Origin of the sequence: Cedecea sp. NFIX57, from assembly GCF_900177785.1 — a bacterium.
Classification (GTDB): Bacteria; Pseudomonadota; Gammaproteobacteria; order Enterobacterales; family Enterobacteriaceae; genus Cedecea; species Cedecea neteri_C.
Genome location: NZ_FXAS01000011.1, coordinates 1 through 166,504, shown reverse-complemented (window position 1 = coordinate 166,504; position 166,504 = coordinate 1). Strand labels below are relative to the sequence as shown.

Genomic DNA, 166,504 nt, shown 5'->3' with positions numbered 1-166,504 from the left:
AACGACAGGCCTTCAAACCGGGTACATGAACTGCTGCCCTGGAATCTCTCCTCTGTAAAATAATCCTTACGCCACGTTCAGTATGGGGCGCTTACCGTGATCTCGCGACCTGGGATAACAAAGTTGTCGATCATAAAGTGCTGCAGGAAGCGGCGCTGGCGGGGGTAGCTGACGTGTTTGCAGAGATTAAAACCACGGATGAAGTATTGAAGATGCCCGTGACTAAGGGCTAAGAAAATGGCCCCTTTTGGGGCCATTTTCTTCTAACGTTAAGTCTTCGGGCGTTAAGCGCGGTCCACCGTAAAGGCTAAGACCTCGGCGAGGCTTTCCGCCCCCAGCGCCAGCATAATCAGGCGATCAACGCCCAACGCCACGCCGGAACTGTCCGGCATGCCGGCTTCCAGCGCCGCCAGCAGGTTCATGTCCACCGGCTGCTGCGGCAGGCCAAGCGCTGCGCGTTTGCGGTTATCCTGCTCGAAACGCTGCTGCTGTTCACGGGCGTCGGTCAGCTCATGGAAGCCGTTCGCCAGTTCGATACCTTTGAAATACACCTCAAAACGCTCCGCCACGCGGTGATCTTCGGTGCTGATCTGCGCCAGAGAAGCCTGGCTTGCCGGGAAGTGGTACACAAAGGTCGGTTTGTCTTTACCAATCTGCGGCTCTACGCCCATAGCAAACAGCAACTGCAACAGCGTGTCCCGGTCTTCTTCTGTGTCGGCGATGTTGCTCAGGTCGAGCTTCGCCGCCGCTTCACGCAGCTGCGCTTTGTCCGCAGACAGCGGATCAATATCCAGATGACGCTGGAAGGCCTGCTGATAAGACAGACTTTCTGCTGCACCGCATTCCAGCACCTGCTGCAGGAGATCGTCCACCTCATTCATCAGGCGGTACATGTCGTAGTGCGGACGATACCACTCCAGCATGGTGAATTCCGGGTTGTGGTGACGCCCCATCTCTTCATTACGGAAACTTCGGCACAGCTGGAACACCGGACCACAGCCCGCCGCCAGCAGGCGTTTCATGTGGTACTCCGGGCTGGTCATCAGGTACAAATTCATGCCCTGAGAATGGCCTGGGCCGACGAAACGGGTTTCAAACGGCACCAGATGAATATCGGTAACCGTCGCCTGGCTCATGCAGGGTGTTTCCACCTCCAGAACGCCTCGGTCGGCGAAGAAGCGCCGAATCTCCGCCATAATGGCGGCGCGTTTTAACAAATTGGGGATGGATGCGCTCGGCTGCCAGGTGGCCGTTTCGCTCATGAGAAAGTCTCCGTATTTATGCAAGGCCGAGAAGTCTACCCGCATCACGGAAAGGAGACAAATTTTGCGCAGAGAATTTTATTCTGAGCGTTTTATGGCCCGCGTTGCGCAAATTTTTTCTCATGCTCCAGCAGCCATTTTTTCCGCGCAATGCCACCACCGTATCCCGTCATAGCGCCGTTTTTACCGATGATTCTGTGGCACGGAATGACGATAGCTACCCGGTTCGCACCGTTGGCTCCGGCCACCGCGCGCACGGCATCCGGGTTCTCCATTTTTATCGCCAGCGCCTGATAGTGGGACGTTTCCCCATAAGGCACGGTATCGAGCTGCTGCCAGACTTTTTGCTGAAATGCGCTGCCCGGCGTATGCAAGGCAAGGGTGAACTGTTGTCTCTTTCCGGCAAAGTATTCCCCGATCTCTTTCTCCGTCTGCCGCGTATGATTATTTTCCCCGGCGATGATGCGGGCGTTGAGCCGCGGCTGCAGATCGTCGAATTCCCGCTCCAGTGCGCGTCGGTCAACAAACTCCAGCAGGCATACGCCCTGTTCGGTGGCACACACAAACATCGGCCCGATGGGGGTGGTAAAACGGTGAATAACGATGATGTCTGTCGCCCGACTGGGGGAATCGCCAGTGAGTTTTTTGCAGGTGTAGCCAAACCCACTCAGTGAATCGTAGCCGCTGTTAAACGCGGCATCCGTCGCGCTTTTCCCTCGCCTGAGCTCCTGCAATGCCATATCCACTCGCAGCATTCTCTGCCAGGCCTGAAAAGTCATCCCGTGATGTTGCACAAACCAGCGGCGGAGACGCTCGGGACTGATGTTGTGCTGCCGCAGCTCGCCATCGCTGACCCGGTTCTCACTACTCGCCCTGAACAGGGCAATGGCCTGCTCGACTATGGGCGGCGCAGAGAAGGCGTTTTCGGTGGGGCGGCAAATTTTGCAGGGGCGAAAGCCCGCGTGAAGCGCGGATTTGAAGTCGTTATAAAACTCAACGTTACCCCGCTTAGGTTTACGGGCGCGGCAGTTGGAAATGCAGAACACGCCGGTGGTTTTCACACCCACAAAAAAAACGCCAACATGCTCGGAAGAACGCGCCACCAGCGCCTCGTACCAGGCATCACACTGCTCGATATCAAGGATTTTCATCGGTAAAGATCTCGTCAAATGCACCCTGTTGGCGAAGGCTAAGCAACAGCTGCTGTAACTTACGGTTCAGCGCAGCGTGCACAAAATTCCCCATCGAAATGCGTTTCACCCCAAGCGCCGCCAGTTGATTAAAGTCGGGCAAACCCGGCATACACATAATATTAAGCGGCAGATCAACTGCGCTGGCAATCGCCTGAATATCTTCCGGCAAGGTCGCGCAGGGCACAAAGAAGCCGTCAGCCCCCGCCTGCTGATATAGCCTGCCGCGGGCGAGCGTTTGATTCAGCGCATCCGGTTCGCCGAGCAAAAAGCCATCGGTTCTGGCATTGATAAAGAGCGGTGTTTTCGCGGCGTCTAATCCTGACTTTATCGAGCTCAGGCGGGCTGCGAACTGTTTTGCATCCAGCAAACGACGCGCTCCCTGCTCAACTTTGCTGTCTTCAAGGTTAATGCCGACGACGCCCAGTGCTGCCAGCTGAATGGCCTGGCGCACCACCGTTTCGGTGTCTGCCCCATACCCGGCTTCCATATCAACGGAAAGCGGCAAATTGACGCACTCACGTATGCGGCCCACCAGGGCCTGGAGTACAGAAAATGGTATTTCTTCTCCATCCTTGTAGCCCAGCATATCGGCGATTGCCGCGCTTGAGGTGCCCAACGCCTGATAACCCGCCGTCTGTGCCGCCTGAGCGCTGGTGACATCCCAAACGTTAGCCAGCACCAATGGCGTGTTCTGATAATGCATCTGACTGAAGCTCATTTTTACCCCCTGCCTTTATAGAATGGAAAGATTCTGTGCTTCAAGCCGGGGCGGCAACAACCGAAAAACAGACGACTATTTTTCGCTATTTTTTCTTCGCACTACACCATTTAAACATTCATTTTTGTGACGTAATTCATTAACAGCGGTAATTAATCGTCCCGTAGAACAGTAAAAAAATCGAACAAATCAAATTTCCCTAAAATCCCTCCGGTTATACTTCCTCTACCTAAAAAGGAGCAGGGATACACCTTTCGCAGCCACCGCCTTTCGGGCAGTGAATACCCTTTGGTCGTATAGCTTTGCGAATTACTAAAATCTGGAGGAATGTCGTGCAAACCTTTCAAGCCGATCTCGCCATTATAGGCGCCGGCGGAGCAGGCCTACGAGCAGCCATTGCGGCGGCCCAGGCTAATCCACAGGCAAAAATCGCTCTGATTTCCAAAGTCTACCCAATGCGCAGCCACACGGTTGCCGCCGAAGGGGGTTCCGCAGCCGTCGCGCAGGATCACGACAGCTTCGACTACCATTTTCACGACACCGTTGCCGGAGGCGACTGGCTGTGTGAGCAGGATGTGGTTGACTACTTTGTTCACCATTGCCCCACCGAAATGACCCAGCTTGAGCAGTGGGGCTGCCCGTGGAGCCGCCGTCCGGACGGCAGCGTCAACGTCAGGCGCTTCGGCGGAATGAAGATCGAACGGACCTGGTTTGCCGCCGACAAAACCGGCTTCCATATGCTCCACACGCTCTTCCAAACTTCCCTTCAGTTCCCGCAAATTCAACGCTTCGACGAACATTTCGTGCTCGACATCCTGGTCGATGACGGCCAGGCGCGCGGCGTCGTTGCCATGAATATGATGGAAGGCGAGCTGGTGCAAATCCGCGCCAATGCGGTAGTGATGGCCACCGGCGGCGCCGGACGCGTCTATCGCTACAATACCAACGGCGGCATCGTCACCGGGGACGGCATGGGCATGGCGCTGAGCCACGGCGTGCCGCTGCGCGACATGGAGTTTGTGCAATACCATCCAACCGGGCTGCCGGGTTCCGGCATCCTGATGACCGAAGGCTGCCGTGGTGAAGGCGGCATTCTGGTAAACAAAAACGGCTATCGCTACCTGCAGGATTACGGCATGGGGCCGGAAACTCCGCTCGGCGAGCCGAAGAACAAATACATGGAACTCGGCCCGCGCGACAAAGTGTCTCAGGCTTTCTGGCACGAGTGGCGCAAAGGCAACACGATTTCCACCCCACGCGGCGATGTGGTGTACCTCGACCTGCGTCATCTCGGCGAGAAAAAGCTGCTTGAGCGCCTGCCGTTTATCTGCGAACTGGCCAAAGCCTACGTGGGCGTCGACCCGGTCAAAGAGCCGATCCCGGTTCGCCCAACGGCGCACTACACCATGGGCGGCATCGAGACTGATACCCAGTGCGAAACCCGCATCAAAGGACTGTTCGCGGTGGGTGAATGTTCCTCCGTTGGCCTGCACGGTGCCAACCGTCTGGGCTCTAATTCGCTGGCAGAACTGGTGGTCTTTGGCCGCCTGGCGGGCGAGCAGGCAATGGAACGCGCCGCACAAGCGCAACCGGCTAACGATGCCGCGCTGAACGCTCAGGCCACCGATGTTGAAGGCCGCCTGAAGCAGTTGGTGAACCAGGAAGGCAACGAAAACTGGTCGAAAATCCGCGACGAGATGGGACTGTCCATGGAGGAAGGCTGCGGGATTTACCGCACCACGGAGTTAATGCAGAAAACCGTCGACAAGCTGGCGGAGCTCCAGGAACGCTTCAAACGCGTGCGCATTACCGACACCTCAAGCGTCTTCAATACCGATCTGTTGTACACCATTGAACTAGGCCACGGCCTGAACGTTGCCGAATGCATGGCGCACTCCGCCCTCGCACGTAAAGAATCGCGCGGCGCCCACCAGCGCCTGGACGAAGGCTATACCAAGCGTGATGACGTCAACTTCCTTAAACATACTCTGGCCTTCCGCGACGCCGACGGCACCACTCGCCTCGACTATAGCGATGTGAAGATCACCACGCTGCCGCCAGCAAAACGCGTGTACGGCGCAGAAGCGGAAGACGCTGAGAAAAAGGAGAAGGCAAATGGCTGAGATGCAAACCCTGAAGATTGAGATTGTGCGCTACAACCCGGAAACGGACAGCCAGCCACATAGCGCAATCTACGAGGTGCCGTTTGACGAGCAAACCTCGCTGCTGGACGGGCTGGGTTATATCAAAGATAACCTCGCGCCGGACCTCAGCTACCGCTGGTCGTGCCGCATGGCGATTTGCGGCTCCTGCGGCATGATGGTCAACAAAGTACCTAAGCTGGCCTGTAAAACCTTCCTGCGTGAATACACCAACGGCATCAAAGTTGAAGCGCTGGCAAACTTCCCGATCGAGCGCGATTTGGTGGTCGACATGACCCACTTCATCGAAAGCCTGGAGTCGATTAAGCCTTATATCATTGGCAACCCACGCACGCCGGATCAGGGCCCAAACAAGCAGACGCCCGCGCAGATGGCGAAATACCATCAGTTCTCCGGCTGCATCAACTGCGGGCTCTGCTATGCCGCTTGCCCACAGTTTGGCCTGAACCCTGAGTTTATCGGCCCGGCGGCGATTACCCTCGCTCACCGTTACAACCTGGACAGCCGTGACCACGGCAAGAAACAGCGTATGCCGCAGCTCAACGGGCAAAACGGCGTGTGGAGCTGCACCTTTGTTGGCTACTGCTCCGAAGTTTGTCCAAAACACGTCGATCCGGCCGCGGCCATCCAGCAGGGCAAAGTCGAAAGTTCGAAAGACTTTTTGATTGCCACCCTGAAACCACGCTAAGGAGTGCACCATGACCACGAAACGTAAGCCTTATGTCCGTCCCATGGCGCCAACCTGGTGGCGGCAACTCGGCTTCTACCGTTTTTATATGCTGCGTGAAGGCACCTCGGTTCCAACAGTCTGGTTCAGCATCGTGCTGATTTATGGCCTTTTCTCGCTGAAACACGGCGTAGAGGGCTGGGCTGGCTTTGTCGGTTTCCTGCAAAACCCGGTGGTGATCATCCTCAATCTCATTACACTTGCCGCCGCCGTGCTGCACACCAAAACCTGGTTTGAGCTGGCGCCGAAGGCCGCTAACGTCATCGTTAAGGGCGAGAAAATGGGGCCGGAGCCGGTCATCAAGGGACTGTGGGTTGTCACTGCACTGGTGACTGTCGTTGTGCTGCTTGTAGCACTGTTCTGGTAAGGAGGCTGAGGTGATTAACCAAAATCCAAAACGTTCCGACGAGCCGGTATTCTGGGGCTTGTTTGGTGCAGGCGGCATGTGGGGTGCGATTTTCGCGCCGGTTATCGTGCTGCTGATCGGTATCATGCTGCCGCTCGGCCTGTTCCCCGGCGATGCGCTGAGCTTTGACCGCGTTTATGCCTTCGCCCACAGCTGGATTGGCCGTCTGTTCCTGTTGCTGATGATTGTGCTACCGCTGTGGTGTGGTCTGCACCGCATCCACCATGCGATGCATGACCTGAAGATCCACATTCCGGCCGGGAAATGGGTGTTCTACGGCCTGGCCGCTATTCTCACGGTGGTGACCATTATTGGCCTGCTGACGCTCTAGGCGTTCAGCGCACCAAAAGGCTCGCTTTCGCGCGGGCCTTTTTTATTCCATCGCCAACGCCTTCACCCGCTTTCTGTATTCCCCAGGCGAACAGCCAAACTCACGCATAAAAGCCTTATGAAATGACGATTCGCTGGCGTAGCCTACGGCATCCGCAATGGTGATAACCGAGCTTGCTTCACGCGAGAGCTGCTGAGCGGCAGTTTGCAGCCTTATACGGGTCAGAACCGCCAGCGGTGTGGTGCCGCTCACCTCGCGAAAGAGCAGTGCGAAACTGGCACGAGACATGTGCACTTGTTCAGCCAGCGAGGCAACGGTCCAGGGCGTTTGCGGTGCATTCAGCATGCTTTGTACCGCCATTCCAAGTCTCGGATGCAGCAGCAAATTCAATTGGCTTTTGTCCTGAGCATTTTCCCGTAGCCATTGCCGCAAGCCCAGGGCAATTATCGTGGCACATTGCTGGCTACATATCGCCGCTATACCAGGCTGTGGCATTTCCGTTTCCTGTTGCAGTAGCGAAACCGCCGCCAGCAGCCATGTATGCTCGGGGCTACCTTGTTCGGGAGTCATCACCAGGGCCTCCGGAAGCGCCGTCAAAAAATGGCGGGAAGCCGAAGATAAATGCAGGCTCCCACAAACGATCCACGTCTCTTCCTGCCCCTTCTGCCGCAGCCGGTGCGCAGAGTTTTGCGTCAATACAACCACCTGCCCGGGCAGCAGCGTCAGCTTTTCACCGGAAGGCAGCTCCAGCCATGCTGCCCCTTGCGTAACGGTGTGCCAGCGAACGGTCGCCAGCGATCCCGCCGCATGAGGCAGGCTCCAGCCCGCGCTTAGCAGGCAATTTTTATCAATCGACCCCTGTGGGGTGCTGAATGCCATCAACTGGCTGAGAGGATCCATCAATCACTCCAACAAATCAGACGATAAGACAGGATTTAAAGATACCTGAAGAAACCACGCGGCTGCCATTGGAACAGAATCAAAACCATCAACACGACGGCTGACTCATTGACGGAGAACTCCTATGCAAGCCTATCAGGCAATCATCATTGGCTTTGGTAAAGCAGGTAAAACCCTGGCAGCAACCCTGGCAAAACAAAACTGGAAAGTCGCTATTATCGAACAATCCTCCGCCATGTACGGCGGCACCTGCATCAACATTGGCTGTATCCCAACCAAAACGCTGGTTCACGACGCAGAACGGCATCAGGACTTTACGACAGCTATTGCACGTAAGTCTTCGGTCATCAGTTTCCTGCGCGACAAAAACTACCACTTGCTGGCCGACCTGGACAATGTGGACGTTATCGACGGCCACGCCGAGTTTGTTGACCAGCACACGGTGCGCGTGAAGCAAAACGGTGAAGCTATTGAACTGCGCGGTGAAAAAATATTTATCAATACCGGAGCACAGTCCGTTTTGCCGCCGATTGACGGCCTGACGACTACGCCAGGGGTGTATGACAGCACCGGATTGCTTAATCTGACCGCACTCCCAACGCACCTCGGTATTTTGGGCGGCGGCTACATCGGGGTTGAGTTTGCCTCAATGTTTGTCGGTTTCGGCAGCAAGGTCACCATTTTCGAAGCCGCTGCAGATTTCTTGCCGCGTGAAGACCGTGACGTAGCCGAAGCCATCGCCAATATACTTCAACAACAAGGCGTGGAATTGGTCCTCAACGCCCAGGTTCAGCGCGTTGAATCTCGCGACAACACCGTGCATTTGCATACGAGTGATAGCCTCCACAAGGTCGACGCGCTGCTTGTTGCCTCAGGGCGAAAACCCGCTACGGATAGCCTGAACCTGAAAAACGCCGGGGTTGATGTCGATGCCCGTGGAGCCATCGTGGTGAATAAATATCTGCGAACCTCAGCAGACAACATCTGGGCAATGGGGGATGTGACCGGCGGGCTACAGTTTACCTATATCTCGCTCGATGACTTCCGTATCGTGCGTGACAGCCTGTTGGGCGAAGGCAAACGCCATACCGGGGACAGAAAAAATGTACCCTATTCCGTGTTTATGACGCCCCCGCTGTCTCGCATCGGCATGACTGAAGAACAAGCCCTGGCTAGCGGTAAACCCGTTCAGGTCGTTACGCTTCCCGTAGCGGCAATTCCAAGGGCTCGAGTCATGGGCGACACACGCGGCATGCTCAAAGCTATCGTGGACACATCAACGCAGGAGATCCTCGGTGCATCGCTGCTCTGCCCTGACTCTCATGAGATCATTAACCTGATTAAAACCGTCATGGATGCCGGGCTGCCCTACACCACGCTGCGCGACCAAATTTTCACGCACCCTACCATGAGTGAAGCGCTTAACGACCTGTTTGGGTTGGTAAAATAACCCGTCCAGGTTCGGGCAATCAGGTCCTACGCGTTCTCACACTCTCCGGCTAACCAGCCGGAGAAGTCTCTCATGGCGGGCGTTTCCGGCCTGGACTGGAGCTTTGTCAGCCAGTAACTACCGAGACTGATTTCCGTCTCAAACGGGCGCACAATCCGCTCGCTATTCAGCAAGTGAGTAAACATATTGACCGGGGCAATGGCAATCCCTGCCCCAGCCTGTGCGGCTTCGAGCATAGTGACCGAAGAATCAAACACCATCACCAGATGCGTTGGCGACGGTGGAACCTCTCCCGCCGCCTGTAGCCATGCCGCCCATTCGTCTCGCCGATAAGAACGCAGGAGGGTGTGGTTCAGCACGTCCTGCGGACGCTGGAGTTCAGCAGCCAGCGCCGGAGAACAAAGCGGTGACAGCGGGGCATCACACAGGTATATCGCATCCGTTCCGTGCCAGGCCCCGCTCCCAAATCGCACCGTATAATCCAGCCCTTCCGCAGCCGGATCCACCCGGTTGTTGTGCGTCGAAAGCTGAAGGTCAATATGTGGATAGCGCCGACGGAAAGCTTCAAGGCGCGGCAGCAGAAAGCCTGTTGCGAAAGTACCTACCACGCCTAGCTTAAGTTTTTCTCTCGCCTGAGTGCCGGAAAAACGGTCCAGCACACCTGCGATACGGTCAAAGGAATCGTTCAGCACAGGTAACAGATTTTCACCTTCCGTGGTCAACATCAATCCGCGAGAAACGCGCACAAACAGCTGGCAATGCAGGTGTTCTTCCAGCGCCTTTACCTGCTGACTGATGGCAGAGTGGGTGACATTCAGCTCAATGGCGGCATGGGTAAAGCTAAGATGCCTGGCGGCGGCTTCAAAAGCACGTAGGGAGTTCAGTGGGATATAGCTGCGGGTCATCACTTTACCTGTTAGAAAATCTTAAACCTAATGCCAAATTTAATCGTTTGTCACCAGGAGTCAAATCCAACAAACTTGCCTCGTCTGACGGGCCCGGACTGCTATCATCTCTCTAAGGAAGGTTATCCATTATGAAAAAATCCCTCTGCCTGACGCTGCTGCTTGCAGCCTCATGCTCCAGCTTTGCCGCTCAAAAAGAACTGACCGCGCTGCAGATTGAAAGGCTCGTGAATCGCACCGTTGCCCCGCTAATGAAAGAGCAGGCGATCCCCGGCATGGCGGTGGCGGTTATCTATAAAGGCTACCCGCTGTATTTCACCTGGGGAAAAGCCGATCTACAGCGCAACCTGCCGGTAACGCAGCAAACGTTGTTTGAACTGGGCTCGGTCAGTAAAACCTTTACTGGCGTGCTGGGCGGTGATGCTTTGGCACGTGGCGAAATCAGCCTTAACGACCCGGCGCAAAAATACTGGCCTGAGCTGAACGGCAAGCAGTGGAAAGGAATCATCCTGCTGCAGCTTGCCACCTATACTGCCGGCGGACTACCGCTGCAGGTGCCGGACGAAGTGACCAATAGCGATGAACTGCTGAAGTTCTACCAGAACTGGCAGCCGCAGTGGGCACCGGGCACGCAGCGCCTATACGCCAACGCAAGCATCGGACTGTTTGGAGCCTTGATGGTGAAACCGTCAGGCATGAGCTTTGAACAGGCGATGTTAAAACGCGTCTTTAAACCGCTGAATCTGAAACACACCTGGATTAACGTTCCGCCAACGGAAGACAGCCACTACGCCTGGGGCTACCGGGACGGGAAAGCCGTGCGCGTCTCACCGGGCATGCTGGATGCAGAAGCCTACGGCGTGAAATCCAGCATCGAAGATATGGCCCATTGGGTGCAGGCCAACATGGCCCCTAATCGCCTGGAGGACAAAACGCTAGCACAGGGTATCCAGCTTGCGCAGTCCCGGTACTGGCGCGTGGGCAGCATGTATCAAGGGCTTGGCTGGGAAATGCTGAACTGGCCGGTGAAGGGGAAAACGGTTATTGACGGCAGCGACAATAAAGTTGCCCTTGCACCGCACCCGGCAACGTTGATTGATCCTCCCGCACCTGCGGTTAAAGCCTCGTGGGTACATAAAACCGGGTCAACAGGCGGCTTTGGAAGCTACGTAGCTTTTATTCCAGAAAAACAGCTGGGCATCGTGATGCTGGCCAACAAAAGCTACCCGAATACCGAGAGAGTAAAAGCCGCTTACGCCATTCTTGAAGCCCTGCAATAAAAATGACCACGGCCTGTTGAACACAGGCCGTATTATTTCCGGCTTCGCTCACACTTTATTTCCTGTCGCCATCTACACTTAGCTAAAAAACCCTGGAAGGAATCTGCTATGCGCATTTGGCCTGCTGTCACCGCGCTTGCGGTCGCATTATTCGTTGTCTCCTGTAGTGCCCCAACTCCTCCCCCCAGCGTCACGGTCGTGCAAAACTTCGAGGCAAAACGTTTCATCGGCACCTGGTATGAAATTGCCCGGATGGACCACAGCTTTGAAAGCGGCCTGAATCAGGTCACGGCCACCTACAGTTTTATGGATGACGGCGGCCTGCGCGTGATAAACCGCGGGTTTAATCCTGACAGGCAGATGTGGCAGCAGGCCGAAGGGAAGGCTTACTTCACCGGAGACCCGAGCGTTGCCGCGCTAAAAGTCTCTTTCTTTGGCCCGTTCTACGGCGGCTATAACGTGATTGCGCTGGATAAAGACTACCGCCATGCGCTGGTGTGCGGGCCGGACCTCAGCTATCTGTGGATCCTGTCCCGCACGCCAACCATCAGCCGCGACCTCAAACAACAGCTGTTGGCTATCGCCGCCCGCCAGGGCTTTGCGGTGGATAAACTGATTTGGGTGAAACAACGGGGCAGTTAATGCGTGGAAAGTTTCAGGCCAATGATCCCGACCACAATCAGAGCCAGGCTAGCCAGACGCATCGGGTTAGCCGACTCTCCCAGCAATAGAATGCCGGTAATCGCCGCACCGACGGCACCGATCCCGGTCCACACCGCATAGGCTGTTCCTGTAGGTAGCGTTTTCATCGCCCAGGCGAGCAAGGCCATACTGACAACCATCGCGACGATGGTAATAACGCTAGGCCACAGGCGGCTAAAACCGTGGGTATATTTCAGTCCTACTGCCCAAACAACTTCCAGTAATCCAGCAATCAACAGTACGATCCAGGCCATAACAGCTCCAGTAAAAATGGGGCCGTCCCCGGTGTGAGATGCGCTTGCGGGTCGTCCCGTAAGGCTTAGGTGAGAAGATGATTTTAGCACTCAAACGGTTGCCTGAAAATCCGTATCCAAATGCCGCGCGATGAAATAATCGTTTCACTCGCCGGGCCTTGCTAAGCCTGGAATTGACAGCGAATTCGCGCGCATTTCCGTGATTCATTTTGGCAAATTTGTTCATATGATAAAACGTGGTTTGCCAGCCTGCAAACGCCGCAGTAATGATTAACGTGAAGCGTGAAAATGTATAAAATATTATTGGTTGATAGGTGTTACTTCAGCCGTCAGGGACTGACGCACTTGCTCAATCAGAAAAATAATCTGGCTACGGCAGTGAGTATTTTAGAGACAGACAGTTTACTTCTCGCCCGGGAAAAAATTATTAAATGGCAGCCGAATATGGTGATCGCCGACTTCAACAGTTTCTCAACCGCATTGCATAATATCCAACAGCTTTCGGCTATTTATTCCGCCTGTGGCGATACGACACGCCTGCTGTTGCTGCAAAGCGGGCAACACCCCACCATTGCCGAGTACTGCGCGACGCAAGGCACTACCGATATTTGGGATAAGTCAGTATCATTATCGGCATTAACGACTCTGATTCAGCAGACTATTGCAACTCGCCCGCCATTCCGTGAAGTGAAACGACATATTACGCCATTATTGACCTTACGCGAAGAGAGAATACTAAAACTCTGGAAGGAAGAGGCGAATAATGAATATATTGCCAGAGTTATGGGAATAAGCGTAAAAACAGTTTACACCTACAAGCGAAATATTCGATTAAAGCTGGGAGCCGACAATCGATTATCGCTTTTTTTAAACATTCCGGAAGCCGTTTTAGAATAACGGTACGGCACAATCGCCGTACCGAAAATCATTATTCCTGCGCTTTTGTTGCCGCACCAGAAATAGCTTTACCGCCGCTTTGAATATCCTCGCCCACGCCGCGGGTCGTGTTACAGGCGGTCAACAAGGATGAAAGAACGACGAGAGAGAAAAACGCAGCAATAGTTTTCTTAATCATGAGCTTTTCCTTATACCTATGTTGTTTGTGTATAGCTCGTTAAGCATAGCTAAAAAAATGAACAACGAAGGAGAAGCGAGGCGATTTAGGATAACTGGAGGGGATTATTTATTGGCTACGCGCTCAATGGCGCCGCCGAGATGTTGCAAGTCTTCGCCAAACCCACGCGTGGTATTACAACCCGACAGCGCAGCGGCCAGCAGCGAGATAAAAAGAATTTGTTTCAGCAAACGGTTCATCTTCCCTGCCCTGATAAAGCAGCGGCGCGTGCCTCAGGCGCCGCGCCGCGAACCTTCACGAGAATTACTTCACGCGAGAAACGTATTCACCAGAACGGGTGTCAACTTTGATGACTTCGCCGATCTGAACGAACAACGGAACTTTAACCACAGCGCCGGTGCTCAGGGTTGCTGGCTTGCCGCCGGTCCCTGCAGTGTCGCCTTTCAGACCTGGATCGGTTTCAACGATTTCCAGCTCAACGAAGTTCGGTGGGGTAACGGAGATTGGCTGGCCGTTCCACAGGGTCACGATGCACTCAGCCTGGTCCAGCAGCCATTTAGCGTTTTCGCCAACGGCTTTTTCGTCCGCAGCCAGCTGCTCGAAGGTTTGGTTGTTCATGAAGTGGTAGAACTCACCGTCGTTGTACAGGTAAGTCAGGTTCATATCGACAACGTCAGCGCCTTCTGCAGAGTCGGTAGACTTGAAGGTTTTCTCAACGCGGGTACCGGTCAGCAGACGACGCAGCTTAACGCGCGCGAATGCCTGGCCTTTGCCCGGTTTTACGAATTCGCTGGCTTCAACCGCGTACGGTTCGCCATCCATCATGATTTTAAGACCGGCACGGAAATCGTTGCTAGAATAAGTCGCCATAAGGCCCTCTGAATTTGTTAACTGGTAGCTTAGCCAAAAAAATGGCACACATTGTAACCCTAAATCCCCCTCACAGAGAAGATTGGTTAGCGCAACTTGCCGATGTTATAACCGATCCTGATGAACTGCTGCACATTTTAAATGTAGCCGACGATGAAGAACTGCTCGCCGGGCGTGAAGCAAGGCGTCTTTTTGCTCTGCGCGTCCCTCGCGCTTTCGTCGCGCGGATGGAAAAAGGCAACCCTAACGACCCTCTGCTGCGCCAGGTTTTGACGGCAAAGCAGGAGTTCGTTGCCGCACCCGGTTTCACCACCGATCCGCTGGAAGAGCAGCACAGCGTCGTCCCTGGGCTGCTGCATAAGTACCGCAACCGCGCCTTGCTGCTGGTAAAAGGCGGCTGCGCCGTAAACTGCCGCTACTGTTTCCGGCGCCACTTCCCGTATGCCGACAACCAGGGCAATAAACGCAACTGGCAAACGGCGCTGGCGTATATCAGCGAACATCCTGAGCTGGACGAAATTATTTTCTCCGGCGGCGACCCGCTGATGGCCAAAGATCACGAGTTGGACTGGCTGATGAGCGAGCTGGAGGCCATTCCTCATATCAAGCGCCTGCGCATTCACAGCCGCCTGCCGATAGTTATCCCGGCGCGGATTACCGATGTGCTGGCAGCAAGAATCGCCCGCTCATCGCTTCAGGTGCTGCTGGTTAATCATATTAACCACGCCCAGGAAATTGGCGACGATTTCCGCTCGGCGATGGCGAAGCTACGCCAGGCGGGCGTCACGCTGCTGAATCAAAGCGTGTTGCTGCGCGGCGTGAACAACAGGGCGCAAACTCTGGCTGACCTAAGTAATGCACTATTTGATGCGGGCGTGATGCCGTATTACCTGCATGTGCTCGACCGAGTGCAGGGTGCGGCACACTTTATGGTGGAAGACGAAGAGGCCCGGGCGATTATGCGTGAGCTGCTGACGCTGGTTTCTGGCTATATGGTGCCGAAGCTGGCGAGAGAGATAGGCGGAGAGCCAAGTAAGACGCCGCTGGATTTGCAGCTACGGCAAAAGTGAGAGCGTAACGCCCTCACCCTAACCCTCTCCCCCAGGAGAGGGAACCGTTCAGTGCAGCCTGCAACTGTAGAAGAAGCCCCACAACTTTATCCCTTACCAGTGAGAGGGAACCCTCTGGCTTTCTTCCGTTTTTCTCCCTCTCCCTGAGGGAGAGGGCCGGGGTGAGGGTAATACTTACCGAATCAGTTCGGGCACTTATAAACCTGGCCGGTCATTTGGCTAGCCGTTGGCGCAAAGCTCGAGAGCAGCGTCTGGGTTGGGCTACTTACGCCGTACAGCACGTTGCCGCCCATCTCGGCCGCATTGTTACGCAGTGCGTTTGCCGCGCCGCGCATAGAACCGCCCTCATCACCGTGCTGGCCAGACAGCCAGTTGCTCTGTTCCCCGGTCGCGGTGCCTAATAAGCGGCATTCGTTACCTGGTTTGTCTTCAACAAAACGAACGCTCTGGCCGCCAGAGCTAAGCTGATTGCCCGTGCTACATCCTGCCAGCAGCAGCGCTGCCACAACCACTCCTGATGAGACTTTCATGCGCATGTTATTCCCCGTAATCAAGGTATTGAGCCGTTATTGCCCGGTAAGCACTTATACCAGAGTGTGAACAAAAGAAAAAACCCCCAGACATTTCTGACTGAGGGTTTCTTTAACACAAGGTGCTAAGGCGAATTACATCATGCCGCCCATGCCACCCATGCCGCCCATGCCACCAGCAGCGCCTAAGTCAGGAGCATCGCCTTTAGGCAAGTCGGTAACCATGCACTCGGTAGTGATCATCAGGCCCGCAACGGAAGCCGCGTACTGCAGAGCAGAACGAGTCACTTTGGTTGGGTCCAGGATACCGAAGTCGATCATGTTGCCGTATTCTTCGGTCGCAGCGTTGTAACCGTAGTTACCTTCGCCCGCTTTCACCGCGTTGGTAACAACGGATGGCTCTTCACCGGCGTTAGAAACGATCTGACGCAGAGGAGCTTCCATCGCGCGCAGCGCAACTTTGATACCCACGTTCTGGTCTTCGTTCTGAGCGGTCAGGCCAGCCAGTTTAGCGGCAACGCGAACCAGCGCTACACCACCACCGGCAACCACGCCTTCTTCAACCGCAGCACGGGTAGCGTGCAGGGCATCGTCGACGCGAGCTTTTTTCTCTTTCATTTCAACTTCGGTAGCAGCACCAACTTTGATTACCGCTACGCCGCCTGCCAGTTTCGCTACGCGTTCCTGCAGTTTTTCACGGTCGTAGTCAGAAGTGGCTTCTTCGATCTGCTTACGGATCTGACCAACGCGGCCCTGAATAGCGGCTTCTTCACCCACGCCATCGATGATGGTGGTGGTGTCTTTGTTGATCACAACACGTTTAGCCTGGCCAAGGTCTTCCAGGGTCGCTTTTTCCAGCTCCATACCGATCTCTTCAGAGATAACAGTACCGCCGGTCAGGGTAGCGATGTCCTGCAGCATAGCTTTACGGCGGTCGCCGAAGCCAGGTGCTTTAACCGCAGCCACTTTCACGATGCCACGCATGGTGTTAACCACCAGGGTAGCCAGTGCTTCGCCTTCAACATCTTCAGCGATGATAACCAGTGGTTTGCCTGCTTTCGCAACGGCTTCCAGCACTGGCAGCATTTCGCGGATGTTGGAGATTTTTTTGTCAGCCAGCAGGATGAACGGGCTTTCCAGCTCAACAGCGCCAGTTTCTGGCTTGTTGATGAAGTATGGGGACAGGTAGCCGCGGTCGAACTGCATACCTTCAACCACGTCCAGTTCGTCTTCCAGACCGGTACCGTCTTCAACGGTGATCACGCCTTCTTTACCGACTTTATCCATCGCTTCAGCGATCAGTTTACCTACGGTTTCGTCGGAGTTAGCGGAGATAGTACCCACCTGAGCAATCGCTTTAGAGTCAGAGCACGGCACGGACAGCGCTTTCAGCTCTTCAACAGCGGCAACAACGGCTTTATCGATACCGCGTTTCAGGTCCATTGGGTTCATGCCCGCAGCCACGGCTTTCAGACCTTCGGTGATGATAGCCTGAGCCAGTACGGTTGCGGTGGTGGTACCGTCGCCTGCAGCGTCGTTCGCTTTAGAGGCAACTTCTTTCACCATCTGTGCGCCCATGTTTTCGAACTTGTCTTCCAGCTCGATTTCACGCGCTACGGAAACGCCATCTTTAGTGATGGTCGGTGCACCGAAAGATTTATCCAGAACCACGTTACGGCCTTTGGGACCGAGGGTAACTTTCACTGCATCTGCCAGTACGTTAACGCCGCGCAGCATTTTTACACGAGCGTCGTTACCGAATTTTACGTCTTTAGCTGCCATTTCTTCTGTTCCTCAAATTCGTTCAGGTTCGTGCGTCAAATTACGCTTCAACAATTGCCAGGATGTCGCTTTCGGACATGATCAGCACTTCTTCGTTGTCGATTTTCTCGGACTTCACGCCGTAGCCATCGTTGAAGATAACGATGTCACCCACTTTCACGTCCAGCGGCTGCACGCTACCGTTTTCCAGGATGCGGCCTTTACCGACAGCGATGATCTCGCCACGAGTTGATTTGCCCGCTGCGGAGCCAGTCAGAACGATGCCGCCCGCAGATTTGGATTCAACTTCTTTACGCTTGACGATGACACGATCATGTAATGGACGAATGCTCATTGATAGCTCTCCTTTGAGAAAGTCAGTATCAGATAGTTAGGTAACGCCGTCCCACAGGGGTAATCGGCTGGTGACCTGATTAATGGGGATGCGCTTTCCCCCCTTCAAGGGGGGAAAACAAAAAAAACTAAAATTTAACGATCGTCCCGGTGCTGGTCGTCGAGGCGCTTTGGCGCGTCGTCTTTACGCTGAAACTCGCCGTCAAATGTATTGCCGCCTTCGCTACCGGCGCTAAAACCGCCGCCTGGCATACGGGAGAAGCGCAAATGCGGCATCAGCTTCAGCGTCAGATGCTTTTGCACCGGCGGTAACAGCAGCAGCAGGCCGAGGAAATCGGTAAAGAAGCCCGGCAGCAGCAGCAAAATACCGGCCATGATCAGCGAGACGCTTTTGATCATCTCCGCCGCAGGGCTTTCGCCGGCCGCCATCTTCTGCTGCATCAGCATCAAGTTTTTAAAACCCTGGTTACGCACCAGAGAGAGGCCAATCACCGAAGTGAAAATGACCAGAATCAGGGTCATAAAGACCCCCAGAACATGTGCCACCTGTATGAACAGCGAAATTTCGATGTAAACATAGAGGAAAACGGCAATAAGCGGGATCCAGCGCACTATACGCTCCTGTCATCGGGCGAGCCCGTTAATGGTCTCGCGAAAAATAGATTAGCAATTACGCGTAGGGGGGAGATGGCGACGCTGTAGACAAAGATCAATGTTTATTGCGTGAATTTTTTCTGGAAATTTTCAACTATTGACCTATATCACATATTAATAATTGTTATGCGTGGCGGCTTTTAATAAGTGATCCAGGTTACTGCTTTTCGCTATCATCAGCATATCATCACGTTAACGCGGTCGAATATGGACATAATCGTCGGCCTATTAAGCTCACAACCACATATCGTGTGTGTGAATAAAACAGTGCATTTATCTGCAGCTTTACTAAGAAGGTTCACATGTTAAATAACATTCGTATCGAAGAAGATTTGTTGGGTACCAGGGAAGTGCCAGCGGATGCCTACTACGGCGTTCATACTCTGAGAGCGATTGAAAACTTCTACATTAGCAACAGTAAAATCAGTGACATACCGGAATTTGTACGCGGCATGGTGATGGTGAAAAAAGCGGCGGCAATGGCGAACAAGGAACTGCAAACCATTCCTAAGAGCATCGCGAACACCATCATTCAGGCCTGTGATGAAGTCCTGAACAACGGCAAATGCATGGATCAGTTCCCGGTAGACGTCTACCAGGGTGGCGCCGGTACTTCCGTCAACATGAACACCAACGAAGTCCTCGCCAACATTGGTCTGGAACTGATGGGCCACCAGAAAGGTGAATACCAGTTCCTGAACCCGAACGACCACGTCAACAAATGCCAGTCGACTAACGACGCCTATCCAACCGGCTTCCGCATCGCAGTGTACGCCTCCATCGTAAAACTGATCGATGCCATCAACCAACTGGGCGAAGGTTTCCAGCGTAAAGCGGTTGAGTTTTCTGAGATCCTGAAAATGGGCCGCACCCAGCTTCAGGACGCCGTGCCAATGACCCTCGGCCAGGAATTCCACGCGTTCAACGTGCTGCTGACTGAAGAGACCAAAAACCTGCTGCGCACCGCTGAACTGCTGCTGGAAGTGAACCTTGGCGCCACCGCCATCGGTACCCGCCTCAACACGCCAGATGGCTACCAGCAGCTGGCCGTACAGAAACTGGCGGAAGTCAGCGGCCTGGCCTGTGTGCCGGCGGAAGACCTGATTGAAGCGACCTCCGACTGCGGCGCATACGTTATGGTGCACAGCTCCCTGAAGCGCCTCGCTGTGAAAATGTCCAAAATCTGTAACGACCTGCGTCTGCTCTCTTCCGGCCCGCGCGCTGGCCTGAACGAAATCAACCTGCCAGAACTGCAGGCGGGTTCTTCCATCATGCCGGCCAAAGTGAACCCGGTTGTCCCGGAAGTGGTGAATCAGGTTTGCTTCAAAGTCATCGGCAACGACACCACGGTGACCATGGCCTCTGAAGCAGGTCAGCTGCAGCTGAACGTGATGGAGCCGGTGATTGGCCAGGCGATGTTCGAATCTATTCATATTCTGACCAACGCCTGCTACAACCTGCTGGAAAAATGCATTAACGGCATCACCGCGAATAAAGAAGTGTGTGAGAGCTACGTGTACAACTCCATCGGCATCGTGACCTATCTGAACCCGTTCATTGGCCACCACAACGGCGACATCGTCGGCAAGATCTGTGCGGAAACCGGCAAGAGCGTGCGCGAAGTCGTGCTGGAGCGCGGCCTGCTGACCGAAGCCGAGCTGGACGATATCTTCTCCGTCCACAACCTGATGCACCCGGTCTACAAAGCTAAGCGCTATACCGATGAAAGCGAACAATAATTCATCTACCTAAACGCCAAAAGGCACGTCCAGTCGGACGTGCCTTTTTCATTTTAACGGTATACGAAAACACAACATTTCATTTTCATCTCATTAAAACATCAAGGAAGCGACCATGATAGTCATCGAGCTCATCATCGTGTTAGCAGCGATTTTTCTGGGGGCAAGGCTTGGCGGGATAGGCATTGGGTACGCCGGTGGATTGGGGGTTTTGGTTCTCGCGGCGATAGGCGTAAAACCTGGCAGCATCCCCTTCGACGTTATTTCGATCATTATGGCGGTCATCGCGGCTATCTCGGCGATGCAAATCGCCGGCGGTCTGGATTACCTCGTTCACCAAACCGAGAAACTGCTACGCAAGAATCCTAAATACATCACTATTCTTGCGCCCATTGTGACCTGGTTTTTGACCATTTTCGCCGGCACCGGCAACATCTCGCTGGCCACGCTGCCGGTGATTGCCGAAGTCGCCAAAGAACAAGGCATCAAGCCCTGCCGTCCGCTCTCAACGGCGGTGGTTTCAGCCCAGATAGCCATCACCGCGTCGCCAATTTCCGCCGCAGTGGTTTACATGTCGTCAGTGATGGAAGGCCACGGCGTCAGTTACATTCAGTTGCTATCAGTTGTTATCCCCTCAACGCTGCTGGCCGTGCTGGTGATGTCATTCCTGGTCTCTATTCTGTTCGACTCAAAGCTGTCCAACGATCCGGTTTACCTCAAACGCCTGGAAGAAGGCCTGATCGAGCTGCGCGGCGACAAGCAAATCGAGCTTAAGCCTCGCGCCAAAACCTCCGTATTCCTCTTCCTGCTCGGCGTGGTGGGCGTGGTTATCTATGCCATCGTCAACAGCCCAAGCCTTGGCCTTGTCGCCACGCCGCTGATGAATACCACCAATGCGATCCTGATTATTATGCTGTCGGTCGCCACCCTGACCACCGTGATTTGTGGTGTGGAAACCGAAAGTATTCTTAGCTCCAGCACCTTCAAAGCAGGGATGAGCGCCTGTATTTGTATTCTCGGCGTAGCCTGGCTGGGCGATACCTTCGTTTCCGCAAACATTGACTGGATCAAAGAGACTGCAGGCAGCGTGATTCAGGGCCACCCTTGGCTGCTGGCAGTAATTTTCTTCTTTGCCTCCGCGCTGCTTTACTCCCAGGCCGCTACGGCCAAAGCGCTGATGCCGATGGCGCTGGCGCTCAGCGTCTCGCCATTAACCGCCGTGGCTTCTTTCGCCGCCGTCTCCGGCCTGTTTATTCTGCCAACCTATCCAACGCTGGTCGCCGCGGTGCAGATGGACGATACCGGCACAACCCGCATCGGCAAATTTGTCTTCAACCATCCATTCTTTATTCCCGGCACAATGGGCGTGGTGCTGGCGGTCTGCTTCGGCTTCGTGTTCGGCAGCATAATGCTGTAAATCTCTTCAAAGGCGGGCTGTTATTCGGCCCGTCTTCTCCTCCCCGTGCTATAGTCGATGCCGTTTCCTCCCCTAATGAGGTTTGCGATGTCGATGACCCAGGCTGTCGTTGTACTCTGTACCGCCCCGGATGAAGCCAGCGCGCAGGATCTGGCCGCGAAAGTGCTGGCGGAAAAACTTGCCGCCTGCGTGACGCTGCTCCCGGGCGCGACGTCGCTCTATTATTGGGAAGGAAAGCTGGAGCAGGAGTACGAAGTCCAAATGCTGCTCAAGAGCGACGTGGAACACCAGGAGGCGCTGCTTGCCTGCCTGAAAACCCACCACCCTTATCAAACGCCTGAACTACTGGTTCTGCCAGTTGCACACGGAAACAGTGAATATCTCTCATGGCTTTACGCATCATTACGCTAGTCCTGCTGCTTTTCAGTTCGCAGGTCTTCGCCGGGCTGTTTGACGCCCAAAATAAAACCCAATTTGTTCCGGTTGATCAGGCCTTTGCCTTTGACTTCCAGCAGGCTGAGCACAAGCTGACGCTCAACTGGCAGATAAAACCCGGCTATTACCTCTACCGCCAGCAGATAAAAGTGGTGCCAACCAGCGCGGACATTGCGCCCCTGACTATTCCTAAAGGCACCTCGCATGAGGATGAGTTCTACGGCAAAACCGAGATCTTCACCCAACAGCTGAATCTGCCGATTACGGTTAACTCCGCCGATAAAGGCTCGTCCGTCAGCGTCACCTACCAAGGCTGCGCCGAAGCCGGGTTCTGTTATCCGCCGGAAACACGCGTTGTGCCGCTGAGTGCTATTGCTGCGTCGGCTAACGATGCCAGTGTGTCTTCCTCCCTTTCCCCTTCAAGGGATGAGGCCAATATTTCTTCCTCCCTCTCCCCTTCCGGGGAGAGGGTCGGGGTGAGGGGTGCAGACAACTCCGCCCCCGCATCGCTCCCCTTCTCCGCGCTGTGGGCCTTCCTGATCGGCATCGGCATCGCCTTCACGCCCTGCGTACTGCCGATGTACCCGCTCATCTCCGGCATCGTGCTGGGCGGTAAACAACGCCTGTCCACCGCCCGGGCGCTGCTGCTGGCCTTCGTTTACGTCCAGGGTATGGCGCTGACCTACACCGCACTCGGCCTGGTCGTTGCCGCCGCGGGGCTTCAGTTCCAGGCGGCGCTACAGCATCCGTATGTGTTGATTGGCCTGTCGGCGCTCTTTATCCTGCTCGCTGTCTCGATGTTCGGTCTGTTCACGCTGCAGCTGCCGTCGTCGCTGCAAACGCGCCTGGCGCTGATGAGCAACCGCCAGCAGGGCGGCTCAGCGGGTGGCGTCTTTGCTATGGGCGCGCTGGCCGGTCTGATCTGCTCGCCGTGCACCACCGCGCCACTTAGCGCCATCCTGCTGTACATCGCGCAAAGCGGAAATATGTGGCTCGGCGGCGGCACGCTTTACCTTTACGCGCTGGGCATGGGCCTGCCGCTAATCCTGATCACCGTCTTCGGTAATCGCCTGCTGCCGAAAAGCGGGCCTTGGATGGAAAGCGTCAAAACCGCCTTTGGCTTTGTGATTCTGGCGTTGCCGGTCTTCCTGCTGGAACGAGTGCTGGGCGACACCTGGGGGCTGAGGCTTTGGAGTCTGCTGGGCGTCGCCTTCTTTGGTTGGGCATTTATCACCAGTCTGGCGGCGAAGAAGCCCTGGCTACGCGTGCTGCAAATCCTCCTGCTGGGTGCCGCGCTGGTCGCCGCTCGCCCACTGCAGGACTGGGCTTTTGGCTCTCCCGCATCCGCTGAGGCTCTCCCTCACCTCAGCTTTAACAAAATAGCCAACGTTGAGCAGCTCGATGCGGCGCTAGCCGGGGCGAAAGGCAAACCAGTGATGCTCGATTTGTACGCCGACTGGTGCGTGGCGTGTAAAGAGTTTGAGAAATACACCTTTAGCGATCCGCAGGTACAAAAAGCGCTGTCTGGCGCCGTTTTACTCCAGGCCGATGTCACGGCAAATAACGCCGACGACAAAGCTCTGCTGAAGCATTTACAGCTGCTTGGCCTGCCAACCATTTTATTCTTTGATGCTAACGGCGTTGAACAACCGGCAGACCGCGTAACGGGCTTTATGGACGCCACCACGTTCAGCGAGCATTTGCGCAATCGCAGCCAGTAAACAACACTTGATCCGTTGGGAAACGTAAGGAGAAGACCGTGCAACGCGAAGAAGTTTTAGAGCACGCCCTGCATGTCCTTGAACGTGAAGGCATTGCCAGCACGACGCTGGAGATGGTGGCGAAAGAAGCCGATTACCCGATCGCTGAGGTTCGCCAGTTCTGGCCCGACAGCGAAGCCCTGCTGTACGACGCCCTGCGCTATTTAAGTGCGCAGGTGGATGTCTGGCGCCGCCAGCTGATGCTGGACGAAGAATTAACGCCGGAGCAAAAGCTGCTTAAGCGCTACCACGCCCTGACCGAATGCGTGAGCAACCAGCGCTATCCTGGCTGCCTGTTTATTGCCGCCTGTACCTTCTATCCAGATGCCGCACACCCGATTCACCAGCTAGCGGACCAGCAGAAGAAAGCGGCCTGGGAGTACACTCACGAGTTGCTCACACAAATGGAAGTGGACGACCCAACGATGGTCGCGCACCAAATGGAGCTAGTGCTGGAAGGCTGCCTGAGCAAACTATTGGTGAAGCGAAGTCAGGCTGATATCGACACGGCCAGAACCCTCGCGGAAGATATTCTGCGCTTTGCGCTGTGCCGCACCGGCGGGGCATTAACCTGAATTTGCTGCCTTTGACTGAAAAGCAGGCAATCAGCATAGTTTTAGGTAATTTTTATGACAAAGCCGTTGACGCCTGGCGGCCTTTACGGTTTAATGCGGCCCGTTGCCCGGATAGCTCAGTCGGTAGAGCAGGGGATTGAAAATCCCCGTGTCCTTGGTTCGATTCCGAGTCCGGGCACCACTATTTAGAAGAACCAGCCTACGGGCTGGTTTTTTGCTTTTGGGGAAGTGAACTCTTTATCGAATTGAATGATTATTCGACTGCATCAACATCGCCCTCTCCCAACCACTTTTCCAGAGCCAAATAAAAACTACAGCGCTAATCTGCACTAATTTCTAAACGAGGTTCTGGCCTGTATTTTTGAGGAAAGCAGGGACTGGTGGCTCTTGAGAACCCAAGAACGGAATCTACTGAAGCCAAAAATTCAGCGTGATCAGGCCGCAGGTCAGCAGCGCGGTGAGGATTAATTCGAAACTGTAGCGTCGCAACATTATCTGAACTCCAGAAAGAAACACCCGGCAAGCCGGGTGTTTGTGTTAACGCTTAAAGCTAACGGGTAGCCCCGTTGAACTTATGCTGCTGGCTTAACGGCTGGTTTTGCAGCAGCTTTGTGATGTTTTTTCACGTGTTTCTTAGCAGCCTGCGCTTTCTGGGCAACAGGTTTTACTGCTTTTTTGTGATGCTTTTTAGCAGCCTGAGCCTTCTGTGCCGCTGGTTTTACTGCTTTTTTGTGGTGCTTTTTAGCAGCCTGCGCTTTCTGTGCAGCTGGTTTTACTGCTTTTTTGTGGTGCTTTTTAGCAGCCTGAGCTTTCTGCTCGGTGGCTGGCTTAGCGGCTTTTTTGTGTTTCTTTTTAGCGGCCTGAGCTTTCTGAGCGGCAGCTTTTTTGTGTTTCTTATGATGCGTTACTTTTGCAGCTGGAGCTTTAGCAGCAGGAGCAGCGGCGGTGGTTGCCGGCGCAGCAGCAGGTGCAGTAGCGGTAGTGTCAGCAGCGAAAGCGGCAGAAGACAGACCCATAGCAGCGGCAACAACCAGAGCTAATACTTTTTTCATTTCGACATCCTCGAATTTGTTTTCGTGTTTACCCCACTGCGGGGCCGTTGAAATGAACTATAGGCGTGTGGAACAAACTCTTCAGTGAGTGATTGGTATCGGCGTGTAATGAAATGTACAAAGTCAAATTGGGCGATTAGCGATCGCATCATGCCGCCTCTTTCCGGCAACACGGCCGTTCACCGCTATGCTAGATTGGCTGACAAACAGACTTCCCCCTACAGGAGCAAAGCATGGCCGCATACTGGATTGCCCACGTCACCGTTCACGACCCTAAGCAGTATCAAAACTATATCGATTTATCTCCGGCGGCCTTTACGCGTTACAACGCCCGCTTTTTGGCGAGAGGCGGTAAAGCGGAAGTTGTAGAGGGTTATGCGGCTTTCACCCGGCATGTCGTCATTGAGTTCGCCGACATGGAAACGGCGCTGGCCTGCTACCACTCACCGGAATACCAGCGCGCTCGTCAGGAAAGGGCCAACGTCGCAGAAGCGATGATCTCTATTGTGGAAGGCCTGCCTGGCTGAGTCTTGCGAACCCAGCCCAGGCTGGGTTTTTAGCCGTTATTTTCTGAAACGCCCCGGTAAACCATCAGGTTGTTACGCTTTTCACCGGGGCGATTATCCTCCCAGAAAAAAACCATTCCCTTCGGCGCGGGCTGCAGTTTGTCGCCAAGCACAATCAGCCAGAGGCATCGCTCGGGCTTGCTGAAGGTTTTTTGTGGCTGGTGCAGGACCCCGGCAAAGTAATAGAGCATCGGCGCTTCCGACTCCCCCAGCCGGTAAGAAGCCATGCAATCATTCGGCAAGTACTGCCCCGCCAGATGGCTTTTGAGATCCTTAAATACCCCTTCATAGCCTTTACTGTAGTCGAACCAGCCCACCATCAATGTGAATGCCACGCTCCAGACAACGGTCACGCCTAATCCCCAACTGAATGCTGCCCGCAACGCCGGGTTAAGCGCCGCAGATAAACGCCCCCGGCAAATCCACAGCGCGGTGACGACCAGGGCAAACACAAACGGCGGCCAGGATAAATGCAGCTTGTAGCTCGCCGGCAGCCAGCGCTCAAGCGGAGCCAGCCAGCCTTTTGGATCGCCCCCCACCTTAAGCAGATAAATGCCCCAAACCACGGCAAGCGAAGCTGACCATAGCCCGACAGCAAAACAGGAGAAATAACGCAGCACTTTCTCTTTTATTACGGGCAGAAGCTGAGAGCCCAATATAGCCATGGGTGCAACAAAGGGCATTAAATATAAAGCACGACTGGTGGCCGACATCTGCAGAATAATAACACCTAGCAACGAGAAAAACGTAATCGCATACTCATCCTGATTTCTCAACCGCTGAAGTGGGTGACGAAGAAAATAGAGCGTCGCCAAAATGCCAGCTGGGAGCGCAAAAAGTGCAATAGCCTCAGGCACTCGCATCAGGTTTGCTTTGGCACCAAGCTTAGCAACGGAAAAACCAAGGAAACGGCCAATATTATTTTCCCAAAACCACGCCATAAAAAAATCGGGGTGTTTACTGTAAAGCAGAACCGGCCAGGGAAGAATAAAAATAAGTGCAACCAAACCTGAGAGAATAACCGGATACCAAAACGCTTTAGTCCGACATTGTGTGAAAAAGAAAGCGCTTAAAAATAAAGTTATCCATAACACGCCAGGAACAAATACGCCTTTGGATAACATCGCTGCTATCGTGCCCAGGCCAAGCCATACCGCCGAGGCGGCCACTTTTTCCTGGCGAATCAACCCGACAATGCCATACAACGCCACGGTTGCGCCTGCGGTGAGCGCGGTATCGCTGAACATATCATGGCTATGGCGCAGGATGCCTGGGGCGCTGATATAAACGGCAAAAGCCAGCCAGATACGGTAATCAGCCAGGCTTTCACTGCGGAACACTCTTTTCGCCAACAGAATAAAGAAGGAAAAATTGATAATTGAAAACAAAAGCGTCGCGCTTCGGGCAGCGTCATGGAGCGGCATCACGCCAGAGAATAAATGTGCCATCAGCGTTGCCGTCCAGTAATAAAGCGGCGGCTTTTCCATAAACGGCTCACCAGCATTCACAGGCACTAACCAATTTCCCGTTTCATACATGGTTTGAATCACGCCAAAGGTATAGTTTTCATCCTGCTTCCACGGCGTATGGCTATATATTCCCGGTAGCAGGTAAATAATAAGAAAAATAATAAATAAAAGGAGTATTTTTCCATCCCTGCGCTGCAACATATAAACATCACTCCTTTACATGATTTGGCTTATTGTTTCTGGTTGTGTGTCGTCGGACACACGTTCGGGATAATAGATTCTCCCCGCCACAGGACATTACAAAGCGCCAACGCAATGGAAAATAAACGGCATTTGTCTTTTCAGACTCACCGCATTTTTTTTATGAGTTCGTTGAGGAAATAAACAGGTTAGCAACATAAAAACGGTACGTCCTGCCGTCGGGCACAGAAAGTTACCCCCTCTTTTACTGACGCCCCCTTTCCCTTTGACCAAAATCAAAGTTGCATCTGGTTAGCAGGTTAAACGGTGGATATGTACGCCACTCCTGGATATAAAGGCGAACGATAATAAATATCATTAACGTTCTCAAGGATGGGTTTATGCCAGGGAAATGTGAAGCCTACGCGACCTTTTCAGCCGTACCTCTGTTTATTGCCGGTGCTTTTGCCACTCCTGATTCCGCTTTTGCACAGCCAAACGCCGCACCCGATGACACCATTATCGTCAGCGCCAGCCGCACGGAAACCAACCTCTGGAACAGCCCGGTTACCGTTCAGGTGGTTGACAGTAAAGCGCTGGAAAACTCCACCAGCGTCTCCATTGCAGACGACCTCAAAGATATTCCCGGGGTAGAGGTCACCGATAATGCGCTCGCGGGGCGCAAGCAAATCCGCATCCGGGGAGAAGCTTCATCGCGCGTGTTGATTCTGATTGATGGTCAGCAAGTCACTTACCAACGCGCCGGGCAGGACTACGGCGCGGGGCTGCTGGTGGATGAATCGGCTCTGGAACGTATCGAAGTCATTAAAGGCCCCTATTCCGTGCTCTACGGCTCACAGGCCATTGGCGGCGTGGTGAATTTCATCACCAAAAAAAGTGGGGATACGCCGCTGGGCGGGCTGGTCAAAGCAACCTGGAACTCCGCCACCGCAGGCTGGGAGGAATCCGCCGCCGCCTGGGGCAGCATCGGCCAGTTCGACTATCGCATCAACGGCAGCTACTCAGACCAGGGCAACAGAAAAACCCCGGACGGGCGGTTGGATAACACGCACTTCCGTAATAACGGCCAGGGGCTGTGGCTGGGCTACAGCTTTGATCGGCAGAAAATTGGCCTGTCTCTCGACCGCTACCGCCTAGCCACACAAACCTGGTATAACGATCCAGATCAGCAGTTTGACGCCTTTAGTGTCAGGATCCCGAAGATGACTCGGGAAAAAATCGGGCTGTTTTACGACATTGATGTCGATGGCAATTACCTGAAAAAAATCCACCTGGATGCTTACAGCCAGACCGTTGAACGTCGTTTTGAAAACGAAGTCGCGACCACACAACCGATTCCTTCCCCGGCCATTCAGGCGCTAAGCGTAAAAAATCAGACCCAGACCAACGACAAGCAGTACACCCAGGGCGTCACGCTGCAAACAAACTTCTCCCTGCCCGCCGGGAACGACCTGGTGCTTGGGGCGCAGTATCAGCACGACAAGGTAGACCAGAGCGGCAGCGGCCACACGCGGCAGACGGCTAAAACCGGAGTCTTTGATATTGAAACCCGCACCCAATCGCAGGATAAATCGGAACAAAGTAATACCTCACTGTTTGCGCAGAACGCGTGGCATCTGGCCGATGACTGGACATGGACAGCAGGCGCCCGCCAGTACTGGCTCTCCTCCAGACTCATTAATAGCAGCACGCAAACAACCGAAGGCGGCGTCACAACTCACACCGCAACCGGCAACAAATCCGCCAGCGATAGCCAGTTTGTGGCGGCGACCAGCCTGAATTACTCCGGGTTTAAAGATATCGAGCTACGCGCGGCCTTTGCTCAAGGTTACGTCTTCCCGACGCTGGTGCAGCAGTTTATGCAGACTTCCGCCGGTGGCGGCGTGACTTACGGCAACCCTGATCTGCGCCCGGAACACTCCAACAACTACGAAATCGGCGCCCGCTACAAGGGCAACCTGTGGCTGATTGACGGCACGATCTACTACTCCGAAGCCAAAGATTACGTCGCATCACGAGCCTGCGAAGGGCAAGCACTTTGCCAGGGGAACAGCAGCAGTTCCCGGGCCAACTACCGCTTTTACGACAACATCAACCGCGCCAAAACCTACGGCATCGAGCTGAGCGCGGAGTACAACGGTTGGGCCATCTCCCCTTACCTGAGCGGCAATCTCCTGCGCCGACAGTATGAAAGCGACTCGCTGAAAACCTGGGATACCGGCGAGCCTGCCGTCAATGGCCGCTTCGGGGTCAGGCATACGCTGATGCTCAACGCCATGAATATCACCTCCGACGCCTTCATCCGCGCGGCTTCCCGCGCCAAAGAAAACACCGGCGACGGTGAAAGACGCTACCCCGGCTGGGCCACGTTAAACCTGGCCGTCAACGCCGAGTTTGGTGACAACGACCAGTACCTGGTCAACCTGGCGCTGAACAACCTGGCCAACAAACGCTACCAAACCGCCCACGAATCTATCCCGGAAGCGGGCTTCAACACGGCCCTCGGCTTTGGGTGGAAATTCTGATGAATAGACGTATTTTTGCCGCGCTACTGGCGCTGACCACTTCTTTTTCCAGCCAGGCCAGCGAGCGCCTGGTCGTCGCTGGCGGCTCCCTGAGCGAACTAGTTTATGCCCTCGACGCGGGCGGCCAGGTCGTTGGCGTGGATGAAACCACCACCTGGCCGCCGGAAACGGAAAAGCTGCCGCACATCGGCTCCTGGATGCAGCTCAGCAGCGAATCCATCTTGTCTCTGCGGCCCGAGCGCTTCATTACCTGGCAGGACGCCGGGCCGCAAATCGTCATCGGGCAGTTGCAAAAGACAAAGGTGAATGTCCTGCAGCTCCCGCGAGTACCTGCCACCGTCGAGCAGATGTACGCCAACATTCAAACCCTGGCGATGACCCTACAGCGCCAGCCGCAGGGAGAAGCGTTGATTGCTAGCCTTAAACAGCGGCTGGAGGAGATAGCCAAAAGTAATGCGCTCAAGCCACGCCCCGTCAAAGCGATGTTTATTCTCTCCGCGGGCGGCAGCGTGCCGCAGGTTGCCGGCGAGGGCAGCGTGGCCGACATAATCCTGACCATGGCCGGAGCCAAAAACATCGCCCGGCATCGTCAATACCAGAGCTACAGCACCGAGGCGATGATCGCCGCCAACCCCGAAGTCATCGTTGCTACAACGCAAATGACCCAGGGCAACCCCGAAGCGCTGAAAGCTATTCCCGGGATCGCCCACACCTCCGCCTGGAAGAACAAGCGGATTGTCATTATCGATCAGGCTTTGATTCTGGGCATGGGCCCGCGCGTCGCAGAGGCCGTGGAGCTGCTGCATCACCAGTTTTGGCCTGAGTCCGGCCAGAGCGATTAAAGATTACGTTGAAATGAGCGATGTTGAACATGAAACCTGAATTGGATCTCCAGGCGCACTTTGCGCTCCCCGGCGGGCAACCCTTTAAAGACAGGCACGCCACCATGCCCTGGCGCGGCGCAATGCCCATCGCCAAAGACCAGCTGGAGCACACCTGGCAGCAGGTGATTGCCAGCCCAACGCCTCCTGGCAAAAGGCTGGTTTATCTCCATATTCCCTTCTGCGCAACGCACTGTACCTTCTGCGGCTTTTACCAGAATCGCTATGAGGCGGACCACTGCGAACGCTACACCGACGCGCTGCTCAGGGAAATCGAGCTGGAGGCCAGCAGCCCGCTGCACCAGTCGGCCCCCATTCACGCCATCTACTTTGGCGGCGGTACGCCTTCGGCGCTGTCAGCCAAAGATTTAGCGCGAATCATTACCGCCCTGCGCCGCAGCCTGCCGCTGGCCCCGGACTGCGAAATCACCATTGAAGGTCGGGTGCTGAATTTTGACAATGAGCGTATCGACGCCTGCCTCGACGCCGGTGCCAACCGCTTCTCCATCGGCATTCAGTCGTTTAACAGTAAAATCCGCAAAAAAATGGCGCGCACCTCCGACGGCCCCACCGCCCGACGCTTTATGGAAAACCTCTGCAAACGCGATCGTGCCGCCGTAGTCTGCGATCTGCTGTTTGGCCTGCCCGGGCAAGATCAAAAGCTGTGGGCCGAAGACCTGGTTATCGCGCGAGATATTGGCCTCGACGGGGTCGATCTGTATGCCCTGAATTTGCTGCCGCAAACGCCGTTGGGTAAAGCAGTGGAAAACGGGCGCGTTACGCTGCCTTCCCCGGCCGAACGCAGAGATTTGTACCTACAAGGCTGCGACTTTATGGACAGCGCAGGCTGGCGCTGTATCAGCAACAGTCACTGGGCGCGCACCACGCGGGAACGCAACCTTTATAACCTGCTGATTAAACAAGGGGCTGACTGCCTGGCCTTTGGCTCCGGCGCGGGCGGCTCGGTTAACGGTTACTCCTGGATGGTTGAACGCAATCTGGAAACCTGGCACACCGCCGTTGCCGCCGGAAAAAAACCGCTGATGATGATGACCCGCACCACTGATCCAGGCTACCGCTGGCGGCATCGCCTGCAGGCCGGCATTGAAACCGCCCGCGTGCCCCTCGACGAGTTAACCGCCGATGCGCATCTGCTCCAGCCGCTGCTGACCCAATGGCACGAATCCGGCCTGACCCGGGATGACTCAACCTGCCTGCGCCTGACCGACGAAGGCCGCTTCTGGGCCAGCAATATCTTCCAGTCGCTGCAGACGCTGGTTGCCGCCCTCAATACCCCAATAACAACGGACAAAAAACCACAAGGAGCAACGCTATGACTTCCGTTTCCCTCGCCGATTACTTAAAAACCCAGCCGGACGGCACGCTGGAATCTATTGCCGCACAATATAATGTCACCCTGCTGGATGTTGTCTCCCAGCTCCCCGCCCAGGCGCTGGTTAGCGGCGAGCTGTTCGACACCGTCTGGGATACCGTTGTCGAATGGGGCAGCGTCACCACACTGGTACACACTACTGACCTGATTATTGAATTCTCCGGCGAACTGCCTTCGGGCTTCCACCGCCACGGCTATTTCAACCTGCGCGGCAAAAAAGGCATGACGGGGCATATCAAAGCGGCCAACTGCGCCCACATCGCTTTGGTGGAACGCAAGTTTATGGGGATGGACACCGCCTCAATTCTGTTCTTCAATCAGGCGGGCAGCGCGATGCTGAAAATCTTCATCGGGCGCGACGATCATCGCCAGCTACTGGCAGACCAGCTTGCGGCTTTTCGTGCGCTGGCAGAGAAACTTAAGGGAAATATTGCATGACGCCATGGTTAATTTTTGGGGCCGGAGGCAAAGGCGTGGGCGCGCTAACCGCGAAGCTGGCGCTGGCAGAAAATCGCAGCGTTGTTGCGCTGGTGCGTAACGAAGAGTCCGCCGCAAAACTGCGCGAGGCGGGTGCTCAGGTGATTATCGGTGACGCCTGTAATGCAGACGCTGTCGCAGAAGCCTGTCGCCTTGCGGGCAAGGATGCAACCGTCATCTCGACGATGGGCGGTTCACAAGATTACCTGGCGCATCGCACGGTTATCGACTGCGCCGAAAAAGCCGGGATCTCACGCATGGTGCTGGTCACCTCTTTAGGCTGTGGGGAAAGCTGGGCTTACTTGTCCGATCGCGCAAAAGCGGGCTTCGGCCAGGCAGTGCGGGAAAAATCTCTCGCCGAAAGCTGGCTGCAAACCAGCACGCTTGACTTTGCTATTGTGCGCCCCGGCGGCCTGCTTCACGGCGAGCCAACCGGTAAAGCTGTGCTAAGCCAGGCTCCCGAAATACACGGCATGGTGATGCGGGCCGATGTCGCCGCGCACGTCGCAGAGCTGGCAAAATCCGCCCACCTGAACGGCCAGGTTTATGGCCTGGTTGAACCAGGGCTAAAACCGGCCTGATGCTTCTTATTTATCTCGCCTCGCCTCTTTTGGCGGGGTGATCTTTTAACAATAAAACATTATTATCATTCCGTTCTAACTTTATTATTTGCAATGGAAATGTCTCTTGTGCAGAAAAATATTCAAAAGCTGCTGAATAGCACGGCAATGCTTCACGAGGGCTATCGGCAGGCAAAAATTCGATATGCCAGTCAGGTAGCGCCGGACTTCAAATTATTTCAATTTTTTAACATAAATGAAAACACATTATCCCGCTGCCTAGCCTATCTTCTGGATCCTCAGGAAGATCATTCTCAAGGGGATCTCTTTCTTTCGAATTTCTATAATTCAATAGGACTCACTGAAAGTATATCCATTAATAAATCAACTCAGGTTTTTACTGAATACACTATACTAAACCAAAGAAGAATAGACATATACATCGCCAGCAAAGAGATTCTTATAGGCGTAGAAAACAAACCCTGGGCTGCCGACCAAATAGACCAGCTCTATGATTATTCAAACTGGCTAGCAAATGAAGCCAAGAAAAAAAACAGCGGTTGGTTAATGGTTTATCTTTGTAACAATGAGATCAATGACTTCACACTTCGCCCTGAAACATCCCAGGATCTCAGAAGAAACATTATACAATTCACTTTTTATCAGTTAGCAGAATGGCTTGCTGCCTGCGCTCCACATATTAAAGCACCACAGGTTCGCTGTTTTGTTGATGCGCTAATACAATTTACCCGTGAAGATATAAATGGAGAGACAAACGTGGATTTTGAAAAAGAACTAACAGAGAACGTAATAGCCTCTCCACAGAATCTTAATGCGGCATTTCTTATCGCTCAAAGCATGAGAAAAGTAAAAGAACAACTTTGGATTGACTTCCTATCTTATTTAAAAAAAGAACTTCAACCTAAAGGCATTACCCTTGATTATAATAACCAACTTCTTACGGGAAGTAAGGAAGCTGATTTTCATTTTTACTTTTCAGGGGAAGATGATTTCACCCTGTGCTGGCAATTTGAGAAACCAAACTATTGCGGTTTCTGTTGGGGAATAAGCAGTTCAGATATCATGTCCAAAAAGAACCAGCGCCTCTATTTCCCTCTTATTTCTGAAGCGATGAATGATATATACCCTGAGCTGGAAGCTCACACCCAAAAAGAAGGATGGTGGCCATGGTGGACCTATACCGACGAAAGCATGCATGTGCCACGTAACTGGGGCATGGATCCAGACGCATGGTCCCTCCTGGTCGAACGAGGAGAAGGCAGTTTTGCTCAGTCAGTCATCAACATCGTGACTAAGGTTCAGGCCGAGATAAATTTAAATCTCTTTAGCGTATCGGCGTAGCCTGTAACGCCGCGCCGGGCTTTCGCTTTTCTGGCGGTATAGCCCGGCAGGCTCTTCCCTCTTGCTACACTTCAAGATAGTTTCATCAGATAACTAACCTGAGAAGAAGGCAGATCACGCGATGTCCGAACACAGCTACCAGCCCCCAAAAGTCTGGACCTGGAACAAGACCGAAGCCGGTCAGTTCTCCAGCATCAACCGCCCGATTTCCGGCCCAACCCACGAAAAAACGCTACCAATCGGCAAACACCCGCTGCAGCTTTACTCCCTCGGCACGCCGAACGGGCAGAAAGTCACGATTCTGCTCGAAGAGCTGCTGGCGCTGGGCATCAGCGGAGCTGAGTACGACGCGCACCTGATTCGCATCGGTGAAGGCGATCAGTTCTCCAGCGGTTTTGTGGAAGTAAACCCGAACTCCAAGATCCCGGCGCTGTTTGACCACTCCGTCACGCCGCCGCTGCGCGTATTTGAGTCCGGCAACATCCTGCTTTACCTCGCAGAAAAATTCGGCCACTTCCTGCCGAAAGACATCGCCGGGCGCACCGAAACGCTGAACTGGCTGTTCTGGCTGCAAGGTTCCGCCCCTTACCTGGGCGGCGGCTTCGGGCACTTCTACCACTATGCGCCGGTCAAAATTGAGTACGCCATCAACCGCTTCGCAATGGAAACCAAGCGTCAGTTGGACGTGCTTGATAAACAGCTGGAGAAACATCGCTTTATCGCCGGAGATGAATACACGATCGCCGATATTGCCATCTTTACCTGGTACGGTGCGCTGGCGAAAGGCGGCCTGTACGAATCCTCCGAGTTCCTCGACATAGCCTCCTACAAACACTTTGGCAGCTGGGCCGATGAAGTGGCTAACCGCCCGGCGGTGAAGCGTGGCCGCATCGTGAACCGCACCTGGGGCGATGTGCAGCTGGCCGAGCGCCACGATGCTTCAGATTTTGATGCATTAGGGTTGTAGCTCTTTCACGTTAAAACGGATCCTTAGTCAGAAATACCCACGATGATGGAAGGTCGGCTAAGGTTCCGTTCACTTCTAGCCCAGTTTTATATGCCGCTACCGAACATGTGAACGTCTCAGGGGAGTCACCGTCACTCCCCCGAGACCCCGGACTCCCGGCGAAATAAATCGACCGCTGAAGCGGCAGACCTCCGTTTTATCTCCCAGTCCTGGGTCGGCTGAGAGAAAACGGAGGCGATTTAAGCCGGAACCGTGCCTCGCTTTATGTTCAGCACTGGTTTAAACCGCAACATCGCTGTTGGTTTTTTACCCTCACCCTAACCCTCTCCCTGGAAGGGAGAGGGAATAAACAATGTTTCCCGCAGCTTTTGTTTTCTCCCTCTCCCCTTTGGGGAGAGGGCTGGGGTGAGGGGAAAATGTGTCCCCGGCTCTCATCGCCCCCGGCTATGACCTAACTGGCGTAATCCCCCGGACACGTTCACCGTGCTCTGAATGTGCAGGGAAAATAGATCTGTGGGTGAACGGAACCTTAGCCAATCCAGCATAGACAGAAGAGTCTTGTCATTAAAATCCCCCGGAGTTACCCCTCTCTTTAAATCACACAAATGATAATAATTTGCATTTAATTATAGCAACAGCTATGTTTTATAGCACTTGCTATAAACGCTGAATCTATAATCACTCGTGAGGGAAGACGATGCCCGGGAAACTGAAGTTAACGCAAAGTATTGTCGCTGCCGCCGCCGCGCTGGCGATGCTATTGGGTACCGCTCAGGCGCAGGCCAAATTTAAGGCGATCACCACCTTTACTATCATCGCCGATATGGCGCAGAACGTGGCCGGCGACGCGGCCGACGTGGAGTCCATCACCAAGCCCGGCGCGGAAATTCACGAATATCAGCCGACGCCGGGGGACATTCGTCGGGCGCAGGGTGCTCAGCTAATTTTGACCAACGGACTGAATCTGGAACTCTGGTTCGCGAAGTTTTATCAACATCTGAAAGGCGTGCCCGAAGTTGTCGTCACCACCGGCATTCAGCCCACGGGCATCACCGAAGGCCCTTATAACGGCAAACCAAACCCTCACGCATGGATGTCGCCGCAAAATGCGCTGATCTACGTCGATAATATCCGGGATGCATTCGTCAAATACGATCCGGACAACGCCGCGACCTATACGCGAAACGCCGAAGCCTATAAACAGAAAATTCAGCAGACCATCGAGCCGCTTCGCAACGAACTGGCAAAAATTCCGGCGGATAAACGCTGGCTGGTCACCAGCGAAGGCGCTTTTTCCTACCTGGCCAACGACTTTGGCCTGAAGGAACTCTACCTGTGGCCGATCAACGCCGACCAGCAGGGCACCCCGCAGCAGGTGCGCAAAGTGATCGACAGCATTCGAAAATACCAGATCCCGACGATCTTCAGCGAAAGCACCATCTCCGACAAACCTGCTCGCCAGGCAGCGCGGGAGTCTGGCGCACATTATGGCGGCGTGCTTTATGTCGATTCTTTGAGTGCCGCAGACGGCCCGGTACCCACCTACCTTGACCTGCTGCGCGTCACCACCAGCACTATCGTGAACGGCATCAATGCAGGGCTGAAAAAATGAGTCGTCGTCCCGGCATAGTCGTTCAGGACGCCAGCGTCACCTATCGCAATGGCCACACCGCGCTGCGGGCGGCCAGCTTTGAAATCCCGACCGGCACCATTGCGGCGCTGGTGGGCGTCAACGGTTCCGGGAAATCAACGCTGTTTAAAGCGATCATGGGCTTTGTGCGCCTGGCCAACGGCAGCATCTCGATTCTGGATATGCCCACGAAAAAAGCACTGCGCCACAATCTGGTGGCCTATGTGCCGCAGTCCGAGGATGTGGACTGGACGTTCCCGGTGCTGGTGGAAGACGTGGTAATGATGGGCCGCTTTGGCCATATGGGGATGCTGCGAATTCCCAGCAAAGCTGACAAACTGGCGGTAGACAACGCCCTTGCCCGCGTCGGCATGAGTGATTTCCGCAAGCGCCAAATCGGCGAACTGTCCGGCGGCCAGAAAAAACGCGTATTTCTCGCCCGGGCGATTGCCCAGGACGGCCAGGTTATTCTGCTGGACGAACCGTTTACCGGCGTGGACGTGAAAACGGAAGAGCAGATCATCGCCCTGCTGCGCGAGCTGCGGGACGAAGGCCGCACGATGCTGGTCTCAACCCACAACCTCGGCGCCGTCACCGACTATTGCGACTATACCGTGCTGGTGAAAGGTACCGTGCTGGCCTGCGGCCCGACCGACGTCACCTTTACCCAGGCCAACCTGGAGCTGGCGTTCAGCGGCGTGCTGCGCCACGTCACCTTAACAGGGAAAGAAACCAGCGTCCTCACCGACGACGAAAGGCCGTTTATCCACGGCGCGGCGTTAAAAGGGGAGCCTTAATGTCCGTCCTGCTCGAACCGTTTAGCTATGGCTACATGTTTAACGCCATCTGGGTATCAGCGCTGGTCGGCGGCGTGTGCGCGTTCCTCTCATGCTACCTGATGCTGAAAGGCTGGTCGCTGATCGGCGATGCCCTTTCCCACTCCATCGTGCCCGGCGTCGCTGGGGCCTATATGCTTGGTCTGCCGTTTTCCATCGGTGCATTTTTCTCCGGCGGCCTCGCCGCAGGCACCATGCTGTTTTTAAACCAGCGCACACGCCTGCGCGAAGACACCATCATTGGCCTTATTTTTTCGTCATTCTTTGGCCTCGGGCTGTTTATGGTTTCGCTCAACCCGACGTCGGTAAACATCCAGACCATCGTGCTCGGCAATATTCTCGCCATCGCCCCGTCGGATATCGTGCAACTGGCAATTATCGGCTTTGTCTCGCTGGCGATTCTGCTGTTGAAGTGGAAAGACCTGATGGTGACCTTCTTCGACGAAAACCACGCGCGTTCCATTGGTCTTAACCCGCTGTGGCTCAAAGGATTGTTCTTCACCCTGCTGTCGGCCACCACCGTAGCGGCGCTGCAAACCGTTGGTGCGTTTCTGGTGATTTGCATGGTGGTCACGCCGGGTGCAACGGCTTATCTGTTGACGGATCGTTTCCCAAAATTACTGATTATTTCCGTCACGTTAGGGACTTTTACCAGCGCATTCGGCACCTGGATAAGCTATTTCCTCGACGGTGCCACCGGCGGCATTATCGTGGTGCTGCAAACGCTTATTTTCCTGCTGACCTTCGTGTTTGCCCCCAAACACGGCCTGCTGGCTAACCGTCGGCGCGCGCGCCTGAGCCTGGAGCAAACGCCATGAGCCTGATAGATACTCTGCTTTCTCCCTTCCAGTTTGGCTTTATGATCAACGCCCTGACCATGACCACGCTGGTTGCCATTCCGTGTGCGCTGCTCTCCTGCTTCCTGGTGCTAAAAGGCTGGGCGCTGATGGGCGATGCTATGAGCCACGCGGTCTTCCCCGGCGTGGTGATCGCCTGGATGGTCGGCCTGCCGCTGGGCCTCGGCGCGTTCGTAGCCGGGCTGTTTTGCGCCTTTGCCACCGGCTACCTCCAGGACAACAGCCGCATCAAGCGCGACACGGTGATGGGCATCGTTTTCTCCGGCATGTTTGGCGCGGGCCTCGTGCTCTACGTCTACCTGAAGCCAGATATCCATCTCGACCACATTCTGTTCGGCGATATGCTGGGCGTCAGCGGCAGTGATATTCTGCAAACGGGCGCTATCGTGCTGCTAACAGTGATTGTTGTAGGGCTAAAATGGCGTGACTTGCTGCTGCATGCCTTCGATCCGATTCAGGCCCAGGTCTCCGGCCTGAACGTTAAGCTGCTGAACTATGGCCTGCTCTGCCTGGTCTCGCTGACCATCGTCGCGGCGCTGAAGGCGGTGGGGATTATCCTCGCGATTTCCCTGCTTATCGCACCTGGCGCTATCGCTTCGCTGCTGACCCGCACCTTTAAAGGCATGATGCTGGTCGCGCTTGGGCAGGCCATCGTGACGTCATTTCTTGGCGTCTATCTTTCCTTCTTTATCGACAGCGCCCCCGCGCCGACCATCGTTGTGCTTTCTGCCCTGGTCTTCATCGCCGCCTTTATTCGGGCCACGATCAAGCAACGGCGTATGGAAGCGATTAGCGAGCCATTCTGAATCCGCGTGAAGCGACCCTGGCAACGGTTTTATGGTACAAAGTACCTTCTCTTTTTTGCACAAGTACCAGGGTCGCGCCATGAGCTACACCATCGATATTATCTCCTGCATCACCGACCGCTTCGTTGAGCTGACCGCCACCGAAAAGCGCATCGCGCAGTTTATTCTGGACGATGTGCAAACCGCCGCGGCGCTGCCCATTTCGGAAATGGCGCGCCAGACGCAAACCAGCCAGGCATCGATAACCCGCTTTGCCCGCGCCATCGGCTGCAAGGACGTACGAGAACTGAAGGTCAAACTCGCCCAGTCGCTGGCGGTGGGGCAGCGCTTTATTCTCGATGTCCCTGACCTCGAAGGCGTGCAGGGGATCTACGAAACCATCATCAACGTGCTGGATATCAATCGCCGCGCGCTAAACCCGGAGTCACTCAACAAGGCCGTGACCTGGCTTAGCAATGCACGGCAAATCCTGGCGCTGGGCATGGGCGGCGGATCAACCATTTGCGCGCAGGAGTTACAGTTTCGTCTCTTTCGCCTGGGCCTGCCGGTCGTCAGTCAGAGCGATGGCCTGCTGGCGAGAATGATGGCGGCGTCGGTGGCCTCCAACGATGTGGTGGTGGCGCTATCGTTGGGAGGTTACACGCCGGAAGTGGTGGAGAGCGCGGCCATTGCCCGCCAGTACGGCGCAAAGATCATCGCCATTACCCCGCAGGGAACACCGCTCGCCGAGCAGGCGGACATCGTGCTGCCGCTGATTATTCGAGAAAACGACTACATTTTTAAGCCGAGCACTTCGCGTTACGCCATGCTGGCGATGATTGATGTGCTGGCCACCGAACTGGCGATGGCCAACAAGAGCCAGGCGAAAGACCGACTGCGCCGCATCAAGCTGGCGCTGGACAGCCATCGCGGCGGGGCAGACAGGCAGCCGCTCGGCGATTAAGCCCGGTCGGCGCGGTAGCAGGTCACGTCCACTTCAACTTTACAGTCCACCACCAGGTCCGCCACGCAGCACACGCGGGCCGGCGGGTGGTCGCCGAAGAATTCCCGGAACACTTTATTGAAGGACTGGAAGTAGCGGGCATCAGTCAGATAGACCTTCACGTGTACCACGTCAGCGAGGGTGTAGCCCGCTTCGGTCATGATATCCACGCAGTTTTGAATCGCCAGCCGCGACTGGTCGACAATCCCGCCTTCAACCACTTCGCCGTCTTTCATCGGCGTCTGGCCGGACACATACAGCCACCCGGCCGCTTCGACGGCTTTGGCAAAAGGCAGGGGCTGCCCGCCGGTACCTGTGCTGCCGCCCACGCCATAACGTTTAATGCTCATCATTGCTCCTTGTTGATCGGTTTACCCTCACCCTAACCCTCTCCCTGAAAGGGAGAGGGGACAAACGTCCAGTCCAGAACCCGATCTCCCCTCTGGGGAGAGGAGACAAACGTCCAGTCCAGAACCCGATCTCCCCTCTGGGGAGAGGAGACAAACGTCCAGCCCGGAAACTCTTTCCCCCTCTCCCCTCAGGGGAGAGGAGACAACCGTCTAGCCCGGGAACGCTTTCCCCCTCTCCCCTCTGGGGAGAGGGCCGGGGTGAGGGGCTAAATTTATACTCACTTCTGGCGACGCAAGAACCGCCCCGCACGACCAGTCACCTTCTGCTCGAGCCCGTAACTCATCACGCCGTTCACCATCACCGCTTCAATACCCGCCGCAGGCTGCTTCGGGTTACTAAAGCTCGCGACGTCGCGCACGGTCAGCGGATCGAACAACACCAGGTCAGCATAATAACCGCGCTTCACCAGGCCGCGATCGGGCAACTGAAAACGCGCCGCTGACATCCCCGTCATCTTGTGTACCGCCTGTGTCAGCGGGAAAAGCTTCTCGTCACGGCTGTAGTGCCCTAGCACGCGCGGGAATGTGCCCCACAGGCGAGGATGCGGCATCGGGTCGTTCGGCAGCCCGTCTGATCCCACCATTGTCGCCGGATAGCGCAGCACGCGCCGTACGTCCTGCTCGTCCATGTTGTAGTAAATCGCGCCCGCAGGCATCAGTAATTTTCCCGCTTCGTGAAGTGACATCGACCAGTCAGCCGCAATTTGCTTCAGCGACCGCCCGGCGACCTCCGGGTGCGGCTCAGACCAGGTAATCACGATCTCGAACTCGTCGGTGATCTGTTTCATATCCAGCGTTGAAGAGCTGGCGGAATACGGATAGCAGTCGCAGGAGACATCCTGCTGCTCGCGCACCTTATCGAACAGTTTCAGCGTTTCAACCGTGCGGCCCCAGTTTTTCGCCCCGGCGCATTTGTGGTGCGACACCACAACCGGCACATTCCCGTGGCGGCCAATGCGGAAAGCCTCATCCAGCGCCTCCAGAATCGGCTCAAACTCGGAGCGCAAATGGGTGGTGTAAATCCCCTTCTCCGCCGCCAGTTCTTCCGCCAACGCCATCACTTCTTCGGTGGTGGACTGGAACGCGCTGGCATAGGCCAGGCCGGTGCTCAGCCCCAGTGCCCCCTGCTGCAGCGCCTGCTTTAGCTGGCCGCGCATGGCGAGAATCTCCGCTTCCGTCGCCGGGCGGAACAAATCATCCATCTGGTTATTGCGCAGCGCGGTATGGCCAATCAGCGTGCCCACGTTAATGGCCGGGCGAGCCTGCTCCACGGCATGGGCGTACGCTTCGACGGTGGGATAAACAAACTGGTGCGCCTCGCCCAGCAGATTCATTGGATCGGGTACCAGAGTTTTAATTGTGGCCCCCGCCGCGCTGATGCCGCAGTTGCCAACGATCACCGTGGTAATGCCCTGGCTAATCTTCGGCAGATATTCAGGAAAACGAATCACGTTAATATCGTCATGCGTATGAACATCAATAAACCCCGGCGCTAATACCCGCCCGCTACCGTCGATCTCATGCACGGCCTCGCCGGAAATCCCCGGCGCAATCTCAGCGATTCGGTCACCCTGCACCGCCACATCAGCCAGGTATTCCGCGCCGCCGGAGCCGTCAATCACGGTGACATTCCTGAAGAGATAATCGAACTTCATCTGCGCCTCACGCCAGTCATAATCTGCGTGCAAGTTAACCATTTACAAGCCATAAAAACAGTGAAAAACTAAACAAAACCCTTGCAAATCAATGATACTTTTATTCATAAAACTTAAGATCATTGAATAATTTATATAAATAACATCAAGTTAAAATTGATACTTAATCTGAAAGAAAGAATAATCCCGGAGGAAATACGTTATGAAATACCAGGAAATTAACCTCGTACCCCATAAGTCCGCCCTCATGCATTCCCCTGCCAATGTCCTCAACGAAGACGTCTGTCTGCCCGCCGCGCTGATCAAAAAATCTGCTTTGAAAAACAACATCCGGTGGATGCAGGCCTACGCCGATGCACGCGGCGTTTCGCTGGCGCCACACGGCAAAACCACCATGACGCCGTGGATCTTCCAGCAGCAGCAAAAAGCGGGCGCGTGGGCCATCGGCGTCGGCAGCGCATGGCAAGCGAGCATCGCGATGTCCGCGGGCATTGAGCGTGTGCTGATGGTTAACCAACTGGTGGGCAAAGCGAACATCACGCTGGTGTCGCAGTTGAAGCATAAACATACCGCCGTCGACTACATCTGCTGCGTGGACAGCGAAGCAAACGCCCGTACCCTGTCAGACTTTTTTAGCCAGCAGGGGCAAACCCTCGACGTGCTGATTGAGCTTGGCGTACCCGGAGGCCGCTGCGGCTGCCGCAGTACAGAACAAGCGCTGGCGCTGGCGAAATTGGTGGCAGAATTACCCGGCCTGAATTTACGCGGCCTGGAGCTGTACGAAGGCGTGCTGCACGGTGAAAATCCGCAGCCGAAAATAGAAGCGCTGCTGCAAGAGGCGGCCGCGTTAGCCTGCCAGATGGAACGCTATGTTGATGGAGAATTCCTGCTCACTGGCGCAGGTTCAGTCTGGTACGACGTGGTGTGCAATATCTGGCTCGCCGCAGAAAAACCGGCCAACTGCCGGATTGCGATCCGCCCAGGCTGCTACATCACCCACGACGGCGGTATTTATCAGGAAGCCCAAGATCAGCTGATGGCGCGCGATCGGATCGCCTGCGATCTCGGCGGCGACCTGGTTTCCGCCCTGGAACTGGCGGCAATGGTGCAATCAGTGCCGGAAAGCGACCGGGCGATTGTGAATTTTGGCAAGCGCGACAGCGCGTTTGATGCCGGCCTGCCGCAGCCAATAGCCCACTATCGCCATGGCAAGCCGCTGGCTTCGCCGTCGGAAACCATCGAAGCCACCGGGATTATGGATCAGCATGCGATGTTGAAACTCAAGCCAGGCGCGGACGTGCAGGTTGGGGATATTCTGGTGTTCAGCACTTCTCACCCGTGCCTGACGTTTGATAAGTGGAAGGCGCTGCTGCTGGTGGACGACGAATATAACGTGCTGGATGAGTTAGAGACGGCGTTCTAGGTTGTTACCCTCACCCTAACCCTCTCCCTGGAAGGGAGAGGGGATAAAAAGGCTCTCAGTTGCCTGCTTCCCCCTCTCCCCTCTGGGGAGAGGGCCGGGGTGAGGGGCTACGGGGCCACAGAAAATTTACTTAGCCTCAGCCAGCGCCTTAGCCCTCTCCTCTTCTTCCTTCTGCTGAAGCTCGGTTTCCAGCATCTTCTTCTCATACACCTTAAAGAACGGGTAATAGATCGCCAGCGAAATAAAGAAGCAGATAAACACCAGCCCACAGGCAATCAGGTTCCAGTTGGTGGTGATCAGCGCCCCGAGCGGCGCCGGAACGGTAAACGGCGGCTTCACCATCATCCGAGGGATCAGCCCGCTAATGGTGAACAGATACACCACCACGGTATTCACCATCGGTGCCAGAATAAACGGGATCGCGAGGATCGGATTCATCACGATCGGCGCACCGAAAATCATTGGCTCATTGATGTTAAACAGCCCAGGGATAAACGACAGCTTGCCCAGTTGCTTCAGGTAGATAACGCGGGAGCGAATAAACAGCACCACCAGCGCAAGCGTTGACCCGGTGCCGCCCATCTGCGCATACCACTGGAAGAACTGCTCGGTGAAAATGTTCGGCAGCTCATAGGCGCTCACGCCGGACTGGAACAGCTCCATATTCTGCACAATGGCCTGATCCCACAGCGGGCGGATCAGCGGCCCCATCACGGCATGGCCGTGGATCCCCAGCACCCAGAACACGTCGATAAAGAACTGGGTCACAATCCCGCCAAACAGGTTGGTGCCGGTCATAAAGCCCTTCAGCGGCATAATGATGTAGCTGATAATGGCGTTGATATCGATGTTCAGGAAGTGGCGCGGGATCCAGAATACCAGCACCACGGCAAGCGTCGGGAACAGCGCCGAAAACGAGCTGGCGACCACTGGCGGCACGCCCGCGGGCATTTTGATTTCGATGTTGCGGACTTTGATAAAGCGGTAAATCTCAATGGCAATCAGCGAAGAGATAATCGCGCCAAACAGCCCCTGAGAACTCAGCGAAGTGATGGGGATGTAGCGCCCCGCCACCGCTTCACCCGCCACGGTCACGCCCTGCTTGATGTTCACCGGCACAATCATCAGCAGCGTCGCCAGCATCGCCAGCAGGCCGCTGGTAATGTCATTCAGCTTGTAGCTTTTGCCGAGGAACGAGCCGATGGTAAACGCGGCATACAGTGACATCAGCCCGACGGTAAAGCGGAACGGTACATCCAGCATATCGCGCCACGGCGCAATAAAATCCATATAGCCCTTAATCGGGATGTTCAGCAAAATCACGAAGAAAGAGCCGACGATGGTCAGCGGCAGGATCGAAATAAGCCCGTTGCGAATCGCCTGCATATGCCGCTGGTTGCCAATCGCGTTCGCCACCGGCATCAGCTTGTCGGCTAACTTATCAAAGCTCGACATGGTCAGCCTCCTCAAAACCATTGTGCTCAATCACGGTACGGAACCAGCGCCCGGACTTTTTCAGCGAACGCTGCTGGGTGGCTAAATCCAGCCGGTAGAAGCCGTAGCGGTTTTTATAGGCGTTCTGCCACGACCAGCAGTCGATGAAGGTCCACATCTGGTAGCCCAGGCATTGGCTGCCCTCCGCCATCGCTTTGTGCAGCCAGGCCAAATGTTCCTGAAGAAACTCGATGCGGTAATCATCCTGCACTTCGCCGTCCACCATGAACTGCTCTTCGTCCATAATGCCGATGCCGTTCTCGGAGACGAACCACGGCAGGTTGCCGTAACGCTCTTTCACCAGCATGGCGATGTCGTACAGCGCAGGCGGGTAAATCTCGATCCCGCGCGAGGTATTCATCCGCCGCCCCGGCATCACGTACTCTTCAAAAAAGCGCTCCGGCACAAAACCGTGGGGTTCTTCGAGCAGCGTCTCACGCGCTTTGACCCGGCGCGGGCGATAATAGTTGATGCCCAGTAAATCGACGTGAGTCGCGGCAATCAGCTCGCAGTCACCTGGCAATATTTTTGGCAGCACATCGTATTCTTTCAGCAGCGCCACCAGCTCGGCAGGGTAGCGCCCAAGCAGCATCGGTTCGTTTATGCTGCGCGTGTAGAACAGGTCGGCCATTTCTGCTGCGCGCAAATCTTCCGGGCTGTCGCTGCGCGGGTAGACGGGAATGACATCCATGATGATGCCAATCTGCCCCTCAAGATTCAGCTCGCGCCAGGCGGCAACCGCTTTGCAGTGGGCGATAACAATGTGGTGCAGCACCTGAGCCGCACGACGGAAATCCGTCACGTAAGGGTAATGGCGAGGATGCAGATAGCCCGCTTCGGCGGGAATAAGCGGCTCATTGAAGGTAAACCAGTAGCGCACCCGATCGCCGAACAGACGGTAGCAAATTGCCGCGTAACGAGCGAAAGCATCCACCACTTCCCGGTTTTCAAACCCGCCTTTTGCCTGCACTGCCATCGGCATATCAAAATGGTAGAGGTTGATAAAAGGCTCAATGCCCTGGCGGATCAGCTCGTCAATCACATCGTTATAAAACTGCACGGCCTGAGGATTAACTTCTCCGTCGCCGTCGGGGATCAGGCGGGACCAGGAGATCGACGTGCGGAATGAATTCAGACCAATGTTTTTCGCCAGCTGAATGTCTTCCCGCCAGCGCTGATAAAACGTAGAGGTCTCGTCGGAGGTGACGCCGTTGTAAAAACGGCCATTAAACTCATGCGAGGCGAAATCCCAGATATTATCGCCTTTGCCATCGCCCTCAACTCGCCCCTCTGACTGCGTGGCGCTGGTCGCCGTACCCCACCAAAATTTTTCAGGAAAGCGGTATTTCATACAGCCCCCTATTTAGCAGTTTTCAGCAGCGACAGCGCGTGATCCAGTACCTTGTCACCCTGCATGGAGCCGTAATGCATCATGTCGATGGCCGCCACCGGAACGCCGTGAGGTGCCGCCGCCGCGCTGAGGTTTTGCAGCTGAAATTTCACCTGCGGCCCGAGGAGGATAACGTCGGCCTCATCGATAATCTGGTCGAAATCGGACACCGGCACGGCGGTAATTTCCACCGCCACATCACGGCTTTGCGCGGACTGCTTCATTCTTTCCACTAACATGCTGGTGGACATCCCCGCAGCACAGCATAAGAAGATTTTTTTCATCACTTTTCCCTCAGAGAATCAATGCAGTGTCCGCGATATGCGGCCAAATATATTCTGGGTAGCGGTGAAAAAAGCCACAAGTGAGGGGCGGCACAGATTTGCTTTTAGCGGCTGGTACTTTTGACTAATGAACGCCAGGAAACACATTAAAAGTGATAATAAACAGACTGATAAGAATGTTACTTTTCTGATGGCGTTCGTCTTTTAGTGCGGTTTTATTGATGAGAATGGTGCAGCGGTCACAGGCAGAAGTTCATCTTAATCGTGCGTCATCCCCTCACCCCGGCCCTCTCCCAGAGGGAGAGGGGGAAAAGAAGTACCAGAGAACAAGGTTTATTCCCTCCCCACAGCCAAATGGGAACGGCAGCTTTGTTTATCCCCTCTCCCTTCCAGAGAGAGCGGGAAAACAAGCGCCAGAGAACGTAGGCTATCCGCTCTCCCCACAGCCAAATGGGAACAGCAGCTTTGTTTATCCCTTCTCCCTTCCAGGGAGAGCGGGAAAACAAGCGCCAGAGAACGTAGGCTATTCCCTCTCCCCACAGCCACATGGAAAAGCAGCTTTGTTTATCCCCTCTCCCTTCCAGGGAGAGGGTTAGGGTGAGGGTGAAGGTAAAAAGCTACAAACTCCCCACACCACCGTCGACCAAAAGGTCCGTGCCTACCACAAAGGCGGATTCGTCAGACGCCAGGAACACGGCGGCTTTTGCCAGTTCCAGCGCCGTGCCGAGACGCCCAATCGGCACAAGATCGCGGATCGCTTCCCGCAGCGTGTCGGCGGCTACGCCATTGCCCAGTTTGCCCAGCGCCGGGGTTTCCGTCGGGCCTGGGCTCAGGCCGTTCACCCGAATCCCACGCGGGTGCAGCTCCCCGGAAAGCGTACGAGCCAGAGAAAGGAGCCCTGCTTTGCTCGCGGCGTAGGCGTTGGTCTGCGGCAGACCGATACGCGCGCTGACCGAGCCGCACACAATCACCGAAGAAGGGTTAGCCAGCTGCGGGAGCAGCGCCTGGATCAGGAAAAACGGGCCCTTGAGATTGATGTTCATCAGCCGGTCATACGCCTGTTCGTCCCAGTCTTCCAGCGAGTGGTGCGTCACATCCCCCGCATTGATGTAGAGCACATCCAGCCTTGGCCAGAGCTGCTTCAACTCTACCGCCACCGCACGCTGCCCGGCGATATCGCCCGCATCGCTTTTAATCAGGTGCACATTGCCCAAAACCTCTTTGGCTGCCTGTAGCCCCTGCTCGCTGCGCCCGGTGATCGCCACCGTTGCGCCCTCGGCAATAAACTGCCGCGCCGTTTCAAGCCCAATGCCGCTGGTGCCGCCGGTTATCAAGGCGTATTTGCCGTCAAGTCTGCCCATCGTCGTGTCCTAATAAAGGGTTGGTGAGGGCATTATTTCCGCTATAGTATCCTTTGGATAGTAGGCACCAAATGGATACTAACGAACCACAAAGGGCGCATTAGCGTGTACCGGGAGCCAGCATGACAAAAAATTTTTCAATCCTGCCACCGGCGGGCAGCGACTGCCCGATGGTGAATTTTGTGAACCTTATTTCAGGCAAATGGGCCATTCCGATTCTGTACCGCCTGATCCTGCTCAACGATCCGGTGCGGTTTAGCGACCTGCAGCGGGCGGTCAGCCCTATTACGCAGAAAGAGCTCACCCGCCAGCTTCGTCAATTTGAAGCTCGCGGCCTGGTGGTGAGGCAAGTTTTTGCGGAAGTCCCGCCGCGCGTGGAATATCAGATCACCGCGCTCGGTAAGTCTCTGCGCCCAACGCTGGATTCACTCGCCGAATGGATGAGGGAGAATGTCGGTGAGATGGAGCTGTCTCTTCCCTGAGAACGCTAAATCAGTTAGCCAAAAACTTCGTCGACCAGCGCGCTGCCGAGGCGCATGGCCGAACAAATACGCGGCATCCCCAGCGCCACGCCCTGCCAGCTCTGAGTGACCGAGTAACAGATCGGCTGACGTTCGATGTCGCAGCCGTCGCCAAGCCAGGTTAAAGCGTCTTTATGCTCCAGCAAACCCGGAGACGTTGGCGTAGCCAGCCAGTCATGGAAATAATGGCGGGTGCGGGGGGAGGCGTTCACTTCTTCCGCCAGACGGCTGATGGCGAGGCTGCGAACATGCTCAATCAACGCCTCCGCCTGTTCCGCCGTCCCCAGACGAACGGCATCGCCAAAGGTCCCCCAGCGCAGCTCTTCCAGCGCGACGTAGCAACGCGCCGCCGGAGAGAACGAAAAATAGTGCCCACTGCGCCAGCGGGAAAAAATCTGCTCGCTGTGGACCATGCCCTGACGAACAAGATCGCTGTGCTGAAACTCATCTTCCAGCCGGGTTAGCCGCTGAGAAAAGTGCTCGCGCAGGGCCTGAAGCCGCTCACGAGCCGCTGGCGAATGGTGCGCCGTGCGGGCAGAAACCGGCTCTAGCTGGGCAATTCTCTCGCTTATCTGGCTGTTGGCTAAGTAGCTTTTGGCCAGGTCTGCCGACAGCTGGCCAAGGCTTATCAACGACGCGTCAAGCTCGTCCTGCGGCGGTACCCCGGCTATCCCGGCCTGCCGCCGGGCCACAACGACAAACAGCGCCAAAAGCTGCTCATAAAACGCCTGGCTTTGCGGGCTGCCCCACGGCTGGCGGGCGACATCAATCCCCATGGCAAAATCGACGACAAATTTTTCGCTAAGACAGCTGAGGGTTCTTATTGGCCCTTCCATTAATACACTGCTCATCATTGCTCCGCTGAGAAAAGCGTCTGGATATCATCGCGCAACAGGCGGGTATCCTCGTGAATGTAACGTGCCGTTCTGACACTCTGTTCCAGCTTGCTCTGGAGAGAAAACAGCACGCTGTCGTTCTGCTGCTTCGCGGAAAGACTCTGGCGTAAATTGCTGTGAATAGCATCCAATACGCCGGCAAAATCAGCGAAAAACGTCGCCATCCCGGCCGTGACGGAAATATCCACCTGCGCGGTAATGGCCTGGTTTATCTGGCCCAGGAACGTCGACACATGGTCATGCAGTTTTTGCTGTAACTTCTCCAGGTCAATCACGTAGCGGCTATGGGTGGCCGCGTAATCTTCCCAGCCCCAGTCCACGCCGTTTAGCCAGCGCGCCAGCACGCCCCGCATTCCGTTTTGCGGCTGCATTGCCGACATCGTCACTTCCTGGTTTTCGATAACGTTGGTGAACGCCGAGTGGGTATTAAAATTAAGCTGGCTGGCCTGGAACGCAGGCAGGCTGATTTGGGCGCGGAACCCGGCCACTTTCAGGCCGTCGCTCACCCGCTGCTCAATAGGTTTCAACGCCGACTGCAGCGTATAGCTCAGGCTCGCCTCAAGGTTACTGAGCAGCGCCCCAAGCTCTCCGCTTAGCGTCTGCTGTGCGGCAAATAAAATGCTTTCACTGGACGCGCGAACCTTGTGCAGCAGGGTGCGGGCCGTCGCTTCATCTTCCCCCATCAGCTTGTCGCTGCCCGGCGAAAAATCCACGTGACGCGTTAATGTGTGCGGGTATAGCTGATGTAGCTTCTCTGCGCCCAGCCGCCCTTCCCGGAAATAGGTTTTCAGGTCGCTATGAATCTGAGTTTCAAAGCGCTGCACAAAATCGCCTATGCCGGCGAGGGCATCGCTGACCTGCCGCTGAATCACCGTGCTCACCGACTGCTGAGTCTGCAGCAACAGCTGAATATCCTGCTCCAGCTGCCGAATATTCTCCAGCAGGCTGTCGTTGGCCACCTGCAACCCCTGGCAGCGGAAACTCAGGTAACGCTCAGCGCCCTCGGCATAATCCAGCAGCTTGTGGCACGCCGCGCGCAGCGTGTACAGAGAAGCGTTAGCGTGCGCAGTATGCAGGATGGTCTCAATCGGTGACTCAAACATAGAGTCTTCCCACAGCAAGTCCGCCGCGTGGCGCAGGTGCTCAATATCGGCCAAATCCGCGCTGCGCCAGCGCCGACCTAATGCTGCTTCCGCAAAATCCTGCACCCAGCGCTGCTCTTCGGGGTCGGGTAAACGGCCATGCGTGGCCAGCTCATAGCGGGCGCGGTTAGCAAGGTAGCCCCACATACTCGACACCGGGAACACGTTTTCCGGCGCGATGCTGTCCTTCATCAGCGTCCCGGCAATCATCGCCTTCACCTGAGCGGCATCGTCGCCGTTGCGATCCTTCTGATCGAACTTGTTCACTAGCGCATACAGCGGCACCGATTTACTGACGCCGAGCACCGCCTCGCGGACTTCTTCGTCGGAGATGGACTTGAGCTGCGTATAGTCCATCACCGCCAGCACGGCGGAAGCCTGCGCCAGCTGCTCTTTCAGCATCTTTTGCAGGTGCGGCTGCCCCGCTTCGTTCGGTCCAGGCGTGTCCAGCAGCGTCAGCTGGCCGTGGCCATTTTTGAGGCCGGCCAGATGCACAAATTCCACCTCAATGACCGGCACATGCTCAATAGCGGCGTAGGCTTTGAAGGGGAAAGCCACATCCAGCACCCGGCACAGACGCACCAGATCGTTCAGGCTCTTCAGGCAGTGGAAAATAGGCTGCGCGCCGAGGTAGTGGCGCTCAAAGCCTTTGCCGTTGGCGATCCGGGCGATAAGCGCCTCCATATCCCGGTCCACTTCCAGCTTGCGCGCCAGCGCTTCCCGGCTGGTGATCAGCAGTTTCTCCTGCAACTCCCCCATCAGGCTTTCTATCGGCTGCACATAGGGAAAATGCAGCACCGGCTCGCGCTGGCCCGGCGTGTGGCGGATCAGCGTCGGCAACGCCGTCATGGGCCGGTTGCGGTTTGGCAGAACCTCCGTACCGACAATGGCATTAATGGTGGTCGACTTCCCCGCCTTCATGGTGCCGACAATCGCCAGAACCATTTCATGTTGGGTTATTTTACGCCTTTCGTTTTGCAGCATATCTTTCTGCAGTTCGATGCCGCGTGGGCTAAATTTCAATGGATGTACCGTCGCCACAGGGTTCGCTAAAGCGCTATTTTGTTCATTTTGCAAAGCCAGCGGAGCGACTTTTAAAGCGTTAAGGTTTTGCAACGCTAATTGCAAAAGCCGCTCGGCTTCCTGACTCAGTTCAAAAATAGTTTGTGTGTGCATAAAAAATCTTTCCTTAACTCAAATTACCCGGTTTTATGACCGCCACCGTTTAGTTGTAATCATGGCAATACCGGTTTTTATAATTACGTGAGGGAAATAATTTATTAATTAACATTACACCATGCCGCGATCCTGGCTTTTAAGTCGCTCTGCCAGACCTGCGGAGAAATAATGGTGAGATGCGGTATCCAATACTGCACCAGCGGAAATAATTGTTCTGGCGAAGCAATATGACTCGCCAGGAGTAACTCTCCGTTATCAAGCTCTCTGACGGTTTTTTGAAAAGGTAAAAGCTTGCGCTGTTTAAAATGTTCAGCCGCCTGCGCGGAAACCTGTAAAAGCACTTCCGTTTTTACCCTTTCCCCACCAGGATCATCCCGATCGTCAAATAATGGATAAAAAATAGCTTTACGCTGTGGGCTATTTTCATATTCATACCCTACAACCAATAAATCTGGAATAGCGCGTAGCGTAATATATTGATTATGGCTCTTTATGTCGTACCACGGATAAAACGCAGCAAGCCCTACGCGTTTAGTAATGCGTAACAGGTCGTTTACGTTAAACTGTCCTTTTAAATGCGAAGAGAGACGCTTTTTCCCCTCGCCGACGTCCTCCAGAATAGCACCAAGCCGGTTCAAATCACGATACGCAGTTCGCATATCTACATCAAAACGCTGGCGGATAATATCAGCGGAAAGGGTTTCCCCCTGATAAAGACTTAAGACGATTTCGGCCAGTCGATCTGCAACTTTTACTTTCGCGCCTTTCATTCTCATCGGTTCCTGCCTCTGTATCGGTACATCCATAGGCCCAACCATACCCCTGTCAAGTGACAGGAGGTGTCAGCGCAATACGCTTTTTTTTATTTTTTCAAACAGGTATAGCGCAGCAGCCCATGCTGGCAGACTTGCTCGAAGCGAAGTGAAACTAAGTTAAATTAGCCTTATTTAACGGCAATTAAAGCCTGAACTTTAAGTTAAATTTGGTGCTTATTTCTTTGAATGAAAGGTTTTTTGCACTTTATGGCGGCCAGAAAGCCCGCCGGGCATAGGTTTACGGCAATAATCCCTGCAAATGTAGGGATTTGATGTATAATCTCAGCACTTTTTTGCGATTCAGCATATTTTTACGGCCAAATCGCTATTTTTCATTACTTTATCTCACCTTGAGGATCAGATAATGCAACTCCCTCATTGCCCGAAGTGCAATTCCGAATACACCTACGAAGACAACGGCATGCTGATTTGCCCGGAGTGCGCTCATGAATGGAACCCGGCCGCGGCGAGCGAAGAAGACGCAGCCCTGGTGGTAAAAGATGCCAACGGCAACCTGCTGGTCGACGGCGACAGCGTCACCGTGGTGAAAGATTTGAAGGTCAAAGGCAGCTCTTCGATGTTAAAGATCGGCACCAAAGTGAAGAACATTCGCCTGGTAGAGGGCGATCACAATATCGACTGTAAAATCGACGGTTTTGGCCCAATGAAGCTGAAGTCCGAGTTTGTGAAAAAGAACTGATCCCCTCCGGCAGGCGGCTCTGCTGCCTGCCCCGCCTGGCTTACCTCTCCCGCACAACCTACACTTCTTCTGCACTCTCCTTACAGAGGATTCGGTTATGTTTTTAGGATCCTACATCTCATTAAACGGCCGCTGCGCGGAGGCGATCGCCTTTTATCAGCAGGTTTTAGGCGCTGAGCTGACATACAAAATCACCTTCGGTGAAATGCCCAAAGAGGCGAAGAATACAGAAGGTTGCAGCGGCGAGACCGAATATGCCGACGACAGCATCATGCATGCCTGTTTGCGGGTGACTGGCGGTGCCCTGATGATGACCGACGCCAGCATGAGCGGAGAAAAACCCCAATACACTGGTTTTTCGCTCTGCCTGGTAAGCGCTCATTTAGAAGAGGGTAAACGCTGGTTTGACGGGCTGGCTGCGGGCGGCAGCGTGACCATGCCGTGGGGCGAAACCTTCTGGGCAAAAGGCTATGGTTCACTGACGGATAAGTTCGGCATTCCGTGGATGGTCAACGTCGAAAGATAAAGCGCTATATTCAATTATTCTTTTTGGGCTCGCTATTCCGGGCCCTTTATTTTTATGACCGATTAAAAACTCAAGCAAATCAATGCAACTTATACATTCATTTTTTTGATACTATTTCACTATTCCTTTTCAAAGAATTTATTCATGACAAAAAGAGTCAACCTGCCAGGAGGCGTTCGGCATAAGCGATAAATTAATTAATCCTAATCTAACCCTATTATTTCAGTAATAAGGGAATATATTTAAAGAGAAACAACACCTGGATATAGAATATATTCATCAATCAATGGCAAGCACAACGGGTAAAAATTGCCTACGGGTGATTGTCCTGCCCTTACCCTTTTACTCCCCGCCCTCTCCCCGTTTTTTAGCGAAAACAAAGCAACTCTCTGATTCCTCGAAAAACAGGGTTGTGTGCTGACCGCAAACTTCAACTCTTCATCGTACAGAAACCAATCATTAACAAAACCGTCACTTTCCCCCGGCACCATGAGGCAACTTTTGAAGGAGGCCCGTGATGCAAACGACTCTTCACCTCATCAAGCAAAACCCATGCACAGCCCAGCAGCCGCGCGTGCGCATTCGCTTTATCTGATTTGAGAGGCTTTGACTGTTATGCACTTGTCCAGACATCCGACCAGTTACCCAACCCGCTATCAGGAGATAGCCGCCCGGCTCGAGCAGGAGCTGCGCAACAACTACCGCTGCGGCGACTATCTGCCTGCCGAAACACAGCTGGCCGCCTACTACGAAGTCAACCGCCACACGCTGCGCCGCGCCATTGACGAACTGGTCAACAAAGGCTGGGTGCAGCGCCGCCAGGGCGTCGGCGTCCTGGTACTAATGCGTCCGTTTGATTACCCACTGAACGCACAGGCACGCTTTAGCCAGAACCTGTTGGATCAGGGCAGCCATCCAACCAGTGAGCGCCTGCTGGCGGTGATTCGCCCGGCCTCTCAGGACGTGGCGGATGCGCTGGGGCTGGCCGAGGGGGACAACGTTATCCACCTGCGCACCCTCCGTCGGGTAAACGGCATCGCGGTGTGCATCATCGACCACTACTTCGCCGAGCAGGCCTGGTGGCCCGCGCTGCAAACCTTCAGCCAGGGATCGCTACACGATTTCCTCCAGGCCGAGTTAGGCATTGCCCTGACCCGCGCCCAAACCCGCATCAGCGCTCGTCGTTCCCAGGCCAAAGAGAGCCGCCTGCTGGAAATCCCCAACATGGCGCCGCTGCTCTGTGTTCGCACCCTTAACCACCGTGAAGGCGAGGCCAGGCCGACGGAGTACTCCGTCAGCCTGACCCGTGCCGACATGATTGAATTCACCATGGAGCACTAAATGGACACCAGCCATTTCAACACCGAACAGCGCCGCGAGTGGATGGCGGTGCTGTCACACAGCCAACCGCAGGAGCTTCTTGAGCGCTGGCACAGCCTGAACATTCAGGCGGATTACACGCTTATTCGCGCGCCGGAAATCGGCCTGGTTCAGGTGCAGGCCCGCATGGGCAGCACCGGCCAACGCTTTTTCACCGGCGACGCCACGCTGACCCGCTCGGTAGTCAAACTGGCGAGCGGCACCTACGGCTACAGCTACCTGCTTGGCCGCGACAAACAGCACGCCGAATGTTGTGCAGTGATCGACGCCCTGATGCAGGAAACCACGCATTTTCACACGCTACAAGAAACCTTAATCGCACCGCTGGCGGCCAACCGCGAACAACGCCTTGCCGCTCGCCGTGCAGAAGTTAACAGCAGCCGCGTGGACTTCTTCACGCTGGTACGCGGAGACAACGCATGACTTTAATGACCGCTTTTACCCTTCCGGTGCAGGATGCCCAGCAGAGTTTTCGTCGCCTGCTCAAAGCGATGAGCGAGCCGGGCGTGATTGTTGCGCTGACCTCGCTCCAGCAGGGCTGGCTACCGCTGAACGTAGCGACCACCAGCGTACTGCTAACGCTGGCCGATAACGACACGCCGGTGTGGATCGACGCCACGTTGGGCAACGATATTGCCGCGCAGAACATTCGTTTTCATACCAATGCGCCGCTGTGCGAACAGCCTGACCACGCGCAGTTCGCCGTCGCCAGCGACGCTATCTCTTCCGAACAGCTGAACCTGCTGGCTCAGGGCTGCGACATCGCCCCCGATACCAGCGCGACGCTGATTCTTCAGGTGTCCAGCCTGAGCGGCGGCCGCATGCTTCGTCTGACCGGCGCGGGCATCAACGAAGAACGCATGATCGCCCCGCAGCTGCCGGAATGCGTCCTGCACGAACTGACCGAACGCCCGCACCCGTTCCCGCTGGGCATTGACCTGATTTTGACCTGTGGCGATCGCCTGCTGGCTATCCCGCGGACCACCCACGTGGAGGTGTGCTGATGTACGTTGCCGTCAAAGGGGGCGAGAAGGCAATCTCCGCCGCCCACGCCCTGCAGGAGCGCAACCGACGCGGCGATGAAACGCTGAAAGAGCTTAGCGTCGCGCAGATTGAGCAACAGCTTGGCCTTGCCGTTGACCGCGTAATGACGGAAGGCGGCATCGCCGACCGGGAACTCGCCGCGCTGGCCATCAAGCAAGCCAGCGGCGACATGATCGAAGCAATTTTCCTGCTGCGTGCTTACCGCACCACGCTGCCTCGTCTTGCCGTGAGCGAGCCGCTGAACACCGCCGAAATGCGCCTCGAGCGCCGTATCTCCGCCGTTTATAAAGACGTCCCTGGCGGCCAACTGCTGGGCCCAACCTACGACTACACGCACCGCCTGCTGGACTTCACGCTGCTGGCTAACGGCGAAGTCCCTGACGCCGAACCGGCCGACGAGCAAAGCGCTCCGGCTCCGCATGTGTTCAGCATGCTGGCGAAGCAGGGTCTGGCCAAAGTCGAAGAGGACGACGGCGCGCAGCCGGACGACATCACCCGCAACCCGCCGGTTTATCCGTGCTCACGCTCTTCGCGTCTGCAACAACTGGTCCGCGGTGACGAAGGCTACCTGCTGGCCCTCGCCTACTCCACCCAGCGCGGATACGGGCGCAACCACCCGTTTGCCGCCGAGATCCGCAGCGGCTATGTAGATATCGAAATTGTGCCGGAAGAGCTGGGTTTTGCAGTGAACATCGGTGAACTGCTGATGACCGAATGCGAAATGGTGAACGGTTTTGTTGCCCCGGCAGACGAACCGCCGCACTTCACCCGCGGCTATGGCCTGGCGTTTGGCATGAGCGAGCGCAAAACCATGGCGATGGCGCTGGTTGACCGTGCGCTGCAGGCGCCCGACTACGACGAAAACGTCGCTGGCCCGGCGCAGGACGAAGAGTTCGTGTTATCTCACGCGGATAACGTGGAAGCGGCAGGCTTTGTGTCCCACCTCAAACTGCCTCATTACGTGGATTTCCAGGCCGAACTGGAGCTGCTTAACCGCCTGATAAAGGAGCGAGCCAATGGCTAACCTGAGCGGCTATAACTTTGCCTATCTGGACGAGCAAACCAAACGCATGATCCGCCGCGCAATGCTAAAAGCGGTGGCGATTCCAGGTTACCAGGTGCCGTTTGGCGGGCGCGAAATGCCGATGCCTTACGGCTGGGGCACCGGCGGCATTCAGTTGACCGCCAGCCTGATTGGCGAGTCTGACGTGCTGAAGGTGATTGACCAGGGCGCGGACGACACCACCAACGCCGTGTCGATCCGCAACTTCTTCAAGCGGGTGACCGGCGTGAACACCACCGAACGCACCGAAGACGCGACGCTGGTGCAGACCCGCCACCGCATCCCGGAAACGCCGCTGGTGGAAGATCAGATCCTGATTTATCAGGTACCGATCCCTGAGCCACTGCGCTTTATCGAACCGCGCGAAACGGAAACCCGCACCATGCACGCGCTGGAAGAGTACGGCGTGATGCAGGTGAAATTGTACGAAGATATCGCCCGCTTCGGCCACATCTCCACCACCTACGCCTACCCGGTGAAGGTGAACGATCGCTACGTGATGGACCCGTCGCCGATCCCGAAATTCGATAACCCAAAAATGCACATGTCCCCTGCGCTGCAGCTGTTCGGCGCCGGACGCGAAAAACGCATTTACGCCGTGCCGCCGTTTACCCGCGTAGAGAGTCTCGACTTTGACGATCATCCCTTCCAGGTTCAGGAATGGGAAGAGCCGTGCGCGATTTGTGGGTCACGCCACAGCTACCTTGATGAAGTGGTGCTCGACGACGCGGGCAACCGCATGTTCGTCTGCTCCGATACCGACTACTGCCGCCAGAACAGTGAGGCCTCTCAGTCATGACCAGCCCGTTACTCTCGGTGAATAACCTCACCCACCTCTATGCGCCCGGCAAAGGCTTTATGGACGTGTCATTTGACCTCTGGCCCGGGGAAGTACTGGGCATTGTGGGCGAGTCCGGCTCCGGCAAAACGACGCTGCTGAAAGCCATTTCCGCCCGCCTTGCGCCGCAGGAAGGGGAAGTGATTTACCTCGACCGCTCGCTGTACGACATGTCGGAAGGCGAACGCCGCCGCCTGCTGCGCACCGAATGGGGCGTGGTTCACCAGCATCCGATGGACGGCCTGCGCCGCCACGTTTCTGCCGGGGGCAACATCGGCGAGCGTCTGATGGCCACCGGGGCGCGCCACTACGGTGACATTCGCGCCACCGCCCAGCGTTGGCTGGAAGAAGTTGAGATTCCGTCGGCCCGCATTGACGACCTGCCGACCACGTTTTCCGGCGGGATGCAGCAGCGCCTGCAAATCGCCCGCAACCTGGTCACCCATCCGAAACTGGTGTTTATGGATGAACCGACTGGCGGGCTGGATGTTTCCGTGCAGGCGCGCCTGCTCGATCTGCTGCGCGGTCTGGTGGTGGAGCTGAACCTGGCCGTGGTGATTGTGACCCACGATCTGGGCGTGGCTCGCCTGCTGGCCGACCGCCTGCTGGTGATGAAACAGGGCAAAGTGGTGGAAAGTGGGCTGACCGACCGCGTGCTGGACGACCCGCATCACCCGTATACCCAGCTTTTGGTGTCCTCCGTCCTTCAGAATTAGGTACTCGCTATGACCAGAATACGGGTTGAAAACCTGAGCAAAACCTTTGTCCTGCACCATCAGCACGGCATCCGTCTGCCGGTGCTGGCCAACGCCTCGCTGGAAGTCAAAGGCGGTGAATGCGTGGTGCTGCACGGCCACTCCGGCAGCGGGAAATCCACCCTGCTGCGCTCGCTCTATGCCAACTATTTGCCGGATGAAGGACACATCTGGGTTAAGCACGCCGACGAATGGATCGACATCGTGCAGGCCCCGGCGCGCGAAGTGCTGGCGGTGCGTCGCCAGACCATCGGCTGGGTGAGCCAGTTCCTGCGCGTTATCCCGCGTATTTCCGCGCTCGAAGTCGTCATGCAGCCGTTGCTGGATTTGGGCGTGCCGCGCGAAGAGTGCGAGGCAAAAGCCGCGAGCCTGCTGACCCGACTCAACGTGCCGGAGCGCCTGTGGCATCTGGCCCCGTCGACTTTCTCCGGCGGCGAGCAGCAGCGCGTGAACATCGCCCGCGGCTTTATTGTTGATTACCCCATTTTACTGCTTGATGAGCCCACCGCCTCGCTGGACGCCAAAAACAGCGCCGCCGTGGTGGCTTTGATTCAGGAAGCAAAAGCGCGTGGAGCGGCCATTGTCGGCATCTTCCACGATGAAGCTGTACGTGAACAGGTGGCCGACCGCCTGCATACGATGTCCGCGATGGAGCCCCAACATGATTATCAATAATGTTCGCCTGGTGCTGGAAGAAGAAGTGGTCAGTGGCTCACTGGAAGTGGCCGACGGTGTGATTCGCAACTTTGCCGAGACCCAAAGCCAGCTGCCGGGCGCACACGACGGCGGTGGCGGCTGGCTGCTGCCGGGGCTGATTGAGCTGCACACCGACAACCTGGATAAATTCTTTACCCCACGGCCAAAGGTTGACTGGCCGGCACACTCCGCCATGAGCAGCCACGACGCGCTGATGGTGGCAAGCGGCATCACCACCGTGCTGGATGCCGTTGCCATCGGCGACGTGCGCGACGGCGGCGACCGCCTGGAAAACCTCGAAAAAATGATCAACGCCGTGGAGGATACGCAAAAGCGTGGCCTTAACCGCGCCGAACACCGCCTGCACCTGCGCTGCGAGCTGCCGCATCACACCACGCTGCCGCTGTTCGACAAGCTGGTTGACCGCGAACTGGTCTCCCTCGTTTCGCTGATGGACCACTCGCCGGGCCAGCGCCAGTACGCGGAACTGTCCAAATACCGCGACTACTATCAGGGCAAATACCATCTCACCAACGAGCAGATGGATCGCTTTGAAGAAGAGCAGCTGACGCTGGCGGCCCGCTGGTCGCAGCCAAACCGCCAGGCCATTGCCGCCCGCTGCCGCGACCGCAATATCGCCCTCGCCAGCCATGACGATGCGACGACCGCCCATGTGGTGGAGTCCCATGAAATCGGCAGCGTGATCGCCGAATTCCCGACCACGGAAGAAGCCGCCGAAGCTTCTCGCCGCCACGGCATGAGCGTGCTGATGGGCGCGCCAAACATCGTGCGCGGCGGCTCTCACTCCGGCAACGTGGCGGCCAGCCACCTTGCTCAGGCCGGTCTGCTGGATATCCTTTCCTCAGATTATTACCCGGCGAGCCTGCTGGATGCGGCTTTCCGCGTGGCGAACGACGACAGCAACAGCTTTACGCTGGCGCAGGCGATTCACCTGGTGACTCGCAACCCGGCACGGGCGCTGAACCTGACCGACCGGGGAACACTGGCGGAAGGTAAACGAGCGGATTTGGTGCTGGCACACATGCACGGCGACCATATCCATGTCGATCACGTCTGGCGCCAGGGAATTCGGGTGTTCTGATGAGTAAACTAATCTGGCTGATGGGCCCGTCCGGCTCCGGCAAAGACAGCCTGCTGAGCGCCCTGCGCCAGCAGGAGCACGCCAGGCTGTTGGTGGCGCACCGGTACATTACCCGCGCCGCCGACGCAGGCTGCGAGAACCACATTGCGCTGAGCGCAAACGAGTTTGAGCAGCGCCAGCAGCTGGGGTTGTTTGCTCTGAGCTGGCAGGCGCACGAGCACTCCTACGGTGTCGGCGTGGAAATGGATATATGGCTCGAAGCCGGATTTGACGTGGTGGTGAACGGCTCGCGCCAGCACCTGAAGCAGGCGCGGGAACGTTATGGCGATGGGCTGGTGCCCATCTGCCTGCAGGTTTCCCCGGACGTGCTGCGCCAGCGGCTGGAACAGCGCGGGCGGGAAAACGCAGAGCAAATCGAGCAGCGGCTGCAGCGGGCCGCGCTTTACTCGCCAGAGGGAGGCGATTGCCTGATACTCAACAACGACGTGAGTCTGATACAGTCTGCCGCATTGTTTATGCGGCTGTTAGCCCAGCACCGCTCGAACGTTATCCCTCTTCACCGCAAGGAGCCCCGCCATGTCTGATGTTGTTAAGTTAAAAGCTGCCGCTATCGAAGACAGCGACACCGTTTACCGCATGATTTGCGAGCTAAAACAGGCTCAGGCCGACCGCCCCGGCTTTAACGCCTGCTTCACGGAGAATCTGCGTGACCCAAATATCTTTTATCAACTGGCGTGGTTAGGGAACAAAGCCGTGGGGATGATTAGCCTCCACCTGCAATACCACCTGCATCACGCCCGCCGCATCGGCGAGATCCAGGAACTGGTGGTGCTGGAAGAAGCACGCGGCCACGGCGTCGGTAAACAGCTGCTCGCCTGGGCAGAAGAAAAAGCGCGTAAAGCCGATGCAGAGCTGACGGAGCTTTCGACCAGCACCAGCCGCAAAGACGCCCATCGTTTTTACGAGCGTGAAGGCTACCGCGCCACCCATATCCGCTTTACCAAACCGGTGGAGACACCTGATGACGCTCACGCTAACGCTTAGCGGCACCGGCGGGGCGCAGCTTGTCCCGGCCTGGGGCTGCCGCTGCGCCGCCTGTTCACGGGCGCGAACCAACCCGGTCCACCGTCGACGCCCGTGCAGCGCGGTGCTCAAGTATAACGATGCGATTACGCTGATAGACGCGGGACTGCCCGACCTGATGGACAGCTGGCAGCCGGGGGATTTTCAGCAGTTTTTACTCACCCACTACCATATGGATCATGTCCAGGGCCTCTTTCCGCTGCGCTGGGGAGTGGGCGAGAAAATCCCGGTTTACGGCCCGCCGGATGAGCAGGGCTGCGATGATCTGTTCAAGCACCCAGGCCTGCTGGACTTTAGCCATACCGTCGATCCGTTTGTCGCCTTCACCCTCCAGGCGCTGCGCGTCACGCCACTGCCGCTCCTGCACTCAAAGCTGACGTTTGGCTATCTGTTTGAAACGGCGTACAGCCGACTGGCCTGGCTAAGTGATACCGCGGGGCTGCCGGACAAAACCCTGAAGTTTCTGGCCGCCAACCGCCCGGAAGTGGTGGTGATAGATTGCAGCCGTGAACCCCGGCCTGACACGCCAAAAAATCATTGCGACCTAACCACAGTGATCGCACTGAACGAGCAGATTGGCAGTCCGCGAGTCGTGCTGACCCACATCAGCCACCAGTTTGATGCATGGCTGATGCACAACGTATTGCCTGAGGGGTTTGAAGCGGGTTTTGACGGCATGGAGATCGTGCTGGACTAGCGATCGTCATCGTCCTGCAGGCGGCTCTCTTCATCATCCAGCTGCTGGCGCTCGCGGTCTAGCTGGTTCTGGCGCTCATCAAGACTACGACGCCTGTCTTCCAACTGGCGGTAACGGGCGTCGTCCTGGCGGCTGAGCCGGCGCTGATCCGCCGGATCGTCATTGTCATCATGATAAACGCGGTCGCCACCCGGCTTGTAGGCATCGCTAAACGCCTGCTGGATATTGCCAATTGCGTCATCAATCACGTCGGCCTGCGCGAACGGCGAGGCCAGGTAAAGCGTGCCGAGCAGCAGCGCGGCGGCATAAGATTTCATCGGTCAGTCTCCGGGATGGACTGGCCTCAGCGTAGTCAGCCGGCCTCACGCGCAGTAGCGGAGGAATCTCAAATTCTCGGCGATTCCAGCGCGCCAATGGCCTCGACTCGCGCCTGATGGCGTCCGCCTTCAAACTGCCCGCTTAGCCATGCATCGACGATCATTTTGGCCAAATCCAGCCCCACCACGCGGGAGCCGAAAGCCAGCACGTTGGTATTGTTGTGCTGGCGGGAAAGCAGTGCGGAATAAGGTTCACTGCAAACCACCGCCCGAATACCAGGAAACTTATTGGCGGTGATCGAAATCCCCACGCCGGTACCGCAAATTAAAATGCCGCCTTCGGCTTCGCCGTTCACCACGGCTTCTGCCACCGCGCTGGCGTAGAGCGGGTAATCCGTGCGCTCGCCAGACCAGGTCCCCTTGTCCAGCACCTCAATGCCTTTCTCCTGAAGATGCTCCACAATCTCCGCCTTCAGCAGGAAGCCTACGTGGTCACAGCCAAATGCAATTTTTTTCATTTTATCCTCACCGTTGCCGTTACTTTACGAACCCGACAATTTTCGTGATTTAAGACCGGTTCACTGCCCAATTAATCGTCAAAATTGCCGGGTTCGTGGCCATTTCTACACCGATTCTCTTCACAACACAATGCACAGACTTGTCATTCCCGTGTCATAAAACGACTTCCATTAACGAGAGAATTTAAATTAATTCATTATATTTCATACAAATAAATAAAATTAAGCGATCACCTAACTTCACAAAAAGTAAAACTTTATGAATTAATTATTTTTGTGAAGTGTGCAGCATATTTTCTGCACACGCTGTGGTGTTATAGTGGCGTCTTCACTCTACGGACACGAGAGAACAGGATGAGTCAGTCAGATATTGATTCACAGCCGCCGTTCGGCATCGGCCTTGCCCCCTGGCTGCGCATGAAGCAGGAGGGGATGACGGACAACGAAAGCCGCATCGTCGACTGGTTGTTGAAGCCCGGCAATCTGAGCGATGCCCCGGCCATTAAAGACGTTGCCGAAGCCCTTGCGGTGTCGGAAGCTATGATCGTTAAAGTCTCGAAGCTGCTGGGGTTCAGCGGCTTCCGCAACCTGCGCAGCGCGCTGGTCACCTACTTTTCCGAGTCAGAGCAGGTGCTGCCGACCGAGCTTGCCTTCGACGAAGCGCCGCAGGATGTGGTCAACAAGGTGTTTAACATCACCCTGCGGACCATTATGGAAGGGCAGTCGATCGTCAACGTGGATGAGATCCACCGTGCGGCGCGCTACTTCGCGAAGGCAAAACAACGGGATTTGTACGGCGTTGGCGGCTCAAACGCTATTTGTAACGACATCCAGCATAAGTTTTTACGCATCGGCGTGCGCTGCCAGGCATACCAGGATGCCCACATCATGATGATGTCGGCCTCGCTACTAAAAGAAGGCGATGTAGTACTGGTGGTATCCCATTCGGGGCGCACCGGTGATTTAAAAGCCGCGGTGGAGCTGGCGAAAAAGAACGGCGCAAAAATAATTTGTATTACCCATAGCTATCATTCGCCGATTGCCCGGCTCGCTGATTTTATTATTTGTTCACCGGCGCCCGAGACGCCTTTATTGGGCCGTAACGCTTCGGCGCGTATATTACAATTAACGTTACTCGATGCATTTTTTGTTTCAGTCGCACAGCAAAATATTGAACAGGCAACATTAAATATGCAAAAAACCGGCGCAATTGTGGATTTCTTTTCCCCAGGTGCGCTGAAGTAAAAAAGAGATCCCGCCTAAGCGGGGTCTGACTGTACCCTACACTGAGAATATTATTATGAATAAATATCTGAAAATATTCAGCGGCGCTGCTATGGGCCTGATGTTATCCACCAGCGCTTTTGCGGCTGCCGATTATGCGGTGGTATTAAAAACATTATCCAACCCTTATTGGGTGGATATGAAAAAAGGTATTGAAGATGAAGCTAAAACGCTGGGCGTTAGCGTAGATATTTTTGCTTCGCCTTCGGAGGGGGATTTCCAGTCGCAATTACAGCTTTTTGAAGATTTAACTAATAAGAAATACAAAGGCATCGCTTTTGCGCCGCTCTCCTCGGTCAACCTCGTGGTGCCGGTGGCGAATGCCTGGAAAAAAGGCATTTACCTGGTCAACCTCGATGAAAAAATCGATATGGATAACCTGAAAAAAGCCGGCGGCAACGTCGAAGCCTTTGTTACCACCGATAATGTGGCGGTCGGCGCGAAGGGCGCAGGCTTCATCATTGATAAACTCGGTGCCGCAGGCGGCGACGTGGCCATCATCGAAGGTAAAGCGGGGAACGCCTCCGGCGAAGCCCGCCGCGTAGGCGCCAGCGATGCCTTTAAGAAAGCCAGCCAGATTAAACTGGTTGCCAGCCAGCCCGCCGACTGGGACCGCATCAAAGCGCTCGATGTGGCCACCAACGTGCTGCAGCGAAATCCAAATCTGAAAGCCTTCTACTGCGCCAACGACACCATGGCGATGGGTGCCGCTCAGGCGGTGGCTAACGCCGGGAAGACCGGGAAAATTCTGGTGGTCGGCACCGACGGTATCCCGGAAGCCCGTAAGATGGTGGCTGACGGGCAGATGACCGCCACCGTAGCGCAGAACCCGGCGGATATCGGTTCGACAGGCCTGAAGCTGCTGGTAGATGCGGCGAAAACGGGCAAGGTGATTGCGCTGGATAAGGCCCCGCAGTTTAGCCTGGTGGATTCGGTACTGGTGACGAAATAGTTTTAAACCTGAGTCGCCTGATGCCCTCACCCCGGCCCTCTCCCACAGGGAGAGGGAGAAAAAAGGAGTAGTCCTCGTCCGCAGGGAGAGGGTGAAAGAAGGAGTAACCCTCGTCCGCAGGGAGAGGGTGAAAAAAGGAGTAGTCATCTCTCGCGGGCAAAGGTGCAAAAAGAGTACTAAAAGAAAAGCAGTGGCAGCAGTTATTCCCTCTCCCTTTCGGGACGAGAGAGAACATCAACATCAGCTCGGTACCGTCCCCTCTCCCCTGTGGGGAGAGGGTTAGGGTGAGGGGAAACCTTCGCTAAAAATGATTGAGGCTCGTCATGGTCACGCCATACATTGCAATGGCGGGGATCGGCAAATCCTTTGGTCCGGTTCACGCATTAAAATCGGTTGATTTAACAATATTTCCCGGCGAAATTCATGCGCTGCTCGGGGAAAATGGTGCAGGTAAATCAACCCTGATGAAAGTCCTGTCGGGTATTCACGAACCGACCAAAGGCACCATTACGATTAATAACGTTAATTATGAAAAGCTTGATCATAAATTAGCGGCACAGCTCGGTATTGGGATTATTTATCAAGAACTCAGCGTCATTGATGAATTAACGGTTTTAGAAAATCTTTATATTGGCCGCCACACCACTAAAAAAGTCTTCGGGATTAATATTGTTGACTGGAAAGAGATGCGTATTCGCGCCGCGATGATGCTTTTGCGTGTCGGCTTAAAAGTGGATCTCGATGAAAAGGTGGGTAATTTATCCATCAGTCACAAGCAAATGTTAGAAATTGCCAAAACATTAATGCTGGACGCCAAAGTCATTATTATGGATGAGCCCACCTCTTCTTTAACCAATAAAGAAGTGGATTATCTTTTTCTCATCATGAACCAGCTGCGGAAAGAAGGCACGGCGATGGTGTACATCTCCCACAAGCTCGCCGAAATCCGCCGCATCTGCGACCGCTACACGGTCATGAAGGACGGCAGCAGCGTCTGCAGCGGCCTGGTCAGCGACGTCTCCAACGACGACATTGTGCGCCTGATGGTCGGTCGCGAGCTGCAAAACCGCTTTAGCGCAATGAAAGAGAGCGCCGGGAACGTCGAGCCTGACGTGGTGTTTGAGGTGAAGAACGTCAGCAGCCGCGACCGCAAAAAAGTGAAAGACATTTCGTTCAGCGTCAACCGGGGCGAGATCCTGGGCTTTTCCGGCCTCGTCGGCTCAGGGCGTACCGAGTTGATGGACTGCCTGTTTGGCGTGGACAAACGCTCAGCCGGGGACATTCTGCTTAACGGGAAAAACATCTCGCCCAGCTCGCCGATGGACGCGCTGAAAAAAGGCATGGGCTACATCACCGAAAGCCGCCGCGACAACGGCTTCTTCGCCAACTTCTCCATCGCGCAGAACATGGCCGTCAGCCAGAGCCTCAAGCGCGGCGGTTACAAAGGCGCCATGGGCCTGTTTAACGAGGCCGAGGAGCGCCAGACCGCTGAAGCCCAGCGCCAGCTGCTGGCGCTGAAGTGCCACAGCGTCGACCAAAACATTACCGAACTTTCCGGCGGCAATCAGCAGAAGGTGCTGATTTCTAAATGGCTGTGCTGCAATCCGGAAGTGATCATTTTCGATGAGCCTACCCGCGGCATCGACGTCGGCGCGAAGGCCGAAATCTACAAAGTGATGCGCCAGCTGGCGGATGACGGAAAAGTCATCCTGATGGTGTCGTCTGAGCTTCCCGAAATTATCGCCGTCTGCGACCGCATTGCCGTGTTCTGCGAAGGGCGACTGACGCAAATCCTGACCAATCGCGACGATATCAGCGAAGAGGAGATTATGGCATGGGCATTACCACAAGAATGAAACGCGAAGAAAGCGAGAAAAAACCGTTCAATTTCGCCCAGTTTTGGGACAAATACGGCACCTTCTTCATCCTCGCGATTATCGTCGCCATCTTCGGCACGCTCTCCGCTGAGTACTTCCTGACGGCCAGCAACATCAGCGCCATCTTTGTGCAAAGCTCGGTGACGGTGCTTATCGGTATGGGGGAGTTCTTCGCCATTCTGGTGGCGGGGATCGACCTGTCGGTGGGCGCGATTCTGGCGCTTTCCGGCATGGTCACCGCCAAACTGATGCTGGCGGGCGTCGATCCGTTCCTTGCGGCGCTGATTGGCGGCGTGATTGTCGGCGGGCTGCTCGGGGCGATTAACGGCTGCCTGGTGAACTGGACGGGGCTGCATCCGTTCATCATCACCCTCGGCACTAACGCCATCTTCCGCGGCATCACGCTGGTTATCTCTGACGCCAACTCGGTGTACGGCTTCTCGTTCGACTTCGTGAACTTCTTCGCCGCCACGCCGCTCGGCATTCCGGTGCCGGTGATCTTCTCGCTGATTGTCGCCGGGATACTGTGGTTCCTGACCACCCGCACGCGTCTCGGCCGCAATATTTACGCCCTCGGCGGCAATAAGAACTCGGCGTTCTATTCCGGTATCGACGTGAAGTTCCACATGCTGGTGGTGTTCATCATCTCCGGCATCTGCGCCGGGCTGGCTGGCGTGGTTTCAACCGCGCGTCTTGGGGCGGCAGAGCCGCTGGCGGGCATGGGGTTTGAAACCTACGCCATCGCCAGCGCCATCATCGGCGGCACCAGCTTCTTCGGTGGCAAGGGCCGGATTTTCTCGGTGGTGATTGGCGGCCTGATCATCGGCACCATCAACAACGGGCTCAATATTCTCCAGGTACAAACCTATTACCAGCTGGTGGTAATGGGCGGGCTTATCATCGCTGCGGTGGCCCTGGATCGGTTAATCAGTAAATAAGAACGGCAGATGCGTTGGCCGCACCCGCTGTCAGAAATCCATAGATTTACAGGAGCTTGTAATGAAAATTTCCCCCTCTTTGATGTGCATGGATCTGGCAAAATTCCAGGAACAGATTGAGTTTATCGACCTGCACGCGGACTACTTCCATATCGACATTATGGACGGTCACTTTGTGCCGAACCTGACGCTGTCCCCGTTCTTCGTCGGCCAGGTCAGGAAGCTTGCCAGCAAGCCGCTGGACTGCCACTTAATGGTCACCCGCCCGCAGGATTACATCGTCCCGCTGGCGCAGGCCGGGGCGGACATTATCACCCTGCACCCGGAAACCATTAACGGCCAGGCCTTCCGCCTCATCGAAGAGATCCGCCGCCACGGCATGAAAGTTGGCCTGATTTTGAACCCGGAAACGCCGGTCGAGGCGATGAAGTACTACATTCATAAGGCAGACAAGGTGACGGTGATGACCGTTGACCCGGGGTTTGCCGGCCAGCCGTTTATCCCGGAAATGCTGGAAAAAGTGGCCGAGCTGAAAGCCTGGCGTGAGCGCGAAGGGCTAAGCTACGAGATTGAAATTGACGGTTCCTGCAACGCGGCAACCTATGAACGACTCATGGCCGCCGGAGCAGATGTGTTTATCGTCGGCACTTCCGGGCTGTTTAACCACGCCCGGGATATCGACGAGGCCTGGCAGGTGATGAGCGAGCAGATCCTGGCGGCCAAAGACGAGGTTATGCCCCATGCCAAAACCGCTTAACGTGGTGGCCGGAGTGGATATGGGCGCCACCCATATCCGCCTGTGTTTGCAGGACGAGTCCGGCACGGTGCTGCACTGTGAAAAACAGCGCACGGCAGAGATTATCGTGGGTGGCGTAGTCTGCGGGATCGCCCACCTGTTAAACGATCGACTGGATCGCTTTCACGCCCGCTGTCGCGGCATGGTGATGGGGTTCCCGGCGCTGGTGGGCAAAGACAAGCGCACGATCATCTCCACGCCGAATTTGCCGCTTTCCGCGCTGGAACTGAACGAGCTGGCGGGCAAGCTGGAGGATGCGATCGGCTGCCCGGTCGAGTTTTCTCGGGATGTAAACCTGCAGCTCTCTTTCGACGTCGCGCAAAACAGCCTGCAGCATCAGCAGGTGCTGGGGGCTTATCTCGGCACCGGCATGGGCTTTGCCGTCTGGCTGAACGGCGCCCCCTGGACCGGCGCCCACGGCGTTGCCGGGGAACTGGGCCATATTCCGCAGGGCGATATGCACCTGACCTGCGGCTGTGGGAACGCGGGCTGCCTGGAGACGGTGTGCTCGGGGATTGCCCTGAAACGCTGGTACGACGCCAGCCCGAAAACGTATGAGATTGGCGAGCTGTTTACCTTTGCCGCCCAGGAACCATTTGTCGTTGCCCTGCTCGACCATGCGGCGCGTGCCATCGCCACCAGCATCAACCTGTTCGACCCGGATGCGGTGATCCTCGGCGGCGGGGTGATGGACATGGTCGATTTCCCGCGTGAGGCGCTGGTGGCGCAGACGAAACGCTACCTGCGACGCCCTTTGCCGCATGATGCCGTGCGCTTTATCGACGCGTCTTCCTCGGCCTTCAACGGCGCGCAGGGGGCGGCTACGCTGGCCCGCGCCTGTTTCCTGCCCGCGCTTTACGTAGCGCCTCAGCAAGCTGCGCTCGGGTAAACGGCTTGCGCAGCAGCTCCACATCGGGCAAGTGTTGTTCGCTGCGGCGAAGGTCCTGCCCGCTGATCAGCAACAAGTCCAGCTGAGGATGGTGGCGGCGAGCCTGCTGCAGCACATCCGCGCCGCTTAACTCGCCGGGCAGCATCAGGTCGCTGATCACGAGGCCAATGTCCGGCACCTCCGCCATTAGCTCCAGCGCCTGCCGGCTGTCGCTGGCTTCCAGCGTCAGATAACCCAGCTCATGTAACTGCTCGCACAGCGTCTGGCGTACGTCCGGTTCGTCTTCCAGCACCAGCACAAGCTGGTCGGCAATATCGGCCTGCTCCCCGGCCAGCGGCAAGGCCTCCGGCTGCACTTCCGCAGATGCACGAGGCAGTTGCAATATGACCCGAGTCCCTTTGCCGGGCTCGCTTTCTATTTGCACCCGCCCGCCGGACTGGCGCACAAAGCCATACACCATCGACAGCCCCAGCCCGCTGCCGCTGCCGGTCTGTTTGGTGGTGAAGAACGGCTCAAACACCTGCGCCTTCACTTCATCCGTCATGCCATGGCCGGTGTCGGCCACTTCAATCACCACCATATCCTGTTTGCGCCCTTCGCCGCGCACCACGCGCTGGTTCCAGGTGCGGATTTTGATTTCACCGCTGCGGCCTTCCATCGCGTCCCTGGCGTTCATCACCAGATTGATGATCGCGTTCTCCAGCTGGTTAACGTCGATCCACGCAGGCCAGGCGGGCTGCTGGGCTTCTACGCTAAGCGTGAGGTGGGCGGGCAAAGAGTGGCGCATCAGCGGGTCGAGGTTTTCCAGCAGGCTTTTCATCGCCACCGCACGCGGATGCAGCGATTGCTTACGGGAAAAGGCAAGCAGCCGCTGGGTAAGCTGAGCGCCCCGTTCGGCGGCCTTCAGCGCACGCTGAATGCGCACGGCGTCCGGTGAGTCTGTCGCGGTCAGCTCCAGGCTGCCGATAATCACCGCCAGCAGGTTATTAAAATCGTGCGCCAGGCCGCCGGTGAGTTGCCCCACCGCCTTCATTTTTTGACTGTGCACCAACGCCTCTTCCAGCGCCTTGCGCTCGCTGCGTTCCAGCACCACGTTCACCATGCCCCGCCCCGGCACCGGGCTAAAGTGCAGCTCGATGGTACGCCCGTCCGCCAGCCTCAGTTCCTGCGGCTTCGGCAAAGGCCGGGAGAGATTGCCGAGCATGTGTTCCTGCAGCGGCGTGACCTGTTTGAGTAGCCCGAGGTAGTGCTGGCCGCGTTGCAGGCGCTGTGGATCCAGCCCCAGCAGCAGCGGGTACTGCTGGTTCCACACCACCAGGAAACCGTCGCTGTCGAACAGCGCAAAGCCGTCGCGCATGGCGTGGAAGGTGGTTTCCAGCAGGGTACTTTTCTCTTTCAGCAGCCGCGAAGTGTGCTCCAGCGACGCCGTATTGCGGGCAAAGACGTTAAACGCCCTGGCCAGCTCTCCCAGCTCATCACGCCGCTGCTGCGCAGGCACGCTGACCTCTTTTTCGCCCTTCGCCAGCCGCGTCATCGCCTGGGAAATGGCCGTTAAGTTAGAGCCCAGGTTGCGATAGATATACAGCCCGGCAAAACCGGTGATCACCAGCGCCAGCAGGGCGAACAGGCCGATAAAGGCGATAATGGACTGCAAATCCCGGTGGCTTTGCTGGCTGCGCTGCCGGGACTCTTCCCCGACTTTTTGCACGTACAGGTTGATGTCCTGATTCAGAAAAGCCACCAGCGCTTTGATGTGGTACATGTGCCAGGCGATGCCCAGGTCACTCTCCTCAAGCTGGGCAGAGAGCGGCGGCAGCTGCTGCAGGCCGCTTCTGAACTGCTGCAAAATGCTGTCCGCCAGCGGCGATGGCGCTTGTGCGGGCAAGAGCTGCATCACTTCGCTAAGCTGGCGTACCGCTGGCCTCGGCGAAGAAGACTGAATCGCCACCAGGATCAGGCGATCCATCTCTTTCAGCAGCGCGGCATCCGGCACGTTCAGCCCTTCGCGCGCGTTGACCTCCTGCAAGTGCTCGAGATAGCTCTGGTTCTGGTACAGGGCGCTCAGCAGCAGGTTGCGCTGCAAGTGGCGGCGGTGCCCCATCACCAACATGTTGGTGACGCTGCTTTCCAGCTCGTTGCTGCGGGCGATGATCCGGCTGACTAGCTGCGGTTCGCGTTGGGCCAGCGGCGCGGTAGCCAGATGAGAAAGCGAGTTTTGCAGCGAAAGCTGGGTCTGTTTCAGGCTTTCTGCTTCGCTCTGGTATTCCAGCGCGCCGACGACCTGGGAAAGCCTGACCGCCGCCGTTGCCACGTTGGAGGTGTCGCGCGCCAGCTCCATGCTGCCGGACATGTCGAGCAGCGTTTGCCCCTGCACCTGTTCCTGCAGGCGGCTGGCATGTTCAAAGCCGAGCACCGCCACGCCGCAGACCATCAGCGTGACCGCCACCACCAGCAGGTTGAAGAACAGCAGGCGGCCACGGGCGCTGGCGAAGAAGGACGGGCGAGGCTGGGTCATAGAGGCTCCGTGGTTGTTTTTTCCCCTCACCCTGACCCTCTCCCCAAAGGGGAGAGGGAAAATAGAGGACAACGAATAGCGCGCCGCCTTTCCCCCTCTCCCTTTCAGGGAGAGGGCCGGGGTGAGGGTCACACATTCACTCCAGTTAAGCATTGCACGGATTTTGATAAATATTTCCACGCCGGGAATGTGATCCAGGTTAACTATTCAACTCTATGACAAATATGAACGGCGGCTGACATTTTGCATTTACCGGCGCGTGGTTGACTGGCCTTATAAATAACCACCACAGGCGCCGCACCATGAGCAGAGTCCCCATTCTGGAAATGCGCAATATTGCCAAGTCGTTTGGCAAATTTTATGCGCTAAAAGGCGTCGATTTAACGGTCTTTCCCGGTGAAATCCATGCGCTAATGGGCGAGAACGGCGCGGGTAAAAGCACCCTGATGAAGATCCTCGCCGGGGCTTACATCGCCACCAGCGGCGAAGTGCTGATTGACGGTGAACCCTACGCCATCAAAGGCCCGAAAGATGCCCTCAACGCTGGCATCACGCTGATTTACCAGGAGATGCAGCTCGCGCCAAATCTCACCGTGGCAGAGAACATTTTCCTCGGCAGCGAGCTGGCGCGCGGCGGCCTGGTGCAGCGTAAAGAGATGGTGCAGCAGGCGCAGGCGGTGATTGACCGCCTCGGGGCACAGTTCAAAGCCACCGACCTGGTCATGAAGCTCACCATTGCCGAACAACAGCAGGTTGAGATTGCCCGTGCGCTCCAGCGCAACAGCCGTATTCTGGTGATGGATGAACCCACCGCCGCCCTCTCCTCTCGCGAAACGCATCGCCTGTTTGAGCTGATTTTCCGCCTGCGCGATGAAGGCATGGCGATTATCTACATCAGCCACCGCATGGCGGAGATCTATGAGCTGTCTGACCGGGTCAGCGTGCTGCGCGACGGCCAGTACGTCGGCAGCCTGACGCGCGAAAACCTGAACGCCAGCGAGCTGGTCAAAATGATGGTGGGCCGCCCCCTCAGCGACCTGTTTAACAAAGAACGTGATATCCCATTGGGCAGCCCTCGCCTGAATGTCCATCACCTGACGGACAACGGCAAAGTGCAGCCTGTGAGCCTGCATGTACGTTCCGGGGAGATAGTCGGCCTGGCCGGATTGGTTGGCGCGGGACGTTCAGAACTGGCGCAGCTGATCTTCGGCGTGCGCAAACCTACGGGCGGCTCGATTGAGATCGACGGCCAGCCTGTGACGCTGCACTCCCCCCGCGAGGCAATTCAGCACGGTATTGGCTTCCTGACCGAAAACCGCAAAGAGCAGGGGCTGTTCCTTGAGCTGGCCGCGCAGGACAACATCACCATGGCCACGCTTGAGCGTGACGCCCACTTCGGCATGCTCGACCGCAAAAAAGCCCAGACCATTTCCGACGACGCCATCAGCCTGCTGAATATTCGCGTCCCTCACGCGCAGGTTCGCGCCGGGGGCCTGTCCGGCGGCAACCAGCAAAAACTGCTGATCTCCCGCTGGGTTGCCATTGGCCCCCGCATCCTGATCCTCGACGAGCCAACGCGCGGCGTGGACGTGGGCGCAAAAAGCGAGATTTACCGCATCATGAACCAGCTGGCCCGCCAGGGCGTGGCCATTTTAATGATTTCCAGCGAGCTGCCCGAAGTCGTGGGCATGAGCGACCGGGTGTACGTCATGCGCGAAGGCAGCATTGCCGGCGAGCTGCTGCGCCACGACATTACGCAAGAAAATATTATGACCCTGGCTACCGGCGTGACCGAGGCCCATAAGAAAGAGGTACACCATGACTAACTCAGGCACGCAACCGGTGGCAAAATCCGCCTCGCTCAAAAAAGCCCTGTTCGGCGATTTGATGCAAACCGTCGGTATTCTGCCGATTCTGGTACTGATCATCGCCGTCTTTGGTTTTGTCGCCCCTAACTTCTTCACCGAGTCTAACCTGCTCAATATCGCCCGCCAGTCATCCATCAACATCGTGCTGGCGGCTGGGATGACCTTCATCATTCTGACCGGCGGTATCGATCTGTCCGTCGGCTCCATCCTCGGCACCACCGCCGTCACGGCGATGGTGGTGTCGCTGATGCCCGGCTGGGAAGGCCTGTCGATTCCGGCGGCGCTGCTGATGGGCACCGGGCTGGGGCTGTTTAACGGCATGCTGGTCGCCTGGGCTGGGCTGCCGCCGTTTATCGTCACGCTCGGCACCTATACCGCCCTACGCGGCGCGGCGTATCTGTTGGCCGACGGCACCACAGTGATTAACTCCAACATCAATTTCGAGTGGATTGGTAACGCCTATCTCGGCCCGGTGCCGTGGCTGGTGGTTATCGCCCTGCTGGTGATTGCGGTGTGTTGGTTCATTCTGCGCCGCACCACGCTGGGCGTTCATATCTACGCGGTGGGTGGCAACATGCAGGCGGCACGCCTGACCGGCATCAAAGTGTGGATGGTGTTGCTGTTCGTGTACGGCATGAGCGGGCTGCTTTCCGGCCTGGGCGGCATCATGAGTGCGTCACGGCTTTACAGCGCCAACGGTAACCTCGGCGTGGGCTATGAGCTGGACGCCATCGCCGCAGTGATCCTCGGCGGAACCAGCTTCGTGGGCGGAATTGGCACCATCACCGGCACGCTGGTGGGGGCGCTGATTATCGCCACGCTCAACAACGGCATGACGCTGATGGGCGTCTCCTATTTCTGGCAATTGGTGATCAAAGGGGCGGTGATCATCATAGCGGTGCTGATCGACAAATACCGTACCCGTCACAATCAAAGTGCATAACAACAAAACCCTACCCTACGAGTGAGGAAAACAGCATGCGTTTGAAACCTATAGTTACTGCGTTACTGGCTGGTGCAATGATCGCAGGCGCGCCGTTTGCCCAGGCGAAAGAGTTAAAGTCGATCGGCGTGACGGTGGGCGACCTCGCCAACCCGTTCTTCGTGCAGATCACCAAAGGTGCCGAGCTGGAAGCCCGCAAGCTCGCCGGTGATAACGTGAAAGTGACGCTGGTCTCCAGCGGCTACGATCTTGGCCAGCAGGTGGCGCAGATCGACAACTTTATCGCCGCCAAGGTGGACATGATCATCCTTAACGCCGCGGATTCTAAAGGGATCGGCCCGGCGGTAAAACGCGCGAAAGACGCCGGGATCGTTGTTGTGGCGGTGGACGTTGCGGCAGACGGCGCCGATGCCACGATCACTTCCGATAACACTCAGGCCGGGCAAATGGCCTGTAAGTACATTTCGGATCGCCTGAAAGACAAAGGCAACGTGGTGATCATCAACGGGCCGCCGGTTTCCGCCGTGCAGAACCGCGTCGAAGGCTGCGAAACCGAATTCAAAAAACACCCGGATATTAAGATCCTTTCGTCTAACCAGAATGCTAAGGGCAGCCGCGAAGGTGGCCTGGAAGTGATGACCTCGCTGCTGGCGGCGAATCCGAAGATCGACGGCGTGTTTGCGATCAACGATCCAACGGCGATCGGGGCCGATCTGGCGGCAAAACAGGCTCAACGTAGTGAGTTCTTTATTGTCGGCGTGGACGGCAGCCCGGATGGGGAAGAAGCCCTGAAGCGCGGCGGCAGCTCGCTGTTTGTGGCGACCCCGGCTCAGGATCCGCAGGTGATGGCGGCGAAAGCGGTTGAGATTGGCTATGACATTTTGCAGGGCAAACCCGCGCCGAAAGGCCCGGTGCTGATCCCGGTGACGATGATCGATAAGAGCAATATCGGCAGCTACAAAGGGTGGACGGTGAAGTAATTTGCCCCTCACCCCGGCCCTCTCCCCAAAGGGGAGAGGGAGAAAATCGTAAGTCCCCTCTCCCTTCCAGGGAGAGGGTTAGGGTGAGGGTCCACATCAAAGGAAGGCCAGATGAAACGCTCCGAGGTCAATCAATACCTGAATGAAACCCGGCAGTTTTTTGCCCGCCACGGTGTACAACTACCGCCGTTCGCCAGCTTCTCACCGCAAAAATGGCTGCAGGTTAACCCCCGCAGCTGGCAAGAGGTCTTCGATCTGAAACTCGGGTGGGATATCACCGACTTCGGCGGCGGCGACTTCCTGACTATGGGCCTGACGCTGTTTACCCTGCGCAATGGCTCCCCGGAAGGCGCGCCCTACGCCAAATCCTACGCCGAGAAAGTCATGCATGTGCGTGATAACCAGATGACGCCGATGCATTTTCACTGGAGCAAGCAGGAAGACATCATCAACCGGGGCGGCGGGAACTTGATTGTCGAACTGTGGCAGTCCGATCCCTTCGAACAGCCTGACGAAACAGACATCACGGTGGTGATTGACGGCTGCCGCCAGACGCACGCGGCGGGCAGCCAGCTGCGCTTATCGCCCGGCGAAAGCATCAGCCTGGTGCCAGAGATGTACCACAGCTTTTGGGGGGAGCCGGGCTACGGCGACGTGCTGGTCGGTGAAGTGTCGATGGTTAACGATGACGACCACGACAACCGCTTTTTAAAACCGCTTGAGCGCTTCAGTACCCTTACCGAAGATGCTGCCCCGGCGCTGCTTTTGTGCCATGAATACCGGCAGTTTATCTAAACCGCATTATTTTCGCCGTGGGTGATGTCGGCGGCGAAGACGTAACCCACGCCGCGGATGGTGCGAATCAGCGTGGGCTGGTGCGGATTGACCTCGATTTTTCGGCGCAGCCGCATGATTAAGACGTCGATGGTGCGGTCGAACACTTCGAGGCTTTCGCTGTGGGTTAGCTCGAGCAGCTTTTCTCGCGACAGCACTTTCCTGGCGTTCTGCACCAGGGAAAGTAGCAGGCCATATTCGCCCTGAGTGAGATCAACCTGCTGCTGTTGAGCATTCATCAACTGGCAGCGATCGGTGTCCAGCCGCCAGCCGTTAAACTGCAGCCCGCTGTTTTTGGTCGGGCTGCTTTCTACGGCCAGCGCTCCGCTGCGCCTCAATACCGCCTTCACCCGCGCGACGACCACGCGACCGTTGAACGGTTTGGCGATGTAGTCATCGGCGCCCATTTCCAGCCCCACGACAACGTCGGACTCGCTGCCCATGCCGGTCAACATCACCACCGGTAAAGCGGGACGCAGTTTCTGCACCTGCTGAAGCACCAGCAGGCCGTTGGTATCCGGCAGCATCATATCCAGCAAAATCAGCGCAACAGAAGGCTCTGACGCCACAATTTGCAGCGCTTCATTCCCGCTGTGGCATACCAACACATCAAAAACGTGTTCACTGAGCACATCGCGCAGCACGTCGCAAATGGCCTTGTCGTCATCCACCACCAGGATTGCAGGTTTCATTATTGTCTCCGGAGGGGAGGAGGTTCTTTTTAGTGTGAGCGATTGTTGATTGCGCGCCGCAGAAAGAACACAAATCCGTGCGGAATTTTCTATCACTGTCACAAATGGCCGTCAGTTCGACACGTCATTTATGACGAAATCCCCGGTCTTTCGTCAGCCCATTCGTCGGATACCCGCCAAACCCGCGCCAATACCCACTCACTCTATGTGGCATAGATAATGCATTGAGTGGCGCAGCAAGGCGGTTTGCATTTATCGCCGCACTTAAATGACAGCATTGACTGGAGCAACATGATGAAAAAAGTCGTCACGGTTTGCCCCTATTGCGCCTCGGGTTGCAAGATAAACCTGGTGGTGGATAACGGCAAAATCGTCAAGGCGGAAGGCGCACAGGGTAAAACCAACCAGGGCGACCTGTGCCTGAAGGGGTATTACGGTTGGGATTTTATCACCGACACCAAAATCCTTACCCCGCGCCTGAAAACTCCGATGATTCGCCGCGAGCGCGGCGGCAAGCTGGAAGCCGTATCCTGGGACGAAGCGCTGGATTACGTCAGCTCACGCCTGAGCGAGATCAAAGCCAAGTATGGCCCGAACGCCATTCAAACCACCGGCTCCTCACGCGGGACCGGCAACGAAACCAACTATGTAATGCAAAAATTTGCGCGCGCCGTTATTGGAACCAATAACGTCGATTGCTGCGCACGTGTCTGACACGGCCCATCGGTTGCAGGTCTGCACCAGTCGGTCGGGAATGGCGCGATGAGTAACTCCATCGTCGAGATTGAGGATACTGATTTAGTCTTTGTGTTCGGGTACAACCCGGCAGATTCACACCCTCTCGTGGCTAATCGCGTGATTAAAGCGAAGCAGAAAGGGGCTCAGATTATCGTTGTCGATCCGCGCAAAATTGAAACCGCGCGCATTGCCGACATGCATTTAAGGTTACGCAACGGCTCAAACATCGCGCTGCTGAATGCGATTGGCCACGTCATTATTGAAGAGAATCTTTACGACCACGCTTTCGTCGCTTCTCGTACCGAGGGCTTCGAGGAGTATCGCAAAATTGTTGAAGGCTACACGCCGGAATCCGTAGAAGAAATCACTGGCGTCAGCGCCGGGGAAATCCGTGCGGCCGCGCGTATGTATGCCAAAGCCAAAACGGCCACCATCCTGTGGGGCATGGGCGTGACCCAGTTCTACCAGGGCGTGGAAACCGTGCGCTCGCTCACCAGCCTGGCGCTGATGACCGGCAACCTCGGCAAGCCTAACGTGGGTGTGAACCCGGTTCGCGGCCAGAACAACGTGCAGGGTGCCTGCGATATGGGCGCGCTACCGGATATGTTCCCCGGCAATCAGTACGTTCGTGACGCGGAAACCCGCAGCAAATTTGCTGCAGCCTGGGGCGTTGACGCGCTGCCGGAAGCTAACGGCTACCGCATCAGCGAACTGCCTCACCGGGTTGAACACGGGGAAGTCCGTGCGGCCTATATTATGGGGGAAGATCCGCTCCAGACCGACGCCGAGCTTTCCGCCGTGCGCAAAGCGTTTGCCGGGCTTGAGCTGGTGATTGTGCAGGACATCTTCATGACTAAAACCGCCGCCGAGGCAGACGTTATTTTACCGTCCACCTCCTGGGGCGAGCATGAAGGCGTCTTCACCGCAGCCGACCGCGGTTTCCAGCGCTTCTTTAAAGCAGTTGAGCCGAAGTGGGATCTCAAAACGGACTGGCAGATTATCAGTGAAATCGCCACCCGTATGGGCTACCCGATGCGCTACAGCAACACCCAGGAAATCTGGGACGAGCTGCGCCACCTGTGCCCGGACTTCTACGGGGCAACCTACGAGAAGATGGGCGAGCTGGGCTATATCCAGTGGCCTTGCCGGGACACGTCCGACGCGGATCAGGGCACCTCTTACCTGTATGAGAGCAAGTTCGAGCGCCCTAACGGACTGGGGCAGTTCTTCACCTGCGACTGGGCACCACCTATCGATCGCGTCACCGACGAGTACCCGATGGTGCTTTCGACGGTGCGTGAAGTAGGCCACTACTCCTGCCGTTCAATGACCGGGAACTGTGCAGCCCTGGCAGCGCTGGCCGATGAGCCGGGTTATGCACAAATCCACGTCGAAGATGCCGCCCGGCTGGGCATTGAAGATGAAGCATTGATTTGGGTGAATTCGCGCAAAGGCCGGGTTATTACCCGAGCTGCGGTCAGCGAGCGTCCGAATAAAGGCGCGGTGTACATGACCTATCAGTGGTGGATTGGTGCCTGTAATGAGCTGGTGACGGAGAACCTGAGCCCGATTACCAAAACGCCGGAGTACAAGTACTGCGCCGTACGCGTCGAGCCGATCGCCGATCAGCAGGCCGCCGAGCAGTATGTGATTGATGAGTACAACAAGCTGAAGGCCCGGCTGCGCGAAAGCGCTATGGGGTAAGACATCCCCTCACCCTAACCCTCTCCCCAAAGGGGAGAGGGGATAAAGAACTCTCGCAACTCGGGGAAAGTGAAGTTTTCCTCCCTCTCCCCTGTGGGGAGAGGGCCGGGGTGAGGGGCTTTACTTAACTACTCGCCTTACTGTCAAACTTCCCAAAAAGCTCACGCTCATAGGCCTGGGCTTTTTTATGGTCGAACTTATGCTCCCACTTGGCGATAACCAGCACCGCCAGCGCGTTGCCGACCACGTTCAGCGCGGTACGCGCCATATCCAGAATACGGTCAACCCCGGCAATAAACGCCAGCCCTTCCAGCGGAATACCGACGCTGCCAAGCGTCGCCAGCAGTACCACGAAGGAGACGCCCGGCACGCCGGCAATCCCTTTTGAGGTCACCATCAACGTCAGCACCAGAATGATTTCCTGCCACAGCGACAGCTCAATGCCATACAGCTGAGCAATAAAGATCGCCGCGATGCTCTGATAAAGCGTGGAGCCGTCCAGGTTAAACGAGTAGCCGGTTGGCACCACGAAGCTGGTAATCGACGCCGGTGCGCCATAGGCTTCCATCTTCTCGATGATACGCGGCAGCACGCTCTCGGAGCTGGCGGTAGAAAACGCCAGAATCAGTTCGTCTTTCAGGATGCGCATCAGGATGGTGATTTTCAGCCCGCACAGGCGCGCCACCGCGCCTAGCACCACCAGCGCAAAGAAGGCAATCGCCACGTATACCAGCACCACCAACTTCAGCAGCGGCCAGAGCGAGGCAAAGCCAAAGTTAGCCACGGTCACGGAAATCAACGCGAAAACGCCCACCGGCGCATAGCGCATCACCATGTGCGTCACTTTGAACATGGTTTCAGAGATGGAGCGGAAAACGGTCACCAGCGGCTCGCGATGAGTCGCGGGCAGCGACGACAGCCCCAGGCCAAACAACACCGAGAAGAAGATGATCGGCAGCATCTCGCCCTTCGCCATTGATGCCACGATGTTGGTAGGCACGAGTGAGAGAATCGTCCCCATCAGGCCGTGAGCATGGCTTTGTACATCCTGCGCGGTGTGCTGGTATTTCGAAATATCCACGGTAGCAAGCTGCGACATATCTATGCCGTGGCCCGGCTGGAAAACATTCGCGAGCGTAATGCCCAGAATGATTGCAACCGTCGTGATCACTTCGAAATAAATGATGGTTTTAGCGCCGATGCGGCCAAGCTGTTTTGCGTCGCCGACGCCCGCAATCCCGACCACCAGGGTGGAAATCACAATCGGCACGACGATCATTTTGATCAGGTGAATAAAGATATCGCCCGCCGGTGACAGCAGGTTAGCGACCAGCCATTCACGGCTATCACTTTGATAATGCAGAAAACTTCCCAGGATAATGCCCAGCACCAGCGCCAGCAAGATTTGCCAGGCCAGGCTCATTTTAAAGTTTTTCATAACGACGACAGTTCCTCAAAAAAACGCCATTCCCATGCTGTTGACTCAGGAGAAGGTCACAAACTGAAAGGGGGTATGACAAACATCAGGTGTTAAGCGGGGTTTTTTAAAGCGCCGTATCAGTACCATCCCGATAGCCTGCTGCGCAACCCTTCATTTTTAGGGTTATGCACTTACATTGCATAGATAAACAGGATTTTTCGGGGGAATATGAATATAACTTATTGTTATGGAAAAAATTTCATTATTTGTTTTTGGAAATAAGTACCAAAGGTAATTAATTCTTATGATTCATCTGTTTGAACAATTTTTGCGCGATTATTTTAATGCGTGATCTGCCGCCCAAAAAGTAAACAAAGCTGCCAATACCCCTACTATTAACGTTTGTGTGACATATTATTAACATCCTAAAGGAGAAAAAAAGCCATGAGCCAAGTACACAAACACGCTATTCCCGCAAACATTGCGGACCGTTGCCTGATAAACCCGGAGCAGTACCAGGCCATGTATCAACAGTCGATACATGACCCGGATGCGTTTTGGGGCGAACAAGGGAAAATTCTCGACTGGATCAAACCGTACCAAAAGGTGAAAAACACCTCTTTTGCGCCGGGAAACATCTCTATCAAGTGGTATGAGGACGGGACGCTTAATTTAGCGGCAAACTGCCTCGACCGGCACCTGAAAGAACGGGGCGATCAAACCGCCATCATCTGGGAAGGCGACGACGCGACCCAGAGCAAAAACATCACTTACCGCGAGCTGCATCGCGATGTCTGCCGTTTTGCCAACACTTTGGTCGAACTGGGCATTAAGAAAGGCGATGTTGTCGCGATTTATATGCCAATGGTGCCGGAAGCCGCCATTGCCATGCTGGCCTGCGCGCGCATTGGCGCCGTACATTCCGTGATCTTTGGCGGCTTCTCGCCGGAAGCCGTAGCCGGACGCATCATCGACTCCAGCTCTCGCCTGGTGATCACCGCCGATGAAGGCGTGCGCGCCGGGCGCTCAATTCCGCTGAAAAAGAACGTGGATGACGCGCTTAAAAACCCAAATGTGAAAACTGTTGAGCACGTTATCGTCCTGAAGCGCACCGGCGGCAAAATCGACTGGCATCAGAACCGTGACCTGTGGTGGCACGAGCTGACAGAGAAAGCCAGCGACCAGCACCAGCCGGTGGAAATGAACGCTGAAGATCCGCTGTTCATCCTCTATACCTCTGGCTCCACCGGCAAGCCAAAAGGCGTGCTGCACACCACCGGCGGCTATCTGGTGTATGCCGCGACCACCTTTAAATATGTCTTCGACTACCATCCGGGCGATGTTTACTGGTGTACCGCCGACGTGGGCTGGGTGACCGGGCACAGCTATCTGCTTTACGGCCCGCTGGCCTGTGGCGCGATCACGCTGATGTTTGAGGGCGTACCTAACTGGCCGAAGCCAAACCGCATGGCGCAGGTGGTCGACAAGCATAAGGTGAATATTCTCTACACCGCGCCAACCGCCATTCGCGCGCTGATGGCCGAAGGGGATAAAGCCACCGAAGGCACCGACCGCTCTTCGTTGCGCATTCTTGGTTCCGTGGGCGAGCCCATCAACCCGGAAGCCTGGGAGTGGTACTGGAAGCACATCGGCAATGAGAAATGCCCGGTGATGGACACCTGGTGGCAGACGGAAACCGGTGGTTTTATGATCACCCCGCTGCCGGGCGCAACCGAGCTGAAAGCGGGCTCCGCGACTCAGCCGTTCTTTGGCGTTCAGCCTGCGCTGGTCGATAACGAAGGCAATCCGCAGCTGGGTGCCACCGAAGGCAACCTGACCATTACCGACTCCTGGCCGGGCCAGGCGCGCACGCTGTTCGGGGACCACGAACGCTTCGAGCAGACTTACTTCTCCACCTTCAAAAACATGTACTTCAGCGGCGACGGCGCGCGCCGTGACGAAGACGGTTATTACTGGATCACCGGCCGCGTGGATGACGTGCTGAACGTATCCGGCCATCGCCTGGGGACCGCCGAGATTGAATCGGCGCTGGTGTCCCATCCGAAGATTGCCGAAGCCGCGGTGGTGGGGATTCCGCACAACATTAAAGGCCAGGCAATTTACGCCTACGTAACCCTGAACCACGGCGAAGAGCCGACGCCGGAGCTGTACGCCGAAGTGCGCAACTGGGTACGCAAAGAGATAGGCCCGCTTGCCACGCCGGACGTGCTGCACTGGACCGATTCGCTGCCGAAAACCCGCTCCGGCAAGATCATGCGCCGCATCCTGCGCAAGATTGCCTCCGGTGACACCAGCAACCTGGGCGATACCTCCACCCTCGCCGACCCGGGCGTAGTAGAAAAACTGCTGGAAGAAAAACAGGCTTTATCCATACCTTCGTAACCTTGTTCTACCCCTCTCCCGTTCAGGGAGAGGATCGGGGGTGAGGACATCTGACCATACCTTTCCCCTCACCCTAACCCTCTCCCCGCTGGGGAGAGGGATAAAAAAACCTACAAAAAACCTCTGGAGATTCTGTGATGAATGACACCATTTATCAGCGGATAGAAAGTAGTGCGCATTTCAGGGAGTTGGTTTCCAAAAGGCAACGGTTTGCCGCCCTTCTGTCACTGATTATGTTAGTGATTTACGTTGGTTTTATTTTGCTGATTGCCTTCGCACCCGCGTGGCTTGGCACCCCGCTGCATGACGGTACCAGCGTCACGCGGGGTATCCCTATCGGCATCGGCGTTATCGTTATTTCCTTCCTGCTCACCGGGATTTATGTCTGGCGTGCTAACGGCGAATTTGACCGCCTGAATAACGAAGTGCTGCGTGAAGTGGGGGTTAAATGAAACGTTTTCTTGCGGTCTTTGCCGCTCTGCTGCCGGCCGGTGCCTTTGCCGCCGATGCCATAACCGGCGACGTGCAGCGCCAGCCAACGAACTGGCAGGCGATTATCATGTTCCTGATTTTCGTTGCTCTGACGCTGTATATCACTTACTGGGCGTCCAAGCGCGTTCGCTCCCGCAGCGACTATTACACCGCGGGCGGCAACATTACCGGTTTCCAGAATGGCCTGGCGATTGCCGGTGACTTTATGTCGGCGGCCTCGTTCCTCGGGATTTCCGCGCTGGTGTACACCTCAGGTTATGACGGCCTGATTTACTCCCTGGGCTTCCTGGTCGGCTGGCCGATTATTCTGTTCCTGATCGCCGAGCGCCTGCGTAACCTGGGCCGCTATACCTTTGCCGATGTGGCGTCGTATCGCCTCAAGCAGGGGCCAATCCGCACGCTGTCTGCCTGTGGATCGCTGGTGGTAGTCGCCCTTTACCTGATTGCCCAAATGGTTGGTGCCGGGAAGCTCATCGAGCTGTTGTTCGGCCTGAACTACCACGTCGCCGTGGTGCTGGTAGGCGTGCTGATGGTGATGTATGTGCTGTTTGGCGGCATGCTGGCGACGACCTGGGTACAAATCATCAAGGCCGTGCTGCTGCTGTTCGGCGCAAGTTTCATGGCGTTTATGGTGATGAAGCACGTCGGTTTCAGCTTCAATAATCTGTTCAATGAGGCAATGGCGGTGCACCCTAAAGGCGCGGCGATCATGAGCCCTGGCGGGCTGGTGAAAGACCCTATTTCTGCGCTGTCTCTGGGCCTCGGCCTGATGTTCGGTACCGCTGGTTTGCCGCATATTCTGATGCGCTTCTTCACCGTGAGCGACGCCCGCGAAGCGCGTAAAAGCGTGTTTTACGCCACCGGCTTCATGGGTTACTTCTACATTCTGACCTTTATCATCGGTTTTGGCGCCATTATGTTAGTAGGTGCTAACCCGTCGTTTAAAGACGCGGCGGGCGCGCTGATTGGTGGCAACAATATGGCGGCGGTTCACCTCGCCGATGCAGTGGGTGGGAACCTGTTCCTCGGCTTTATCTCTGCGGTTGCCTTCGCCACCATCCTCGCGGTTGTGGCCGGGTTAACGCTGGCGGGCGCCTCAGCGGTGTCTCACGACCTTTACGCCAACGTCTTCCGCAAAGGCGCGTCCGAACGCGATGAGCTGAAAGTATCGAAAATCACCGTTCTGGTGCTGGGAGTGGTGGCTATCCTGCTGGGCATTCTGTTTGAAAAACAGAACATTGCTTTCATGGTGGGGCTGGCATTCTCCATTGCCGCGAGCTGTAACTTCCCGATTATCCTGCTGTCGATGTACTGGTCGAAGCTGACCACTCGCGGCGCAATGATTGGCGGCTGGCTCGGCCTGCTGACGGCGGTGGTGCTGATGATTCTGGGCCCGACTATCTGGGTGCAGATCCTCGGCCACGAAAAAGCGGTCTTCCCGTACGAGTACCCGGCGCTCTTCTCTATTCTGATTGCGTTTGTCGGCATCTGGCTGTTCTCGATTACCGATAATACGCCGGAAGGTAAGCTGGAGCGGGAGAAGTTCCGCGCGCAGTTTATTCGCTCTCAAACCGGTATCGGTATCGATCAGGGGCGGGCTCACTAGTTAGTAAGTACTTACCGGGGCTATCGCTGCCCCGGTAGGTTAAAACATCAGCCAGCTAACCAGCGGCGCGACCAAAACCGTCACCACGCCGGACAGCATCATCACCAGGCTGGCAATCACTCCTTCCTGCGGCCCAAGCTCATAAGACCGAGCAGTACCCGCGCCGTGAGAAGCCGCGCCAAAACCCGCGCCTTTGGCTATCCCTTCCCTGATCGACAGGCGCAGAAACAGCACGTCCCCTACTGCCATGCCGAACACGCCGGTGATCACCACAAACAGCGCCACCAGTTCCGGCTCGCCGCCGATGGGCTTTGCGGCCGCCAGAGCAAAAGGCGTGGTAATCGAGCGCACGGCAAGGCTGCGCTGAATGCCGTCCGGCAGGGTAAATAAGCGGGCCAGCCAAATCGAACTGGTCACCGCCACTATCATGGCCGTCAGCACGCCCGCAGAAAGCGACATCCAGTGGCGTTTTATCACCCGGAGGTTGTCATAAACCGGCACCGCAAAAGCAATGGTGGCAGGCCCAAGCAGCCACAGCAGCCAGTGCGCCTCCCCCATGTAGTTGCTGTAGGAGATATGGCCGAAGACGAGCATCCCCACCAGCAGCACCGGCGTAAAGACCAGCGGCATCAGCGGCAGTTTGCGAAAACGGCGATACAGGCGTTTATTGGCGAAGTAGAAAACCAGGGTGACCACAAGGCACAGCACGCTGAGCTGGAAGTTAGTCATGACGGGCCTGCCTGCGAGCTTCGCGAGCCAGTTCAAAACGATAGACTTTTTCCACCACGAAGGCCGTGCTGCCAAGCACCAGCACGGTACTGACCGCAATCACGGCAAAAATGCGCCAGCCTTCCACCATCAGCAGCTGCGAGTAGTTCACCACGGCCACAACCGCCGGGACGAAGAACAGCAACATCTCGGCCAGCAGCCATTTCGACCCTTCCCTGACCCATTTCAGCGGCACAATGCGGCAAATAATCAGCGCCAGCAGGAGCAACATCCCCACCAGGTTCGCGGGCAGCGGCAGATGCCCCCACGTCACCAACTGTTCGGCAAAAACAAAAAGTCCGGCATACAGGGCAACCTGCACGGGGACACGCAGGCTATGCATTACAGCAGGCGTAAAACGGCCTAACGCCAAAGCCATGATCGGTGCTCCAGAAAAAATACCAGCCCCGATTATAGAGAGCGGTTCATCGCTACTGAAATGAATTAAAATCATTGCAGGTATAGTCAACAGGAATAGTTATGGACATCAGAACGCTGCGTTATTTCGTTGAAGTCGTCCGCCAGCAGAGCTTCACCCGGGCGGCGGAGAAGATGTTCGTCACGCAGCCCACCATCAGCAAAATGCTGCGCAACCTCGAGGATGAGCTGAACTGCACGCTGCTGATCCGCGACGGCCGCCGTCTGCTGCTGACCGACACCGGCCAGGTGGTGTTTCAGCGCGGGCTGGCCATCCTCGCCGAGTTTCGCCAGCTTGAGGCCGAACTGAGCGACATCAAGCAGCTCACCAACGGCGTGCTGCGCCTCGGCATTCCGCCCATGGTCGGCACGCTGATGACCGGCCCAATCGGTGTGTATCAGCACCGCTACCCCGGCGTGGAGTTTAAGATTTCCGAGTTCGGCGGCCTGACGGTGCAGCAAGCGGTGCTTAATGGCGATCTCGATTTGGCGGTGACGGCTATCCCCGTAGAAGACGAAGGTGCGTTGACGGTGATGCCGCTGTTCCGCCATCCGCTGTGTGTATTAGTGCCCCGCTCCGGCCCGTGGATTGGCCGCACCAGCGTTGATCCTGCAGAACTGGCCGAGCACCCGCTGCTTATCTACAACGAAGATTTCTCCCTTAGCCGCCAGTTGATGCAGCTGTTTGCCGATAACGGTTTTACCCCGCGCATTGCGGTGCGCAGCGGGCAGTGGGATTTCCTGGCGGCGATGGTTCAGGGCGGCGTGGGAATTGCCGTGCTGCCGGAGCCAATTTGCCGCAAGCTTGACCACACCACGCTGATGTGGCTGCCGCTGAACAGCAATCTGAGCTGGCAGTTAGGGATGATTTGGCGTGAAGGGGTTTATATTTCGCAGAGCGCACAGGCGTGGATTGATTGCTGCAGAGAGTTCTGGCCGGCAGTGGAAACCGGCCAGAACTAGCGGGATTACTCTTTCTCGATCAGCAGCGCTTCCAGCAGGTCGAGATCGTGCAGGAGTTTTTGCAGGGTCTCGTTGCTGATTTGCTGGGTGGCGCGCAGATGGTATAGCTCAGCGCGCTCGGAACGCAGTGCCGTCAGGCGGAAGCGGCGCTCAAGATTCTCTTCCAGCTCGCTGCTTTCAACGTCATTTCGCCCGTCTGCACGGCGACGTAAATTTCCGATAACCCGCGAACTCACCTCTTTCAACAGCTGGTCGTCGATATTCTCTTCGCTGTCTGCGGCCAGGCGCTCTTCCATTTTCTGGATAGCGACAATCGCCACTTCAGCCGTGGCGGACCGGGCCAGCCGCTCCTCTTTGCGCGACAGAGACTTATCCCCAACCTCAACGTTTCGCAGCAGAATAGGCAGCATGATGACCCCGGCAAACAGCGAGAACAGGATCACGCCTGCGGAGAGGAAAATCAGCTCATAGCGCGCCGGGAAAGGCGTGCCGTCGTTCAGCAACAGCGGAATGGAAAGCACACCAGCCAGGGTGATGGCCCCGCGCACGCCAGCGAAAGAAGCAATGCCCAGTTCGCGGGTGGTGAAGGAGCCAAATTCCAGAGGGCGCTTTTTCAAAAAGCGCAGGCTGAGGCGCTTCATCGACCACAGCCACAGGAAGCGCACCGCAATCAGGGCGAAATAAATCATCGCCACGTCGAGGAACAGCATCCACAGTTCCACGTTAGGATCGGCATTGGCCGCAGCAACGGAGGTTTCGAGAATACCCGGCAACTGCAGGCCCAACAGCAGGAAGACCATGCCGTTGAACACAAACTCCAGCATCGCCCAGACGCTGTTCGCGCGCAGGCGCATGGTCAGCGGGGCGCTACGCAACACGCCGGAACGGGTAATGGTCATCCCTGCGGCTACCGCCGCCAGAATGCCGGAAACCCCGATGTGTTCAGCAATCAGGTAAGAGGCGAACGGCAACAGAAGAAGCAGCAGGATTTGGGTGGCGGGTTCGTCGCCGCTCCAGCGGCTCATCAGGCGCAGCGATTTGCCGTACAGCCAGCTGACCGCAATCCCCGCCAGCAGGCCGCCCACGGCCACTTTGAAGAACTCAAGCGAAGCGCCGCCGACGCTAAAGGCCATCGCCCCAACGGCGACCGCCACAGCAAGCTTCAGGGACACCAGGCCGGAGGCGTCGTTCATCAACGCTTCACCCTGCAATATCCCCATGATCTTCTTCGGAATCCGCCCTTCGCCGACAATCCCGGACAGCGCCACGGCATCCGTCGGTGACAGTACGGCAGCCAGCGCAAAGGCAGGCACCAGCGGAATGCCCGGTACCAGGAAGTAAATCAGGAAGCCGATGCCGACCACGGTGACCAGCACCAGCACCAGCGCCAGGCCAATAATTTCCCGGCCATGATGGAGAAATTCGTGGGTGGGCGTTTTCCAACCGTCGGCAAACAGCAGCGGCGGAATGAACAGCACCAGGAACAGCTCAGGGTCGAATTCAACGTGTAAGCCAAAGTGCGGCCAGGCAAGCAGCGCCCCGATGGCAATTTGCATTAACGGCAGTGGGATCTGAAACGGCAACATACGTGTTACCACCCCAGAGAGGGAGACCACGAGGGTCATAATCAAGATTGTGAAGAAAATTTCCATGTTTTCCCTGAACGTGATGTGTGATTTGAAGCGTCACTCTTAGCGGTTGTTTTTATAATAAAACAACTTTTTGCATCACATTGGAACCGGAAATGCCCGAAGTGGGTGAAAGCGGCGGGTTACAGAGCGCAACCCGCACGAATTGAAAATCAGATAGCCCAGCCGCCAGCGTAGAACGCCACCAGCGCAACGGCAATCACCACGGTGCCGATGTTCAGCTTGCGCCATTCGCCGGACACTACGCGGCCAATCACCAGAGAAGCAAAGCCGATCATGATGCCGGTCACGATGTTGCAGGTCAGCACGATGAATACCGCGGTAATCAGCCCGGCCATCGCATCCACGAAGTCCGCAAAGTCGATTTTGGCGACGTTGCTCAGCATCAGCAGGCCAACATACATCAGCGCAGGTGCCGTGGCGTAGGCCGGTACCAAGTAAGAGAGCGGCGACAGGAACAGGATCAGCAGGAACAGCACGCCAACGGTGATGGCTGTCAGGCCGGTTTTGCCGCCTGCTGCGGTGCCCGCTGCAGATTCGATGTAAACCGCTGCCGGAGCAGCACCCACCAGGCCGGAGAACACGCTGCTCAGGGAGTCGGTGGTCAACGCTTTGCCGCCGTCGATAATCTGGCCGTCTTTGTCCAGCAGGTTCGCCTGACCGGCTACCGCGCGGATAGTGCCAGTGGCGTCAAACACGGCGGTCATCACCAGCGCCAGCACGCTTGGCAGAATGATCGGGTTCAGTGCGCCCATGATATCCAGGCTGCCAATCAGCGAGTTGCCTTTGTCATCACTCAGCGACGGCATGGCGAAAACGCCGGAGAAATGCACGTTCGGGTCGAAGATCAGGCCGACGATGGACACGCCGATAATGGTCAGCAGAATGCCGCCCGGCACCTTCAGTTTTTCCAGACCAATGATCACCGCCAGGCCAATCAGCGACATGATCACCGGGAAGCTGGCGAAATGACCCAGCGCAACCGGCAGCCCGTCCAGCGGGTTTTTAATCACCAGGCCGACGCCGTTCGCGGCAATCAGCAGCAGGAACAGGCCGATACCAATCCCGGTGCCGTGCGCCACGCCCATCGGCAGATTGCGCAAAATCCAGCTACGAATGCCGGTGGCAGAGATAATGGTGAACAGAACGCCCATCAGGAATACCGCGCCAAGGGCGACCGGCACGCTGATGTGCTGGCCGAGCACCAGGCTAAAGGCGGTGAAGGCGGTCAGCGAGATAGCGCAGCCGATGGCCAGCGGCAAGTTCGCCCACAGCCCCATCACGATGGAGCCCACGCCCGCCACCAGGCAGGTAGCCACAAAGACCGCCGCCGGTGGGAACCCGGCTTTGCCGAGCATTCCCGGCACAACGATCACGGAGTAAACCATAGCAAGGAAGGTTGTCAGACCGGCGACAACTTCCTGACGCACGGTGCTGCCGCGTGCAGAGATTTTGAACCAGGCGTCGAGCGAACCGCCGGCGCGCGGAGAAGGTGTAGACATAGTGAAAAATCCCCTGAGATTTTTAGAATGACGTTTGCCCGGGTGGTGGACAACCCGCTGCCAGTTAAACGTTGTCTCCCTGCGCTACGATTGTGACAAAGGGGTGTCACAAAAAAGCAATCGTTTAACTCCACACGGACAAATCGGTGTTACAGAATTAAGGCAAACGATTATCCAGCCTTCATGGCGGGATTTTCAACTTAACTTTTGCGATTTTCGCGGAAAATATGCTCAGCTGATGAATTAATCGCCTTACGGTGCGCAAACGTTATCGTCAATGCGCAATTTCGCAACAAAAACGCAAAAAGTTGGGCTAATTTTCTCTCGCTTTGCTTCTGCGGCGATCACGCCCCTGGGATCTCAAAAGGGCCGCCTTGATTTAACGCTCGCAGCCAGGCGGGGCGCGTTTGCACGTTTTTCATCCACGCCTGGGTGTGCGGCATGTTGTTGACTTCCCCTCTCGCCAGCAGCGCGGCCACCGGGAAACTCATCTGAATATCTGCCGCGCTAAACTGCTGCCCGGCGAACCACGGGTGCTGGCTCAGGTGATCCTCGATAAAACGGGCATGGGTGCTGAGTTGCTTATTCAACCAGGCTTTCTGCACGCCCTGCCCCAGCGCCTTGCCCACCGGGCGCAGCGGCCAGGGCACAGGTGCTTTACCGAGGCTGCCAAACACCAGCTTCATTAACAGCAGCGGCATCAGCGACCCTTCGGCGTAATGCAGCCAAAAGCGATACTGGATTTTGTCGTTAATCTCCTGCGGCTTCAGGCGATTTTCGCCGTCGTAGGTTTCCTGCAGGTACTCAAGAATGGCACCTGATTCCGCCAGAATATGGCCGTTATCTTCCACCACCGGGGATTTACCCAGCGGATGGATTTTTTTTAGCGCTTCCGGGGCAAGCATGGTGGGTTCCCGCTGATAACGCACAATCTGATAGGGCTGCGCCAGTTCTTCCAGCATCCAAAGTACACGCTGGGAACGGGAGTTATTGAGGTGATGCACCGTTAGCATGAGGTAACCCTCTGTTTAGCCAAATGGAATAACTATAGGAAAGCCGTACACGTATCACATGTCAAAAAAATGAACAAAAAAAGAACAATTGACCTTGCAAAGTGAAGGGGCAGATCTACACTTAAATTGTCGGTGCAGACCGGAACCTCCAAAGTCAGTGAAGTATGTACGTAGGTATGTGTAAGCGTTATCGAGGGGTGCCGACGTCGGGGGAAACCCTCCTGTCAGAACGGGATAGAGCGAAAGACAAAGACCGGAAAACAACTAAAGCGCCCTTGTGGCGCTTTAGTTTTATGTGGCAACAGATGATTCCTGTTGAGCAATGAAGCTACAGAGAACATCATTAATAAACCTGGAAAATCAATTCGTTGATTTTCGGCTAATAACAACAAAGAGGGAAAAACCACGCTTTTTCCCTCTTTGTTAGCAGTCTTGAGCGCCCTTGTGGCGCTTTAGTTTTTTATGCGGTACACATTTTCAATCTTCCAGCAGCCTTGCGCCAGTGCCCTGCTCGCCCAGCTTATCTCCCGGGTTACGCAGCGGGCATTCCGCCCCCGATAAACAGCCACAGCCAATGCAGCCATTCAGTTCGTCACGCAATGCGGTCAGCGTGGCAATGCGGTGGTTCAGCTCTTCGCGCCATTGCGACGACAGTTTCTTCCAGTCATTTTTGTTGATCGAATGGCCGTCGGGCAGGACGCCAAACGCATCCCCGACGGTGCTCAGCGGAATGCCAATGCGCTGCGCAATTTTTATTATCGCCACCGTTCGCAGCACATCACGCTGATAACGCCGCTGATTACCTGCATTTCTCGTACTTTTGATCAGACCTTTGCTTTCGTAAAAGTGAAGCGCGGAGACGGCCACGCCGCTGCGCTTCGCCACTTCACCGGGCGTTAACAGCGTTTTTATTCGGGGTAATTTCTTTTCCATAATGCTCTTTACCTCAAGTTAACTTGAGGAATTATACTCCCTGGCAATGAAACTAGCTAACCCGGAAATGAGGACGACTCATGGCTCACCAGGACATCATTTATACGTTGACTGAATGGATTGATGAACATATTGACCAGCCGCTGAACATCGACGTGGTGGCGAAAAAATCAGGTTATTCAAAGTGGTATTTGCAGCGTATGTTCCGCACCGTCATGCACCAAACGCTGGGTGACTATATCCGCCAGCGCCGCCTGCTGATGGCTGCCACGGCGCTGCGTACCACCCAGCGCCCTATTTTTGATATCGCGATGGACTACGGGTATGTTTCGCAGCAAACCTTCTCCCGCGTGTTCCGCCGTGAGTTTGACCGTACGCCAACGGATTACCGCCATCAGGCCTAAGAAAACCAACAGGAGTTGGAGTGAGAAAGTTAAGTTTCGCCATTTTGGCCATCGGACTTGCCTCAATGGCCGCTCAGGCGGCAACCATTTATACCGCGTTCCCGGACAGCGTTAACCCGAAGCAGAAATACGTTTTTTATACGCACGGGAAAGTGTTAGAGGGAAATGTTGATCGGCCGAGTAATCCAAATAAGCCGCAGTGGGGCGTTTACGATTTCCCGGCGGTGAAAGAGAAACTCAGCGATGATGGCTACAACCTGATTGCTTATCACAGAGCCAAAGATACTCAGCCAGATCAATATGCCGAAAAGCTAAAGCAAGACGTGAACACGCTGATTGCAAAAGGCGTCCCGGCTAAGAATATTACGCTTGTCGGTTTCTCACGCGGCGGCGAAATTACCATTCTGGCGGCAAGCAAACTGCAGAATAAGGCACTCAACGTTGCCATTCTGGCGGGATGTACACATTCCATTCAGGATGACGCCCGCAATCGCCTGTACGGGAACGTGCTCTCCATTTATGAAGCCTCGGATGAAGTGGGTTCCTGCCAGACGATTGTGAACCACAGTCCGGGGATTACTCATTATAAAGAGATAAAAATTGCTACCGGCCAGCAGCACGGGGCATTTTTCCGCCCTAACCCGGAATGGGTCGTTCCTTTAAAGCAGTGGATCGCGAGCCACTGAAGCCTTGCGAACGGGGATCCCGCCTGGCGTGTACAGCCAGGCAATAAACTCTTGCGGAGGCAGCGCCTTCGCAAAATACCAGCCCTGGCAATACTCCACGCCGTGATCCACCAGCCACGCCACCTGCGCTTCGGTTTCAACTCCTTCGGCAATCGTCGTTAAATTCAGGCTGTGGGCAATTTCAATGATGTGTTCCACCAGCAAATGGCTGGCCCGCTCGCTGGCGAGGGAATCAATAAAGCTTTTGTCGATTTTTAAAATATCGACGTTCAGATACTGCAGGTTGTGCAGATTCGAATACCCGGTGCCAAAGTCATCGATGGCAACTTTAAAGCCTGCGTTGCGGAACTCCTGGATAAACGGCCTGGTTTTTTCAACGTCAATAAACCCTCGCTCGGTCACTTCGATTTTTATCTGCCCCGGACGAATGTTGTAGGTTTTAATCCGTTCTGAAAGTACGGTGATTAAGCGTGAAGAGTGAAAGTCAGATGCCGAAAGATTAATCGAAATATAAAGCCCAGGATGGTCGGCAAGAAACTCACCAAAATCTTTAAATACGGCATCAACTACATAGTCCGATATTTTGTGAATCAGGCCTTCAGATTCTGCCAGCGGAATAAACGTTCCTGGGCTGATGGTTTGCCCGTTAAAATTCACCCACCGCAGCAGTGCTTCCGCACCTACGCAATAACCGTTCTGAATATCAATAATCGGCTGGTAGTGAAGTTTGAGTTGTTTTCTGGTCAACGCTCTTAAAAGCATCCGCCGCGGGGAATTTAACTGCTGGCGGGTTCTGGACCACATAATTAATATCAGCAGGCTGCAAATAACGCCTAACGGAAGCGTCAACGTCAGCTGGTGATACCATTGGCGGTTAAACAGGGTTTCTGACGTGGAAACAATCACCGCAATCGGTCTTTTAGCCGACTGGTCAACAGCATAAAAACGATTGTCTTCGGTAAACGCTTTCTCTTTACGCAGAATGAAATGGTGCAGCAGGTCGCTGTCGGCCCCCGGACTTAAAGAGAAAAAGCTGCGGGTAACGGTGTCGTAGACGCCATAAATCAGCGAGTCATCTTCGGATAAAACTTCTGACCAGGTGAGCGGATTAATCACCGCCATATAATGCCCACGCTGCATGTAGGTCATTTTATGCCCGGCATAAAACGGCGTATCCAGATAATAATAAATGGCGACGTCCGGTTTACGGGTATAAGAAGGGAGCGGCGCTGGCAGAGGTTTTAACGGCTTGTAGCTGGTCGAACACAGCAGCTTATCGCCGCTGACGTAAATTAAATCGGCGACAAAAAGTTTACCGCGCACAATATCCAGCATATTTGCCATGTGTCGGGGACTGCATATTTCTCCAGAAAAACGTTCCGCCTCGCTGCGCGCTTCATTGACGTGGCTGATGACGATTTCCGTTTTTTCCATCACCAGTTTGCCAAAAGAGTGCAGGTGCTGCTGGGTATCACTCATGGCGCGAACATGGGCAAAATAAATTGCCAACATTATCGGCAGGCAAACGATCAGGACAAAACCTGAGGTACGCAACGCCTTAAGATAAATCCGTTTCACCATGATGCTCACACGTCTCTGCTTTTATGCGCCTGTTTTTATACTTTATTAGAACAACCTGATGACCGCCGATTACGTTGCATCATAAAGCCCGCTTTAGCAATAGCCTTCAGCCGTTAACTCTGCGGAAATTAATTTGCGCAACAATGAGATAAGAGAAACCGGGATGCCGTTTAGCTTAAGATTTAACCCACCGCGTTAATATGAGTTTTTCTGGGGTTAAGGCAGCAGGGAATGATTATTTAAACGAAATTGTGGTAAACGTCAGATAAACAAAATGTTCACGCCATCCACGTCCCGGTTTCCCTAAAAAACCCCGCCAACCTGGCCTCAAATCCGTGCAAAAAACCATCACAATGCTGGTGATTAAACGCACAAAAGTGATAGACTTCACATTATCAGTGCAACAGAAAAATAAATTGCAGATTTTGAGGAACAAGGTTCATGGCAACAATCACCACCGGCGTGATGCTCATACGCTGGCCGCTGCTTAGCGCGGTTTTGATGTTTTTGGCAAGCAGCCTGAATATTCAGTTTCGCCGCTCGGATTACCGGGCTTTAGCCATAATCAGCAGCGGGCTGGGAATTGCGGCATCCTGCTGGTTTGCCATGGGTTTATTGGGTCTGACGCTCGGCGACTTCCCGATTATCTGGGCGTCGTTTAAAACGGGGCTGGTCGAGATCATCGCCAGAATGCCGCCCGAATGGCCGACGATGATGCCTTAACAGGCTGAGAAGCATTCAAAAAAACCGCCTTCATCGGCGGTTTTTTACTTTCAGACGACAAAGCCGTAATCGCGCAGTATTTGCCGCGCAGCATCCGAGACCAGGAACGCCCGCAGCGGCTCTGCCCGTTCGTCGCACACCGCCAGCCCATAATCGGCCTGAATATTGTAGGGCGTCGGGATCTCGAACACCCGCAGTTCACGGTGAGCTTTCAGTGCTGCGGAATAGCTTCGGTAGCCAATCATCAGATCGGCCTGGCCGCTGGCAATAAGCCACTGCGCCGCAAGCCTGCCGTCGGGCACGGCCTGCGTGTCTGGCCCGCCAACCAGAGCTAAGGCTCGCGGCTGCAGGGCGATGCCAAATTCAGCTTCAAATCTGGCAAAGAACTGCCAGGTATAATCCCCGGACGGATCGCTGCCCGGCGTGGACGTGCCAATGCGTAAGGCTGGATTGCTCAATAGCGTTAGCCAGGTACTTTGCTCCTCAACGCAGTACGCCGCCGCCGTCAGGCAAAGGGCGTTCCCGGCAAACCGCTGAACCGCCCGCGCTTTGCCCTGCTCCAGCAACGTGTGCGGGTGCGCCATATTCGCCGACGCAAACAGCGAACAGTTTTCACCGGCTTCTATACGCGCCCTCAGCAGGCCCGCAGGCCCAAACTGCGTCTCAGTCAGCAGGCCAGTTTCCTGCTCAAACGTCGCCATAAGCGGCTGCCAGACCCGCCGCAGGCTTCCGGCCGCCAGGATCTGCAAACTCATTACTCTACGCCTTCATAATGGGTGCGGTAAAAACGCTGATACCAGCTGTCGGCCACTTTCTTCATATCGATGTCTTTGAATCTGGCGGGATACAGTTTTTTCGCCATCCACAGCTCGCCAATCGCCATCGCTTCCGGCATCGGGTAGCCCCAGGCTTTGGCGTATTCCGGCATCAGCCAGACCTGATGGTTTTTCACCGCGTCGATCGGTTGCCACTCGGGTCTGCTGACGATCTCATCCACCACTTTAGGGTAACGATCCTGCACGAAGATCACCTGCGGATCCCAGGCGATCACCTGTTCCATCGATACCTGCTTGAAGCCTTTCACGGTCGACGCCGCCACGTTCAGCGCTCCCGCATGGGCCATCATCAGGCCGGTATATTTTCCGGAACCGTAGGTGGTCAGGTCAGGGTTGGCCATATAAGCCCGCACCCGCTGGCTTGCCGGAATGTCTTTCAGGCGGTCGCTGACCAGCTTGCGCTCGGCAAAAGTGGCGTCGATCAGCGCTTTGGCCTGCTTCTCTTTATTGACGACTTCGCCAATCAGCTCGATGCCTTCTTTCAGGCCGAGATTGTAGGCTTGCTCTTCGTCCTGCATCGACGGGTTCAGCTTGCCCTGCTCGCCCGGTGCGTCGTGGCGCAGCGAGATCGCGATAACCGGGATGCCAAGTTTGCTAATGCTGTCGATCATCTCCTGCGGCGCATAGTTGGTGACGAACACCACCTGAGGGTGCAGCGCCACCAGCTTTTCGGTGTCCACGCTGGTTAAATCGCCCAGTTGAGCTTTGTGCTCAAGCTCCGGCGCCAGACGCGCGTAGCCGCTGCCAAGCTGCTGCTTCCAGTTCGCCAGAATGCCGACCATTTTGTCGGTGGCGTTCATTTGCACCAGCAGGTTGAGCGTTTGATGCTGAAGTACCACGACACGATCAACCTCGTCGGGGATCGTGACCTGGCGGCCAAGCTGGTCGGTGAGCGTGCGGTTCGCCAGCGCGGCGAGCGGGGAAAGTACTAATAGTGCGCCCAGCGTCAGGCGGCGGGTAAATCGGTTCACGGCGGGAGTCCTCATGATCGTTGTGTATAAAAATATACAGCGATGACTCCCCCGCGCCCAGCGATTTTAAGGGGTAGATCTTACTCCGGGAGCAAACTCGCCTTGCCCCCACCAAACGACCAGTCCTCAGCATTATTATGTCGAATGACGACCATAACGTCATTGGGATGAATGCCCGGTGACTCGGCAAGTTGCTCGGTAATGACCCGGTAAAAACGTTGCTTCGTCTCAATACTGCGCGGCTTACCGGCCGTTATTTCAATCAGAAGCCAGTCATCGCTGCGGGGTCCCGCCATATAGTGACGATCAAACCGCAGCGCAGATTTAGCTTGCTCGTGAAAAACCTGAAAAAAATCCGCCTCCGGTACATCAAATGCCTCCACCAGCGCCCGCTGTATGCTGGATGAAACCGCCGCCAGCCAGGCCTCCGTTTTTCCTTTTAATAAGGTGACATGAAGTACCGGCATTTATTGCTCCTCCCGACGGCTTCCGACGATCAGCTTATCCAGCACCTTTAGCGCGCTGTGGGCGGCAGGCCAGCCCGCATAAAAAGCCAGATGGGTAATCAGCTCGCTTAACTCCTCATCGCTGACGCCATTTTGGCGCGCTAAATCGAGATGAATCGGCAGCTGTTCAAGTCTGTACAGCGCCAGCAGCGCCGCCACGGTGATCAGGCTGCGATCGCGTTTATTCAGTTCCGGTCTTTCCCAGATATCCAGGAATAACAAGTCGTTGCTCATACTGGCGAGCTTTGGCGCCCGGCTCAAAACCCGCTGAATGTCGTGTGATGTTTCGCCCATGAAGCCTCCTGACTGTTGTTGACAACCTGAGCATACTCATTGAGTATCATTCTAAAAATCAGATATTTTTTAACCAACAATCCTGATTTTCAGGACAATAATCATGACAAATTTAGATCTCGACGTTCTCCGCACTTTTGTTACCGGCATGGCACTCGGCAGCTTTGCCCGGGCAGCTGACCGGCTGGGGCGATCAACCTCAGCGGTCAGCGCCCAGTTGAAGAAACTGGAAGAGCAGGTCGGAACGCCGGTCGTCAAAAAATCAGGCCGGGGCCTGGCGCTGACGCCGACAGGCGAAATTGTGTTGAGTTATGCGAAACGCCTGCTGGAGCTGAATGATGCCGCAATGGCTGCGGTGGCCGACACGCCGCTGAGTGGGCTCTTACGGGTAGGGTTTCAGGAGGATTTTGGTGAAGGCCTGTTAACCGACGTTCTTGGGTCATTTAGTCGCGCCCACCCCGCCGTCATTCTTGAAGCACGCATCGCACGAAACGCAGAGCTGGAATCTGCCCTCAATCATTCCCAGCTGGATTTGGCCTTACTCTGGCAAACGCCATCGGCTTTCGTGGAGAATGAGATAGGCAAAATCCCGCTGCACTGGATGGGCATTCCCGAGCAGGTAGAGACATGCCTCGCCAATGGGCAGCCGCTGCCTTTAGTGGTTTTTGATGCTCCCTGCATTTTACGCCGTCACGCCATTGAGGCCCTGGATTGTGCAGGGATCCCCTGGCGAATAGCCTTTACCAGCAGCAGTCTGAACGGCCTTTGGGCAGCTGCACGAGCAGGATTAGGCGTGACGCCAAGAACGCAGGTAGGAAAACCAGCCGATCTCCCGGTGATCCAGACGCTTCCCGCTCTCCCTTCATTAGGCATTTGTCTGCCACGAGCGTCATCTGAACCTAACCCGATTCGGGATTACCTGGCAGACATTATTGAAAAACAGGTGGGCGTTTTTTGCCGCGGAAGCTGAACCAGCGCCAGGTTTGCGGGTAAAAAATGCAACCCCTGTTGCCAATCAATGTCCCAGGGTAATTTTTTGTTGTTAATTATTTCTAACCCCCAGAATCTGGTCTGTCCAGACCGTTTTAATACGCAAATTTAGGCCTTTCAGGGGGCTTTTTTTCCTGCCATTGCCAATAGTTGAGAGATCGGATGTCTGGATACCCGGCAAAAGAGTCTTCAATCCATTGATTTTAAATTAAAAAAATCGAAAAAAATAAATGATTGAGTGGGGGGGTAAAAAGCCATATATTGGCGGCGTTTTATGCACCCTAACCCATACCTATACTCTGGATAATTCGAGTTTCAACTTGAAGCATGACGAGTATTGTTTACTTAATTCAGCCGCTGCGCTCATGCCGACGGTTGTAGGAGAGATATGATGACGGATAAAGTCCGTATTGATACTTTAGATGCAAAATCTGCAAACGCTACCAACGAAACCTATTTGGCACGACAGGCTGAATTCGAATCGAATGTCAGAAGTTACCCGCGCAAATTACCGTTCGCTATAGCCAAAGCCCAGGGCGCCTGGATCATCGACGTTGAAGGTAACCGTTACCTTGACTGTCTGGCCGGTGCGGGCACGTTGGCGCTTGGCCACAACCACCCTGACATCCTGCAAAGCATCCAAAACGTCATTACCAGCGGCTTGCCGTTACATACTTTGGATCTGACTACGCCGTTAAAAGACGAGTTCTCAGAATACCTGCTCTCTTTACTGCCGAGCCAGGGTAAAGAGTACTGCCTGCAGTTCTGCGGCCCATCCGGCGCGGACGCAGTAGAAGCCGCTATCAAGCTGGCTAAGAAACACACCGGCCGCAGCGGCGTAATCAGCTTCTCCGGCGGCTACCACGGGATGACCCACGGCGCGCTGTCCGTGACCGGCAACCTGTCTCCGAAAGCGGCCATCAACGGCCTGATGCCGGAAGTACAGTTCCTGCCATACCCGCACGAATACCGTTGCCCGCTGGGCATTGGCGGCGACGCGGGCGTGAAAGCGCTGACCTATTACTTCGACAACCTGATCAACGACGTTGAAAGCGGCGTGCGCAAACCTGCGGCCGTGATCCTCGAAGCCGTTCAGGGCGAAGGCGGCGTGAACCCGGCTCCTGCCGAGTGGCTGCAGCGCATCCGCAAAGTGACCAAAGAGCACGGCATCGTGCTGATCATCGATGAAGTTCAGGCTGGTTTTGCCCGTACCGGCAAGCTGTTCGCCTACGAACACGCTGGCATTGAGCCAGACATCATCGTGATGTCCAAAGCCGTTGGCGGCGGTCTGCCGCTGGCCGTACTGGGCCTGAGAAAAGAGATCGATGCCTGGGAACCAGGTCACCACACCGGCACCTTCCGCGGCAACCAGCTGGCGATGGCGACCGGCCTGACCACCCTGAAGTACCTGAAAGACAACAAAGTCGCTGACAAAGTTGCCGCTCAGGGCGAATGGCTGAAAGGCAAACTGTACGATCTGCAGAAACGCTACCCGGCTATCGGCCACGTTCGCGGCCTGGGCCTGATGCTCGGCATTGAGATCGTGAAGCCAGAAGAAGCACAAGATCACATGGGTTGCTACCCGGCCGACGGCGCGCTGTCTGCCCTGATCCAGAAAAAATGCTTCGAAGCGGGCCTGATTCTGGAGCGCGGTGGCCGTAACGGCTGCGTGCTGCGCCTGCTGCCGTCCCTGCTGATCAGCGACGACGAGCTGGAAATCTTCCTGAGTAAATTTGAAAAAGCCTTGTTAGCCGCTGGCGCAAAAGCTGTCTGACTGGAGTAATAAATATGTCCCGATCTAACCCGATTCTGGCCTCCTCTGCCCAGAGCATTGAGGAATACCAGCAGGCGATCGCCCAGACCAGCCAGGCCGTAGTGGAGTGGCTGCAGCAGCCCCAGATGTACCAGGGCAAAACCGTCGCCGAGCTGAAAGAACGTATTCAGCTCGACTTCAATCCTCAGGGCCTGGGCAACCAGGTCGCGATTGAACGCGCGATTGAGTATTTCTTAAAAGACAGCCTGCTGGTGCATCACCCGCAGTGCGTAGCGCACCTGCACTGCCCAAGCCTGGTGGTTAGCCAGGCCGCAGAAGTGCTGATCAACGCCACCAACCAGAGCATGGACTCCTGGGACCAAAGCCCGTCGGCGACCATCATTGAGATGAAGCTGATCGAATGGCTGCGCGCTCAGGTCGGTTACCAGCCTGGCGATGCGGGCGTGTTCACCAGCGGCGGGACTCAGAGCAACCTGATGGGCCTGATGCTGGCGCGTGACGCTTACTTTGCGCGTCAGGGCCACTCTGTCCAGCAGGACGGTCTGACCGGTGATATCCGCAAAATCAGAGTGTTGTGCTCTGAAAATGCCCACTTCTCCGTGCAGAAAAACATGGCGCTGATGGGCATGGGCTATCAGTCAGTCACGCTGGTGAAAACCGATGAGTTTGCCCGCATGGACGTCACCGACCTGGCGGCTAAAATCGCACTGGCGAAAGCGAACGGCGAGCAGATCATGGCTATCGTCGCCACTGCCGGTACTACAGATGCAGGCGCTATCGACCCGCTGAGCGACATCGCGAAGCTGGCCGCAGAGCACCAGATTTGGGTCCACGTTGATGCAGCCTGGGGCGGCGCACTGCTGCTGTCCGAGAAGTATCGCGACTACCTGAACGGCCTGGAGCTGGTGGATTCCGTTACCCTGGACTTCCACAAGCAGTTCTTCCAGACCATCAGTTGCGGCGCGTTCCTGCTGAAAGATGCTCGCCACTACGAGCTGATGCGCTACCAGGCGGCCTACCTGAACTCCGAGTTCGACGAAGAGCAAGGCGTACCGAACCTGGTGTCCAAGTCGCTGCAGACCACCCGCCGCTTTGACGCACTGAAGCTGTGGATGGGCCTCGAAGCGCTGGGCCAGAAGCAGTACGCTGAAATCATCGATCACGGCGTGACCATGGCGAAGAATGTGGCGGCCTATGTGGCTGACCACGCTGCTCTGGAGCTGGTGATGCAGCCTCAGCTGGCGAGCGTGCTGTTCCGCTTCCGCCCTGCAAGCCTGGCTGGCCGCAGCGATGCGGAAATCGCGCTGCTGAACCAGAAAATCGGTGATGCGCTGCTGGAATCTGGCCGCGCGAACGTTGGCGTGACCGAGCATAACGGCGTGACCTGCCTGAAGCTGACCCTGCTGAACCCAACCGTCACCCTGGAGGATGTCAAAGTCCTGCTGGCGCTGGTGGAGAAAACTGCAGAGCCGCTGCTGAACGCGTAATGTTAGCGTAATGAATAAAAGCCGGTCGCGATCCTTCGCCACCGGCTTTTTTATTGCTTTGAGTTCTCCAGCCTGAGCTGTCGACGAATAAATTTCGCCACTTCTTCAACCAGCTCTTTGTCTTCAGGCGCCCCCATAAATCCACCGTGCGGCATCGCCTCAAAGACGTGCAGCTCGGCTTCGACGTTCGCCTTTCTCAACACCCGATGCAGCCTCACCGCATTCGACAGGAATAAATCCCGCGTACCGCTTTGAATCAATGTTGCCGGGAAACCACGGGTAAAATCGCCAAACAGCGGCGAAAGATAAGGATGCGTTAACTCAGTGCCTGCGGCATAAAGCAGGTTGTTTTCCCTCAATGACCCCGGCAGCACCACGTCCACAAGCTGGTTCACCTGGAAACTGTCGCCGGACTCGGTCAGGTCTGCCTCCGGGGACAACAGCACTAACGCGCCCGGCAACGGCAACCCTTCATCGCGCGCCCGCAGCACCATCGCAGCGGCCAGATTACCGCCCGCCGAACGCCCGGCAATCACGATATTTTCCGGGGCATAGCGCTCCAGCAGGTAACGGTATGTGGCCAGGCAATCATCCAGCGCGGCCGGATAAGGATGCTCAGGCGGCATGCGGTAATCGACGCTATAACAACGAAGCCCATACTGCCCAGCCTGGGTGCTGGCACTGGCCTTGCAGGCCTCGCCACCGCCAAAGGTAAACGCCCCGCCGTGAAGATCCACCAGAACGTGATGCTCTGAAGACAGCGCGCCTGGCGTGGCAATATGCACCGTAGCCTGCTCAATGTGCAGCGTTTGTGGTTCCGACTCGCCGCTCGCTGGCCGGGATTTCATCGCTGCCGCATACCAGGCCGCCGAAGTGGCCTGAATCTGCTTCCAGGCTTCGCCATCGGTGTGGGATGGCATCGCAAAGCGCGCATTGTGGGGCACGCCATGCTCATCAACCTGGCGGCGCAGAGCGGCCTGCGCCTCATCGCTAATAGAGCAAGGGAACGGGATTACGTGCCCGGGGCGCAGAACGCCATCAATTTTGTCTGTCATTGCCTGACCTGTGATTAATTTATGCTTTCAGATGCAACTGCAACCAATGCGCCACATCCTGAACCGGGATTTTTTTGCTGACGTTATAGGTTTTTTCCATCGGCCACCAGACACCTTCGCCGCGTGCAAAAGCGGTACGATAGCGCAGCATAACGTCATCCGGATGGCGGCTAAGCGCGGCCTGTAAGTCCGGCAGGTTCAAAACCGCTTTGCTAAAGGGTTTGCCACTGGTGCGCTCGACAATCTCTGCCAGTCTGCCATAGGTAAGCGTTTCGCTGGCGATAAACACCACCTGGTTCGCCACGCGAGGCTGTTCAAGATAAATAGCTGCAGTGAGCCGGCCGATATCTTCCGGTGAAGTAACCGTAACTTGAGTATCCCAGCCACCCAGCGCGTTGATGGTTTGCTTCTCCAGGTTGACCACATCAAACGCAGGTTCAAACAGGAAGCTGGTGAACATTCCGGTGGAGACAATCACCCATTCGGTCACGCTCTGACTTCGCAGCAACGTTCTGACATCGTGCTGCTCATCCCAGACCGGCTGCCCACTGCCTTTGCCCACCACATCGTAATCAACGCCAAACTGCCACGGGAAATAGCGGCTGACACCTGCCTGAATCACTGCACGGGTAATTTTAAGCTGCGTACCTTCGCCTGCAACAAACCCCATGCAGTTGATGACGGTATCGAATTGCTGGAACAGCGGCACCAAAGCGTCGCTCTCGCTGGCCGCGATATCCAGAGCGATAAAATCGATCCCGACGTCGGCATACCTTTGATGACGTGGCGAAACCGGCCGCCCGTGCTCGTTCAGCGATCCCGGCGACACGCTGGCGGTTATCGTCCTGCCTGAACCCAAGACGGCTGGCTGCAGCGCCTCCAGAATTGCCGCCCCCAACTGTCCCACACCCAGCACCAATATCTTTTCACCAGTCTTTTCAGCATTGATAACCATATCACTCTCCCGACGCTTTACTTGCAGCTGAATTGCTACATCATTGCAGAGTCTACCGAAGTGATTAGCGAGCAATAAGCCGTCCTGACTGGGTTAGACTATTCGCAGAATTGGCACAATCTCGGCGAACAGATGGAGGATTCAATGGATAAACTGGAAGCCATGCGGGTCTACCGCCACGTGGTTGAAACACAAAGTTTCGCCCGAGCCTCGGAGCTACTTGGACTGCCGAGATCAACCGTCTCCCGCATGATTAAAGATCTTGAAAACTCTCTGGCGGTACAGCTTCTTCAGCGTACGACGAGAAAATTAAGCGTCACGGCCGACGGCCAGAACTATTACGCCGAATGTAAAAAAATCCTCGGTGATATTGCCGCCCTGGAATCCTCCTTCCCAGGAAGAGCCGGGCTGCCGCGAGGCCGCTTTAAGATTGGTATGCCGCAGTCGCTGGCCCGGCATTGCATTTTGCCGGAAATACAGAGCTTTATGACGCGCTATCCTGAACTGGATCTGGTGCTTTGCTCCAGCGATCGGGTCACGGATTTAGTGCAGGAGGGATTTGACTGCGTTATCCGGACAGGCACGGTGGAAGATTCCACCACGCTTGTCGCCCGACAGATCGCACGTTTCAGGTGGTCAGTGCTGGCTTCCGGGCAATACATATCTCAGCACGGAACACCGTTGACCTTAGAGGATTTGCAACATCATCACGCAGTAGGCTACCTCTCCCACGCCAGCGGGCGCACAACTGAATGGCGTTTTAACCAACAAGGCAGCGATGTCGCCATACGGATGCAAGAAACGCTGGTTGTTGATGATACCGACGCCTATATTCAGGCCGGCCTTCAGGGAATAGGTTTAATTCGTGTGGCCAGCTACCTGGTAAATTCCTATCTATCCACTGGCACGTTAATTTCCTGCCTGGAGAAGTACGCCGTCGATATGCCGCTGTTTCTGGTTTACCCGCAAAGCCGCCATGTTTCCCCGGCGGTGAGAGCGTTTTATGACTGGAGCAAGGAAGTGCTCGGCACAATTTCTCATTCACACACCAGCGAATATTGGCGGGATACTTTCCACCGCGAAGAGATTTGACCGCGATGTTGTTCTTACTGCTGGCTGCCTGGCAAAACGGCCGCCAGCTTTCGCTGGATGCCGAGTAACGTGCGCCGCCTGATCCAGCCGCTGGCCGGGCGAATGAGTCCCCAATAGAGCGCGAACAGGGCTTTCACGCGCGGCGTTGGGCAATAGACGAAGGTTTCGGTGCGTAATACCGCCGTGCCATCGTTCTCTGGCCGGACATCAAAGCGCAGAACCAGTTTAGCCGCGCGTAAATCAGCAAAACGCTGGAAAGCTCCGGCATCTTTCAGAGACTCGACGTCAAGCAACGGCCGCCAGAAACGCCCGGCCAAACCGAAAGAGACTTCGTGGCTGCTTTGATGAAGCAGAGTGAAAGAGCCAAACCCGAATGAGTCGGCCGGTTCAGCGCTTTCTGACTTAAACAAGGCCCGGCGCAGGCGGCGAGGAAGTTGTCGTAAACGGAGTAGCCGGCGGATCACCGGATCGTCTTCCATATTCAGCGCCAGGACGGCCTGAATAATGGCTTCAGGCGTACCCTCAATGGGCGGGGAGAGATGCTTTTCATAAAAGCTAAACGAAGGCAGCCAGGACGTGGCGTCGGCCCAACTCTGAGACTCTCGCTCACTCACAAAACCTAAAAATGCCACGGTATCTTCCTTATCCGAGGGTCGCCTGTCCGGCTGATATCATGCCGCCATAATAGAAAAAAACCCTGCGAGGCAGGGTTTTATTTGTTCGTCACGTACAGAGTTACACCCTGAGGGGATCAGAACGGGATATCGTCGTCGAAATCCATTGGCGGTTCGTTAGATGGCGCCGGTGCGCTCTGCTGCTGCGGGCGAGACTGCGCGCCGCCGCTGAACTGGTTGCCACCCTGAGGTTGCTGAGGCTGACCCCAACCGCCCTGCTGCTGGCCGCCGTTGCCGCCAGCCGGTGCGCCGCCGCCCTGACGGCCGCCGAGCATCTGCATGGTGCCGCCCACGTTAACCACGACTTCGGTAGTGTATTTTTCTACGCCAGCCTGGTCAGTCCATTTACGGGTTTGCAGTGCGCCCTCGATGTAAACCTGAGAGCCTTTACGCAGGTATTCACCGGCAACTTCGGCCAGTTTTCCGAACAGCACAACGCGGTGCCACTCGGTTTTTTCTTTGGTTTCGCCGGTTTGCTTATCACGCCAGGACTCTGACGTGGCCAGTGTAATGTTGGCGACAGCGCCCCCATTTGGCATATAGCGTACTTCCGGGTCCTGACCCAGATTCCCGACGAGAATCACCTTGTTTACGCCTCTGCTGGCCATGTTCGTATCTCCTGAAACGTTTTTTAAATAGTCTAAACCGGGGATTCTACACTATGCCACCCACAATGTTTATAGCTGCGAGGGACATTCCAGAATGTCGGCTAAGTATAGCTCGTTTCATTAAAACACTGGATATTCATTCAGGTTTTATTGTGTCATAATTAGCCGTTTCTGGCCATCGGTTGTACCTCTATACATACCAGGCGCATGCAGTCATTATTCCGGGAAAGGTGAATGGATAAGATCGAAGTTCGGGGCGCCCGCACCCACAATCTCAAAAATATCAACCTCGTCATCCCGCGCGACAAACTGATTGTTGTCACCGGGCTTTCGGGTTCAGGCAAATCCTCGCTGGCATTCGACACCCTGTACGCGGAAGGGCAACGCCGCTACGTTGAGTCCCTTTCAGCCTACGCGCGTCAGTTCCTGTCGCTGATGGAGAAGCCGGACGTCGACCATATCGAAGGGTTGTCCCCTGCGATTTCTATTGAGCAGAAATCTACATCCCATAACCCGCGTTCCACCGTCGGAACCATTACGGAAATCCATGACTACCTGCGTCTGCTTTACGCCCGCGTAGGCGAACCGCGCTGCCCGGATCACGACATCCCGCTCGCGGCCCAAACCGTCAGCCAGATGGTGGATAACGTGCTCGCGCAGCCAGAAGGTAAACGCCTGATGCTGCTCGCGCCGATCATTAAAGATCGCAAAGGCGAACACGCCAAAACGCTGGAAAACCTGGCCAGCCAGGGCTATATCCGCGCACGTATCGACGGCGAAGTCTGTGATCTGTCCGATCCGCCAAAATTAGAGCTACAGAAGAAGCACACTATTGAAGTGGTCGTCGACCGCTTTAAAGTGCGTGAAGACATCGCCCAGCGCCTGGCCGAGTCGTTTGAAACCGCGCTGGAGCTGTCCGGCGGGTCTGCGGTTGTCGCCGACATGGACGATGAAAAAGCGGAAGAGCTGCTGTTTTCCGCCAACTTCGCCTGCCCGGTTTGCGGCTACAGCATGCGCGAACTGGAACCGCGCCTGTTCTCCTTTAACAACCCGGCCGGTGCCTGCCCGACCTGCGACGGCCTGGGCGTACAGCAATATTTCGATCCCGATCGCGTGGTGCAAAACGGCGAGCTGTCGCTGGCCGGCGGCGCCATCCGCGGCTGGGATCGCCGTAATTTCTACTACTTCACCATGCTTCGCTCGTTGGCCGATCACTATAAGTTCGACGTGGAAGCCCCGTGGAACGAGCTGACCGACGCGGTGAAGAAAGTCGTCCTGCACGGCTCGGGCAAAGAAACGATCGAATTCAAGTACATGAACGACCGCGGGGACACCTCCGTGCGCCGCCATCCGTTCGAAGGCGTGCTGCACAACATGGAGCGCCGCTACAAAGAAACCGAATCTTCCGCCGTGCGCGAAGAGCTGGCGAAATTCATCAGCAACCGGCCTTGCACCAGCTGTGAAGGTACGCGTCTGCGCCGTGAAGCGCGCCATGTGTTTGTAGAAAACACCGCGCTGCCAACGATTTCTGACATGAGCATCGGCCATGCGATGGAATTCTTCCAGAACATGAAGCTCAGCGGCCAGCGTGCGCAAATTGCGGAAAAAGTACTGAAAGAGATCGGCGATCGCCTGAAGTTCCTGGTGAACGTCGGCCTGAATTACCTTTCCCTCTCCCGCTCGGCAGAAACGCTGTCCGGCGGTGAAGCCCAGCGTATTCGTCTGGCAAGCCAGATTGGCGCCGGGCTGGTTGGCGTGATGTACGTGCTGGATGAGCCATCCATCGGCCTGCATCAGCGCGATAACGAACGGCTGCTGGAAACGCTGATTCACCTGCGCAACCTCGGCAACACGGTGATTGTGGTTGAGCACGACGAAGATGCTATTCGCGCCGCCGACCATATTATCGACATTGGTCCAGGCGCGGGCGTGCACGGCGGCCAGGTAGTCGCGGAAGGCACCATGAAGGACATTATCGCGGTGCCGGAGTCCCTGACCGGGCAGTTCCTGAGCGGCAAACGCGAAATTGCGGTGCCGAAACAGCGCGTAGCCGCCGATCCGTCAAAAGTGCTCAAGCTCTCCGGCGCAAAAGGGAACAACCTGAAGGACGCCACGCTGACGCTGCCGGTGGGGCTATTTACCTGTATTACCGGGGTTTCTGGCTCCGGCAAGTCAACGTTGATTAACGACACGCTGTTCCCGATTGCCCAGCGTCAGCTGAACGGGGCGACGATAGTCGAACCGGCACCGTACCGTGAAGTTCAGGGCCTGGAGCATTTCGACAAGGTCATCGACATCGACCAAAGCCCGATTGGCCGTACCCCACGCTCTAACCCGGCAACTTACACCGGCGTGTTCACCCCCGTGCGCGAGCTGTTTGCTGGCGTACCGGAAGCACGTTCACGCGGTTATACGCCGGGGCGCTTTAGCTTCAACGTTCGCGGCGGGCGCTGCGAAGCCTGCCAGGGCGACGGCGTAATCAAAGTGGAAATGCACTTCCTGCCGGATATCTACGTGCCGTGCGACCAGTGCAAAGGCAAACGCTATAACCGTGAAACGCTGGAAATTAAATACAAAGGCAAAAGCATTCACGAAGTGCTGGATATGACCATTGAAGATGCCCGCGAATTCTTCGATGCCGTTCCGGCGCTGGCGCGTAAGCTGCAAACGCTGATCGACGTAGGTCTGTCCTATATTCGGCTAGGCCAGTCGGCAACCACGCTGTCAGGCGGTGAAGCACAGCGCGTTAAGCTGGCGCGTGAGCTGTCCAAACGCGGTACCGGCCAGACGCTGTATATCCTCGATGAGCCGACCACCGGCCTGCACTTTGCGGATATCCAGCAGCTTCTGGAAGTGCTACATCAGCTCAGGGATCAGGGCAATACGATTGTGGTGATTGAACACAACCTCGACGTGATTAAAACCGCAGACTGGATTGTGGACTTAGGGCCGGAAGGCGGCAGCGGCGGCGGCGAGATCCTGGTCTCCGGCACGCCGGAAACCGTCGCCACCTGCGAAGCCTCTCATACCGCGCGTTTCCTCAAGCCACTGCTGAAATAGTCAAACCGACAATTGCTGCCTGATCTGCTCAGGCAGCAATGTCACCGCCTGCTGATACGAAGCATCCACCAGATAGTAAATTTGCGAACCGGGCAGCGAGCCGTCCAGGTAGAGCGTGCTCCAGTGCGCCTTATTCAAATGGGCGCTGGGGAAGACGTCCTGATGCTGCTGGCGCAGAAGCTCTGCCAGATCGGGCGTGGCTTTGAGGGAGACAGCCGGACGCTGGTTCTCCGCATGCACCATGGCAAACAGCACATCGCCGACTTTGATTTGCGTGGCCTTCCAGTCGCTGTGCACGCTCTGCTCTGCGCCGGGTTTTTTCATGCAGTATTCTAAAAGATCCGAATGGGTCATCTTCATTTCCTCGTCCTGAACGTTTACCGGAAGCATTCGCGGCAGCATTAAGTGTGCGCCAAAAGCGCATAACAAACGAGGAAGTTGATTAAAAAAACGGCAACTCACTTACGTTAGCTGCCGCTTTTCTGACCAGGATCAGTACTCGGAGTTGACGATAACTTCTTCGCCAAACGAGCCTGCTTTCGGCAGCGGCTGGTAGCTGGAGTTTGAAGCTCGCAGAATGCGGATCCCGCGCGCGCCGACGTCCTGGGCTGCGGTGATGTCGTTGTCTGAGTCGCCGTAGAAGATTTTGATTTTCTTCTCTTTCAACCACTGCGTTTTGGTGTTCTGACCTTCTTTATCGCCGGCAAAGATCACCGGATTGACGCTCGGCTCCGGGATCAGGAAGTCGCTTTGCAGGGTTTTGGTGACGGTTTCAGTTTTGGTCTGGCTGCGCCCGGTGACAAAGTACACGCTGTCGCCGCGCTTGAGGTGCATGGTGATCAGGCTTTTTGCCACCTCTTTTGGCATGCTGAAGTCATCCCAGCCGTTGTTCATCTTTTCCCAGAATGCCGGGTTTTTCAGGTAGTCCTGCTTGCCTGGAGAAAACTCTTTTTGCCCGCGATAAAAGCCCGGGCTGGAAAACAGCACGGTATCGTCGATATCAAACCCGACTGCGATAGGCGCCCGGCCAAGCAGACTGTTTTCAATTTGTGCCACGGAAACCCAGTGGATTGGCACCTGCTGCGCCAGCTGTGCCACGGTGACGCCAGGATTCAGCGGAGCGGGTGCAGATTCGGTTGCTAAAGCGGCATGATTGAAGCCTGCCAGCAGGCAGACGGCACTGAGTGCCAGAGCGATCTTACGCATTGTTTTCCCTTTAATTTTCTGTTTTTAATCGTTGTTAAAATGAGCAGCCTTGCCATAAAGCCTTCCGACCATACCTGCCGGGGACCGATAGACAAAGATTTTTTTCAGTTTTATGTCAGAGAAAACAGGCAGGGTCACAGAACAGAGGCGGAGTTTCCTCTCCCAAACGGGAGAGGAAAAAGGAAACATGCGGCAACTAAATTAAGTTAGCAAGCACTTACATTACTGCAGCAAACGCCTGCGCCACGCGCTGAACGTTGCTGTGGTTAAGCCCGGCAACACAGATACGACCGCTGGCAAGCAGGTAAATACCAAACTCATCACGCAGGCGGTCGGCCTGAGCCGCACTTAACCCGGTGTAACTAAACATGCCGCGCTGCTTCACCAGGTAATCAAAGTTACGCCCCGGCACGGCTTTGGTCAGCACTTCCACCAACACCTGGCGCATTTCCAGAATACGCACGCGCATGGTTTCCACTTCGGCAATCCAGCTCGCTTTCAGCTTCTCGTCATTCAGGACGGTAGCCACAACCTGTGCCCCAAAGTTCGGCGGGCTGGAGTAGTTGCGGCGCACGGTAGCTTTGAGCTGGCCCAGTACGCGCCCTGCAGCATCGCTGTCTTCGCAAACCACGGAAAGCCCACCTACGCGCTCACCGTACAGGGAGAAGATTTTAGAGAAAGAGTTGCTGACCAGCATCGGCTGCCCGGAGGAGGCTATGGCGCGGATGGCATAGGCATCCTGTTCCATCCCTGCACCAAAGCCCTGATAGGCAATGTCGAGGAACGGGATCAGATTGCGTGCTTTAAGAATTTCCGTGACGGCATCCCACTGGCTGTCGGTGAGGTCCGAGCCGGTTGGGTTGTGGCAGCAAGGGTGCAGCAGCACGACGCTGAGTTCAGGCAGCGTATTCAGTTTTTCCAGCAGCGCCTCAAAGCGCACGCCGTTGGTTTCGCTGTCGAACCACGGGTAAGTATTCACGGTGAAACCCGCGCCTTCAAAGATGGCGACATGGTTTTCCCAGGTAGGATCGCTGACCCACACCTGTGAATCAGGGAAATAGGTTTTCAGGAAGTCAGCGCCGATTTTTAAGGCACCGGAACCCCCAAGCGTTTGCACGGTGGCAATGCGGCCTTCCAGCAACGCTGGATGATTGGCGCCAAACAGCAGTGGGGCAATGGCGCTGCGATAGCCGTTCAGGCCTTCCATCGGTAAGTAGAGAGAGGCGCCGTGAGGCTGTGCGTTCAGGCGAGCTTCTGCTTCTGCCACGGCCTGTAACTGCGGGATCACCCCGTCTTCATTGTAATAGAGGCCAATGCTGAGGTTAACCTTGTCGCTGCGCGGATCGACTTTAAAGCGTTCCATGAGGGAAAGGATCGGGTCGCCAGCATAGGCGTCAACTTTTTGAAACACGGTGAGGTTCTCCTGGTTTACAGTTCGCGGATTTCCACTGTAAACCAGGCGAGGACACTCAGTCCAGATACTTCATTGTGACCCTTGAAGTCAGGCGAGTGATAAGTTCGTAAGCACTTACATTCGAATATTCGGCGATGCGTTCGACCGGCAAACCTTCGCCCCACAGCACCGCGCCATCGCCCGGTTTATCGGCGGCGTTCGGCCCTAAATCGACACAGATCATGTCCATGGCAACGCGTCCCACGATAGGCACTTCGCGGCCATTAACCAGTACCGGCGTGCCGGACGGCGCGCTGCGCGGGTAACCATCGCCGTAGCCCATGGCCACCACGCCAAGGCAGGTGTCACGCTCGGCAGTCCAGATTCCGCCGTAGCCGACCGGTTCCCCGGCTTTATGGTCGCGAACCGCGATCAGACTTGAGGTTAAAGACATCACCGGCTGGAAGCCAAAGTCTTCGCCCCACGGCTTTTGTTCCAGCGGCGAAACGCCGTACAGGATAATACCGGGGCGAACCCAGTCCATATGCGAGTCGGGCCACAACAGAATGCCGCCCGAGGCAGCGATAGAACGCTGCCCCGGCTTGCCTGCGGTGAAAGAATTGAATATGTCGAGCTGACGCGGAGTGGCATCGGACTCCGGCTCATCAGCACGGGCAAAGTGGCTCACCACGTTCACCGGCTGGCTAACGTTTTTGCAGGTGGCTAGACGCTGATAGAAAGCTTCTGCTTCTTCCGGGCGTACGCCGAGGCGGTGCATCCCGGTGTCGAGCTTCATCCAGACTGTAATGGGCTGGCTGAGATCGGCCTGCTCCAGCGCTTCCAGCTGTTGAATGCTGTGGATTGCCGTCTGGAAGTTCTGGGCGGCAATCGTCGGCAAGTCTTCAGCATTGAAGAACCCTTCCAGCAGCAGAACGGGTTTAGTGATGCCGCCCTCTCGCAGGCGCAGGGCTTCTTCGAGCCGGGCCACGCCGAAAGCATCGGCGTTTTCTAAGGTGCGGGCGGTCTCCAGCAGACCATGCCCATAGGCGTTTGCTTTCACGACTGCCACCAGGCGACTGTTCGGAGCCAGTTCGCGGAGGCGTTGCAGGTTGTGTCGCAGAGCGCGGCGGTTAATGACGACGGTTGCCGCTTGCATGTTCGTTCCTTGCTTAAAAAGTAATAAAAACCTATCCCCTGAATCTTTCGAGCCCCGGCAAAGTAGCTTGAAGGATGACGAGGATTTTTATTCTTCGTCGTACTGCGGCCCGGCGTAGTTATCGAAGCGCGACCACTGGCCGTTAAAGGTCAGGCGCACAGTACCGATGGGGCCGTTACGCTGCTTACCGATGATGATTTCCGCGATACCTTTCAGGTCGCTGTTTTCGTGGTAAACCTCGTCGCGGTAGATAAACATGATCAAGTCGGCATCCTGCTCGATGGAGCCGGACTCACGCAGGTCGGAGTTGACCGGGCGCTTGTCGGCACGCTGTTCCAGGGAGCGGTTAAGCTGCGACAGCGCCACCACCGGCACCTGAAGTTCTTTTGCCAGCGCCTTGAGCGAGCGGGAAATCTCGGCGATTTCCAGCGTACGGTTGTCGGACAGCGACGGCACGCGCATCAGCTGCAGGTAGTCGATCATGATCATGCTCAGGCCTTCATGCTCACGGTAGATACGGCGAGCACGGGAGCGTACTTCGGTTGGCGTCAGGCCGGAAGAGTCATCGATGTACATGTTGCGCTTCTCGAGCAGAATGCCCATGGTGCTGGAGATTCGCGCCCAGTCCTCGTCATCCAGCTGACCGGTACGGATTCGGGTCTGGTCCACGCGCGACAGCGACGCCAGCATACGCATCATGATCTGCTCGCCGGGCATCTCGAGGCTGAAGATCAGCACCGGTTTGTCCTGCAGCATGGCGGCGTTTTCGCAGAGGTTCATCGCAAAGGTGGTTTTCCCCATCGACGGACGGGCTGCCACGATAATCAGGTCAGAGCGCTGGAGACCCGCGGTTTTCTTGTTCAGATCCTGGTAGCCGGTATCCACACCCGTGACGCCGTCGTGCGGCGTCTGGTAGAGGGACTCGATACGCGACACGGTGGCTTCCAGAATCTGGTCGATGCTTTTCGGGCCTTCGTCTTTGTTGGCGCGGTTTTCGGCAATCTGGAAAACGCGTGATTCCGCCAGATCCAGCAGGTCTTCACTGGTGCGCCCCTGCGGGTCATAGCCGGCATCGGCAATTTCATTGGCGACCGCAATCATTTCGCGCACAACAGCACGTTCACGCACGATATCGGCATAGGCGCTGATGTTTGCCGCACTTGGCGTGTTTTTAGAAAGCTCCGCGAGATAAGCAAAACCGCCGACGCTCTCGAGCTGGCCCTGAAGCTCCAGGGATTCGGAAAGCGTAATCAGGTCGATGGGTTTGCTCATTTCGAGCAGGCGCTGCATTTCGGTAAAGATCATGCGGTGCGGACGGCTGAAGAAGTCGTTGGCGACCACGCGCTCGGCGACGTTGTCCCAGCGTTCGTTATCCAGCATTAAACCGCCCAACACCGACTGCTCCGCCTCAAGCGAGTGCGGCGGCATTTTTAGCCCTTCTACCTGACGGTCGCGGGGTTCGTTCGGTTTGTTGAAGGGTTTATTTCCTGCCATAGTGAGGGAGCTACCAAATTCATAGTGAGAGACCGGGAAGTATAACCATTCTTGTCACTCTTCGACACAAGGAGTTTCCATGGCAACGCGCATCGAATTTAGCCAACACGGCGGGCCCGAGGTACTGAAAGCCGTTGAATTTACGCCGAAAGATCCGGCGGAGAACGAAGTTCAGGTTGAGAATAAAGCGATAGGTATTAATTACATTGATACCTATATCCGCAGCGGGCTTTACCCGCCTCCGGCGCTCCCGAGCGGCCTGGGGACCGAAGCCGCGGGCGTTGTCAGCAAGGTCGGCAGCAAAGTCACTCATCTGAAGGTTGGCGATCGAGTGGTTTACGCGCAGTCTGGCCTGGGGGCCTACAGTAGCATCCATAATGCGCCAGCCGACAAGGTCGCTAAAATCCCGGATGTTATCTCTTTCGAACAGGCTGCAGCGTCTTTCCTGAAAGGCCTGACCGTGTTTTATCTCCTGCGGAAAACCTACGAAATTAAAGCCAATGAAACCTTCCTGTTCCACGCGGCGGCAGGTGGCGTGGGCCTGATCGCCTGCCAGTGGGCAAAGGCGCTGGGCGCAAAACTGATTGGTACTGTAGGTTCAGCACAAAAGGCCGATCGTGCTTTGCAGGCCGGGGCGTGGCAAACCATCAACTATCAGCACGAAAATATCTCCGAGCGCGTCAAAGAGCTGACCGGCGGCAAGAAAGTGGCGGTGGTTTATGATTCCGTCGGGAAAGAGACCTGGGAAGCGTCGCTGGATTGTCTGCAGCGCCGTGGGCTGATGGTGAGCTTTGGTAACTCTTCCGGGCCGGTGACCGGCGTGAACCTGGGCATTCTGAACCAGAAGGGATCGCTGTACGTGACCCGCCCTTCTCTGAACGGCTATCTCACCACCCGCGCAGAGTTCGATGAAGCCTGCCACGAGCTGTTTTCGCTGATCGCCAGCGGCGCGATTAAGGTGGATGTCGCGGAAAACCAGAAGTTTGCGCTGAAGGATGCGGTGCTTGCACACCAGACGCTGGAAAGCCGTGCCACGCAGGGGTCAAGCCTGTTGATTCCGTAACCCTTTCAAAATCCAGAAAGAATTAGGGCTTCCCGGAGGAAGCCCTTTCTTTTTTGTTCGTGCCGTATGTAGGGTACAGCGCGATGAATTCTTGTTACTGCGAAAGGATAATCGCAGATTTAATAAGTAAAAGAAATGACGCCGCCGGGATTAAGTTCAGGCTTGTGATCGGCCCCGCAATACCTGAATTCTCCCGGTAGTTTAAAGGCTAAAGCTGGCGCTTATCGGCAACCAGAGACAGCGCGTGTTCAACCACTTCAATACCTGCCCCGGCTTTATGCGCGTTCTCGCTTAAGTAACGGCGCCACTGACGCGCGCCCGGTATTCCCTGGAACAGGCCGAGCATATGGCGAGTCACATGGCCCAGGTAAGTGCCGTTTGCCAGTTCACGCTCAATGTACGGATACATTGCTCGCACCACGGCAACGGGGTCGCTGTCCGCAACATCTGCCCCGAAAATTTCACGGTCGACCGTCGTCAGCAAGCCTGGGTTTTGGTAAGCCTCACGCCCGACCATCACGCCATCCAGGTGCTGGAGGTGCGTTTTCGCTTCTTCCAGCGTCTTAATCCCGCCGTTAATCGCCATGGTCAGCTGCGGGAAATCACGCTTGAGCTGGTAAACGCGCGGGTAATCCAGCGGTGGAATTTCACGGTTTTCTTTTGGGCTCAGGCCAGAGAGCCAGGCTTTACGCGCGTGGATGATAAACATCTCGCATTCGCCCTTGCCTGCCACCGTGCCAATAAAATCGCAGAGGAATTCGTAGCTGTCCTGTTCGTCGATACCGATACGGGTTTTTACCGTCACCGGGATAGAAACCACATCACGCATCGCTTTAATACAGTCGGCGACCAGCTGTGCTTCACCCATCAGGCAAGCACCGAAGCGCCCGTTCTGAACCCGGTCAGAAGGGCAGCCTACGTTCAGGTTAATTTCATCGTAGCCGCGCGCTTCGGCGAGTTTCGCGCAGTGTGCCAGCGCCTGTGGGTCGCTGCCGCCAAGCTGCAGCGCAATCGGATGTTCTTCTTCGCTATAGGCCAGATAGTCCCCTTTACCGTGGATGATCGCCCCGGTGGTCACCATTTCGGTGTACAGCAGCGTGTGGCGGGACAGCTGGCGCAGGAAATAGCGGCAGTGGCGATCGGTCCAGTCGAGCATCGGCGCAATGGAGAAACGGTGCGGCTGGAAAGGAGTCTGGTTGCTTTGTGAGGACATACGTTTACGCAGGCTACGATTAAAAAAGGGTCGCTACTATAGCATAAAGCAGCGCCGGGGCATCAGGCTGCCCCGGCATTCAGTATCAGAAGGCCACGCTCAGCTGCGCCCCTGCGCCCCAGGTTTGGTCTTCACCGTACAGGCCCATCAAATCGATATTGACGTGTTTGCCCGCCGCGAACCCTACCCCACCGGTAAAGACGTTGCTGTCATTGCTTTTCACATCAGCACGGTAGCCAGCACGCAGCGCCAACCAGGAAAGCGGCCTCACCTCAGCACCGACACCCACGTACTGGGAATTGGCTTCGCTTTTAAAACCTTTGGTTTCGGTCAGATCGCCGTCCGCGCTCAGGGTCACCAGCTCGTTATGCCAGGCCACTCCGGCGGTCACCAGCGGGCTGATTTGATAAGTATCTTTGTAGTTTCGTACTTCTCCGGTACGCCCGTTAGTGATGCGAATGTCTTTCGTGTCGATATCACGGGACACCAGGTTTTGGCCGCTCAGACCAACGGTCCAGTTCTCGCCAAAATCGGCCGCCACGCCGGCGTCAAGGTTGAATCCAGTGTCATCGTTGCGGTACTGGCTGTTCTTCCAGTCGCCGCTGCGGTAGTCATAAATGGATGTCGTGTAATTATACAGCCAGGTTTTCTGCAGCTTTGGCGTAACGCCAACGGAAACCGGGACACCACCTACGTCAAACTTGTGGGCCAGAGCTATACCATAATCAGACACAATGGCCGCGCGGCCGGAAGCGGTAGAATTCAGGTTACGAGTGATTTGGTCGGAGCCGTTCAACGCAGCATCAATCGCCACGCTTCCCGCCACAGCGCTGGAATTCTGGATACTGCGTAGGTAATTGATATCATTCTGGTCTATATCGGAACTGACTTTCGCTCGCGCGTAAGCTTTGGTAACGAATGCTACGGAGAGAGTGTCATTGGGAATACTGACCGCAATTCCTGCGGCGGCTTTGGCGTTCGCCGTTTCACCTCGTAAATCTTCAAGCTCACCGGCTAAGTCCCCGGCGGCGCTCCGAAACTGATTTAACGTCCCGTTCGGATTTAAAAGAATATCTCGTGGCGTTAACGACCCAATGGCCTGTTTATAGTTATCAACTTTATCGCTGATATCGTCGATGCGATCCTGGAGGTTGTCTTTATCCGTTATTTGCGCCCCGATAGACGGTAAAATAACGGTAATATTGTCGTCTGGTTTGGACCGGGCTAATAGCGCCGGGTTGATTAACACGCCACTGCCATAATTAGCCGAAGCCACGCCGGTGCCCCCCATCGCATCGTTTCGCGCTTCGGACCAGGTCCCCGCCGCCCCGGCCTGATGGGCAATAAAGAAGGTTGCGGCGAGTGTCGCCACCGAAGATTTTATTTTATTCATTCACAGCACGCCTGTCTGATTGTCAGATGAAGTAATTCGCCCCTGACAGTTATGACTGAACAGAGGCAGACTATTGCTGTGAATAGCGCGATAAAACGATGGATATTTGAACCATCAGGATCCCAGATATATCCTTAGGGTTAACGTCTTATTGTTTCCTTGCTAATTAATTTATAGTTTACCCTTCGGCTTTCGTGAAGGCAGACCGTTATGCGGGCCAAAGAATTGAGGCGGATGATCTATCCAGCGATCCTTGCGCTGCATGGCGTAAGACTGATTTAGCGGGTAATAAATTTTATTTTCGGCTTTATTGGCTTCGCCTACGACTAATAACCGCACATCCTGTTCGGTATTATTAATAAAGGTATGGCAAATGCCGGTTCCGGCAGGAAATCCCACGCTGTCGCCCGGTTCAAGCGCCCAAAGATGACCATTGATCCACACTTCCGGGTGCCCCTCGAGCACATAAGCAAACTCTTCTTCGCTGCTTTCCGCGTGGGGATAAGAGGTTCTGCGGCCAGGGGGGATACGCTCATGGTGAATACCAAGGCGGGTTAAACCGAAATTACGGGCCAAAGGAGCACCAATGGAGAACAGCTCCGTGCTGTCCGGATACGTTGCGTCGTCCTCGCCTTCCAGCTCGCGCCAGTGACGAATACAATCAGGTTTTTGCATTACTTCCTCCTGGGTAGATAGGGTCAGTATGTACCAGGATTCGGCGTTTTATCCGCATTATGGTAAAGTATTGCGTCAATGACCGGGAGAGGCTGATGGATACCACAACTTCGCAAAACGTGTTAGCTCAGGCTGAAAAGCTCTGCCTGCAACGCAATGTACGCCTGACGCCGCAGCGTCTCGAGGTTTTGCGCCTTATGGCCGAGCAAACCGGCGCCATCAGCGCCTACGACCTGCTGGATCTCCTGCGCGTTAGCGAGCCACAGGCTAAGCCTCCAACGGTTTATCGCGCGCTGGATTTTCTGCTAGAGCAAGGTTTTGTTCACCGTGTGGAATCCAACAACAGTTACGTACTGTGTAATTTTATCGATCATCCAACCCACTCTTCCGCCATGTTTATCTGCGACAGATGCGGAGCGGTAAAAGAGCAAGCGGCTCAGGGTGTGGAAGATATTATGCAGAAACTGGCATCCAAAATGGGATTTACCCTGCGCCATAACGTGATTGAAGCTCACGGATTGTGTGCGGATTGCTCGGAAGTGGAAGCCTGTAGCCACCACGACGCCTGCAATCACGATCATTCAGTGCAGCCAAAGAAAAAGCGTTAAGAGGGAGTGGTACGTCCTTGTACCCGGGCAGGATTGGTCTTACTGAGTAGCACATTTGAGGGGCCGCCAGGTTACCAGCGGTATTTGCTCCCGGACTCCCAGTCCTTCACTTCTTTCTCTGCCTGGTCTTTGGCGTAGCCGTAGCGTTCCTGGATTTTACCCACCAGCTGGTCACGCTTCCCTTCGATGACGGTCATATCGTCATCGGTCAGCTTACCCCATTTCTCTTTGATCGTACCTTTGAACTGCTTCCAGTTACCGCCGATTTCGTCCTTATTCATCGTCATCTCCTCATCGTTCGGTTTAGGTTTGTGCATCCGGGCTGCAGGATGCTGACTTTCTGGAGCACACCCACTGTCTGCTGGATGTAAAGGTAATTGTAGACAAGGATTCTGAGTTAAATTTAAAACTCAGAATCTTTAACCATCATTAAAAGCGATGACATGCTAATTCCTCGCCTTAAAAAAGAGAAATCAGCACGATAGAAGATGGGTTAACGAGCGTCAGGCAGCGCGATCAATGGCTGCCCGATGCAGCGAACCAGGTGTTATTGCGCCAGTGGCGTCGCCAGATGACGCCAAGCGACAGGCCGCGCAAGGCTAAAAACACCGCCAGCGACAGCCACAGGGCGTGGTTGCCCCACAAAGGCAGCGTAAGCATCGTCACGCCAAAACCCAATGCCGCAACCGCCATGCTGTTTCGCATTTCGGCACCCCGTGTCGCGCCGATAAACATGCCATCCAGCAGGTAGCACCAAACGCCCACTACCGGCAAAATAACCTGCCAGGCAAGATAATGGTTTGCCAGAACACGAAGCTCCGGCAGAGAGGTAAGCAGGGCAACAATTTGCTCCCCGGCAAAGGCATAAATAGCGGCAAACGCTATCGCAACCAGCCCCGCCTGCCTGCACGCAGCCCCCCAAACCTCGAGCAACTGCCCACGGTTACGCGCCCCGTAAGCCTGCCCTGAATGGGCCTCCACGGCGTAAGCAAAGCCATCGAGCGCATAGGCGGTGAAGGTCAGCAGCGTCATCAGTACGGCGTTAACGGCGACAATTTCACTGCCAAGACGCGCACCAAAAATGGTGATAGAAGCAAAGCAGATTTGCAGCAGCAGCGAACGCAGCATGATGTCGCGATTAAGCGCCAGCAGCTTACGCAAATCCCCCTGCCAGGCCGTTTTAAGACGAGCCCAACTGATGCCCCGCAGCTTCATCACTTTGCGCACCATCACTAGGCCGATGATAAACGTGGCATATTCGGACACCGCCGTGGCCAGCGCCGCCCCCTGCACGTTCATGTGCAGCCCCATCACCAGCCAGAGATCGAGCACGATATTAATCAGGTTGCCGACGACCAACAGAATGACCGGCGCTCGCGCATACTGAACGCCCAGCAGCCAGCCTAACAGCACGAGGTTAGCCAGCGATGCGGGGGCGCTCAGCCAGCGGATTTCCAGGAAGCGCCTTGCCTGATACAGCACCTCGTCATTGCCGCCAACAACGTGCAGCGCAAGGTTGATCAGTGGATAACGCAGGACCACGATAGCCAGCCCGGCTATCAGCGCCAGCATCAGGGGTTGAACCAGCGCGCGCGCCAGTCGCTGCGGATCGTTCGCGCCAAACGCCTGTGCCGTTAACCCGGTGGTGCTCATGCGCAGAAAAAGCAGCAGCATAAAGAGGAAACTGGTCGCCGTGGCACCGATAGCGACCCCGCCGAGATAGGTTGGGCTATCAAGATGGCCAATGACCGCGGTATCGACCAGGCCCAGTAACGGCACGGTAATGTTGGAAAAAATCATCGGCAGCGCAAGCCGCCACAGCGCACCATCCGTTGACGAAAAGAATCGCATGGGAATGATCCAGAGGATAATAGAGGGGAATTTAAAGCAGGTGGCACGGCATATTTACCGCACCACCGGAAGAGGCGTTACAGCCATTCACCGTTGCGGATAACCCCGACGGCCAGGCCTTCAATGCTAAAACTCTGCTCGCGAAGATCGACCACAATAGGCTGGAATTCGCTGTTTTCCGGCAGCAGGTGCACGGTGTTACCCTGCTTTTTCAGGCGTTTTACGGTCACTTCATCGTCGATACGCGCGACAACGACCTGGCCATTACGTACGTCCTGAGTTTTGTGTACCGCTAATAAATCACCGTCCATGATGCCGATATCTTTCATCGACATGCCGCTGACGCGCAGCAGGAAATCGGCATTCGGTTTGAACAGAGAAGGGTCAACCTGGTAGTGGCCTTCGATGTGCTGCTGCGCCAGCAGCGGCTCACCGGCTGCAACACGGCCCACCAGCGGCAGGCCATTTTCTTCTTCAACCAGCAGACGAATGCCGCGTGATGCGCCAGAAACAATCTCAATGGCACCTTTACGTGCCAGCGCTTTCAGATGCTCTTCCGCGGCGTTTGGAGAACGGAACCCCAGACGTTGTGCAATTTCGGCGCGCGTAGGTGGCATGCCGGTCTGGTTGATATGATCCCGAATGAGATCAAACACCTCTTGCTGCCTGGTAGTTAGTGCTTTCATTCCGCCCCCTGGGTGTTTATACAGTCATGCTGTGAGTATATACAGCCCCGGGCGATTTTGAAACCACAAATTAAGCAAAAAACCAGCGACTTAAACTATTCTGGAAGAGCTATCGCAAATGTGACCAAAGCAAGGTGGCCCAGGTCGCAACCGCAAGGATAATCGCTATCAATACGGCGGCTGAACCCATATCTTTGGCTCGCCCTGAAAGCTCGTGGTACTCGGTGCCAACACGGTCAACCAGTGCTTCAATGGCGCTGTTGAGGATTTCGACAATCATCACCAAAACCACCGAGCCAATCAGTAAAATACGCGTGATGGGGTCCACATCCAGCCAGCAGGCGATGGCGATAGCGATAACCGCAGCCACGCCCTCCTGACGAAAGGCAGCTTCGTTGATCCAGGCCGCACGGAGCCCCTTCCATGAGTAGCCTGCAGCCTTAATAATGCGGGTGATGCCGGTGGTATTATTCGCCATTCAAGGAAACCTTTTTAAAGATTGAGCATCAATGCTCATTGAGTCTAAATCGCAGCGCCACAGAAATTCCCCAGAGTTTCTGATATCCTTGCGGCGCATTTGCATTATTAACCTGAGGCTTTACATCATTTATGTCAGGCTGGCCAAGAATTTACTACAAATTACTGAATTTACCATTAAGCGTTCTGGTAAAGAGCAAGTCTATTCCGGCGGATCCACAAACCGAACTCGGTCTGGACCCTTCACGCCCCATCATGTACGTCCTGCCCTACAATTCTAAGGCAGACTTACTGACGCTGCGTGCCCAATGTCTGGATCACGATCTGCCCGACCCGCTGGAACCTCTGGAAATTGACGGCGTACTGCTGCCGCGCTACGTGTTTATCCACGGCGGGCCGCGCGTCTTCACCTATTACACGCCAAAAGAAGAGTCGGTAAAACTGTTCCACGATTATCTGGATCTGCACCGCAGCAATCCCGATCTCGATGTGCAGATGGTGCCGGTTTCCGTGATGTTCGGCCGCTCGCCAGGGCGTGAAAAAGGGGAAATCAATCCGCCTTTACGCACGCTGAACGGCGTCCAGAAATTCTTTGCGGTTTCCTGGCTGGGTCGCGATAGCTTCGTGCGTTTCTCACCGCCCGTTTCGCTTCGCCGTATGGCAACCGAACACGGCACGGACAAGATTATCGCCCAAAAACTGGCTCGCGTGGCGCGCACTCACTTTGCCCGCCAGCGTCTGGCCGCCGTTGGCCCGCGCCTGCCGGTTCGCCAGGATCTCTTTAACAAGCTGCTGGCGTCAAAAGCGATTGCCCGCGCGGTAGAAGATGAAGCCCGCAGCAAGAAGATCTCCCATGAGAAAGCGCAGCAAAACGCCGTTGCCCTGATGGAAGAGATTGCCGCCAACTTCTCCTACGAAGCTGTACGTCTGACGGACCGCGTTTTAGGCTTAACCTGGAACCGCCTCTATCAGGGCATTAACGTGCATAACGCCGAGCGCGTGCGCCAGCTTGCCCACGACGGCCACGAAATCGTCTATGTTCCCTGCCACCGCAGCCACATGGATTATCTGCTGCTTTCCTACGTGCTTTATCACCAGGGGCTGGTTCCGCCGCACATCGCCGCCGGGATCAACCTGAACTTCTGGCCAGCCGGCCCGATTTTCCGCCGCCTGGGCGCGTTCTTTATTCGCCGTACCTTCAAGGGCAACAAGCTTTACTCCACGGTGTTCCGCGAATACCTGGGCGAGCTGTTCAGCCGCGGCTATTCCGTTGAGTATTTTGTCGAGGGTGGCCGTTCCCGTACTGGCCGCTTGCTGGATCCTAAGACCGGCACGCTGTCGATGACGATTCAGGCCATGCTGCGCGGCGGCACCCGCCCGATCACTCTGGTGCCGATCTACATCGGTTACGAGCATGTCATGGAAGTGGGGACCTACGCGAAAGAGCTGCGCGGTGCGACCAAAGAAAAAGAGAGCTTCATGCAGATGGTGCGCGGTCTGAGTAAGCTGCGCAACCTCGGCCAGGGTTACGTTAACTTCGGTGAACCGCTGCCGCTGATGACCTACCTGAACCAGCATGTGCCGGAGTGGAAAGACTCTATCGATCCGATAGAAGCAATTCGCCCGGCCTGGCTGACGCCAACGGTGAACGATATCGCCGCCGATCTGATGGTGCGCATCAACAACGCAGGGGCCGCTAACGCCATGAACCTGTGCTGTACCGCGCTGCTTGCTTCACGCCAGCGCTCGCTGACCCGTGAACAGCTCACCGAACAGCTCGACTGCTACCTCAACCTGCTGCGTAACGTGCCGTATTCCCCGGATGCCACCGCACCAACAGTTTCCGCCAATGCGCTGATCGACCACGCACTGCAGATGAACAAGTTCGAGGTGGAGAAAGACACCATCGGTGACATCATCATTCTGCCGCGCGAGCAGGCCGTGTTGATGACCTATTACCGTAACAACATCATGCACATGCTGGTGTTGCCGTCGCTAATGGCGTCTATCATCACTCAGCATCGCCACATCTCACGCGCAGAGCTGCTGCGTCAGATAGAAGTCGTTTACCCGATGCTGAAAGCCGAGCTATTCCTGCGTTGGGAAAAGAGCGAACTGGGCAGAGAAATTGATGCGCTGATCGCCGAGATGGAGCGCCAGGATCTGGTGATGTTGGTCGGTGACGAAGTGCAGATCAACCCTAACCGTTCACGCATTCTGCAGCTTCTGGCGGCGGGTGTGCGCGAGACAGTACAGCGTTATGCCATCACTTTCTGGCAGTTGAGCGCCAACCCGTCGATCAACCGTGGGACGCTGGAGCGCGAAAGCCGCACGGTGGCACAGCGCCTGTCCGTTCTGCACGGCATTAATGCGCCGGAGTTCTTTGATAAAGCGGTCTTTACCTCGCTGGTGCTTACCCTACGTGATGAAGGCTATATCAGCGATACCGGTGATGCCGACGCAAGCGAAACCATTAAGGTTTACCAGATGCTGGCCGATCTAGTGACCTCGGATGTGCGCCTGACGATTGAGAGCTCAGCGTCCCAGGACGCGGTTTCTTAATTCAGCGGAAACGAAAAAGGCGGGTGATTAACCCGCCTTTTTTATTGCCTGAAGACTGACTCAGAAATGCAGGTAGCTCAACGCCAGGCCCAGGAACAGCACCAGCCCGACATAGTTATTGTTCATAAACGCTTTAAAGCAGCCTTCACGCTCGCGTTTAGCGATCAGCTTCTGCTGATGCACAAACAGCCCGCCCGCCAGCAAAATTGACCAGTAGAACGTACCACCCAGCCCATTGAGCCAGCCCACAACGCCCATCAACAACATAGTGGCGATTTGCAGCAGGCCGATAATCAGCTTATCGTTGCGGCCAAAGAGAATCGCCGTCGACTTAATGCCGATCTTCAGGTCGTCGTCGCGGTCGACCATCGCATACTGCGTGTCGTACGCCACGGTCCAGCAAATATTGGCGAGGAACATCAGCCAGCAGCTTAACGGCACCGATTCGCTGGCGGCGGCAAAGGCCATCGGAATAGACCAGCCAAAAGCGGCACCCAGCACCACCTGAGGCAGATGGGTGTAGCGCTTCATAAACGGATACACCCACGCCAGCGCCAGCCCGGCCACGGACAGCAGGATCGTCATGGTGTTAAGCGTCAGCACCAGCAGGAAAGCCAGGCCCACCAGCACCGCAAACAGGATCTTCGCTTCTTTCTCAGAAACTGCACCGCTAGGCAAAGGGCGCTGCGCGGTACGCTTTACGTGTCCGTCAAATTTGCGGTCGGCATAATCGTTCACCACGCAGCCCGCGGCGCGCATCAGCCAGACGCCAGCGATAAAAACAACCAGATTCAGCAGCGAGGGTAAGCCCGGGGTGGCCACCCACAGCGCCCACAGCGTGGGCCACAGCAGCAACAAAGCGCCAATAGGCTTATCGGTACGCATCAACCGGTGATAAGCCAGCAGTTTTCCCTGCTTAAGACTCCACTCCATTATCTTTCCTCTTCATACAGCGGAGACGCCGGCAGGAACAGTTCCGTCAGCATCAAAGGCTTACCGGAAAGTCTCAGCCGGGAACGTCGTCCCCACAGTTCGGCGCTGCGGCCAACCTCAATGTAGTCACGCGTCAGGGTTGATGAACTGAAAAGGTAGCGCCCGAGCGGCGTGTCGCCAAGCTTTTGCAGCGCCAGTTCAGGGCCATCAAGCGTGCTTTCCGGCACCACCGTGCGGCCCAGTAGCCAGGGTTCATCATCTCCGCAGAGGATGATTTCCCGCAGCCAGTAACGCTCAGAGGCAGGTAATAAATCGGCTTCGGGCAAATCATTGCCAGCAGGGACAAAACCTTCGCGCACGATGCGGACGGTGACTTTTTGGCAGTGCTGTTCGAAGCGTTTCGTCATCGAATCTTCCAGCAACAGCCAGTCGAGATAAGCGGAGCTAAGCCCTTGCGGGACCTCCGTGTAGAAATTCAGGGCGCGCAACGGCGACAGCGCGTCGGACATGGGAATACTCTCCGATACATAACCTGATGGCATTGTAACGCAGAACATCTCTGTGCGGGCAGACAATGGCAACACACTCGGCAAATACCGCAACAATTGAGCAACAGGAAATGCTGCCCCCGCTTTCCCCTAAATAATTCCAGTCACAGGTAGACGGCAAGGGAGTGAATCCCCGGGAGCTTATATAAATAAGTGACTGGGGTGAGAGAGTGCAGCCAACACCCCTGTGGCTTGAATTATGACGGGGAAAAAAAAGGTGCGCCTGAGCGCACCAATACTTCAAGCATCAGCAACGTGGGGAAATGGTTACCCCTTGCCTTTTACACTGCTGATAAAAGTTTTACGGGCGGAGGTGGAACCCAGACGCTCGGCTTCATTCAGCAGTTTCAGGGCTTTATCGATGTCGCCTTTATCCACCGCCTGTTTAATGGCGCGGTTAAAATAGCTTTCCGTATCATTGAGCATAGGTTCGCTCTTCGCGGCAGGTGCCGGAGCTGGTGCTGGTGCCGGTGCGGCTGCCGGTGCAGAGTAGGCCGTCGGCGGCGCTACGTTACCGACCACAACAGGTTTGGCATCGGACCCACCAAAGATCTTACCGATCATGATGTTGCCGCTGTTTTGTTCGGTTTTCAGCTTCACCGTCAGGGTACCTTGCCCACTGTGGCTAGCGATCGGATCGGCCACATCAGGAATGGCGTTGCTTGCCCCTTCAGCATAAAGCTTCGCCGGGTTGATCATGCGGGTCGTTTCCGTCAGATCGTGTTTCGTGGTGTACACCAGCATGTAGATCTGTTTCTGCCCCATCATCGGGGTCAGCTTCATGACGTTTTCCAGACGGTTACCGGAGGTCATGCCCGGTTTCTGGTACTGGAAGTAACTGCTCGGGAAGAAAGCAGATGGCTGCATCTGCCCGTCGAGAATAAGGACATTTGGCGCATAAACGCTCAGGTCTTTTACCAGGCTGGTCAGCGTGATTTCCAGTGAGCCCTGATCGGCTGGCAGCACAAACGCCGCAACACTCCCGGTGAGTTCCCCGACGTTAAGGCTGGCCGAAGAAGCCGTTAGCACCACGTCCTGGCTAACAGGCGGCATCAACGGAATCCACGGCAGGCTTTGTAATTTGTCCGCAGGAATAGACGGTGCGGTTGAGACATTTTGTGGGTTAATCGCCGTGTTGGCAGCAAAGGAAGCCGGCACGGACGATAAGCCCAGTATGGGAAGCAGGCAAAGCGCGAGAAGATGTTTTTTCATTGTTTTATCCTCGAAGCGAACCCGTCTCCTTCAGGCAAAAAAGAGACGGGTCAGGCATGTGAAACCGGCGGGCGCTAAGCACCCGCGCGGCGGGTTAACTTACCACCAGACTTCCATCTGAGCACCGAAGGTGACTTCGCTGTCGTTGCCGCGGCTGAAAGTACGAGCGCTGGTATCGGCGAAAGCAGTACCGCTTGGTGCGTCCGCAACGTAGTTGGCATCACCAGAGGTACCGGAAGAGTAACCCCACTTCTCATCCCACTTGGCGTAGGTTGCAAAGACACGGATAGCCGGACGAGACCAGATGCTGTTACCCGCCTGCCATTGCTGTGCCAGGGTAATTTTGTACTGGTTGTTGGATTTGTCGGTCAGCTGAGACTTCACGTTGTCGTAGCCAACTTCCAGCAGGGTGCTCATGATTGGCGTCCATTTGTACATAGGACGAACGCCCACGGTCCACCACTGGGTGCCGTTTTTATCATCGCGGTTGATATCCTGGTACATACCCACGTACATCAGGCCCCAGGTATCGTTGAAGTCGATAGCACCGTGGTCAATCACGCGCAGCATTTTGCCGTCGTTGTTTTGGAAGGTATTCGGGCGCCCGGTACCGTTGGTTTGTGCCATCGCGTTGGTGCCGTACTGCACCACAAATTTGTTCAGGCTGGTGCCGAGGAAGGTCTGGGTATGTTCCACGGTACCCAACCAGCCGTTTTTAGTCGCATCCTGATCGATGGTATCGAAATGTTTAGCCGTGTTTGCACGACCGTAATCGAAGCCCACTTCCAGAGAACCACCAGGGTTCACTTCCATCTGACCTAAACGAATATCAAAGATATCGTTCGCCAGATCTTGTTTTTTGGTCGTCCCGTTAATGAAGGCCTCTGAACCACCGGCTTCACCGTTACGGGTTGCGGCCAGGGAGAGTTTACCGAAGCCCAGGTTGATGTCTTCAATACCAGCACCCGGACCTGAAACGTCCCAGTAGTAGAAGTCGATCATGTGCACGTCATGACGCTTGTAGTAACGCTTACCTGCCCAAATGTTCGCGCCCGGCAGCGCGTCAATCAGGTTTTTACCAACCACGTTCATCTGACGTACGCGCGGGCCACCGTTACCACTTGTGCCTTCATCATCGTTCAGCTGATCGGTTGCGTAGCCAAGCATGGTGTCAACGTAGAAGCTCTTCTCGCCTTCCTGCCAAACTTGCTGACCTAACTCAATTTCAGCATAAGTTTCACATTCGTTACCCAGACGGTATTTAGAGCCAGCACCTGTCGCTTTAAAACACTGCTGCTGACCGCCGCTGCCTGTCCAGCCAATACCAGAACGTGCGTAGCCCTTGAAATCAACGGCGCCAGCCTGTGCAGACACGATGCCTGCAATTACGGCGACCGCCAGTGGGAGTTTGCGCAGAGTAATCATCATTCTATCTCCTGAGATCATTGCTTTTATTTTTTATGGGAATGCTTAAACGCCGGGCTCTTGATGCAACCGACGACATGCGGTGCCATCTTCTCGGAACAGATGGCAGCGCTCTGGCGGCAGGCCAATAGCGAATGTGGCACCCTCTTTTACCAACACCACGTCGTTCTGGCGGTAAACCAGGTTTTGACGAATGGCGGGGATTTGGATGTGAATCTGAGTCTCATGTCCCAACTGCTCAACGACCTGCACTTCCCCTTCAAGGGTGACGTCAGCAATGTCGCTCGGCAGCAGGTGTTCCGGGCGAATGCCAAGTGACATATTGGCCCCCACCTGAACATTGCGGCTTTCCACCGGCAGCCAGACATACTGACGGTTAGGCAATTCCACCTGCACCTGGTCAATGGCCGTCGCGGTCACTTTTACCGGCAGGAAGTTCATTTTTGGCGACCCGATGAAGCCCGCTACAAAGCGGTCAGCCGGGTAGTGATACAGCTCGAGCGGCTTCCCAACCTGCGCGACGCGGCCAGCATCCAGCACGACGATTTTGTCGGCCAGGGTCATCGCCTCAATCTGGTCATGGGTGACGTAAATCATCGTGCGGCCCAGACGCTTGTGCAGACGGGATATCTCGATACGCATCTGCACGCGCAGCGCCGCATCAAGATTTGAAAGCGGCTCATCCAGCAGGAAGACTCGAGGCTCCGCAACCAGCGTTCGACCAATCGCCACACGCTGGCGTTGCCCACCGGACAGCGCCTTCGGGCGGCGGTCCAGCAGATGCGCGAGCTGCAGGGTTTCAGAAACCTGATTCACGCGCTGGTTGATATCGTCTTTTTTTGCCCCGGCAAGCTTCAGGCCGAAGGACATGTTTTCCGCGACAGACAGGTGGGGATAGAGGGCGTAAGACTGAAACACCATCCCCACGCCACGCTCAGCGGGAGGGATATCGTTCATGCGCTTTTCACCAATCAGCAGTTCACCGCTGGTGATAGTTTCAAGCCCCGCGATCATTCTCAGCAGCGTTGATTTACCGCAGCCTGATGGCCCGACAAAAACCACGAATTCTCCTTCATTGATGTCGAGATTGATGTCTTTCGACACCACCACGTCACCCCAGGCTTTTGTTACGTTCCGTAGCTGCACGCTCGCCATTACCACTCCCTCATTACTGCCGCCTGCCGTCGGACAGGTGCTTCAAGATGTGTCCGACTATGAGGGAAAGCGACATTTGGTAAATCCTCCACCCTAACGCTTTTTTATGGGGGAGGAGGCGGGAGGATGAGGCAGGGGCATCTGCAACCGGTTGCAGGTGGCACAAGGGATTTTCGTGATCGCGGCTTCAATTTTCAGTGCGTTTTTATGTGCGCCAGGACACATAACGGCCAGTTATGCAAAGCAGATCACAGATAACCACTCAGGGGCGTAGAGCAAAGGAGGATGAGAAGCGCTTGTCATCTCCGCAGACTTAACAACGTTAATCTGCACTACCCTATAAAGCGCACACCACCACTCAAAGGATGGGAACATGAAAATTAAAACCGGCGCCCGTATCCTCGCTCTGTCAGCCCTGACGACGATGATGCTTTCCGCCTCTGCACTGGCAAAAATCGAAGAAGGCAAACTGGTCATCTGGATTAACGGCGATAAGGGCTACAACGGCCTGGCCGAAGTCGGTAAGAAGTTTGAGAAAGATACCGGTATTAAAGTCGCCATTGAACATCCTGATAAACTTGAAGAAAAATTCCCACAGGTGGCAGCAACCGGCGATGGCCCGGACATTATCTTCTGGGCTCATGACCGCTTTGGCGGCTATGCGCAATCCGGCCTGCTGGCCGAAATCACCCCAGACAAAGCCTTCCAGGACAAACTTTATCCGTTTACCTGGGACGCCGTACGTTACAACGGCAAGTTCATCGCTTACCCGATTGCGGTAGAAGCACTGTCGCTGATTTATAACAAAGACCTTGTCCCAAATCCGCCGAAAACCTGGGAGGAGATCCCCGCCCTGGATAAAGAGCTGAAGGCGAAAGGGAAGAGCGCACTGATGTTCAACCTGCAAGAACCGTACTTCACCTGGCCATTGATTGCGGCAGACGGCGGGTATGCCTTCAAGTTCGAAAACGGCAAATATGATGTGAAAGATGTGGGCGTCGACAGCGCGGGGGCAAAAGCGGGCCTCGGCTTCCTGGTTGATATGATCAAGAACAAGCAGATGAATGCCGACACCGACTATTCCATCGCCGAAGCCGCATTCAACAAGGGCGAAACGGCGATGACGATTAACGGGCCGTGGGCTTGGTCGAATATCGACAAGAGCAAAATCAACTACGGCGTGACGCTGCTGCCGACCTTTAAAGGCAAGCCGTCTAAACCATTCGTAGGTGTGCTGAGTGCCGGTATTAACGCCGCCAGCCCAAATAAAGAACTGGCGAAAGAGTTCCTTGAGAACTACCTGTTGACCGATCAGGGTCTGGCGGATGTGAACAAGGACAAACCGCTCGGTGCCGTGGCGCTGAAATCGTTCCAGGAACAACTGGCGAAGGATCCGCGTATTGCTGCCACCATGAATAACGCCCAGAAGGGCGAGATTATGCCGAATATTCCTCAGATGTCTGCTTTCTGGTATGCCGTGCGCACGGCGGTCATCAACGCCGTTAGCGGCCGTCAGACCGTTGATGCTGCGCTGAAGGATGCTCAGGGACGTATCACTAAGTAAACCTTGCCCCTCACCCCGGCCCTCTACCCATAGGGGAGAGGGGGAATTCAGATTGAGTACGGCCCTCTACCCACAAGGAAGAGGGAATTCAGATTGAGTCCGGCCCTCTGCCCACAAGGGAGAGGGAGAATTCGGATTGAACCCGGCCCCCTCCCACAAGGGAGAGGGAATTCGGATTGAGTCCTGCTCTCCTGCCGGAGTGAGAAAACTGGCCCTTTCTGTCCCCTCTCCCCCTTGGGGAGAGGGTTAGGGTGAGGGGAAATAACACGCTGTAGAGGAACACCCCATGGATGCAGTTAAAAAGAGCCGCTGGTGGCAAAGCGAGGGACTGAAATGGTCAGTCATCGGGGCATTGGGCCTGCTGGTTGGCTATCTTGTGGTTTTAATGTACGCCCAGGGGGAGTACCTGTTCGCCATCATGACGCTGATTTTAAGCTCACTTGGCCTCTATATTTTTGCTAACCGCAAGGCCTACGCCTGGCGCTACGTCTACCCCGGCATGGCAGGTATGGGGCTGTTTGTCCTCTTCCCGCTGATCTGTACCATCGCTATCGCCTTTACCAACTACAGCAGCACCAACCAGCTGACATTTGAACGCGCGCAGCAGGTGCTGATGGACCGCCAGTACCAGGCGGGCAAAACCTTCAACTTTGGCCTTTATCCAAACGGCAATGAATGGACGTTAGCGCTCACCGACGGGGAAAGCGGGAAAAACTATATCTCGGACAAATTTACCTTTGGCGGCGCGCAAAAAATTCAGCTGAAAGAGGCTGATGCGCTGCCGGAAGGCGAGCGCGGCAACCTGCGCGTCATCACCCAAAACCGCCAGGCTCTGAGCCAGATAACCGCCGTGCTGCCGGATGAAAGCAAGGTGGTGATGAGCTCCCTGCGCCAGTTCTCTGGCACTCGCCCGCTCTACACGCTGGCGGAAAACGGCGAGCTGACCAATAACCAGACCAATGTAAAATACGCCCCGAACGACCATATCGGTTATTACGAGTCGGTAAACGCCGACGGCAGCTGGGCTGGAGAACAGCTAAGCCCGGGCTATACCGTCACCATCGGCTGGAAAAATTTCCTGCGCGTTTTCCACGATGACGGGATCCAAAAGCCCTTCCTAGCTATCTTCGTCTGGACGGTGATTTTCTCGGTGCTGACGGTGATTCTTACCGTCGCGGTGGGGATGGTGCTGGCCTGCGTGGTGCAGTGGGAATCGTTGAAGGGTAAAGCGGTGTATCGCCTGCTGCTGATCCTGCCCTATGCCGTGCCTTCGTTTATTTCCATTTTGATTTTCAAAGGCTTATTCAACCAAAGCTTCGGCGAAATCAATATGATGCTGAGCGCACTGTTCGGCATTAAGCCCGCCTGGTTCAGCGACCCAACCACCGCTCGCTCGATGATCATCATCGTCAATACTTGGCTTGGCTATCCCTACATGATGATCCTGTGCATGGGGCTGCTGAAAGCCATTCCTGACGACCTTTACGAAGCATCAGCGATGGACGGAGCGGGTCCGTTCCAGAACTTCTTTAAAATCACGCTGCCGCTGCTGATTAAGCCGCTCACGCCGCTGATGATTGCCAGCTTCGCCTTTAACTTTAACAACTTCGTTCTGATTCAGTTGCTGACCAACGGCGGTCCGGACAGGCTCGGGACGACCACACCAGCGGGTTATACCGACCTGCTGGTGAGCTACACCTATCGCATCGCCTTTGAAGGCGGCGGCGGCCAGGACTTCGGTCTGGCAGCGGCTATCGCAACGCTTATCTTCCTGCTGGTGGGCGCCCTTGCGATTGTGAACCTGAAAGCCACCCGTATGAAGTTCGATTAAGGAGACGACGATGGCCATGGTGCAACCCAAATCTCAAAAGCTGCGTCTGTTCCTCACGCACTTTCTGCTGCTGCTGTTTATCGCGGCAATCATGTTCCCGCTGCTGATGGTCATCGCCATCTCGCTGCGTCCGGGTAACTTTGCCACCGGGAGCCTGATCCCGGACCAGGTTTCCTGGGAACACTGGAAGCTGGCGCTGGGCTTTAGCGTTGAGCACGCGGATGGTCGCGTCACGCCTCCGCCATTCCCTGTACTGCTCTGGCTGTGGAACTCGATAAAAATTGCCGGGATCACGGCGATAGGTATCGTCGCCCTTTCCACCACCTGCGCCTACGCTTTTGCCCGTATGCGTTTCCCCGGCAAAGCCACTCTGCTGAAAGGGATGCTGATTTTCCAGATGTTCCCGGCGGTGCTTTCCCTGGTGGCGCTGTATGCCTTGTTTGACCGCCTGGGCCAGTACATTCCGTTTATCGGCCTGAACACCCACGGCGGGGTGATCTTTGCTTATTTAGGCGGGATTGCGCTGCACGTCTGGACGATTAAGGGCTATTTCGAAACGATTGATGGCTCGCTGGAAGAGGCTGCCGCGCTGGACGGCGCGACGCCGTGGCAGGCATTCCGTCTGGTGCTGCTGCCGCTGTCGGTGCCCATTCTGGCGGTGGTCTTTATTCTGTCGTTTATTGCCGCGATTACCGAGGTGCCTGTGGCTTCGCTGTTGCTGCGCGACGTGGACAGCTACACGCTGGCCGTGGGGATGCAGCAATACCTTAACCCGCAGAACTACCTGTGGGGTGATTTTGCCGCGGCGGCGGTGCTCTCCGCGATACCGATTACCGTTGTGTTCCTGCTGGCCCAGCGCTGGCTGGTGAGCGGCCTGACCGCTGGCGGGGTGAAAGGTTAACGTTTATCCCTGAAAGTCCTTTGCTTCATCTTTATGCCATACCACTGCAACCCTCACTTTGACCTTAGCACTTTATTCAGGCGGCCCCAGGGCCGCCCTTTTTTATTCCCGCCTCAGGCGCTGGCTATTACACAGCCAAAGCGTAATCACCAGCACCAGAATCGCGGCCGAGTAGATCAGCACGTCCAGCGGCGATTTATGATCGATGATAATCAGGCGCACAATCGCGGTGATACCGATGTACACGAAGTAGCGCAGCGGGAAGTGATAGCCCGACTGAAAGTACTTCACAATCAGCGCGATAAATTCGAAATAGAGGAAATAGACCACCAGCCCTTCGATAAACAGGTACGAGCTGGCGTCATCCCCTGGCGTGAACAGCACGGTGGCGAGATGAACGGTCTCTTTGCCCAGGAAGATAATCAGGATCACCCCCAGGGCTAATAAACCCAGATTGAGCACCGTCTGCATGACGGTAGAAATCCAGGCAAAACGCGGTGTCGCAGGCATAACGGCCCCTCATTATTATTGTGGTCTTGAGAGGCTGTTATACGTCCAGAATGTGATCTGGATCTAGTTTATTTACTTACTTTCACTAACGGAAATTTTCGCTGCGGTCGCTGGTCACCCCGTACAGATCAAACTTACGGCCCAGCATCTGCCCGCCGTCACGCGTCAGCGGCGTCCAGGTTACCTGTGCCCGGCTGCGGGTCGGGTAAGCCGAGAAGATATCCAGCGGCACATTGATGTAGAAACCTTTGGTGAAGTCCCCTTCGCCGTACTCTTTCTTCGACACATTGGTGATGGTGGCGTAGGTGCCTACCACGATCCCGCTGTCAAAGTGTTTGGAGATCTCCAGCGTGCCACCTTTATCCTGCGCCAGATACTGACCGATGCTGAGCTTAACCAGCACATCCTGGGCAAACGGCGGTGTCCAGTAACCGGTGATATGCCCGGTTTTAGCGCTGTAGTCGGTAAATTTCATCATGTCCTGCGAACTGCGCCAGTCACGCTGTTTGACGTAGTTGCCGTTGACGCCGATCGCCCAGTTGCTGTCCACCGGGCGGTAAAGCAGCTCCGCCCCCGCGCCGCCATACATGGTTTCCAGGTAGCCCGCGTAAACCTGGCCGTAGATCCCATGCCCGAAGTACTGGAAGTAGTTAGCCTGCAGGTTGTTGATGTAAATATCGTTTTCTACATATTCACGAACGTGAGTACGCACGCGCGGTAGCGTAGAATCCGTTGGCGGGTTGGTGTAGTTAAATTTGTCGTAGTTATTGGCGACGTTAGCAAACAGACTGCCGCTGGTTAACAGGTGGTCCGTCAGCCAGTAATCCACGTTCCCCATCACCCCGACCTGGTACATGTAGAAGCTTTCCGGGCCACCGATGGACTGGTTAAGAATCGGATCGAGCGAGTAGTTGAAGCGCGACTTCTCGATGTAATATCCCTGCTCGGTGCTTTCTGGCACCACGGGCTCAACGCGTTTTTTTACCAGCGTCGTTTCCTGCCCCAGCGGTTCACCCTCGAGATGTCGACGCAAGCTGGCGACGTCCGTTTCCGTGGTGACCTGCGGCATATTAATCCGGCTTTCGGTAATGCGGATGGTGCGAATATTATCCGGCAGATCATTCATCACGATGCGATTGGCACGTTCAATACCTTCGCGGGAATTTCGGTATTTCACCTGCTCGCCCGTGACGTAAAGCGTGTCACCTTTGACCTGAATATTCGGGTTGATCAGCCCGGCATTGTATTTCAGGTCGGTCAGCTGGTTAGCCACCACGTTGTGCTGCAGAATTTCGTCCTGAGGATGTGGCTGGTACTCTGGGCGACGGGAATCGTTGTACCCCGGCTTGAGGTCGTTGAAGTTGGTGCGTAGCGTCACGCCAAACATAAAGGTGTTGCCGCGCTCGTAGCTCATGTTCACGTCGGCCCAGTCGGTCACCCGGTAGATAGCGCCGACGTTAACGCTGCTGCGCTGGTCCATTTTCCCTGCAAACTCATGGCTGTAGTTGTTGCCTTCATACTCAACCTTTAGCCTGAGTGGCTGCCACGGCGTCTGGTATTCCACGCCGCCAAACAGCGATGTCGGGCCGTGGAACATGCCGCTAAAGTTGAAGGAGCCCGCCATTTGGTAACTGTTATCCCGGTGGCAGTACTTGTCGCTGTATTCGCAGAGCGGGTTTTTGATGTTGCCGCTGGTACCTAAATATCCCCAGCCCATGCCGAGACTGAAATCGAACGGCCCCCAGGCTTTGCTCGCCACCACATATTCACCGTCAAACAGCCCGGTGCCGCCCAGATCACGAATACCGGCGGAGACCTGAGGCAGCCAGTAACCCTCTTCCCACAGACGGAATTTCACATCAAACGCTTTGTCTTTATAGGTCTGGTCACCCGAGAAAGCCTTCACGCTACTGTAGTGACGTGTGCGCACGTCGGTATAGCGCAGCGTGGCCTCCATCCAGGGGAAAAGCTGCATGGAGGCGGAGTAAAAGCGGTACTGATCGTTGTCGCGATAGTTGAGGTTAAATTCACCTTCTGGCGCCATACGCGCCGTCGGCGTTTGCAGTAAACCCGCGCCGCCAAAATCTGCCTGAGAAGGGCCAACGGGTGCCGGATACGTTTCGGCGCGGCAGGCGGATGTCACCGCCAGCGCAATCAGACTATACAGGTAACGTTTTTTCATTAATCCGGTATCCGATGGGTCAGGGTATTAAGAATCTGCTGGTTCAGCTCATCAAAGGTGGAGCTGAAAAGGCGGTCGGAGAAACCCACAAAGATGATGCTGCCTGGCGACGGCTCTCTATGGCGCTTATTCCAGTACGCGACCGGCGATTTTTCGATTTTGCCGTCCGGGTAAATCACCCAGGCATAGCTCCTTTCGGCCCCGCTCAACAGGCTGACGTCGTCCAGATAGTCATCCACGCTGCGCCCGGGGGTAAAAGGCTTCACGCCGGGCGAGCTGACTAATCCCACCAGGGTGATGGTTGTGGGCTGCGGCCCGGTCCACAGGCTGTACTCCCCCTGAAGCGGTACGTTTGCCTGTGGGCGAAGGCGAACCCAATCGGGGTCCAGATTGACAAATTGCCGCCCGGTTACGTGCATGGCGCTGAGCTGCTGACGCAACCCGTTGATGGCAGCCCCATCGTCTCCACCTTCGTCTGCGGCCACTTCAGCCAGGCGCGCCAGAAGCTGCTGGTGTTTTTGCTCTTCTGCGGCGCTTGCCTGCCGGGTGCTAATCACCGCCGCCGGCCACCAGGTGTGGCTTAATGCAGGGTTAGTCACTAAATCCGCCAGCCGTGCAGCATCGGTAATCATCCGCGGCTGCGTTTGCGGTTGGGCATAAACCGTCACGGTACTTTCTGCATGGGTAAAAGCACTGGCGAAAAGCAGAGTCATCAACGTAAAGGGGAGTTTTTTCATTGTTTTGCCGCCTTCACTAGAAGCGTGGTAATAGGCCAGTAGCCAGGGCCAAGATACTGTTTTGATTTGCGGATTTGGCCTTCATCGTCGATCCAATAGCGGTTCGTCCAGCTTTTCCCAAGCGCAGTCACCTCTTCTTCCAGCACGCGCACTTTGGTCACGCTACTGCCGAGTTTCACCGTGTCGGTACCGTCAAATTCAAAGGTGGATGTTGCGGTGGCGTAGCGAACCTGCTGGTGTTCAGTCCAGGCCATCTGCCGGGTCCAGCTCGCGCCATCCTGAATCTGTTTCACGTTCTCCAGCGGGTCGCTGGCCAGATTGGTGACTTCCGTCAGGTTGTCCCGTAGCCCGGAGGTTTTCACAATGCGGCCGTTTTGCGTGACGATGACCGACCGGTCCTGCGTCACCCACTTCTGCTGGCCGTCTTCGTTATAAGCGAGTACCACAAACAGCTGCGGGCCGTTGTTGATGCTCATGTATTGGCTCGCGTAGCGCATCTCGGCAATTTCATCGTCGGTAAGCTGTACGCCTCCGCCTCCGGCAATACTGTTCCAAAGCGAGGTGCCAAGCCCTCTGGTGGTCGCTGAGCACGCCTGGAGTAACAGACAGACAAAGAGTATTGCGAGTCGCTGCACGGTGATTCCCCGGTTTAAAATAACCACACCGAAGTGTGGTTATGGTTAAAAACACCCAAACGTTAACGGGTGGTGGTGCTGGTCGTCGTGGTTGTGGTGGTCCCGGTGTTAGAACCGTCGCCGCCACCGGTGGCGGCTAATGCCACACCTACCGCAGAACCAACAGTGCTGGCGCTGGTTGCAGCAGAACTGCCTGCAGACACAGACGTCGCCTGCGCGCCGGCCGCATCACCCACAGCTACAGGGTCAGCAATCGCCGCGCCGGCGGCAGCCAGCGTAAATATGGCTAAAGCGCCATAAAGGGTTTTTCTCATTACAATTTCCCTTCATTGAATGAATGGAGATTTACCTGAAAAGGTTTCAGGCGCGATCGAGTATACACAACACAATGTGATGAATTAGCCCGCAGTAAATAAGGAGTGAATTTTAAGAAAAAGAGTAAAAATCAAAACTGAATTTATATTTAAATAAATTTAAACCAAATAAAAACAATCAATTACAAAGGACATTAAAAGAACTTAATTCAATATAATCTTAAATTAAAGACCTGATAAAGCGGCGGGAAAGCCATTTTTAGGATTAACCTCAGGGTGGCAATATCGAGAATTATGACGGCAAGGGGATAACTCTTATAAAAAATATGCCAGCACAAGGCTGGCATATTTAAATCATGCGGTTTAATTAATCACGCCATGCTTTATAGCGGTTAATCAGGCCGTTGGTAGAGCTGTCGTGGCTGGCGATTTGTTTGTCGTCGCCCAGCTCTGGCAGGATGCGGTTAGCCAGCTGTTTGCCCAGCTCCACGCCCCACTGGTCGAAGGTGAAGATGTTCAGGATCGCGCCCTGGGTGAAGATTTTGTGCTCGTAGAGTGCAATCAGCGCACCCAGGCTGAACGGGGTGATTTCGCGCAGCAGGATGGAGTTGGTTGGGCGGTTGCCTTCGAACACTTTGAACGGCACAACGTGGTCCAGCGTGGCCGGATCTTTACCCTGGTCACGGTATTCCTGCTCAACCACTTCACGGGATTTCCCGAACGCCAGCGCTTCGGTCTGTGCGAAGAAGTTAGACAGCAGTTTTGGATGGTGATCGGACAGTGGGTTATGGCTGATGGCCGGCGCGATGAAATCGCACGGCACCATTTTGGTCCCCTGGTGAATCAGCTGATAGAACGCATGCTGCCCGTTGGTGCCCGGCTCGCCCCAGATAATTGGGCCCGTCTGGTAGTCCACGGCTTTGCCGTTGCGGTCAACGTACTTACCGTTGGACTCCATGTTGCCCTGCTGGAAGTAGGCCGCAAAGCGATGCATGTACTGGTCGTATGGCAGAATCGCTTCAGTTTCAGCGCCGAAGAAATTGTTGTACCAGATGCCGATCAGCGCCAGCAGTACCGGCAGGTTTTGCTCGGCAGGCGTGGTGGAGAAGTGCTTATCCATCGCGTGCGCACCGGACAGCAACTCAACAAAGTTGTCGAAGCCCACGGACAGAATGATGGACAGGCCAATCGCGGACCACAGAGAGTAGCGGCCGCCAACCCAGTCCCAGAATTCGAACATGTTCGCAGTGTCGATACCAAACTCACCAACGGCTTTACCGTTAGTAGACAGCGCAGCGAAGTGTTTCGCCACATGTTTTTCATCGCCAGCGGCGCGCAGGAACCAGTCACGCGCGCTGTGGGCGTTGGTCATCGTTTCCTGAGTGGTGAAGGTTTTAGACGCCACCAGGAACAGCGTGGTTTCCGGGTTAACGTTCTTCAGCACTTCGGCAATGTGGGTACCGTCAACGTTAGACACAAAGTGCATGTTGAGGTGGTTTTTGTATGGACGCAGCGCTTCGGTAACCATGAATGGGCCGAGGTCAGAGCCGCCGATACCGATGTTAACCACGTCGGTGATGGCTTTGCCGGTGTAACCTTTCCAGTTGCCGCTGATGATGCTTTCAGAGAAGGCTTTCATCTTCTCAAGCACCGCGTTCACTTCCGGCATCACGTCTTTGCCATCGACCACGATAGGCGTGTTGCTGCGGTTACGCAGCGCAACGTGCAGTACGGCGCGGTCTTCGGTGCGGTTGATTTTCTCGCCGGCGAACATGGATTTGATCGCGCTCTGCAGATCGGTCTCTTTCGCCAGAGCCTGCAGTTTTTCGAGGGTTTCGGTAGTGATGCGGTTTTTGGAGAAGTCCACCAGCATCAGGTCATCGAAGGTCGCGGAGAACTTGCTGAAGCGGTCGTTATCTTTCGCGAACAGGTCGGAAAGCGTAACGTCTTTCATCTCATCGTAATGTTTCTGGAGTGCCTGCCAGGCAGAGGTCTGCTTCGGGTTGATGTTTTTCATAGCAATACTCTTCTGATTTGAGAATTGTGACTTCGGTCGATTGTAGCGCCTGCAGGCAAAAATTGTGATTGATTTTATGCCATTAAGAGAGGGTTTCCCGTAACCCCCTAAAAAGCGGCAAAAATACCCTCTTATAAGTTAAATTCCTGATTACCGATTTAACATGAAAAATCCGCATAACCCCGCGGTTGACATGCCTTCGCCGAAGCTTTATTTATTAGGCGCTACCTGCGCGTGCGCAGGCCAGAAGAGGCGCGTTGCCCAGAAAATCGTATCCGAGGAACCAGTAACAACGACGATACGTGAGGGGGAGCAACGCCGAGATGATGAAGCGGCTGGTCACGCTTATTGTCGGCTGCAGGGGCTGAATCCTCTGGGTTGTCACCAGAAACGTTCGCAGTCGAGCGTTTCATATCCGGTCCAAAAGGCCGGATAGCCAAGGTGGAGCACTTCTGGGTGATATCGTAGTTCTCCTGCTCTGCGCCCACCCGTTTACCGCTCTTCCCTTGTGCCAAGGCTGAATACTTTTTTGCCAGTTGAATGGCCCCTGACACGAGGTAGTTATGTCTCAAACCGTAGTCGCCAAATTTGGTGGGACCAGCGTCGCCGATTTCGACGCGATGAACCGCAGCGCCGATGTGGTGCTGGCCGATAGCCACGTCCGCGTGGTGGTGCTTTCCGCCTCCGCTGGCGTGACTAATTTGCTGGTTGCTCTGGCTGAAGGCCTCGAAGCAACCGAGCGCTTCATCAAGCTCGATGCTATCCGCAAAATTCAGTACAACATCGTTGAGCGTCTGGCGAACCCAGATGTTATCCGCGAAGAGATCGACCGCCTGCTTGAAAACATCACGACCCTTGCGGAAGCCGCCTCTCTGGCAACCTCCACCGCGCTGACCGATGAACTGGTTAGCCACGGCGAGCTGATGTCCACCCTGCTGTTCGTGGAAATCCTGCGCGAACGTCAGGTGGAAGCGCAGTGGTTCGATATTCGTAAAGTCATGCGCACCAACGACCGCTTTGGCCGTGCCGAACCGGATATCGCCGCGCTGGCGGAACTGGCAAGCCAGCAGATGCTGCCGCGCCTCGCGGAATCCCTGGTGATCACTCAGGGCTTTATCGGCAGCGAAGAAAAAGGCAGGACGACTACGCTTGGCCGCGGCGGCAGCGACTATACCGCTGCGCTGCTCGGCGAAGCGCTGAATGCCGCTCGCGTGGATATCTGGACCGACGTGCCGGGCATCTACACCACCGATCCGCGCATGGTACCTGCAGCAAAACGCATTGACCGCATCGCCTTTGAAGAAGCCGCTGAAATGGCGACCTTTGGCGCGAAAGTCCTGCACCCGGCGACGCTGTTGCCTGCCGTGCGCTGCGACATTCCGGTGTTCGTTGGCTCCAGCAAAGATCCTGCGGCTGGCGGCACCCTGGTGTGCAAAAAAACGGAAAATCCACCGCTCTTCCGCGCCCTTGCGGTCCGTCGCAAGCAAACGCTGCTGACGCTGCACAGCCTGCACATGCTCCACTCCCGCGGTTTCCTGGCGGAAGTGTTCAGCATTCTGGCTCGCCATAATATTTCCGTGGACCTGATCACCACCTCCGAGGTGAGCGTGGCGCTGACCATGGACACCACCGGCTCGACCTCCACCGGCGACAGCCTGCTGACCACCGCGCTGCTCACCGAGCTTTCATCGCTGTGCCGTGTGGAAGTCGAAGAGAACCTGGCACTGGTGGCTATCATCGGCAATAAGCTGTCCCAGGCCTGTGGCGTAGGCAAAGAAGTGTTCGGCGTGCTCGATCCGTTCAACATCCGCATGATTTGCTACGGCGCATCCAGCTACAACCTGTGCTTCCTGGTGCCTGGCGACGATGCAGAGCAGGTGGTACAGAAGCTGCACCGCAACCTGTTTGAATAACTAACAGAGAAGAAAAGGCCCGGTAACATCGCATGTACCGGGCCTTTTTTATGCACTCAAAACGGTTTTCATCAACAGCCTGTCGAGTTCTTTGCTATCGCCCTCCCGGCTGTCCGGTAGCGTGGGCGGGGTTTCACCTCGAGCCAGCTCAGACACAATAAACTCATGCAATAGCGGCCGACGTGATCCGAACTTCGCCTCACCGACACGCTGTTTGATCTCCAGCAGTTCGTCCACTTCCTGGCGTAGAGAAGCATCAAGGTTGCTTCCGGCCAACAGTTCAGCAAAACGCATCGGCGGGACGCCTTTTCCTTCTTCTACCCAACGCACTGCAAGCAGCGGGCGTAGCACGTAGAAGTACTTTTTCAGCCGCACTTCATCGCCCTGCAGGTAGCCGCGAAAGTTTTTACGCGCCATGGAGTAATAGTGCCAGCGAGCCCGCAAGGGTGAAAACCAGCCTGGAACCTGCGCTTTTAGTCCGGCGATAACAGTCTCATCCTGCTGATAGACTATCGGCGAGTCCAGCCACTCAATCAGCGTAGGATTCGCACCTTTCAACAGACCTAGCGTTTTGCGCCATTCCCAGCCACAAACATCCAGTTCGTCATCTATTGGTAATTCAATCACATCCCTGCCCGCCTCAACCCGCAGATACCATTCAGGGGCATGAACGTATAAAAACCGCACGTCATAATCGCTGTCTGGGGAAGCAAAACCCCAGGCCCGGCTGCCGGATTCGCAGGCATAGAGCACCCGCACGCCAAAGCGCCGTTCTACTTCTTCTAACTGATGCCGCACCCGCTCGCGCATTGCGGCATCGACTCCGTTGTAAGTCATTTTTTTATCCTTTTACACAGACAACCTGCCGGAGCGTATGAACAATTTCCACCAGCGAAGACTGCGCCGCCATGACGGCATCAATGTCTTTATAAGCCATCGGGATTTCATCAATCACTTCGCTGTCTTTACGGCACTCAACATGGGCGGTGGCGCGTATCTGATCCTCAACGGTAAAGCGATTTTTAGCCGCCGTTCGGCTCATGGCGCGCCCGGCACCGTGGCTACAAGAGCAAAAACTCTGCGCATTACCCAGCCCGCGCACAATAAAGCTTTTTGCCCCCATAGAACCGGGAATAATGCCCATCTGGCCTCTCTGCGCCGAAACCGCCCCCTTACGGGTGACCAGCACTTCCTCACCGAAATGTGTTTCCTGCTGCACATAATTATGGTGGCAATTCACCGCTTCCTGCTGCGTCATAAAGGGTTTGCTCACAATACGCGACAGCGCGGTCAGCACGCGAGACATCATGACTTCACGATTATGGCGGGCAAAATCCTGCGCCCACTCCACCGCTTCGATGTAATCATCGTAGTGCTGGCTTCCCGCCCGAAAGTAAGCCAGGTTTTTGTCCGGCAGATTGGCCATGTGCTGCTGCATATCCTTCTGCGCCAGGGCGATAAAAAGATTGCCAATGGCATTTCCCACACCGCGCGATCCGCTGTGCAGCATCACCCACACTCGCTGCTGCTCATCCAGACAAATTTCAATAAAGTGGTTACCGGTGCCCAGCGTTCCCAGATGCTGATGGTTATTGGTTTTCAGCAGCTTTGGGTATTTGTCCGTCAGACGCTTGAATCGCGGTGCCAGCTGCGACCAATGTCCATCTACCTCTTCAGGCGGTGTGCTCCACGCGCCTTTATCACGGCGAGAGCGCGTGTTGGTTCGGCCATGAGGCACCGCCTGTTCTATTGCACTGCGCAATCCGCGGAGGTTATCCGGCAGATCGCCCGCCGCCAGCGAGGTACGCACGGCAATCATTCCACAACCAATATCGACCCCAACCGCCGCCGGTATAATCGCGCCTTTGGTGGGAATTACGCTGCCGATAGTTGATCCTTTGCCGAGATGCACATCCGGCATAACCGCCAGATGTTTAAAAATAAACGGCATCTTCGCTGTGTTCAGCAATTGCTCGCGGGCTTCCGGCTCAACCGGTACGCCATGAGTCCACATTTTTATCGGCGCGCTGTTTTCCGCCGCCAACAGTTGAAATTCGTTATGCTGCATTTTCTTATCCTTTGAGATTAACCAACCCATGTAGAACCTGATCCAGACCGCCAAAAACGGAAATTTTATCAATGCGCTCCGCGACTCTTTCGAGCGTTTCCAGTTCCTTAAGGCGCAACGCTACAGGGTTGTTTTCCATCACCTTTGCGGTATTCAGCAGCGAACGTGTGGCCGCCGTCTCTTCACGCCGACGGTTCACATTGGCCTGCGCCGATTTTTCGGCTTCAACCAGCCGGGACAAAATGGTTTTCATTTCACCCGGTAGCACAATGTCTTTTACGCCCAATGAAGCGATTTCAATGCCGAACGGGGCTATGCGGTTTTTCACTTGAGCGCTGACAACTTCATCAATAATCTGCTTATCCTCCAGCAGCTCATCCAGCGTTCGTGTTCCTACCGCTTCTCGCAGCGCAAATTGCAGCTCACGGTACAAATGCTCCACCGGTTTCGTTAACTGACCGAAGGCCTGCAACACATCGCTATAGCGCCAGTTTGCGGCCATGTTTAAACGCAGGTTTACCTTATCTTTGGTGAGGATCTCCTGCCCGCCGACCTCCAGAGCCTGCAGGCGGGTATCCACCACTTCAGCTTCCACTAAATGATTTATTTTCCACCATGCGGTCATGCCCGGCGGCAACAGCGTCTGAGTTTCACCATCAATTTTCAATACGCCAACGTGCCAGGCAGGCACAGAAACCACCAGGATGGCGTCTCGCCCTTTCACCGCGCCGTTTCGACGTGGCTGCAGGACTGCATTCATGACTTCGTCTGGTACCTGCACGTTTTGGGTATCGATACGTGCCAGCGTCAATGCATCCCCCGCCTGCCAGAACAAACGCTGCGTTGAAGGCGGCAAAATTTCCTGCAAAATGCCATTTACTGACAGAGCGCCAATTTCACCCTCGGCTAAATCCGCAGTCAGGCAGTAGCGCTCAACCCAGTCGGGCTGAAAACGACGCAAATACAGCGCTAGCGCCTCGGGGACTTCGCTCCCGTCCAGATTCACCACCAACACTTCAGGTTGGTTAAACCACGGCAGACGGTGTTCGCCTGCTTCCAGGACCTGATAGTAATCGCCCTGTCTCATCAACAACCCCAGTTGACCTTTTCGTATCGTTATTTTTTTCATTGTTTTCCTGTTCCTTAAAAATCAGGCGCGGGTAAGGGAGCGAGACCGCAGGGGAATTCCTTTTTGCCTGTGGCCCGGCGCCATTACCGGCAGCCCTCTTCGGAGCTTGCTGACCGCTCAAGGCTCCTTTGTCACTTTCTTCGTTAACAACCAGTTTCATTGGGAGAATGAATTGGGAATTGAACCCTTGTCTGTGCTTTCACGCTTACGGAACACACCCGAAAAACAGTCTGTACCGTTCCTGGTGTGCCGCTGGGGGTTAATCCCCTTTTGCGCTCAACACACTTACGTTATTGCCAGAAGCGTGCCAGAAAATAAAAAAGACAAATAAATTAGTTAACTTATTAATTTATAAGTTTTTTAAAAATAAACCTTCATTCATCTCTTGCTGGGGTCAGCCATCTTTTTTATCCTTTAATATCGATGTTTATCTTTTAGGATAAAAATGAAAAAACGGCGTGTGGTGATTGGCGTACTGGGCACGGTGCTGGATAAACGCGGCAAGCGGGCAAATCGCTTCCATAAATGGCGGCCAACGGTTGGCCTGTGCCAGCAGCCGGACTTCCCCGTTGATCGGCTCGAGCTGCTGTATCAGCCGAAAGACTCTGGCATGGCGGAGCAGTTATCGGACGATATCGCTCACGTTTCGCCTGATACGGACGTCCGCCGGCATCAGGTCATTATCAAAGATCCCTGGGACTTTGAAGAGGTGTATGCCGCCTTCCTTGATTTTGCCACCCGTTACGATTTCGATACCGCTAACGAAGAGTATTTGGTGCACATCACCACCGGGACACATGTCGCACAAATTTGCTGGTTTCTCCTGACGGAGGCGCGCTACCTCCCCGCCAGCCTGCTGCAAACCGGCCCGGCCCGGAAAGGCACCCCAGAAGAAGGCTCCCCCGCAGGTACCTACTCGGTTATCGATCTCGATTTAAGCCGCTATACCACCTTAACCAGCCGCTTTCAGCGGGAGCAGCAACAGTCGATTTCTTTCCTGAAAGCGGGCATCGACACGCGGAATACCACGTTTAACCAGTTGATCGACCGCATTGAGCGAGTTGCGCTCCGTTCCACGGCCCCCGTGCTGCTGACTGGCCCAACCGGGGCGGGTAAATCTTTCCTGGCAAAACGCATTTACCAACTCAAGCAAGCTCGCCATCAGGTTGCCGGCAAGTTGGTCGCGGTAAACTGCGCCACGCTGCGAGGCGATAACGCAATGTCCACGTTATTCGGGCATGTAAAAGGGGCGTTTACGGGCGCGCTTACGGCACGAACGGGCCTCTTACGTGAGGCCGATGGTGGCGTGCTATTTTTGGATGAAATCGCTGAGCTAGGGTTGGACGAACAGGCCATGCTACTGAAAGCGATTGAAGAAAAAACGTTTTTCCCGTTTGGTTCCGATAAAGAGGTACAGAGCGATTTTCAGCTAATCGCCGGCACCCACCGGGATATGCGCCAGTGGGTCACAGAGGGACGCTTTCGCGAAGATCTCTATGCCAGGATTAACATGTGGAGCTTTGCTCTGCCGGGCCTGGCGCAGCGGCGGGAAGACATTCCGCCCAACGTAGAGTACGAACTACAGCGCTTCTCTTCCGAAGCTCAAGCGCAAGTACGTTTTGATAAAGAGGCCAGGGACCATTATCTGAATTTTGCCTGTTCTGCACAGGCACAATGGCGCGGAAACTTCCGCGAGCTGAGCTCCTCCGTATCACGCATGGCAACCCTGGCGGAACAAGGGCGGATAACGCTGGAGGCCGTTAAGGAGGAGATCGCGCAGCTTAAGGAAAGCTGGCAAATCACCTCTCCTGATGTGGCGCCTAATCCAGACATAGATTTATTCGATCAACGTCAGCTGGAAACCGTGCTGGAGGTTTGCCGCCGCACCCAGTCACTTTCCGAGGCCGGGCGCGAACTTTTTGCCGTCTCGCGGCTGAAAAAGGCTAACCCGAATGATGCTGACCGCCTGCGTAAATATCTGGCACGTTTTAACCTGAGCTGGGACAGCGCCCACGGAGGCTAAAGCTCATAATTTGTTTGAATAATCTTCCTTGCCGCGATAAACAATAATCAGGGCCAGGCTCGATCCTAGCCCGCAATAATAAGCCAACACAACACAAACGCCGATTCGTTCAGAGGCCACCGCCGCAGAGTGGCTTGACTGGCGACGAAGCATTCGCAAGGAAAATCATATGGTTGCCACCCTAACCCGGCTGTTCCCGCTCTGGGCGCTGCTGCTCTCAGTCGCTGCGTATTATACCCCCTCAACCTTTACCCCAATTGGCCCGTGGGTCAGTACGCTGCTGATGCTCATTATGTTTGGCATGGGCGTGCATCTGCGACTTGAAGACTTTAAACGCGTGCTGTCGCGCCCGGCCCCGGTAGCTGCAGGCATTTTTCTGCATTACCTGGTGATGCCGCTGGCGGCGTGGCTGCTGGCGATGTTATTCCATATGCCGCCCGACCTGTCAGCCGGGATGGTGCTGGTTGGCAGCGTAGCCAGCGGCACGGCGTCCAACGTCATGATTTACCTGGCCAAAGGCGATGTTGCGCTCTCCGTGACTATCTCATCGGTTTCCACGCTGGTCGGCGTATTTGCCACGCCGCTGCTGACCCGTCTCTACGTCGACGCCGACATTAAAGTCGATGTGATGGGCATGCTGGTCAGCATTCTGCAAATCGTCATCATCCCGATTGGCCTTGGCCTGATTGTGCATCACCTGTTCCCACGCCTGGTGAAGCGCGTGGAGCCGTGGCTGCCTGCGTTTTCTATGCTTTGTATTCTCGCCATCATTAGCGCAGTTGTGGCAGGTTCGGCGTCACACATAGCCTCCGTGGGTCTGGTGGTGATTGTCGCGGTGATTCTGCATAACACTATTGGCCTGCTCGGCGGTTACTGGGGCGGGCGGCTGTTTGGGTTTGACGAGTCGACCTGCCGGACGCTGGCCATCGAAGTGGGAATGCAGAACTCTGGTCTTGCGGCCACGCTGGGCAAAATCTACTTCTCCCCGCTCGCGGCACTGCCTGGCGCATTGTTCTCCGTCTGGCACAATCTCTCCGGTTCTCTGCTGGCCGGGTATTGGTCTGGCAAGGCGATAACGCCGAAGCCAGACGACAAAAAATAATCGCTAAAAGCCTGCTGATGCAGGCTTTTTTGTCTCGTCGGCGCGGTGGGTTTGCTTTACACTGAGGGGCCTTTCTTGGGAGATTGCAACGATGGCTACAGCCAGACTGACACAGCAAGACATGACGGAAAGCGAACAGCGTGAGCTAAAAACGCTGCTGGATCGCGCCCGCATTGCCCACGGTCGTACGTTGACCAACTCAGAGACTAATCAGGTAAAAAAAGAGTACATCGACAAGCTGATGGCGGAACGTGCGCTGGCGGCCAAGAAAGCTCGCCAGCTGAAGAAACAAAATGCCTTAAAACCGGATACCACGACCACTTATTCATGGTCGGCCAATAATCACACGCGAGGTAAGCGCTAGTTTAACGGCCCTTCTTCTTCCGGCCTGGGGAAGCAAAGCGTTTACGCGAGGCAAGCTCAGCGGGCGTTTTTGCTGAGCTTTTCGGGCCGCTTACCAACGGTTTTTTCGCCGCCGCCGGGCTGGCCGCTTTTGGCTTCGCTTTTTTAGCCGGTTTCGCCTCTGAGGAGGAATCCTCAATCAGCTTAAACAGCTCAATCAGTTCATCATCCGTCAGGTCACGCCATTCCCCCAGCGGAATACCGGTGAGATTGACGTTCATGATGCGCGTACGCTCCAGCTTCGTCACTTCATAGCCAAAGTGTTCACACATACGGCGAATCTGGCGATTCAGCCCCTGCACCAGGGTGATGCGAAACGCAAACGGCGCTTCTTTTTTAACTTTGCATTTCTTAGTGACGGTCCCCAGAATCGGCACGCCCGCCCCCATACCACGAATAAACTCGTCGGTAACCGGCTTGTTCACCGTGACCACATACTCTTTCTCATGGTCGTTCCCGGCGCGCAGGATTTTGTTCACCAGGTCGCCGTGGTTGGTGAGGAAAATCAGCCCCTGAGAATCTTTGTCCAGGCGCCCAATAGGGAACACGCGCTTGCTGTGGTTCACATAGTCAACGATGTTGTCTTTCTCACCGTCTTCCGTGGTGCTTACAATCCCCACCGGCTTATTCAGTGCAATGAGCACCAGATCTTCTTCGTTGCGGGGTTCGATGAGCTGACCATTCACCTTCACGCTGTCGCCGGCAAAAACCTGATCGCCAATTTTGGCGCGTTTGCCGTTAATAAAAACGTTGCCCTGTTCGATGTAGCGATCGGCATCACGGCGTGAGCAGATCCCGCTCTCGCTGATGTATTTGTTAAGACGAATAGATGAATTAGTCAGCATGGCTCCTCCGAAAACCCAGGACTATACCTTACCCGCAGGGCGTTGCGAACCGCCTTTCTCACATTAACCAGCATCTCTGGAAGCTTCATCGTGAATCTTGAAATCGAGTTGCGAGTCGCTTTCAATATTCATCCCGTTCGTCGTCATCGTCCGGCTGGTCCAGCACGCTGTAGGCGACGGAACAGAACAACGAGTTCAGGCGTTTCATGTCCCCCAGCAGCCCGAGGTGCAGCGAGCTGGTCTCGATGCTCTGCACGTTCTGCTGGTGCAGGCGATCGACGTGGGCATGAGAGTAGCGGCGGTTCATGATGCGGAAGCGGTGTTTGTTCCGGCGCAGCCGGCGGGCGCTGCCCAGGTCGCTCGAAAAGAACACCGACAGGCTCAGCTGCAGGTTGCTGATCAGCTGCTGGAGCAGGTTATCCAGCTCGGTCAAGCCATCCGGCGAGAAGGCCCGGCGCGCGGCAAGGGATTTATCCGCCACTTCGCTCCCCATACGTTCGATGATGTCCGCCGCCTGCTCCAGGTTCAGAGACATTTCGATGATTTCCGCCCAGCGGCGCGATTCCATTTCCGCCAAATCTTCCTTCGGCATCTGCGCGAGGTAGAGTTTGATGGCGGTATACAGCACGTCCACGTCATCAGCCAGCTTACGCAGCTCTTTTTCCTGGCGCGGCTCGCCGTGCATCACCTTGCTCCAGGTTTCCAGCATCTGCTCAAGCACGTCGCCCATTCTCAGGGTTTCACGCGCAGCGTTAGATAACCCCAATGCGGGAGTATCCAGAGCCGTAGGATCGAGGTGCTTCGGCTTCATCCGGGCATCGACTTCCGGCGCTTCGCTGATCACCCGGCGGCAGAAGCGCGCCATGGGTTCGGCAAACGGCACCATCACCAGGCAACGAATCAGGTTGTAGAACACGTGGAAGTAGATAACCAGTTCAGATTCCGGCAGCGGCAGGTGGTGCATCAACCGGGCCAGGACATGCACAAACGGCAACACCAGCAGACTGCCCACCAGCTTGAACAGCAGACTGCCAAGCGCCACGCGACGCGCGGCAGCATTGGCAGCGCTGTTGTTGATCATTGCCAACAGGCCGGAGCCGAGGTTAGCCCCGATGACCAGGCACAGCGCCACATCAAACGAGATCACGCCGGTGGAGGTCAGCGTGGCCGTCAGCAGGACGGCGGCCAGACTCGAGTAGCTGATAATGGCAAACATCGCGCCAATCAGCGCGTCGAGCATGATGTCGCCGGTCAGGGAAGCAAAGATCACCTGGACGCCGTTCGCCTGGGTAATCGGCGTAACGGCCCCTACAATCAGCTCAAGCGCCAGCAGAATAAGGCCCAGGCCAATCCCCACGCGGCCAAGCTGCCCGGCGCGGGTCTGCTTGCGGCTGAGGAAGAAGATAACGCCGATGAAAATCAGCAGCGGCGAAAGCCATGAGAGATCGAAAGTCAGGATACGCGCCATTAGCGCTGTACCGACATCAGCCCCCAGCACAATCACCAGCGCAGGAGCGAGCGCCACCAAATCCTGGGCAACAAACGAGGTCACCAACATGGTGGTGGCATTACTGCTCTGCACCAGCGCGGTCACTCCTATCCCGGCGCAGAAGGCGAGCGGTTTCTTTTCTACGCTGTGGCTAAGCACACTGCGCAGGTTGGCACCGTAAACGCGCATGATACCAGTGCGCACAATATGCGTGCCCCAGACCAGCAGCGAAACGGCGGACAGCAGGTGTAACAACGTCAGCACGGATTCTTGTTCTCCTTATCGTTTTTAGGGTTCCCGAAGCAAAAATAGCCACCATCCTTCAGTATAAGGGTTTAACTTCAATAAAGAGACAAGGCGCCCCCAGAGCGCCTTGTAAGTTGTAAGGAAAGATAACAGGTTTGTGAGTCAGTCGGCGTCGTAACCGAGGTTTGGCGCAAGCCAGCGTTCAACCTCGGTTACCGGCATGCCTTTACGTCGGGCGTAATCTTCGACCTGGTCACGCTGAATTTGCGCGACGGCAAAGTACTTACTGTCCGGATGGCTGAAGTACCACCCTGAAACGGACGCACCGGGCCACATGGCGTAAGACTCGGTGAGTTTCATGCCAATCACGTTTTCGACGTCAAGCAGCGCCCAGATGGCCGCTTTTTCCGTGTGCTCCGGGCAGGCCGGATAGCCTGGGGCCGGACGAATCCCCTGATAATTCTCGCGAATCAGTTCCTCGTTGCTGAGGTTTTCTGTGGCCGCATAGCCCCAGTAGACTTTACGCACGCGCTCGTGCAGATATTCTGCAAAAGCTTCGGCCAGGCGGTCGGCAACCGCTTTCACCATAATTTTATTGTAATCATCGTGCTGCGCATCGTAGGCATCAGCCAGTGCATCTTCTTCAATACCGCCGGTGACCGCAAAAGCGCCGATGTAGTCGGCTTTACCGCTGTGTTTAGGCGCAACAAAATCGGCAATGCAGTAGTTCGGGAAGCCGCTCTTTTCCGTTTGCTGGCGCAGATGGCGACTGAAGCCTTTAACCTGAGATCGTGTTTCATCGGCATAAATTTCCACGTCGTCCCCCACGCGATTCGCCGGGAACAGTCCGACCACGCCGCGCGGCGTCATTGTTTTCGTCCGGTGGAGCATATCCAGCATCTCGTTAGCGTCTTTAAACAGGCGTTTTGCCTCCTCGCCAACAACCTCATCTTCCAGAATGCGGGGGTATTTCCCGGCCAGCGACCAGGTCATGAAGAACGGCGTCCAGTCGATATAGTTCCGCAGCGTTTCAATACTGGCGGTCACTTCCTGCACCCCCAGCCGATGCGGAACCGGAGGCGTATAGCTTTCCCAGTCGAAAGGCAGATCGTTATCCCGCGCGACTTCCAGCGTAACTGGCGGCGTGCGCGGTTTTTTACGCGCGTGCTGCGTACGAACAACTTCGTACTCTTTGCGAGTGCGGGCGACAAACTCATCGCGCTGGGTTTCTGAAAGTAGAGCAGAAACCACGCCAACGGTACGTGACGCATTCTGCACGTAGACGGTTGGCCCGCTGTAGTTCTGCTCTATTTTCACCGCCGTGTGGGCTTTTGAGGTGGTCGCGCCGCCGATCAGCAGCGGCAGCGTAAAGCCCTGGCGCTCCATCTCTTTGGCCACGTTGACCATTTCGTCCAGCGATGGGGTGATAAGCCCTGACAGGCCGATGATATCGGCCCCGACTTCACGGGCGGTTTTCAAAATTTTCTCACCGGGCACCATCACGCCAAGATCAATAATCTCGTAGTTGTTACATTGCAGCACCACGCCGACGATGTTCTTGCCTATGTCATGCACGTCGCCTTTGACGGTGGCCAGCACGATTTTACCGTTGCTGCTGCCCTGCTCTTTGCTGGCTTCAATGTACGGCTCAAGGTATGCCACCGCCTGCTTCATCACGCGGGCAGACTTCACCACCTGCGGCAGGAACATTTTCCCTTCGCCGAACAAATCACCCACCACGTTCATTCCGGCCATCAGCGGGCCTTCAATCACTTCAATGGGTCGAGCCGACTGCTGGCGGGCTTCTTCGGTATCCGCTTCAATAAACTCGGTGATGCCTTTCACCAGCGAATATTCCAGACGCTTCGCCACATCCCAGCTACGCCATTCCGCCAGTTGAGCATTGGCACCGTCATCGCTTTTGCTACCGCGATATTTTTCAGCCAGCTCCAGCAGACGCTCGGTACTGTCGTCGCGGCGGTTGAGAATGACGTCTTCGACGGCATCCCGCAGTTCAGCGGGAAGATCGTCGTATATCGCCAGTTGCCCGGCGTTGACAATCCCCATGTCCATGCCGTTGCGAATCGCGTAATAGAGGAATACCGCGTGAATGGCTTCGCGCACCGGATCGTTGCCGCGGAAGGAGAAGGAGACGTTAGACACGCCACCAGAGATCATCGCATGGGGCAGTTCGCGCTTAATGTCTTCGCAGGCGCCGATAAAATCCTGGGCGTAATTGTTGTGTTCTTCGATGCCGGTCGCCACCGCGAAGATATTCGGGTCAAAAATGATATCTTCCGGCGGGAAACCCACCTCTTCGGTAAGAATTTTATAGGCCCGGCGGCAAATCTCGATTTTACGCTCGCGCGTATCGGCCTGGCCGACCTCATCAAACGCCATCACCACCATCGCCGCGCCGTAGCGGCGTACCAGCTTCGCATGGTGGATAAACGGCTCAATGCCTTCTTTCATGGAAATCGAGTTAACGATGCCTTTGCCCTGAATGCACTTCAGCCCTTTTTCGATCACGTCCCATTTCGAGGAGTCGATCATGATCGGCACCCGGGCAATATCCGGTTCACCGGCAATCAGGTTCAGGAAACGTACCATCGCCGCCTCGGCATCCAGCATCCCTTCATCCATGTTGATGTCGATGATTTGCGCGCCGCTGGCGACCTGCTGCAGCGCTACGTCCAGCGCTTCGCTGTATTTCTCTTCTTTGATCAGACGCTTGAATTTTGCCGAGCCGGTGACGTTGGTGCGTTCGCCGACGTTAACGAACAGGCTATCTGCGCCGATGTTCAATGGCTCAAGCCCGGCAAGCCGACAGGCAACCGGCAGATCGGGAAGTTTTCGCGGCGCAACACCTGCTACCGCCGCGCTCATTGCGGCGATATGCGCAGGCGTTGTCCCGCAACAGCCGCCGACAATGTTCAGGAACCCGGCCTGCGCCCATTCCCCAATCTGCTGCGCCATCACTTCCGCATCAAGGTCGTATTCGCCAAAAGCGTTTGGCAGACCAGCATTAGGGTGAGCCGTCACGTAGCACTCAGCAATGCGCGACAGTTCAGCCACGTACTGGCGGAGTTCGTCCGGCCCCAGCGCACAGTTCAGGCCGAAAGAGAGCGCATCGGCGTGGCGTAGGGAGTTATAGAAAGCTTCCGTCGTCTGACCGGAAAGCGTACGGCCTGACGCATCGGTAATAGTGCCGGAAATCATGATCGGCAGGTCAACGCCGAGCGCTTCAAATTCCGCTTTTACGGCGAAGATGGCGGCTTTGGCGTTCAGGGTGTCGAACACTGTTTCGATCATGATCAAGTCGGCCCCGCCTTCCACCAGCGCCCTGGTCGATTCGCGGTAAGCGGCAACCAGCTGATCAAAGGTGATGTTGCGGAAGGCCGGGTCGTTCACATCCGGGGAAATCGACGCCGTGCGGTTGGTTGGGCCAAGCACACCGGCGACGTAACGCGGTTTTTCCGGCGTGCGAGCCGTCCATTCGTCAGCACAGGCTCGCGCCAGCTTAGCGGCTTCGTAGTTAATTTCCGCCGACAGCGACTCCATTTGGTAATCCGCCATCGCAATGGTAGTGGAGTTAAAGGTGTTGGTTTCGACGATGTCTGCGCCAGCTTCAAAGTAGGCATAGTGAATAGCGGCGATAATTTCCGGTTTGCTGAGCACCAGCAGGTCATTATTGCCTTTGAGGTCACACGGCCAGTCGGCAAAACGCTCGCCGCGGAAATCACTCTCATCAAGACGGTAGCTTTGGATCATGGTCCCCATACCGCCGTCCAGCACCAAAATGCGTTCACTCAGTTGTTGCTTCAGCTTCTCTACATTGTTGCTCACGCTCACTCCCACCTGTTTTCCCTGCCTGACGGATATGCCATCCCATACTTGCACAATCTATAGGGTCGTAAAAGCCGCATGTCGGGAACATGAGAGATGTTCAGCATCACTCCTCCGATCAGTCTGAGTAGCGGTTGCAAATTCGCCAAATAAAACGAAAATGATTTCCACGATACGAAAAAGGAGTCCGGTATGGTTGCTACAGTCCCCGCTAAACGAGGTAAGAAACCCCGCGCCGCAGCCGCTGCGGCTCCGGCTGCTACCGGGCAAGTGCAGTCCCTGACCCGCGGCCTTAAGCTGCTGGAGTGGATCGCCGAATCTCACGGTAGTGTGGCGCTCACCGAGCTTGCCCAGCAGGCTGGTTTGCCCAATTCCACCACCCACCGCCTGCTCACCACGATGCAGCAGTTAGGCTTTGTGCATCAGGTCGGCGATCTTGGCCACTGGACGATTGGCGCGCACGCATTTGTCGTCGGCAGCAGCTTCCTGCAAAGCCGCAATCTGCTGGCCATTGTGCACCCGATTCTGCGCAAACTGATGGAAGCCTCCGGTGAAACCGTCAACCTCGCGGTGCTCGACAAGAGCGATCACCAGGCGATTATTATCGACCAGGTTCAGTGCACGCAGCTGATGCGTATGTCGGCGCCCATTGGCGGCAAGCTGCCGATGCACGCGTCCGGTGCGGGCAAGGCGTTTCTGGCCCAGCTTAACGACGACGAACTGGCCGGCCTGCTGCACCGCAAAGGCCTGCACAGTTACACGCCGGCAACGCTGACTTCACCGCTGCATTTGAAAGAAGATTTAGCGCAAACCCGCAAGCGTGGTTATTCGTTTGACGATGAAGAACATGCGCTGGGGCTGCGTTGCGTAGCCTCGTGCATCTACGATGAACATCATGAAGCGTTTGCGGCGATCTCCATTTCTGGCCCGATTTCACGCATCACCGATGACCGCGTGACGGAGCTGGGTGCACTGGTGATCAAAGCGGCGAAGGAAATTACTCTGGCTTACGGCGGCGGGCGCTAGCCCGCTCGCTTCACTTCCCCAAACCGCTGGCTAAAGCGCTGGCGGCGGCGGTAAGCATAAACATCTTCGACATAGCCATCGCGGATGCGGGTTTGCAAAGCACGCCAAAAGTCGGCGCGGAACAGGTCGGCGTGCATTTCATCGAATAGCGGGCGAATGCGTTTGTCCGCGCAAAGATAGTGCCGGAACTCTTCCGGGAAGACATCTCCCGGCGAGATGCTGTACCACGGCTCCGAAGAGAGTTCATCTTCCGGGTAACGCGGCGGCGGAATATCCCGGAAATTTACCTCGGTCATGTAGCAAATTTCATCGTAATCGTAGAACACCACCCGCCCGTGGCGCGTCACGCCAAAGTTTTTAAACAGCATGTCGCCAGGGAAGATGTTGGCTGCCGCCAGCTGACGAATGGCGTTGCCGTACTCTTCCACCGCATCTCTTAACTGCTGACCTTCTACCTGCTCCAGCCACAGGTTAAGCGGCACCATTCGCCGCTCAATGTAGAGATGGCTGATGGCAATGCGGTCGCCAAGATCAGTCAGTTTTTCAGGCACTTCTTCCTGCAGCAACGCCATGAGATCGGAACTTATCTGCCGCTTATCCAGCACGAAGTTTTCAAACTCCTGCGTATCCGCCATGCGCCCCACGCGGTCATGCTCTTTTACCAGTTGGTAGCAGGCACGGACTCTTTCGGCGGTGACTTCTTTCTGCGGCGCGAACTTGTCTTTTATCACTTTAAACACGCGATCAAAGCCCGGCAGCGTGAAGACCAACATCACCATGCCGCGTATGCCGGGTGCCTCAATAAACTGCTCATGCGTGCCGTGAATGTAGGTCAGATATTCGCGATAGCTTTCGGTTTTGCCGTGCTTCTGGCAGCCAATCGCCATGTACAGCTCGGCGGTGGTTTTTCCCGGTAAAATCTCGCGCAGCCACTCAACAAGCGCTGCGGGGAAAGGGGCATACACCATGAAATAAGAACGGGCGAAGCCGAAAACGATACTGGCTTCAGGCGAGCTGGTCAGGCAGGTGTCCACCAATAACCGGCCATCCTCCGTGCGATGGATCGGCAATAAAAAGGGAATTTTTCCTCCCGGCAGCACCAGCTTGCCAACCAGCCAGGCGGCTTTATTGCGATAAAACAGTTCATTAGCCACTTCCAGCGTGGCCGTTCGCAATGCTTCTGCGCCGAAGGTTTCATGCAGATGAGCGAGGATAAAACCCACATCCCGCGCAATATCCTGCCACGGCAGGCGAAGCGGGAGATCGGAGAGCAAGGTCGTGAGCAACGTCGTCCAGCCCTGCTCCGGGAGAAATGTTTTTGCCAGTGGGCGAGGCAGCGGCCGAAGCTGCTTGCCAGCCTGTGAGCTGAAGATAAAAAGCCGCTCGGGAGTAAGCGAGCGGTGGTCGAAGAGCCGACAATAGACAGAATTAAAAAAGCTTTCGGCAATTTCAAAGCGTGGATAATCCGGCAGCAAGCGGGTGTATTGCTCTTTCACGCGCAGCAAAAAGGCCGCGTCGGTATTTTGCCCACCAGTGATGCAGCGAAGCTGTTCTACGACGAGACCTACGTGGTGATCGTACAGGTTGATGCGGCTTTTCATCGCCTGCTGAACGGCGTGCCAGTCGGCCTGTTCAAAGCGCTGCTGGGCACCCGCGGTGACCTCCAGAAATCGACCGTATTGCGCGTCGAACCCCTGCAGGATGGTGTGGGCAATTAACAGCTCCAGCCTGTGTGACATTTATTTCTCCCCTCACCCCGGCCCTCTCCCAAAGGAGAGGGGGAAAATAAAGTTTGTTCAGAACTGCTCTTCTTCAGTCGAACCTGTCAGCGCCGTGACGGAAGAAGCCCCGCCCTGGATGACGGTGGTTACACGGTCAAAGTAGCCGGTCCCCACTTCCTGTTGGTGAGAAACGAAGGTGTAGCCTTCGGAAGCGGCAGCAAACTCAGGCTGCTGTACTTTCTCAACGTAGTGGCGCATCCCCTCACCCTGCGCATAAGAGTGCGCCAGATCGAACATGTTGAACCACATGCTGTGGATCCCCGCCAGGGTGATGAACTGGTATTTGTAGCCCATGTCCGACAGTTCTTGCTGGAAGGACGCGATGGTTTTGTCATCGAGGTTTTTCTTCCAGTTAAAGGACGGCGAGCAGTTGTAGGCCAGCAGTTTGCCAGGGAAGCGTGCGTGGATGGCTTCCGCGAAGCGACGGGCCTGGTCCAGATCAGGTTTAGAAGTTTCACACCAGACCAGGTCGGCATAAGGTGCGTAGGCCAGGCCACGGCTGATAGCCTGCTCAATGCCCGCGCGGGTACGATAGAAACCTTCCTGTGTGCGCTCACCGGTGATGAATTCGCGGTCGTATTCGTCGCAGTCGGAGGTGATCAGATCTGCGGCATCAGCATCGGTACGGGCGATCAGCAGCGTTGGAACCCCCATCACGTCAGCCGCCAGACGAGCAGCAGTCAGCTTCTGGATAGCTTCCTGAGTGGGGACCAGGACTTTGCCGCCCATGTGGCCGCATTTCTTCACGGAAGCAAGCTGGTCTTCAAAGTGCACCGCAGCGGCACCGGCCTGAATCATCGACTTCATCAGTTCGAAGGCGTTCAGCACGCCGCCAAAACCGGCTTCTGCATCGGCAACGATAGGCAGGAAGTAGTCAATGTGGCGCGGATCGCCTGGTTCAATATTGGATGCCCACTGGATCTGATCCGCACGCTGGAAACTGTTGTTGATCCGATCGACAACAGCAGGGACAGAGTTCGCCGGGTAAAGTGACTGATCCGGGTACATGCTGGACGCCAGGTTCGCGTCCGCCGCAACCTGCCAGCCGGAGAGGTAAATGGCTTCGATGCCGGCTTTAGCCTGCTGTAGAGCCTGGCCTCCGGTTAACGCCCCCAGACTGTTTACGTAGCCTTTTTTCGACTCACCGTGCAGCAGGCGCCAGAGTTTAGCCGCCCCGTGCTGTGCCAGAGTACATTCCGGGGTCAGTGAACCGCGCAGTTTCACGACGTCTTCTGCGCTATAGGTACGCTTGATGCCTTCCCAACGCGGCTGTGTCCATTCTTGTTGTACTTGTTGAATCTGTTGGCTACGAGAGGTTTTCATTTCAGATGCTCCATTTTTATAGGGTTAGGTTCAGGCAAGCAGGCGGTAGCCCGGCAGCGTCAGGAAGTCGATTAACTCTTCTGAGGTGGTAATTTGTTCCATCAGCCGTGCAGCTTCATCGAAGCGTCCCTGGCTAAAACGCTGGTCGCCCAGCTCTTCCTGAATCACCAACATCTCTTCGGCAAGCATCTGGCGGAACAGCGCTTTCGTCACGGTCTGGCCGTTGCTTAGCGTCTTTTGGTGGTGGATCCATTGCCAGATAGAAGTACGGGAAATTTCAGCGGTCGCGGCATCTTCCATCAGCCCGTAGATAGGCACGCAGCCGTTGCCGGAGATCCACGCCTCGATGTACTGCACCGCAACGCGGATGTTAGCGCGCATACCTTCTTCAGTGCGTTCACCAGGGCAAGGTTCAAGCAACTGTGCCGCAGTAATGGGTGCATCTTCGCTGCGGCTGATGTCCAGCTGGTTCTGGCGCTCACCCAGCGCTTTGCCAAAGACCTCAACAACCGTGTCCGCCAGGCCCGGATGCGCAATCCAGGTACCATCATGGCCGTTGTTGGCCTCCATCTCTTTGTCCGCTTTGACTTTGTTGAGTACCCATTCATTACGCGCGCTGTCTTTGCTCGGGATAAAGGCCGCCATGCCGCCCATCGCAAAGGCACCGCGACGATGACAGGTCTTGATCAGCAGGCGCGAGTAGGCGTTCAGGAAAGGCTTATCCATCGTCACGGATTGCCTGTCCGGCAGGACGCGATCCGGGTGGTTTTTCAGGGTTTTGATGTAGCTGAAGATGTAGTCCCAACGGCCACAGTTCAGGCCCACTATGTGATCTTTCAGAGCATGCAGGATCTCGTCCATCTGGAAGACAGCAGGCAGTGTTTCGATCAGTAAAGTTGCTTTAATGGTGCCGCGTGGCAGATCGAAGCGATCTTCCGTAAAGCTGAAGACTTCGCTCCACCAGGCCGCTTCCTGCCATGACTGAGTTTTGGGCAGATAGAAATAAGGGCCACTGCCTTTAGCCAGCAGGGCATCCACGTTGTGGAAGAAATAGAGCCCGAAGTCGAACAGACTGCCAGGGATCGCTTCCCCGCGCCAGGTCACGTGTTTTTCAGGCAGATGCAGGCCGCGCACGCGGCAAACCAGTACCGCCGGGTCCGGCTTCAGCTGATAGATTTTTCCCGCTTCGTTTGTCCAGCTGATGGTGCCGTTAATCGCGTCGCGCAGGTTGATTTGCCCGTCGATGACTTTGCTCCAGCTCGGCGCCAGAGAATCTTCGAAGTCGGCCATAAAGACTTTTACGTTAGCATTCAGGGCGTTGATCACCATTTTGCGTTCAACCGGCCCGGTAATTTCTACCCTGCGGTCGAGCAGATCCTGCGGAATACCACGAATCTGCCAGTCACTTTTACGAATGGAATCGGTTTCCGAATTGAAATCAGGAAGCTTTCCGCCGTCGATGGCCTGCTGTTCAGCAATGCGGGATGCCAGCAGCTTGTTGCGCTGTGGGGTAAAGCGACTCACCAGCTCGCCGAGGAATTCTACGGCTTCCGGGGTGAGGATCTGCTTTTCTTGCTCGCCAAACGGCTGGCTAAAGGCCAGCTCTTCGCTAACTGTCTGTTGTGTCATTCGGTTACTCCTTCGTCTTATCCCGTCGAGACGGCCAAAAGTGAATCGCGCACGGCTGTGCAGTTTTCATGCAACAGAATTAAGACTACTTCATGAATTTTTAAAATCAAAAACAATTTCCATTTTTAATTTTAAATTGATTTATCGTATTGATATTTATTGAATTAAAGTTTAATCAAGGAGGGAAGTGGTTTTCAGAAAAGAAAAAAGGCGCCGAAGGCGCCTGGGATGGGAAGCTGAAACGCTTAATCGAGCGTCGGGTTCATGTGGCGAAGGTCGAATGGCGTAATCTGGTAGACGTAGTAGTTCAGCCAGTTGGTGAACAGCAAATTGCCATGGCTACGCCAGGTCGCGTGAGGTTTTTTCGCCGGATCGTCGCCCGGGAAGTAGTTATAAGGTACCTCGGGCTGAAGCCCCGCATCGACATCGCGGAAGTACTCGCCGGACAGCGTCACCGCATCATATTCCGGGTGGCCGGTCACGAACGCGATACGCTTATCCCTGCTGCCAAACAGATAGGCATCGCCCTGTTCAGTTTCGGCAAAGATCTCCAGATCGGTGTAATCCCGGATCAGCTGCGCAGGAAAATCAGCATAGCGAGAGTGAGGCGCCAGGAATGAATCATCAAACCCGCGCGTCAGCAAAGCATGGGGCTGGGTAACATGGTGCTCGTAGACGCCAGAAAGTTTTTCATCCCGGGTTTGTTTTGGAATACCGTATAAAATATTCAGCGCGGCCTGGACGGCCCAGCAGACAAAAAGCGTCGAGGTGACATGATCTTTGGCCCATTCCAGCACCTGCTGGATTTGCGGCCAGTATGCCACATCATTAAATTCAACCAGCCCGAGAGGCGCACCGGTGACGATCAATCCGTCATAGTTGTCGTGTTTAATGTCGTCAAAGTTACAGTAAAAGTTATTGAGGTGCTCGCCAGGTGTATGGCGAGATTCACGACTGTCGATGCGCAGCAGCTGGATATCCACCTGCAGTGGAGAGTTGGAGAGCAACCGCAGGAACTGGTTTTCCGTCTCAATTTTCTTTGGCATCAGATTCAGGATCAGTACCTTTAACGGACGTATTTCCTGATTGCTGGCGCGCGATGTCGTCATCACAAAGACGTTTTCTTCACGCAGGAAATTGACGGCTGGTAGCTCGTCCTGCACCCGAATCGGCATAACCTTATATCCTCAAAGCATACGTTTAAACGTTTAGACATCCAGACACCTGACGATACCGAGTTTATGGATCAATGTCGAGTCAGAAGCGAAAAGGTGAAAATGTTTCATTTAAGAGTGATGATGCAGAGTAGATATTTACGCTGGATTGAAGGCAAGGACGTAGTGAATATGTCTGTTTAAGGAAGGTAAAATATGAAGCGTACAAAAGCAAAAGGCCCAGTCTTTCGACTGAGCCTTTCGCTTTTATTTGATGCCTGGCCGTTGTATGCCGGGCTGTCCTGCCCGTCACCCTGCGGGCAGCCTCCGGCTGTGCAAAATCGTTCCTGACGATTTTGTCCTGCTCTCTGAGAGTTGAAAGTGGCAGAAACCAGAAAACAAAAAACCCCAGCCATCAGGCTGAGGTTTTCTGTTTTATTTGATGCCTGGCAGTTCCCTACTCTCGCATGGGGAGACCCCACACTACCATCGGCGCTACGGCGTTTCACTTCTGAGTTCGGCATGGGGTCAG

At 55.7% G+C, this 166,504-nt stretch carries 153 protein-coding genes, 1 tRNA gene, 1 rRNA gene, 1 pseudogene and 1 riboswitch; of the genes and pseudogenes, 78 read left to right on the top strand and 78 right to left on the bottom strand.

Annotated features, from left to right (window positions below; all coding sequences use genetic code 11):
• Positions 1-89 precede the first annotated feature (89 nt).
• Positions 90-233, top strand: a pseudogene (locus B9Y90_RS27310) (cysteine hydrolase); the annotation flags it as partial.
• Between the two features lie 51 nt (positions 234-284).
• Here B9Y90_RS27310 and epmA read toward each other — a convergent pair.
• From epmA to B9Y90_RS11905, 3 genes are all read right to left on the bottom strand, one after another.
• A complete protein-coding gene (gene epmA / locus B9Y90_RS11915; RefSeq protein ID WP_039289552.1) occupies positions 285-1,262 on the bottom strand; it encodes an elongation factor P--(R)-beta-lysine ligase in 978 nt (325 codons plus the stop codon).
• 92 nt (positions 1,263-1,354) lie between these two features.
• Positions 1,355-2,413 (bottom strand): bifunctional transcriptional activator/DNA repair enzyme AdaA, encoded by a 1,059-nt coding sequence (locus tag B9Y90_RS11910; RefSeq protein ID WP_085541346.1) that lies wholly within the window; start codon positions 2,411-2,413, stop codon positions 1,355-1,357.
• Positions 2,400-3,173: an isocitrate lyase/PEP mutase family protein gene (locus B9Y90_RS11905; protein WP_085541345.1), complete on the bottom strand. Its 774-nt coding sequence runs from the start codon at positions 3,171-3,173 to the stop codon at positions 2,400-2,402. Before B9Y90_RS11905 ends, B9Y90_RS11910 begins: the two co-directional genes overlap by 14 nt.
• A 332-nt stretch (positions 3,174-3,505) precedes the next feature.
• Here B9Y90_RS11905 and frdA point away from each other — a divergent pair, with 332 nt between their 5' ends.
• From frdA to frdD, 4 genes are read left to right on the top strand one after another with little or no spacing between them, the layout of a single operon-like run.
• On the top strand, positions 3,506-5,296 hold the full coding sequence (frdA, locus tag B9Y90_RS11900) for a fumarate reductase (quinol) flavoprotein subunit (RefSeq protein WP_085541344.1): 1,791 nt from the start codon (positions 3,506-3,508) through the stop codon (positions 5,294-5,296).
• Positions 5,289-6,023 (top strand): succinate dehydrogenase/fumarate reductase iron-sulfur subunit, encoded by a 735-nt coding sequence (locus B9Y90_RS11895; protein WP_039289538.1) that lies wholly within the window; start codon positions 5,289-5,291, stop codon positions 6,021-6,023. The genes frdA and B9Y90_RS11895 overlap by 8 nt, the downstream gene beginning before the upstream one ends.
• Positions 6,024-6,033: 10 nt before the next feature.
• The gene (frdC, locus tag B9Y90_RS11890; protein ID WP_039289535.1) at positions 6,034-6,429 is read left to right on the top strand and encodes a fumarate reductase subunit FrdC; all 396 of its coding nucleotides are present in this window, start codon (positions 6,034-6,036) and stop codon (positions 6,427-6,429) included.
• A 10-nt stretch (positions 6,430-6,439) separates the two neighbouring features.
• Positions 6,440-6,799: a fumarate reductase subunit FrdD gene (frdD, locus tag B9Y90_RS11885; RefSeq protein ID WP_085541343.1), complete on the top strand. Its 360-nt coding sequence runs from the start codon at positions 6,440-6,442 to the stop codon at positions 6,797-6,799.
• 42 nt (positions 6,800-6,841) lie between these two features.
• Here the strand turns inward: frdD and rclR are convergent, their stop codons facing one another.
• A complete protein-coding gene (gene rclR / locus B9Y90_RS11880; protein ID WP_085541342.1) occupies positions 6,842-7,699 on the bottom strand; it encodes a reactive chlorine-specific transcriptional regulator RclR in 858 nt (285 codons plus the stop codon).
• 124 nt (positions 7,700-7,823) lie between these two features.
• Between rclR and rclA the strand changes: the two genes are divergently transcribed.
• Positions 7,824-9,149, top strand: coding sequence for a reactive chlorine resistance oxidoreductase RclA (gene rclA / locus B9Y90_RS11875; RefSeq protein WP_085541341.1), 1,326 nt, complete (start codon positions 7,824-7,826; stop codon positions 9,147-9,149).
• Positions 9,150-9,175: 26 nt separating this feature from the next.
• On the opposite strand, the gene ampR is transcribed toward rclA, so the two are convergent.
• Positions 9,176-10,054, bottom strand: coding sequence for a LysR family transcriptional regulator AmpR (gene ampR / locus B9Y90_RS11870; RefSeq protein ID WP_039289528.1), 879 nt, complete (start codon positions 10,052-10,054; stop codon positions 9,176-9,178).
• A gap of 128 nt (positions 10,055-10,182) precedes the next feature.
• On the opposite strand from ampR, the gene ampC reads away from it, so the two are divergent.
• Positions 10,183-11,334, top strand: coding sequence for a CMY2/MIR/ACT/EC family class C beta-lactamase (ampC, locus tag B9Y90_RS11865; RefSeq protein ID WP_085541340.1), 1,152 nt, complete (start codon positions 10,183-10,185; stop codon positions 11,332-11,334).
• A gap of 108 nt (positions 11,335-11,442) precedes the next feature.
• The gene (locus tag B9Y90_RS11860) at positions 11,443-11,976 is read left to right on the top strand and encodes a lipocalin family protein (protein WP_085541339.1); all 534 of its coding nucleotides are present in this window, start codon (positions 11,443-11,445) and stop codon (positions 11,974-11,976) included.
• Here B9Y90_RS11860 and sugE read toward each other — a convergent pair.
• The gene (gene sugE, locus B9Y90_RS11855; protein WP_008453755.1) at positions 11,973-12,290 is read right to left on the bottom strand and encodes a quaternary ammonium compound efflux SMR transporter SugE; all 318 of its coding nucleotides are present in this window, start codon (positions 12,288-12,290) and stop codon (positions 11,973-11,975) included. The genes B9Y90_RS11860 and sugE overlap by 4 nt on opposite strands.
• Before the next feature lie 288 nt (positions 12,291-12,578).
• On the opposite strand from sugE, the gene B9Y90_RS11850 reads away from it, so the two are divergent.
• Entirely contained in the window at positions 12,579-13,187 is a 609-nt protein-coding gene (locus B9Y90_RS11850; RefSeq protein ID WP_085541338.1) for a LuxR C-terminal-related transcriptional regulator, read from the top strand.
• A gap of 31 nt (positions 13,188-13,218) precedes the next feature.
• Here the strand turns inward: B9Y90_RS11850 and ecnB are convergent, their stop codons facing one another.
• The 3 genes from ecnB to efp all read right to left on the bottom strand — a co-directional run bounded on the left by ecnB (position 13,219) and on the right by efp (position 14,235).
• On the bottom strand, positions 13,219-13,365 hold the full coding sequence (ecnB, locus tag B9Y90_RS11845) for a lipoprotein toxin entericidin B (protein ID WP_008453759.1): 147 nt from the start codon (positions 13,363-13,365) through the stop codon (positions 13,219-13,221).
• Between the two features lie 104 nt (positions 13,366-13,469).
• Positions 13,470-13,604, bottom strand: a complete 135-nt coding sequence (locus B9Y90_RS11840) for an entericidin A/B family lipoprotein (protein WP_039289517.1) — start codon at positions 13,602-13,604, stop codon at positions 13,470-13,472.
• A 64-nt stretch (positions 13,605-13,668) separates the two neighbouring features.
• Positions 13,669-14,235, bottom strand: coding sequence for an elongation factor P (efp, locus tag B9Y90_RS11835; RefSeq protein ID WP_008453764.1), 567 nt, complete (start codon positions 14,233-14,235; stop codon positions 13,669-13,671).
• A gap of 41 nt (positions 14,236-14,276) precedes the next feature.
• Here efp and epmB point away from each other — a divergent pair, with 41 nt between their 5' ends.
• A complete protein-coding gene (gene epmB, locus B9Y90_RS11830; protein WP_085541337.1) occupies positions 14,277-15,305 on the top strand; it encodes an EF-P beta-lysylation protein EpmB in 1,029 nt (342 codons plus the stop codon).
• A 182-nt stretch (positions 15,306-15,487) separates the two neighbouring features.
• On the opposite strand, the gene B9Y90_RS11825 is transcribed toward epmB, so the two are convergent.
• From B9Y90_RS11825 to B9Y90_RS11810, 4 genes are all read right to left on the bottom strand, one after another.
• On the bottom strand, positions 15,488-15,841 hold the full coding sequence (locus B9Y90_RS11825; RefSeq protein WP_039289510.1) for a DUF4156 domain-containing protein: 354 nt from the start codon (positions 15,839-15,841) through the stop codon (positions 15,488-15,490).
• Positions 15,842-15,970: 129 nt separating this feature from the next.
• A complete protein-coding gene (gene groL / locus B9Y90_RS11820) occupies positions 15,971-17,617 on the bottom strand; it encodes a chaperonin GroEL (RefSeq protein WP_008453770.1) in 1,647 nt (548 codons plus the stop codon).
• 40 nt (positions 17,618-17,657) lie between these two features.
• Positions 17,658-17,951 carry a co-chaperone GroES gene (locus B9Y90_RS11815; protein WP_008453772.1) on the bottom strand — a complete coding sequence of 98 codons (294 nt, stop codon included), beginning with the start codon at positions 17,949-17,951 and terminating at the stop codon, positions 17,658-17,660.
• Between the two features lie 134 nt (positions 17,952-18,085).
• Entirely contained in the window at positions 18,086-18,562 is a 477-nt protein-coding gene (locus tag B9Y90_RS11810) for an FxsA family protein (RefSeq protein ID WP_008453773.1), read from the bottom strand.
• Between the two features lie 344 nt (positions 18,563-18,906).
• Here B9Y90_RS11810 and aspA point away from each other — a divergent pair, with 344 nt between their 5' ends.
• The 6 genes from aspA to B9Y90_RS11780 all read left to right on the top strand — a co-directional run bounded on the left by aspA (position 18,907) and on the right by B9Y90_RS11780 (position 24,711).
• Positions 18,907-20,343, top strand: coding sequence for an aspartate ammonia-lyase (gene aspA, locus B9Y90_RS11805; protein WP_008453774.1), 1,437 nt, complete (start codon positions 18,907-18,909; stop codon positions 20,341-20,343).
• Positions 20,344-20,458: 115 nt separating this feature from the next.
• The gene (locus B9Y90_RS11800) at positions 20,459-21,760 is read left to right on the top strand and encodes an anaerobic C4-dicarboxylate transporter (protein ID WP_085541336.1); all 1,302 of its coding nucleotides are present in this window, start codon (positions 20,459-20,461) and stop codon (positions 21,758-21,760) included.
• Between the two features lie 87 nt (positions 21,761-21,847).
• Entirely contained in the window at positions 21,848-22,171 is a 324-nt protein-coding gene (cutA, locus tag B9Y90_RS11795) for a divalent cation tolerance protein CutA (RefSeq protein ID WP_039289498.1), read from the top strand.
• The gene (locus tag B9Y90_RS11790; protein WP_085541335.1) at positions 22,147-23,916 is read left to right on the top strand and encodes a protein-disulfide reductase DsbD; all 1,770 of its coding nucleotides are present in this window, start codon (positions 22,147-22,149) and stop codon (positions 23,914-23,916) included. The genes cutA and B9Y90_RS11790 overlap by 25 nt, the downstream gene beginning before the upstream one ends.
• Before the next feature lie 38 nt (positions 23,917-23,954).
• Positions 23,955-24,530: a transcriptional regulator gene (locus tag B9Y90_RS11785; protein WP_039289493.1), complete on the top strand. Its 576-nt coding sequence runs from the start codon at positions 23,955-23,957 to the stop codon at positions 24,528-24,530.
• Positions 24,531-24,635: 105 nt separating this feature from the next.
• A tRNA-Phe gene (locus B9Y90_RS11780) sits at positions 24,636-24,711 on the top strand.
• A gap of 391 nt (positions 24,712-25,102) precedes the next feature.
• On the opposite strand, the gene asr is transcribed toward B9Y90_RS11780, so the two are convergent.
• Positions 25,103-25,582 carry an acid resistance repetitive basic protein Asr gene (gene asr, locus B9Y90_RS11775; RefSeq protein ID WP_071842699.1) on the bottom strand — a complete coding sequence of 160 codons (480 nt, stop codon included), beginning with the start codon at positions 25,580-25,582 and terminating at the stop codon, positions 25,103-25,105.
• Positions 25,583-25,815: 233 nt separating this feature from the next.
• Between asr and B9Y90_RS11770 the strand changes: the two genes are divergently transcribed.
• The gene (locus B9Y90_RS11770; protein ID WP_085541334.1) at positions 25,816-26,109 is read left to right on the top strand and encodes a DUF1330 domain-containing protein; all 294 of its coding nucleotides are present in this window, start codon (positions 25,816-25,818) and stop codon (positions 26,107-26,109) included.
• Positions 26,110-26,138: 29 nt separating this feature from the next.
• On the opposite strand, the gene B9Y90_RS11765 is transcribed toward B9Y90_RS11770, so the two are convergent.
• Positions 26,139-27,818: an ArnT family glycosyltransferase gene (locus tag B9Y90_RS11765; RefSeq protein WP_085541333.1), complete on the bottom strand. Its 1,680-nt coding sequence runs from the start codon at positions 27,816-27,818 to the stop codon at positions 26,139-26,141.
• A 380-nt stretch (positions 27,819-28,198) separates the two neighbouring features.
• Between B9Y90_RS11765 and B9Y90_RS11760 the strand changes: the two genes are divergently transcribed.
• From B9Y90_RS11760 to B9Y90_RS11705, 12 genes are all read left to right on the top strand, one after another.
• A complete protein-coding gene (locus B9Y90_RS11760; protein WP_085541332.1) occupies positions 28,199-30,343 on the top strand; it encodes a TonB-dependent receptor plug domain-containing protein in 2,145 nt (714 codons plus the stop codon).
• A complete protein-coding gene (locus tag B9Y90_RS11755; RefSeq protein ID WP_085541331.1) occupies positions 30,343-31,185 on the top strand; it encodes a heme/hemin ABC transporter substrate-binding protein in 843 nt (280 codons plus the stop codon). Before B9Y90_RS11760 ends, B9Y90_RS11755 begins: the two co-directional genes overlap by 1 nt.
• A 29-nt stretch (positions 31,186-31,214) precedes the next feature.
• Positions 31,215-32,561 (top strand): heme anaerobic degradation radical SAM methyltransferase ChuW/HutW, encoded by a 1,347-nt coding sequence (gene hutW, locus B9Y90_RS11750; protein ID WP_085541351.1) that lies wholly within the window; start codon positions 31,215-31,217, stop codon positions 32,559-32,561.
• The gene (hutX, locus tag B9Y90_RS11745) at positions 32,558-33,055 is read left to right on the top strand and encodes a heme utilization cystosolic carrier protein HutX (protein WP_085541330.1); all 498 of its coding nucleotides are present in this window, start codon (positions 32,558-32,560) and stop codon (positions 33,053-33,055) included. The genes hutW and hutX overlap by 4 nt, the downstream gene beginning before the upstream one ends.
• The gene (locus B9Y90_RS11740; RefSeq protein ID WP_085541329.1) at positions 33,052-33,675 is read left to right on the top strand and encodes an SDR family oxidoreductase; all 624 of its coding nucleotides are present in this window, start codon (positions 33,052-33,054) and stop codon (positions 33,673-33,675) included. Before hutX ends, B9Y90_RS11740 begins: the two co-directional genes overlap by 4 nt.
• A gap of 108 nt (positions 33,676-33,783) precedes the next feature.
• Positions 33,784-35,016: a PDDEXK-like family protein gene (locus B9Y90_RS11735; RefSeq protein WP_176227863.1), complete on the top strand. Its 1,233-nt coding sequence runs from the start codon at positions 33,784-33,786 to the stop codon at positions 35,014-35,016.
• A 121-nt stretch (positions 35,017-35,137) separates the two neighbouring features.
• A complete protein-coding gene (gene yghU / locus B9Y90_RS11730; RefSeq protein WP_085541327.1) occupies positions 35,138-35,983 on the top strand; it encodes a glutathione-dependent disulfide-bond oxidoreductase in 846 nt (281 codons plus the stop codon).
• A gap of 697 nt (positions 35,984-36,680) precedes the next feature.
• Positions 36,681-37,595 (top strand): metal ABC transporter substrate-binding protein, encoded by a 915-nt coding sequence (locus tag B9Y90_RS11725; RefSeq protein WP_085541326.1) that lies wholly within the window; start codon positions 36,681-36,683, stop codon positions 37,593-37,595.
• On the top strand, positions 37,592-38,410 hold the full coding sequence (locus B9Y90_RS11720) for a manganese/iron ABC transporter ATP-binding protein (protein ID WP_085541325.1): 819 nt from the start codon (positions 37,592-37,594) through the stop codon (positions 38,408-38,410). The genes B9Y90_RS11725 and B9Y90_RS11720 overlap by 4 nt, the downstream gene beginning before the upstream one ends.
• The gene (sitC, locus tag B9Y90_RS11715) at positions 38,410-39,267 is read left to right on the top strand and encodes an iron/manganese ABC transporter permease subunit SitC (RefSeq protein ID WP_008453328.1); all 858 of its coding nucleotides are present in this window, start codon (positions 38,410-38,412) and stop codon (positions 39,265-39,267) included. Before B9Y90_RS11720 ends, sitC begins: the two co-directional genes overlap by 1 nt.
• A complete protein-coding gene (locus B9Y90_RS11710) occupies positions 39,264-40,112 on the top strand; it encodes a metal ABC transporter permease (protein WP_039289459.1) in 849 nt (282 codons plus the stop codon). Before sitC ends, B9Y90_RS11710 begins: the two co-directional genes overlap by 4 nt.
• A gap of 79 nt (positions 40,113-40,191) precedes the next feature.
• Positions 40,192-41,055 (top strand): MurR/RpiR family transcriptional regulator, encoded by an 864-nt coding sequence (locus B9Y90_RS11705; RefSeq protein WP_008453334.1) that lies wholly within the window; start codon positions 40,192-40,194, stop codon positions 41,053-41,055.
• On the opposite strand, the gene B9Y90_RS11700 is transcribed toward B9Y90_RS11705, so the two are convergent.
• Complete coding sequence (locus tag B9Y90_RS11700) at positions 41,052-41,444, bottom strand: RidA family protein (RefSeq protein ID WP_039289455.1); 393 nt, start codon at positions 41,442-41,444, stop codon at positions 41,052-41,054. The genes B9Y90_RS11705 and B9Y90_RS11700 overlap by 4 nt on opposite strands.
• 278 nt (positions 41,445-41,722) lie before the next feature.
• Positions 41,723-43,159 (bottom strand): N-acyl-D-amino-acid deacylase family protein, encoded by a 1,437-nt coding sequence (locus B9Y90_RS11695; RefSeq protein WP_085541350.1) that lies wholly within the window; start codon positions 43,157-43,159, stop codon positions 41,723-41,725.
• A gap of 202 nt (positions 43,160-43,361) precedes the next feature.
• Between B9Y90_RS11695 and B9Y90_RS11690 the strand changes: the two genes are divergently transcribed.
• Positions 43,362-44,582, top strand: a complete 1,221-nt coding sequence (locus B9Y90_RS11690; RefSeq protein WP_085541324.1) for an amino acid deaminase — start codon at positions 43,362-43,364, stop codon at positions 44,580-44,582.
• Positions 44,583-44,708: 126 nt separating this feature from the next.
• Here the strand turns inward: B9Y90_RS11690 and B9Y90_RS11685 are convergent, their stop codons facing one another.
• From B9Y90_RS11685 to B9Y90_RS11665, 4 genes are all read right to left on the bottom strand, one after another.
• Complete coding sequence (locus B9Y90_RS11685; protein WP_085541323.1) at positions 44,709-46,037, bottom strand: PTS sugar transporter subunit IIC; 1,329 nt, start codon at positions 46,035-46,037, stop codon at positions 44,709-44,711.
• The gene (locus tag B9Y90_RS11680) at positions 46,024-47,427 is read right to left on the bottom strand and encodes a glycoside hydrolase family 1 protein (RefSeq protein WP_085541322.1); all 1,404 of its coding nucleotides are present in this window, start codon (positions 47,425-47,427) and stop codon (positions 46,024-46,026) included. The genes B9Y90_RS11685 and B9Y90_RS11680 overlap by 14 nt, the downstream gene beginning before the upstream one ends.
• 8 nt (positions 47,428-47,435) lie before the next feature.
• Entirely contained in the window at positions 47,436-47,750 is a 315-nt protein-coding gene (locus B9Y90_RS11675) for a PTS sugar transporter subunit IIB (RefSeq protein WP_039289446.1), read from the bottom strand.
• A gap of 617 nt (positions 47,751-48,367) precedes the next feature.
• Positions 48,368-49,111 (bottom strand): SDR family oxidoreductase, encoded by a 744-nt coding sequence (locus B9Y90_RS11665; RefSeq protein WP_085541320.1) that lies wholly within the window; start codon positions 49,109-49,111, stop codon positions 48,368-48,370.
• Positions 49,112-49,233: 122 nt separating this feature from the next.
• Between B9Y90_RS11665 and B9Y90_RS11660 the strand changes: the two genes are divergently transcribed.
• Complete coding sequence (locus tag B9Y90_RS11660) at positions 49,234-49,593, top strand: winged helix-turn-helix transcriptional regulator (protein ID WP_085541319.1); 360 nt, start codon at positions 49,234-49,236, stop codon at positions 49,591-49,593.
• Positions 49,594-49,607: 14 nt separating this feature from the next.
• On the opposite strand, the gene B9Y90_RS11655 is transcribed toward B9Y90_RS11660, so the two are convergent.
• The 3 genes from B9Y90_RS11655 to B9Y90_RS11645 form a co-directional block, all read right to left on the bottom strand.
• Positions 49,608-50,483, bottom strand: coding sequence for a YjcZ-like family protein (locus B9Y90_RS11655; RefSeq protein ID WP_254902695.1), 876 nt, complete (start codon positions 50,481-50,483; stop codon positions 49,608-49,610).
• Positions 50,483-52,846, bottom strand: coding sequence for a clamp-binding protein CrfC (gene crfC, locus B9Y90_RS11650; protein WP_085541318.1), 2,364 nt, complete (start codon positions 52,844-52,846; stop codon positions 50,483-50,485). Before crfC ends, B9Y90_RS11655 begins: the two co-directional genes overlap by 1 nt.
• Positions 52,847-52,950: 104 nt before the next feature.
• Complete coding sequence (locus tag B9Y90_RS11645; RefSeq protein WP_008455708.1) at positions 52,951-53,619, bottom strand: WYL domain-containing protein; 669 nt, start codon at positions 53,617-53,619, stop codon at positions 52,951-52,953.
• 409 nt (positions 53,620-54,028) lie between these two features.
• Between B9Y90_RS11645 and B9Y90_RS11640 the strand changes: the two genes are divergently transcribed.
• From B9Y90_RS11640 to phnP, 13 genes are all read left to right on the top strand, one after another.
• Positions 54,029-54,364 carry a zinc ribbon domain-containing protein YjdM gene (locus tag B9Y90_RS11640; protein ID WP_039289439.1) on the top strand — a complete coding sequence of 112 codons (336 nt, stop codon included), beginning with the start codon at positions 54,029-54,031 and terminating at the stop codon, positions 54,362-54,364.
• A 97-nt stretch (positions 54,365-54,461) separates the two neighbouring features.
• Positions 54,462-54,890, top strand: coding sequence for a VOC family metalloprotein YjdN (yjdN, locus tag B9Y90_RS11635; protein WP_085541317.1), 429 nt, complete (start codon positions 54,462-54,464; stop codon positions 54,888-54,890).
• A gap of 615 nt (positions 54,891-55,505) precedes the next feature.
• Positions 55,506-56,231: a phosphonate metabolism transcriptional regulator PhnF gene (gene phnF / locus B9Y90_RS11630; protein WP_085541316.1), complete on the top strand. Its 726-nt coding sequence runs from the start codon at positions 55,506-55,508 to the stop codon at positions 56,229-56,231.
• Positions 56,232-56,693 (top strand): phosphonate C-P lyase system protein PhnG, encoded by a 462-nt coding sequence (gene phnG / locus B9Y90_RS11625; protein ID WP_085541315.1) that lies wholly within the window; start codon positions 56,232-56,234, stop codon positions 56,691-56,693.
• Positions 56,690-57,274, top strand: a complete 585-nt coding sequence (gene phnH / locus B9Y90_RS11620; protein WP_008455719.1) for a phosphonate C-P lyase system protein PhnH — start codon at positions 56,690-56,692, stop codon at positions 57,272-57,274. The genes phnG and phnH overlap by 4 nt, the downstream gene beginning before the upstream one ends.
• On the top strand, positions 57,274-58,338 hold the full coding sequence (locus B9Y90_RS11615; RefSeq protein WP_039289432.1) for a carbon-phosphorus lyase complex subunit: 1,065 nt from the start codon (positions 57,274-57,276) through the stop codon (positions 58,336-58,338). The genes phnH and B9Y90_RS11615 overlap by 1 nt, the downstream gene beginning before the upstream one ends.
• Positions 58,331-59,176, top strand: coding sequence for an alpha-D-ribose 1-methylphosphonate 5-phosphate C-P-lyase PhnJ (locus tag B9Y90_RS11610; RefSeq protein ID WP_008455722.1), 846 nt, complete (start codon positions 58,331-58,333; stop codon positions 59,174-59,176). The genes B9Y90_RS11615 and B9Y90_RS11610 overlap by 8 nt, the downstream gene beginning before the upstream one ends.
• Positions 59,173-59,931, top strand: a complete 759-nt coding sequence (phnK, locus tag B9Y90_RS11605) for a phosphonate C-P lyase system protein PhnK (RefSeq protein ID WP_008455724.1) — start codon at positions 59,173-59,175, stop codon at positions 59,929-59,931. Before B9Y90_RS11610 ends, phnK begins: the two co-directional genes overlap by 4 nt.
• Positions 59,932-59,940: 9 nt before the next feature.
• Positions 59,941-60,645, top strand: coding sequence for a phosphonate C-P lyase system protein PhnL (phnL, locus tag B9Y90_RS11600; RefSeq protein ID WP_039299599.1), 705 nt, complete (start codon positions 59,941-59,943; stop codon positions 60,643-60,645).
• Complete coding sequence (gene phnM, locus B9Y90_RS11595) at positions 60,632-61,768, top strand: alpha-D-ribose 1-methylphosphonate 5-triphosphate diphosphatase (RefSeq protein WP_085541314.1); 1,137 nt, start codon at positions 60,632-60,634, stop codon at positions 61,766-61,768. The genes phnL and phnM overlap by 14 nt, the downstream gene beginning before the upstream one ends.
• Positions 61,765-62,352 (top strand): ribose 1,5-bisphosphokinase, encoded by a 588-nt coding sequence (phnN, locus tag B9Y90_RS11590; RefSeq protein WP_254902697.1) that lies wholly within the window; start codon positions 61,765-61,767, stop codon positions 62,350-62,352. The genes phnM and phnN overlap by 4 nt, the downstream gene beginning before the upstream one ends.
• On the top strand, positions 62,345-62,812 hold the full coding sequence (gene phnO, locus B9Y90_RS11585) for an aminoalkylphosphonate N-acetyltransferase (protein ID WP_039289423.1): 468 nt from the start codon (positions 62,345-62,347) through the stop codon (positions 62,810-62,812). Before phnN ends, phnO begins: the two co-directional genes overlap by 8 nt.
• Positions 62,790-63,548 (top strand): phosphonate metabolism protein PhnP, encoded by a 759-nt coding sequence (gene phnP, locus B9Y90_RS11580; protein ID WP_085541312.1) that lies wholly within the window; start codon positions 62,790-62,792, stop codon positions 63,546-63,548. The genes phnO and phnP overlap by 23 nt, the downstream gene beginning before the upstream one ends.
• Here the strand turns inward: phnP and yjdP are convergent.
• Both yjdP and rpiB read right to left on the bottom strand, forming a co-directional pair.
• Entirely contained in the window at positions 63,545-63,865 is a 321-nt protein-coding gene (gene yjdP / locus B9Y90_RS11575; RefSeq protein WP_039289419.1) for a DDRRRQL repeat protein YjdP, read from the bottom strand. The two genes, phnP and yjdP, sit on opposite strands and share 4 nt — an antisense overlap.
• A 68-nt stretch (positions 63,866-63,933) precedes the next feature.
• A complete protein-coding gene (rpiB, locus tag B9Y90_RS11570; RefSeq protein ID WP_039289417.1) occupies positions 63,934-64,383 on the bottom strand; it encodes a bifunctional allose-6-phosphate isomerase/ribose-5-phosphate isomerase RpiB in 450 nt (149 codons plus the stop codon).
• 354 nt (positions 64,384-64,737) lie between these two features.
• On the opposite strand from rpiB, the gene B9Y90_RS11565 reads away from it, so the two are divergent.
• From B9Y90_RS11565 to alsK, 6 genes are all read left to right on the top strand, one after another.
• Positions 64,738-65,628 carry a MurR/RpiR family transcriptional regulator gene (locus B9Y90_RS11565; protein WP_008455739.1) on the top strand — a complete coding sequence of 297 codons (891 nt, stop codon included), beginning with the start codon at positions 64,738-64,740 and terminating at the stop codon, positions 65,626-65,628.
• Between the two features lie 55 nt (positions 65,629-65,683).
• Complete coding sequence (gene alsB / locus B9Y90_RS11560; RefSeq protein WP_085541311.1) at positions 65,684-66,619, top strand: D-allose transporter substrate-binding protein; 936 nt, start codon at positions 65,684-65,686, stop codon at positions 66,617-66,619.
• Between the two features lie 323 nt (positions 66,620-66,942).
• A complete protein-coding gene (alsA, locus tag B9Y90_RS11555) occupies positions 66,943-68,475 on the top strand; it encodes a D-allose ABC transporter ATP-binding protein AlsA (protein ID WP_039289412.1) in 1,533 nt (510 codons plus the stop codon).
• Entirely contained in the window at positions 68,454-69,434 is a 981-nt protein-coding gene (gene alsC, locus B9Y90_RS11550; RefSeq protein ID WP_038476559.1) for a D-allose ABC transporter permease, read from the top strand. Before alsA ends, alsC begins: the two co-directional genes overlap by 22 nt.
• A 61-nt stretch (positions 69,435-69,495) precedes the next feature.
• The gene (gene alsE, locus B9Y90_RS11545; protein ID WP_085541310.1) at positions 69,496-70,191 is read left to right on the top strand and encodes a D-allulose 6-phosphate 3-epimerase; all 696 of its coding nucleotides are present in this window, start codon (positions 69,496-69,498) and stop codon (positions 70,189-70,191) included.
• Positions 70,175-71,119 carry an allose kinase gene (alsK, locus tag B9Y90_RS11540; protein WP_085541309.1) on the top strand — a complete coding sequence of 315 codons (945 nt, stop codon included), beginning with the start codon at positions 70,175-70,177 and terminating at the stop codon, positions 71,117-71,119. The genes alsE and alsK overlap by 17 nt, the downstream gene beginning before the upstream one ends.
• Here alsK and B9Y90_RS11535 read toward each other — a convergent pair.
• A complete protein-coding gene (locus tag B9Y90_RS11535; RefSeq protein ID WP_085541308.1) occupies positions 71,052-73,634 on the bottom strand; it encodes an ATP-binding protein in 2,583 nt (860 codons plus the stop codon). The genes alsK and B9Y90_RS11535 overlap by 68 nt on opposite strands.
• A 302-nt stretch (positions 73,635-73,936) precedes the next feature.
• Here B9Y90_RS11535 and B9Y90_RS11530 point away from each other — a divergent pair, with 302 nt between their 5' ends.
• The 4 genes from B9Y90_RS11530 to B9Y90_RS11515 all read left to right on the top strand — a co-directional run bounded on the left by B9Y90_RS11530 (position 73,937) and on the right by B9Y90_RS11515 (position 78,220).
• Positions 73,937-75,460, top strand: coding sequence for a sugar ABC transporter ATP-binding protein (locus tag B9Y90_RS11530; protein ID WP_085541307.1), 1,524 nt, complete (start codon positions 73,937-73,939; stop codon positions 75,458-75,460).
• Positions 75,453-76,445, top strand: a complete 993-nt coding sequence (locus B9Y90_RS11525) for an ABC transporter permease subunit (RefSeq protein ID WP_008455753.1) — start codon at positions 75,453-75,455, stop codon at positions 76,443-76,445. Before B9Y90_RS11530 ends, B9Y90_RS11525 begins: the two co-directional genes overlap by 8 nt.
• A gap of 35 nt (positions 76,446-76,480) precedes the next feature.
• Positions 76,481-77,425: an ABC transporter substrate-binding protein gene (locus B9Y90_RS11520; protein WP_085541306.1), complete on the top strand. Its 945-nt coding sequence runs from the start codon at positions 76,481-76,483 to the stop codon at positions 77,423-77,425.
• A gap of 111 nt (positions 77,426-77,536) precedes the next feature.
• Positions 77,537-78,220 (top strand): D-lyxose/D-mannose isomerase, encoded by a 684-nt coding sequence (locus tag B9Y90_RS11515; RefSeq protein ID WP_085541305.1) that lies wholly within the window; start codon positions 77,537-77,539, stop codon positions 78,218-78,220.
• Here the strand turns inward: B9Y90_RS11515 and B9Y90_RS11510 are convergent.
• Positions 78,217-78,951, bottom strand: coding sequence for a response regulator (locus B9Y90_RS11510; protein ID WP_085541304.1), 735 nt, complete (start codon positions 78,949-78,951; stop codon positions 78,217-78,219). The genes B9Y90_RS11515 and B9Y90_RS11510 overlap by 4 nt on opposite strands.
• 294 nt (positions 78,952-79,245) lie before the next feature.
• On the opposite strand from B9Y90_RS11510, the gene fdhF reads away from it, so the two are divergent.
• Complete coding sequence (gene fdhF, locus B9Y90_RS11505; protein WP_085541303.1) at positions 79,246-81,393, top strand: formate dehydrogenase subunit alpha; 2,148 nt, start codon at positions 79,246-79,248, stop codon at positions 81,391-81,393.
• A gap of 124 nt (positions 81,394-81,517) precedes the next feature.
• On the opposite strand, the gene gltP is transcribed toward fdhF, so the two are convergent.
• Positions 81,518-82,831: a glutamate/aspartate:proton symporter GltP gene (gltP, locus tag B9Y90_RS11500; protein ID WP_008455769.1), complete on the bottom strand. Its 1,314-nt coding sequence runs from the start codon at positions 82,829-82,831 to the stop codon at positions 81,518-81,520.
• Positions 82,832-83,257: 426 nt separating this feature from the next.
• Here gltP and acs point away from each other — a divergent pair, with 426 nt between their 5' ends.
• The 3 genes from acs to actP all read left to right on the top strand — a co-directional run bounded on the left by acs (position 83,258) and on the right by actP (position 87,314).
• Positions 83,258-85,216: an acetate--CoA ligase gene (gene acs / locus B9Y90_RS11495; RefSeq protein WP_085541302.1), complete on the top strand. Its 1,959-nt coding sequence runs from the start codon at positions 83,258-83,260 to the stop codon at positions 85,214-85,216.
• Positions 85,217-85,353: 137 nt separating this feature from the next.
• Positions 85,354-85,668, top strand: a complete 315-nt coding sequence (locus B9Y90_RS11490; RefSeq protein WP_008455772.1) for a DUF485 domain-containing protein — start codon at positions 85,354-85,356, stop codon at positions 85,666-85,668.
• Positions 85,665-87,314 (top strand): cation/acetate symporter ActP, encoded by a 1,650-nt coding sequence (gene actP / locus B9Y90_RS11485; RefSeq protein WP_085541301.1) that lies wholly within the window; start codon positions 85,665-85,667, stop codon positions 87,312-87,314. The genes B9Y90_RS11490 and actP overlap by 4 nt, the downstream gene beginning before the upstream one ends.
• A 39-nt stretch (positions 87,315-87,353) precedes the next feature.
• Here actP and B9Y90_RS11480 read toward each other — a convergent pair whose 3' ends face one another.
• Both B9Y90_RS11480 and B9Y90_RS11475 read right to left on the bottom strand, forming a co-directional pair.
• Entirely contained in the window at positions 87,354-88,043 is a 690-nt protein-coding gene (locus tag B9Y90_RS11480) for an LrgB family protein (protein WP_039289383.1), read from the bottom strand.
• The gene (locus B9Y90_RS11475; protein ID WP_085541300.1) at positions 88,036-88,461 is read right to left on the bottom strand and encodes a CidA/LrgA family protein; all 426 of its coding nucleotides are present in this window, start codon (positions 88,459-88,461) and stop codon (positions 88,036-88,038) included. The genes B9Y90_RS11480 and B9Y90_RS11475 overlap by 8 nt, the downstream gene beginning before the upstream one ends.
• A gap of 101 nt (positions 88,462-88,562) precedes the next feature.
• On the opposite strand from B9Y90_RS11475, the gene B9Y90_RS11470 reads away from it, so the two are divergent.
• Positions 88,563-89,462: a LysR family transcriptional regulator gene (locus B9Y90_RS11470; protein ID WP_039289380.1), complete on the top strand. Its 900-nt coding sequence runs from the start codon at positions 88,563-88,565 to the stop codon at positions 89,460-89,462.
• A 5-nt stretch (positions 89,463-89,467) separates the two neighbouring features.
• Here B9Y90_RS11470 and B9Y90_RS11465 read toward each other — a convergent pair whose 3' ends face one another.
• The 4 genes from B9Y90_RS11465 to soxR form a co-directional block, all read right to left on the bottom strand.
• Complete coding sequence (locus tag B9Y90_RS11465) at positions 89,468-91,114, bottom strand: Na+/H+ antiporter (protein ID WP_039289377.1); 1,647 nt, start codon at positions 91,112-91,114, stop codon at positions 89,468-89,470.
• Positions 91,115-91,263: 149 nt separating this feature from the next.
• Complete coding sequence (gene ghxP / locus B9Y90_RS11460; protein ID WP_039289375.1) at positions 91,264-92,613, bottom strand: guanine/hypoxanthine transporter GhxP; 1,350 nt, start codon at positions 92,611-92,613, stop codon at positions 91,264-91,266.
• Positions 92,614-92,957: 344 nt separating this feature from the next.
• Entirely contained in the window at positions 92,958-93,626 is a 669-nt protein-coding gene (locus tag B9Y90_RS11455; protein WP_085541299.1) for a glutathione S-transferase family protein, read from the bottom strand.
• A gap of 477 nt (positions 93,627-94,103) precedes the next feature.
• Positions 94,104-94,559 (bottom strand): redox-sensitive transcriptional activator SoxR, encoded by a 456-nt coding sequence (gene soxR, locus B9Y90_RS11450; protein WP_039289371.1) that lies wholly within the window; start codon positions 94,557-94,559, stop codon positions 94,104-94,106.
• An 80-nt stretch (positions 94,560-94,639) separates the two neighbouring features.
• Here soxR and soxS point away from each other — a divergent pair, with 80 nt between their 5' ends.
• Together soxS and B9Y90_RS11440 are read left to right on the top strand one after the other, a co-directional pair.
• Positions 94,640-94,963 (top strand): superoxide response transcriptional regulator SoxS, encoded by a 324-nt coding sequence (gene soxS / locus B9Y90_RS11445; RefSeq protein WP_038476622.1) that lies wholly within the window; start codon positions 94,640-94,642, stop codon positions 94,961-94,963.
• A gap of 20 nt (positions 94,964-94,983) precedes the next feature.
• Complete coding sequence (locus tag B9Y90_RS11440; RefSeq protein WP_085541298.1) at positions 94,984-95,649, top strand: alpha/beta hydrolase family protein; 666 nt, start codon at positions 94,984-94,986, stop codon at positions 95,647-95,649.
• On the opposite strand, the gene B9Y90_RS11435 is transcribed toward B9Y90_RS11440, so the two are convergent.
• Complete coding sequence (locus tag B9Y90_RS11435) at positions 95,623-97,230, bottom strand: EAL domain-containing protein (RefSeq protein ID WP_039289368.1); 1,608 nt, start codon at positions 97,228-97,230, stop codon at positions 95,623-95,625. The two genes, B9Y90_RS11440 and B9Y90_RS11435, sit on opposite strands and share 27 nt — an antisense overlap.
• 441 nt (positions 97,231-97,671) lie before the next feature.
• Between B9Y90_RS11435 and B9Y90_RS11430 the strand changes: the two genes are divergently transcribed.
• Positions 97,672-97,953 carry a YjcB family protein gene (locus tag B9Y90_RS11430; RefSeq protein WP_008455794.1) on the top strand — a complete coding sequence of 94 codons (282 nt, stop codon included), beginning with the start codon at positions 97,672-97,674 and terminating at the stop codon, positions 97,951-97,953.
• 50 nt (positions 97,954-98,003) lie between these two features.
• On the opposite strand, the gene modA is transcribed toward B9Y90_RS11430, so the two are convergent.
• From modA to B9Y90_RS11410, 4 genes are all read right to left on the bottom strand, one after another.
• Positions 98,004-98,708 carry a molybdate ABC transporter substrate-binding protein gene (gene modA, locus B9Y90_RS11425; protein ID WP_085541297.1) on the bottom strand — a complete coding sequence of 235 codons (705 nt, stop codon included), beginning with the start codon at positions 98,706-98,708 and terminating at the stop codon, positions 98,004-98,006.
• On the bottom strand, positions 98,708-99,760 hold the full coding sequence (locus B9Y90_RS11420; RefSeq protein ID WP_085541296.1) for an ABC transporter substrate-binding protein: 1,053 nt from the start codon (positions 99,758-99,760) through the stop codon (positions 98,708-98,710). Before B9Y90_RS11420 ends, modA begins: the two co-directional genes overlap by 1 nt.
• A gap of 80 nt (positions 99,761-99,840) precedes the next feature.
• Positions 99,841-100,227, bottom strand: coding sequence for a tautomerase family protein (locus B9Y90_RS11415; RefSeq protein WP_085541295.1), 387 nt, complete (start codon positions 100,225-100,227; stop codon positions 99,841-99,843).
• Positions 100,228-100,560, bottom strand: a complete 333-nt coding sequence (locus B9Y90_RS11410; protein ID WP_085541294.1) for a carboxymuconolactone decarboxylase family protein — start codon at positions 100,558-100,560, stop codon at positions 100,228-100,230.
• A gap of 103 nt (positions 100,561-100,663) precedes the next feature.
• Here B9Y90_RS11410 and B9Y90_RS11405 point away from each other — a divergent pair, with 103 nt between their 5' ends.
• The 3 genes from B9Y90_RS11405 (at position 100,664) to B9Y90_RS11395 (ending at position 104,811) form a co-directional block, all read left to right on the top strand.
• A complete protein-coding gene (locus B9Y90_RS11405; protein WP_085541293.1) occupies positions 100,664-101,530 on the top strand; it encodes a LysR substrate-binding domain-containing protein in 867 nt (288 codons plus the stop codon).
• A 408-nt stretch (positions 101,531-101,938) separates the two neighbouring features.
• Positions 101,939-103,324, top strand: a complete 1,386-nt coding sequence (locus tag B9Y90_RS11400; RefSeq protein ID WP_008455804.1) for a diaminobutyrate--2-oxoglutarate transaminase — start codon at positions 101,939-101,941, stop codon at positions 103,322-103,324.
• Between the two features lie 14 nt (positions 103,325-103,338).
• The gene (locus B9Y90_RS11395) at positions 103,339-104,811 is read left to right on the top strand and encodes a pyridoxal phosphate-dependent decarboxylase family protein (protein ID WP_085541292.1); all 1,473 of its coding nucleotides are present in this window, start codon (positions 103,339-103,341) and stop codon (positions 104,809-104,811) included.
• A 50-nt stretch (positions 104,812-104,861) separates the two neighbouring features.
• On the opposite strand, the gene B9Y90_RS11390 is transcribed toward B9Y90_RS11395, so the two are convergent.
• Positions 104,862-105,866 (bottom strand): alpha/beta hydrolase, encoded by a 1,005-nt coding sequence (locus B9Y90_RS11390; protein WP_085541291.1) that lies wholly within the window; start codon positions 105,864-105,866, stop codon positions 104,862-104,864.
• Positions 105,867-105,885: 19 nt separating this feature from the next.
• Positions 105,886-106,821, bottom strand: coding sequence for an aromatic alcohol reductase (locus tag B9Y90_RS11385; protein ID WP_085541290.1), 936 nt, complete (start codon positions 106,819-106,821; stop codon positions 105,886-105,888).
• Positions 106,822-106,965: 144 nt separating this feature from the next.
• Here B9Y90_RS11385 and B9Y90_RS11380 point away from each other — a divergent pair, with 144 nt between their 5' ends.
• The gene (locus B9Y90_RS11380) at positions 106,966-107,913 is read left to right on the top strand and encodes a LysR family transcriptional regulator (protein ID WP_085541289.1); all 948 of its coding nucleotides are present in this window, start codon (positions 106,966-106,968) and stop codon (positions 107,911-107,913) included.
• 14 nt (positions 107,914-107,927) lie between these two features.
• On the opposite strand, the gene B9Y90_RS11375 is transcribed toward B9Y90_RS11380, so the two are convergent.
• Together B9Y90_RS11375 and ssb1 are read right to left on the bottom strand one after the other, a co-directional pair.
• Positions 107,928-108,545: a hypothetical protein gene (locus tag B9Y90_RS11375; protein ID WP_085541288.1), complete on the bottom strand. Its 618-nt coding sequence runs from the start codon at positions 108,543-108,545 to the stop codon at positions 107,928-107,930.
• A gap of 119 nt (positions 108,546-108,664) precedes the next feature.
• A complete protein-coding gene (gene ssb1 / locus B9Y90_RS11370; protein WP_008455813.1) occupies positions 108,665-109,195 on the bottom strand; it encodes a single-stranded DNA-binding protein SSB1 in 531 nt (176 codons plus the stop codon).
• A gap of 234 nt (positions 109,196-109,429) precedes the next feature.
• On the opposite strand from ssb1, the gene uvrA reads away from it, so the two are divergent.
• Positions 109,430-112,255, top strand: coding sequence for an excinuclease ABC subunit UvrA (gene uvrA, locus B9Y90_RS11365; RefSeq protein ID WP_085541287.1), 2,826 nt, complete (start codon positions 109,430-109,432; stop codon positions 112,253-112,255).
• On the opposite strand, the gene B9Y90_RS11360 is transcribed toward uvrA, so the two are convergent.
• The 5 genes from B9Y90_RS11360 to dnaB form a co-directional block, all read right to left on the bottom strand.
• Positions 112,256-112,609, bottom strand: coding sequence for an MmcQ/YjbR family DNA-binding protein (locus tag B9Y90_RS11360; protein WP_085541286.1), 354 nt, complete (start codon positions 112,607-112,609; stop codon positions 112,256-112,258).
• A gap of 138 nt (positions 112,610-112,747) precedes the next feature.
• Positions 112,748-113,461 (bottom strand): acid phosphatase AphA, encoded by a 714-nt coding sequence (gene aphA, locus B9Y90_RS11355; protein WP_039289349.1) that lies wholly within the window; start codon positions 113,459-113,461, stop codon positions 112,748-112,750.
• Positions 113,462-113,678: 217 nt separating this feature from the next.
• A complete protein-coding gene (locus B9Y90_RS11350) occupies positions 113,679-114,872 on the bottom strand; it encodes an amino acid aminotransferase (RefSeq protein ID WP_085541285.1) in 1,194 nt (397 codons plus the stop codon).
• Between the two features lie 58 nt (positions 114,873-114,930).
• Complete coding sequence (alr, locus tag B9Y90_RS11345; RefSeq protein ID WP_085541284.1) at positions 114,931-116,010, bottom strand: alanine racemase; 1,080 nt, start codon at positions 116,008-116,010, stop codon at positions 114,931-114,933.
• 87 nt (positions 116,011-116,097) lie between these two features.
• Positions 116,098-117,504, bottom strand: coding sequence for a replicative DNA helicase (gene dnaB / locus B9Y90_RS11340; RefSeq protein ID WP_039289342.1), 1,407 nt, complete (start codon positions 117,502-117,504; stop codon positions 116,098-116,100).
• 79 nt (positions 117,505-117,583) lie between these two features.
• Here dnaB and B9Y90_RS11335 point away from each other — a divergent pair, with 79 nt between their 5' ends.
• On the top strand, positions 117,584-118,567 hold the full coding sequence (locus tag B9Y90_RS11335) for a quinone oxidoreductase (RefSeq protein ID WP_085541283.1): 984 nt from the start codon (positions 117,584-117,586) through the stop codon (positions 118,565-118,567).
• A 208-nt stretch (positions 118,568-118,775) separates the two neighbouring features.
• Here B9Y90_RS11335 and dusA read toward each other — a convergent pair whose 3' ends face one another.
• The 3 genes from dusA to B9Y90_RS11320 all read right to left on the bottom strand — a co-directional run bounded on the left by dusA (position 118,776) and on the right by B9Y90_RS11320 (position 121,848).
• A complete protein-coding gene (gene dusA, locus B9Y90_RS11330; protein ID WP_085541282.1) occupies positions 118,776-119,780 on the bottom strand; it encodes a tRNA dihydrouridine(20/20a) synthase DusA in 1,005 nt (334 codons plus the stop codon).
• Positions 119,781-119,865: 85 nt separating this feature from the next.
• Positions 119,866-121,173: a conjugal transfer protein TraF gene (locus tag B9Y90_RS11325; RefSeq protein WP_039289337.1), complete on the bottom strand. Its 1,308-nt coding sequence runs from the start codon at positions 121,171-121,173 to the stop codon at positions 119,866-119,868.
• Positions 121,174-121,344: 171 nt separating this feature from the next.
• Positions 121,345-121,848, bottom strand: coding sequence for a cupin domain-containing protein (locus B9Y90_RS11320; protein ID WP_039289335.1), 504 nt, complete (start codon positions 121,846-121,848; stop codon positions 121,345-121,347).
• A 95-nt stretch (positions 121,849-121,943) separates the two neighbouring features.
• Between B9Y90_RS11320 and zur the strand changes: the two genes are divergently transcribed.
• A complete protein-coding gene (gene zur / locus B9Y90_RS11315) occupies positions 121,944-122,456 on the top strand; it encodes a zinc uptake transcriptional repressor Zur (RefSeq protein WP_039289334.1) in 513 nt (170 codons plus the stop codon).
• A gap of 71 nt (positions 122,457-122,527) precedes the next feature.
• On the opposite strand, the gene B9Y90_RS11310 is transcribed toward zur, so the two are convergent.
• From B9Y90_RS11310 to B9Y90_RS11295, 4 genes are all read right to left on the bottom strand, one after another.
• Positions 122,528-122,737, bottom strand: coding sequence for a CsbD family protein (locus B9Y90_RS11310; protein WP_039289331.1), 210 nt, complete (start codon positions 122,735-122,737; stop codon positions 122,528-122,530).
• A 235-nt stretch (positions 122,738-122,972) separates the two neighbouring features.
• Positions 122,973-124,307 carry an MATE family efflux transporter DinF gene (dinF, locus tag B9Y90_RS11305; RefSeq protein WP_085541281.1) on the bottom strand — a complete coding sequence of 445 codons (1,335 nt, stop codon included), beginning with the start codon at positions 124,305-124,307 and terminating at the stop codon, positions 122,973-122,975.
• A gap of 77 nt (positions 124,308-124,384) precedes the next feature.
• The gene (gene lexA / locus B9Y90_RS11300; RefSeq protein ID WP_039289328.1) at positions 124,385-124,993 is read right to left on the bottom strand and encodes a transcriptional repressor LexA; all 609 of its coding nucleotides are present in this window, start codon (positions 124,991-124,993) and stop codon (positions 124,385-124,387) included.
• A 109-nt stretch (positions 124,994-125,102) separates the two neighbouring features.
• Positions 125,103-125,471, bottom strand: coding sequence for a diacylglycerol kinase (locus B9Y90_RS11295; protein ID WP_039289327.1), 369 nt, complete (start codon positions 125,469-125,471; stop codon positions 125,103-125,105).
• Positions 125,472-125,602: 131 nt separating this feature from the next.
• Between B9Y90_RS11295 and plsB the strand changes: the two genes are divergently transcribed.
• A complete protein-coding gene (gene plsB / locus B9Y90_RS11290; RefSeq protein WP_085541280.1) occupies positions 125,603-128,032 on the top strand; it encodes a glycerol-3-phosphate 1-O-acyltransferase PlsB in 2,430 nt (809 codons plus the stop codon).
• A 60-nt stretch (positions 128,033-128,092) separates the two neighbouring features.
• On the opposite strand, the gene ubiA is transcribed toward plsB, so the two are convergent.
• The 5 genes from ubiA to malK all read right to left on the bottom strand — a co-directional run bounded on the left by ubiA (position 128,093) and on the right by malK (position 133,305).
• Positions 128,093-128,965 (bottom strand): 4-hydroxybenzoate octaprenyltransferase, encoded by an 873-nt coding sequence (gene ubiA / locus B9Y90_RS11285; RefSeq protein WP_039299466.1) that lies wholly within the window; start codon positions 128,963-128,965, stop codon positions 128,093-128,095.
• Entirely contained in the window at positions 128,965-129,474 is a 510-nt protein-coding gene (gene ubiC, locus B9Y90_RS11280) for a chorismate lyase (protein WP_085541279.1), read from the bottom strand. The genes ubiA and ubiC overlap by 1 nt, the downstream gene beginning before the upstream one ends.
• Before the next feature lie 306 nt (positions 129,475-129,780).
• Entirely contained in the window at positions 129,781-130,725 is a 945-nt protein-coding gene (gene malM, locus B9Y90_RS11275; RefSeq protein ID WP_085541278.1) for a maltose operon protein MalM, read from the bottom strand.
• 99 nt (positions 130,726-130,824) lie between these two features.
• Positions 130,825-132,171, bottom strand: coding sequence for a maltoporin (locus B9Y90_RS11270; protein WP_303393658.1), 1,347 nt, complete (start codon positions 132,169-132,171; stop codon positions 130,825-130,827).
• 24 nt (positions 132,172-132,195) lie between these two features.
• Complete coding sequence (gene malK / locus B9Y90_RS11265; RefSeq protein WP_085541277.1) at positions 132,196-133,305, bottom strand: maltose/maltodextrin ABC transporter ATP-binding protein MalK; 1,110 nt, start codon at positions 133,303-133,305, stop codon at positions 132,196-132,198.
• Between the two features lie 373 nt (positions 133,306-133,678).
• Between malK and malE the strand changes: the two genes are divergently transcribed.
• The 3 genes from malE to malG all read left to right on the top strand — a co-directional run bounded on the left by malE (position 133,679) and on the right by malG (position 137,601).
• Complete coding sequence (gene malE, locus B9Y90_RS11260) at positions 133,679-134,869, top strand: maltose/maltodextrin ABC transporter substrate-binding protein MalE (protein ID WP_085541276.1); 1,191 nt, start codon at positions 133,679-133,681, stop codon at positions 134,867-134,869.
• Positions 134,870-135,155: 286 nt separating this feature from the next.
• Complete coding sequence (gene malF / locus B9Y90_RS11255) at positions 135,156-136,700, top strand: maltose ABC transporter permease MalF (RefSeq protein WP_085541275.1); 1,545 nt, start codon at positions 135,156-135,158, stop codon at positions 136,698-136,700.
• A gap of 10 nt (positions 136,701-136,710) precedes the next feature.
• Entirely contained in the window at positions 136,711-137,601 is an 891-nt protein-coding gene (gene malG / locus B9Y90_RS11250) for a maltose ABC transporter permease MalG (protein ID WP_039289311.1), read from the top strand.
• A 102-nt stretch (positions 137,602-137,703) separates the two neighbouring features.
• Here the strand turns inward: malG and psiE are convergent, their stop codons facing one another.
• The 6 genes from psiE to pgi form a co-directional block, all read right to left on the bottom strand.
• Positions 137,704-138,111 (bottom strand): phosphate-starvation-inducible protein PsiE, encoded by a 408-nt coding sequence (gene psiE / locus B9Y90_RS11245; RefSeq protein WP_085541274.1) that lies wholly within the window; start codon positions 138,109-138,111, stop codon positions 137,704-137,706.
• 85 nt (positions 138,112-138,196) lie between these two features.
• On the bottom strand, positions 138,197-140,293 hold the full coding sequence (locus tag B9Y90_RS11240; RefSeq protein WP_085541273.1) for a YjbH domain-containing protein: 2,097 nt from the start codon (positions 140,291-140,293) through the stop codon (positions 138,197-138,199).
• Positions 140,293-141,030, bottom strand: a complete 738-nt coding sequence (locus tag B9Y90_RS11235) for a capsule biosynthesis GfcC family protein (RefSeq protein ID WP_085541272.1) — start codon at positions 141,028-141,030, stop codon at positions 140,293-140,295. The genes B9Y90_RS11240 and B9Y90_RS11235 overlap by 1 nt, the downstream gene beginning before the upstream one ends.
• Positions 141,027-141,665, bottom strand: a complete 639-nt coding sequence (locus B9Y90_RS11230; RefSeq protein WP_085541271.1) for a YjbF family lipoprotein — start codon at positions 141,663-141,665, stop codon at positions 141,027-141,029. Before B9Y90_RS11230 ends, B9Y90_RS11235 begins: the two co-directional genes overlap by 4 nt.
• Before the next feature lie 62 nt (positions 141,666-141,727).
• Positions 141,728-141,979 carry an exopolysaccharide production protein YjbE gene (yjbE, locus tag B9Y90_RS11225; RefSeq protein WP_085541270.1) on the bottom strand — a complete coding sequence of 84 codons (252 nt, stop codon included), beginning with the start codon at positions 141,977-141,979 and terminating at the stop codon, positions 141,728-141,730.
• A 367-nt stretch (positions 141,980-142,346) separates the two neighbouring features.
• A complete protein-coding gene (gene pgi, locus B9Y90_RS11220) occupies positions 142,347-143,996 on the bottom strand; it encodes a glucose-6-phosphate isomerase (RefSeq protein WP_085541269.1) in 1,650 nt (549 codons plus the stop codon).
• A gap of 239 nt (positions 143,997-144,235) precedes the next feature.
• A riboswitch (Lysine riboswitch) is annotated at positions 144,236-144,456 on the top strand.
• A gap of 103 nt (positions 144,457-144,559) precedes the next feature.
• On the opposite strand from pgi, the gene lysC reads away from it, so the two are divergent.
• A complete protein-coding gene (gene lysC, locus B9Y90_RS11215) occupies positions 144,560-145,909 on the top strand; it encodes a lysine-sensitive aspartokinase 3 (protein ID WP_085541268.1) in 1,350 nt (449 codons plus the stop codon).
• Positions 145,910-145,957: 48 nt separating this feature from the next.
• On the opposite strand, the gene B9Y90_RS11210 is transcribed toward lysC, so the two are convergent.
• The 3 genes from B9Y90_RS11210 to B9Y90_RS11200 are packed head-to-tail and all read right to left on the bottom strand — an operon-like array spanning position 145,958 to position 149,106.
• Positions 145,958-146,746, bottom strand: a complete 789-nt coding sequence (locus B9Y90_RS11210) for a nucleotidyltransferase domain-containing protein (protein WP_085541267.1) — start codon at positions 146,744-146,746, stop codon at positions 145,958-145,960.
• Between the two features lie 4 nt (positions 146,747-146,750).
• A complete protein-coding gene (locus B9Y90_RS11205; protein WP_085541266.1) occupies positions 146,751-147,977 on the bottom strand; it encodes an RtcB family protein in 1,227 nt (408 codons plus the stop codon).
• 4 nt (positions 147,978-147,981) lie between these two features.
• Positions 147,982-149,106, bottom strand: coding sequence for a slipin family protein (locus B9Y90_RS11200; RefSeq protein WP_085541265.1), 1,125 nt, complete (start codon positions 149,104-149,106; stop codon positions 147,982-147,984).
• A 445-nt stretch (positions 149,107-149,551) separates the two neighbouring features.
• On the opposite strand from B9Y90_RS11200, the gene rtcR reads away from it, so the two are divergent.
• The 3 genes from rtcR (at position 149,552) to B9Y90_RS11185 (ending at position 152,595) form a co-directional block, all read left to right on the top strand.
• A complete protein-coding gene (rtcR, locus tag B9Y90_RS11195; protein ID WP_085541264.1) occupies positions 149,552-151,129 on the top strand; it encodes an RNA repair transcriptional activator RtcR in 1,578 nt (525 codons plus the stop codon).
• Between the two features lie 169 nt (positions 151,130-151,298).
• Entirely contained in the window at positions 151,299-152,231 is a 933-nt protein-coding gene (gene panS, locus B9Y90_RS11190; protein WP_085541263.1) for a ketopantoate/pantoate/pantothenate transporter PanS, read from the top strand.
• Between the two features lie 91 nt (positions 152,232-152,322).
• Complete coding sequence (locus B9Y90_RS11185) at positions 152,323-152,595, top strand: YjbD family protein (protein WP_008455871.1); 273 nt, start codon at positions 152,323-152,325, stop codon at positions 152,593-152,595.
• A 1-nt stretch (position 152,596) separates the two neighbouring features.
• On the opposite strand, the gene rluF is transcribed toward B9Y90_RS11185, so the two are convergent.
• The 3 genes from rluF to metH all read right to left on the bottom strand — a co-directional run bounded on the left by rluF (position 152,597) and on the right by metH (position 159,059).
• Positions 152,597-153,478 carry a 23S rRNA pseudouridine(2604) synthase RluF gene (rluF, locus tag B9Y90_RS11180; RefSeq protein ID WP_085541262.1) on the bottom strand — a complete coding sequence of 294 codons (882 nt, stop codon included), beginning with the start codon at positions 153,476-153,478 and terminating at the stop codon, positions 152,597-152,599.
• Between the two features lie 121 nt (positions 153,479-153,599).
• Positions 153,600-155,231, bottom strand: coding sequence for a Na/Pi cotransporter family protein (locus tag B9Y90_RS11175; protein ID WP_008455880.1), 1,632 nt, complete (start codon positions 155,229-155,231; stop codon positions 153,600-153,602).
• A 144-nt stretch (positions 155,232-155,375) separates the two neighbouring features.
• Positions 155,376-159,059 carry a methionine synthase gene (metH, locus tag B9Y90_RS11170; protein WP_085541347.1) on the bottom strand — a complete coding sequence of 1,228 codons (3,684 nt, stop codon included), beginning with the start codon at positions 159,057-159,059 and terminating at the stop codon, positions 155,376-155,378.
• Between the two features lie 192 nt (positions 159,060-159,251).
• On the opposite strand from metH, the gene iclR reads away from it, so the two are divergent.
• Complete coding sequence (gene iclR, locus B9Y90_RS11165; RefSeq protein WP_039289289.1) at positions 159,252-160,085, top strand: glyoxylate bypass operon transcriptional repressor IclR; 834 nt, start codon at positions 159,252-159,254, stop codon at positions 160,083-160,085.
• On the opposite strand, the gene aceK is transcribed toward iclR, so the two are convergent.
• The 5 genes from aceK to rrf form a co-directional block, all read right to left on the bottom strand.
• Positions 160,082-161,824 (bottom strand): bifunctional isocitrate dehydrogenase kinase/phosphatase, encoded by a 1,743-nt coding sequence (gene aceK, locus B9Y90_RS11160; protein WP_085541261.1) that lies wholly within the window; start codon positions 161,822-161,824, stop codon positions 160,082-160,084. The genes iclR and aceK overlap by 4 nt on opposite strands.
• Positions 161,825-161,881: 57 nt before the next feature.
• Entirely contained in the window at positions 161,882-163,189 is a 1,308-nt protein-coding gene (gene aceA / locus B9Y90_RS11155; RefSeq protein WP_039289285.1) for an isocitrate lyase, read from the bottom strand.
• Between the two features lie 30 nt (positions 163,190-163,219).
• Positions 163,220-164,818 carry a malate synthase A gene (gene aceB, locus B9Y90_RS11150; protein ID WP_085541260.1) on the bottom strand — a complete coding sequence of 533 codons (1,599 nt, stop codon included), beginning with the start codon at positions 164,816-164,818 and terminating at the stop codon, positions 163,220-163,222.
• A 245-nt stretch (positions 164,819-165,063) separates the two neighbouring features.
• Positions 165,064-165,993 (bottom strand): homoserine O-acetyltransferase MetA, encoded by a 930-nt coding sequence (metA, locus tag B9Y90_RS11145; protein WP_085541259.1) that lies wholly within the window; start codon positions 165,991-165,993, stop codon positions 165,064-165,066.
• A gap of 423 nt (positions 165,994-166,416) precedes the next feature.
• Positions 166,417-166,504 (bottom strand): 5S ribosomal RNA (gene rrf / locus B9Y90_RS11140); the annotation flags it as partial.

What these genes read in the sequence shown, in the direction of transcription:
- aceA (WP_039289285.1), bottom strand. Translation starts at nt 163,189, where the DNA reads ATGAAAACCTCTCGTAGCCAACAGATTCAACAAGTACAACAAGAATGG.
- B9Y90_RS11825 (WP_039289510.1), bottom strand. Translation starts at nt 15,841, where the DNA reads ATGCGCATGAAAGTCTCATCAGGAGTGGTTGTGGCAGCGCTGCTGCTG.
- B9Y90_RS11410 (WP_085541294.1), bottom strand. Translation starts at nt 100,560, where the DNA reads ATGGGCGAAACATCACACGACATTCAGCGGGTTTTGAGCCGGGCGCCA.
- lexA (WP_039289328.1), bottom strand. Translation starts at nt 124,993, where the DNA reads ATGAAAGCACTAACTACCAGGCAGCAAGAGGTGTTTGATCTCATTCGG.
- B9Y90_RS11850 (WP_085541338.1), top strand. Translation starts at nt 12,579, where the DNA reads ATGTATAAAATATTATTGGTTGATAGGTGTTACTTCAGCCGTCAGGGA.
- alsC (WP_038476559.1), top strand. Translation starts at nt 68,454, where the DNA reads ATGGGCATTACCACAAGAATGAAACGCGAAGAAAGCGAGAAAAAACCG.
- rpiB (WP_039289417.1), bottom strand. Translation starts at nt 64,383, where the DNA reads ATGAAAAAAATTGCATTTGGCTGTGACCACGTAGGCTTCCTGCTGAAG.
- epmA (WP_039289552.1), bottom strand. Translation starts at nt 1,262, where the DNA reads ATGAGCGAAACGGCCACCTGGCAGCCGAGCGCATCCATCCCCAATTTG.
- B9Y90_RS11765 (WP_085541333.1), bottom strand. Translation starts at nt 27,818, where the DNA reads ATGTTGCAGCGCAGGGATGGAAAAATACTCCTTTTATTTATTATTTTT.
- iclR (WP_039289289.1), top strand. Translation starts at nt 159,252, where the DNA reads ATGGTTGCTACAGTCCCCGCTAAACGAGGTAAGAAACCCCGCGCCGCA.
- crfC (WP_085541318.1), bottom strand. Translation starts at nt 52,846, where the DNA reads ATGCACACACAAACTATTTTTGAACTGAGTCAGGAAGCCGAGCGGCTT.
- B9Y90_RS11895 (WP_039289538.1), top strand. Translation starts at nt 5,289, where the DNA reads ATGGCTGAGATGCAAACCCTGAAGATTGAGATTGTGCGCTACAACCCG.
- acs (WP_085541302.1), top strand. Translation starts at nt 83,258, where the DNA reads ATGAGCCAAGTACACAAACACGCTATTCCCGCAAACATTGCGGACCGT.
- uvrA (WP_085541287.1), top strand. Translation starts at nt 109,430, where the DNA reads ATGGATAAGATCGAAGTTCGGGGCGCCCGCACCCACAATCTCAAAAAT.
- alsK (WP_085541309.1), top strand. Translation starts at nt 70,175, where the DNA reads ATGCCAAAACCGCTTAACGTGGTGGCCGGAGTGGATATGGGCGCCACC.
- B9Y90_RS11475 (WP_085541300.1), bottom strand. Translation starts at nt 88,461, where the DNA reads ATGGCTTTGGCGTTAGGCCGTTTTACGCCTGCTGTAATGCATAGCCTG.
- B9Y90_RS11335 (WP_085541283.1), top strand. Translation starts at nt 117,584, where the DNA reads ATGGCAACGCGCATCGAATTTAGCCAACACGGCGGGCCCGAGGTACTG.
- B9Y90_RS11910 (WP_085541346.1), bottom strand. Translation starts at nt 2,413, where the DNA reads ATGAAAATCCTTGATATCGAGCAGTGTGATGCCTGGTACGAGGCGCTG.
- B9Y90_RS11840 (WP_039289517.1), bottom strand. Translation starts at nt 13,604, where the DNA reads ATGAACCGTTTGCTGAAACAAATTCTTTTTATCTCGCTGCTGGCCGCT.
- B9Y90_RS11770 (WP_085541334.1), top strand. Translation starts at nt 25,816, where the DNA reads ATGGCCGCATACTGGATTGCCCACGTCACCGTTCACGACCCTAAGCAG.
- B9Y90_RS11465 (WP_039289377.1), bottom strand. Translation starts at nt 91,114, where the DNA reads ATGGAAATTTTCTTCACAATCTTGATTATGACCCTCGTGGTCTCCCTC.
- B9Y90_RS11610 (WP_008455722.1), top strand. Translation starts at nt 58,331, where the DNA reads ATGGCTAACCTGAGCGGCTATAACTTTGCCTATCTGGACGAGCAAACC.
- B9Y90_RS11235 (WP_085541272.1), bottom strand. Translation starts at nt 141,030, where the DNA reads ATGAAAAAACTCCCCTTTACGTTGATGACTCTGCTTTTCGCCAGTGCT.
- metA (WP_085541259.1), bottom strand. Translation starts at nt 165,993, where the DNA reads ATGCCGATTCGGGTGCAGGACGAGCTACCAGCCGTCAATTTCCTGCGT.
- panS (WP_085541263.1), top strand. Translation starts at nt 151,299, where the DNA reads ATGGTTGCCACCCTAACCCGGCTGTTCCCGCTCTGGGCGCTGCTGCTC.
- B9Y90_RS11200 (WP_085541265.1), bottom strand. Translation starts at nt 149,106, where the DNA reads ATGAAAAAAATAACGATACGAAAAGGTCAACTGGGGTTGTTGATGAGA.
- phnM (WP_085541314.1), top strand. Translation starts at nt 60,632, where the DNA reads ATGATTATCAATAATGTTCGCCTGGTGCTGGAAGAAGAAGTGGTCAGT.
- ssb1 (WP_008455813.1), bottom strand. Translation starts at nt 109,195, where the DNA reads ATGGCCAGCAGAGGCGTAAACAAGGTGATTCTCGTCGGGAATCTGGGT.
- phnL (WP_039299599.1), top strand. Translation starts at nt 59,941, where the DNA reads ATGACCAGAATACGGGTTGAAAACCTGAGCAAAACCTTTGTCCTGCAC.
- phnP (WP_085541312.1), top strand. Translation starts at nt 62,790, where the DNA reads ATGACGCTCACGCTAACGCTTAGCGGCACCGGCGGGGCGCAGCTTGTC.
- B9Y90_RS11395 (WP_085541292.1), top strand. Translation starts at nt 103,339, where the DNA reads ATGTCCCGATCTAACCCGATTCTGGCCTCCTCTGCCCAGAGCATTGAG.
- ubiC (WP_085541279.1), bottom strand. Translation starts at nt 129,474, where the DNA reads ATGTCCGACGCGCTGTCGCCGTTGCGCGCCCTGAATTTCTACACGGAG.
- B9Y90_RS11470 (WP_039289380.1), top strand. Translation starts at nt 88,563, where the DNA reads ATGGACATCAGAACGCTGCGTTATTTCGTTGAAGTCGTCCGCCAGCAG.
- B9Y90_RS11710 (WP_039289459.1), top strand. Translation starts at nt 39,264, where the DNA reads ATGAGCCTGATAGATACTCTGCTTTCTCCCTTCCAGTTTGGCTTTATG.
- B9Y90_RS11515 (WP_085541305.1), top strand. Translation starts at nt 77,537, where the DNA reads ATGAAACGCTCCGAGGTCAATCAATACCTGAATGAAACCCGGCAGTTT.
- rclR (WP_085541342.1), bottom strand. Translation starts at nt 7,699, where the DNA reads ATGGATCCTCTCAGCCAGTTGATGGCATTCAGCACCCCACAGGGGTCG.
- phnF (WP_085541316.1), top strand. Translation starts at nt 55,506, where the DNA reads ATGCACTTGTCCAGACATCCGACCAGTTACCCAACCCGCTATCAGGAG.
- frdC (WP_039289535.1), top strand. Translation starts at nt 6,034, where the DNA reads ATGACCACGAAACGTAAGCCTTATGTCCGTCCCATGGCGCCAACCTGG.
- plsB (WP_085541280.1), top strand. Translation starts at nt 125,603, where the DNA reads ATGTCAGGCTGGCCAAGAATTTACTACAAATTACTGAATTTACCATTA.
- dinF (WP_085541281.1), bottom strand. Translation starts at nt 124,307, where the DNA reads ATGCGATTCTTTTCGTCAACGGATGGTGCGCTGTGGCGGCTTGCGCTG.
- hutX (WP_085541330.1), top strand. Translation starts at nt 32,558, where the DNA reads ATGACTTCCGTTTCCCTCGCCGATTACTTAAAAACCCAGCCGGACGGC.
- alsE (WP_085541310.1), top strand. Translation starts at nt 69,496, where the DNA reads ATGAAAATTTCCCCCTCTTTGATGTGCATGGATCTGGCAAAATTCCAG.
- B9Y90_RS11685 (WP_085541323.1), bottom strand. Translation starts at nt 46,037, where the DNA reads ATGTCGAGCTTTGATAAGTTAGCCGACAAGCTGATGCCGGTGGCGAAC.
- B9Y90_RS11790 (WP_085541335.1), top strand. Translation starts at nt 22,147, where the DNA reads ATGGCTTTACGCATCATTACGCTAGTCCTGCTGCTTTTCAGTTCGCAG.
- dnaB (WP_039289342.1), bottom strand. Translation starts at nt 117,504, where the DNA reads ATGGCAGGAAATAAACCCTTCAACAAACCGAACGAACCCCGCGACCGT.
- rtcR (WP_085541264.1), top strand. Translation starts at nt 149,552, where the DNA reads ATGAAAAAACGGCGTGTGGTGATTGGCGTACTGGGCACGGTGCTGGAT.
- sitC (WP_008453328.1), top strand. Translation starts at nt 38,410, where the DNA reads ATGTCCGTCCTGCTCGAACCGTTTAGCTATGGCTACATGTTTAACGCC.
- rluF (WP_085541262.1), bottom strand. Translation starts at nt 153,478, where the DNA reads ATGCTGACTAATTCATCTATTCGTCTTAACAAATACATCAGCGAGAGC.
- zur (WP_039289334.1), top strand. Translation starts at nt 121,944, where the DNA reads ATGGATACCACAACTTCGCAAAACGTGTTAGCTCAGGCTGAAAAGCTC.
- yjdN (WP_085541317.1), top strand. Translation starts at nt 54,462, where the DNA reads ATGTTTTTAGGATCCTACATCTCATTAAACGGCCGCTGCGCGGAGGCG.
- ampR (WP_039289528.1), bottom strand. Translation starts at nt 10,054, where the DNA reads ATGACCCGCAGCTATATCCCACTGAACTCCCTACGTGCTTTTGAAGCC.
- efp (WP_008453764.1), bottom strand. Translation starts at nt 14,235, where the DNA reads ATGGCGACTTATTCTAGCAACGATTTCCGTGCCGGTCTTAAAATCATG.
- malK (WP_085541277.1), bottom strand. Translation starts at nt 133,305, where the DNA reads ATGGCGAGCGTGCAGCTACGGAACGTAACAAAAGCCTGGGGTGACGTG.
- soxS (WP_038476622.1), top strand. Translation starts at nt 94,640, where the DNA reads ATGGCTCACCAGGACATCATTTATACGTTGACTGAATGGATTGATGAA.
- B9Y90_RS11535 (WP_085541308.1), bottom strand. Translation starts at nt 73,634, where the DNA reads ATGACCCAGCCTCGCCCGTCCTTCTTCGCCAGCGCCCGTGGCCGCCTG.
- alsA (WP_039289412.1), top strand. Translation starts at nt 66,943, where the DNA reads ATGGTCACGCCATACATTGCAATGGCGGGGATCGGCAAATCCTTTGGT.
- B9Y90_RS11320 (WP_039289335.1), bottom strand. Translation starts at nt 121,848, where the DNA reads ATGCAAAAACCTGATTGTATTCGTCACTGGCGCGAGCTGGAAGGCGAG.
- B9Y90_RS11815 (WP_008453772.1), bottom strand. Translation starts at nt 17,951, where the DNA reads ATGAGCATTCGTCCATTACATGATCGTGTCATCGTCAAGCGTAAAGAA.
- ubiA (WP_039299466.1), bottom strand. Translation starts at nt 128,965, where the DNA reads ATGGAGTGGAGTCTTAAGCAGGGAAAACTGCTGGCTTATCACCGGTTG.
- B9Y90_RS11720 (WP_085541325.1), top strand. Translation starts at nt 37,592, where the DNA reads ATGAGTCGTCGTCCCGGCATAGTCGTTCAGGACGCCAGCGTCACCTAT.
- B9Y90_RS11295 (WP_039289327.1), bottom strand. Translation starts at nt 125,471, where the DNA reads ATGGCGAATAATACCACCGGCATCACCCGCATTATTAAGGCTGCAGGC.
- malF (WP_085541275.1), top strand. Translation starts at nt 135,156, where the DNA reads ATGGATGCAGTTAAAAAGAGCCGCTGGTGGCAAAGCGAGGGACTGAAA.
- B9Y90_RS11690 (WP_085541324.1), top strand. Translation starts at nt 43,362, where the DNA reads ATGAAATACCAGGAAATTAACCTCGTACCCCATAAGTCCGCCCTCATG.
- B9Y90_RS11185 (WP_008455871.1), top strand. Translation starts at nt 152,323, where the DNA reads ATGGCTACAGCCAGACTGACACAGCAAGACATGACGGAAAGCGAACAG.
- B9Y90_RS11415 (WP_085541295.1), bottom strand. Translation starts at nt 100,227, where the DNA reads ATGCCGGTACTTCATGTCACCTTATTAAAAGGAAAAACGGAGGCCTGG.
- B9Y90_RS11455 (WP_085541299.1), bottom strand. Translation starts at nt 93,626, where the DNA reads ATGCTAACGGTGCATCACCTCAATAACTCCCGTTCCCAGCGTGTACTT.
- B9Y90_RS11700 (WP_039289455.1), bottom strand. Translation starts at nt 41,444, where the DNA reads ATGAGCATTAAACGTTATGGCGTGGGCGGCAGCACAGGTACCGGCGGG.
- B9Y90_RS11525 (WP_008455753.1), top strand. Translation starts at nt 75,453, where the DNA reads ATGACTAACTCAGGCACGCAACCGGTGGCAAAATCCGCCTCGCTCAAA.
- B9Y90_RS11530 (WP_085541307.1), top strand. Translation starts at nt 73,937, where the DNA reads ATGAGCAGAGTCCCCATTCTGGAAATGCGCAATATTGCCAAGTCGTTT.
- groL (WP_008453770.1), bottom strand. Translation starts at nt 17,617, where the DNA reads ATGGCAGCTAAAGACGTAAAATTCGGTAACGACGCTCGTGTAAAAATG.
- B9Y90_RS11520 (WP_085541306.1), top strand. Translation starts at nt 76,481, where the DNA reads ATGCGTTTGAAACCTATAGTTACTGCGTTACTGGCTGGTGCAATGATC.
- pgi (WP_085541269.1), bottom strand. Translation starts at nt 143,996, where the DNA reads ATGAAAAACATCAACCCGAAGCAGACCTCTGCCTGGCAGGCACTCCAG.
- malE (WP_085541276.1), top strand. Translation starts at nt 133,679, where the DNA reads ATGAAAATTAAAACCGGCGCCCGTATCCTCGCTCTGTCAGCCCTGACG.
- phnK (WP_008455724.1), top strand. Translation starts at nt 59,173, where the DNA reads ATGACCAGCCCGTTACTCTCGGTGAATAACCTCACCCACCTCTATGCG.
- B9Y90_RS11360 (WP_085541286.1), bottom strand. Translation starts at nt 112,609, where the DNA reads ATGACCCATTCGGATCTTTTAGAATACTGCATGAAAAAACCCGGCGCA.
- malM (WP_085541278.1), bottom strand. Translation starts at nt 130,725, where the DNA reads ATGAAAAAACATCTTCTCGCGCTTTGCCTGCTTCCCATACTGGGCTTA.
- B9Y90_RS11760 (WP_085541332.1), top strand. Translation starts at nt 28,199, where the DNA reads ATGCCAGGGAAATGTGAAGCCTACGCGACCTTTTCAGCCGTACCTCTG.
- rclA (WP_085541341.1), top strand. Translation starts at nt 7,824, where the DNA reads ATGCAAGCCTATCAGGCAATCATCATTGGCTTTGGTAAAGCAGGTAAA.
- dusA (WP_085541282.1), bottom strand. Translation starts at nt 119,780, where the DNA reads ATGTCCTCACAAAGCAACCAGACTCCTTTCCAGCCGCACCGTTTCTCC.
- ecnB (WP_008453759.1), bottom strand. Translation starts at nt 13,365, where the DNA reads ATGATTAAGAAAACTATTGCTGCGTTTTTCTCTCTCGTCGTTCTTTCA.
- B9Y90_RS11565 (WP_008455739.1), top strand. Translation starts at nt 64,738, where the DNA reads ATGAGTCAGTCAGATATTGATTCACAGCCGCCGTTCGGCATCGGCCTT.
- B9Y90_RS11680 (WP_085541322.1), bottom strand. Translation starts at nt 47,427, where the DNA reads ATGAAATACCGCTTTCCTGAAAAATTTTGGTGGGGTACGGCGACCAGC.
- B9Y90_RS11270 (WP_303393658.1), bottom strand. Translation starts at nt 132,171, where the DNA reads ATGATCTCAGGAGATAGAATGATGATTACTCTGCGCAAACTCCCACTG.
- B9Y90_RS11210 (WP_085541267.1), bottom strand. Translation starts at nt 146,746, where the DNA reads ATGACTTACAACGGAGTCGATGCCGCAATGCGCGAGCGGGTGCGGCAT.
- B9Y90_RS11390 (WP_085541291.1), bottom strand. Translation starts at nt 105,866, where the DNA reads ATGACAGACAAAATTGATGGCGTTCTGCGCCCCGGGCACGTAATCCCG.
- aceB (WP_085541260.1), bottom strand. Translation starts at nt 164,818, where the DNA reads ATGACACAACAGACAGTTAGCGAAGAGCTGGCCTTTAGCCAGCCGTTT.
- phnO (WP_039289423.1), top strand. Translation starts at nt 62,345, where the DNA reads ATGTCTGATGTTGTTAAGTTAAAAGCTGCCGCTATCGAAGACAGCGAC.
- B9Y90_RS11240 (WP_085541273.1), bottom strand. Translation starts at nt 140,293, where the DNA reads ATGAAAAAACGTTACCTGTATAGTCTGATTGCGCTGGCGGTGACATCC.
- B9Y90_RS11800 (WP_085541336.1), top strand. Translation starts at nt 20,459, where the DNA reads ATGATAGTCATCGAGCTCATCATCGTGTTAGCAGCGATTTTTCTGGGG.
- B9Y90_RS11385 (WP_085541290.1), bottom strand. Translation starts at nt 106,821, where the DNA reads ATGGTTATCAATGCTGAAAAGACTGGTGAAAAGATATTGGTGCTGGGT.
- hutW (WP_085541351.1), top strand. Translation starts at nt 31,215, where the DNA reads ATGAAACCTGAATTGGATCTCCAGGCGCACTTTGCGCTCCCCGGCGGG.
- yghU (WP_085541327.1), top strand. Translation starts at nt 35,138, where the DNA reads ATGTCCGAACACAGCTACCAGCCCCCAAAAGTCTGGACCTGGAACAAG.
- B9Y90_RS11435 (WP_039289368.1), bottom strand. Translation starts at nt 97,230, where the DNA reads ATGGTGAAACGGATTTATCTTAAGGCGTTGCGTACCTCAGGTTTTGTC.
- alsB (WP_085541311.1), top strand. Translation starts at nt 65,684, where the DNA reads ATGAATAAATATCTGAAAATATTCAGCGGCGCTGCTATGGGCCTGATG.
- B9Y90_RS11755 (WP_085541331.1), top strand. Translation starts at nt 30,343, where the DNA reads ATGAATAGACGTATTTTTGCCGCGCTACTGGCGCTGACCACTTCTTTT.
- soxR (WP_039289371.1), bottom strand. Translation starts at nt 94,559, where the DNA reads ATGGAAAAGAAATTACCCCGAATAAAAACGCTGTTAACGCCCGGTGAA.
- gltP (WP_008455769.1), bottom strand. Translation starts at nt 82,831, where the DNA reads ATGAAAAACTTTAAAATGAGCCTGGCCTGGCAAATCTTGCTGGCGCTG.
- phnG (WP_085541315.1), top strand. Translation starts at nt 56,232, where the DNA reads ATGGACACCAGCCATTTCAACACCGAACAGCGCCGCGAGTGGATGGCG.
- B9Y90_RS11705 (WP_008453334.1), top strand. Translation starts at nt 40,192, where the DNA reads ATGAGCTACACCATCGATATTATCTCCTGCATCACCGACCGCTTCGTT.
- B9Y90_RS11655 (WP_254902695.1), bottom strand. Translation starts at nt 50,483, where the DNA reads ATGAGCAGTGTATTAATGGAAGGGCCAATAAGAACCCTCAGCTGTCTT.
- modA (WP_085541297.1), bottom strand. Translation starts at nt 98,708, where the DNA reads ATGAGTTTGCAGATCCTGGCGGCCGGAAGCCTGCGGCGGGTCTGGCAG.
- alr (WP_085541284.1), bottom strand. Translation starts at nt 116,010, where the DNA reads ATGCAAGCGGCAACCGTCGTCATTAACCGCCGCGCTCTGCGACACAAC.
- B9Y90_RS11675 (WP_039289446.1), bottom strand. Translation starts at nt 47,750, where the DNA reads ATGAAAAAAATCTTCTTATGCTGTGCTGCGGGGATGTCCACCAGCATG.
- aphA (WP_039289349.1), bottom strand. Translation starts at nt 113,461, where the DNA reads ATGCGTAAGATCGCTCTGGCACTCAGTGCCGTCTGCCTGCTGGCAGGC.
- psiE (WP_085541274.1), bottom strand. Translation starts at nt 138,111, where the DNA reads ATGCCTGCGACACCGCGTTTTGCCTGGATTTCTACCGTCATGCAGACG.
- B9Y90_RS11490 (WP_008455772.1), top strand. Translation starts at nt 85,354, where the DNA reads ATGAATGACACCATTTATCAGCGGATAGAAAGTAGTGCGCATTTCAGG.
- ghxP (WP_039289375.1), bottom strand. Translation starts at nt 92,613, where the DNA reads ATGTCTACACCTTCTCCGCGCGCCGGCGGTTCGCTCGACGCCTGGTTC.
- B9Y90_RS11740 (WP_085541329.1), top strand. Translation starts at nt 33,052, where the DNA reads ATGACGCCATGGTTAATTTTTGGGGCCGGAGGCAAAGGCGTGGGCGCG.
- B9Y90_RS11380 (WP_085541289.1), top strand. Translation starts at nt 106,966, where the DNA reads ATGGATAAACTGGAAGCCATGCGGGTCTACCGCCACGTGGTTGAAACA.
- B9Y90_RS11860 (WP_085541339.1), top strand. Translation starts at nt 11,443, where the DNA reads ATGCGCATTTGGCCTGCTGTCACCGCGCTTGCGGTCGCATTATTCGTT.
- cutA (WP_039289498.1), top strand. Translation starts at nt 21,848, where the DNA reads ATGTCGATGACCCAGGCTGTCGTTGTACTCTGTACCGCCCCGGATGAA.
- yjdP (WP_039289419.1), bottom strand. Translation starts at nt 63,865, where the DNA reads ATGAAATCTTATGCCGCCGCGCTGCTGCTCGGCACGCTTTACCTGGCC.
- epmB (WP_085541337.1), top strand. Translation starts at nt 14,277, where the DNA reads ATGGCACACATTGTAACCCTAAATCCCCCTCACAGAGAAGATTGGTTA.
- B9Y90_RS11640 (WP_039289439.1), top strand. Translation starts at nt 54,029, where the DNA reads ATGCAACTCCCTCATTGCCCGAAGTGCAATTCCGAATACACCTACGAA.
- B9Y90_RS11695 (WP_085541350.1), bottom strand. Translation starts at nt 43,159, where the DNA reads ATGAAGTTCGATTATCTCTTCAGGAATGTCACCGTGATTGACGGCTCC.
- sugE (WP_008453755.1), bottom strand. Translation starts at nt 12,290, where the DNA reads ATGGCCTGGATCGTACTGTTGATTGCTGGATTACTGGAAGTTGTTTGG.
- phnH (WP_008455719.1), top strand. Translation starts at nt 56,690, where the DNA reads ATGACTTTAATGACCGCTTTTACCCTTCCGGTGCAGGATGCCCAGCAG.
- malG (WP_039289311.1), top strand. Translation starts at nt 136,711, where the DNA reads ATGGCCATGGTGCAACCCAAATCTCAAAAGCTGCGTCTGTTCCTCACG.
- B9Y90_RS11725 (WP_085541326.1), top strand. Translation starts at nt 36,681, where the DNA reads ATGCCCGGGAAACTGAAGTTAACGCAAAGTATTGTCGCTGCCGCCGCC.
- B9Y90_RS11665 (WP_085541320.1), bottom strand. Translation starts at nt 49,111, where the DNA reads ATGGGCAGACTTGACGGCAAATACGCCTTGATAACCGGCGGCACCAGC.
- B9Y90_RS11205 (WP_085541266.1), bottom strand. Translation starts at nt 147,977, where the DNA reads ATGCAGCATAACGAATTTCAACTGTTGGCGGCGGAAAACAGCGCGCCG.
- B9Y90_RS11310 (WP_039289331.1), bottom strand. Translation starts at nt 122,737, where the DNA reads ATGAATAAGGACGAAATCGGCGGTAACTGGAAGCAGTTCAAAGGTACG.
- B9Y90_RS11430 (WP_008455794.1), top strand. Translation starts at nt 97,672, where the DNA reads ATGGCAACAATCACCACCGGCGTGATGCTCATACGCTGGCCGCTGCTT.
- B9Y90_RS11400 (WP_008455804.1), top strand. Translation starts at nt 101,939, where the DNA reads ATGATGACGGATAAAGTCCGTATTGATACTTTAGATGCAAAATCTGCA.
- B9Y90_RS11645 (WP_008455708.1), bottom strand. Translation starts at nt 53,619, where the DNA reads ATGAAAGGCGCGAAAGTAAAAGTTGCAGATCGACTGGCCGAAATCGTC.
- aceK (WP_085541261.1), bottom strand. Translation starts at nt 161,824, where the DNA reads ATGTCACACAGGCTGGAGCTGTTAATTGCCCACACCATCCTGCAGGGG.
- B9Y90_RS11615 (WP_039289432.1), top strand. Translation starts at nt 57,274, where the DNA reads ATGTACGTTGCCGTCAAAGGGGGCGAGAAGGCAATCTCCGCCGCCCAC.
- B9Y90_RS11480 (WP_039289383.1), bottom strand. Translation starts at nt 88,043, where the DNA reads ATGACTAACTTCCAGCTCAGCGTGCTGTGCCTTGTGGTCACCCTGGTT.
- aspA (WP_008453774.1), top strand. Translation starts at nt 18,907, where the DNA reads ATGTTAAATAACATTCGTATCGAAGAAGATTTGTTGGGTACCAGGGAA.
- B9Y90_RS11405 (WP_085541293.1), top strand. Translation starts at nt 100,664, where the DNA reads ATGACAAATTTAGATCTCGACGTTCTCCGCACTTTTGTTACCGGCATG.
- yjbE (WP_085541270.1), bottom strand. Translation starts at nt 141,979, where the DNA reads ATGAGAAAAACCCTTTATGGCGCTTTAGCCATATTTACGCTGGCTGCC.
- lysC (WP_085541268.1), top strand. Translation starts at nt 144,560, where the DNA reads ATGTCTCAAACCGTAGTCGCCAAATTTGGTGGGACCAGCGTCGCCGAT.
- B9Y90_RS11510 (WP_085541304.1), bottom strand. Translation starts at nt 78,951, where the DNA reads ATGAAACCTGCAATCCTGGTGGTGGATGACGACAAGGCCATTTGCGAC.
- actP (WP_085541301.1), top strand. Translation starts at nt 85,665, where the DNA reads ATGAAACGTTTTCTTGCGGTCTTTGCCGCTCTGCTGCCGGCCGGTGCC.
- B9Y90_RS11325 (WP_039289337.1), bottom strand. Translation starts at nt 121,173, where the DNA reads ATGAATAAAATAAAATCTTCGGTGGCGACACTCGCCGCAACCTTCTTT.
- asr (WP_071842699.1), bottom strand. Translation starts at nt 25,582, where the DNA reads ATGAAAAAAGTATTAGCTCTGGTTGTTGCCGCTGCTATGGGTCTGTCT.
- B9Y90_RS11905 (WP_085541345.1), bottom strand. Translation starts at nt 3,173, where the DNA reads ATGAGCTTCAGTCAGATGCATTATCAGAACACGCCATTGGTGCTGGCT.
- B9Y90_RS11660 (WP_085541319.1), top strand. Translation starts at nt 49,234, where the DNA reads ATGACAAAAAATTTTTCAATCCTGCCACCGGCGGGCAGCGACTGCCCG.